Raw genomic sequence first — 230686 nt, 5'->3', positions numbered from 1 at the left:
GCGTGATGCACTCTTCAAAAGGCATGAAATGCAAAATGGGATTTCTTAAAGAATTGAGATACATGATAGGATTTTTAATATCGGTTTGAAAAATCTCAATCTTGCGGTTAAAGGTGTTGGCTAAATTTTCGTAATGATTGACAATCTCGTTTTTATAGCGCTTGTTAGGGTCAAAATCATAGAGCAACAAGCCCAAATCCATTTGCATAGACACATCAAAAATCACTGAAGACATGTCTTCATTAATACTTAAACTTTCATTCAAAACCACAATGCTTTGAGTGGTTTTAGACAAGCCAGAAGTGTTGGTTTTATAAACCGGGGTGGCTGTTTTATGCAAGGCTCTTCGGTGTTTTTTGAAGAAAAAAAGCTCTCTGCCTACCACAATCAAACCCATTTTTTTTTGGTGGTCTTCATGGAGTTTTTGGATAAAACTTTTCCCATAAAAATCAAAATTCACTTCAATGCTTTCGGTTTCTAGCGATAAAAATTTATGATAAAACTTAGGGCTAGTGGGGTGTAAAACCTGAATGTAGAGCTTGTAGCTCTTTAAATGCTTGTGCAAAAACAAGGCTTGATACACATCGCGCATCATCGCTTTTCGGCTTTGTAAGCGCATATCAATGTATAAATAAATGCTCTTACCAAAGGGGGCTGGGAACTGCCCCACATTGCTTTTGACTTGATGATACACCGCGTTTAAAATTTCCGGATTGCCTGCCACTAAGAGAATGTCTCGTGGTTGGATGACTAAAGATTTAGTGGAGAGCAACAAAACATCGTTGCGATAAAGCCCTACAATCCTGTATTCTTTTTGCCTGATAGAGCCAATATGCCTGTAAGCAAAAATGCTCCCAAAAGGCACATCAATCTCCATGATCTCGCCCTTGCCTAACCCAAACTCTCTAGGGGTGCTAGGGATATTAGGCAAACGAGAAATGAATTTATTGGCTAAAACTTCAAATTCATCAATCAAAATAAGCTTTTCATCTTTATTTTCTTCATTGTTTTCTAAAGTTTTTTCGCTATCTCTTTTCACGCTCAAAACCACGCGCATGCGTTTGAAATGGGTTTGAATGATTTTATGGATGATGCGTTGCTCTTTAAAATCTTGTATGATTAAAAACGCATCGCTCACCTCATCGTTTAACACTTGCAAAAGCCTAAAACTGGAAGTCGCATCAAAACAATGAAAAGCGAAAGTGCTCGGGTAATTTTTAGGGATAAGGCTCTCATCTTTGACAACCACTATATAAAAATTATGATTAGAATAATGCCTTAGCACCAAGTCTAAAAAATTTTTTGCTACAATGCCATCTAAAATAAGGGCGATTTTCTTCAATTCCAAACTTCCTAAAAAATGATTACGCCATTATATCCAAGATTAAGGCTTAAACGATGGATTTCCAACTCCAAGCTGTTGATGATAACGCGCGAGCTGGCGTTTTGAATTTAGCTCATTCTCAAGTAGAGACACCCGTTTTCATGCCCGTAGGCACGCAAGGTTGCATCAAATCTTTAGACGCTATGGATATGCAAGAAATTTTAGGCGCTAAACTCATTTTAGCCAACACTTATCACATGTATTTACGACCGGGCGAGAAAGTGGTTGAACAATTAGGGGGCTTGCATCGTTTCGCTCAATTTTATGGGAGTTTTTTAACCGATAGCGGGGGGTTTCAAGCTTTTAGTTTGAGCGATAACGTCAAATTGCAAGAAGACGGGATTATTTTTAAATCCCATATTGATGGGAGCAAGCATCTATTCACGCCCGCTAAAGTTTTGGACATTCAATATTCTTTAAATAGCGATATTATGATGGTTTTAGACGATTTAGTGGGCTTGCCCGCTCCACTAAAGCGCCTTGAAGAATCCATTAAAAGAAGCGCTAAATGGGCGAATCTTAGCCTAGAATACCACAAAGAAAAAAACCGCCCCAACAACAACCTTTTTGCCATTATTCAGGGCGGCACGCATTTGAAAATGCGAAGCCTTAGCGTAGAATTAACGCATGGTGGTTTTGATGGTTATGCTATAGGCGGTTTAGCGGTGGGGGAAAGTGTAGATAAAATGCTAGAAACGATCGCGCACACCGCCCCTTTGCTCCCTAAAGACAAGCCTCGCTACCTAATGGGCGTAGGCACGCCTGAAAATATTTTAGACGCTATCAGTTTAGGGGTGGACATGTTTGATTGTGTGATGCCCACCAGAAACGCCAGAAACGCCACCCTTTTCACGCATTCTGGAAAAATTTCTATCAAAAACGTGCCCTATAAATTGGATGATACGCCTATTGAAGAAAATTGCGCTTGTTATGCTTGCAAACGCTACTCTAAAGCCTATTTGCACCATCTCTTTAGGGCTAAAGAACTCACTTACGCCCGTTTAGCCAGCTTGCACAATCTGCATTTTTATTTAGAGCTGGTTAAAAACGCCAGAAAAGCCATTTTAGAAAAACGGTTTTTGAGTTTTAAAAAAGAGTTTTTAAAAAAATACCACTCTCGCTCTCATTGAGTGGTAAAATGTAAAAAATACTAAAAAGCATTTTTTTACAATCAATGACAAAGAGCTTGCGTGAGTAAGCGATAACTTTTTAAAAAAAGCGGTATTCTTGGGTTAGGGGGTTATTTAAGGGGGGTTGTAGGGGGAATTATTTCAAAATACCCCCTATCCCCTTAAGGAAGTGAGTTTTTACTATAAAAATTAAATTTAAAAACCCTATTTTTTGAAAAAATGTAAGGTTTTGAGTATCCATTCAAGGATAACAAAACCCTATCTTTGATAAATTTCAGGGTGGGTGCTTTTAAAACGCCTGTGGAACCAAAAATAACTTTCCGGGTGGTTTCTAATCACCTCTTCGCACAAGCTCGCTTGGGCTTGCGTGCATTCTAAAATATCGTTTTCAGCGTTATCGGTGATTTGAGAGCGGATACTTGGGTAATAAGTCGCTGTGTAATGCGAATAATCATCGTTAAAATCAATGAATACCGGCTGAATGTCTATATTGTAACGGCGCGACAAAATAGAAGCGATCGTGGTGTGCGTAGCGTCTCTATTAAAGAATTTCACCACCACCCCGTCTTTAGGCACGACATTTTGATCCACTAAAATCCCCACCAGGCCATTGCCTTGATTATATATTTTAATGAGTTCTTTCATCGCCCCTATTTTATTGACAAAACGCACCCCAAACGCCTCTCGCCTGCTCATGATCATGTGATTGATGGGGGCAAATTTAGTCAAACGCCCCAAACACCCCCTACCATAATCCTTATAATATTGCGCCAAAGTCGTGCCTACCGCTTCCCAATAGCCAAAATGCATGCATAAAGTGATCGCTTGGCCTTCCTTGTTTAAAGACTTCCACACGTTTTCTTCATTGATGAGCGTGAAACGAGCGTCGTATTCAGCCTTAGGGATAAAGATCACTCTAATGGTTTCTAAAATGATGAAAGCAAAATTTTCATACCCCTTTTTAATGATCCTTTTTTTCTCTTCTTCGCTTTTAGAATCCCCAAACACAAAATCCAAATTGGCTTTAGCGTCAAAATAACGGCGCCTATCAAAGGTTTTCATGAGCCATGCTAAAGCTTTAATGCACCTTAAAAACCAAAAATGAGGCATTTTAGCCAACATAAACCCTAGAATATTCACCAAAAATTCCACGATAAAAACGCTCAAAATACGCAGTTCTGTTTTAAAACCCTTGTCGTCTTTATTTAATATTTTTTCGTGTATGAGTCGTTCTTTATAAGTCATTCTTTTTCCTTTAAAATATTTAAAACGCATTCTTTGATTTTTTTAGGCTCTATGTTTTGGATAGAAAAATCCTTTTTATGATAGCTGGCGTTTGAATTACCGGTGAGCGAAACATTGATCGGGCTTTCTAATTTAAAACGCTCCATGGGCGTGTTGCCATAAAGGGTGATGCTAGGTTTTTGCAACGCCCATGCTAAATGCGTGATACCCGTATCGCCCCCAATAATCACATCCATTTTAAAGAGCAACGCCTTAACCTCGTTTAAAGTGAGTTTAGGGAGCAATAACACATCGCGCTGGTGTTTTAAAGCGTGATAAAGCGTGGTGGCTTTCTCTTCATTAGCATGCCATAACAAGCAAATTTGAAAATTTTCTAACATTAACGCCAACTCTTTAAAACGCTCTGTGGGGTAAGTTTTATTGATTTTAGAAGTTTCTAAAACAAAAAGGATTTTTGGTTTATTTTGATTCAAATTTAACGCATTGATTTTTGGAGAAGGCTGGTAAGAAAACGCTTTAGCCCTAGAGCTTAAACCCTCTGAAATTTCTTTTTCTGGCAAGTTTAGGGCTTGAGAAAGGAGCGTGGAATTGCGCTTTAAAATAGGCTCATCATAAGCAATAGAGACTTTTTGCGAGTAAAAAAACGCGCTCAAACCTTCTCTAGCCGAAGCGTAATCAAAGCCGACTTTTTTAGGGGCTTTTAACGTTTGAGTGATGAGGGCGGATTTGATCAAGCCTTGCATGTCAATGATTATATCGTATTCATAAGCCCTTAAATTTTTAAAAAGTTTGAAAATCTTCAAAGGGTTAAAGGTTGTAAGCGCGCTTTTTAAAGCGATAGGGTGTAATTTATCAATATAAGGGGAATGCTCTAAAATCGCGCCAAATCTTTCATCCACGAACCATTCTATTTGAGCGTCAGTGAAACGCTCTTTAATGGCCGCTAAAAACACCGCGCTCACGATAATATCCCCAAGTGCTGAAAGCCTGACAATCGCTATTTTCAAGCAAACTCTATCGTCAAAGGAATGGGCTTAATGAGTTTGGGGAGCATTTCTTTAGCCAAGTAAAGCGCATCATTAGAATGGATCACAAGCTTGTTTTTTTCTAGCGTGTATTTTAAATGATGGCTGTCTGTCAGGCACAAATTTTCGGCTAAAGAAAGGATAAAACTCAGCCATTGTAAGGTTAAAAGGCTTGGCATCATCGCGCTCATGTGGGCGATAGCGTTGTCTTTAGGGATTTTTTTATGGCTGAATTGCGCTAATAAGCAAATGATCGCTCTATCCTGGTGGCTAAAGCCATAACTCAAAGCGTTTAAAATGAAATACGCGCTGTGCTTGTGGGCTAAATAGACGCTTAAAATCTTACCCATGCTCGCTAATTCCCCCGCAATCTTTAAATGGAAAAGGTATTTTTCATCTATTTTATGCAAAGGCGATAAGGCTTCAAACAATTTCACGCATTCTTTTTTGACCTTTTGGCTGTGCTTTTCATGGGGCAAAAAGCGATCTTTTAGAGAGATGAGAGAGGGGTTGATATTGGGGGGAATTTATGGTAATGGTGGCGCAATAAATCGCTCAAAAACACGCCTTCTCTCACCCCTACCCCACTAGTGATCATCAAGGAAGTTTTTAAATGCTCCAAAACGACTGATAAAATCAACGCCCCGCTCCTGATGCTATCCAAACGCTCTTCATTCACCCCTAAAAGCCGTAATTTGTCTTCTTTGAGCATGACGATTTTTTCAATGAACGCTAAATTTTTATGCACATCTATTTCATAGCCATGCAAAGAATCTATGGGGTAATCAAAGCGTTTCATGAGTATCTTACTCAACGCCCTAATTGTCCCCCCCACCCCAAAGGCGTTTTTATGCTTAAAGGGTAATTTAGAGACCTCTTTTTGGATAAAGGCTTTAGCCAATTTGACATCTAAGTCTTTATCCAAAAACATTTCTTTAATGCGGATCGTGCCGACATCAAGCGAGATTAAGTCCTTAATCTTGCCTTTTTCAATCAACGCACACTCGGTGCTACCCCCTCCAATGTCTATCGTGATCCCTGAATTTTTATGCAACAAATTCGCGCACGCAATCCCGCCATAGAGCGCTTCTTTTTGCCCATCAATGATTTTGATTTGCAAACCGCAAGCCTTTTTCACCCTCGCTACAAACTCTAACCGATTAGGGGCATCGCGCACCGCTGAGGTCGCTACGCACAGGATTTTTTTGCTTTTGTATTTGAGGGCGATTTCTTTAAATTCGCTCAAGGCTTTAACGGCTCTTTGCATGGGGATTTCTTGCAAGATTCCATTAAACGCATAACAGCCCTCAGAAATCCTAACCTTAGACTTAGTCTCAAAAAGCAAGTAAAACCCAAACTGGCTTGTCTTTTTAAAGACAGCCAAACGCACTGAATTAGAGCCTATATCAATCACGGTTGTGATTTTAGCCATTGCTAGCCTTTAATCTTGCTCTTTTAAGCTTTCGTATTTGTATTTCAATTCCTCTTTGCTCTCTGCGTTGTTAGGATCCGGTAAAATCGCATCTACAGGGCATACGCTCACGCAACGAGGCTCATCATCATACCCGTAACACTCCGTGCATCTGTCCGGATCAATATTATAAATAGGATCACCCTCTTCAATCGCCTCACTAGGGCATTCTTCTCTGCAAGCATCGCACGCAATGCATTCATCATTCACCAATAATGACATGACTAACTCCTTTTAAAAAGTTTGAATACGATTTTTACTCTAAATTAGCTTAAAATTCAATCTAAAAAGACTATTTTTTTTTGATTATAAGAATGGGGGCTATTTTCTAGCACGCCTAAAACCCCTAAATCTTTTAAATGAGTGTAATCGGGCTTGTGGGTCTCTACAAACACGCTCAAGCCCAAACGCCAAGCGAACTCTACCATGCCTTTTAAATCCTCTTTTAAAAGCTCTTCATCTAAAACGACCCCATCAGAGCCTTGAACAAGCGATTCTAAAAGCTGGTAGTGGCTGATGAAAAAATCCTCATGGACAATCAAAGAGCTCGCATGGCGGCGCAATAACCCTAAAACTTCTAAATCAAACACACTTGGCGCGCCTATTTCGTATAATCCTTTGAAATTGACAATGACGCAATCGGTGTGGGTGTTTTCTTTCAAAAGCGTTTCTAAAACCTCATCAGGGGTTACAAAAACACAATTTTTGGTTTGAGGAATGACTCTAGGCAAGTAAGGGTTATACGACAGGCTTTTACCCAGCATTTCATAAGAAAGCATGCCCTCTTTTAAGGCTAAGCTTTTTTGTAAATTTTCTAAAATCCCTATTTCTTGCATTCTTGAATGATTTTATTGTGTTCTTTTAATTCGGGTTCGTTTTGGATAAGCTCTTTAGCGATGCTAGAAAAGATCTTTTTAGCTTCCAAGCAATTCCCTAATTTGTAATAACCCCATGCTAAAGAATCCAAATAAAGCACTGAGTTAGAATCTAACGCTAAGGCTTTCCTCACAAGATCCATGCCCCTTTTAACATCCATGTCATAATCTATTAAGGAATACCCTAAAAAATTATAAAAGAAAGCGTCTTGCGCGTCTTCTTTATCTTTAGTTTTAGCAAGCCATGCTTGGCGCTCTTTGGTGGCTTGCTCTAATTTTTGAATGATGGGCAACATCTCTTCTTTGGTGGGCTTTTTCTTATTCGCGCTCAAGCTTTCATAATGATAAATCGCCTCTAAGCCTAAGAATTTAGGGTCTTTTCTTTCTTGATAGATTAAAGAAGCCTGTTTGGAAGCTTGATCAAATTTCTTTTGCGCAGTGTATAAGTCTAGCAATAAACGCCTGTCAAAGGGGAATAATTCTGCGATTTGCTGGGCCTTATCAAACTCTTTTAACAAGATTAATACCCCTATGTAAAATTGGGCGTTTTGAACAATAGGGTTTTTTTCATACAAACGAGCGAAAGTCGTTTTAGCCAAATCAAGCTCGTTAAATTGCGTGAAGGTGTTGAGCGCTTTTTGGCACAATTGCTCTGAGCAACCATACCTATCTATATGAGATTGCAACAAATCCAAGCCCTCTTTTTTACGGTTTTGCAAAAAATAAATCGTAATGAGTTTTTCTAGGCTGTCTTCATCATGCACTTGGTTATAAAACTTATTCAACAACGGGAAAGCCTTATCCAAACGCTTTTGAGTCAAATACAAAGTCCCTAACACATTGTCTGTGGCTATGGTTTTTTCTTCCTTACGAATCTTGTGTAATAGTTCAATCGCCTTATCAATCTGCCCCATTTGCGCATAGCCATCCACTAAAATCTTATTGATAGAAACATCGTTACGATTATTGGTGATTTTTTGATAAAGCATGGCTAAATGCATAGCGGTTTTAATGTCCCCTAAACTCGCCGCTGAAATGGCCGCCTCTTTAGCGTACACCACTTTATTGGTTTGCTTATAGAGATTCATATAGCCTTTTTGAGCGGTGGCAAAATCCCCTCTATGGAAAGCGTCTGAACTCAACAGGATTTGATGATCTTCTGAAAGGGTTTCAGCCTTAAGGCAAGAAAACAGGCTAAAAAGCAATAAATTTGCTAAAAATCTTTTCTTTGTTTGAATATTCATTATTTGATTTCCTTTTTTGTATCACTAAGGTGAATTTTAGCGTACTTTAGTCTCTTTGGTTTTTTGTGTGATGCCCGGACAGCTTTGACAAAAAGCTTCCTTTTGCTCTTTAGAGAAAGTTTTCACGCTCTCCCAAAAAGGAAAAGTCTGGCATTGCTTAGGGCGCGCGCTATAAATCTGGCATTTTTTCGTCTCCAAATCCAAAAACACGCACGCCAAACCCAAATCTTTAGCGTCTTTTTCTAATAAAGAGAACTTATAACCCACCTTTTTAACGTATTTTTGACTGAATTCTTCTAATTCTAATTTTAAAAAAGCGCTAATTTTTTGCATTTCTTGGATCGTTACAAAAATATACCCGCTTTCTCCCACGCAACACTTTGCCCCACAACCCTCGCATGCCCTATGATTAAAACTGAAATCAAAATCTCGCATTAAACCACCCTTAATCCTATTGGAGATCAATACTCACGCCAAATTGCACCAACAACCCGTCGCTATCTTTAGAAATCTTTAAGGGCAATTGGCTTTGAGCGCTCGGTAAATACTTGTTGATTAGGGTGAAAAAAAGATAGGTCTTTTCCAATTCGCTCGCTCTAGCTATGATAAAAAATTGGGTTTTTTGGGAGGGGTTTTGAGAGAGCAAGGGTTTGATTTTATAGGCGTCAAAACATTTTTTTAAAATCTTTTCTAAGATCCGCCTGGACTCTTCATCATTAAAAATCTTTAACAAAGATTCGCTGGTTTCTTTTTGATTGCGGTAGTTTGCTAGGGCTGTTTCAAAATGCCTTTGCGCGTATTCTAAAACGCTTTTTTTACGATTTTCTTCTAAAAGGATTTTTTTTAATTCCAGCATGCTAGGCCATAGAAAATACTCGGTATTCAACCAACCCAATAAGGAAAAAACCCCTAAAAAAATAAGGTTTTTAATGATAAACCCCACATCGCCTGATTGCTCTCTGTCCAGGTGTGAAAAATGCAATGGCTTCATTTAATAGACTCCGGGTTTTTTATCAGTAAGGAATTAGAAAAGTTGGTGGAGACAAAATTAAACCACCCATCGCTTGAAGGGAAAAATTCCGCCCTAGAATAATCAAACATGGGGTTTAGTTTGTTTTGAAACAAAAAGTAAAAGGCTTCTTTAGAAGGGGTTTTACCGCTAACCACCACGCTTTGTTGGTCTATTTCAATGCTATTAATGGTGATAAGATCCGGCACAATGTTTAAAAGCCCTTGCAAAACATCTCGTATATCATCGTTATAATTCAAACGCTTTTTAGCTTCTTTAATGAGTTTTAAGGTTTCATCAGTCTTTACCTGTAAGCGGCTGATTTCATGGCGGTAAAGCCTTTCTTGGATCGTTAAATCAGACGCGTTGTCTTGAGCGCGTTTAATGGCGTTATGCATAAACCACACTAACCCCCCTATTAGCGCAAAAGATAAAAAAATGTAAAAAACCCAAATCTTAGAAAGCTTGCTGATTAAGTATTTCGCTCTTGGCTCAATGTAACTAAAACGCATGCTTTTCATTCTCCATGCGCGCTAAAACATTCAACCGCTCCACTAAAGAAAAATCAAGCCTATCCACTTCTATCATCAAAGTTTCTTGCAAATGCATTAACGCCTTTTGGTGGATTTGACAGCTGTCTAAAACAACCACTTTTTCTACAAAGTCTATCTCTCTAGAATGATAGACGCCACGCAACCCCTCTTGCAAAACATCTGCAATCAAGGGGATATTCGTCATGCCTTCAATCAAACTATAAGCGTCCTCTGTTATTTTTTCGCTATTATCCTTACTGCTGTCTAGGCCTATCGCTTCTTCAAGGCTGTCAATATCTTCTTGGATTTCGCTCAAAAACAAATTCACAGCTTCATTACTCATTCCCATAGAATCTTCTTCTTTGCCCTCTATAAATTCTTCAGGTTGCTCTTCTAAAAACACGGATTTGGCTAAAAAAATCTCTTTTTTATCCGCAATCAAAAAATAAAACCTTGAACGCTCTAAAAGCAGATACAACAAAGGCTTGTTTTCTAAATTATCGCGCACAAAATCATAAATAAGGCTAAAGGGCGAAAACAAAAAATCCACATCCTGGATTTTAAAACGCTTGAAATCCTTTAAAAAATCCTTAGATTCCACATAAACGCAATACTTTTGATTGACTTCACAAGCCTGATAATCTTGATTTTCTTGTTTGATTTGTTCAAACGCCTGCTTTTCGCATAAAACCTCTTTAGCCTTACTCATCGCGCTAAAATAGGTGTAGGGGTATTTTTGGCTATAAGTTCTGGCGATTTTTAAGGCTTGAATGGGGACTTCACCATTTTTAGTCTCCACTTTGGTCTCAAAAGTTTTAAAAAATTTCTCTTTGATGCGGTGGTTTTTAACCCTTAAAACTTGAGCGGATAAAAGATTGTGATCCACATTAAAAGAGATATACACTTGAGAGCAAAATTTCTCTTTAAGCGCTTTTTTTAACCCTTTAAGCACCCAAACCCCTTTGAGATTCTTCAAACCCAACAGAATCCATGCGTGCCTTTAAATATTCTTTAGCCCTTGAAAGCTCCCATTCTTTAGGGATGATCACAGATTCTAGCATGTAATAGCGCACTTCGCTAAAAGGCTTAGGGATTTCAAATTGATCCCAAGTGTTCAACCGCCATGCGTTTTTACAAACCACCCGACAAGCGCTAATCCCCACGCCTGATTTTTGAGCTAAAGCGATCACCCCATCCGCTATGCTGTGTCGTGGGCCTTTAGGGCCATCAGGAGTGATAGCGACATCGCAACCTTCTTTCAATCGTTTAAGCCCTTCTATCAAAACCTTAACCCCTCCTTTTTTGCTAGAACCTCTAATGTTTTTAAAACCAAAGCTTTCAAACAAACCCGCCGCAATAGAGCCGTCAAAATGCTGGCTTGCGATCACATAAACAGAAGGTTTTTGAAGCCTTAAATACGCAAACCCGATCATGCCAAGCTCGCCATGCCAACAGCTTACAATAAAGGGTTTTTCTTTTAAATCTTGAGCTAAAAAATAGCGGTTTTTGCAAGTTTTATGCAACAACCAAAGGACTCCAAACGCCAAACGAGGGACAACCTTTAAAACGATACTTTTCCTGAAAAATTTTAAGCTCAATTCTTGCCTTTAAACCTGCTCTTTATGGGGTGTTTAGTTGCCTTTAGTGGTTGCCATTAAGCGCCCTTTGGAATGAGAGATAATCTCCACTTTTACAAGCTCGCCCGGATTCCTTTTTTCTTTACAAGTTACTTCAATGAATTTCCCCGTATCGCTGCGCCCTTCAAAACCCACGATTTGATCATCCATTTCACGCCTATTCTCCACCAACACCACATGCGTTTTGCCCACTTCCAATTTGGCTTTTTCCTCTAAAATTTCTTTGTGCCTGTTTTGCAGTCTCTCTAACCTTAAAGATGAAACCTCTAATGGCACTCTTTCTTTCCAAGCTCCCGCTTCAGTAAAAGGGCGTGGGGAGTAAATGAAACTATAAAGCGTGTCAAAGTGCACTTTTTCTAGCACCTCCATCGTGTCTTCAAAATCCTTATCGCTCTCATTAGGAAAGCCTACGATAATATCCGTGCTGATGCCCACTTCAGGCACTAAGGCTTTTAGCTTCTCCACCCTATTTAAAAACCACTCTTTGCTGTAACCTCTTCGCATCATCTTTAACACCGCGCTAGATCCGCTCTGTAAGGGCATGTGGATACTCTTACACACTTTAGGGTTTTGGGCAAAGCGTTCTAAAAATTCATCGTTCATGTGCAAGGGGTGAGGCGAAGTGAATCGTATCCTTTCAATGCCTTGGATTTCGCTCAATTTATCCAACAAATCGCTAAAATCCACTTTCGCATGCTCGCTGCTGAAACGAACGCCGTAATTATTCACATTCTGCCCTAAAAGCATGAGCTCTTTAGTGCCGTTATTCGCTAATTTCTCGGCTTCTTTTAAAATCAAATCCATAGGGATAGAAATTTCTTTGCCCCTAGTGTGCGGGACAATGCAATAAGCGCATTTCTTATCGCAACCTATAGAAATGTTTAGTAACGATCTGATTTGAGCCTTTTTTTCAAAAAATTCAAACGCATACGCGCTTTCATCATAATCAATCGCCACTTCAACCGCTTTTTCTCTATGGATCACTTGAGAGATTTTAGACACATTCCTAGCCCCTAACACAAAGCTCACGCTCGGGGCTTTTTTGAGTATATCCGCTCCCATGTGGCTTGCAGTGCACCCGCAAACCCCAATTTTGGCGTTGGGTTTTTTGATCTTAGCGAATTGACCGATTTCTGAAAACAATTTCCTTTCAGGCTTTTCGCGCACGCTACAAGTGTTGATTAAAATCAAATCCGCCATTTTAGGGTCGTTAGTCTCTTTGTAATCCAATTTGGATAGTTCGCTTAGTAGATGCTCGCTATCCCTAGAATTCATGGCACAACCCATCGTTTCAATATAAACTTTCAATACAAGCCTTTAAATAATGTGCAATTCATAAAGAAAATCTTTTTCATCAGTGCTGACCCTCACCTCATCTAAATAAGCTGTATGGCCTTTTTCTTTGAAAAAATCCACCGCTTTGAGCATGTCTTTATGGGCGTTTGTGGGGGCAAAATAAAAAATAGAACGCTTGTCTTCATTGAATTTTTTATACAAATCCTCTAATTCCACGCTCTTGGCGTCTGATTTTCTTGTATTCTTGGCTAAAACTAGTTTCATTCCATTCCCTTTAATTCAGTTTAAAGGCTTTCATTTTAACGCATTCTGTCTTTAAAATAAATTAGATTCTATTTTAATCAAAGATTAATAACTAAAACCTTATTCAGCTTTAACATTTTTTTTAGAACTTTATTTTAAAATCATTCCCTTAAGAAGATAGGGGGTATTTTGAAATCATTCCCCATTACAAACCCCCAACTAACCCCCTAAGAGCGCTTTAAAATAACAAAGCCACCAACCGCTCTCCTTAGATCACCCTTTCCCCCCCTAAAAACAAGCGCTCCACTTCTTTAGCATGCAATAAAAATTGCAAGATCGCTTGCTCTTTGGTGAATTTTTCATTAAAACCAAACACGCTCAAATCCGCCCTCTTATTAGCTTCTATCTCGCCATTATTTAAAGCTAAAGCTTTAGCCCCATGCCTAGTCGCCCCTAAAAGGGCTATTTTGGCTAATTCTAATAACGGCATGTTATGGGTGAGCAAAAACGCCCTTAATTCGTCTAAAAGGCTCAGCGAAATGTTAGAACTCAAGCCATCAGTGGCGACGCTCACGCTCAAACCGGCTTCTCTAACTCTCTCTAAATCCAACGCTTTCCCGCTCAACAGCCGGTTAGAAAAGGGGCATGTGATTAAAAAAGCGTTTTTGACTTGAGACTTGATCCTTTTTAATACTTCTAAAGAAGCGAACTGGTTATGCACAAATAAAGTGTGCGTGTCTTTAAACATGTCAATGTAATCGTTCGCACCCTCATAGAGCGATGTGAAATTAGACTCTTTTAAAAAACGCTGGTAAAAATTTTCAAACCACCCTTTAGAATTTTCTACCCATTCTAGTTCTTCAAGCGATTCTAAAAAATGCGTAGAAAGCAGGCTTTGTGAATCTTTGGCCAATTGGATGACGCTCAAAGCCATGTCTTTTTGCACCGAATAAGGGGCATGCACAGCCAGAGCCGCTTTAAGCTTTTTATCTTCCAAATCTTTTAACTCTTTAAATTTCGCCTCAAACGCTTTTAATTTTTCTAAAGAATAGCTGCTCCCTAAAAACTCTAAAAACACGACAGCATTCAAGGGGCTTTCTTTCAATAAATTAACTTCTATCAGGTGGTTAGAAATCGCTCCCACGCTCCCCACCCCGCTTTTTAATTGCGCCATGATGGCGTTTTGAATAGCCCCTTGGCAATTTTCTAAAATCGCTCCCCCATTGTTCAACACGCTCCCTAACCAGCCAGAAAAACTCCCGTAATCAAAACTCGCCTTGTTGTTGGAAAATTCAAAATGGGTGTGCGCGTTGATAAAAGCGGGCAACAGAACGGAATTTTCAAAAAACTGCGCCTTTAAGTGGGGGTATTTAAGCGTTAAATTGTGATAATCGCCTATTTCAACAATCTTTTCATCAAAGACCACGCCACAATCTTCTAACACTTCGCATTTTTCATTACACAAAAAAACTAAAGACGCTCCTATGATTTCTTGCATGCATTCTCCTTAATAAATGTGGTTTGACCTTTTAAAATCATTCTTTGCACTTCGCCATACAATTCCAAACCATAAAAGGGCGAATTTTGATTACTCACTCTTGTTTGAGCGTTTAAATCCACGATCATCAAATTGGCTAATTGGTTTTCTTTAATCTCGCCCGCATTGAGTTTTAAAAACTTCGCTTGATTGGTTGCCATGACTTTAATGAGCTGTTGGAAGCTAATGACCTTTTTTTGAACTAAAAAAGTGTAAGCCACGCTAAAAGCGTCCTCTATGCTCTCACACCCAAACGCGCTTTCTTCAAAAAGCTCTGCGTTAGAATTTTTAGAAGCATGAAGGCTTGTGAGCATGGCGATTTCGTTATTCTTTAGGGCTTCTTTTAGGGCGTTTTGACCTTCCTTATCCCTTAAAGGAGGGGCGATTTTAAATCGGGGTTCATAATCTTCATACACGCTTTCATCTAAGATCAAATGGCTTAAGGGCGTTTGGGCTTGTAATTTCGCTCCTAAATCGTTAAAGGCTTTGATGAGTTTGAGCGTGGTAGCGCTAATCACTTTATTTAAAAGCATGGGGATTTGTAACGCCCTAGAAACTTCCATGAAACGCACCAAGCGCGTGTTTTCAAACGCATTGTCTACAAAATTCTGCCCCAATTCATAGGCTAATGCCCCGCTATTTAGGGCTTCAAAAGAATTTTCCAAAGAAATTAAAAGGGGCAAGTTGTAGGATTTGGCGTAGTGGCTGATGAGTTCTAAAAAAGCGTCAGATGGCGCGATTAAAATTTCCCCCCCTTTATTTTTAAGCGTGGCGATGTCGGCTAATTGGTTGTTTTTGAGCGCCATGATATTTTTAATACCGCTTTGATCGCCATTGAAAACATTGAGTAACCCCACCCCCCCTTTAAAAGCCTTTTGTTTTAAATTTTCATAACCCTCTAAATCAGTAACGCTCAAATCAATAAAGCTTGGCAGCACGAATAAATTGTCGCACTCAACCACTTCTTCATTATTAATAGGGCTTAAGTTTTCTCCAATCTCTATAATGAGGGAATCTTTTAAGCGGATGTCCGCTCTTTTTAAAACCTCATCATCATAAAACGAAGCGTTTTTTAACAGCATCAAACCCTCCTAATTTTGTAAAAAGTTAGTTAGGCTTTCTAAAGAATTTGTCATGATCAATATTCCCATTAAAATAAGCACCAACCCTGAAACAATTTCAATCGCGCGGTTGTATTTCTTTAAGGATTTTAAAAACAAAAGCGCTCTTTCTAGCATTAAAGCCACCAATAAAAAAGGGATCGCCAAGCCCATTACAAACACCACCATAAGGATTAAGCCATAAGTATCCTTACTCGCGCTCATGATCACTATGGAAGTGAATATCGGCCCGATGCATGGCGTCCAGCCCAAAGCGAAACTCATGCCCAAAAGAAAGGGGTAAAAGCGTTGCATGCTATTAGATTTACTCGCCAAACGAACGCTTTGAGTCTTATACAAAAATGCAAAACGAAACACACCCAAAAAATGCAAACCAAAAAGGATCACAATCCCCCCGGCGATATAATTCACCCAGGAAAACGAAAAGCTATGGATAAGCTTAGCCATAGACATGCCCACGCCCAAAAACACGAGCGAAAACCCTACCACAAACATCAAGGATTTTAAAAAAACCGAAACCCTTTTAGCCTTACCATCTTTAATATCCTCTAAAGAAATTTGAGAGATATAAGACATATACGCCGGGATTAAAGGCAACACGCAAGGGCTTAAAAAAGTTAAAATCCCAGCTAAAAGCGAAGTTAAAAGAGGCGCTGTCTCAAATAAATTGATAAGCGTGTTATCAAACATCATCCAATCCTTTTTTAAAAATAATCGTTTCTTATATTTTTTAGAATAACAAAACCTCACTTAATCTTAGGCACAATCTCGTTATTTTCTACCACAAACGCCACGCTGTCATTCTCTTTAATTTTATCCTCTAAAATGAGTTCAGCGAGCTTGTCTTCTACCATTTCATAGAGCGCGCGCTTTAGGGGTCTAGCGCCATAAAATCTGTCAAACCCTGCTTCGGCGATCAATGCTTTTGCTTTTTCGTCTAGGGTTATATTAATACCCCTTTCAAGCGCTTTTTTTTGAACGTTTTCAAAGAGTATCCCCACGATATTAATGATAGCATGGCTATCTAGGGCGTTAAAGGAGATGATTTCATCTAATCGGTTTAAAAATTCCGGCTTGAAAAATTGCCTCAAGCTCTCTTTGATCGCTTTTTGTTTATCGGCTTCACTCAAACTTTCTTCTAAAAGCGCGCCACTAGCCACATTGCTGGTTAAAATCAAAATCGTGTTTTTGAAATCCACCCTCACGCCCTTACTATCGGTTAAATGCCCCTCATCTAAAACCTGCAACAAGAGGTTAAACACATCCGGATGGGCTTTTTCCACTTCATCTAATAACACCACGCTATAAGGCTTTCTGCGCACCGCTTCGGTCAATTGCCCGCCTTCTTCATAGCCCACATACCCAGGAGCGGCCCCAATAAGACGGCTGATAGCATGCTTTTCCATGTATTCGCTCATGTCAATTCGTATAAGATTTTTATCGCTATCAAACAAGAATTGCGCCAAAGCTTTAGCGCTCTCGGTTTTACCCACGCCTGTTGGCCCTAAAAAAAGGAAACTCCCTATGGGCTTGTTGCTATCGCTAAGCCCGGCCTTATTCCTTTTAATCGCTTTAGCGATCGCTTTGAGCGCTTTTTCTTGCCCCACCACTCTTTTTTGCAATTCGCTTTCAATGTTTAAAACCCTATTTTTTTCGCTTTGGAGCATTTTTTGGACAGGGATATGCGTCCATTGGCTCACGATCTCAGCGATATTGTTTTCGGTTAAAGCGTTTTGCAACAACGCCCCGTTTTGCTGCATCGTTTCCCATTTATGCTGCAATTCTTTTTCTTTCTTTTCCTTTTCAGGGATTTTAGAGTATTCAATTTCAGCCGCTTGCTGGTAATCCCCATTGCGTTTAAACCTTTCAGCCTCTTTTTTCAAGCCCTCCATTTCCATTTTCAAGCGTGAAATTTCTTTAAACACTTCTTTTTCATTTTCAAATTGCGCTTCTAATTGGATTTTTTCCTCTTTCAAATCGCTCAATTCTTTAAGGATTTCTTGCATGCGTTTGTGGTTGCTCTCTTTGTTTTCCATTTCAAGGGCTTGTTTTTCCATTTCTAGTCTTTGAATGGAGCGCTTCACGCTAGAGAGTTTGGCCGGCTCTGATTCCATTTGCATTTTTAATTGAGCCGCCCCCTCATCAATCAAATCAATCGCTTTATCGGGTAAAAACCTATCGGTGATATAACGGCTGGAGAGTTTAGCGCTCGCTATGAGCGCGGAGTCATTGATAGTGATATTATGGTGCGTTTCTAAAGTTTCTTTCAACCCCCTTAAAATCTGTAAGGCTTCATTGATGCTAGGCTCATTGAGTAAAATGGGTTGGAAACGCCTTTGTAGCGCCATGTCTTTTTCAAAATACTTGCGGTATTCTTTTAGAGTGGTCGCTCCAATCGTGTGCAATTCCCCCCTAGCGAGCGCGGGTTTTAAAATATTAGCCGCATCCATGCCCCCCTCACTAGCCCCAGCCCCCACAATCGTGTGGATTTCATCAATGAATAAAATCACATTCGCGCTTTTTTTAACTTCTTCAATCACCTTTTTCAAGCGCTCTTCAAACTCGCCTCTGTATTTCGCCCCAGCCACCAATAAGCTCAAATCTAAAGCGACAACCCGTTTGTTTAAAAGCGTTTTAGGCACTTCCTTATTCACAATGCGTTGGGCTAACCCTTCCACAACAGCCGTTTTCCCCACTCCAGGCTCACCTAGTAAAATAGGGTTATTTTTTGTTTTTCTGATCAAAATTTGCATCATGCGAATGATTTCTTCATCCCTTCCGATCACGGGATCCAGCTTATTTTCTAAGGCTTTTTGCGTCAAATCAATGCCAAATTTTTCTAAACTTTCCAAATTGGAATCATCGTTTTTATCCTGGATAGTCCTGCCTTTTCTTAAAGATTCTAAAGTTTTTTGCAATTCTTTAGTGTCTAAATAAGGCTTTAGAACGCTTTCAAAAAGATTCATATTCGCCAAAAGATACACATCGGTAGCGATGAAAGAATCGCCCGTTTTAGCCATCAAGCCTTGAGCGTTTTCTAAACTTTGGATTAAAGCTTGGTTTAATTGGATATTTTGCTTGCTGATTTGTGAAACTTTAGCGAACTTATTCAGCTCGCTTTGAACGCTAAGCTTTAAAGCTTCAATATCCACAGGCATTTTTTGTAAGGCTTGAATAAGAATGCCTTGGGAATTATTGAGCATGGCAAAAAGCATGTGCATGGGCGTTACTTCAGCGTTTTTATGGTGTAAGGCTAGAGCGAGCGCGCTATCTAAAGCCTCATGCAATTGGTCAGTCATTTTTTCAAATAAATTCATTATCAATCCTTGTTTGAGTTTTAAAATCTTTACTATTTTACACTATTTTAACCCTCAAAGGTTTTTAAAACGCTCACACTAACGACAAACTCTCCAAAATACGCTTTTTAGACAATTCGCAATATTCTTTTTCAATCTCTAAACCCACGCTAAAACGCCCTAAAGCGTTCGCCTCTAAAATAGTCGTACCAGATCCGCTAAAAGGATCAAAAATCGTGTCTTCCAAAAAAGAAAACAATTGGATGCAACGCCTGGGTAATTCCCTTGGGAATGGGGCTGGGTGTTTTAGGCGCTTTTTGGATTCACCGCTAAAATTCCATAGCCCGTTCGTGTAGAGTAAAAATTCCTCTTTACTCATCGTAGAAGTTTGTTTTTGGCGTTTGTATTCGTTTTTATAAAAAACAACGATCAACTCCACAGGAGCGATCGCATAGGGCGCGCTAGCTTGCAGCCAACTCCCCCAAGCGGTGCGTCTTGAGATATTGCTTTCATTCCAAATGATCGTATTTTGGTATTTCCAACCGCATTCTTTAGCCACTATAGTAATATCAGCCCCCAAACTTTGCTTGCCATGTTTATTCGTATCTAAAGGGACATTTAAGCACAATCTCGCCTGTTCCTTACCCCAAAAATAACAATTTTTAAGCCAATTTTTACACCAATTCAAATAATCATCATAAGCCCTAAAATCATTGCTCCCTTGGTATTCAATGCTCAAATTATAGGGCGGTGAAGTAACGCACAAATCATAAAAACCTTTTTCAAAAGTCTCTAAAACGCTCGCATCGCCATGGTATAAATCCAATTTCTCCAAACTGAAATAAGGTTTCATAAAAGCCTTTTTAAATCTTCTAATAAATTCTCTATGCCCTTAATTTTAGGGTTTTGATCAAAATGGCTTTTGGCTAAATAGAGGCCATCTAATTCATGCTCCATGACGATCCTAGCCTTTTTAGGCTTGTCTTTAAAACTGATCTCCTCATCGTTATCCGGTGTTATCATGAAAACTTTAATATGAAAAGTTACAGGCGATTGTAAAAGTTTTAATTTCCAATAAGGCGTCTTTTGTGAAACGCTCTCTAAACGAATTTTTTACCGATAAAATCGCTAGAATTTTGATATTGTCCTTGTTGGTTTGATAAAGAATAATATCGGGCAACACGCTATATCCTCCAAAATGCACCAATAAAGCCCGTTTGACTCTATCCAACTCGCCATTAATGCGCTTAGCCCTTAAGGTTTTATCGTTCGTCATTTTTACATTGTTTTTAATACAAAAATCTTTTAATAAAAGTTCTATGATTTTTTCTAACGCTCTTCCAATTACGCTGACAAAGCCTTGTCTGGCCAAAATGCTGGCCTCTTCCTTGCTTTTATTTTGCTTGATATAATCGTTCATTTTATGGTTTAAAAAGCGTTCTTTTTCTTGCATATAAAAAACCTGCAAAAACTTGTAAGGCTCAGGGTATTCTCTCATAAAATCTTTAAAACGCTCTAAAATAATATCCGCTAAACTCAATCCAAACACCTTAATCCATAGAAATCCATCAAATTATAATACAAAACTTTTTTATAATGGTTGGCGTTTGAAACAAGCTATAATATTGACAGAGTTTAATCAAAGGGCTAGATATGCAATTTTTAAATCAGTCTTTAGGATTTTTGGCCTTGATGCCAAAAGAAGTTCGAACGATGAATTTTTAGAAATCAAACAAGTATCTTTTCAAAGTCAATTAATCAAAGAATTTGAATTTAAAATGAAACCCATTGATTCAAAAGAACAAGAGCTTATCAATCTTTTTAATCTCAAATTCGGTCGTTTTTCTTGGGAAAATCATCTTGCATAAAGTTTTTATCATGGAAGCTTTGGAGTGTTTGAAAAGAATAGAAAAAGAAAGCATCCAAACGATCTATATAGATCCCCCTTATAACACCAAGAGTTCTAACTTTGAATATGAAGACGCTCATGCTGACTATGAAAAATGGATTGAAGAACATTTGATTTTAGCAAAGTCTGTGTTAAAACAAAGCGGTTGTATTTTTATTTCTATAGATGATAATAAAATGGCTGAAGTTAAAATCATTGCCAATGAAATTTTTGGAACGCGCAATTTTTTAGGCACTTTTATCACCAAACAAGCCACAAGTTCTAACGCAAAACACATCAACATTACCCATGAGTATGTTTTAAGCTACGCCAAAAATAAAGCGTTCGCTCCTGGTTTTAAAATCTTACGAACGCTTTTGCCCATCTATGCTAAACCCTTGAAAGATTTAATGCGAATGATTAAGAACGTTTTCAAACAAAAAGGACAAGCTCAAGCCCAACTTGTCTTAAAAGAACAAATCAAAGAATTATCTCAAAAAGAACATTTTAATTTTTTAAAAAATTATAATTTGGTGGATGAAAAAGGTGAGATTTATTTCGCTAAAGATTTATCCACGCCTTCAAACCCACGCAGTGTAGCGATACAAGAAATCAATCTTTTTTTAGAACCCTTAAAAAGCAGAGGGTGGAGCAGCGATGAAAAGCTTAAGGAGTTATATTATCAAAACAGGCTTATTTTTAAGAACAATCGCCCTTATGAAAAATATTACCTAAAAGAATCGCAAGATAATTGTTTGAGCGTGTTAGACTTTTATAGCCGACAAGGCACAAAAGATCTAGAAAAATTAGGCTTAAAGGGGCTTTTTAAGACGCCAAAACCTGTAGGATTGATTAAATATTTATTGTTATGCTCCACCCCTAAAGATTCTATTATTTTAGATTTTTTTGCAGGCAGTGGGACAACAGCGCAAGCGGTTATAGAAGCTAATAAGGATCATTATTTGAATTGGTCTTTTTATTTGTGTCAAAAAGAAGAAAGAATTAAAAATAACCCGCAAGCCGCTAGCATTTTAAAAAACAAAGGGCATCAAAACACGATTTCAAACATCATGCTATTGCGTTTAGAAAAGATCATTAAAAGAAGTGAATACGAAATTTTAAAAACAAAATCTATTGTATTTTAAATCTTATTTTTCAAACCCCTACACCCTATCCACGCTCAAAATTTCAGCGCTCGCTCTGGCTTTTTCATTGTTTAATTCAATTTTATCGCCCATTTTTAATGCCTCTAATTCTATCGCTTGATCATTTTTACTCACAAACGCCCCGAATTGGGGCAGTTTCAAATTTGCGTAAGCGAGTTTGAGGGCGTTTTCTAGCCTGTTTAAGCGCTCTGTTTTGGTTTGTAAAAAAGGGCTTGTGGATAGTTGGGTAGAGATTTTTTCTAAAAGCGTTTTTTTAAGGCGTAAAAATTCTAGGGTTTTATTTTCTAAAGCGATTGTTAATTTCTCTAGCTTTAAAGCGTTTAAATGGTGCTTGTTTTCAAAACTCAATCGTTTCAAAGAAGCCGCTAAATGCTCTAAATGCGCCTTTTTTTGATGGAGTAAAATCTTAAAAGAGCGGCACAATTTCACATTAAACCCATCAAGTCTTTGCAACCACTCATCGCTATTAGGGAGCAAAATCTCCATCGCGTTTGAAGGCGTAGAAGCCCTTAAATCCGCCACTAAATCGCTCAATAAAAAATCGCTCTCATGCCCAATAGCTGACATGCTGAAGGTTTTAGCCAAATACAGAGCATCAGCGATTTTCTCATCATTGAAAGAATACAAATCCTCCATGCTCCCCCCACCCCTAGCCACTACAATCGCATCAAAAGCGTTTTTTGTGTCATGAAAACTATCCGCATAAGCGATGCTCTCCACCACGCTTTGAACGCACCCTTCCCCTTGCATTAAGGTATTGATGCAGACTAATTCACACATCGGCCATCGTTTGGAAGCGATCTTTTGCATGTCCGCCCAAGCGGCTGAATTTTGAGAAGTGATGACTGCCACTCGTTTAGGAAAATGCGGTTTGGGTAATTTATTCGCTTCATCAAAATAGCCTTTAAGGCGTAATTTTTCTTTCAATTGCTCTAAAGCTAAAGTTAATGAACCTATATCTTTAGGCTCTATTTCAAAGCAATTGATTTGATAATCCCCTCTTGGGACATACACGCTAACACCCCCAAAAACAACCACTTCCTGCCCTTCTTTTAAAGCGAATTTGAGCCTGTTAGCGTTCCCTTTAAACAGCACGCATCTAATGACTGATTGGCTGTCTTTGAGCGAAAAATACGCATGGCCACTCACCTTGTGGATAGTCAAATTACTCACTTCCCCTTGAACCCTAACTTGCAAAAAAGTCGCTTCTAAAAGGGCTTTGATTTGCGCGTTGATTTCGCTCACGCTCAATACATGCACCAACTCCCCCTTTTATAGCAAATGAGTGATGTCATTAAAAAGCCCTAAAAACATGACAAAAACCAAAAACCCCACCCCCACTAGCCACAACGCATTTTGTATGGGCGTTGGCAAAGCGATATGAAAAATATTTTTAAAAACGACCCCTAGCATTTGCGCCCCATCTAAGGCTGGAATGGGTAGTAAATTTAAAATCCCTAAATTGATAGACAAAAACGCCCCAAACAACAAAAGCATGCTCACGCTATTGGCATGGCTTAACGCCCCCACAATGCCTATTACCCCACTCAATTCTTTAACTGAAGCGCTCCCCACAATCAAACGCCTTAAAGAATCCACAATCAAAACAACGCCCTCTTTAAACCGACTCAAAGCCTTTTCAAACGCTTGAAACACGGAATAAGAGACAACGCCCATTTTTTGCATGTCCGGTTTAATGCCTATTATTTTATATTTGATGATTTCATTAGGATCATTAGATTCGCTTATCACCGCCACGATTTTGGGGGTTAGGCGTTTTTCTAAAATCCGGTTGTTTCGCTCTATTTCTAAAATTAACTCGCCTTGAGAACGCGCCACTATGCCTCTAATCTCTCTAAAACTCGCTATTTTTTGATGGTTGATAGAAAGGATTTTATCCCCCTTTAACAGCCCAGCTTCTAGCGCGTTTTTTTCTAAACCGCCAATGACGGGCAGTAAGACTTTTTCCCCACTCAATGCCAGAAAAAAATACACTAAAACCGCAAAAAGAAAATTAAAAAACGCCCCTCCAAATAGTATCCATAGCTTTTGGAAAGGGCTTTTTTGCGCGTAGCTATCATTCGCTTCATTTTCTTCATTCGCTTCTTTTTCTTCTTTATCCATGCCCTTTAATTTCACATAGCCCCCAAGCGGGATCAAAGACAGAGCGAATTGCGTGCCAAAAAGCTTAAAGAAACAGAGTTTTTTACCAAAACCAATGCTAAACACTTCCACCTTCACCCCACAAATCCTAGCGATAATAAAATGCCCTAACTCATGGACAAAGATTAAAAACGCCAGCATTAAAACCGCTACAATGAACATCATACCCCTGTTGGCTCTTTGGTGTTAGGATCTTTTAGGGTTGGCTCTTTAGGAGGCGTGGGTGGTGTGGGGGGTGTGGGATCTGTGGTTTTTTGGCTTTCTTTATTTTCTTTATTTTCTTTTGGGGGTTTTTGCCACAACTCTGTCAAAGCCGCCGCTTTTTTAGGATCCATTTTGGCTAGAATTTTGCCTAATTCTTGGGGTTTTAGTGCCATTAAAATTTCTAAGGCGTTTTGAGTGGGCAAGTTTTCTAAAATCAGAGCCGATTTAGAATCTTTCATTTTAGAATAAGTCTCGCCAATCTTACTGTCTTTAGCCTGCTTGATTTCTCTTAAAATTTCTTCATTTTCTTCTATCAAATTTTTAAGGCGTTTTTTTTCTTCCGTTTGTAAGGTTTTAAAGGCTTCTTCTTTAGCGGCTAAATTTTTCAGTTTTTCGTCTATTTCTTTTTCTTTCTTGTTTAACAGATCGCTTTTTTCATCTAAAAGGCGGGCGTTTTCGATTTGCAAGATCCTCAAAGACTGCTCTTTTTCACTCAATTGGCGCAAATCGTCTTTCAGTTCGGCTTTTTTAGATTCAAAAATCGCAGAGCATTGCAACAATTCTTGCGCGGCTTCTTCGCCAAAGAGCGCTTGTAAAATCAAGCCCATTAACAAGATTTTACGCATGCATGCCCCCTTTTTGCCAGTGTAAAATCATGGCGTTTTCATCTAAAAGAGCCTGCTCTTTTTTTTCCAAAATTTCCTTTTCTTTTTGCTTTTCATTTTCTAAAATGATTTTAGCTTTTTCTAATTCCTGGTTGGCCAAAAGGTAATCTTTTTCTAAAACTTTTAAATCCTTAGTTAAATTCTCGCCCTCTTGTTGGTAATGTTCTATCTCCATTCTTAGAGCGCTTTTTAATTGCTGGGTTTGTAAAAAAAGGCTCATTCCCCCCAACTTAGGGTTTTTAAACGCGCTCAATTGGGCTTGTTTGTCCAAAACTTCTCGCTCGTTTTGTCGCAATTCTAAACGCTTGCTTTCAAGCTTTCGCTCTATTTTTTCTAACGCAAGGGTTTTTAATTGCACCAACACAGAAGCGAATTTTTTCATAGAAAAATCGTGTCTTCTCTTTCAGGGCTTGTAGAAATAAGGCCAATTTTCACCCCCACTTCTTTTCCAATAAAACGGATATACTCTCTAGCGTTTGGCTCTAAGTCGTCTAATTTTCTCACGCCCACGCTTTTTTCCCAGCCCTTAAAAGTTTGATAAATCGGCACGCAACCTTTCAAATCGCTAGGGAAAGCCTCTAATCTTTCGCCCTTTCTTTCATAAGCCACGCACACTTTAATCGCATCAATCCCGTCTAAAACGTCTAATTTCATTAAGGCTAATTGCGTGCAACCATTCAAAGCGCAAGCGTATTTCAAAGCCACCAAATCCAGCCACCCGCAACGCCTTGGGCGCTTGGTTGTCGTGCCAAACTCCGCACCCTTAGCCCTTAAATGATCGCCCATGGGTGTAGTGTCTTCGCTAGGGAAAGGCCCATTCCCCACACGAGTAGAGTAGGCTTTCGTGATGCCTATGACTTCATTGATCGCTTTAGGGTTTAAGCCGGTGCTAACGCATGCGCTAGCGCTCGTGGTGTTGGAGCTTGTTACAAAAGGGTAAGTCCCTAAATCAATGTCTAAAAGCGTGCCTTGCGCCCCTTCTAGTAGGATTTTTTCACCCTTTTGGTTCGCTTCTATCAGCATGCTTGTGGTGTCTTTGATAAAGGGGCAAATTTTTGGAGCGTAAGTTTTAAAATACTCCCTCAAATCCTTTTCGTAATCCTCGCCCAAATCATACGCTTCTTTAAAAGGCTCAATGGCTTTGAAATGCGCTTTTAGTTTCTCTTCTAATATGGTATCGTCTAATAAATCCCCCATTCTTATCCCGCTCCTCGCCATTTTATCCTCATAGCAAGGGCCTATGCCTTTTTTAGTCGTGCCGATGTTTTGAGATTTTTCTTTAAAAGCGTCTTTTTTGGCATGATAAGGCAAGATCACATGGGCTCTGTCGCTGATAAACAAACGATTTTCTAAATCCTCAAACGCGCTGATTTCTTCGCACAAATCCTTAACACTCACGACCACCGCGCTAGAAATGATATTCTTGCATTTGGGGTATAAAACCCCTGAAGGCATTAAATGCAAAGAATGCTTAACCCCCTTATGCACAATGGTATGCCCCGCATTATGCCCGCCTTGATAGCGCACCACAAAGTCATAATCTTTAGCGATCCTATCAACAATTTTTCCCTTCCCCTCATCTCCCCACTGGATCCCCACAACGACATCTGCCATAAAATATTATCCTTAAAACAAAGTAGATTGGATTGTTTAAAAGCTTGTTAGAATACCAAAAAAAAGTAAAAAGCCTCTTTATAAGCCCTAAAAAGAGCTTAAAAACCTATCGTGTAATTGATATAGAACGCATACAAACGCCTGTAATCCACATCAGCCCCATTGGCCCTCAAATACCTTTGATTGATCGCTGGGATTTTCACGCCAAATTCCATCCCATGCTGAATGCTTTGAGACGCGCTCAAAAACCGGCGGTGCATGGTGCTGGCAAAATGAGCCCTTAAGCCCAAATTGAACAAAAATTGGAAATTCGTGGGAGTGGGGTTTTCTTTAAACGAGTCTTTAATCTGATTTCTTAAAGAGCTATCCCAAGTGTTACCCGCTATTTGAATGCCCCCAAACACCCCCACATTCAAAGATTGATCGCTAAAAACCCTCCTAAAGATATTCCATAAAAAGTCCGTGCCAGCGCCATAAGTAAAGATATTCGCCTTAACAGCACTATTAAGACTGCCCAATTGCGTAAAGCCGTAATCAAAGAAAGCGTAATATCGTAAGCCTATATTCCGCTTGTTCCCAAAAAATTGCTTATAGCCCATTTGAATGCCAAAGCCATTAATAACCCCATGCTGAGAGCTTGTGCCTGGCCCAAATTGGGGCAAGTAAGGCTCATCGTAATTATTTAGCATTCCTCCTAGCTGTTTTAGATTCTCTTGGTAAGTAGCGATTCGATCCGAGATGGTTTTCACATCCTTTTGAAGCATGGCCCCTGCACCACCGCTCTTATTCAAGCTTTCTGCGATCTGGCCTAGCTTTGCTGCAGAAGTGTCATTAAAAAGCTGCATTTGGGCTAATAGCCCTTTTAAAAACACCGAATTACTATCCAGATTCACCCTTGTAAGCGCGTTTAAAAGCGCCACACTCTCCGTGGCTAAGAGACTGAATTCATTTTGAGAATTATAGAGAACTTTTATAATCCCCACATATTCAGGAACGACTCCATTATTACTGCCATTATTACTATTATTAACCAAGTTATACAGCACGTTACTCAAATACACTTGCAAGGCTTGAACGCTATAAGCGTTTTTATTCGCTTCAAAGCGTTGCTCAATTTGGGGGAGTATTTTTTTAAACTGGGTTAATTCTGCGTTATTGTTATCAACAGCTTTATTAGTGTTAATAATTTGATTGCCTATCCCTAAAAGAGCGTCCATGGTCGTGTTTGTCGCTAAGGTTAAAAGCCCATTACCCCCTGCCATACCCACGCCCACTTGGCGGAAATCATCAATGACATTATTCCTTAGGGTGCTGCCTTTGTTATTGATGTTTTGTTGCGCGCCGCCGATTTGATAGCCCACTCCCATGTAAAAGCCATCGTCTTCAGCTAACGCCATGCTTAAAGGAAGGCTAAAAAGCAGAGCGGTTTTCAAAAGCCCCTTTTTGAGCACGTGGTATTGACCTTTTTTCATTCTTGTATTCTTTATCTCTTTTGTATTGGTGTTTTTCATCAAGAGCCTTCCTTAAAAACCGACTGAATAGCCCACATAGAAGCTAAAATTCCTCATATAGCTCGCGCTTGAGCCTTGGGTTGCGAAATATTTATGAGCGATAACAGGGATTTTCACCCCAAATTCTATCCCTTGGTCTAGCCTGTGCTTGTTGAAATTGGTTTTTGCAAAGTTGGTGCGCACGCCCAAATCAAACAAGAATTGGAACGAACTGGACTTGACATCAGGCCTTTGCCCGCTCAATAAGTTCGTTACATTAGTGCTCCAAGTTTGCCCTGCAATTTGAGCGCCAAAGAAAAGACCGATTGTAGTCCTTTCCCTCCTTCTAGAGCGTTCATACACGTTGTATAAAAAATCCGTTCCTACCCCATAAGTAACAAGATTCGCTCCCACTTTTAAATTCGTATCGCCAAAATTCGCATAGCCATAATCCAAAAACCCGTAATACCTTAAGCCGATATTTTTCTTATGGGTGAAAAATTGTTTATAACCCATCTTAGCCCCAAAGCCGTTCATGCTCGCTGACTGATAATCTTTGAGCGAAAAGAGGTTAGGGATATAAGAAATCTTATAAAGAGAACTAGCCGAAGATTCAAACTGACCTAATACCGTATTAATGATGTTTATGGTTCTGTCTAGCCCTTTCTTATAAATAAGCTGATTCCCACTAAAACAAGACGATGCACCGCTACAGATATTTTTTTCAATAAAACTCCCTAACCCCAAAGTCTCACGATCCAAAGAAATCCCGCTCTTAATCAAAGCATTCAGCTCGCTCACCGTAGAATTAGCCCCTATCAAGCCCGTTTGCGAAGAAAAATTTTGCATGCCTGTGGCAATATCGCCCACACTCACGCCATTATACGCTCCATTAGTCCCGCCCGCGCCTAAAAGCATGACTTTCATGATGTTTTGGTATAGCTGTTCGTTATTGTTTTGTTGGATTTTACTCAAATCCACTTGCCCCAAAGCTAAAACGATGTTTTGAGCCACTAAGAGCATGCTATCAGTGATACCGATTTGTTCTTTCCCCACATCCACCACCAAAGGCTTAATGACACCTTCTGAAGCGTATTGTTGGGATAGATCTAGTAGTTTTCCTAAAATCCCTAGAGATTGCTCTAAATTGACTAAAGCTTGGTTGGGTTGCCCGTTTGGTTGCGGATTGTTTTTTAGGCTTTCACTCAAAAGAGTTTTTGTTTTATTCCCTAAAATATCCAAGTAGTAGGATAAGGGAATGGCAGAAGTTTGCAACCTCACAGCCCCATCTCTAATGAGTTGCTTTAATTCTTGTGCTTGAGTGAAGCCTGGATTTTTCAATTCCTGTCTGGCCAAACTCGTCTGGTAATCTATGACAAAAAACGCCCCATCTTCTTCAGCATTGCATGCACACACGCCCGCTATTAAAGAAAGAGCCATCATCTTTTTAAGGGGGTAATTTTTCAAAAATATCCTTTTTGCTTTGGTAGGTAAGTGATTTTACTTAATCCATAAAAGAAACTCTCTAATTTTAAGATAATCATTCTTAATTTGCTATTAAGTGTTTCAAAAAAGCATCAAATTGACATCTTTTGAGCAAAATGTTATAATGTCTGCTTGATTTTGAATTAATGGGGTGTTAGCTCAGTTGGGAGAGTGCAACGCTGGCAGCGTTGAGGTCAGGGGTTCGAACCCCCTACACTCCACCATTATTTATTACGCTTATCCCTTTTCTTTATTGATCAAACCCGTTTTCTTGCTAGCATTACCCATAATTAATTATAATCTTAGAAATTGTTTTTCATCAAGGGAGTTTGAGCGTGAGCAGTTTGTTTAAAATGCGCATTCTGAGTTTTAAAAAGAATAAGCGGGCGGTGTTTTCACTCTATCTTTTTATCGCTTTATTAGCGCTTTCTCTTTTAGCCCCCTTGTGGGTGAATGATCGCCCCTTATTCATCTATAAAGACAATAAAGCGTATTTCCCCATGTTTAAAAACTATGCGGAAGTGGAGTTTGGAGGCGATTTTTTCACCCCTACGGATTATAACGATCCTTATGTGCAAAACACGCTTTTAAAAGACGCTTTCATCATCCATGCGCTCATCCCTTATAGCTACGATACGATCATTATGGATTTAGACTCGCCTGCCCCTAATCCTCCAAGCTTCAAACACCTTTTAGGCACAGACGATCAGGCCAGAGACGTGTTAGCCAGGCTGGTTTATGGCTATCGGGTTTCGTTAGTGTTTGGGATTTTACTCACCCTTTTTAGCGTTCTTATTGGCGTGAGTTTGGGGGCGTTTCAGGGGTATTATGGAGGGTTGGTGGATTTATTGGGGCAAAGATTGAGCGAGATTTGGAGCGCCATTCCTATGCTTTTTTTACTCATTGTGATTTCTAGCGCGTTTAATTCTAATTTCTGGATCATCTTGTTTTTAGTCTTGCTCTTTAGCTGGATGGGGCTTTCTCAAGTCGTGCGCACGGAGTTTTTAAAAGCAAGGAATATGGACTACACCAAAGCCGCTAGAGCGCTTGGGGTGAATGATTTAAAAATCATTTTCTACCATGTTTTACCCAACGCTTTAGTGGCAACGATCACTTATGTGCCGTTTTTAATGGCGGCTAGTATTTCCATTTTAGTGTCTTTGGATTTCTTGGGTTTTGGCATGCCCATAGGGAGCGCGAGTTTGGGCGAATTAGTCAATCAAGGCAAGGATAACCTCACCACGCCTCATTTAGCGGTTGTAGCCTTTGTAGCCATCAGTTTGTTGCTTTCTGTTTTGGTGTTCATTGGCGAAGGGGTGCGCGATGCTTTCAACGCTAACATGCTCAAATAAAGGGGTTACATGCTAGAAATCAAGAATTTAAACTGCGTTTTGAATGCGCATTTTTCGCTCCAAAACATCAATATTTCTTTAAGTTATGGTGAAAGGGTGGCGATCGTGGGCGAAAGCGGGAGCGGGAAAAGCTCTATCGCTAATCTCATCATGCGATTAAACCCTAGATTCAAGCCCCATAATGGCGAAATCCTGTTTGAAACAACCAACCTTTTAAAAGAAAGCGAAGCGTTCATGCAACATTTAAGGGGGAATATTATCGCTTACATCGCCCAAGACCCCCTATCCAGCCTAAACCCCTTGCATAAAATCGGCAAGCAAATGAGTGAAGCCTATTTTTTACACCATAAAAACGCTTCTCAAACGCTCCTTAAAGAACAAGTTTTAAACGCCATGAAACAAGTCCAATTAGATGAAAAATTTTTGGATCGTTACCCTTATGAGTTGAGCGGAGGGCAACGCCAAAGGGTGTGTATCGCTATGGGCATTATTAATGCGCCCAAACTGCTCATTTGCGATGAGCCTACCACCGCGCTAGATGCGCAAATCCAAAACCAGATTTTAGACTTGCTCAAGCAATTGAGCGCGGAAAAAAACATCGCTCTTTTATTCATTAGCCATGATTTAAAAGCGGTCAAACGCTTGGCTGATAGGGTTTATGTGCTAAAAAAAGGCGAGATAGTAGAAACCAATTTGACTAAAGATCTTTTTAATGACCCCAAGCACGAATATTCAAAACTCTTGATTCAAGCTTCTAATTTGCCCGCTAAAAATTTAAAAGCGCTAGACGAGACGCTTTTAGAAGTGAAGGATTTTAGCGTTTATTACTTGCAAAAACGCTTCTTTAGGCCTTCTTTAAAAAAGCCCCTTATCGCATCAGTCAATTTTTCCCTCAAAGCTAAGGAAAACATCGGCATCATTGGCGAAAGCGGGAGCGGGAAAAGCTCTTTAGCGTTGGGGCTTTTAAAACTCGCTCTAAACAGCGGAGAAGAAAAGATTTTAGGCCAAAGCGTGGGGCCTTTAAATTCTAAGGCGTTCAAACCCTACCGCAAGATCTTGCAAATGGTGTTTCAAGACCCTTACGCCTCATTAAACCCTCGCTTAAGCATTCAAAGCATTTTGATAGAAGCTTTACGCTTTGCTTACCCTAAGGCTTCCAAAGAAGAATGGCACCATTTGGCTGAACTTTGTTTAGAAGAAGTGCGCTTGAATTCTGAATTGCTTAACTTTTACGCTTATGAGCTCAGTGGAGGGGAACGCCAAAGAGTAGCGATCGCTAGAGCGATTGCCTTAAAACCTAAAATCATTCTTTTAGATGAGCCTACCTCTGCTTTAGACAAAAGCATTCAAAAAAGCGTGTTGGAATTATTGTTGAATTTACAAGAAAAGCAGGATTTGAGCTATTTGTTTATCAGCCATGATTTAGATGTGATCAAAGCGTTTTGCGATAGGGTGTTAGTGATAAGTGAGGGGAAAGTCGTGGAAACAGGCGCTATTGAAGAAGTGTTTGAAAACCCCAAACACGCTTATACGAAGCGTTTGTTGGAGTCTAGGCTTTAAAGCTTTATTTTAAAATTCATGCCTTTAATGTGTTTTTTAATCGCTTTTTTATAATGGGCGTTATCTTTTCATTTTCTATAAACAAAACAAAGAAACTTGATAGGGGGCTGTTTTTGAATAAGGGTAGTCGTCAATAAAGAATGAAAAGACCTTGGATTCTTTGGGCAAAATCTTTTCTTTAAAGGTTTTTTCATAGCTTTTTTTGACAAACCATTTAAAAGCTCGCTCTTCCACAAAATTGTGAGGGTTTTTAAGGACTTCTAGGCGTAAAACGCATTTGTTTAGACTGAATCTGGAATGGTTTTTGACTCCCACTTGCAAAGAAAAAGCGTTGCTATAACTTAAGGGGTTAGCGTGCAAGATGCGCGTTTCTATGGGGTAAATCGCTTGAGTGAGTAAGACATCCAAAACAAAAGGCATGCTTAAAAACGCGCCCAAAAAAGCCGCTGTTGTTATATAACTAGCCCAGCGGTTTCTCAAAAGCAGAGCCAAAAGGAGCAAAATCGCGCAAAAAAGGATTAAAACGCTCGCTATTAAAACGCTGATTAAAGTCGCTTGGCTTAAAAATCCCTTAAAAGACTCCAAAAAAGCTTGGATAAAGGCAAGAGACGCCATGCGTTTTTAAGGCTCTTTACTCTCGGCAATGCTAGATTTAACCTTACTTTTAGTGTCAATCCAAATGTTAGGCACAGCCCCGCCTGGAGTGAGCATGATTTGAGCGTTATTATTCGTTTTTAACGCTTCATTAAACTGGCCTTGAACTTCAATTTGGCGCAGCCTTAAAAGCTTGTCGCTCAAGCTTTGCGAAATGCTTAAATTGGCTTGAGATTTCGCCTTAGCTTCAATCACGATCGCATCCGCCACGCCCTGAGCCTTAATCCTGTTAGCGTCCGCTTCCCCTTTAGCCAGAGCGGCTTGTTTTTGAGCTTCTTGCTTGGAGCGCTCTACCTCGTATTTCACCCTTTCTGATTCTTGGCGCGCGATTTGGACTTTTTCAATTTGCTCTTTAATCTTAGCGGGCAAGACGATTTCTCTCAATTGGATAGAGCTTAATTCCACAGGGGTGTTGGGGAGCTTAGAAACTTCTTTATTGATACCGCTATTAATAAGAGCGGCGATTTCATTGCGCTTAATGGGTAAATCTTCAGCCGGATAGCGCCCCACGACAGATCGCACCACATCGCGCACCACAGGGTTGATGATCTTTTGCTCCCAAGACAAGCCATAAGTAGCGATCGTTTGGGGGGTGGTTTGGGGGTTTAGGCGGTATTGCACGGTGAGTTCAATAGAAACGGTCAAGCCCCTACTATCCATCACATTAATAGCGTCGTTTCTAAAAATCCCTTGGTTTTTACCCGCCACGCCCATGTCTTCGGTGCGTGAAAAATTGATATTTCTGATCCTTGTATCCACAATGAGGATGTCTTGAATGATAGGCACAAAAAAGTGGATTCCTGGCTGTAAGGGGGTGGGCTCGTATTTCCCGGCGGTGATTTTAATGCCAATTTCTCCTGAGCTAATCACTTCAAAAGGCTTAGCCAAAAAAGCGATAACGCCTAAAAGGACAATGACGATTAAAACCGATAGTTTTTTAGAATTAAAAGAGTTAGACGGCGGAATGAAACGCCCCCCATTATTAGGCGTATTAGGAGTGGGGGTTTCTCTTTGAGGATTTTTCTTTTTTAAATGTTCGTTCAAATCAATGGGCATGAATTTCCTTTTTAAATATTTTAACGGCGTTTGGGTTTTTTAGAATGGTGGTTCGTTTTAGAGCCTTTTTCTCTGTAATGGCCCTTTTTGAAAGAACGCGCTGGCTCATGCGGGTGCGTTTTTTTGTTAGAGGGTTTTGGCGTTTTCTCTTTAGGGTTTTGAATCGCATCAATTTCTTGCTGGTTCAAGCCGATTTTGCTGGTTTCAAACTGCAAACTCAAAAGTTTTAAAACCAATTGAGACGGCTCAAAAATTTCGGTAAGCTGTTCATAAAGACTGATGATCCCTTCAGACACTTTAGCGTCATGCAAGGTTTTGATGATCTGATTTTCGTTAATGGTGGGGATCTCAAAAAGTTCAATCTCTGAATCAATTTCTTTTTGCATGCGTAAAAGCTCTTTGTATTCTAAGGGGGTTACTAAAGTGATCGCCATGCCTTTTTTGCCCGCTCGCCCGGTTCTCCCGATGCGGTGGATATAGCTCTCGGTATTTAGGGGCAAGTGGTAATTAAACACATGGCTTACACCGCTAATATCTAGCCCACGGCTCGCTACATCTGTAGCCACCAACACATCAGCGTCATTTTTTTTAAACGCCATGATAGAAGCGCGCCGATCCCTTTGATCCATATCCCCATGCAAGGCGGTGCTTTTGTAATTTTTAGAAGCAAGGAATTGGTGCAATTCATCGGCTTCTTTTTTGGTGCGCGTGAAAACAATGCTCTTTTTGGGCGCTTGGGTGTCTAAAAGGCGCATGATAGCTTCAGCCCTCTCATGCTCATTGATCACATAAAAGCGTTGGGTGATGTCAGTGTTAGTGATATTAGAAGGAGCGATATGGATTTTAATAGGGTTTTCTAAAATCTTATCCGCTAATCTTTTAATCGGCTCTGGCATCGTGGCTGAAAAAAGCAAAATCTGCGCTTCGCTAGGGAGGTAGTCAAAAATCTCTTCAATATCGTCTAAAAACCCCATATCTAGCATTTCATCGCTTTCATCTAAAACGACCACTTTAGGCACAAATTTATGGATGCGCTCGTTTTTTAAATGATCCAACAGCCTTCCTGGCGTGGCGATCATCACTTGGGGGTTTTTCTTAATGAATTCGCATTGTTTTTTAACGCTCTGGCCTCCATACACGCACACGGTTTTAGTCCTAGTGTGTTTGCCCAATTTAAAAATCTCATCGCTAATTTGCATGGCTAATTCTCTGGTGGGCGTGATCACTAAGGCTTCTATGGTGTGGTTGTTTTTAAGGTTATTGATAATGGGCAGAGCGAAAGCGGCGGTTTTTCCTGTGCCTGTTTGGGCTTGCGCGATCACATCTCGGCCTTGTAAAACAGCCGGAATGGCCTTTTCTTGAATGGGGCTTGGGGAAGTGAAGCCGGCTTCATAGACGGATTTTAAAACCGATTCTTTTAAGCCCAAGTCATTAAAACTCGGCTTATGATAAGCGTCATCATCAATTTCTGTAGGGAGTGGTGGTTGATTCAATTCCATGGGAGATTCATACCTCAATTTAATTTGAAACTTTATAAAAAGCTAATAAAAGGCTAAAATTAAAATCTTTGATTTAAAGTTTATAAGATTTTTGAGTATAGCATAAAAATGCGCTCAATTAGGTTTAAAGTTTTTATAAAAGGCTTATGCTAAAATAATTAGAATTAAGGAATAAAGAAAGGATTTGATTGAAACGGGTGTTTTTGTGGCTTATTTTTGTATTAGCCTTCCACAAGCTTTTGGCAGAAAAAATAGGCGATATAGCGAGCGTGGTGGGCGTAAGGGATAACCAGCTGATTGGCTATGGGCTTGTGATTGGCTTAAATGGCACAGGGGATAAATCCGGCTCAAAATTCACCATGCAATCCATTTCTAACATGCTAGAGAGCGTGAATGTTAAGATCTCTGCAGATGATATTAAATCTAAAAATGTCGCTGCCGTGATGATTACAGCCTCCTTGCCCCCCTTTGCAAGACAGGGCGATAAAATTGATATTCACATTTCTTCTATTGGCGATGCGAAATCCATTCAAGGAGGGACTTTGGTGATGACCCCTTTAAATGCGGTAGATGGGAATATTTACGCCCTCGCTCAAGGGGCTATCGTTTCGGGTAATTCTAGTAACTTGCTCTCAGCCAATATCATCAACGGAGCGACTATTGAAAGGGAGGTTTCGTATGATTTGTTCCATAAAAACGCCATGACTTTAAGCCTGAAAAACCCCAATTTTAAAAACGCTATCCAAGTGCAAAACACTTTAAATAAGGTATTTGGTAATAAAGTAGCCATAGCACTAGATCCCAAAACCATTCAAATCACTCGCCCAGAGCGTCTTTCTATGGTGGAGTTTTTAGCTTTAGTGCAAGAAATCCCTATTAATTACAGCGCGAAAAATAAGATCATTGTAGATGAAAAATCAGGCACGATCGTTTCAGGAGTGGATATAATAGTGCATCCTATAGTGGTTACAAGCCAAGACATCACGCTTAAAATCACTAAAGAGCCTTTAAATGATTTTAAAAACACGCAAGATTTAGACAATAACATGTCCTTAGACACCGCTCACAACACGCTGAGCTCTAACGGGAAAAGCATCACCATTGCCGGGGTGGTAAAAGCCTTACAAAAAATTGGCGTGAGCGCTAAGGGGATGGTTTCAATCTTGCAAGCCCTAAAAAAAAGCGGCGCGATTAGCGCTGAAATGGAGATACTATGATAAACAACAATAAAGCCATGTTAGAGCAATACAATGTTTCTAAATTAGCGAGCGAAGAGAAATTAAAAGCGCTAGCTCAAACTAAAAACGACAAGCTCCTCAAAGAACAAACCGATTCTTTTGAAGCGTTGCTTTTAAAATTCATGCTGGATAGCGCTATGAAAATGGATAACCCCTTGTATCCTAAAGCCCCGGGCGATGAGATTTACACATCCATGTATAAGGACACGCTTTCTAAAGAATTGAGCGGGAATTTTGGTTATAGCGAAATGCTGTTTAATTTCTTAAAAGAGCAAGAAAAACAAAAACCATGAAAAAATCCAAGCGTTTAAAACGCCCTTATTTAAAAAACTCCCCTTTGAAACGCTCTTATAAGGCTTCTTCTTTCAAGGGGTTGTTGGAAAACGAAAATAATGTGATTTCATTAGAAAATTTTAAACCCAAAGAGAGCGAAGATTTATTAGAAAACTTTTCCAATAAAAAAGACATGCAAGAATTGCTAGAGCTTTTAAACCAATTCATTTTGCAAAGCTACAAGGTGGAAAAGGAGTTTAAGGATTATAAAGCCCTTTATGAATGGGTCATAGAAATTTTACCGCAAGCGATTTGGGTGATGAATGAAAACGGGAGCTTTTTTTATAAAAATTCTTTAGCCAATCAAAGCCATGAGGTGTTCAATAAGGCTAAATTAGGAAATTTTAACACTGAAATTGAGCATGAAAATAAAAGCTATTTAGTCCAGCAAAACAGCATTCAGGGCAAGCAAATCATCACCGCAACCGATATTAGCGCTCAAAAACGCCAAGAGCGGCTCGCTTCTATGGGGAAAATCTCAGCGCATTTGGCCCATGAGATCAGAAACCCTGTAGGCTCTATCTCTCTTTTAGCTTCGGTGTTATTAAAGCATGCGAACGAAAAGACTAAGCCCATTGTTGTAGAATTGCAAAAAGCTTTATGGCGCGTAGAAAGGATCATTAAAGCCACCTTGCTTTTTTCTAAAGGCATTCAAGCCAACCGCACCAAGCAAAGCTTGAAAACGCTAGAGAGCGATCTCAAAGAAGCCCTAAATTGCTACACTTACTCCAAAGACATTGATTTTCTTTTTAATTTTAGCGATGAAGAAGGGTTTTTTGACTTTGATTTAATGGGGATTGTGTTACAAAATTTCTTGTATAACGCCATTGATGCGATTGAAGCCTTAGAAGAGAGCGAACAGGGCCAGGTCAAAATTGAAGCGTTCATTCAAAATGAATTTATCGTCTTCACCATTATTGATAATGGCAAGGAAGTGGAAAACAAAAGCGCTTTATTTGAGCCTTTTGAAACCACTAAATTAAAGGGTAATGGCCTAGGGTTAGCCCTGTCTTTACAAGTCGTTAAAGCCCATGAAGGGAGCATTGCGCTATTAGAAAATCAAGAAAAAACCTTTGAAATTAAGATTCTTAACGCTTCTTGATTTTGATAATTATCCCCCCTTAAAAAATGAGTTTTACAAAAATGAGTTTTACGATAAAACAAAATTTTAAAAAGATTAAAGAACATTAAATTAAATAGGGTTTATCAGTTTTTGACAAAAATAAGACAAAAAAAATTTTTCATTAACTCTTTTGGTGTAGGATAGCGATCAAGGTTTTTATGAAAATAAAAGCCTAAAAACATTTTATAAAAAAAAGGACTTTTGATGAAAACATTTGAAATTTTAAAACATTTGCAAGCGGATGCGATCGTGTTGTTTATGAAAGTGCATAACTTCCATTGGAATGTGAAAGGTACCGATTTTTTCAATGTGCATAAAGCCACTGAAGAAATTTATGAAGAGTTTGCAGACATGTTTGATGATCTCGCTGAAAGGATCGTTCAATTAGGACACCACCCCTTAGTGACTTTATCTGAAGCGCTCAAACTCACTCGTGTGAAAGAAGAAACTAAAACGAGCTTCCACTCTAAAGACATCTTTAAAGAAATTCTAGGCGATTACAAACACCTAGAAAAAGAATTTAAAGAGCTTTCTAACACCGCTGAAAAAGAAGGCGATAAAGTCACCGTAACTTATGCGGACGATCAATTAGCCAAGTTGCAAAAATCCATTTGGATGCTAGAAGCCCATTTGGCTTAAGCTATCAAAAAGAAGCCAGCATGAGAGATTACAGCGAGCTTGAAATTTTTGAGGGAAACCCCTTAGACAAGTGGAATGACATTATTTTTCATGCGAGCAGAAAGCTTTCTAAAAAAGAGCTAGAAAGGCTTTTAGAGCTTTTGGCTCTTTTGGAAACTTTTATAGAAAAAGAAGACTTGGAAGAAAAGTTTGAATCTTTCGCTAAAGCTTTAAGAATGGATGAAGAGTTGCAACAAAAAATAGAGAGCAGAAAAACAGACATTGTGATCCAATCCATGGCGAATATTCTTAGTGGGAATGAATGAGCTTATCCGCTATGGCTTGATATTCCTCTTTTTTTTAGAGGCGTTTGGGCTTGATTATGGGATAGATAAAACGCTAGAATTAAAAAAAGATGAAGTCTTTAGAGCCGTCATCAAAGACACTTCAAATGAACAAACCAAAGAAATCACGCTCTATTGGACTTTATACGCTAATAAAGGTTTAGTCATCAACATGCGTTTTAACCATTTCCCTTACCAGTTTATTTTATACACCGATCATGCGAGAAACACTTATAACCTTAAAGTTTTTGAAAAAAACTTTTCTTCTAACAGCACTCTGTCGCTTGTGTTTAAAGATTTTAAAAAAGATAAAGCCACTTTAAGGCTTTTAGCCCTTATGCCCCTTATTTTTTCTCCTAAAGATCTTTAAGGAATTTGCATGCAAGAAAAACAACTTCAAGCCATTCAAAACAAAATCGCTTCTTGGATCAAGGAAATTGAAAGCGGCTTTATAGATGCATTGTTTTCTAAGATTGGCCCTTCAAAAATGCTGCGTTCCAAACTCATGCTCGCTTTGTTAGACGAAGAAACAGACGCTATTTTATTAGATAAAGCCTTCAATTTGTGCGCGATTGTAGAAATGATACAGACCGCTTCTTTATTGCATGATGATGTGATTGACAAAGCGACCATGCGCCGAAAGCTCCCTAGCATTAACGCTCTTTTTGGGAATTTTAACGCCGTGATGCTTGGGGATGTGTTTTATTCTAAAGCCTTTTTTGAATTGTCTAAAATGGGGGAATCCATCGCTCAAATCCTCTCTAATGCGGTTTTAAGGCTCTCTAGGGGCGAGATTGAAGACGTGTTTGTGGGGGAATGTTTTAATAGCGACAAACAAAAATACTGGCGTATTTTAGAAGACAAGACCGCTCATTTCATAGAAGCGAGCTTAAAGAGCATGGCGATTCTTTTAAATAAAGATGCGAAAATGTATGCGGATTTTGGGTTGCATTTTGGCATGGCGTTTCAAATCATTGATGATTTGTTAGACATCACTCAAGACGCCAACACTCTAGGTAAGCCCAATTTTAGCGATTTTAAAGAGGGCAAGACCACTCTACCCTACTTGCTTTTATATGAAAAATTGAATCCGCATGAACAAGGGCTTTTAATTTCTTATTTTAAACAAGATAGTCATGAAATCATAGAATGGACTAAGGAAAAATTCAAGCAACATGGTATCATAGAAGAAACCCTTAAGATCGCTCAAGTTTATTCTAAAAAGGCCCTTGAAGCCATTAAAGGGGAAAACAATTTGATTTTAGAAAAACTAGCGCAAGACGTCATTTATAGGACTTTTTAATGGAGTTAGAAACTCATTTGTCAAAATATTTCACTCTAGCCTTTACGCATAAAAGCATGAGCTTAGAAATGCGCGAAAAACTCGCTATCAATTCGCCCATAATGCTTAAAGAATTTTTACAAACGATTAAAACCCACTGCCCTAATATCAAAGAGTGCATGGTGCTATCCACATGCAATCGCTTTGAAATCTATGCGAGCCTGAAACACGGTGCTAATACTCATGAACAAAAAAGCACGTTATTAAAGATTTTGGCTCAAAATAAAAAAATGAGCGTGTCTGATTTAGAAAAATGCGTTTTAATCAACACTGATGAAAGCGCCGTCCATCATGTCTTTAGCGTGTGCAGCAGTTTGGATAGCTTGGTGGTGGGGGAAACTCAAATCACAGGGCAGATGAAAAACGCCTATAAATTCGCCTTTGAAGAGAAATTTTGCTCCAAAGATTTAACCCGATTGCTCCATTTTGCTTTCAAATGCGCCGCTAAAGTGCGCAATCTAACCGGCATTTCCAAGCAAGGGGTCTCCATCTCTTCAGTGGCGGTCAAAGAAGCGCTTAATATTTTTGAAAAAGAAAGGATTAAGGATAAAAAAGCCCTTGTGATAGGGCTTGGCGAGATGGCTCAATTAGTCATCAAGCACCTTTTAAACAAGCAATTTGAAGTGCTTATTTTAGGGCGTAATGCGGCTAAATTTGAAGATTTTGTCAAGGAATTAGAAGAGCCTAAAAAAGTGGGCTTTCAAAATATAGAAAACTTAAGCGCTTATATCAACGAATACGAACTGCTTTTTTGCGCCACTTCTTCGCCGAATTTTATCGTGCGAAATTCCATGTTAAAAGAAACGATTTTCAGGCGTTTTTGGTTTGATTTAGCCGTGCCACGGAATATTGAAAAGCCGACGCTAAATCATATTTTCTTATACAGCGTGGATGATTTAGAGCCTATGGTGAAAGAAAATGTGGGAAACAGGCAAGAAAGCCGAACGAAAGCTTATGAGATTGTAGGGCTTGCCACAATGGAATTTTACCAATGGATCCAAAGTTTAGAAGTAGAGCCTTTGATTAAGGATTTAAGGGAATTGGCTAGGATTTCAGCCCAAAAGGAATTGCAAAAGGCGCTCAAAAAACGCTACGTGCCTAAAGAATACGAAGGCAATATTGAAAAGATCTTGCACAACGCATTCAACACCTTTTTGCACCACCCTACTATCGCTTTAAAAAAGAACGCCCAAAAAGAAGAATCCGATGTGCTTGTGGGCGCGATTAAAAACTTGTTTAATTTAGACAAATCTAACGCTAACCATGTCCAGAATTTGAATCTCTATAAATGCGAATATTACGAGGAATAATGCATGCTATTTTCAAAACTTTTTGCCCCCACTCTCAAAGAACCCCCAAAAGACGCCGTGTTAAAAAGCCATAAACACTTAGCTCAAGCAGGATACATTTATCAAGTAGGCAGTGGGATTTATAATTTCCTACCCTTAGCTAAAAAAGTGCTAGACAAAATAGAAAACATCACGCACAAACGCATGCAAGAGCATGGGGCGCAAAATATTTTAATGAGTTTTGTGGTTTTGGCGAGTTTGTGGGAAAAATCAGGCCGTTTGGATAAATACGGCAAGGAATTATTGGTTTTTAAAGACCGAAAAGACAATGATTTTGTTTTAAGCCCCACTTTAGAAGAAAATATCACCGAAATTGCCGCTAATTTCATCAAAAGCTACAAGCAATTACCCGTGCATCTCTATCAAATCCACACGAAATTCCGTGATGAGATCCGCCCACGATTCGGGCTAGTGAGAGCGAGGGAATTTATCATGAAAGATGGTTATAGCTTTCATGAAGATACTGAAAGCTTGGATAAGGAATTTTTAAACACGCAGAGCGCTTATAAAGAGATTTTAAGCGATTTGGGTTTGGATTTTCGCATTGTGGAAGCGGATAGCGGGGCGATTGGGGGGAGCAAAAGCAGGGAATTTGTCGTTTTAACTGAATGCGGGGAAGACACGATCGTGGTGTGTCAAAATTGCGATTATGCCGCCAATATTGAAATCGCTAAACGCTCTAAAAGGCCTGAGCCTTTAAATGTCCCCAAAGCGCAATTAGCGAAATTCCCTACCCCTAATACCACTAGCGCGCAAAGCGTGGCGGAGTTTTTCAAAACAGAGCCTTATTTTGTTTTAAAAGCGCTTGTTAAAAAAGTGATCCACAAAGATAAAGAAACCCTAGCGTGCTTTTTTGTTAGGGGCGATGACAATTTAGAAGAGACTAAAGCCCTAAACGCCTTGAACATTATAGGGGCGAACGCTTTGGAATTAAGAGAGGCCAATGAAGAAGATTTAAATAAAGCAGGGCTAATAGCGGGCTTTATAGGGCCTTATGGCTTGAAAAAACATGTTTGTTATATTATCTTTGATGAAGATTTAAAAGATAGCGATTGCTTGATCGTTGGGGCTAATGAAAAGGATTTTCATGCGGTGGGCGTGGATTTAAAAGGGTTTGAAAACCTTGTTTATGCGGATATTGTCCAGGTTAAAGAGAGCGATTGTTGCCCTAATTGTCAAGGAGCGTTGAAATACCATAAGAGTTTGGAGGTGGGGCATATTTTCAAACTCGGGCAAGGCTATGCTAAAAGTTTGAAGGCTAGTTTCTTGGATAAGAATGGCAAAGAGCGGTTTTTTGAAATGGGGTGCTATGGGATAGGCATTAGCCGATTGCTCAGTGCGATTTTAGAGCAAAAAAGCGATGATCTAGGCTGTGTATGGACGAAAAATACCGCTCCTTTTGATGTGGTGATCGTGGTTTCTAACCTGAAAGATGAAGCGCAAAAAAAACTCGCTTTTGAAGTGTATGAAAGGCTGCTCCAAAAGGGCATTGATGTGCTATTAGATGACAGAGACGCTCGTTTTGGGGCGAAGATGAGGGATTTTGAATTGATTGGGGAGCGGTTAGCGTTGATTGTTGGGAAGCAAACTTTAGAGAGCAAGGAATTTGAATGCATCAAACGCGCTAATTTAGAAAAACAAACGCTTAAAGACACCGAATTAGAAGAAAAAATTTTAGAAATGTTAGAAAGCGAATAAGGGGGATTGAGTGGGAAATTTAGTGATTGGCTCTAGGGGGAGCGAACTGGCCTTATGGCAAGCGAATCACATTAAAGAACGCTTGAAAAAAGAATGCTCTATGGAAAGCGAGATTCAAATCGTTAAAACCACGGGCGATAAAATCTTAGACGCACCCTTAAATAAGATTGGCGGTAAGGGGCTATTCACTAAGGAATTGGAAGAATTGCTTTTAAAAGGCGCAATTGATTTGGCGGTGCATTCTTTAAAAGATGTGCCGGTCGTGTTTGAAAAGGGGTTAGACTTGGCATGCATCACCAAAAGGGCTGATGTGAGGGACACTTTTTTGAGCGTGAAATTCCCTGATTTGATGAGTTTGCCTAAAGGGGCCAAGGTTGGCACGACTTCTTTAAGGCGCTCCATGCAGATCAAATTCAAACGAAAAGATCTAGACACAGAAAGCTTAAGGGGGAATGTCCAAACCCGTTTGAAAAAGCTTGAATGCGGTGAATTTGACGCTATCATTTTGGCTGAAGCCGGGTTGTGCCGCTTAAACGTTCAAGGGGCGAAATACCGCAAGGCTTTTAGCGTAGAAGAAATGATTCCTAGCATGGGTCAGGGGGCTTTAGGGGTAGAAATGCTCAAAAACCACAAGCATTTTATCACGCTCCAAAAACTCAACGATGAAGAAAGCGCGTTTTGCTGCCATTTAGAAAGGGAGTTTATTAAGGGGCTTAATGGAGGGTGTCAGATCCCTATTGGCGTGCATGCGAGTTTAATGGGCAATGAGGTTAAAATCCAGGCGGTTTTGGGCTTGCCTAACGGGAAAGAAGTCATCACTAAAGAAAAACAAGGGGATAAAACTAAGGCGTTTGATTTAATTCAAGAGCTTTTAGAAGAATTTTTACAAAGCGGGGCGAAAGAGATTTTAGAAAAGGTGCAGTTGTTTTAATGCGTTTATTGATTGCGCCAATTTTGTTCTTGTGGTGGTTAAGCTTGAATGCTAAAGAAGCGGATTTCATCTCTGATTGGGAATACGGGCTGGCTCTTTATAAAAACCCTAGGGGTGTTGCGTGCGCGAAATGCCATGGCATTAAAGGCGAACAACAAGAAATCACTTTTTATTATGAAAAAGGCGAAAAAAAAATCCTCTACGCCCCTAAAATCAACCATTTGGATTTTAAAACCTTTAAAGACGCCTTGAGTTTGGGCAAAGGCATGATGCCTAAATACAACTTGAATTTAGAAGAAATCCAAGCGATTTACCTTTATATCACCTCTTTAGGACATAAAGACGAGCGTAAGGATCCTTCCAAGCCTTAATCAAAGCGCTTGATTTATGTTAAAATAAGGCGTTGTGTTTTTGTTTTTTTTGTTATTTAAAAAAGTCTGATTGAACGCTTTCAAGGATTAAAATTATAAAAGAAGGTAAGAATGAGTGTCAAAATTTTAAAAATATTAGTTGGGGGGTTGCTTTTTTGGGGCTTGAACGCCCATTTATGGGGGAAACAAGACAATAGCTTTTTAGGGATTGGTGAAAGAGCCTATAAAAGAGGGAATTATTCTAAAGCGGCGTCTTATTTTAAAAAAGCATGCAACGATGGGGTGAGTGAAGGCTGCACGCAATTAGGAATCATTTATGAAAACGGGCAAGGCACTAGAATAGATTATAAAAAAGCCCTAGAATATTATAAAACCGCATGCCAAGCTGATGATAGGGAAGGGTGTTTTGGCTTAGGGGGGCTTTATGATGAGGGTTTAGGAACGGCTCAAAATTATCAAGAGGCCATTGACGCTTACGCTAAGGCGTGCGTTTTAAAACACCCTGAGAGTTGCTACAATTTAGGCATTATTTATGATAGAAAAATCAAAGGCAATGCCGCTCAAGCGGTTACTTACTATCAAAAAAGCTGTAATTTTGATATGGCTAAGGGGTGTTATGTTTTAGGCACTGCCTATGAAAAAGGCTTTTTAGAAGTCAAACAGAGCAACCATAAAGCCGTCATCTATTATTTGAAAGCGTGCCGATTGAATGAGGGGCAGGCTTGCCGAGCGTTAGGGAGTTTGTTTGAAAATGGCGATGCAGGGCTTGATGAAGATTTTGAAGTGGCGTTTGATTATTTGCAAAAAGCTTGTGCTTTAAACAATTCTGGTGGTTGCGCGAGTTTAGGCTCTATGTATATGTTGGGCAGGTATGTCAAAAAAGACCCTCAAAAGGCTTTCAATTATTTCAAACAAGAATGCGATATGGGGAGCGCGGTGAGTTGTTCTAGGATGGGCTTTATGTATTCGCAAGGGGACACTGTTCCAAAAGACTTGAGGAAAGCCCTTGATAATTATGAAAGAGGTTGCGATATGGGCGATGAAGTGGGTTGCTTCGCTCTAGCGGGCATGTATTACAACATGAAAGATAAAGAAAACGCCATAATGATTTATGACAAGGGCTGTAAATTGGGCATGAAACAGGCATGCGAAAACCTTACCAAACTTAGAGGGTATTGAAAATCTTAATCAATCCCCCCTAAATCATCTGTTATTTAACTCAAAACTTTTCAAAAATTTGGCTCTGTTTTAAGAGCTAAAGCAGAAACCCACCCTATTAATTTTTCAATCTTTAGTGTTTTTAGGGCTTTGTCTATTTTCAAAAAGAAAACTTTTTGAATGTTTTTTGCGGTTGTTTGGTTGTGTTTATAGTGTATTTTTATGGTGTAAATTTTTGTTAGGTTAGCTTGAAGTGGGTTTTAGATTTAAAACTCCTGTGAAATAAAAACGTTTTAGCGTGTTTTTGCGCTATGGGATAGATATGCGTTTGGTTGTGTTTTTCCAATGGCTTTAATTTATGGCTTTTTGGCGTGGTTATTATTATAAGCACGCTATAAATACGAATCACACGATAACAGAGCGGTATGCGCACGCTATAAAAAGACTTGACAAAAATAACGAAAAATAGTTAAATTTCAGGCGTTCTTTTAAAAATTGTTGTCAGATGAGACAGATAAAAACGCTTTCAGTTTAAAGATAGATGCGAGTTTTAGAGGTTTTTTGTGTTGGTTTAGTTATTCTTTAATTTTTAAAAAATAGGACTTTTAGAACTCATAAGGGGGCATTTTGCGCTTTAACGCCCTCTTCAAACCCAAAACTAAATCCTCCTAATCCCTTAAGATCGCGTTATGAGAAACTATCACTCGCTTTTCGCAAGCTTTTTTATTTTGGTTATCAAAACACCCAAAGGTCTTTTTTAGATTTCATGACCAATATCCAAAACAGAGCTGATATTTTTAAACCCTACAAAGACCAATAGATCGCTCCAAAGAACACCACACTCCCTATTAAAACGCTTACAAACATGCGTTTAGTGTCCTTAAAAGCCACCATTAAAAACGCGCTCAAGTAAAACAACAATAAAAACACGCAAAAAATCCCCAAAAGCGCTTGAAACACGATGCCCACCTTAGCCTTATGCAGCATGATGAGCGCGCCTAAAAAGCCCCTTTCAATGGTTTTGATTTTTGTTTGAGCGTCTTTAGTTTCAAGGTTGATTTCATACAAAGGCGTGCCAATGACTAACGCTCCCCTATGCTCTCTAGGCTCTATCTTTTTAGGCATAGCGATATGGTTTTCTTTTATAAAGTCTTTTAAAAAATCCAATCGTTCTTCTTTTTTTAAGGATTTTTCTAAAACCCACTCTTTGATCTTAGCGCCAGTGTCTTGGCGCGCTTTAAAGAGCAATGAAAGCCCGCTAACCGCAAAAAGAAGCGCCAAAGGGAAGAAAAAAGTGGTCGCATAGATGTGAAAATAACGCATCATTGCCGTCATCATTGCAACCTGTGGCTCACGAATTTAGAAAAATTATCCAAGATCAACCCCCCTTTTCTAAACCCTAACGCGCAAGATTCATAAGCAAAAAACACATTAGGCTGGTAATACAACCCGTTATGCGAATTGAGTTCGTAAAACTCTTGATAAATGGGCTTGTGGTTAGAATAAACGCCATCCGTTTTTAAAAGCGATTGCATGGAAGCTTCAAAGATTTCACTATTCGCCCCTTCCCTGCCAAAAGCCACTTTTTTAATTTGCTTTTTATGGGTTAAAGGCTCATAGCTCGTTTCTAACAATAAGGGGTGGTTGGGGTATCTGTCCCACAAAAGTTTTAAAAAACGCTTGGATTGGAAAAGGATCGTATAAGCCGGGTTTAAAAAAATCGTGTTTTTATTTTCCATCATGCCTTGCATTAAAAGGGCTAATTCTGGCTCATCAATAGCGATGTTTTCCCATGGGATTAATTTGAATAAAAACTCATAATTCAAGCCGTTTTTAAACACGCCCTCTTCTACATTAAACTCCACCTCATCAATGTAAGAAAAATCCGTTTCAAACCCCACGCTTTGAGCAACGTCTTGCAAAAAACGCATGGTGCGCTCTTCTTCAATATTCCCCCTAACGCTTGAAAAAAGGATTTTCCACCCCTCATACAACTCTTCAAAACGGCTCGTGTCTTCACCCAAAGTAACCAGGCGTTTAAAATTCTCGCCAAGCGCTTCATAAAGGTTATTGAATTGCTTGTTTTCATCATAGCCATTGGCTTTGAGTAACGCCCATTGGATCAGCGCAGTTTCATAAAGCATGGTGGGGGTATCAGCGTTAAATTCCAATAATTTAATGGGCTTGCCATCAAGCCCCCCGGCTAAATCAAAACGCCCGTAAATATGCCAATGCACTTCCTCTTCAAAACTCTGTTTGATCATAGGAATGAGCGCGTTAGGAATATCCAATTCAAAAAAGCGATCGTTTTTAATGGCCTCTTCAGCCGTCTCTACAAACATGTCATAAAGCTCATTACAAGCGTCATAATAAGCGTCCGCTTCTTTTTGAGAAACAACCACCATTTCATCAGCGATATAAGATGACATGTCATCATTAGTGTGCCAATCTAAGCCGATTTCTTCTAAGGTCTTATTGTCTAAAGGTTTTAAAGGAATCACTTGCATTTTTTAGCCTTAAATTAAATAGATTTTATGCGTTAAAGCCCCTTGTCCCAGAGCTTACCGCCGGCGAGCTAGTAGGCCTACTAGAGCCAAAAAACCCGCTCTGTCCCTTACTCGCCCCACCCATGCTTGAAGCGCTAGGCGCGCTTTTAGAAAAGGAATTTTGAGAGCGTTGGTAAGCTTGTGGGGATTTATAAGTCCGTTGGGCGTTTTGCTGGTAATTAGGGTTATTGAAAAGCTTGTTGCCAATATAACTCCCTAAAATCGCCCCCGCCGCGCTCCCTAAAATCGCGCTCCCCAAGCCAAAGCCTGAGCTTTCACTCCCCCCACCTCCATTATTAGGCTGGATAAGCTTGCTCGTGCCGTTGTCAATTTTGGCCTCTTCTTCTTTGATGAGCTTTTGAATCTCTTCATTACTAAGCACTCGTTCATTGCCTTGCAAATCGCGCACTATAATGTGGGTTCTTGAGCTGGGGTATTCTTCAACAACCTTGTAAGATTTATCCTTTTGCTCTTCTAAAATCACAAACGCGCCTTTTTGAACGCTTTGACTTAAAGAGCTTTGCTCTTTTTGTTTGTCATCAGCATTGCTCTTACACCCCACAATGCTCACCATCACCAACGCGCTCAAACCACCCACGATCGCATAATCAGAAATCTTTCTGTAGGGTTTTTTCATGAGAGTAGCCTTATATTATGCCTTATAATGGTATAAGAAAGGCACGCCCTTAATCACGCCAGATTCAAAAATCTTTTTAGTGGTATTTTCCACTTTAGTGCGTAAATCTTCAGGCTCTTTTTGGGCGTTAATATCGTATTGGGTGGAATAAATCTTTTCAAGAATAGAGATTTTATCTTCCACGCTCGCTCCCCTAGCCCTAGCCTTCGCCATTTCTTCTTGGATCAAAGCCGCCTTTTTAGCCGAATTGACCCCAAGCCACCCTACTACAACCATTCTCACGGTGTTTTCTTTCAAGTGATCCCTGAGTTTAGTGAGCTCTTTTTGGCAATGCGGGCACATGGGATCAGAAACAATATAAAGGATTTTATCCTTATTTTCAGCGTTAGTAGAGGGCAACTCTATCACATAATCAGCCGGCACTTCATCAAAAAGAGCGTTCAACTTCGCGCTATTTTGTTGCGTAGCGTTAAGGGCTTGGATTTTTTGATTGGTCTCTATGAGCAACTTCACGTCTTCGCTATTATTGCTAAAAAAGATACCGCCAAGCCCTATCACTAAATTACCATCCTTACTCACCACAAGCGGGATTTGGTATTTAGTGTCCGGATCTTCTACCACCACGATTTTTAAATCCTGATTGGATTTCAAGGGTTTAGTCTCTAAAATACGCACCTTTTTATTGGTTTGTTTTTCAATCACTTTAATCAAATTGTCCTGCATCCGTTTGTCATTAGCTGAAACTGAATGTTTAGGGGCTGCCCCTAAGCCTACAAGAAGTAACGCGCTCAACACGCTCGCTCTTAATATCATTAAAACTCCTAAAGTTCAATAGCCTAAATCCTTACAATAAAAGGAATAAGCGTTTCAAATGGGTATAATACCATAAAAATCCCCTATTTTCATAAGGCTTAAAAAGGTTTAAAGATGATCATCATTCCTGCTAGATTAAAATCCAGTCGTTTTGAGAATAAAGTGCTAGAAGACATTTTTGGCTTGCCTATGGTAGTCCGTTGCGCTAAAAATGCGAATCTAGTAGATGAATGCGTAGTCGCTTGCGATGATGAAAGCATCATGAAAGCGTGCCAAAAATTCCGCATTAAAGCGGTGCTAACCTCCAAACACTACAATAGCGGCACGGAACGCTGTTTGGAAGCGGCGCAAATTTTAGGGTTAAAAAATGATGAAAGGGTTTTAAATTTGCAGGGCGATGAGCCTTTTTTAGAAAAAGAAGTCATTTTAGCGTTACTAGAAGCCACCCAAAACGCCCCTTTCATGGCGACTTGCGCTAAAGTCATTGATGAAGAACAAGCCAAAAGCCCTAATTTAGTCAAGGTGGTTTTAGACAATCAAAATAACGCCTTGTATTTTTCGCGCTCCCTTATCCCCTTTTTACGAGATTTTGATGTGAAACGCCAAACCCCTCTTTTAGGGCATATCGGTATCTATGGCTTCCACAATAAAGAAATCTTAGAAGAATTATGCGCTTTAAAGCCTTGCGTTTTAGAGGATACAGAAAAATTAGAGCAATTAAGGGCTTTGTATTACCAAAAAAAGATTGCAGTGAAAATCGTTCAAAGTGAAAGCATGGGCATTGACACCAAAGAAGATTTGCAAAACGCTTTGAAAATTTTTAGCCCTAATCCCCTTAAGCGGTGAAATTTAAAAACACTCAAAACATTTTTCACTATCAAAAATCTTTTTTTAAATCCAAAAAAAAAGCAAAATTTCTTAATTTTTGCTCAATTTTATTAAAAATTCAATAAATTTATGGCACAATTTAAATGCATTGTAAATAAAGTTTCAATTTGATACGATTTTACAAATAAAACATTACTTTAAGGAACATTTTATGAAAAAAACGATTTTACTTTCTCTCATGGCATCATCGCTCTTCGCTGAAGATGACGGCGCTTATATGAGCGTGGGCTATCAGATCGGTGAAGCCGCGCAAATGGTGAAAAACACCGGCGAAATCCAAAAAGTCTCCAACGCTTACGAAAATTTGAACAACCTTTTAACCCGCTATAACGAGCTCAAACAAACGGCCTCTAACACTGATTCAAGCACCGCTCAAGCGATTGACAATCTAAAAGAGACCGCTAGCCGATTGAAAACGACCCCCAATACCGCTAATCAAGCCGTGTCCTCAGCGCTCAGCTCTGCGGTGGGCATGTGGCAAGTGATAGCCTCTAATTTAGCCAACAACTCGCTATCTTCTAGCGAATACGAAAAACTCAAAGCGACTTCTCAATTGCTCCAAAACACCCTAGAAAATAAAAATACAGCCAACAATAATACCACCATTGATAATGATGCCTCAAAACTTTTAGATGACGCTAAAACCATTATTAGCACCCTTCAAAGCCAATGCCCAGGAATAGATGGAGGCAATGGCAAACCATGGGGCATTAATGCAAGCGGGAACGCATGCAATATTTTTGGCAACACCTTTAACGCTATCACTAGCATGATTGATAGCGCTAAAAAAGCCGCCGAGCAATTCAGAAGAACCGACCCAAGCCATCCCCAAAACCAGCAAAGCGCGTTTAACAACGCTGATTTCAATAAAAACCTCAATCAAGTCTCAAGCGTTATCAATGACACTATCTCTTATCTCAAAGGGGACAATTTAGAAACCATCTATAACACCATTCAAAAAACGCCTAATTCCAAAGGGTTTCAAAGTTTGGTGAGCCGGTCTAGCTATAGTTATTCTCTCAACGAAACCCAATATTCTCAATTCCAAACCACCACCAAAGAGTTTGGTCATAACCCCTTTAGAAGCGTGGGATTAATCAACTCTCAAAGCAATAACGGGGCGATGAATGGCGTGGGCGTGCAATTAGGCTATAAGCAATTCTTTGGGAAAAATAAATTTTTTGGGATCCGGTATTATGGCTTTTTTGATTACAACTATGCGTATATCAAATCCAACTTTTTTAACTCCGCTTCCAATGTTTTCACTTATGGCGCGGGCAGTGATCTTTTATTGAACTTCATCAATGGCGGATCCGATCGAAACCGCAAAGTCTCTTTTGGTATTTTTGGGGGCATCGCATTAGCGGGAACGACATGGCTTAATAACCAATCTGCGAATTTAAAAATCACCAATAGCGCCTACAGCGCTAAGATCAACAACACCAATTTCCAATTCTTGTTCAATACCGGCTTAAGGCTTCAAGGGATCCATCATGGCATTGAATTAGGCGTGAAAATCCCTACGATCAACACGAATTACTATTCTTTCATGGGCGCTAAATTAGCCTATAGAAGACTTTATAGCTTGTATCTCAATTATGTTTTGGCCTATTGATATTAAATCGGTTCTCATTGACTAAATTAATGAGAACAAAGCCAACTTTTTGGCTCTCAAATGAATAATGGCATCATTTTACTTGACTTTTTACAAAAAACACACTAAAATTTCTTTTTGTTTTTGAGCGAAATTCCAGATTAGCTCAGCGGTAGAGTAGGCGGCTGTTAACCGCTTGGTCGTAGGTTCGAATCCTACATCTGGAGCCATATCTCTAGCTACCCAACTTTTTAAAATAAAACTTCATGCAATCCCTTTAGATTTGATCCATAACGCATTGACTAAAACCCCCACCACAACCCCTATCGCTAAATTATGCGTGTATAAAACCACCGCCACGACTAAAAGCATGTTCAGCGTGTCATAGAGCTTGATTGTTTTAACATTAATAACGGATTGGAAATTAAAAGTGGTGAAAGAAATCATCACCATCACCGCCACCACCGCCACGATGGGGATCTTAACCACGTATTCATTAAACACTAATATTAGCACCATTAAAGAAAAGCCAGCAAAAAAAGTAGAAAGCCTTGTTTTAGCCCCGGATTTTGCGTTAATGATAGACTGCCCCACTAAAGCGCAACCTGTCATTCCCCCCAAAAGCCCTGAAATGATATTCCCCAAGCCTTGCGCTTTAGTTTCTTTATTTTTATCGCTCACGCCGTCTTTTAAAATAACATCTAAAGTTTTAGCCGTCAATAAGCTTTCTATCGTGCCTACTAGCGCTAAAGAAAGAGCGTAAGGCAACAATCCTGCCACCATTTTAAAATCCAAATTTTTGGGGATAATGATGAAATGAAAGCCTGAAACCCCTTGCTCAATGCTCCCCAAATTCGGCGCATGCGTATCAAAAATTAAAGCGATCGCGCTCACTGCAAGGATACAAATCAGATTAGAGGGGATTTTTTTAGTGATTAAAGGGAAGAGGTAAATAATCAATATCCCAATAGCGAGCAAGACAAACACCCCTAAATTTTGGTTTTCAAGGAATTTGAATTGCTCTGTTAAAAGCAAAATGCCTAGCGCGTTCACAAAGCCATACATCACCGATTGGGGGATAAACCTCAAAAGATTCCCTATTTTCAAATAGCCTAAAAGAATTTGCAACATTCCTGCCATAAGAGTCGCCACGCCCGCGTATTCAAGCCCATAGTTTTTAACCACGCCCACCAAAATGAGCGCCACTGAGCCGGCCGCTGCGCTAATCATCGCCTTTCTAGCCCCAAAAAGAGACAACACAAAAGCCATATAAAAGGTCGTATAAAACGCCACGCCCACATCTAAACCCACCATGATCGCAAAACCGGCCGTCTCTGGGATCACAGAAAGCCCCACCACAAAACCAGACAGCAAATCTTTTTGAATGTTGCTCAACCATTCTTTTTGTATCTTTTCCAACATGCTTTTCTTTCTCATTAGAATGGCTTGATTGTAACCAAAGATTTAAAAACCAATTTCAAACCGGATAAAATCCCTTTTCTTAAATCAAGATCTATGATATTTTATTGTAAAAAATACTTAAAATTGTTTTTTTTTTTTTTCAAAATATAAATTTTAAGTTAAGAATAAGCATTTTATGGTAAAATGGCGAAATTTCATAAACTATGACTATCATGGGAATGTGAAACCAACAAAAATCTAATAAAAGGAGAAAACATGAAAACCAAAAAATCCCTCTTACTCTCTCTTTCTCTCATGGCTTCATTATCAAGGGCTGAAGACGACGGATTTTACATGAGCGTGGGCTATCAGATCGGTGAAGCGGTTCAACAAGTGAAAAACACGGGAGCACTACAAAATCTTGCGGACAGATACGATAACTTGAGCAACCTTTTAAACCAATACAATTACCTTAACTCCTTAGTCAATCTAGCCAGCACACCCAGTGCGATCACAAGCGCGATTGACAATTTAAGCTCAAGCGCGATCAACCTCACTAGCGCTACCACCACTTCCCCCGCCTATCAAGCTGTGGCTTTAGCGCTCAACGCCGCTGTGGGCATGTGGCAAGTCATAGCCTTTGGGATCAGCTGCGGCCCTGGCCCCAATCTTGGCCCAGAACATTTAGAAAATGGGGGCGTTCGATCGTTTGACAACACGCCAAACTACAGCTACAACACCGGTAGCGGAACGACCACCACCACTTGTAATGGGGCTAGTAATGTAGGGCCCAATGGTATTCTATCTAGCAGTGAATACCAGGTTCTCAATACCGCTTATCAAACCATTCAAACCGCTTTAAACCAAAACCAAGGGGGCGGAATGCCTGCCTTGAACGGCTCTAAAAATATGGTAGTCAATATCAATCAGACTTTCACAAGAAACCCTACAACAGAATACACTTACCCCGATGGGAATGGCAATTATTATTCAGGCGGGACTCCACTCCCAATCCAGCTAAAGATTAGCAGCGTCAATGACGCTGAAAACCTTTTACAGCAAGCCGCTACTATCATCAATGTCCTTACCACCCAAAACCCGCATGTGAATGGTGGCGGTGGGGCATGGGGTTTTGGCGGCAAGACCGGGAATGTGATGGATATTTTTGGCCCTTCTTTTAACGCTATTAACGAGATGATCAAAAACGCTCAAGCCGTTTTAGAAAAAACCAAACAGCTCAACGCTAATGAAAATACCCAAATCACGCAACCAGACAATTTCAACCCCTACACTTCTAAAGACAAAGGGTTCGCTCAAGAAATGCTCAATAGAGCTAACGCTCAAGCAGAGATTTTAAATTTAGCTAAGCAAGTTGCGGACAATTTCCATAGCATTCAAGGGCCTATCCAACAAGATCTAGAAGAATGCACCGCAGGATCAGCTGGCGTGATTAACGACAACACTTATGGTTCAGGTTGCGCGTTTGTGAAAGAAACTTTAAACTCTTTGGAGCAACACACCGCTTATTATGGCAACCAGGTCAATCAGGATAGGGCTTTATCTCAAACCATTTTGAATTTTAAAGAAGCCCTTAACACTTTAGGGAAAGATTCTACAGCAATCAATAGCGGTATTTCTAATTTGCCTAACGCTAAATCTCTTCAAAACATGACGCACTCCACTCAAAACCCTAATTCCCCAGAAGGTTTGCTCACTTATTCTTTAAATGCAGACAAATACAGCCAACTCCAAACCACCGTGCAAGAATTAGGCAAAAACCCTTTCAGGCGCTTTGGCATGATCAGTTCTCAAACCAATAACGGGGCGATGAATGGGATCGGCGTGCAAGCGGGTTATAAGCAATTCTTTGGCAAAAAAAGGAATTGGGGGTTAAGGTATTATGGTTTCTTTGATTACAACCATGCGTTCATTAAATCTAGCTTTTTCAACTCGGCTTCTGACGTGTGGACTTATGGAGTGGGTATGGATGCACTTTATAACTTCATCAACGATAAAAACACCAATTTCTTAGGCAAGAACAACAAGCTTTCCGTGGGGCTTTTTGGTGGCTTTGCGTTAGCTGGGACTTCGTGGCTTAATTCCCAACAAGTGAATTTGACCATGATGAATGGCATTTATAACGCTAATGTCAGCACTTCTAATTTCCAATTTTTGTTTGATTTAGGCTTGAGAATGAACCTCGCTAGGCCTAAGAAAAAAGACAGCGATCATGCCGCTCAGCATGGCATTGAACTAGGTTTTAAAATCCCCACAATCAACACCAACTACTATTCTTTCATGGGCGCGAAACTAGAATACAGAAGGATGTATAGCCTTTTCCTCAATTATGTGTTTGCTTACTAAAAACCCTCTTTAAAAAAGGGGGCTTGTTTAAAAAACGCTCAAAGGCATTTTTAAAATTAAGCAGTAAAGAGCCTAGATAATTTCTTGCAACCGCTCCCAAGCGATAAAATTAAAGTAATCAAAACCCTATTTTTGTAACCATTAAAGAAAATTTTTTAAAGATTATCACTCTTTTTTGATAAAGTAATAATTTAGAATTTAGGGAGTTTTTCATGGAAGAATCAACAGCGTTTATTTTAGCTCTTGTGGGGCTATTCACCGGCATTACTGCTGGGTTTTTTGGCATTGGTGGGGGGGAGATTGTCGTCCCTAGTGCGATTTTTGCCCATTTTAGTTATAGCCATGCGGTGGGTATTTCGCTCATGCAAATGCTTTTTTCTTCAGTGGTCGGCTCTATCATCAATTACAAAAAGGGCTTATTGGATTTGAAAGAAGGCTCCTTTGCTGCGCTTGGAGGGCTAATGGGGGCGATTTTAGGGAGCTTTATCTTAAAAATCATTAACGATAAAATTTTAATGAGCGTGTTTGTGGTGGTGGTGTGCTACACCTTTATCAAATACGCTTTTTCTAGCAACAAGAAACCAGAGCATTTTGAAGAAATGCATTTTGATTTGCATGCGAATAGCAAAACGCCCGAAAAAAAGCGCGCAATCCCTTTTGTGTCTATGGATAGAACGCATGGGGTTTTGATGCTCGCCGGTTTTGTTACTGGCATCTTTTCTATCCCGCTAGGCATGGGTGGGGGGATTTTAATGGTGCCGTTTTTAGGCTATTTTTTGAAATACGATTCTAAAAAAATCGTGCCTTTGGGGCTATTTTTTGTGGTATTCGCTTCTTTATCTGGGGTTATTTCTCTTTATAATGGGAAGGTTCTTGATGATATAAGCGTTCAAGCCGGGGTGATCACCGGTGTTGGAGCGTTTTTAGGGGTGGGCATTGGCATTAAGCTCATTGCTTTGGCTAATGAAAAGGTGCATAAAATCTTATTGCTCCTCATTTATGCTTTAAGCATTTTAGCGACCTTACACAAGCTCATTATGGGTTAAAAATTTAAAAATAAATCAAAAGCATTTTTTTTAAAGATCAAATAGCAAAGAGCTTGATTTTAACAAGCGATAGTTTCTTGTAATGCGTTCTTAGGGGGTTAAGGAGATTATAGAGAGAATGATTTCAAAATACCCCCCTATTCTCATTAAGGAAATAAGTTTTTACCATAAAACAATGAAAACAAAGCAACCAAAATCCCATTTTTTAAAAAAGTTAAAAAGCTTTAGTTATTGATATTTTAAGAACAAAGCCATAAAGCTTAAAAGAGAGTGTTTTTAAAGTAAGGGTATTAAAAATAAATCACTTAAGGCGGTTTCTAGTGGTTTTTAGCGGTCCTTAGGATAACCCAAACGCTTAACCCCCCCCTCATTTTAACCCCCCATTAGGGGGCTTAGTCATCACCCCTTAATGCGTTTTTTTATCTTGGATGTATTTTTTCAATTCACCCTTTTTGATATAAGGGATAAACTCGCCATAACCCTCTTTTTCCATGTCTTTTAAAGGGATAAACCTTAAAGCCGCGCTATTGATACAATACCTTAAGCCTCCCAATTCTTTAGGCCCATCGTTAAACACATGCCCTAAATGCGCCTTACCAATGCGACTCAACACTTCAATACGTTTCCTGTTAAGGCTCTCATCGTCTTCGTATTTCACCACATCTTTATTGATAGGCTTAGAAAAGCTTGGCCACCCGCAACCGGAGTCGTATTTATCCGCTGAAGAAAATAATGGCTCGCCGGTGGTAATATCCACATAAATGCCCTCTTCGTCTTTGTTGTAATACTCATTTTCAAAAGGTTTCTCAGTGTGTTTGTTTTGAGTCACCTCATACTGGAGTTTGGTGAGTTTTTTCTTTAAAACTTCATCGCTTGGTTTGGTGTATTTATCGTCATCCACAATCACTTCATCCGCCTTTTTCAAATCAATATGACAATAACCACCGGGGTGTTTTTTCAAATAATCCTGGTGATACTCTTCAGCCCTCACATAATTTTTTAACGGCTCTACCTCAATGGCGATCTTGCCTTTCACTTCTTTTTGTAACGCTTTTAAGGCGTTGTCTATCACTTCTTTATCCGTGCTATTGACATAATAAATCCCTGTGCGATACTGCCTGCCCACATCATTACCCTGCTTGTTCACGCTCACCGGATCAATCACCTTAAAATAATAGCGCAGCAACTTGTCCAAACTGATCTTTTTAGGATCATAGATCACTTTCACGCTTTCAGCATGATCGCTCTCATGCAACTTTTCATAATTCGTGCTTGAAGTCTTGCCATTAGCGTAACCAGAGCTTGCGTCTATAACGCCATAAATCCTCTCCATATACGCCTCTAGCCCCCAAAAGCACCCCCCAGCCAAGTAAATCACTCTTTCATCGGTTTTAGGGTGTTTAGCCCCCATGTTTTCATTCGCTTGCATGATCGCTCCTATTAGTAGAAAAAGATAAAAAATTTTCAAGTAAGATAATACCTTCATTAAATAACCTTTGTTTTAATTTTAATGGTGTCCGCCATTATAACTAAAAAAGATGATAATTGTTCTTTAAATTGAGTTTAAATTTTAATAAGGCTTTGTTTTATTAGGTAACAAAAGTTCCAATCACATCCACTCAACAATCTTACCCACCACATTGGCTTCATAGCATTTGATAGAGGTTTTTTGACTGGGTTTTTTGGGCAAAATGGCTTTTAAAAAGCCGTAATTTTCCATTTCTTTCAATCTAGCGTTCAAATTAGGGGCTTCTAAAATCCTGCCATTCAAACTCACTTCGCCCAAAAACGCCGTTTTATTGTCAATTTTTCTGTTTTTAAAGCTTGAAAGGATACTGGCAATGACCGCTAAATCGCAAGCCGGCTCGCTAATCTTAATGCCTCCGCTCACATTAATGAACACATCATGGCGGTTTAAGGGGATTTCTAGCTTTTTTTCCAATAAAGCAATAAGCATGTTAAGGCGGTTAGTGTCAAACCCGTTCGCTAATCGTTTGGGCGCTCCAAAACTGCACTCGCTCACCAACGCCTGAATCTCTAAAATCAACGCCCTTGAGCCTTCTAAAGTGATGGTAATCGCGCTCCCTTCCATAGGCTCTTCTTTAGAAAAAAACAAGCTTGAAGCTTCTTTGGCGCTCACCAAACCCTGCTCTTTCATTTCAAACAAGCCGATTTCACTCGTAGGGCCAAAGCGGTTTTTAAAACTCCTTAAAATCCTTAATTCCCTACTGGGATCGCCTTCAAAATACAGCACGCTATCCACCATATGCTCTAGCACTCTAGGCCCTGCGATGCTCCCTTCTTTAGTGATATGGCCGATGATAAAAATAGCAATATCTCTTGTTTTCGCCAAACGCATGAGCTCAAAAGTGATCTCTCGCACTTGCGAAATAGAGCCGGGCGCTGAAGAAATCTCTGGCGAATAAAGCGTTTGGATGGAATCAATCACGCAAGCAAAATAATTTTCGCTCTCCATATTAGCCTTAATCACAGGCCAATTGATTTCATTGAGCAGATACAATTCTTTTTCTATGCAATCTAATCTAGTGGCGCGCATTTTAATCTGGCTCAAGCTCTCTTCCCCGCTCACATACAAAACCTTTTGCTGGTTTTTGGCTAAGCCAGAAGCCACTTTTAAAAGCAGAGTGGATTTCCCCACCCCAGGACTCCCCCCCACTAAATACAGCCCCCCTTTAGCGATCCCCCCACCTAAAACAATATCCAACTCGCTTTGAGTGGAAGAAAACTTAATGACTTCTTCATGCTCAATTTCAGCGATAGAAACGCTTTTTTGCGCTTGTGGGAGCGGTTTTTTAAGCGCATGTAAAACTTCCTTTTGGGTTTGGTTCAATTCTACAAAACTCTCCCATGCGTTGCACTGAACGCACTTTCCTAGCCACTTAGGGCTTGTAAAACCACAATGCTGACACTCAAATAAAGAAGTTTTTTTAGCCAAAATACCACTCTTTTTTAAAATCACACAGCTAAAGACCAGATAAAAATGGGGTTTTTAATCATTTTGCTTTATAGTGGAACTCGTGGAGTTAAACTAAAAACAAGTTAAAAGCTATAAAGCACCACCTTGTTCTATTTTTCTTAAAGCCTTCAAAATATAGCGTTTGATATAAGATCCCACGCTTTCTTCTTCTTCGTTAGCCATTTTCTCTAGTTTTTGGTATTGCTCATCAGAAAAATACAAGCTTACCGCGCGAGTTTTTTTATTAGCGTCTGCTTTTGGTTTGCGTCCTAGTTTATTTTTAGTTCCCCTTAAGCGAGTTTCATCTGTGTTTTCTGTCTTTTCCATCAAGTTCCTTCAATCATCATCGCAAATCGCTTCAAAATAGCATGTTAGCATAAAAGTAGCGTATAATGAATAATGTTGCAAGCGCTAATCGTTCCTCATTTTAAGTTTATTAGCGCTCGCTCAAAAAGGCTTTCACCCCCTAAAAAGAACAAATCAAATCGGTAACACCCTGATACTGCGATCCAATAATTCCTGCAAAGCGTTTTCAATGGCAAATAATGTCCCGGTAGTCGCGCTCATGCACCCATCGCATGCCCCCATGTAGCGGATATACACATCAATGTAATCATCGCTTTCTTTAATGTCTAAAATCTCTAAATCCCCTCCGTCCATCATAAGCATAGCGCGGATATTTTCATCAATGACTTTATCCACCGCTTTAATCTTTTGAACCATAGTCATTTCCCTGAAAGCCAATTCCCCATTTTGGGATTTGTTAGCGGTGGCTTTAAGTTTTTCAGCTTCCATTTCTTCGCGCACTTCTTTAAGAATATCCACCAGGTAATAATCCCTTTTTTCATGCCCTCCCGGTCTCACGCAGCTTTTACAAAACGCACCGGCTTTGGTGTAATTAGTGATTTCTTCAACGCTTTTTAAATCATTAAGCCTAATCACTTCCTTAATCGTGCCTAAACTCACCCTAGCGCACTCGCACACGATGATTTCTTCTTCAAAATCTTCAGCGTTTTTCCCTAAATACATGCCGGCAGCTTTTTTGATCACGTCATACGCCATCACGGAGCAGTGCATTTTTTGCCCAGGCACCGCCGGCGTGTCTGGGTCGTCTCTTAAGCCTCTTTCCACATCTAAATTCGTGATTTTTACCGCATCTTGGACTCTTTTATTCAAACACAATTCTACCATCATGTCTGAGCTTGCGATCGCTGTCCCGCAACCAAAGCTTTTAAACTTCGCGTCAATAATCGTATCCGTGCTTTCATCTACAAGCCAATACAACCTCACCGCATCTCCGCATGCTTCTGCACCGTAATCCGCCACAATGAGCTTAGCGTTTTTGGCTTTAGCCTGCTCTTCTGTGATGACCCCTAAATGCGTAGGGTTATCCATGCGCCTTTGAACTTCTTTAGAATACGCGTCCCAAAGAGCCGATCCCACTAAATCATGTTTTGCCATTTTGATTCCTTTATGTTCTTTTTAATAAGAGCTTGAAATGTTTCTCAATCTTACAGCCGCTTGAGAGAAAACTTCAATCGTTTTGTCAATTTCAGCTTCCGTGTTAAAACGGCTCAATGAAAGCCTGATAGCGGTATGAGCCAATTCCTTACTCGCTCCAATCGCTACCATTACAGGATTAGCCTCTAAATCCTCACTCGCGCACGCGCTCCCTGTGGAAGCGGCGATATTAGAGCGATTCAAATCCCACAGCATGGCCTCTCCTTCAATCCCTCTCACGCTGATTAAAGTCGTGTTAGGCACACGATGAACTCTATCGCCCACCACCATCACATCAGGGATTTTCAAAAGCGCTTCTTCTAATTTGTCGCGCAATTTCCCTACCACTTCTTTTTCATAATCTAAATGCTCTACGGCTAATTTCATCGCTTCGCCCATGCCCACGATATAAGGCACATTCAAAGTCCCGCTGCGCCTGCCATTCATATGCTCCCCGCCATGAAAAAGAGGGGTCAATCCCACCCCACTTCTAATATACAACCCCCCAATGCCTTTAGGCCCATGGAATTTGTGCGCGCTAAAAGAAAGGAAATCCACATTCGCTTTCAACACATCTACAGGGATTTTACCAATCGCTTGCACGGCATCGGTATGGAACAACACGCCCTTTTCTTTACAAATAGCCCCAATTTCTTCAATAGGGAAAATGAGACCGGTTTCATTATTCGCCCACATCACGCTCACTAGAGCGGTTTTTTCTGTGATCGCTTCTTTGACTTGCTCTGCGGTGATGCTCCCATGCTCATTAATGGGCAAGTAAGTAACCTCCACCCCCAAGCTTTCTAAAAAATTGCAAGTGGATCGCACCGCCGGATGCTCTGCAACCGTGGTTACAATATGGTTTTTGCCTTTTTTCAAGCATTCATCAAAATACACGCCCTTTAAAACCCAATTATTGCTTTCTGTCGCGCAAGAAGTGATGATCACATCATCTATATCCCTAGCGTTAATGCCCTTATAAAGCTTATCTAGCGCTTCTGCAATGGCCGGATGGGTTTCTGTACCAAACTGGTGTAACGAGCTAGGATTCCCGTAATGATCCCTTAAAAAAGGATCCATGATCTCTTTGACTTTAGGGTCAATCCTAGTTGTAGCGTTATTGTCTAAATAAATTCGTTGTAACAAATGAGTGTTCTCCTTAAAAATTTTACATAGATTTCTTATCTAGGTCTAAATTATGATTAAATACAAGATATTTTCTTAATTTTAACTTAAAAATAAGATGAATTTTAAAAAACATTTTGAGAAACGCTATTGTCGCTTAAGGTTTTTTAAGGGGTCTCCCACGCCTGTCTTTCAAAGCGTCTATCCCCCCTTGTTGGTAACGCTTCTCCCACACATAGAGTTTTTGCAATTGTTTCGCGACTTCTTTTTTCGTGGGCTTAATGCCCTTAAGATTATAAAGAGCGGTAACGATAATGGGCTTTGGGACATTAAACCTTTGGATAAATTCCAAACAATCTTTTTTGAGCTGGGAGTCTTGCTTGTTTTTAGTAATATCCACATGGCTTAAATATTGCAACACATAAAGGCGTTTTTCTTCATCTTCTTGCGCGATTTCTGGGGCTAACTCCATCCCTTGACTAACGCCTTTAAAAAACTTATTTGAAGCCTCTTGGGCGGGATAAACGCTCAAATAAGTTTCTAGTAAAGAAATCACTCTTTTTTGCTGTTCCAATAGTGCGTCTATTTTGGCACTCAAACGATTTATTTTACTTTCCATGCGTTCAATGGTAACTAGTAAAAATAAATAACTATTTAATCATTAAAAATGATTATTCTAATATCATGCTCCAAAGTAAGATGTATTTTTATGATCATGCTACAATAAGAAAACACAAAACGATTTCAAAGAAAAAGGTCTTAAAATGAAAACTTTTGAAGTGATGATTCAAACCGATTCGCAAGGGTATTTGGACGCTAAATTTGGCGGTAACGCTCCTAAAGCGTTTCTCAATTCAAACGGCTTACCCACTTATTCGCCTAAAATCTCATGGCAAAAAGTGGAAGGCGCTAAAAGCTACGCTTTAGAATTAATAGATCATGACGCGCAAAAAGTGTGCGGCATGCCGTTTGTCCATTGGGTCGTGGGCAATATTTCTTACAATGTCTTAGAAGAAAACGCTTCCATGATGGATAAAAGGATTGTTCAAGGGGTCAATTCGCTCACTCAAGGCTTTATCCGTTCCCCTCTTAATGAAAGCGAAAAACAACGCTCCAATCTCAACAATAGCGTCTATATCGGCCCCATGCCCCCTAATGGTGATCACCATTACTTAATTCAAGTGTATGCCCTAGACATTCCTAAACTGGAATTAAAAGCCCCTTTTTTCTTAGGCGATTTGCATGACAAAATGCGCAACCATATCATCGCCATAGGGAGAAAGGAATTTTTATACAAACAGTTTGTAAGGAAATAAACTGCTTGTTTGTAGGTTTAATTCAATGAACCTACAAATAGAGCATGGAAGCAAAAACGATGATTGATTTAAGGCAAGCGGAATTTTTGATATACCTCTAAAATCCTCTTTTCATCTAACATGCTTTCTTCAATCCTTGTGCCTATCAAATCGGCATGGCGTTTTTTAAATTCTTTTAAAGGGATCAAATCGTCATAAACGATAGCGTTTCGCCTCTTTTTAGCTAAAGGGAAGTGCCATTGCACCATTTCCTTATCTTTAATGTGGTGTTTATCTTTAAGCTTTAGGACTTCATAACTTTCATCATTGTAGCGCCAAATTTCAAAAGGCTCGCAATCGTTATACAATAACCAATGATCCCCCCATGCGTCTAAAAACCCAAAATCCCCATCATTACGAACAAACACTTCAAAATCTCGCACCACAAAATTAATGCGCGAATACATCACAACCTCTTTAATGCTCTTAGGGATATAAAAACTTTCATAAAGCTTTTTAGCGTCATAGATATGATCGCAATCAATTTTTACTACCCATTCATTTTTAGGGATAAAAGAAAGCGTATAATTATAATAGTGATAAAGTTGGTGCCACAAACTCGGGCAATCCTTTAGAATGACTTCATAAGGATAGCTAATAGGGATGAATGAGGGGAACTTTTTACAAAACTCTAAAACCACTTCTTTAGAGCCATCATCGCAATCATTAAAACCAATGACCCCCCTTTGAACGGCAGGAAGCATAGAAAACAAACTCTCTTCTAAAGTAACGATTTCGTTTTTGACCCTGATAAAAGCCCATGGGTTTAAAGGGCTTTTAGGGTTTTGACTTCTTTTATCATAGTCAAAATAACCCGAATGCGTGGGATTGGGTAAAGTTAAAGTGGGATGGATAACCCTATCTTCTAAATGCCCCCCCCCCCATAATTATAATTAAGAGAACTATTTTTATAAATACTCTTATTGTATTCAATGAAACTTTCATTATTTAAAGAAGCGATAGCTAAAAACACGCTTTCTTGATAATCATGGTTGAATAAAGCTTTTTCTTGAAGAGAATGAAGTTTTTTAGCCTCTAACATTTCCTTAATTTCATGATTGATTCCACAATGAGCGTCCCTATCATGAGCACTTTCATGGGCGTTTTTTGCCCCCTTAAAACCACGAACGCACCTCATTATAAAAGGCATTCTCTCTTTAACAAAACCCTTGATTTTATTTTTTAACCCCATAAAAACTCCCAATTTAAAAATATAAAACGCTACCGCAAGCAAAACCTTATTATACTACACTCTCGCCACACTTCCAAAACGCTCCCTAACTTCTTTATCTAACGCTAGCACTTCATCTAAAGTAGAGAGCTTGAAAGATTTTTTAGCATACAATTCTAAAGCTTGAGAAATGATTTGGATAAAGCCTCCAAAGGCGATTTCTTGATTTAAAAACTTCTCCATCGCCACTTCATTACTCGCATTCAGCACCACGCCAAGCTTTGGGTTTTCTAACAACAAATCTTTATAACGCCACAAAGTGTAGCGCTCCATGCTAATGGGTTCGAATTTAATCGCGCTTAAAGCGTATAAATCTAAGGGTTTAATGGAAGCGTTCAAAGAAGCTAGTTTAGGGTTAATGGCGTAGCTTATGGGTAGTTTCATGTCCGCGCTCGCTAAATGCGCGATGACAGAGTTGTCTTCAAATTCCACCAAAGCATGCACGATAGAACTTCTTTCAATCAGCGCGTCAATCTTTAAAGACGCGCCAAAAAGCCAATAAGTTTCTAAAATTTCAAAAAGCTTATTGACCATGCTCGCTGAATCAATGGTGATTTTATCCCCCATGCTCCAATTAGGGTGCTTGAGCGCGCTTTGCGCGTTTTGAATAGCGATAAGATCTAAGGGCGTGTCCCTAAAAGCCCCCCCACTCGCGCTAATGATTAAGGATTTAGGCTTTAAAGTCTTGTTTTGCAACAACGCCCACAAACCAAAATGCTCGCTATCAATGGGCGTGATTTTGGAAATGTCTAACAAATGCCCCGCGCTCACTAAACTTTCTTTATTCGCTAGGGCTAGTTTTTTGTTCCTTTGTAAGCTTTTAAAGCTCGCTTTCAATCCGGCTACGCCCACAATGGCGTTAAGGACTAAATTGGAAACGCACTCCTCTATCATCGCATCAATGCCGTCTAGCCCTACAAACACTTCCGCACCCAAAGGCTCTAAATTATTCAAATCGCTAGGATCTAAGATCGCCACTTTCTTGGGTTTGAAAATTTGGATTTGCTCATTGATTAAAGCGATATTTTTCCCACAGCTTAAGGCTTCTATTTCTACGCCAAATTTTTTTGCGATTTTAAGGGCGTTTTTCCCAATAGAGCCGGTGCTTCCTAAAACAACCATTCAATCCCCTAAAAACACCGCCGTCTCTTTCCAAATTTCCAAAAAATACAACAACGCATGCAAGCTTAAAGCCCCAAAAAGCATGGAATCCAATCGGTCTAAAACGCCCCCATGCCCGGGTAAAATCTTACCGCTATCCTTGATCCCGACTTTTCTTTTCAAATAGCTTTCATACAAATCCCCAAATACCGCCATAAGCGCGATTAAGAAACTGAATAAAAGCGCCATAAGAAAGCCTCCGCTCAATTTCCCCATGCCCACAAACGATCCAAAAACGCTCGCCAAAACAACGCCAATCAACGCGCCCTCTAAGGTTTTATTCGGCGAAGTGGCTGTGAAAGGGGTTTTGCCTAAAAGCTTGCCTCCAAAAAACGCCCCCACATCGCTTGCGACCACCACCACTAAAAGCCAGATGATCGCCACTGCGCCAAAATCCTTATAAATCCCAAAAAGCGCAAAAAACCCAACGCCCGGATACAAAAAGGGTAAAATGGCTTCGCTGTGGTGCGCTTTTTGATAAGCGATGACGCTAGCCATGACCATGGCGCTAATAAGAGCGCATTCTACAGGATGCCCGTTAAAATACGCCGCTACCCATGACAACACTAAAATGAGATACAAGCTAAAGCTCGCTTTGACCTGGAACAACCTTAACGCTTCAAAAAACCCTACCGCATAAATCCCCCCAAAACAGCCCAAAACAACAACAAATTGTCCGCATACAAAATCAAGCCCGCCACAACGATTAAAACAACCCCTGTAATGTAACGAGACTTTTCTTTAAATAACTCTTCTTTCACTTTTTTCCTTAATCAATTAAATATCAGCGAAACTAAAAAATAGCTAAACGCGCTAATCAAAACAACGCCCACTAAATTAAGCCACAAGCCGGCTTTAATCATATCCGTTATTTTAACATACCCAGAGCCATAAGCTATCGCATTCGGTGGGGTGGCCACAGGGAGCATGAACGCGCAAGTCGTGCTCAAAGCTACAGGAATGGTCAATAACAAGCTTTGGTGGTTTTCATAACCCATGCCCATCGCCACTCCCCCAATCACCGGCAAAAACGCCGCAGCGGTGGCGGTGTTAGAAGTGATTTCGGTTAAGAAAATGACCATTAAAGTTACCATGACAATGATGAATAAAATCGGTAAATGCGAAAAGCCAGAAACCAAATGCCCGATCCACAAGCTCAACCCGGTTTTAGAAAATTGCGCGCTCAAAGCTAACCCACCGCCAAATAAAAGCAACACATCCCAAGGGAGTTTTTTAGCAACACCCCAATCAATGAGCCTATCGCCTTGATTGTTAGCGGGCAAAATGAATAAAAGCGCAGAAACCCCCATAGCGATCACTGAATCAATCTTATCTATCTTAATGCCCCAAGATTTTAAAATCGTATCTAAAAAAATCCACCCTAAAGACGCTAGGATAAAAATAACGCCCACCGAGATTTCCGCCTGACTCAAACGGCCTAGTTTGTTTAACTCTAATCTAACGACTTCCTTACCCCCTGGGATTTCTTTAATCTTTAAAGGGAAAATCACATAAGTGAGCAAGAGCCACGATAAAATGAGCATGATAAAGGCTAACGGCGTCCCAAACACCATCCACTGAGCGAAATCAATTTCAATATTGAAAGCGGTTTTCATATAGCCGGCTAATAAAGCGTTAGGGGGCGTGCCAATCAGAGTGCCTAAAGAGCCAATAGAAGCCGAATAAGCGATGCCAAGCATCAAGCAAATGCTGAAATTCGTGCGATAAATGGTGGTCTTTTCTTGAATCACTTGAGCGATGTCCTTACCCTTATGCACGATATTGCCCATAATACCCCCATGCGCTTTGGTGATTTCTTCTTTTTTGTAGAATGCATGAGAGGCGTTTTCTTTACCCACAAGTTTAGCGACTAATTGCAAAACGCTCATGCCAACAGGAAACATCATCACCGCCGTTGCGGTATTGCTCACCCACATAGACAGAAATCCTGTGGCTATCATGAAACCTAAAATCAACCTCCTTGGGCTTGTGCCTACTAATAAAATAATGCTTAAAGCGATGCGCGTGTGCAAATTCCATTTTTGCATGCTTAAAGCTAAAATAAACCCTCCCATAAAAAGAAAGATAATGGGCGATGCGTAAGAAGCGCTAACGCTAGAGAATTGATCCACGCTAAAGACGCTAAAAAGCACCAAAGGTAAAAGTGCGGTTGCGGGCAAGTCAATGGCTTCAGTCATCCACCATATCCCCATTAAAACAGCCACCCCAGCCACAACAGGCATCGCCTTATAATTCAAAGAACTGAGCTTGGGGATTTCTTCTACAATATGAGGCATTTGAGCGTCTAAAGCGTAATAGATAATAAGCGCGATTAACGCTCCCCCTATGAGACCAAACAAACGAACGATCTTGGTGCTTTTGTCATCAGCGTTCGTATCGGCATGCGAATGATTTTCCATTTTATTTTACCCTTTAAAATTACTAACCTACATGCTACAATAAAACCTTTTTAAAACTAGGGTTTTAGAAAAATAAAATCAAAACAGGAAAAAGAGTGGTAAAAGAAAGTGATATTTTAGTGGTTGGTGGGGGGCATGCGGGTATTGAAGCGAGCTTGATTGCGGCTAAAATGGGGGCTAGAGTGCATTTAATCACCATGCTCATAGACACGATCGGTTTAGCGAGCTGTAATCCAGCTATTGGAGGCTTGGGTAAAGGGCATTTGACTAAAGAAGTGGATGTGTTAGGAGGGGCTATGGGGATTATTACAGATCATAGCGGTTTGCAATATCGTGTGTTAAACGCTTCTAAAGGGCCAGCGGTTAGGGGGACTAGAGCGCAAATTGATATGGATACTTACCGCATTTTTGCAAGAAATCTCGTTTTAAACACCCCTAATTTGAGCGTCTCTCAAGAAATGACCGAAAGTTTAATCCTTGAAAACGATGAGGTAGTGGGCGTAACCACGAACATTAATAACACTTACAGAGCTAAAAAAGTGATCATCACCACAGGCACTTTTTTAAAAGGGGTGGTGCATATTGGCGAACACCAAAACCAAAACGGGCGCTTTGGGGAAAACGCTTCCAATTCTTTAGCCTTGAATTTAAGGGAGCTTGGCTTTAAGGTGGAGAGGTTAAAAACCGGCACTTGCCCAAGAGTGGCCGGCAATAGCATTGATTTTGAAGGCTTAGAAGAGCATTTTGGGGATGCAAACCCTCCCTATTTCAGCTATAAAACCAAAGATTTTAACCCCACCCAACTCTCTTGTTTCATCACTTACACTAACCCTATCACCCACCAAATCATTAGGGATAATTTCCACCGAGCCCCCCTTTTTAGCGGTCAAATTGAAGGCATAGGCCCTAGGTATTGCCCTAGCATTGAAGATAAAATCAACCGCTTTAGCGAAAAAGAACGCCACCAGCTGTTTTTAGAGCCTCAAACCATTCATAAAAGCGAATATTATATCAACGGCTTAAGCACCTCTTTACCCCTAGACGTGCAAGAAAAGGTCATTCATTCTATCAAAGGCTTAGAAAACGCGCTCATCACGCGTTATGGCTATGCGATAGAGTATGATTTCATCCAGCCCACAGAATTGACCCACGCTTTAGAAACCAAAAAAATCAAAGGGCTTTATTTGGCCGGGCAAATCAATGGGACTACCGGCTATGAAGAAGCGGCGGCTCAAGGGCTTATGGCTGGGATTAATGCGGTGTTAGCCTTAAAGAATCAAGCCCCCTTTATTTTAAAGCGCAATGAAGCCTATATCGGCGTTTTGATTGATGATCTGGTTACTAAAGGCACGAATGAGCCTTACAGAATGTTTACTAGCCGGGCCGAATACCGCTTGCTTTTAAGAGAAGACAACACGCTTTTTAGGTTAGGCGAGCATGCCTATCGTTTAGGGCTTATGGAACAGGATTTTTATAAGGAATTGAAAAAAGACAAACAAGCAATACAAGAAAACTTGAAACGCCTTAAAGAATGCGTCCTTACCCCTAGCAAAGAAGTATTAAAACGCTTGAATGAATTAGATGAAAACCCTATCAATGACAAGGTTGATGGCGTCAGCCTTTTAGCGCGCGATAGTTTTAATTTAGAAAAAATGCACTCCTTTTTTAGCTTTTTAGCCCCCTTGAATGAGCGGGTTTTAGAGCAGATTAAAATTGAATGCAAGTATAATATTTATATTGAAAAACAACACGAAAATATCGCTAAAATGGATAGCATGCTCAAGGTGTCTATCCCTAAACATTTTGTGTTTAAAGGCATTCCAGGCCTTAGCTTAGAAGCGGTAGAAAAATTAGAAAAATTCCGCCCCAAAAGCCTTTTTGAAGCTTCAGAAATCAGTGGGATCACCCCGGCGAATTTAGACGTTTTGCATTTGTATATCCATTTGCGGAAAAACTCTTAAAGGATTTTTAATGGACGCTTTAGAAATCACCCAAAAGCTCATCAGCTACCCCACCATTACGCCCAAAGAATGCGGTATTTTTGAATACATTAAATCGCTTTTTCCTACTTTTAAAACCCTAGAGTGTGGGGAAAATGGCGTGAAAAACCTTTTTTTATACCGCATTTTTAACCCCCTCAAAAAACATGCAGAAAAAGAACATGCAAAAGAAAAGCATGTAAAAGAAAATGTTAAGCCCTTGCATTTTTGCTTTGCAGGGCATATTGATGTCGTGCCTCCTGGGAACAACTGGCAAAGCGATCCCTTTAAGCCCATCATTAAAGAAGGGTTTTTATACGGCCGTGGGGCGCAAGACATGAAAGGGGGCGTGGGGGCGTTTTTGAGCACGAGTTTAAATTTTAACCCTAAAACCCCTTTTTTGCTTTCTATTTTACTCACGAGCGATGAAGAAGGACCAGGGATTTTTGGCACTAAGCTCATGCTAGAAAAACTCAAAGAAAAGGATTTGCTGCCCCATATGGCGATTGTGGCTGAACCCACTTGCGAAAAAGTCTTAGGCGATAGCATCAAAATTGGCCGAAGAGGCTCCATTAATGGCAAACTCATTTTAAAAGGCGTTCAAGGGCATGTGGCTTACCCGCAAAAATGCCAAAACCCTATTGATACGCTCGCTTCGGTTTTGCCCTTAATTTCAGGAGTTCATTTAGACAATGGCGATGAGTGTTTTGACCCTTCAAAATTAGTCATCACCAACTTGCATGCAGGGTTAGGGGCTAATAATGTGACTCCAGCGAGCGTAGAAATTACCTTTAATACGCGCCATTCTTTAAAAACCACCCAAGAGAGTTTGAAAGAATATTTAGAAAAGGTTTTGAAAGATTTGCCTTATACTTTAGAATTAGAATCAAGCAGTTCGCCTTTCATCACGGCTTCTCATTCAAAGCTTACCAGCGTTTTACAAGAAAATATTTTAAAAACATGTCGCACCACCCCCCTTTTAAACACCAAAGGCGGCACGAGCGATGCGCGATTTTTTAGCGCTCATGGCATAGAAGTGGTGGAATTTGGCACCATTAATGACAGGATCCATGCCATTGATGAAAGGGTGAGCTTGAAGGAATTAGAGCTTTTAGAAAAAGTGTTTTTGGGGGTTTTGGAGGATTTGAGCGAAAAATAAATGAAATAAAGTAATCGTTTTAAGTGGGTTTTTGTTTTTAACGCCAACGCCTTTTTAGCCGATACCAGCTCAAGCTTTAAGCACGCTTGCAACCCATTTGTTGCAACCTTGTTATAAGAGTGGGGCAATGCTTGACAAAATAACCAAAGCTTGCTATAATCTCTCCCCATTTTGCAACCTTTGGTGAATTTCTTAAGAGGTTTTTACCAAGCCACTCTTAAAGGGGTGGCTCAATCAACTTTTTAAAACAAACTCTTTTAATACAGCTTCTCACTAGTATCCCCTATCGCATGGCAATCCAGATCAAGCGTTGGAACGCGCTTAAAAGAGAAGCAATTCTCAATTATTTTTTTATTTCACCAATAAAATGGCATTTAATAAGGCTTTAATCGTCAATATTTGATTATAATTATAAAGGATTACATTTTTTTAATAAGAGATATATCATGCTAGGGAGTGTTAAAAAAACCCTTTTTGGGGTCTTGTGTTTGGGCGCGTTGTGTTTAAGAGGGTTAATGGCAGAGCCAGACGCTAAAGAACTTGTTAATTTAGGTATAGAAAGCGTGAAGAAACAAGATTTCGCTCAAGCTAAAGCGCATTTTGAAAAAGCGTGTGAGTTAAAAGAAGGTTTTGGGTGTGTTTTTTTAGGGGCGTTTTATGAAGAAGGGAAAGGAGTGGGAAAAGACTTGAAAAAAGCCATTCAATTTTACACTAAAGGTTGTGAATTAAATGATGGTTATGGGTGTCGCCTACTAGGAAATTTATACTATAACGGACAAGGCGTTTCTAAAGACGCCAAAAAAGCCTCACAATATTACTCTAAATCTTGTGAATTGAACCATGCTGAAGGGTGCACGGTATTGGGAAGCCTACACCATTATGGCGTAGGCACGCCTAAGGATTTAAGAAAGGCTCTTGATTTGTATGAAAAAGCTTGCGATTTAAAAGACAGCCCCGGGTGTATTAATGCAGGATACATGTATGGTGTGGCAAAGAATTTTAAGGAGGCTATCGTTCGTTATTCTAAAGCATGCGAATTAAAAGATGGTAGGGGGTGTTATAATTTAGGGGTTATGCAATACAACGCTCAAGGTACAGCAAAGGACGAAAAGCAAGCGGTAGAAAACTTTAAAAAAGGCTGCAAATCAAGCGTTAAAGAAGCATGCGACGCTCTCAAGGAATTAAAAATAGAGCTTTAGTTTCAATAAAGTTAAGCTAAACGCTGCGTTTAGCTGGCTTTTACGCTTTTTATATTTTAAGGAAAACATAAACCCTACGAACCAATCTTTTTAATTATAAAGAAGCTTTTATCGAACCCGTTCATTCCAAGTGCCGTTTTGAGATTGGTGTTTGAAGGGTTTAAGCAGTTTTCAAACCCTTAAAAAGGGTTTTTTCCTACAACGCCTTCAATAGCACGCTATTTAAACGCTCATTAAAGCTTTTAGCGTCTTTTAAAACCCCTTTTTCTAAAAGCTTCGCCCCATCATAAAGCAACCAGATAAAAGCACTCAACTGCTCTTTATCTTCGCATTTTAAGAGTTTTTGCAAAATCGCATGGTTAGGGTTTAATTCTAAAGTTTTCTTGCTTTCAGGCACGCTTTGCCCCATTTGACGCATCCAATTAGCCATCATCGCATTTGGTTCATCGCCTATTAAAGCCACCGCTGAAGTGAGATGACCAGAAAGCTCTACGCCCTTAATCTCATCTTTAAGATTTTCTTCAAACGCTTTGATTAAATCTTTAAACTGATCTTTTACCTCATCATGGATTTCTTCCAAACCAAGCTCTTTCAAGCTCTCGCTATGGCTAGCGTCTCTAAAGGGCGTTTTATCGTATTCATTCACGCCTGGCATCACAAACGCATCAATTTCATCGCTCAATAACAAAACATCATAGCCTTTTTGAGCGTATTTTTCCAAAATGGGGGACGCTTTTAGTAAGTCTAAATTTTCGCCTAAAAGGTAGTAAATGCTTTTTTGATTTTCTTTTAAATTTTCTTTGTATTCTTTTAAAGAAATCCATTCTCCTTTGTTTTTAGAATAGAATCTCAACAATTCTAAAAGTTTTTCTTTGTTTTCAAAATCCCCATACAAGCCTTCTTTTAACACTTTCCCGAAAGGCTCATAGAATTTATGGTAATTCTCCTTATCCTTGCTCAGCCTTTCAATCTCGCTTAAAATCTTTTTCACTGAAGCCGAACGGATATTGGCTAAAATCTTATTCTGCTGTAAGATTTCACGGCTCACGTTCAAGGGCAAATCTTCGCTGTCAATCACGCCTTTAACAAACCTCAAATAAGACGGCAACAATTCTTTGTCATCATCAGTGATAAACACCCTTTTAACATAGAGTTTGACCCCGCTTTTATAATCCACCCTAAACAAATCAAAGGGCGCTTTGCTAGGGATATAAAAAAGCGTCGTGTATTCTAAAGAGCCTTCCACTTTATTATGGATATAGCTCAAAGGCTCGCTGTTATCATGCGCAAACGATTGGTAAAAGTCTTTGTAATCCTTGTCTTTCAATTCGTTCTTATTCATTTTCCATAAAGCGCTCGCTTGATTGATCTGATCGCATTTTTCTTCTTTAACTTCTTTTTTATTATCCCCTTCGCCCTCAAATTTCGTATCGGTGTAAGTTAAAAAAATAGGGAAAGGGATATGCTCAGAATACTTTTTAACAATGCTATCAATCTCCCAACGGCTCGCAAAATGAGAATCTTCATCTTTTAAAAAGAGGGTGATTTCTGTGCCTTGCTCCTCTTTGACGCATTCGCTGATTTCAAACTTGCCCTTACCATCGCTCACCCATGCATAAGCTTGATGACTGATAACTTTTTTGGTTTGAACGACAATCTTACTCGCTACCATGAACGCCGAATAAAAGCCCACGCCAAATTGGCCAATTAAGGCGCTATCCTTTTTCTTATCCCCACTCAAAGTGCTCAAAAAACTCTTCGTGCCTGATTTAGCGATCGTGCCTAAATGCTCGATGAGATCGTTTTTATCCATGCCTATACCATTGTCTTTAATCGTTAAGGTCTTTTTCTGGCTATCAAAACTCAAATGAATGCTAGGCGTGGTATTCAGCCCTTTTAATTTCTCATCGGTTAGCATCAAATAATTCAGCTTATCCAAAGCGTCGCTCGCATTAGAAATCAACTCCCTTAAAAAAATCTCTTTATTAGAATACAAAGAATGGATCATCAAATCCAAAAGCTGGTTGATTTCAGTTTGGAAGGTGTATTCTTGATTAGACATTGAACTTTTCCTTTAATAAAATTTTTAAGATTATACAATAAAAGCGCGCTTTAAAGGGGTATGCTATGGCTTAAAAAATCGCATGAAAGGATGTTTAATTTCTTAAAAATGATAACTCATATAACTCATCAAATAGCTTCTATTTTGAATGGTTTGAGCGAAATCAGGGTTATAACCGCTTGTAAAAAACCCTACCTTATAACCCTTATGCATCATGATTTGATAGCCATTAACCATTAGCATGAAATAGATATGTTTTTTAATATTATATTTGAGAGTAACCCCTAAGCTTTGCGAATCAGCCCTTGGGGAATAGGTCAATTTCCCATACAATTGCACCAAAAGATTCTTAATACTTTTCCCTACAAAAGCGTTAATCGTTATGGAATTAGCGTTGTAAAAATTGGAATAAGCGTCTTCATAAGGGGTGTCATCTTTCGTGTCATAAAAAGGATCAATGGGTGAGCCATTCCAGCCTAATTGAACGCTCGCGTTCCCAAAATTCTTATACGCGCTCCAGCCAAAACGATAAGAGCGGAAATTCACTCTTTGAAACACAAACAAAGCCGCGCTTTTTTTACCCACTAAAGCGGCCCTATAATAATCTTTAGACAGATAATCGCTATAGAGAGGAAACCATGCGTAAAAAGTCGTTTGGATGCGCCAAAGAGATTTCCAATAAGACTTTGTGTCATGGGTGATTTCAAATCCAGGAGCGTTAAAATTCTTAGGGTAAAACCAAATAAAAGGCGCAACCCTAATGTATTTATTTTCGTAAATAAGGTTGAAATTGTGCATGCCGTAGTTGGTTTTTTGCTTGTAATTGACAGGAGCGTAAAAATCCCTAATGTATTGCTCATTGGCTAAAGCCCTTCCAAAGGTGCTAAACCACTCTATTCTAAACTTTTTCCACCGGTAAAAAAGCTCAAACCCTTGATTAAACCCGCTCAAAAACAAAGCTTTAGAAGGGTAACGCCCTAGTTTAATCCCAAAAATGTCCTTATATTGATAATCTAAATACAAGTTATATAACACATAAAGCCTGGCGTTTTGAGCCTTTTGCTCTCTGGTCCAATTTTGGCTGTGTTGCATCAAATAGCCCTCCCATCGCCCCATGTAATACCAGTTCGCCGGCTGAAACCCTGCCTTAGGGTTGGCTTCATCAATCAAAAACTTCGTGGAATCATACGCTAACGCCCCGATCTCGCCCCCCACCCCAAAACCCAATTTATGGTTTTCAATCCCTTTAGGGAGCAAACTGACATCAACTTGTAAGGCCCCGGTAGTGGTTACATAACTCCCTGTAGGGTAAATCCCTTTTTTGGAATTGATAACCGATTGGTTCAAAGCGATGCGCGAAAACGATCCCACTCTCGCGCTGATTTGATACTCAAAAGCATTGAGGAAAACCCCATGCAAAGCCAAAAACCCTAACCAAACTTTTTGATTAAGCACCCTTTTACCAAACACCTTTTTTATTGTAGTTTAATATTATGCCATAAACAAACTCGCAAACCGCTTGCTCATTGTTGTTTTGAAAAAAAAAAAAAACGATAAAATGACAAACCACCCACTCTTTTTTACAAAAAGCGGGTTCAATTTCAAGATTTAAGGACTGCGCATGCAAGAGATTATCCCTATTGTGGTGGCTTTTGATAATAATTATTGTATCCCTGCTGGCGTGAGTTTGTATTCCATGCTAGCGCACGCCAAACGAGAGAGAGAGAGAGAGTAAAACTCTTTTATCAAATCCATTGTTTAGTGGAGGATTTAAGCGCTGAAAATATAGCCAAATTAGAAGAAACGATCGCTCCTCTTAGCGCTTTTTCCAGTATAGAGTTTTTGGATATTACCCTTTCTAGTGAGAAATTAGAACCACGCCACAATCATTACAAGCTTGATGCTTCAATAGCTAATGAGATTAAAAAATTGTATTTAAAACTCAATTCTTTTTCGCAAAAACGCTTTTCTAAAATGATCATGTGCCGTTTCTTTTTCGCTTCCCTTTTCCCCCAATACGATAAGATGATCATGTTTGATGTGGACACTTTGTTTGTGGATGATATTAGCGAGAGCTTTTTTATCCCCCTTGAAGCGCATTATTTTGGGGCTGTGAGGGAAAAAGATTTGATCGCTATGAACAGGAATTCGGCTAAGGATTTATACGAATTACGCCAAATGCACGCAAAAACTATCGGCGTTGCTGACGCTTTCCCTAATTTAGAAGAAGCGCAAATCCTTTTTGACAACTACTTTAACGCAGGGTTTTTAGCCTTAAATTTAAAATTGTGGCGTGAAGAAAATCTGGAAAACCAATTGATTGCCTTTTTCATTTTGAAAAACGAAAAACTTTTATTTAGCGATCAAGACGCTTTGTGTTTTGTGTGCCGTGGTAGGATTTTAGAACTGCCTTATTCTTACAACGCCCACCCTAGCTTCCTTGATACGCCCCTATTCCCTAGCATTAAAGAAGCGCGCATGCTGCATTTTTGGGGCGATAAACCCTGGAAACTCTTAAGCGTCATTGGCGCGAAAAAATGGCATGAAATTTTGATCCAAACGCCTTTTAAAGACGCCTATTTTAACGCTCCCTTTTTAGTTCGCCTCTTTGAATCCCTTCAAAACAAAGACAAAGAAACCCAAGAAATCCACGCTCTTAAGAAAGCCTTATCTTTTTCAGACAAGCGGTATTCTTTTGAATTCCTTCTGCCCAGGCTTTCTTCTAAACTCCTTGCAGGATTTTTGCTTTTTAAAGTTAAACGAAAAGTGAAGCGATTGGTTAAAAAAATGCTAAAAGTATTTTTTAAAATTTAACACAAAAGGGCTTGACGCTAAGTCAAGCGGTATTTTCTTAAAAAAGCGGTCTTTCAAAACTAATGCGAATAAGCATGCGTTTGCGTGGGCTGGATGTCCTTGTTATCGGCTAGTTTTTCCCTTTCCACCTTGTCTAAAAAAGCGCTCAAATCCTTTGCCATTTTTTCAAAAATCTTAGCACTCACGCTATCAGGGTGAGAGATCACAATCGGTTCACCCTTATCCCCCCCTAAACGCACTTTAGGCTCTAAAGGGAGCTTGGCTAAAATCTGCGTGTTATAAGCCTCTAATAATCCACTCATGGAATTTGAGCCAAAAATCTCGCTCTCTTTCTTGCAATGCTCGCACACAAAACTCCCCATATTTTCTACAATGCCCGCAATAGGAATGTGTAGTTTCTTAAACATGTCCAAACTCCGTTTAGCGTCATCTAAACTCACTATTTGAGGCGTGGTAACGGTGATTCCTGCGCTCAAAGGCACGGCTTGGGCTAGCGTGAGCTGTGCATCGCCTGTTCCTGGGGGCATATCCACCACCAGCACATCTAAATCCCCCCAAATAATATCGCTTAGCATCTGCTCAATCGCTCGCATGAGCATGGGCCCTCTCCAAATGAGACTCTGCCCCTCATCATACAAAAGCCCCATGCTCATCACAGAAACGCCAAAAGCCTTTAAAGGAATGAGTTTTTTACCGCTAGGATCCATGATCACATCAGCGTTTTGCAAGCCCATCATTCTGGGGATATTAGGGCCATACACATCAGCGTCTAGTAGCCCCACTTTTTGGTTTAAATTCGCTAAAGCGATGCTTAAATTCACACTGGTGGTGCTTTTACCCACACCGCCCTTGCCTGAGCTTATCATGACCACATGCTTGATGTTTTTAGCCAGATTTTTAGTGGCGGGCTTTGGGGCTTGCGGTTTAGGTGGGGTTTTAATATCCAAATTCAAAGCTTTCACGCCTTTTTCTTGCATCGCTTTGGAGATATTTTCCCTTAAAATCGCGCTCGTTTCTTCAGAGCTTGAGGGGATTTCTATTAAAAGCCCTAATTGATCGTCATGCAAGGTGATGTTTTTAACAAAACCAAAGCTGACAATATCCTTTTCAAAATTAGGGTAGATGATCGTTTTTAACGCGTTTAAGACATCTTCTTGGGTGAGCATTTTAATCCTTAAAATGATAGTATTTGAAATTTCTTTATAGCATGTTTTGTTTAATTTTGCATTATAAATTAAGTTTGCGTTTTTAAAGGATAGAGCATGGAATTTTATAAGCGTGTTTTGAAATTGCACCATTTTAGGAATTTGGGTAAAAACTCGCCTACAGAATTGCTTTTAAATTCAAGTTTTGATGAAAAACATGGGGGGTTGGTGGTTTTAGTGGGGGAAAATAATGTCGGTAAAAGCAATGTTTTAGAAGCTTTGAAAATCTTTAATGATGCGGATGTCAAACTTTGCAGTGAGGAAGATTATTTCAAAGACCATGAAAAAGACACCCTTTTAAGTTTAGAAGAAGAAACAAGCCTTGATCACAAAATCACAGGTTTTTCTTGCGTGGATTTGAGGATCCAATCTAAAGAAGTCAGTCATAATTTAAAGGAATTATCAAAAACGCTAATCAGCTATCCTTTTGAAAAACATGTAGAAGCTTTAGGGGAACAATGCAGTAACTTCGTTTCTATTCCCATTAACAATGACGACTATTCAAATATTTGCACTTTTGTGAGTGATTTTATAAATCTTATAGCTTCTTACAATTTATTAGAATCATTTTTAGATTTTTATAAAGATAAATTAAAATTGAGCGAGCTTGTAACTGAATATGCCAACGCAACCAATAATCTGCTTTTCAAAAAATTAATCAAACATTTAAGTGGCAACAATCAATTGGTTAAAAATTTTTGTCAGTGCATTAAAGAAATCATAAAGTGCAATACGCCTAATAAAAAATACAACACAGATGAATTTTTCGTCATGGGGCAACACAAACAAAATCAATTAGCAAAAATTTATGCTCATTTTAAAGGATTTAGTGAAGGTGAAATCAAACCACAAAATGAAGACATCTTAAAAAAGCTAAAAAGTTTAGATGAAATTTTTAAGACTACCGACTTTACAAAATTCACACCAAAAACTGAAATTAAGGATATTATTAAAGAAATAGACGAAAAATACCCTATCAATGAAAATTTTAAACGGCAATTTAATGAGTTTGAATCAAATATTAAAAAACATGATGAAATAAAAAAGGATTTTGAGCGAAAAAAAGAATCATGGATAAAAGAAATTGGAAATGACTGCAAAAATCAAAAAGTGCTAGAGTTTAATTATGATGTTTTGTTGGATAATATCCAACAAATATGCAAAAATTATATAGAAAGTCATGCCGTTAATGATGTGTCTAAAGATATTAAATACATGATGTGTCAGTTTTATTTGAAACAGATAGATTTATTAGTCAATTCAGAAATTGTGCGATACAGATACAGCAATCTTTTTGAACCAATACAAAGATCTTTATGGGAGAGTATAAAAATTTTAGATAATGAAAGTGGCATTTATTTGTTCCCTAAAAATATTGGTGAAATCAAGGATAAATTTGAAGCAAACAAGGAAAAATTCAAACAAAGCAAAAATGTTTCTGAGTTCGCAGAATATTGCCGAGAGTGTAACCCCTATACAGCGTTTAACTTTCATCTAAATAATGGTTTATCTCATCAATTTGAAAAATTCGTGCCAATCATGAAAGAATACAAAGAGCCAAAAATCACAGATAATAACCTTAAGACTGCATTATTCACTCTCTTTGGTTATTCTTCCCCTTCTGAATTTAACCAATCGGATTGGTTCTTTAGAAATTCATTATTTAGGAAAATGGACTTTCACCCTAATACAATTTGGAATTTTTTTTGAGCATTTTAAAAGATGGTCAAGCGTTACAAATAATAATGTTTGATAAGAATAATGATTTAGAAATTTATGATTCTGAAAAATCGTTCAATATCCCTGAAAAATACTTACAAGAAAGAGATCAAAAAGAGATCAAACAATCAAAATATCTTTCAACTGAAGTAAAAGGCGAATGCAATAACAATGTATGTCAATTTGAATTTTTTAAAAAAGACACAAGCCACCTTTTATTTAAAGTAAGTTTTACAGAAATCTTAGAAAATCTTGCAGAAATCTTGGAATACAACATGCAATTAAAAATAGATTCTTTAATTACAAAAGAATTTAACAGGCTTTTAGCGATCGCTGAAGATAGTTCTCAAGATAGTTACCAATTAAAAATTCGTGTCCGGCACAACAATAAATTTTATGATTATTCAAAGGAATCTACGGCATATGAAATAAAACTTGAAATTCATGATTGCAGAAAATCTGATAATCAAAATGAGCCAATCATCTTAAGCCAGCAAAGCACCGGCTTCCAATGGGCGTTTAATTTCATGTTTGGTTTTCTTTATAATGTGGGATCACATTTTAGCCTTAACAAGAATATTATCTATGTCATGGACGAGCCAGCCACTCATTTGAGCGTGCCAGCCAGAAAGGAATTCAGGAAGTTTTTAAAAGAATACGCTCATAAAAATCATGTTACCTTTGTTTTAGCCACCCATGACCCCTTTTTAGTGGATACGGATCATTTAGATGAAATAAGGATTGTAGAAAAAGAAACAGAAGGCTCTGCGATTAAGAATCACTTTAACTATCCCCTAAATAATGCGGGCAAAGACTCTGACGCCTTGGATAAAATCAAACGCTCTTTAGGGGTGGGTCAGCATGTTTTTCATAACCCCCAAAAACACCGAATCATCTTTGTAGAAGGCATCACGGATTATTGTTATTTGAGCGCTTTTAAATTGTATTTTAATGAGCGTTACAAAGAATACAAGGACAACCCCATTCCTTTCACTTTCTTACCCATTTCAGGGCTTAAAAACAATCCAAACGCTATGAAAGAAACCATTAAAAAACTTTGCGAGTTAGACAACAACCCCATTGTTTTGATAGATGATGACAGAAAATGCGTTTTTAACCAACAAGCAACGAGTGAACGATTTAAAAGGGCTAATGAAGAAATGCATGATCCCATCACCATCCTACAACTCTCAGACTGCGACAGGCATTTCAAACAAATTGAAGATTGTTTCAGCGCAAACGATAGAAAAAAATACGCTAAAAATAAGCGAATGGAATTGAGCATGGCTTTTAAAACAAGGCTTTTGTATGGCGGAGAAGATGCGATAGAAAAACAAACAAAAAGAAATTTTTTAAAATTATTCAAATGGATTGCATGGGCTACAAACTTGATCAAAAACTAAACGCAACAAACGATTAAAAAAGGGTATATCAAATTTGATTATAATACCCCACAAATACTATTATTGAAAGGATTTTGATGTTTAAAAAAATGTGTTTAAGCCTGCTAATGATAAGCGGTGTTTGTGTGGGGGCAAAGGATTTGGATTTCAAGCTGGATTATCGCGCGACTGGGGGGAAATTCATGGGGAAAATGACGGACTCTAGTCTTTTAAGTATCACTTCTATGAACGATGAACCGGTGGTGATTAAAAACCTTATTGTCAATAGGGGAAATTCATGCGAAGCGACTAAAAAAGTAGAACCCAAATTTGGCGATAAGTTTAAAAAAGAAAAACTCTTTGATCATGAGTTAAAGTATTCGCAACAAATATTTTACCGCCTGGATTGCAAGCCTAACCAATTGTTAGAAGTTAAAATCATCACGGACAAGGGCGAGTATTACCATAAATTTTCCAAATAGAAATTTGGTCTTTGTTCTAATGGGGTGTTGGGGATAAAATTTAAAAATGCTAAAAACATTTTTTAATATAAAAGTTTTCGTAGCAAACGATAGCTTCTTGTAATGCGGTCTTAGAGGGTTAGGGGGGATTTAGTTGGGGATTAAAGGGGTATTAAAGTGCAAAATATCCCCCTATCCCCTTAAGAGTTTTGCTATCAAACCAAGCAACCAAAGCCCTATTTTTAAAAAAACAGACTAAAAAATATTAATTTCTATATTGGGTTCTCAATGGGTTGTTGGTTGAGTTTCTGCGTTTTTAGTTGAGACGCTACTAATCATTGGAAGAATTGGGTTCAAAAAAATATAAAAAATAATAGTCAGTTATTCATCTTATAAAGTTAAAGAAGCTTATATAACCTAACTCAGATAAGTATAAATATTATGACAATAATTGGTCCAATTATATAAGGAAAAAATATTATTATAGTAACTAGAATAGAGCCGAGATATTCAACGAATTATATTCTACTAAAAACCCATCACTCTCAACTTCATCGTCATCAGTATCGCCTCTAAATGCCATTATAGTAGCTCTAATAACTGTTAATACTAACCCAATAAGAACAATAGGTATTAAAAAAACTAGAATGCCACCTTTAGACATTATTCATCTTTTACTTTAAAAATAATTTCTGCTATAGGAAATAACATTCCTAAAGAAACCCCTTCATGGAGTTTCTTTTTGAGCTTGCTCTAAAGCCATTTGCGCATGCTTGCAATCCTTTTTAAAAGACTTCGTGATAAAATTAACCTTAAGCGTCGAATCAAAGGCTTTGTGGCATTTTTTAAGCTTGTGATCGCGCTCTTGCGGATCTTGCAAATAATATTTCACTGAATGCACAAAACTGAAATGAAACCCCATAGGAGGGATACGGCTATCTGGCGTGCCTTCACAATGATCACTACAATAATCACTTTGCGCTTCTAAACCCCCTAGCATGACTAACAATAAAAAAACAACCTTTTTCATCAAAATATTCCTTCAATCTTTTCTTAACTTCCTCCAAAATACACCAACGCTGAACCCCAAGTCAATCCCCCACCAAAAGCGTCTAAAAGCATTAAATCGCCCTTTTTCAAACGCCCTTCTTCATAAGCTTCACACATGGCCATAGGGATACTGGCTGCTGAAGTGTTGCCGTATTTATGTACGGTTAAAACCACTTGCTCATCTTTAAAATCCAAATGCTCTCGCACCGCTTGAATGATCCTAAAATTAGCTTGATGCGGGATAAACAAACGCACATCTTCAGGTTTGAGAGCGTTTTTTTCTAAGATCGTTTCCACATCTTTTAAAAGCGTTTTTACCGCTAGTTTGAACACTTCATTGCCTTTCATGCGCAAAAAAGGCTCTAAAGTTTCTTCTTTAGAATTAAAGGGCGTGGGTTTTAGAGTCCTTGGCGTATAGAGATAATTAGAAAAATTCCCATTCGCTGAAATCTGCACGTCTAAAACGCTTTCTTTTAAACGCTTGGTCCTGCCTATCACGCACGCCCCAGCCCCATCGCCAAATAAAATACAAGTCCCCCTATCCTTAAAATCCAACACGCTACTCGTTTTTTCTGCCCCCACAATCAGCACATTTTCATACATCCCGCTCTCAACATAAGCCTTAGCCACCGATAAGAGGTAAATAAAACCCGTGCAAGCGGCTGAAATATCAAACGCTGGCTTGTTTTCAATGCCTAATTTCGTGCTCAACACGCAAGCGGTTGAAGGCATGGCCAAAAAATCAGGGCTTAAAGTCGCCACAACCACCAAATCAATGTCTTGTGGGGTTAAATGCGCTCTCTCTATGGCCTGTTTAGCCGCTATTACCCCTAAATCGCTGCTTTTTTCTTCATCGTTAGCGAAACGGCGTTCTTTGATACCGGTCCTTTTTTCTATCCATTCATCGCTGGTATCCAAAAATTGTTGGAACTCTGCATTTTTCACACGCTCGCTTGGAACATGCATCGCAATGGATTTAAGAGAGGCGTAAAATTCCATTCAATCCCTTTACATAGTTATTTTTAGGCGTCTTGTTGATCGCTTTGGCTCTCAAAAGATTGAGATTTCAAACTCTCAAACGCTTGAGTAATCCTCAAACAAACCTGACTTTCAACAGCGCTAATAGCCTGATAAATCGCGCATTCAATCGCTCTAGCGTTGCTCTTGCCATGGCTGATGATCACGCTTTTATTCACGCCCAAAAGCGGCGCTCCCCCATACTCAGCGTAGTCGGTTTTTTGTTTTAAAATACCAAACGCGTTCTTAAGCATCAAAGCCCCCATTTTAGATTTAAAAGAGCTTTTAATTTCATCTTTAAAAATAGAGCCTATCGCGCTAGCGACCCCTTCTGTTGTCTTTAAGACCACATTCCCCATAAAGCCATCGCAAACCACTACATCCACAAGCCCTTTGAAAATATCGCTCCCCTCCACATTGCCATAAAAGAAGTCATAAGCTTTCAGCATCTTATGCGTTTCTTTAACGAGCGTATTCCCTTTAATATCTTCTTCGCCATTACTCAAAAGACCCACCTTAGGGCTGTCATAATGCAACACGCTTTTAGCGTATTCATACCCCATGAGAGCAAAATCAATCAAATATTCAGGCTTGCAATCCGTGTTCGCTCCTGCGTCTAACAGCACGCTAGGGCGTTTGCCAACGCTAGGCATTAAAGTGCAAATAGCGGGCCTTTCAACCCCCTTGATACGCCCTAAACGCAAGGTCGCTAAACCCATAGTCGCTCCGCTATGCCCCGCTGAAATCAAAGCGTCAGCCCCATTTTTTAAAATATCCATACCCAAGTAAATGGAAGATTCCTTACGCTTAATCGCCTCCGTGGCGGCTTCTTCCATTTTAATGTAATCTTGCGTGTGGATCATTTCCACTTTGCTGGCTAACTCTTTAGAAATAAAAGGGGTCGCTTTGTCTTTATCCCCCACTAAAACCACGCTAAAACTCTTATTCTCTAAAGCCCTTGAGACTCCCTCAATAATGGGTAAAACCCCATGGTCAGCCCCCATTAAGTCTATTACAATTTTCATCATGCGTCCTTAAAAGGCTTGTTGCAATCCGTTGCAATCCTTTAAAATACTTTCTATCACTAAAGATAGCTTTTATATTAGTATTCTTTAGTAAATTTGTTAATATGATGGGGGAGCTTCCAAGTGCCATCTTTGGCTTTCACAGGTTTAGCCAACTTAACGCTATAATGCGTGCGTCTTTTTGCCGCTCTTGTTTTACTCACTCTTCTATCAGGTACTGCCATAAATTCTCCTTTATTTCAATCTGCATAATGGTAGTCTAATTTAATAGACTCCACTTCAGAGCGTAAAATTTCGCTCAAATCAATAAAACCATTGAAAGATTCAATAACGTCTAAATTATCAAAATCCAAACTTTGGCTTTGCGTATCCCACAACCCGTCTGAAATATGCAAAACCAACGACTCATCAAGGCTTTTTTTAAACTCTTTACCGCTTGTATCGCAAATAAGCATCAATTCACCCTTAAGGTGCGCTTTCAAGCGGAACAATTTCGCCCCCACCCGCACGATTTCACCCTCTAAAACCACTCCCTCATGCTCTAAAGAAAAGACTTTAGGCGTATTAAAAGCGATTTTACGCATTTCAAATTGCGTGCTCAATTAAAACGCTCTTAAATCTTAAAACTCTCTAGCGGCGAAAAAGAAAGCGATTTCATTGTGTGCGTTTTCCAAGCTATCGCTCCCATGCACCGCATTAGCGTCAATGCTCTCAGCAAAATCCGCTCTGATAGTGCCTTTTTGAGCGAGTTTGGGATCAGTCGCTCCCATAAGCTCTCTGTTTTTAGCCACCGCGTCTTTACCTTCTAAAACCATAACCACCACCGGACCACTCACCATAAACTCTATCAAATCTTTAAAAAAGGGTCTCTCTCTGTGGATCGCATAAAAGTTTTCAGCGTCTTTAACGCTCAAATGCAAGCGTTTCATGGCCACCACTTCCAAGCCGTTACTCTCAAAGCGATCAATGATTTTGCCTACCACTCTTTTCTTAAGCGCATCCGGTTTAATAATAGACAGCGTTCTTTGTTTCAATTTAAACTCCTTGTGAATTGTTGATTATACAAAAATTTTCTAAAATATTACCCTTAAAATATTTTTTTAACGCTTAAAGAACGCTTTAATCTCTTCAACCTTGTTAGTCTTTTCCCAAGTGAATTCCTCTAATTCGCGCCCAAAATGCCCATAAGCTGAAGTGAGCGAATAAATGGGCCTTAACAAATCCAGGCTTTCAATGATGCCTTTTGGCGTGAGTTTGAAAACCGATTTCACGCATTTTTCCAACTCCGCGCTTGAATACTTGCTCGTGTTATGCGTGTTCACATAAATAGAAACCGGCTCTATCACCCCAATCGCGTAAGCAAGCTGCACGGTCGCTTTATCGCAAACCCCACTTGCTACCAAATTTTTAGCCACATAGCGGGCCGCATAAGCCGCGCTCCTATCCACCTTGCTAGGGTCTTTCCCGCTAAACGCTCCTCCTCCATGCGGGCAAAACCCTCCATAAGTATCCACAATGATTTTTCTGCCCGTCAAGCCCGCATCGCCTTGAGGCCCACCGATGACGAATTTTCCTGTAGGGTTTATAAAAAACTTGATATTGTCATGCAAATATTCTTTGGGTAAAACCTTATACACGATCTCTTCAATCACGGCTTCTTTTAAATGCTTTTGTGAAACTTCTGGGGAGTGTTGGGTGGAAATGACAATCGTATCAACGCTTACAGGCTTGTTGTTTTCATAACGCACGCTCACCTGAGACTTGCCATCAGGCCTTAAAAAAGGCAAGGTGTTGTCTTTTCTTTTTTGAGCCAAAGCGAAAGCGAGTTGGTGCGCTAAATGAATGGGTAAAGGCATGAGCGTTTCAGTCTCTTTGCACGCATAACCAAACATAAGCCCTTGATCCCCTGCCCCAATCTCGCCATCTTCTCTATCCACGCCTTGATTAATATCAGGGCTTTGCTCGCCAATGCCATTCAAAACCGCCGCGCTCCTGTAATCAAAGCCATAAAGGGCGTCTGTATAGCCAATTTTTTTAACCACTTCTCTTGCAATCTCTTGCATAGGGGCATAAACAGAAGTTTTTAACTCGCCAGTGATCATGCAAAAGCCATTAGAAACTAAAGTCTCGCATGCGACTTTGGCTTTTTTATCCCGCTCAATAATGTAATCTAAAACCGCATCGCTGATTTGATCAGCCATTTTGTCAGGATGCCCTTCGGTTACTGATTCGGAAGTGAAAAGAAAACTATCTTTCATCGTATTGTCCTTATTAAAATAATCGTTGGTGTTCAAAATGGGCTTATTATAGCTTATTTCATTCTTTAAGACTTAAAAAACCCTTTAGCTTTTTGCAACAAACTCGTTTTTTGCTGTTTCCTAAAATTCGTTCTTAAATGGGCTAAAAAATGGTGCCATTCATGGATTTCCATAGCAGGGATCGCTCCGGCAAAATTGGTATTAGGGGGCAAGTCTTTACCCACCGCGCTTTTACCCCCAATTTGAGTGAATTCACCCACATGCAAATGCCCCCCAATGCCCACTTGCCCGCCAAAAACCACATTACGGCCTGTGGTTGTAGATCCGCTCAAGCCCACTTGAGAGACAACGATGCTGTGTTCGCCTAAAACGCAATTATGCCCGATTTGAACCAGATTATCAATCTTAACGCCCTCTTTAATCAAAGTCTCGCCAAACACCGCCCTATCAATCGCCGTGTTAGCACCAATTTCCACATTTTTTTGAATCCTAACAATCCCCACATGTTCAATTTTGACATGCTCTCCTAAAGCGGTGTGCGCATAACCAAAGCCATCGCCTCCGATCACACTGCCCGCATGGATGATGACATTGTCTTCTAAAATCGTGTTTTGATACAAGATCACACGAGGATACAAAATACAATTTTTACCGATTTTCACCCCATCAGCGATCACCACGCCCGGATAAATCAAAGAATTTTCGCCAATTTCTACGCCCTCTCCAATCACAACATTAGGCATGATCGTTACTTTTTCAAAATGTTTAGGCTCATTCACGCTTTGTGGGTTTTTAAAAAAAGGGATTTTAAAGGCATGCGAAACTTTAGCGAAAGCTAAATGCGGGTTATCCACGACTAAAGCTTGCATGCTTTTAGGCACTTTAGAAGATTCTTTTTTGCGGATAAATACCGCCCCGGCTTTTGAATCTTTTAAAAGTTTAAGGTAACGCGCTTGGTCAATATAGCTAATATCATTAGGCGTGGCCTTATCCAATTCCGCTAATGCATGCACTTCAAAATCGTTTGAAAATTCCGTTTCAATAGAATAGGCGCTCAACAATTCGCTTAATTTCATCAATACCCCTTATTGTTCTGCAAATCCCACAATAGCGTAGCTTTATTATCTTTTTCTTCCACAGCCCCCATGCCCATCACATGATAGCCAGCATCCACAAAATGCACTTCCCCACTCACCCCATTAGACAAGCTAGAGAGCAAATACATCCCGGCATTGCCCACTTCCTCTAAACTCACATTTTTTCTTAAAGGGGCGTTGATTTCATTCCATTTTAAAATCATCCTAAAATCAGCGATCCCACTAGAAGCGAGCGTCCTGATAGGCCCGGCCGATAGGGCATTCACTCTAATATTATGTTTGCCTAAATCCACCGCTAAATAACGCACCGCGCTCTCTAGGGCCGCTTTAGCCAACCCCATCACGTTGTAATGCGCCATGTATTTGGTGCTACCCAAATAGCTTAAAGTCAAAACAGACGCCCCGTTATTCAATAAAGGTTTTAGGGTGTTTGTCAGCTCTATTAAAGAATAAACAGAAATTTCCATAGCGGTATTAAACGCGCTTTTAGAAGTTTCCAATAAGCTCCCCTCTAAAGCCTCTTTAGGGGCAAAGGCCACGCTATGAACGATAAAGTCCAATGAGCCTAAATCCTGCTTAATATTATTGTATAGCGACTTGAAATGCTCTTCTTTGCTCACATCCAATTCATACACATAGGGGCTATTCAATTCCTGCGCGATAGGCCTCACGCGCTTTTCTAAGCTCTCATTCAAATAAGTGAAAGCCAAAGTAGCCCCTTGATTGAAGCAAGATTGAGCGATCCCATAAGCGATGGATTTATTGTTTGCCACCCCTACAATAAGCCCTTTTTTACCTTTTAAAAATCCCATGATTTTCCTTTATAAAAATGAAATGATTGTTTTAAAATTTTCTAATTCCAAAGACGCGCTCCCGATCAATAAACCATCCACGCTATCAATCCCTAAAATTTCTTTAGCGTTTTGTATATTCACGCTCCCCCCATACAATAAAGGCGTTTTTTGATTTAAGATTTGTTTTAAAAAACCATGCGTGAGGTAAATATCTTCTAAAGACGCACTTTTTTTAGTGCCAATCGCCCAAATAGGCTCATAAGCCACAATCAAATTGGAATAATTGAGATCGATAGTTTCTAATTGCTCGCTTAAAAATTCCTTTACAGCCTTAAAGCCCTTTTCTCTGGTCGTTAAATCTTCGCCAATACAATAGACAATTTTAAAATTTTTATCTTTAAAAAAATCAAACTTTTCTTTCAAAAAGCTAGGGCTTTCCTTTAAAAGCGCTCGCCTCTCGCTATGCCCTATTAAAAGCGTGTGGATTTTTAATTCTTCTAAATGCTTGGAAGTGATTTCACCGGTAAAAGCCCCCAAATCTTTAGGGTAAGCGTTTTGCACTCCTAAAGTGAAATGCAAAAACGCGTTAGGCAATAACCCCAAAAAATCAGGGAACACAAACACCCTATCAAAATGCTGCGGCTTTAAAGTTTTTTCTAATTCTTTTAAATACGCATGGCTTTTAAAAACAGGCATAGCGGATTTGAAATTAGCCATGGCAATTTTTGTCATTGAATGATCCTTATTTTATTAGGTGGTAACTATCCCTTATTATACCTATATAGCGTTTAAAAAATGTAAATTTTAAACAATAGCCCCCTTGAATTGAATTTTTTTCCCAATTTAAGATCGGTTTATTAAGAAAAATTATTTCAAATGTAGTAAAATTAGGGCAGTGTTTTTGCGTCAAGCGATTCAGGTTAAATTTGAGTTTTTAGGAGCAGTTTTTATGCAACAAGAAGAGATTATAGAGGGTTATTATGGCGCCAGTAAAGGGCTTAAAAAGAGCGGTATTTACGCTAAGCTAGACTTTTTACAGAGCGCTACAGGCTTGATTTTAGCACTCTTTATGATAGCGCACATGTTTTTGGTCTCAAGCATCTTGATTAGCGATGAAGCCATGTATAAAGTGGCGAAATTTTTTGAAGGGAGCCTGTTTTTGAAAGCGGGCGAGCCGGCTATTGTGAGCGTGGTTGCAGCAGGGGTTATTCTTATTTTGGTTGCGCATGCTTTTTTAGCCTTGAGAAAATTCCCTATCAATTATAGGCAATACAAGGTTTTTAAAACCCATAAGCATTTGATGAAGCATGGCGATACGAGTTTGTGGTTTATCCAAGCCTTAACCGGGTTTGCGATGTTTTTCTTAGCGAGTATCCACCTATTTGTCATGCTCACAGAGCCTGAAAGTATTGGGCCTCATGGCTCAAGCTATCGTTTTGTAACGCAAAACTTTTGGCTTTTGTATATCTTCTTATTGTTTGCCGTAGAATTGCATGGCTCTATCGGGTTGTATCGCTTAGCGATCAAATGGGGGTGGTTTAAGAACGTGAGCATTCAAGGCTTGAGAAAAGTCAAATGGGCGATGAGCGTGTTTTTTATTGTTTTAGGGCTTTGCACCTATGGGGCTTACATTAAAAAAGGTTTAGAAAATAAAGACAATGGCATTAAAACCATGCAAGAAGCCATAGAAGCTGATGGGAAATTCCACAAAGAATAAGGGTAGAAAATGAAAATAACATATTGTGATGCGTTGATTATTGGAGGCGGATTGGCCGGGTTAAGGGCTAGTATCGCATGCAAACAAAAGGGTTTAAACACCATCGTTTTAAGCCTAGTGCCTGTCAGGCGTTCGCACTCTGCGGCCGCTCAAGGGGGCATGCAAGCGAGCCTTGCGAACGCTAAAAAAAGCGAGGGCGATAATGAAGATTTGCACTTTTTAGACACGGTTAAGGGGAGCGATTGGGGGTGCGATCAGCAAGTGGCTAGAATGTTTGTAACCACTGCCCCTAAAGCCATTAGGGAATTGGCCAGTTGGGGGGTGCCTTGGACTAGGATCAAAAAGGGCGATAGGCCTGCGGTCGTCAATGGTGAGCATGTAACTATCACTGAAAGAGACGATAGGCATGGTTATATCTTAAGCCGTGATTTTGGCGGCACTAAAAAATGGCGCACATGCTTTACGGCTGATGCCACAGGGCATACCATGCTTTATGCGGTCGCTAATGAAGCCTTACACCACAAAGTGGATATTCAAGACAGAAAGGACATGCTCGCTTTCATTCATCATGATAATAAATGCTATGGGGCGGTGGTAAGGGATTTGATCACGGGCGAAATTTCAGCGTATGTTTCTAAAGGCACGCTTTTAGCTACCGGAGGTTATGGGCGCGTGTATAAACACACCACTAACGCCGTGATTTGCGATGGAGCCGGGGCTGCAAGCGCGTTAGAAACCGGCGTGGCTAAATTAGGCAACATGGAAGCGGTGCAATTCCACCCTACCGCTTTAGTGCCAAGCGGGATTTTAATGACTGAAGGTTGTAGGGGCGATGGAGGGGTTTTAAGAGACAAGTTTGGCAGACGCTTCATGCCCGCTTATGAGCCGGAGAAAAAAGAGCTTGCGAGTAGGGATGTGGTCTCAAGGCGGATTTTAGAGCATATCCAAAAAGGCTATGGAGCCAAATCGCCTTATGGGGATCATGTGTGGCTGGATATTGCTATTTTAGGGCGTAACCATGTGGAAAAAAACTTGAGAGATGTGCGCGATATTGCCATGACTTTTGCGGGCATTGATCCGGCGGATAGCGAAGAGCAAACCAAAGACAACATGCAAGGAGCGCCCGCTAATGAGCCAGAATACGGCCAAGCGATGGCTAAGCAAAAAGGCTGGATCCCCATAAAGCCCATGCAACACTATTCTATGGGTGGGGTTAGGACAAACCCTAAAGGCGAAACCCATTTAAAAGGCTTGTTTTGCGCGGGTGAAGCGGCATGCTGGGATTTGCATGGGTTTAACCGCTTGGGGGGTAATTCCGTGAGTGAAGCGGTGGTCGCTGGCATGATCATAGGGGATTATTTCGCCTCGCATTGTTTAGAAGCGCAAATTGAAATCAACACGCAAAAGGTTGAAGCTTTCATTAAAGAAAGCCAGGATTACATGCATTTTTTATTGCATAATGAAGGCAAGGAAGACGTGTATGAAATCAGAGAACGCATGAAAGAAGTCATGGATGAAAAAGTGGGCGTTTTTAGAGAAGGCAAAAAATTAGAAGAAGCCCTTAAAGAATTGCAAGAGCTTTATGCGCGCTCCAAAAACATTTGCGTGAAAAACAAGGTTTTGCACAATAACCCTGAATTAGAAGACGCTTACCGCACCAAAAAAATGCTCAAACTCGCGCTTTGTATCACTCAAGGGGCGTTACTGCGCACCGAAAGCAGAGGGGCTCACACAAGGATTGATTACCCTAAAAGAGACGATGAAAAATGGCTTAATCGGACTTTAGCGAGCTGGCCTAGCGCTGAGCAAGACATGCCCACGATTGAATACGAAGAATTAGATGTGATGAAAATGGAAATCAGCCCTGATTTTAGGGGCTATGGCAAAAAGGGTAATTTCATCCCCCACCCCAAAAAAGAAGAGCGCGACGCTGAGATTTTGAAAACGATTTTAGAATTAGAAAAGCTTGGAAAAGACAGGATAGAAGTCCAACACGCGCTCATGCCTTTTGAACTGCAAGAAAAATACAAAGCCAGGAACATGCGTTTAGAAGATGAAGAAGTGAGGGCTAGGGGGGAACATTTGTATTCCTTCAATGTCCATGATTTATTAGACCAACACAACGCTAATCTAAAAGGAGAACACCATGAGTGATAATGAACGAACGATTGTAGTTAGAGTGTTAAAATTTGACCCTCAAAGCGCGGTGAGTAAGCCGCATTTTAAAGAGTATCAATTGAAAGAAACGCCTTCCATGACGCTCTTTATCGCTTTAAACCTCATTAGAGAGCATCAAGATCCGGATTTGAGCTTTGATTTTGTGTGTCGTGCTGGGATTTGCGGCTCTTGCGCGATGATGGTTAATGGGAGACCAAGGCTAGCTTGTAAAACCCTAACTTCTAGTTTTGAAAGCGGGGTGATCACGCTGATGCCCATGCCCAGTTTTACGCTCATTAAAGATTTGAGCGTGAATACCGGCGATTGGTTTAGCGATATGACTAAAAGGGTGGAGAGTTGGGCGCATTCTAAAGAAGAAGTGGATATTACTAGGCCAGAAAAAAGGGTTGAGCCTGATGAAGCCCAAGAAGTCTTTGAATTAGACAGGTGTATTGAATGCGGGTGCTGTATCGCTTCTTGCGGGACCAAACTCATGCGCCCTAATTTCATTGGGGCTGCTGGCATGAACAGAGCCATGCGTTTCATGATTGACAGCCACGATGAAAGAAGCGATGACGATTTTTATGAATTAGTTGGCGATGATGATGGCGTTTTTGGGTGCATGAGCTTGATCGCTTGCCATGACACTTGCCCTAAAGAATTACCCTTGCAAAGCAGTATCGCTACTTTGCGTAACCGAATGTTGAAAGTGGGTAAAAGCCGCTAATTTCTTTTTAGTGGGTCGTTTTTGAAAATCTTTTTAGTTTTTTTAAGCGTCTTTTTTTTTAATGGGTGTTTTGGGTTAGTCTATAAGACTCCCATTTCAAACCCCCCTATCTCTTATGATCCCTGCACTACCACCATTGGGAGTTTGTACACCAAAAATTTAAAAGAAAACCCTAACCATAGCGCGGCCATTCTTTTAGAAGACGGCTTTGATGCCTTGTTGCACAGAGTGGGTCTTATTAGAATGAGCCAAAAAAGCATTGACATGCAAACTTATATCTATAAAAACGACCTTTCTTCTCAAGTGATCGCTAAAGAACTTTTAAACGCGGCCAATCGTGGGGTAAAAGTGCGCATCCTTTTAGATGACAACGGGTTAGATTCAGATTTTTCAGACATCATGCTTTTAAATTTCCATAAAAACATTGAAGTGAAAATCTTTAACCCCTACTATATCCGCAATAAAGGCTTGCGTTATTTTGAAATGCTTGCGGATTATGAACGCATTAAAAAACGCATGCACAACAAGCTTTTCATCGTGGATAATTTCGCTGTCATTATAGGGGGGCGCAACATTGGGGACAATTATTTTGATAACGATTTAGACACGAATTTTTTAGATTTAGACGCTTTGTTTTTTGGGGGGGTTGCTTCAAAAGCCAAAGAAAGCTTTGAAAATTATTGGCGATTCCACCGCTCTATCCCTGTTTCATTGTTAAGAACCCATAAAAGACTCAAAAACAACGTTAAAGAAATCGCCAAGCTCCATGAAAAAATCCCTATCAGCGCTGAAGACAAAAACCAGTTTGAAAAAAAAGTCAATGATTTTATAGAACGCTTCCAAAAATACCAATACCCCATTTATTATGGGAATGCCATTTTTTTAGCCGATTCACCCAAAAAAATTGACACGCCCTTGTATTCGCCTATCAAAATCGCTTTTGAGAAAGCCCTTAAAAACGCCAAAGACTCCGTTTTTATCGCTTCATCGTATTTTATTCCAGGCAAAAAGATGATGAAAATCTTTAAAAATCAAATTTCTAAGGGGATTGAATTGAACATCCTTACCAATTCCCTTTCATCTACTGATGCGATAGTGGTCTATGGGGCGTGGGAAAGGTATCGCAACCAATTAGTGCGAATGGGCGCAAATGTCTATGAAATACGAAACGATTTTTTCAACCGCCAGATTAAAGGGCGCTTTAGCACCAAACATTCCTTACACGGCAAGACAATTGTTTTTGATGATGCCCTAACGCTTCTAGGGAGTTTTAATATTGATCCGCGCTCTGCATATATTAACACTGAAAGCGCAGTCTTGTTTGACAACCCGTCTTTTGCTAAAAGGGTGCGCTTGTCGCTTAAAGATCATGCCCAACAAGCATGGCATTTAGTCTTGTATCGGCATAGAGTTATTTGGGAAGCTACAGAAGAAGGCATCTTAATCCATGAAAAAAACTCGCCTGATACCTCTTTCTTTTTGCGTTTGATTAAAGAATGGTCTAAAGTCCTTCCTGAAAGAGAACTTTAAACGCTTTCAATGCCTTTCTTTCTGCGAAAAAGCGATGTTATTGGTAACAGCGGTTAAAAGCGCTGAACACACAAACACCAAATGGATCACCACTTGCCAAAAAATAGGGTTATGCGATAAAGGCGTGTCTTTAGGAATGCTAGATAGAACGTCTTCTAAACTCATGTAGCGTTTGAGCAAAAAAATCGCCGAAATGGCTACAATGGAAAGGGAAACCTTTAACTTTAAGGCGTTAAAATCCGTGTGTTTTAGCCAAGTGATTTCGCTAGCATCCACCTTGTCTAATTTGGAAACAAAGCTTTCATAACTGGCGAGCAACACCATTAAAACAAGCCCGGCCATGAACAACAAATCCACCAAGCCTAAGGCCGATAAGACTAAATCCGTTTCACTAATGGTGTCTAAATGGCTGAGCATGTGCCACAACTCTTTCATGAACACATAGCCTAAAACCACTAACACTAACGACATGGCAATACACAAAGGGGCTAGCAACCAACGAGTAGCAAACAACACTCTTTCAATCAGTTTTTCCAACATGTTAAAACTCTTTTTTAAGGATTATTTTTAAACCCTTGATTATAGCTAATTTTAAAAAACCTATTGAGATAGCGCTCTTTGGCTTGTAGGATAGCTTGAATGTTTTTTGCTTGTTTTATTTTTGCTTCTTGTATTTGTTTTTATAGCAATCCCACCACACACTGGTTTTATTAAGCATGTCTAGCGCTCAAGCTCATGATTGATGTTTTATCGCTATTTTGAGATTTTGCTGTTTTTCTATGGATTAGACTACCCTTATCGTTTCATTCTAGTCATTTTTTGCATTGTTTTCAGCACCAACTCATTTTGATACTTGCATCGGTTATAAGGGGCTTAAAGGGGGTTAGTGCCTTTTTTCAAACAATTCATCTGCTAATTCTTTGTTCGTTAATTCTTGCGTTATTAAATCATTTTCGCTAATGTCTAGTTCATATAAGTCTAATTTATTCTCTGCGTGTTCGGCATGTGGGTTTATTTTCTACTAGATTTCTGTTTGAGTAATAATCAAAAATTAAATGCTTATCTTTTGTCCTATCTACAACTACTCTAAGTTTTACGCCGTCAATTTCCCACTCGTAACCATATCTAAATCTGTCTTGTAGCATAAGATTCCTTAAAATGCGAATTTTAGGGAGTTTGTAGCGGTGGTGGGTGCATTCTTTATTAAAAAGCTAGGGGGTTTTTAAAAAATAAACTTAAAAGAGAGGTAGTAACTCTTTTAAGTTCGCAAAGCCCTTAACGCGCTTCTATGACAACCGGTTTAGTCATCTTCTTACTGACTTCATCGGCATGCATTAAGGCTTCTTGCTTGCTCTTATAAGGGCCTATGAGGTAGCGTTTAGTAGCCCCCCTATCTTCAATTTTATGGGGGAATTGATTAAACTCTTGTAAAAAGGCTTTGTTGGGCGTGTGCGCAAAAACCCCCACTTGCAAATAATGCCCTTTAGTAAGATTGGTTTTAGAATTAGCTTTCTTAGAAACTTCTTTATGGGCTTCTTTTTTAACTTTAGGCTCTTTTTTAGCCGCATGCGTAGCTTTATCTTTATGTGCTTCTTTATCTTTATGCGCTTCTTTATCTTTTGGCACTACTTTAGGCTTTTTGTGGGGGGTTTCTTTTTTAGCCACAGCCTGAGATTCTTTTTGAGCGCTCATGGGAATAGGCTCAACAGCTTTTAATTCTTTTTGAGATTCTTGTTTTTCTCCTGTTGTTTTCATCTCCATTTGAGCTTGATCGGTTTGAATGGGCATAGAATTTTCACTCTCTTGTTTTTTAATATTATCCACCACTTTGTCTAACTTGTCTTCTTGTTTGGGAGAATCCATATTCAAGCTTTCAAACTCATCGTCTTTTTTCTCATCTTTAGTGTTGCCTATTTTTTGCATGCCGCTATCGGTTTGTAAAAAAGTCTCTTTAGGAGCGACTCTCGTGCTTTTCCAAAACACCATCAAAAGCACCGCCAAAATGATAATGGCTATAGCCACGATCAAAAACACCTTTTTAGTGCCGCTCCCATTATTCTCTTCTTCTAAAATCACTTCATTCAGTCTTTCTTTTTCTGACATTAAAAATCCTTTCAAAAATGGTTATAAATGCTTCGCCCAAGAGCTTCCTCGCTCTTTTGCAAACACTTCATAAGGTAAAGCTAAAATATTAAATTCCTTAGGCCATTCGTTGCTGGGGAATATCCTCCATTCTTTAGGCAACCCTTGCACTAATTTCATGGACAAAGTTTTAATCAACCTCTCGCCCTCGCCCAATTCCGTATGCCCCTTATGCACATACAAATGCAAATGCCCTGGCGTTTTCGTGTTATAAGCGGTAAAATTCATAAAACCCTCTTCACGAAGCAATAACTGCGCCTTATGATAAAAACGCTCTGGATTCCTCCCGTTATAATCAAACACAATGTTTTCCACCTTATCGTTACGCAAGATGAGGTTGTGCGCGATTTCTATTTCCCTTTTCAAATGCTTTTGAATGAGCGAGCTTGTGAGCATGGCATTCACTCTTTGGAATTTATTATAATAACAACGACCCGCATAATCCATTCTCTCCCCCAAGCCTGGTTTTTTTTCAAAATAATGGCTTGTGTCTATTTTAATGAGCTTTAATTCCATTTCTGTCATCTTGACTCCCTTAAAAAATGGGTTGGTGGTACACAGAGAATTGATTGGCCATGGCCTTCAATTCTTCTTTCACATGCAATTGCAAACTAACATTATTAATATCATTCAAAATATCTGATATTTTATTCCCTATGATTTCAAATTCTTTAGCTCCCATACCTCTTGCGCTCAATGCCGCTGAGCCAATCCTTATCCCGCTCGTTACAAAAGGGCTGCGCGTTTCGCCAGGAATGGTGTTTTTATTCACGGTGATCCCAGCATTCCCTAAGGCAATGTCAGCGTCTTTCCCGCTATAAGGCTTATCTAAGAAATCCATTAAAAGCAAATGGTTAGAAGTGCCACCGCTCACTAATTTGTGGTTTTTTTCTTTTAACGCTTTAGCGAGAACTTGCATGTTAGATTTCACTAATTTTGCATAAGCTTTAAATTCTGGTTTTAGATTCTCTTTAAACCCCACCGCTTTAGCAGCAATTACATGCATCAAAGGCCCGCCTTGAGTTCCTGGAAAAATCGCTTTGTCAATCTTAGCCGCTATTTCTTCGTCATTGGTTAAAATAAGCCCTCCTCTAGGCCCTCTTAAGGTCTTATGAGTGGTGCTTGAAACCACATGGCAATGCGGGAAAGGATGGGCATGCTCATCAGCGACCACAAGCCCTGCCACATGGGCTATATCGCCTAGTAGTAACGCCCCCACTGCATCAGCGATTTCTCTAAATTTCTTAAAATCAATCTCCCTTGGATAGGCTGAAAACCCGCACACAATGATTTGTGGCTTAACGCTTTGAGCGATTTTTAGCGCCTCTTCATAATCAATATAGCCATCCAAACCCACGCCATAAGAAAAGCTCTGGTAATGCTTGCCGGTTAAACTCACTTTAGCGCCATGCGTTAAATGCCCTCCACAGCTTAAATCCATGCCTAAAATCTTATCATAAGGCTTTAGAAGGGCGTGATAGACAGCGTTATTGGCTTGTGAGCCTGAATGCGCTTGCACGTTAGCGAACTGGCAATTGAAAAGCTTTTTAGCCCTTTCTATGGCTAGGCTTTCTATTTTATCCACCACTTCACAGCCTCCATAGTAGCGTTTGTTAGGATAGCCTTCAGCGTATTTATTCGTTAAAATACTCCCCATAGCCTCCATGACACTAGGAAAAGTGTAATTCTCGCTCGCTATCATTTCTAAATGCTCATTTTGGCGTTTAAATTCCTCAACAATAAACTCAAAGATTTCACTATCCGTTTGTTCTAAAAAATAAGCCATTATTCTTCACCCTCAACATTAAAATCGTTTTTAACAGGACGCATCGCTGGGAATAAAATCACATCTTTAATGCTTTTAGCTCCAGTGAGCAGCATCACTAATCGGTCAATGCCTATGCCTTGCCCTGCAGTGGGGGGCATTCCATGGGCTAGGGCCCACACATAATCTTCATCCATGTATTGGGCTTCTTCATCGCCTTTTTCTTTTTCAGCCACTTGATTTTTAAAGCGCTCTAGTTGATCTAATGGGTCATTCAACTCGCTAAAACCATTAGCGATTTCTTTACCTGCAATAAACAATTCAAACCTGTCAGCAATATTAGGGTTACTATCGTTGCGTCTGGCTAAAGGGCTAATCTCAATGGGATATTCGGTTACAAAAGTGGGGTTAATAAGCTTATGCTCTACAAAATGATCAAACGCTTCAGCGAGTAACTTGCCATGAGTGAGGTTTGGCTCTACTTTAACGCCTCGCTCTAACAAATAAGCCAAAAGCCCGTCTTCTTTTTCTAAAATATCCTTACTGATGCCCCCTATTGTTTCTAAAGCGTCCAAATAGGAAATCACGCTCGTTTGGTTGAAATCCACTTCCATATCGTTATAAATGATTTTTGAATCTAAATTTAAAGTCTTTAGCAAGTAGTCAAATAACCTCTTACTGAGTTCAATCAAATCTTCATAAGTGTGATACGCCCAGTAAAACTCAATCATCGTGAATTCGGGGTTATGGCTGTGATCCATGCCCTCATTCCTGAAATTACGATTGATTTCAAACACCGCCTCAAACCCCCCTACAATCAAGCGTTTAAGGTATAATTCTGGGGCGATTCTCAAATACCTTTCAATTTCTAAGGCGTTATGATAAGTGATGAAAGGCCTTGCGTTCGCCCCGCCAGGAATGGGGTGCATCATAGGGGTTTCCACTTCTAAAAACCCTTCCATTTCAAAAAATTTCCGCACGCTAGAGACAATCAAACTGCGCTTTTTAAACACATCTTTAACGCTAGGATTGACGATCAAATCCAAGTAGCGTTGGCGGTAACGCAATTCTATATCGCTCAGTCCATGAAATTTTTCAGGCAAAGGCACGATGGTTTTGCTTAAAATGTGAAATTCTAGGGCATGAATGCTTAATTCACCGGTTTTGGTAGCAAAAGGGAAACCTTTCACCAACACAATATCGCCCACTTCTAAATGCTTTTTCAAGCTTTTAAACTCATCGTTCAATTCATTTTGCGAAACATAAGCTTGTAAAATCGCGCTTTCATCTTCAATTTTAATAAAACATGCCTTACCCATTAAACGCAAAAGCTTGACCCTCCCTACAACGCTCTCGCATTTTTCTTTGTCTTTAGGCTCTTCTAAATCCTTAACATAAACGTATTTTTCTAAAAAAGCGGCGTTGGTGAGGCTTCGTTTCAAGCCATTTTTATAAGGGTTTTTGCCTTCTTCTCTCAAGCTATTGGCTTTATGGATGCGTTGTTGGATGTATTGGTTAGAAAACATGTTGTGCCTTTATAGGGGTTCTTTATTAGATGGGGTTGGGATTGGTGGGGTTTGGTTGGGTTTATTGTGTTTTGGCTCTAGCATGTTTTTAGGCAAATCTTTAGCCTTTTCTTTTAAAGCTTCTACGCCCTTATCCGTAGCCTTATTAAAAGATTCTTTGGCGTTATCAATAGATCCTTTATTTTTAACTCCATCGCTCATTTCTTCAAGGTTGTCTTTAAGGTTTTTCTCCACATGTTTGACGCCATCAAGGCGCATGATCTTACTAGCGATGCTTTTCATGGTGGGGAAAATAGCGCTCTTTTCTTGCAAATAGGCGTTAGCGTCTTTCATTAAATCCATTTTAGAGAGCGCATAAAGGATGAAAGAAAGCACTAAAAAAGTTTTCAAACATGAAAAAATAAACCCTAACGCCTTGTCTATAATGCCTAGACCGCTAAAGACTAACATCTTGCCTAGCAACACTCCAAGAGCTAAAAAAAACACCCAAATGGACGCCAACACCAGTAAAAAACCAATGAGATTGGTCATGGTTTCATTTCTTAAATCATACAAATGCTCTGAAAATAAATTCCCAACAGCCACAGAATAGCGAGACGCCAAATAAACGCCAAGCACAATCCCCAAAGTCGCTGCTATTTCACTCACGAAGCCATGATAAAACCCCCTAATCCCAAAGGCTACCACTACCACAAGTAACGCCAAATCAATATAGTTCAAACCCTAAACCCAAACCTTTCTCTCATTATCTCTATCTCATATAAGGATAGTCGTAGCGTTTTAAAACAAACACCCATCATTCTTAAATCATGCCAATTCACGCTCTTTAGGCTTGAAATTTGAAAATAATAACACAACTTAAAAAAAACTACCCTTAAAAAAATCAATCTAAAATTCTTAAATTAAAATATAGCTATAATACACTAAAACAATCTCAAGGTTTCAAAATTTAGCCATGCGTCTTCTCCTATTCAATCAAAACGCTTTTTTATTAGCGTGCATGTTTGTTTCAAGCGTGTATGTGAACGCTGTTTTAGACGCTTATGCGGTTGAAAACCCTTATATTTCTATCATACTCACAAGCCTATTAGCCCCTTTAAGCATGCTAGCGTTTTTAAAAACCCCTAGAAATAGCGCTTTTGCTTTGGGTTTTTTCGTGGGGGCGTTATTGTTTTACTGGTGCGCTTTAAGCTTTCGCTATTCGGATTTCACTTATTTATTGCCCTTAATCATTGTTTTAATAGCGTTAGTTTATGGGGTTTTATTTTATTTGTTGCTCTATTTTGAAAACCCCTACTTCAGGCTTTTGAGTTTTTTAGGCTCTAGTTTTATCCACCCTTTTGGATTTGATTGGTTAGTCCCGGATAGCTTTTTTTCTTATAGCGTGTTTAGGGTGGATAAATTATCTTTAGGGCTTGTTTTTTTGGCTTGCGTTTTTTTGAACGCTCAAAATCTTAAAAAATACAGAATGATAGGGGTTTTATTGCTACTTGGCGCGTTGGATTTTCATTTCTTTAAAACAAGCGATTTAAAAGAGGTTGGAAATGTTGAATTAGTCTCTACAAGAACGCCCCAAGATTTGAAATTTGATTCAAACTACCTTAACAACATTGAAAACAACATTCTTAAAGAAATCAAACTCGCTCAAAGCAAGCAAAAAACCTTGATTGTTTTTCCAGAGACCGCCTACCCCATCGCTTTAGAAAACTCCCCCTTTAAAGCGAAGTTAGAAGATTTGAGCGATAATATTGCTATTTTAATAGGGACATTGCGCACCCAAGGCTATAGCCTTTATAACAGCTCGTTTTTATTTTCTAAAAAAAGCGTTCAGATCGCTGATAAAGTGATCTTAGCCCCCTTTGGCGAGACCATGCCTTTACCCAAGTTTCTTCAAAAACCCCTTGAAAAACTCTTTTTTGGCGAGAGCGCTTATTTATACCGCAACGCTTCCCATTTCAGCGATTTTACATTAGACGATTTTACTTTTCGCCCCCTGATTTGCTATGAAGGCACTTCCAAAGCCGCTTATTCAAACAGCCCTTCAAAAATTTTTATCCTAATGAGCAATAACGCATGGTTTAGCCCAAGCATTGAACCCGCCTTACAAAGAACGCTTTTAAAATACTATGCAAGGCGTTATGATAAAATCATCTTGCACAGCACGAATTTTTCAACTTCTTACATCTTAAGCCCTAGCTTATTGGGCGATATTCTTTTTAGGAAACAATCATGATTAAAGCGATTGATATTTCTCATGCTTTTGAAAAACCTCTTTATAATGGCGTGAATTTGCGTATTAAACCCAAAGAAAGCCTAGCGATTTTAGGCGTGAGCGGGAGCGGTAAAAGCACGCTTTTAAGCCATTTGGCCACCATGCTAAAACCGGATAGCGGAACAGTCAGTTTGTTAGAACACCAGGATATTTATGCCTTAAACTCCAAAAAGCTTTTGGAATTACGGCGCTTAAAAGTGGGCATCGTTTTTCAATCGCATTACCTTTTTAAGGGTTTTAGCGCTTTAGAAAACTTGCAAGTCGCTTCAATCCTAGCCAAGCAAGAAATAAATCATTCCCTTTTAGAGCAATTAGGCATAGCCCACACTCTAAAACAAGGCGTGGGCGAATTGAGTGGCGGCCAGCAACAACGCTTAAGCATCGCCAGAGTGCTTTCTAAAAAACCCCAAATCATTATCGCTGATGAACCCACCGGGAATTTAGACACCACTAGCGCTAATCAGGTCATCAGCATGCTGCAAAATTACATTACAGAAAACGAAGGGGCGTTAGTCTTAGCCACGCATGATGAGCATTTAGCCTTCACTTGCTCTCAAGTCTATCGCTTAGAAAAAGAAGTTTTGATTAAGGAAAAATAAGAAATGTTGCAACGCCCTAAAATTGTCGCTGAATTGAGCGCTAACCATAACCAGGATTTAAACCTAGCCAAAGAAAGCCTTCATGCCATTAAGGAAAGCGGTGCGGATTTTGCCAAGCTCCAAACCTACACGCCAAGCTGCATGACTTTAAACTCTAAAGAAGATCCTTTCATCATTCAAGGCACTTTATGGGATAAAGAAAATCTGTATGGATTGTATCAAAAGGCTTCTACCCCCCTAGAGTGGCATGCTGAATTGTTTGAGTTGGCTAAAAAGCTTGATTTAGGCATTTTTAGCTCGCCCTTTAGCTCAAAAGCTTTAGAGCTTTTAGAGAGTCTAGATTGCCCCATGTATAAAATCGCTAGTTTTGAAATCGTTGATTTGGACTTGATTGAAAAGGCCGCTCGCACACAAAAACCCATTATCCTTTCTAGCGGTATCGCCACACACGCCGAATTACAAGACGCCATCTCATTGTGCAGAGGAGTGAATAATTTTGACATCACCCTTTTAAAATGCGTGAGCGCTTATCCTAGCAAACTAGAAGACGCTAATTTATTGAGCATGGTTAAATTAGGCGAAACCTTTGGCGTTAAATTTGGCTTGAGCGATCACACGATTGGCTCTCTTTGCCCCATTCTAGCCACCACTTTAGGGGCGAGCATGATAGAAAAGCATTTCATTTTAAACAAATCCTTACAAACCCCAGACAGCGCTTTTAGCATGGATTTTAACGAATTTAAAAGCATGGTTGGAGCCATCAAGCAAAGCGTTTTAGCCTTAGGCGAAGAAGAGCCAAAAATCAATCCAAAGACTTTAGAGGAGCGAAGATTCTTTGCGCGCTCTTTATTCGTCATTAAGGACATTCAAAAAGGCGAAGCATTGACTAGCGATAATATCAAAGCCTTACGCCCCAACCTTGGCTTACACCCTAAATTTTATAAAGAAATTTTAGGTCAAAAGGCATCAAAATTTTTAAAAGCCAACACCCCTTTAAGCGCTGATGATATAGAACGCTTATTGTAGTTTGTTTTCATTGAAAAATGGGGATTTTAAGCTTTGTTGCTATCGTTTTAGATTTGATCGTTTGTGAAACTTCTTTTATTAAGTTTTCTTTAAAACTCTTGAGAAGATAGGGAGTATCGCTCTCATCAAATATTGCAACTAGAACCTTGTTTGAATTTCAATCAACTTTAATTTTTAATAAAAATAGGATTACTTTGTTTTATCGTTTTAAACTTTATCATAAAACCCATTTTTTAAGGGAATATTTTGCGCTTTTACCCCCTTAACCCCCAATCAAATCCACCCTAACCCCCCAAGAATGTTTTTTAAGAAATTATCCGCTTGATTGAAACCAATCTCTTTTTAGATTGTAAAAAATACTAAAGCATTTTTTATATTTTATAATCAATGCCAAACGAGAACAGAGAAAAGAAATTTTAAAATGATTTTTAATTGTAAAGAATGACTGATAAAATATAGCAACCGCCCATTTTACACACGCTTCAAACGAAACTCAAACTACCACAACTTAAACAAGAGAGTAAAACCCCCTAAAAAAAGGCATACAATCGCCAATCAGTGAAACACCCCTACTGAAAACTTAAGGCTTTTTAGTGTCCCAAAGCACGCTAAAGTTTTGCATTCACAAGATCATTTCCTAAACAGCGAATGCGTTAATTCTAAAACTACAAAGTATCACACCTTTACCCTAAAAGGCAGAGTTTTTGTGCACAACCTAGATAAAAGACCATTTTACCTATTTCACCTTTTCAAGATACTCTTCTGTTTCCGTATTCACCTTAATCGTCTCACCCTCTAAAACATGGAAAGGCACTTGCACGACCGCACCGGTTTCTAAAGTCGCTGGCTTTTTGCTCGCGCTTGAAGTATCGCCCTTAAAATTAGGAGCCGTTTCCACAATCTTTAAAGCCACAACTTGCGGCACATCCACTGAAATCGCCTTGTCATTATGCAATAAAACCTGCACTTGCATGCCGTCTAGCATCCATTTAGAGGCCTCGCCCACTTGAGAGTCGTTTAAAGCGATTTGCTCATAGCTCTCTATATCCATGAATTGGTATGTATCGCCATCATGATAAAGGTACTGCATCGTTTTTTCAACCAGGTTAGGTTCTTCGCACTTATCCCCCGCATGGAAAGTCTTTTCAATCACCTTACCATCCAAAAACGACTTGATTTTCGCACGCACGAAAGCCGCACCCTTGCCGGGCTTGACATGCTGGTATTCTACAATTCTATAAGGCACACCGCCCAATTCAATTTTCAAGCCCTTTTTGAGCTCGCTCATCCCAATTGCCATGTTACACTCTTCCCTTGTTGATTAAATTTTATTAGCGCTACCCAAAAGTTTCATGCGCTCTTTGACCACATTTTTAAGCGCTAATTGGGCCGGAGAAAAAAACTTCCTCAAATCAAATTGGCTCTTATCTTCATTAGCCACCTTGCGCACTTCTGCGATGAAAGCGATCCTTAAATCCGTATCGGTATTGACCTTATTGATCCCCCCTTTTATAGATTCTTGTAAAAACTCAAAAGGCACACCTTTAGAGCCTTTCAAATCGCCTCCAGCGTCCAAATAAGATTTCCTCACATCATCTGGTATCGCGCTCGCTCCATGCAAAACTAGAGGGATATTAGTGAGCCTTTTGACTTCTTGCAAGCGTTCAAAATCCAATTTTGGCTCGCCCTTAAACTTAAACGCTCCATGGCTTGTCCCAATGGCTGGGGCTAAGTAATCCACTTGAGATTCTTTGACAAACCGCTCCGCTTCTTTAGGATTCACTAACACCGCGTCCTTTTCATCTACTGAAATATTGTCTTCAATCCCCATTAAACGCCCCAACTCCGCTTCCACGCTCACTCCAGCGTTATGCGCCATTTTGACCACTTTAGAAGTCAATTCCAAATTTTCTTCAAAAGCATGATGAGACGCGTCAATCATCACAGAAGTGAAACCCGCTTTCACGGCTTTTTCGCAACTTTCAAAAGTCGTTCCATGATCTAGGTGTAAGGCTACAGGAATGTGCGGATAGCGTTCGCACATGATTTTCACCATGCCCACCGCCATATCAATCCCCATGTATTTGATCGCCCCTTCACTCGCTTGAATGAAAAGCGGGGAATTTTCTTCGTTTCCTGCTTCAAAAATAGCGTTTAGCATTTCAAAATTCACGAAATTAAACGCCCCTACCCCATAACCTTCTTTATGGGCTTTCAATAAGATTTCATTGCCTTTAACTAACATGATAACACCTCATCCATTACTTGTTGATAACAATTTTAGCGTGCTTCCTTAATTCCTCGATTCGTTGATTCATGCGTTCTTGGAAAAGCTTTTCTTGTAACATCCCCTTAATGGTGGGTTTGGCTTGCTCATAAGTATAAGTTACAGGGCTATCTTTAGAAATCAAATAAATAATATGATAACCAAACTCTGTTTTAACAGGGGTTTTAGTGTAATTCCCAGGAGTTAGAGCGAAAGCGGCTTTAGAAAAATCCGGAGCCATTTGGTTTTTCTGGAATTTCCCTAAATCACCGCCATTTTGCGCGTTCTTACTGTTAGGATCAATCGTATCACGATTGGCTAACTCAATGAATTTGGCTTCTTTTTTAGTCTTTGGCTGTTTGTCGATCTCAGAAATAATCCGTTTAGCCTCATCTTCGGTTTTCACTAAAATATGCCTAGCATGGGCTTCTTGCTTGACAAAAAGCTGATCTTTATTAGCGTTGTAAAAATCCTGCATTTCTTTTTCTGGGATTTGGATTTTTTTCACTTCTTCAGCCTGTTTTTTAGCCCAAAATTCCACTAAAGCCTGTTTTTTAACCGCTTCCATCATCGCTTTAAATTCTGGAGTCTGATTAAGCTTTTCTGCCTTAGCCTCATTTTCTACAAGCACGGTGCGGATAGCTTGCTCAATCAAGGCTTCTTTTTCTTTCTCTTTAAGCTTGTCAAAATCAAAATTAGGATTTCGTTGCTTAATCATATCAAAATCGCTTTTGGTGATGGGTCTGCCATCCACTGTCGCTAACACGCCTGCTGAAGCATCGGTCGTTTCTTTCGTGTTATGCGTAGCATTATTCGCATTATGAGCCGGCTTAGCCATCAAAAACGACGCGCTCAACGCACCCACTAACGCTAAATTTAAGATATTTTTTTTCATTGTGTGTTCTCCACTCTAAACTAATTTTCATCATTAAATTCGCATTATAGCAAATTTAAAGCAAAAAGCTATCATGATTATAGAAAACTCACATTGAGGGGTAAGAAATGCTTAAAGTTATTCATTCCATTCAAAGTGGGTAAAAATGTTCGCCTCAGATGTCGTAATAATATTGATTATCTTTTTTGGTGTTAGTTTTATTCTTTTTGGAAAGGAAAAGAATGTTAAAAAGGATTCAAAAATCCTAGACATAATAATGAATATAATAATTTTCATTACTGTCATAGCTATCTTCTTCCCTTGGGTGTTTATGCTGTTATTCTATATATTTGGTTTTTTAGCATTGCATGTTATTCCATATTAAGTAATTTCTATACCTTTAGTCAATCTCATGTTTATAAGCTTACTATATAAGATTAAGGGACTTTGTGCTTAAATACCCCTTAAAAAGTGAGTTTAAAAAAGGCTTATGGTTTTGTTTCTATCCATTTTTAAAAAAAGTTTTAATGATTTCTTAAGCGCTAGAATGCTTTTAATCAATCTTGGTCCTATCCTTTTGAGTTTGGCGTTTTTTGGAGCTATCTTTTATTACAATGGCGAAAATGTTGTGAATTATTGCCAAGCTTTATTGCCGCAATCTTTGAATGATTACGCTCATTCTCAAGGCTTTTTTGCTGGTGTGTTTGTTTGGGTTTTTAAAGCGTTGGTGTATTTTCTTATTTTTTGGATTGCGATTCTTTTGAGTTTAGTCATCAATGTTTTTGCGTCTATTTTTTACACCCCTTTAGTGGTCTCTTATTTGCACCAAAAATATTATCCCCATGTCGTTTTAGAAGAATTTGGCTCTATCCTTTTTTCTATTAAATATTTTTTAAAAGCGCTCATTCTTATGCTTGTATTGTTAGTGCTTTTAATGCCCTTTTATTTCATTCCCTTTATAGGAGTCTTTGGGGTCTTTTTTTCTATAATCGCGCATTTTCTTTTTTTCAAAAACACCATGAGTTTGGATATAGCTAGCATGATTTTTAATCATCAAAGCTATCAAAACCTACTCAAACAACACCGATTAAAGCACTATCGTTTCTCGTTTTTTTGCTATCTTTTTTCCTTGATCCCTTTTTTTAATTTTTTTGCTACTTTATTACAAACCCTAATGCTAACGCACTACTTTTTTATCCTTAAAGAAAAAGAATGCTAGATTTCCTCCAAGAGCTTAGCACCCCCCATGTTAGGGATTTTTTCTTGTTGTTTTTAAGGGTTAGTGGGGTGTTATCTTTTTTCCCTTTTTTTGAAAACCATTTGGTGCCATTGTCGGTGCGTGGGGCTTTGAGCTTGTATGTGAGCGCGATTTTTTACCCCACTTTAGAGTTTTCAAACGCCGCTTACACGCCAGAAGGTTTTATTATTGCTTGTTTATGCGAGCTGTTTTTAGGGGTGTGCGCGTCCATCTTTTTACAAATCGTTTTTGCGAGCTTAGTGTTTGCCACTGACAGCATCAGCTTTTCTATGGGGCTTACCATGGCGAGCGCGTATGATCCCATTTCAGGATCACAAAAACCCATCGTGGGGCAAGCCCTTTTATTGTTAGCGATTTTAATTTTATTGGATTTATCGTTCCACCATCAAATCATTTTATTTGTGGATCACAGCTTAAAAGCCGTCCCTTTAGGGCGATTTGTCTTTGAGCCAGCGTTGGCTAAAAACATTGTCAAAGCCTTTTCACACTTGTTTGTCATAGGGTTTTCTATGGCGTTCCCTATTTTATGCTTGGTGTTATTGAGCGATATTATTTTTGGCATGATCATGAAAACCCACCCTCAGTTCAACCTGCTCGCTATCGGGTTTCCGGTTAAAATTGCGATCGGATTTGTGGGCATTATTTTAATCGCTTCGGCTATCATGGGGCGTTTTAAAGATGAAATCAGCCTGGCCTTTAGCGTTATTAGTAAAATCTTTTAAAGGATAAACATGATTAGTTTTAAAGAAGCCCTAAAAATCCATTCTAACATTCCCCTAAAACCCTTAGAAGTAGAGGTTGTCTCTTTGTTTGAAAGCGCAGGGCGCATTTTAGCAGAGGATATTATTTGCGTTCACGCCTTGCCTAAATTCAATCAAAGCGCTATGGACGGCTATGGGTTTAAAATGCAAGATTTAGGCCAAAAAACTCAAATCATCCAGCACATTTTTGCCGGAGATGATGTGAGCACTTTAGAAGTTAGAGAAAATGAATGCGTTAAAATCATGACTGGAGCGATGGTGCCAAAGGGAATAGAAACGATCGTTCCCATAGAATGCATGCTAGAGAGTCATAAAGATTTCGCCCTAGCTCCTAAAGATTTTAAAATTCACGCTAATATCCGTCAAAAGGGCGAGAACGCTTCTTTAAACAGCGTTTTGGTCCCTAAAAATACCCGTTTGAATTATGGGCATATCGCGCTCATTGCCTCTCAAGGGTTCAAAGAAATCAAAGCGTTTAGGAAATTAAAAATCGCTCTCTTTAGCAGCGGCGATGAATTAGTGCCTTTAGGGCAAAACGCCCTAGAATGCCAAGTTTATGATGTTAATTCAGTGGGTGTTTTTAACATGCTTAAAAACTACAACACGCATTTTCTAGGGGTTTTAAAAGATGATAAAAATTTACAGCTTAAAATACTTGAATTGCAAGGCTATGATGTCATCCTTTCAAGCGCGGGGGTGAGCGTGGGGGATAAAGACTTTTTTAAAGACGCCTTGAAAGAAAAAAACGCCCTTTTTTATTACGAAAAAATCAATCTCAAACCTGGAAGACCGGTAACTTTAGCCCAACTCAATCAAAGTCTTATCATAGGCTTACCGGGTAATCCTTTAAGTTGCTTAGTCGTTTTACGAGTTTTGATTCTACCCTTATTGGAGCGCTTATCCTTAAATAAAGATTTTAAATTAAAACCCTTTAAGGCTCAAATCAATGCCCCTTTAAAGCTTAATAACAAACGGACGCATTTAATCTTAGGCAACTATTCAAACCACCAATTCATTCCTTACAACAACAACCGCTATGAATCAGGAGCGATTCAAGCCCTTGCGCAAGTGGATTCTATCGCTTTAATTGATGAAGGAGTGGGATTGGTTCAGGGCGAAATTGAAATTTTAAGGTTTGAAAATTAAAATGGCCGCTAACAATGCTATAATGACAAGTTCAAAACCCCACTCATAAAGGTTCTGTTTGTGGATAATTACACCTATAGCGAATTGTTAAAAAGCTTGCAAAACAAATGCGATAATATCGCCTTAATCATCAAGCCTGAAAAGATCAAACAGGAATTAGAACGCATTGAAAAAGAGCAAGAATACCCTAATTTTTGGCAAGATGTTTTAAAAGCCAGAGACACCAATAAAGAAAAAGTGCGCTTGAACCGCTTGCTAGAAACCTATCAAAAAACGAAAAATTCTTTAGATGAAAGCGTGGAATTGTTTGAACTCGCTCAAAACGATAACGATGAGGTTACTTTATCCTTACTCTATGAAGAGGCTCCTGTTTTAGAACACAGCGTGCAAAAAGTGGAAATTGAAATCATGTTAAGCGGTGAGAATGACGCCTCAAACGCTATTATCACCATTCAGCCTGGAGCGGGGGGGACTGAAAGCCAGGATTGGGCGAGCATTTTGTATCGCATGTATTTGAGGTGGGCGGAAAGAAGGGGCTTTAAAAGCGAGATTTTAGACTATCAAGATGGCGAAGAAGCGGGCATTAAAGGGGTCGCCTTTATCATTAAGGGCGAAAACGCTTATGGCTATTTAAAGAATGAAAACGGGGTGCATAGGCTTGTAAGGATTTCGCCCTTTGATGCGAACGCCAAACGGCACACGAGTTTTGCGAGCGTGCAAATTAGCCCTGAATTAGACGATGATATTGATATAGAAATTGATGAAAAAGATGTCCGTTATGATTATTACAGAGCCAGTGGGGCAGGCGGTCAGCATGTCAATAAAACAGAAAGCGCGGTTAGAATCACGCATTTCCCTACCGGTATTGTGGTGCAATGCCAAAACGACAGGAGCCAGCATAAAAACAAGGCGAGCGCGTTAAAAATGCTTAAATCCAAGCTTTATGAATTGGAATTAGAAAAACAGCAAAGTAGCGCCAAAAATGAAGAAAAAAGCGAGATCGGTTGGGGGCATCAAATAAGAAGCTATGTTTTAGCCCCCTACCAGCAAGTCAAAGACGCGCGCTCCAATATTGCTTATAGCAATGTGGAAGCGATTTTAGACGGCGATATTGATGCGATTTTAGAGGGCGTTTTGATCGCTAAAGCTTAAGTGCGCTAAAATGATAGCCGATAAATTATGGTTACTATAAAACGCTTTTTAAACGCATAAGGAACAACAATGACACAAGAAGAATTAGACGCTTTGATGAGTGGTGGCGATTTAGAAAACTTGGAAGCCTTAGAAACCAAAGAGGAGGCTAAAGAACCCACTAAAGAGAAAGAAGAAACTAAAGAAGAGCCTAAAGAGGGTAAAGAAAATTCCAATTATAGTGAAAAAATGACCGTCAAAAAAGAGGACGCTGAAAAATACGGCAAGATTAGCCCCAATGAATGGCCACCCCCTCCCCCCACTGAAGAGCATAAAGTCGTGCATCAATTAGACGATGTTACAAGAGATTCTGAAGTGAAAGCCACGCAGATTTTTGATCAATTGGATCTGATCGGATCTAGCGCTGAGAAAATCGCTAAAATGGTTAAAAAAATCCAAGAACCTTTGCAAAAACACCAAGAAATTTTTGACAATTTGCATGGTCATTTCCCCCATGTTGAATCTTTTAAAACCGCACTCAATGAGCAACAAGAAATCCTAAACGCCCTTAAAAGCATTGAAGAAGAAGCCACCAATTGCTCTGATAGCTCCATGCAAGCGATGGATATTATGCAGTTTCAAGATATTCACCGCCAAAAAATTGAGCGCGTGGTCAATGTCATGCGAGCGCTCAGCCAATACATGAATTCGCTTTTTGAAGGCAAAATTGATGATTCTAAGCGCGTGAGTTCAGCGACTTTTATCACCGGTGATGACGATAAAGATTTAGCCAGCGCTGATGATATTGAAGCTTTGATCGCTTCTTTTGGAGCCAAGTGATTTTGAATCAAGTTGAATTACTCTCTCCAGCTGGTAATTTAAAGAAACTTAAAATCGCTCTCAACTATGGGGCTGATGCGGTTTATGGGGGAGTGAGCCATTTTTCTTTACGCAATCGCGCCAGTAAAGAATTCACTTTAGAGACTTTTAAAGAAGGGATTGACTACGCCCATGCGTTGGATAAAAAAGTCTATGCCACGATCAATGGTTTCCCTTTCAATTCACAGCTCAAACTTTTAGAAGAGCATCTTTATAAAATGGCAGAGCTAGAGCCAGACGCTTTCATTATCGCTGCGCCTGGTGTCATCAAGCTCGCTTCAAAAATCGCCCCGCATATTCCTGTCCATTTATCCACGCAAGCGAATGTTTTAAACACGCTAGATGCGCAAGTGTTTTATGATTTAGGGGTTAAACGCATCGTGTGCGCTAGGGAATTGAGCCTGAATGATGCGATTGAAATTAAAAAAGCCCTACCTAATTTGGAATTAGAAATCTTTGTGCATGGGAGCATGTGCTTTGCCTTTTCAGGGCGTTGCTTGATTTCGGCTTTACAAAAGGGGCGCGTGCCTAATAGAGGGAGTTGCGCGAATGATTGCCGGTTTGATTATGAATATTATGTGAAAAACCCTGATAACGGCGTGATGATGAGGTTGGTTGAAGAAGAAGGCGTAGGCACGCATATTTTTAACGCTAAAGATTTGAATCTCTCTGGCCATATCGCTGAAATTTTAAATTCCAACGCCATTAGCGCGCTCAAGATTGAAGGGCGCACCAAGTCCAGTTACTACGCCGCGCAAACCACGCGAATCTATCGTTTAGCGGTTGATGATTTTTACCATAACACCTTAAAGCCGAGTTTTTATGCTAGTGAATTGAACACGCTTAAAAACAGGGGTTTTACGGACGGCTATTTGATGCGAAGGCCTTTTGAAAGGCTGGACACTCAAAACCACCAAACAGCCATTAGCGAAGGGGATTTTCAAGTCAATGGCGAAATAACAGAAGACGGGCGTTTTTTTGCATGCAAATTCACCACCACCACTAACATAGCTTATGAAATCATCGCCCCCAAAAATGCGGCTATCACGCCCGTAGTCAATGAAATTGGCAAGATTTATACCTTTGAAAAACGCTCTTATTTAGTGCTGTATAAAATCCTTTTAGAAAATAACACCGAGTTAGAAACTATCCATAGCGGGAATGTGAATTTAGTGCGACTGCCCGCGCCTTTGCCGGCTTTTAGTTTTTTACGCACCCAAGTAGAGTCTAAAAATGGCGTTTAGAGATTAGGTATTACAAACGATTAAGAGAAACGCATGCCCTTAGAAACTATCACGCTCGCTCATATTTACGAAGAACAAGGGTTTTTTGAAGAAGCGTTGCAAATTTATACTCATATTTTAAACAAAACCCCTGACCATACAGAGGCGTTAAAACAAATAAAACGCTTGGAAAAAATCCAAAAAAATTGCGCTCCTTTCAAACACGATGCGTTATTAAAGCAACATTATTTGAATTTTATCAAAGGGGATTTTTTGAGCGTTGAAAATTTAGAACAATGGCTGGTAGAATGGAATTGAAAAACATTATTTCAGAAACCCTTAATGAAATTGAAAAAATGGCTAAAACGATTGATGATGGCTTTGATGCGGCGCAAAAAACGCCCTCTTTTTTTAAAACGCCTCCCTATTTGCAAAACACCCCTTTAGAGCCAAAAAACGCTGCTAAAATAGAAACCCAAGAAAAAATCACAGAAGAAAATACAGAAGAAAAAGAAGAAGAAGCAAAAGGAATCACTATAGAAGAAATCACGCCAGAAACCCCCACGCAAGCGCCAATTTCAAGCGAGCGGGTTTTTTTAAGAAACTTACTAGAAAGAACTTTAGTGTTATTGAAGGGCATGCAGGCTTTAGAAGAAAAAGAAGCGCTGAAGCGTTTGGATTTAGTGGCGCGTTTCTTGCAATACCAATTGAGCGTGCTTGAAAAACGATTGGAATCTTTGGAGCGAGAAAACACAAAGTAGCATGCAAAAATAAAGTTTTGTTTTAATTAAATACTGACGCTGAAATTTTATTTTAATTTTAAAAAATGGGGGTTTAGTTACTTTATTTTAAGCTCATTTCCTTAAGGGGATAGGGGTATTTTGAAATCATTCTCCCCCTTTTAACCCCCCTAAAATAAGAAATTGTCGCTTGCTTATGCAGGCTCTTTTGAGAGTAAAAAACACTCAAAGCGCTTTTTAATTTTTAATATTCCATGAAAACAAAGCCTTAAATTCCCATTAATAACTATGATAATGTTTTGAATTTTTATTTTTAAGACATCTTTAAGGTATCTTTAGCAATAAAATGCTAAAATCAAGCCCTTAAAACATTAACAGAGTTAATCGTTTTTAAAGTTGTAGAAATCATTGAAGGAGTTAATTGAAGTATGATAGAAGTTTTAATGATAGAAGATGATATAGAATTAGCCAAGTTTTTGAGCGAGTTTTTGCTCCAACATGGCATTCATGTAACCAATTACGATGAGCCATATACCGGTCTTAGTGCGGCTAACACACAAAATTATGATTTGTTGTTGTTGGATTTAACTTTGCCTAATTTAGACGGGCTTGAAGTGTGTAGGCGCATCTCCAAACAAAAACATATCCCTATTATTATTTCTTCAGCAAGAAGCGATGTGGAAGATAAGATTAAAGCGCTAGATTATGGGGCTGATGATTATCTCCCTAAACCCTATGATCCTAAAGAATTATTAGCTCGCATCCAATCCTTACTCAGGCGTTCTCATAAAAAAGAAGAAGTGAGTGAGCCAGGCGATGCGAATATCTTTAGGGTGAATAAGGATAACCGAGAAGTGTATATGCATGAAAAAAAGCTAGACTTAACTAGGGCTGAATATGAAATCCTTTCGCTTCTCATTAGCAAAAAAGGTTATGTGTTTAGCCGTGAAAGCATTGCGATTGAGAGCGAGAGCATCAACCCTGAAAGCTCTAATAAAAGCATTGATGTGATCATTGGCCGTTTGCGATCTAAGATTGAAAAAAATCCTAAACAACCGCAATACATCATCTCTGTTAGAGGGATTGGTTATAAATTAGAATATTGATATTCTAATAAGGAGTTAAGGGATTTTGCGTTTCTCTATCTTTTTTAAAGTTGTCGCTTTGTTTATGATAACGCTCTTTAGTTTTGGAGCGTTCGCTTACTATTTCGTGTCTTCTCAAATCAACCATGAAAAATATCAAAACGAAATGCGCCATTACCAGTTTGTTACCACCATCAATGAAATTTTAAATAACTACTCTGATTATAGAGCTATAGAAGATTACCTCTATAAAATTGGCTTTAGAGAAACCACAATAGAAAATTTAGAAAAGGTTTTAGCCAAAAGACGCCACCAGTTGCACCACAGAAATATTGGGTATGCTGAAGTGTTTAAATTCAGCGATATGGTTTTTATCCTTTTAAAAAAGGATGAGCATTTTGTGCTTTATAAAGATTTGCATTCGGTTTCTTATAGGAATTATTTCTTAGCTATTACGGTGGGTTTGTTATTGATTTTATTCCTCTTTTTATTTGTTTTGCAGAGTTTATTGCCCTTAAGAGAGTTAAGATCTCAAGTGAAACGCTTCGCTCAAGGGGATAAAAGCGTGAGTTGTAAAAGCAAGCAAAAAGATGAAATAGGGGATCTGGCTAACGAATTTGACAATTGCATTCTAAAAATCAATGCGATGAATGAATCTCGGGTTTTATTTTTGCGCTCTATCATGCATGAACTACGCACCCCTATCACTAAGGGCAAAATACTAAGCTCTATGCTCAAAGAAGAATTGTCGCAAAAACGCTTCATTTCCATTTTTGATCACCTAAACACGCTGATTGAGCAATTTGCCCGCATTGAGCAGCTCGCTTCCAAAAACTATGGGAGCAATAAAGAAAAATTTTTAATGAGCGATTTGATAGACAAGATTGAAAAAATGCTTTTAATTGATGAGGATAAAAAAAGCCCTATCCATGTATCCTCTTCCAATTACATCATTGAAGCGGATTTTGAATTGTTTGCTATAGCGTTAAAAAACATGGTAGATAATGCGATCAAATACAGCGATGACAAACAAGTGTTTTTGGATTTCATAGGCAATAATTTAGTGGTGTCCAATAAAAGCAAACCTTTAAAAGAAGATTTTGAAAAGTATTTGCAACCCTACTTTAAATCTTCTAACCCCAGCCAAGCCCATGGTTTTGGGTTAGGCATGTATATCATTAAAAACGCTTTAGAGGCTATGGGATTGAATTTGAGCTATCATTATAGCAATGGAAGAATCTGTTTCACTATCCATGATTGCGTTTTTAATAGTTTTTACGATTTAGAAGCGGATAATGAAGAGCTACCCCCCCCCCCCCGAAAATTTGAGAGAGATGAAGGGAATGAAAGGAACAGAAAAAGCCAATTGTGGGGTTAAAGAAAAACAAAAAGAGAGAACATGTTCAAACGATTGAGAAGATTACGAAGCAGCGAAAATTTAAGAGCGATGTTAAGAGAAACGCGTTTAAATATCAATGATTTCATCGCTCCTTTATTTGTCATAGAAAGCGATAGTTATATTAAAAACGAAATCAGCTCCATGCCTGGCGTGTATCAAATGAGTATAGAGCCTCTTTTAAAAGAATGCGAAGAATTAGTGGGTTTAGGCATAAAAGCCGTTTTATTGTTTGGCATTCCTAAACATAAGGACGCAACAGGAAGCCATGCGTTAAATAAGGATCACATTGTCGCAAAAGCCACGAGAGAAATTAAAAAACGATTTAAGGATTTAATCGTTATAGCGGATTTGTGTTTTTGCGAATACACCGACCATGGGCATTGCGGGATTTTAGAAAACGATTCTGTGTCTAACGATAAAACGCTAGAGATTTTAAATCTTCAAGGGCTTATTTTAGCCGAAAGCGGCGTGGATATTCTAGCCCCAAGCAACATGATGGATGGCAATGTTTTAAGCTTGAGAAAAGCACTAGATAAGGCCGGGTATTTTCACACGCCCATCATGAGCTATTCCACTAAATTTGCGAGCAGTTATTATGGGCCTTTTAGAGATGTGGCCAATTCTGCGCCGAGTTTTGGCGATCGCAAAAGCTATCAAATGGATTACGCTAACCAAAAAGAAGCGCTTTTAGAAAGCTTGGAAGATGAAAAGCAGGGCGCGGATATTTTAATGGTGAAGCCGGCTTTGGCGTATCTGGATATTGTTAAAGAGATTAGAAATCACACTTTGCTCCCTTTAGCGCTCTATAACGTGAGTGGGGAATACGCTATGCTCAAACTCGCGCAAAAACACAACCTGATCAACTATGAAAGCGTTTTGTTAGAAACGATGACTTGTTTTAAAAGAGCGGGAGCGGATATGATTATCAGCTATCATGCTAAAGAAGTGGCTAACTTATTACAAAGGAATTGAATGGGACGAGCGTTTGAATACAGAAGAGCGGCCAAAGAAAAACGATGGGATAAGATGAGTAAGGTTTTCCCCAAGCTCGCCAAAGCGATCACTCTAGCGGCAAAAGATGGCGGGAGCGAGCCGGACACGAACGCCAAACTGCGAACAGCGATTTTAAACGCTAAAGCGCAAAACATGCCTAAAGACAATATTGATGCAGCGATTAAAAGAGCGAGCAGCAAAGAGGGGAATTTGAGTGAAATCACTTATGAGGGTAAGGCGAATTTTGGCGTGCTAATCATCATGGAATGCATGACTGATAACCCCACTAGAACGATCGCCAACCTTAAAAGCTATTTCAATAAAACGCAAGGAGCGAGCATCGTGCCTAATGGCTCTTTAGAGTTTATGTTTAATAGAAAAAGCGTGTTTGAATGCTTGAAAAGTGAAGTGGAAAATTTAAAACTCAGCCTAGAAGATTTAGAGTTCGCCCTCATTGATTATGGTTTGGAAGCATTAGAAGAAGTGGAGGATAAAATTATTATTAGGGGGGATTATAACAGCTTCAAGCTTTTAAATGAGGGGTTTGAAAGCTTGAGATTACCCATTTTAAAAGCGGGTTTGCAACGCATCGCCACAACGCCCATTGAATTGAATGACGAACAGATGGAGCTTACCGAAAAATTATTGGATAGGATTGAAGACGATGATGATGTGGTCGCGCTTTATACGAATATTGAGTGAAAGGCTAAAAGGCTCAAAGGCATTTTATAATCCATAGTGAAAGTGAAACGCTAAAGGCATTTAGGCTTTTTTAGGCTGATGTTGGGGGGAGAGTTTGGCTTTCACTCTGTGTTTCTATCATAGGGATTTTACAGAGTTTGAGCGTCCAAAGTGCATTCGATCTTTTATGCATCATACCTTTAAAAGGCGTAACTCCCAACGCTTCCTACCATAGATGCGAATGCATGGGGATATTATAATTGTGAATGAGTAGCGTTCAATTCAAACGCTAAAGGTATTTGGGCTTTCTGCTAAGGCGTTTAAAAATACTCAAAGTATTTTTAAAAACAAAAATAGTAAAGAGCTTGATTCCTAGTCAAACGATAGCTTTTTAGAAGCGGTCTTGGGGTTAAGGGAGGGTTGTAAGGGGATTATTTCAAAATACCCCCTATCCCCTTAAGGAAATGAGTTTGAAAATAGAGTGATCAAAACCCCATTTTTTAAAAAATTAAAGAATCAATAAGGCTTTAGTTATTAGCAGATGAGAGCGGATCCAAATTCTGAGCGTTTAAATTTTATTGCGTCTCAATATCCATCAATAGAGACGCTTCAATCCCTATTTGATAGCAAGAGAGAATACAGAAAGATTCTATAAGATGAGTTTTAAGGATTGTTTCTAGCCTTTAAGCTTTGGCTTATTGCACGCTATCTTGCGTGTCGTTTTGCGCGTCATCTTGCAAATTATCAGACTCCTTGCCAATCACTTCTAACACCTTACAACTACCACTAAAGCCTAAAGCGCACCCTTTCTTATAATATGAAGTGGCTTTCTCCAAATCTTTTGGAACTCCCCTACCCGTGTAATACATCACCGCCACATTATGACAACCGCTCCCTTCTTTTAAAGAGCAACCCTTTTTATAAAGATTCAAAGCCTGCTCTTCATTTTGTTTGACATTCATACCGGCTTCATACAAGTATCCCAAGCTCACACAGCTCGCCCCGTCTTTTAAATGGCACCCTCTTTTAAAATTCGCAAAGGCTTTTTTCAAATCCTGCTCCACGCCTTTGGCACTCCTATACATATACCCTACAAAGTTACAACTAATGCCATAATTCAAACTGCAAGCGTATTTAGAAAAAGAAAGGGCTTTGGCATAATTTTGTTTAACGCCCGTACCATTAAAATACATAAAACCCAAACTACCGCAGCTCACCCCACCTTTTAAGTGGCACCCTCTCCTGTAATAATAGATAGCCTTTGGAAGGTCTTTTTGAACGCCATCGCCATCTTCATACATAGAGCCTAGACTCGCGCAAGCGAGATGATTCCTTAAATTACACCCTCTTCTGTAATAAAAAACGGCTTTTGAAATATTCTGATCCACGCCATCGCCATATTCATACATAGAGCCTAAACTCGTGCAACCAACCCCCATCCTCAAATTACAGCTCCTCTTATAAAAAGCCACCGCTCTATGGTAATCCCCTCTCTTAAGGGCTTGATTAGCCATCTTAAAATATTTCTCACCGGTTGTAGCCACCAAATGACCAAAACAGCTTGCCATTAAAAATAAAATCAAAACCCACTTTTTAGTCCAACTCTTTATCATCTCATTCCTTACAAAACTAAGCCAAAGCTCACACAAAGACAAATCAGTAAAACCCCAATTTAATTGGTTATTATAGTATAATTATTAAAAAAATAAATTCAACTTTTGGATTAAATTGATTTAAAAAACCTATTTTAGGGAAACCACTTAAAATGAGTATTACTATTCCTATCGTTATCGCTTTTGACAATCATTACGCCATTCCGGCTGGCGTGAGCCTGTATTCCATGCTGGCTTGCGCTAAATCAGAAAATCCTAAATCGCAAAATCCCCAATTACAAAGTGATAACAAAAAACTTTTTTATAAAATCCACTGCCTGGTGGATAACTTAAGCCTTGAAAACCAACAAAAATTAAAAGAGACTCTAGCCCTCTTTAGCGCTTTTGCGAGCGTGGATTTTTTAGACATTTCAGATCCCAATAACCCTACTACTACCCTAGCAGAACCTTCTGTCATTGATAAAATCCATGAAGCTTTTTTGCAACTCAATATTTACGCTAAGACTCGCTTTTCTAAAATGGTCATGTGCCGCTTGTTTTTGGCTTCTTTATTCCCGCAATACGACAAAATCATCATGTTTGATGCGGACACTTTGTTTTTAAACGATGTGAGCGAGAGTTTTTTTATCCCGCTAGATTCTTATTATTTTGGAGCGGCTAAAGATTTTTCTTCTCCTAAAAACCTTAAACATTTTCAAACAGAAAGAGAGAGAGAGCCTCGCCAAAAATTTTCTCTCTATGAGCATTACTTGAATGAAAGCGACATGCAAATCATTTGTGAAAACCACTATAACGTTGGGTTTTTAATCGTGAATTTAAAGCTATGGCGGGCTGATAAATTAGAAGAACGCTTATTGGATTTAACCCATCAAAAAGGCCAGTGCGTGTTTTGCCCTGAACAGGATCTTTTAACGCTCGCATGCTATCAAAAAGTTTTACAATTACCTTATATTTATAACACCCACCCTTTCATGGCCAATCAAAAACGCTTCATCCCCAACCAACAAGAAATCGTCATGCTGCATTTTTATTTTGTAGGAAAACCTTGGATTTCACCCACTGCTTTATATTCTAAAGAATGGCATGAGATTCTTTTAAAAACCCCTTTTTACGCTGAATATTCCGTGAAATTCCTTAAGCAAATGACAGAATGTTTAAGCCTTAAAGACAAACAAAAAACCTTTGAATTTCTTGCCCCCCTACTCAATCCAAAAACCCTTTTAGAATATGTTTTTTTTAGATTGAGTAAGATTTTCAAACGCTTAAAAGAAAGGTTTTTAAACTCTTAGCGTTCTCGTTTGGGCAACACGCTATAAGCGAATTTAACGTAAATCGCCAAACTGATTAAAAGCACCGCCACGCCAATAGCCAAATACACCGCATAAGTGATTTTATCCGGTTCGCTCACGCTGAATTTAAACACCAGCATTAACGCTTCAATGGCTAATGCGATAATGATAGAGCCTAAAAACCTGATCATCGTGCGGTGGATCGCATGGTGGTTGTCCCCGCTATTTTTACCCAACACTTCCTCTTCAAAAATCGCCTTGACTAGATCAAAGGTGGCTAAGGCTAGGGTTAAAAGCACGATAGGGTGGAACACTTCTTTAATGTCAAAACTGCTAAAATGCACGATCGCTGTCCAAAAGCTAGAAATGCATTTCACAAATAAAAGCAGCGACACTAAAGTGAGCATGATAGAAATCATAAAATACATGACCATGCTCCCTTCGCTAAAGGTCCTGAAATACTTTGAAGGCGAGCTGATTTCAATCGCCACTCTCAAAGGGATTTGCAAGCACACCACAAACGCTAGATCGTTATTTTGATCATACACCGGGTAAGACGCGCTCACTACCAAATGGTTTCCTTTTTTAGAAGGATAGGGATCCGTTAAAATGCAACGCTTTTCATTCACGGCTTGATAAAAATAATACTTATCGCTAAAACTGGCATGCGATTCTAATTCAATCCCTTCTGTTAAATCATGCTCTAATAGCCCTTCCTTATGCCCATGCTCTTTAAATTGGCTTGGCTTAAGCATGAGCATGCCCTTAGCGTCTAACACAAAAAAACTTTTTGCCATTTTGATTTCAGCGTGCATTTTACTGATTTGCCTGTTTAAATAATCCAAAGTGATTTCAGGAAGGTGGTTGCGGATATTGTGCGAAAACAAATAAGTGAGATAAGCGTATAACTCAGTGCGGATCTTGGAATATTGGACAATGTCTCTACTTAACATCACAAGGCCTTTAAAAAAATTTATGCGATGAATTGTAGCACTTGTTTTAAAGAATTATTTAAACCACCCCTTGCGTCAATGATAAAGGAGGCGTTTTTTTCATAGAGGGCTTGGCGTTTTTCAAAAAGCTCTTTGGCTTGAGTGAGGTTATTCAAAAGGGGGCGTTTTTCCCTTTCTTTTTGATTCAAACGCTTAATCAAGGTCTCAAAATCCATTTTGAGGTAAAAAGTTGTGCCTAAACCCTTAAGATTATCATGCATCACAATGCCCCCACCGGTAGAAATGATATGGGGGGTTTTGAGCGTTTTCAATTCATCAATCAAATTTTTTTCAAACATCCTGAAATTGTCTTCGCCAAGCTCTTCAAAAATCCCTCTCACGCTCAAGCCCACCCTCTCGCTAATGATCATATCCGTATCCAGCACTTCTAGTTTCAAAGCCAGCCCCAATTCTTGCGCCAAAGAGCTTTTACCGCTCCCCATAAAACCGATTAAGACTAAATGCTGCATGCTTTTATTTCAATTGTAATTCATACGCCCCGTTTTTTTCTTCCAAAAGATAGCGGTATTTCCCGTCTAAAATGAGCGTGATGCGGTAATAATCTTTGTGCGTGCCGACTTTAATTTGAGAAAAAAACTTCTGGTTTAAATCCATGTTTTGATAAATATCCAAAGGGCCTTTTTGCGTGTCTAACACGATTCTATAAGGATTGACTAGCACAAAAGAGCGTAAAATTTTATAAGGGGAGTGCAAAATCATCGTGTTGTTTGCCATTAAAAAATCAAAATCTTGGATCTGGTAGCGTTTTTCAAAGGGGGTTTGATTAAGGGTGTGCTGGGAAAGTTTTAAGGGGTAGTGCCAATCAATGCTTTTATCAATACCAACGACTTTAGAATGGATAGAGCCATCAATATCCTGGTAAGTGAGCGTGATTTTTTTTAAGATCCTAGCGCTCGTGGGCAAATCCACATGGATTTCTTTGAGGTAGTCATCATAGATCCCGCTAAAGCCCCCTTGCAAATTCTTGGAATTGATTTCAGGCTCAAAAGGGTTGTCTCTGGCTAATAAAACGCTTAAAACCGCCACCAAACCTATCATCTTTTTTAACACTACCATTTCCTTAAATCTAATCTCTAGGCCGTAATTCTCTCAATTCAAACAAACGCTTTTGCAAACGCACATTCTTGCTTTGCAATTCGGTGATTTCTTGTTGCAATCGTTCATGCTTGTCTCTTAAATCCAAATAGACTTCTAAAGAAGAACCCCCAAAAAGCAACTTCCCTAAATAATACCCAAACCCAAGCAGTAAGAGAAAAAAGACAATAAGGGAGCTATGGCTATAAAAAAAGTCTCGTGCTTTGTTGTCTTTGATTCCATCGTTTTCAAAAAGGCTTTCAGCCATGCTTAAACAACTCTTTACCGATATAAATCCCCCCTTTTAATTCATGCTCAATCTCCAAAAGGCGGTTGTATTTGGCGATCCTTTCACTCCTTGCGGTGGATCCGGTTTTGATTTCCCCAGTATTGAGCGCAACGGCAAAATCAGCGATAAAGCTGTCTTCACTCTCCCCGCTTCTATGGCTCATCACGCATTGATAGGCATGGTGTTTGGCCAATCTTATGGTTTCTAAAGTTTCACTAATGGTGCCGATTTGATTGGGTTTGATCAAAATGGCGTTCGCAATGTTTTTTTCAATGCCTTTTTGCAAGATGCTTGCGTTCGTTACAAACAAATCATCGCCCACTAACTGGATTTGACGCCCTAATTCCTTGCTCAAAAACGCCCAACCCTCCCAATCGTCTTCGCTCAAACCATCTTCAATGGACACAATCGGATATTTTGCCACCAACTTTTTATAATAAGCCACTAATTCATGCGAATCTAGAATCTTATTTTCACCCTTTAAATGGTAATTGAAATGTTCATCCACTAACTCACTGCTCGCCACATCTAAAGCGAGTGCTATCTCTTCGCCTAATTTATAGCCGGCTTTTTCAATGGCTTGAGAAATGACTTCAAGAGGTTCTACATTGTTGTTAAAATTAGGCGCAAAGCCCCCCTCATCGCCCACGCTTGTGAGTTGATTCTTTTCATCTAGGAGTTTTTTAAGCGTGTGATAGACTTCTGCGCTCGCTCTTAAGGCTTCTTTAAAACTCTCAAACCCTAAAGGCATGATCATGTATTCTTGAAAGTCTATGGAATTGTTCGCATGCGTTCCGCCGTTGATGATATTGAGCATCGGCACCGGCAAAGTCAGAGCGTTAGCCCCCCCTAAATAGCGGTATAATGGCAGATTTAAAGCCTTCGCGCTAGCCCTTGCTAACGCCATAGAAACGCCCAAAACAGCGTTCGCCCCTAAATTAGCGTAATTAGGCGTGCCGTCTAAAGCCCTTAACCTCTCATCCACAAAGGCTTGATTGATCGCTTCAAGCCCTATTAAATGGTGTTTGATCACGCTATTGACATTTTCGCATGCCCTTAAAACCCCTTTACCCAAAAAACGGGTTTTGTCATTATCCCTTAATTCTAACGCCTCTCTTTTACCGGTGCTCGCCCCGCTAGGCACAATCGCGCTCGCCTTAGTGTTATCGCTCAAAATCACGCTGGCTTGAATGGTAGGATTGCCCCTACTATCCATCACTTCTAAAGCATGAATATCTTTAATGGTTAGCATCAAAATCCTTTTTATTCCATTTCTTCTAAAGGCTCATCGGGTAAGGGCATGATCTCTTCATTAGAGCCGATACTCTCTTTAATCTTAAGAGTGATTTCATCCGCTAGCACTTTATCTTCTTTCAGTAAGGCTTTAGCGTTTTCCCTACCTTGCCCTAGCTTTTTATCCTGGTAACTAAGCCATGCCCCACTCTTATCCACGATGTCTAATTTCACGCCGTAATCAATAATTTCGCCCTCTTTAGAAATCCCTTCCCCAAACATGATGTCAAATTCCGCTTCTCTAAAGGGCGGAGCGACTTTATTTTTAACGACTTTGGCTTTAGCCCTGTTACCGATATGCTGTTCGTTTTGTTTTAAAGCGGCGATTCTTCTAATATCAATCCTAACGCTCGCATAGAATTTTAAGGCATTACCCCCGGTTGTGGTCTCTGGACTCCCATAACCCGTCATGCCGATCTTCATTCTTATTTGATTGATAAAAATGAGAGTAGTGTTCATCTTATGCAAAACACCGGTGATTTTCCTTAACGCATGGCTCATAAGCCTTGCTTGCAAGCCCACATGCTGATCGCCCATATCCCCATCAATCTCCGCTTTAGGCGTAAGGGCCGCCACCGAATCCACCACCACTAAATCAATCCCTCCGCTTCTGGTGATCGTTTCTAAAATCTCTAAGGCTTCTTCGCCCGTGCTTGGTTGGGAAACGAGTAAATTTTCTGTATCCACGCCCAATCTCTTAGCATAATACACGTCTAGGGCATGCTCAGCGTCAATGAACGCGCACACGCCGCCATTTTTTTGGCATTCTGCAATAATATGCAAGCTTAAAGTGGTCTTCCCGCTTGACTCTGGCCCATAAATTTCAATGATCCTACCCTTTGGAACGCCCCCAATCCCTAAAGCCAAATCCAATCCTAACGAGCCTGTAGAAATAGCGTCAATCTTTTCTACTTGCTTATCCCCAAGGCGCACCAACGCCCCCTTACCAAAAACCTTATCAATTTGTTTGATCGCTAAAGAAATCGCTTTTTGTTTGTCTTCATCTATTGCCATTAAATCACCTTATTGAATTTGATTTGTTTATTCTATCAAATCCTAGCCTAAAATCTATTATAATAAAAGGACTTACCCTATCACAAAAGGATTTTACTTTGATTAGTGTCGCTCATAGCCCTGATGCTGATGATATTTTCATGTATTATGCGATTAAGTTTGGTTGGATAGATTGCCCCATTAAAAATAAAACATTCCACAACATTGCCCTGGATATTGAAACCCTAAACCAAGAAGCCCTAAAAAACACTTATGATGTGAGCGCGATTAGTTTCGGGCTATACCCTAAAATTGCGAACGATTACGCCTTACTCCCCACAGCGACAAGCTTTGGGAATGGCTATGGGCCTAAATTAGTGAAAAAAAAGGGCGTGAAATTGAAAAAAGATTTTAGAGTCGCACTCAGTGGGGAACACACCACAAACGCCCTCTTGTTTAAGATCTATTACAAACACGCGCGCATCGCTTACATGAATTTTTTAGACATTGAAAAAGCGGTTTTGGAAGGAAAAGCACATGCAGGCGTGCTAATCCATGAAAATATTTTGGATTTCCATGATGAATTAGAAGTGGAAAAAGAATTGTGGGATATTTGGAAAGAACTCATTGAAGTGGATTTACCCTTGCCTTTAGGGGGCATGGCGATTAGGCGATCCATCCCTTTGTATCGCGCGATTTTGATTAAAAAGGCTTTGATTAAAGCGGTTGAAATCGCTTTAAAACACCAAAATTTGCTCTCTAGCATGCTGTTAGAGCGCTCGCTCATTCGTGTGAATAAAGAGCGGTTACAAACTTATTTAAGCTTGTATGCGAATGAAACTTCAACGCACTTAAGCGAGACTCAAATTCTCGCCATAGACAAGCTTTTTGAATTGGGCTATCAGCATGGGTTTTATGCTAACTCGTTAAAGACTAAAGATTGCTTGCTCACTGATGAATATTTAAAATACCGCTTTTCTTAATCCAATTCTAATTTATGCGTGAGCAAGTAACGGATCACCCCATACAATAAAAGGATTTTTAAAAAATCTACCCCCCATAAAAGATAGTATTTATTTTCTTGCAATTCTTGTTGTTGCAAGAAATAATAAAATCCCTCATTGATGCTCAAACTAGAGCTCATTAAGGGCAGTAACGAATTGAACGCCAATTCCAAAACAACCCCCACCAGAATGAACAACAACCCCCCGAGTAAAAAACGCGCTTTTTTGATCCTAGCAGCGTTTAAAACGCTCAAAACAAATAAGAATTTCATTAAAACAAGCCCTAAAAACAGGGCAACGCCTATAGTTTTAGTGGGTTTTAACGCAAAGGTTTTTAAAGCGGTGTGCAAGATAAACAACACACTGGATTGCGCGTTAAAAAGGTAATAGCCCAAACGAACGCTCGCCACAAACCAGAACAAACTGAATATAAAAAACACCATAGGGAGCAAGATTTTAGGGAGCAATAAAGACTCCAAACTAATGGGTAAGGAAAAGCTTAAAACCCCTCTTTTAGAAAAAAGCGCGTTGAGATTTTTGATCGCTCCCACGCTGATTGCAATCAGTAAAAACGCCCCCAAGATAAAAAAGAGCGTGTAGCTTAGGGTGAGCATGGTCGTTTCTTCAGCACTTTGAGAGGAAAAACAAACCGCTAAAACAGTGAGCGTGATTAAAAAATTCCCTATAACAATATTCCCTATTTGCCCCAAGGCGTCATGTTTAAAAACTTTTAAAAAACCCATGCGATTATTATACCCATTTGGATAGAAAATTCAGGCTTTTTATCATCAAATACTGATAACTAAAAGTCTTACTTTAATCGCTCTTTATCTCACAAAACAAAAAACTTAATTAGCCAAAAAATCCACTCAAGGCAACAATAAAAACCGATTTCTAAACGACTGCGCAAAGCGAGTTAATTTGAAAAATCCGAGCGTTTTCAAGGTTTCAAATCCCCAAAACCCATGCTCTCTTAATTGTCTCACAATTTAACAAACTTTTTTAAAAGCTAGCGCCATTTTAATTTTTGTAACCTCCTTAAAAAGAGCGTTACAACAAGAAAGGTTTTTTAAATTTTTAGAATAAATTGATGCGAGTTTATGGGGGTTTTTTGTTTGTTTTGGATCACTCTTTAATTTTTAAAAATGGGATTTTGATCCCTTTATTATAAGCTCATTTTTTTAAGGAAATAGGGGGTATTTTGAAATCCCCCCTACAACCCCTAATCCCCCTAACCCGCAAAGACCGCTTTTTAAAAATTATCGCTTGTTTTTTCGCAAGCTCTTTTATTTTTTGTATTTAAAAAATGCTTTAGCGTTTTTTAAAATTGATATACCCATACAAGCCATGCTACTTAAAAAAAGCCAGTTGCTCCAAAATCAATTCTTCTTTGTTTTTAAAAGTGAATTTAAAAAGGATCTTATAGCGCCCCACTTTATCGCCCTCTAACAAATCAAATTTTAAAGGCTCGCATGCGTTTGCGCAATCAAGCGTTCCTAATAATCTGGGCTGTGATTGGCTGGGATAGAAAGCTAAATACACTTGAATATTTGGCGAATCTAAAGCGGGTTTGAGCGGTTGCAATCGCGCATAAAGCGTGTTGGACTTTTCTAAAATCAAAGCGTTGTTTAAAAGGTTTTCTTGGATTTTTTTATCCCCATGCGTGCCTTTAGAAAAATAGGGCAAAATAGGGGTTTTAGGGCTTTCTGTAAGGGGTTTTAAACCCACTGAAAAACGATAATTAGCTTTAAAATCTTCATAGGTTTTAAGCATGGCGTTAAAGTTTAAATCCACTTCGTTATGCCCTTTAAAATACACTAAATCGTTTTTAGGCGAATTTTTTAGGGCAAACACCACCAAAAACACCACGATCCCAAGCCCAAAAATAAGCACGCTCATGATCCCTAAAGGCCAAAAGTTTTTTTCTTTCATTGATTTTCCCTCTTAAGATTTTTTAAAAAAATAAAGCCCCAAAAACGCCCCTAAAAGCGTCAATAATAAAATATAGATGATGACTTTTACAAAAGTCGCTCCCTTAGGAGCGTTAAAATTTTGCACGATATTCACACGATATTTTTCCGCTAAAGCGTCTACTGCGACCGAATAGCCGTTAATGAGCATGGCTGAAATCCTTTGAGGCGTGTATTCTTTGGCGTTTGTGGGGAGTAAGGGAGCGATTTTTTCAAAAAAGATTTTATCAGTGTCTAGCAAATCTTTAGGGTTAGCCACCAATTCTATTTTTTGAGCGTCATGATAGAAAAAGAATACCACAAAAGGGGGTTTGAGCTGCTTTAAAAAGCCCTCTTGATAGCTTTGGCGCTCTTTTTTATTCGCTAGAGCGATAGGATTTTTTTCAAAATCCGTCATATCAATCGCAAAACGCACGCCGGTTTTAAGATAAAGCTCTTTAGAAACGCCCTCTATAAACCAAACGCTTTTTTCCGTTAAACGCCCCTTAGAATTGTTAAAAACATAAGATTCATTAGCCCACAAAAAACCAACAAAAGCTAAAGAGATTACAAGCCATAAGCCCTTCATGTGCTAAACAAAAACAAGTTAGGCACAAAAGAAATAACAATGGTCATTAAAATGGTCACTACTACCATTAAGGCTAAGATTTTTTCTAAAGTGGTGAATTTCATTTTTTACTCCCTTGATTGACTAATTCATAATTAGCGTGGTTTTGGGTGCTTTTTGTCTCTAAAGCGTTAATATCCTTATAGCGGTAATAATTGGTGGCTTGCTCTTTTTGGATATGGATCGCTTTGAGCGCGAAAAAAACGACCACACACAATAAGATAACCACAATCAGTAAATTCCCTGCTAATCCGTTTAAAAATTTCATCTCTTTTCCTTTAATCTTCTAAGGGTTTTAGCGATTGGATAAATTCGAGCAACGCTTTAACTTGCAAGTCGCTAAAGTTTTTATACTTGAATGATGGCATATGCCCTATATTGCCCTTTTTGCCATGCGTTAAGATGTTTCTTAAAAAACTCTCTGTGCCGTAAGTGGTCAAATCGGCCGCAAACACTTGATTTTCTTGCAAGCCCTTACCATCATTGCCATGACAACCTGTGCAACCCATGCTTTCAAACAGCTCCTTACCTTTATCAATGAGTTGAGGGTTTTTCGTCTTTTTAACGCTAGAAAGTTCTGCCATCACATAGCTTGCAATCGCTTTAGCGTCTTTTTCGTCCATTTCCATAGCGGGCATTTCCCCAGCGGGATAATCCATGCCCTTAGAGCCATGCTTAATGGTATCTATAATGCCCTCTTCTTTATCCCAACGCACCAGATTTTGAGCGCTCCCATGCAAGCCTTCAGCGGTGATGCCATGGCATTGCGAACAATGGACTAAAAAGATGCCTTGACCCATATCCACCAATTCCTTTTGACCCAAATGCTTCCACTTGGCTTCAAATTTTTGGTTGTGCGCTTTAACCTCTTCATTGTATTGCCCGATTTGAGAAAAACTGCTCAGCGGGTACCCAAAGAAAAAATACCAAAAAGCCCACACAATCACACACATAAAGCTTGCGATCCAACCTACTGGCACATTGTTGGCAAACTCCCCTATCCCATCAAACAAATGCCCATTTTCCATGAGCTCACCTTGAGATTTGCTATCGCGCATTTCTTTAATGAGCGAACTGGATTCATAGATGGTTAAAACTAAAATCACAAGCGCTGCAATCAAGCCAAAAACATTTATATGGTCGTTTAAAAAATCCATTTCAACTTTCCTTTATGCCTTTATCATGAACTTCTTTATGGCGTGGTTCAATCAACTCATCTTCTAAAGCATCATTTAACGCTAAATACCCGTATCGCTCATAATCCACAATGCCCTTTTTTTGCTTTCTATACATGCTAAAAATATAGGCATACAAAAAGAGCGTAAAAAGAATGGTAAAAAACGCATACGCAAAACCTCTCAAACTTTCCAAATCCATCATTCACCCCTTATTTAGCGTTTTGATTAGCGTTAATCCTGGAATTACCCAAGCTGTTCAAATAAGCGATCAAAGCCACGATTTCTAAGACCTCACCTCTCTCAATCGCTTCTAGCACCCTCTTGTCTTTCATGTCGGCTGTGATTTTTTTAGCTTCTTCTAGATAGGCCTTTTTCGCTTCTTCCACATTCCCTAATTTCACGCCGTTTTCGGTGTCATAAGGCACGCCAAAAACCTTTTTTTGCGTCAAAGCTTCTGCGTAAGCGGTGTCAAAATCGCTCTTTTTTATGAATAAATGCTTATAGGCGGGCATGATGCTGTGCGGCACAACGCTTTTAGGATCCAGCATGTGCTTTTCATGCCAATCGGTTGTGCGATAATCCCCCACCCTGTGCAAATCAGGGCCAATCCTTTTAGAGCCCCACAAAAATGGCCTGTCATACGCATATTCCCCACTCAAACTATACGCGCCATATCGATCCACCTCAGCTTGGAAAGGGCGAATGAGTTGGGAATGGCAATGATAGCAACCTTCTTGGATATAAACTTGCCTCCCCGCTGTCTCTAAAACCGTATAAGGCCGTAAGCCTTCAATCGGGCGAGCGGATTTGAAAAAGTTAGGCAAAATCTCCACTAAGCCTGCAATAGAAAACACGAAAATAAACGCAAGAGTGAAAAAGAATGGGTTTTTTTCTAAAAAACTAAACATCTTCAACCTCCCTTATCTGGCCATAGGCGTGGCGTAATTGGGCTCACGCTCTAATTTTTTGCCTGCCGTGATTGTCATAAAGATATTGTAAGCAAAAATAATAAATCCAATAAAATACATAAGACCCCCAACGCCTCTAATATTGTAATAAGGGATTAGCGCCTTAACCGTGTCAATGAATTGGTAAGTGAGATTCCCGTATTGATCCACATCCCTCCACATCATCCCTTGCGTGATCCCTGCAATCCACATGGACGAAAAGTAAAGCACAATCCCTAAAGTCATGATCCAGAATTGGAAATCCACAAGCCTCCCTGAATAAATCTCTCTTTTGAAAAGCCTAGGGGTCATGTGATACATGCTCGCAATCAAAGTGAAGCCTACCCAACCAAGCACGCCGTCATGCACATGCCCTATGATCCAATCGGTGAAGTGGGCTAAGGCGTTCACGCTTTTAATGGCTTGAATGGATCCTTCTAGCGTGGAAAGCATGTAGAAAGTTGAGGCTAAAACTAAAAACTTGATCAAAGGGCTTTCTTTGAGCTGGTGCCATTGGCCTCTCATCGTTAAAAGCATGTTAATCGCTGTCCCCCACGAAGGCAAGATCAACACCACTGAAAACACGCTAGAAAGGGTTTGCACCCAATCAGGCACGGTGGAATAAATCAAATGGTGCCCGCCCGCCCAAATATAAACAAACATCAAACTCCAAAAAGAAAACAAAGTGAGTTTGTAAGAAAAGATAGGCTGGCCGCTCTCTTTAGGCAAGAAATAATAAATCGTGCCAATCACCCCACTCGTAAAGACAAAAGCGACCGCATTATGCCCCCACCACCATTGAATGAGCGCATCATTACTGCCTGAATACATAGAAATAGAATGCCAAACGCTCCCCATATCAGCGACAAAATAGGTGGGGATAGAAAGGTTATTGAAGATATACATCACCGCTATACCCACATAAGTAGCGATGTAATACCACAAAGACACGTAAATGGTATTTTCCCTCCTAACGCTCATGCTCCCAAACATATTAACCCCCCATAACACCCATGCCACAACCACAATAATATCTAAAGGCCACATCAATTCGGCGTATTCTTTAGATTGAGTAAGACCAGCAAACAAGCTAATAACCCCTAGGACTAAAAGAAGAATCCAGAGCCAAAAATGCAATAACCCTACAATTTTCAAAAAGGGGTGTTGGTAATAAGTGATTTTAAGTACCCTTTGACCGATATAATACCAACTCGCCCAAATCCCTCCAAGAGTGAAACCATAGATCACCGCATTCGTGTGTAAAGGGCGTAAGCGGCCAAAAACGCCATACTCCCCTGCAATGTAGTTCAAACTAGGGAAGGATAACTCAAAGGCTAACACGATCCCTATTAACATGCCTATTATCCCAAAAGCGATCATCGCATAAAGAAACAATTTGCTAATGGAATAATCATAACTCAAAGGCACATTTTCTTGCATGCAATACTCCTATTTGTAGTAAATTCAACAAAGACAAACATAATTATAAAATTTTATCTTTTTCAAAAAGCTTAATTTTTAATCTTTTTCTGTAACATTGTAATAACTCAATCCCATTTGAATGATATTTTTAAGCCAAATTATTACTATCTTTGGCTAAAGGTTAAACATGATTAAACAAACCCTCTCAATCTTTGCCCCTTTTCTCATCGCAGCATTATTGTATTTTTTAGGCGCACCGGATGGGTTAAACCCTAACGCATGGCTTTATTTTTGTATTTTCATGGGCATGATTATAGGGCTAATTTTAGAGCCGGTGCCATCAGGTTTGATAGCGTTGAGCGCGTTAGTGTTGTGTATAGCGTTAAAAATTGGAGCAAGTAATGAAGTAGCGAGCGCTAATAAGGCCATTTCGTGGGGTTTGAGCGGGTATGCGAATAAAACGGTGTGGCTTGTGTTTGTCGCTTTCATTTTGGGTTTAGGGTATGAAAAAAGCTTGTTAGGGAAACGGATCGCTCTTTTACTGATTAGATTTTTAGGGCAAACCCCTTTAGGTTTAGGCTATGCGATCAGTTTGAGCGAATTGTGTCTAGCCCCCTTTATCCCTAGCAATTCGGCTAGAAGTGGGGGCATACTCTATCCGATCGTTTCTTCTATCCCGCCCTTAATGGGTTCTACTCCTAGTAATAACCCTAACAAAATCGGCGCGTATTTGATGTGGGTCGCTTTGGCTTCAACTTGCATCACTTCGTCCATGTTTTTAACCGCGCTCGCCCCTAACCCCCTAGCAATGGAGATCGCTACCAAAATGGGCGTGAATGAAATCTCATGGTTTTCGTGGTTTTTAGCGTTCTTGCCTTGTGGGGTGGTTTTAATCTTATTGGTGCCTTTATTGGCGTATAAAACCTGCAAACCCACCTTAAAAGGCTCAAAAGAAGTGAGTTTGTGGGCTAAAAAAGAATTAGAAAGCATGGGGAGGTTTTCTTTAAAAGAAATTTCAATGCTCAGTCTCACTTTATTGGCTTTATTGGGTTGGATTTTTGGCAAATCTTTAGGCTTGCATGCGAGCGCGACGGCTTTGATTGTCATGGTGTTAATGGCGTTTTGTAAGATTGTAAGCTATGAAGATATCATTAAAAACAAGAGCGCGTTCAATATTTTTTTATTGTTGGGATCGCTGCTCACAATGGCTGGCGGGCTTAAAAATGTGGGTTTTTTAAATTTTATCGGCAATGCGGCTCAAAATTTTTTAGAGCATGCTCACTTGGATCCGTTAATAGCGGTATTGTTTATCGTCGCTCTTTTTTATCTGTCGCATTATTTTTTCGCTAGCATCACCGCTCATGTGAGCGCGTTGTTCGCTCTTTTTGTAGGGATTGGTTCGCACATTCAAGGGGTCAATTTGCAAGAATTGAGCTTGTTTTTAATGCTTTCTTTAGGGATTATGGGGATTTTAACGCCCTATGGCACAGGCCCATCCACCATTTATTATGGGAGCGGGTATATTCAAAGCAAGGATTTTTGGAAATGGGGGTTTATTTTTGGCTTTTTGTATTTAATCGTGTTTTTAAGCGTGTGCACGCCTTGGGTCAAATTCATCGCTTTTAGGTGGTTGTAGTTGGAAACTTTACACAACGCCCTTTTAAAATGGTATGAAGAATGTGGGCGAAAGGATTTACCTTTTAGGAATTTAAAGGGCATTAACGCCCCTTATGAAGTCTATATCAGCGAAGTGATGAGCCAACAAACCCAAATCAACACGGTGGTTGAGCGTTTTTATTCCCCTTTTTTAGAAGCTTTCCCCACTTTAAAAGACTTAGCGAACGCTCAATTAGAGAAGGTTTTATTGTTATGGCGAGGGCTTGGCTATTATTCAAGGGCTAAAAATTTAAAAAAAAGCGCTGAAATTTGCGTTAAAGAACACCACTCACAGCTACCTAATGACTATCAAAGCCTGTTAAAACTCCCCGGTATTGGCGCATACACGGCTAATGCGATTTTATGTTTTGGCTTTAGAGAAAAAACCGCATGCGTGGACGCTAATGTCAAGCGCGTACTTTTAAGGCTTTTTGGTTTGGATCCTAATATCCAAGCTAAAGACTTACAAATTAAAGCGAATGACTTTCTCAATCCTAATGAAAGCTTTAATCACAACCAAGCCTTAATTGATCTAGGGGCTTTAATCTGCTCCCCTAAACCCAAATGCGCGATTTGCCCTTTCAATCCTTATTGTTTGGGTAAAAACCACCTAGAAAAACACACGCTTAAGAAAAAACAAGAGATCATTCAAGAAGAGCGTTACTTAGGCGTTGTGATCCAAAATAACCAAATCGCTTTAGAAAAAATAGAGCAAAAACTCTATTTGGGGATGCACCATTTCCCCAATCTAAAAGAAAATTTAGAATTCAAACTCCCCTTTTTAGGCGCTATCAAGCACAGCCACACTAAATTCAAGCTCAATTTAAACCTCTACCTTGCCACCACAAAGGATTTAAAAAACTCCGTTCGTTTTTATAGCCTTAAAGATTTAGAGACCCTACCCATAAGCTCTATGACGCTTAAAATCCTGAATTTTTTAAAACAAAAAAATTTATTTGGGGGTTAAACCCTGCCAAATCCAAAACAATTCTACTTTATTTTAGGCACGACTTCAGGGATCCAATACGCGATCGCGCTAATCACTACCCCCATAAGCACCACAAAAACAAGCGAGTATTTAGCCGTGAATTTGAATAAATCGCTCTCTTTCCCGGCTAACCCTACCGCCGCGCAAGCGATAGCGATGCTTTGAGGGCTTATCATTTTGCCCAAAGTGCCACCCACGGTATTAGCCGTTAAGGTTAAAATCTCAGGGAGTTGCAATCGTTGGGCGGTGAGTTGCTGTAAAGAGCCAAACAAAAGATTAGAACTCGTATCGCTTCCGGTTAAAAACACGCCTACCCACCCAATCAAGGGCGAGAAAAAAGTGAAAGCCAAACCGGTATGCGTGAGCGCTAAGGCTAGAGTGGAAGAAATCCCGCTGTAATTAGACACATAAGCAAAGCTTAAGACTAAACCAATGGTGAGAATGGGGTAGCGCATTTCTTTCAAAGTCTCGCCAAAGACGCTCACTGCATCGCTCACTCGCACCCTTAAAACGAGCATGCTAACAAGAGCGGCTAAAAAAATGGAAGTGCCAACCGTGTTGATTAAGAGGAGTTTAAACACCACAGGAAAACTCACGCTTTGATTGGCTTCTACAAAAGGCGGGCTTTTAAAGATGTGGTTACTGATGTTATTGAATTCAAAATAAAAATTAGAAAAAGCTAACAAGCCGTCTTTTTCAAATAAGGCTTTAAAAAAAGGCTGTATCCATAACACAATCACTAAAACCAAAATCACAAAAGGAGACCAAGCGACATAAACCTTACAAATATGATGGTTACTTTTAGTGAATGAGATCGCTTTGCCGTCGCTTCTAAAAATCGCTTTAGGCTGCCAAAATTTCAAAAAGAGCGCTGTCGCAACGAGTGAGACAAGGGCTGAAATAATGCCGGGCAATTCTGGCCCTAAATAATTAGAGCTTAAAAATTGCGCGCCAGCGAAAGAAAAAGCCGCGATAAAAACGGCCGGAAAAGTCTCTTTAATCCCCTTAAAGCCATCCATTAAAAACACAATAAAAAACGGCACTAACAAGCTCACAAAAAAGAGGATTTTACCCGTCATGGCTGAAATTAAGATCGCTGGCACCCCTACCGCGCTCGCCATCGCGCTTATAGGGATACCCACCGCACCAAAGGCCACAGGAGCGGTGTTAGCGATTAAACATAACCCGGCAGCGTATAAAGGGCTTAACCCCAAGCCCACTAAAATCGCTGCTGTAATGGCAATAGGCCCTCCAAAGCCGATCGCCCCTTCTAAAAATGAGCCAAAACAAAATCCGATCAAAATCACTAAAATGCGGTGATCTAAAGTGATGGACTGAACGCTTTCTTTTAAGATTTCAAAATAGCCGGATTTAACGCTGAGTTTGTATAAAAAAATCGCCGCAATGATGATCCAAGCGATCGGCCACAAACCATAAAGAAAGCCATAAAGAAAACTTGAACCCACCATGCTAACAGGCATTTTATACACTAAAACCGCAATAATAGCTGATAAGGCCACGCTCAAAAAGGCCGCTACATAACCTTTGAGCTTAAAAACCATTAAAGATAAGAAAAATAATAAAATCGGCAATAAGGCCACAAGAGCGCTCAGCCAAATATTACCCAAAGGGTCATAAACTTGATGAAATTCTGACACTAAAAAATCCCTTTTAAAAATATTCTCTTAGCGCTAGATCTCTTTAAAAAACCCCCTTATTTAGGAATGATGGGGATAATAAAGGGGAAGACATAAGCAATAAGAGTGAAAATAATCCCCATAATGATTGCCAAAGCGATAGAGTATTTTACTGTAAATCTGAACAATTCGCTCTCTTTCCCCACTAACCCCACCGCCGCACAAGCGATAGCGATACTTTGAGGGCTTATCATTTTGCCCACAACGCCCCCGGAAGTGTTGGCCGCTAAGAAAAGCACTTCAGGCAAGCCAAGCTGTGTAGCGATGAGCATTTGTAAAGATCCAAATAAAAGATTAGAACTCGTATCGCTTCCGGTTAAAAACACCCCAAGCCAGCCTACCACAGGCGAAAAGAAAGTGAAAACATGCCCGGTATCTGCTAGCGCTAAAGCGAGCGTGGCGCTCATGCCGCTATAATTAGCCACATACGCAAACGCTAAAACCACGCCAATGGTTAAAATCGGCAAACGCATTTCTTTTAAAGTGGCCCCAAACACCCCTATCGCATCGCTGATTTTCACGCGCAACAAAAACACGCTTAAAAGAGCGGCTAAAAAAATGGAAGTGCCTGTCGTTAAAATCAAAGGGAGTTTGAACACCACAGGAAAATTAGTCGCTTCAGTAACAATGGGAACGGTTTTGAAAATCTTTTGACTGATAGAATTGAATTCAAACGCAAAGCTAGAAAACGCCAAAGCCCCACCTTCTTTAAAGAGCGCTTTAAACCAGGGTTGCGTCCATATAATAATCGTAATCGTGAGCAACACAAAAGGCATCCACGCCACAACCACCTTACAAATATGGTGTTTTTCTGTGCTGATTGTGGGCTCTTTGCCATTGCTGGTGAAAATGTGTTTGGGCTGCCAGAATTTTAAAAATAAAGTGGTAGCAATCAATGACACTAAAGCTGAAATAATATCCGGAAGCTGCGGCCCTAGATAATTAGAGCTTAAAAATTGCGCGATAGCGAAACTAAACCCAGTAACGGCCACTGCAGGAAAGGTTTCTCTAATCCCTCTAAAGCCATCCATTAAAAACACGATGAAAAAAGGAATGCCAATGGAAAAAATGGGTAACACCCTACCCACCATTTGAGAAATCTCTAATTCAGGGATACCCACCACGCTAGCCATTGCCGTAATAGGGATACCCACCGCGCCAAAGGCTACAGGAGCGGTGTTAGCGATCAGGCACAACCCGGCAGCGTATAAGGGGTTTAGCCCAAGACCGACTAAAATCGCCGCTGTGATCGCTACCGGGCCTCCAAAACCAATCGCGCCTTCTAAGAACGAGCCAAAACAAAACCCGATCAAAATCACTAAAATGCGGTGATCCGGCGTCAAACTTAAAATGCTTTCTTTTAAAATCTCAAAATACCCGGATTTCACTGAAAGGTTGTAAAGAAAAATCGCAGCGATCACAATCCATGCGATCGGCCACAAGCCATAAAGAAAGCCATAGAAAAAACTCGCACTCACCATTTGAACAGGCATTTTATACACAAATAACGCAATAAGGATTGAAAGCGCTAAGCTTAAAAACCCAGCGCTATACCCTTTAAGTTTAAAAACAATAAGAGAGATAAAAAAAAGCGCAATAGGCGATAGCGCCACTAAAGCGCTCAGCCAAATATGGCCTAATGGGTCATAGACTTGATAAAATTCCATAAATTTTCCTTGAATAATTAAAAGTATTTTTTATCTTACTTAAAAGAGAAAACTAATTTTAAGTAGCATTTAATATTAAGTCAAATTTAATGGGTTTGTGGTTTATTTTAGTAACAATGTTTGAGCGAGTGGGTTTATCAACTTGTGATTACAATCTTACTAATTTTGAGTATTATATTGTGTTTGAAACTCTTAATTTGGAATTTTAAGGAGCATTCTTTGAAAGTCAATTTCTTTGCTACTTGTCTAGGAGCAGCCATTTATAGCAACGCATCGCTTAACGCTATCAAATTACTCCGTAAGGAAAATTTGGAAGTGGTTTTTAAAAAAGACCAGACATGTTGCGGCCAGCCAAGCTACAACTCAGGATACTATGAAGAAACAAAAAAAATCGTTTTATACAATATCAAGCTTTATTCCAATAACGACTACCCTATTATCTTGCCCAGCGGTTCATGCACAGGGATGATGCGGCATGATTATTTGGAATTGTTTGAAGGGCATGCGGAATTTAACATGGTTAAAGATTTTTGCTCTAGGGTGTATGAATTGAGCGAGTTTTTGGATAAAAAATTGCAAGTCAAATACGAAGATAAGGGCGAACCCCTTAAAATCACATGGCATTCTAATTGCCATGCCTTAAGGGTGGCTAAAGTGATTGACTCGGCGAAAAATCTCATCAGACAGCTTAAAAATGTGGAACTCATTGAATTGGAAAAAGAAGAAGAATGCTGCGGGTTTGGGGGGACTTTTTCAGTCAAAGAGCCTGAAATTTCAGCGGTTATGGTTAAAGAAAAGATTAAAGACATAGAGAGCCGTCATGTGGATGTGATTGTTTCAGCGGATGCGGGGTGTTTGATGAATATCAGCACCGCCATGCAGAAAATGGGTTCTTTGACAAAACCCATGCATTTTTATGACTTTTTAGCCTCAAGGCTTGGGCTTTAACATTAAAGAATTGTTTTAAGGAATAATCATGGAAAAATATCACAGCGACCAAGAATACGAAGAAATCATCACCGACCAATTAGGCGATACGCAATTAAGGGAAAATTTGCGTTCTGCAATGGACACCTTAAGGGCTAATCGTAAGAATCTCCTTAAAAATCGTTACAGCGAGTGGGAAAATTTAAGGGAATTAGGCAAGGAAGTCAAGCTTAAGATTTTATCCAGGCTTGATGAATATTTGGAATTGTTTGAAAAAAACGCCACTCAAAACGGCTTTAAAATCCATTACGCTAAAGACGGCGATGAAGCTAATGAAATCATTTACAACCTCGCTAAAGAAAAGAATATCAATCGCATTTTAAAGCAAAAATCCATGGCGAGCGAAGAAATTGGTTTGAACCATTATCTCAAAGAAAAGGGCATTCAAGCGCAAGAAACGGATTTGGGCGAATTGATTATCCAGCTCATCAATGAACACCCTGTGCATATTGTCGTGCCAGCCATCCATAAAAACCGCAAGCAAATCGGTAAGATTTTTGAAGAAAAACTCAACGCCGCTTATGAAGAAGAGCCTGAGAAGCTTAACGCGATCGCCAGAAAGCACATGCGCAAAGAATTTGAAAGCTTTAAAATGGGGATTAGTGGGGTTAATTTCGCTATCGCTAATGAGGGGGCGATCTGGTTAGTGGAAAATGAGGGTAATGGCAGAATGAGCACCACCGCATGCGATGTGCATGTCGCTATTTGCGGGATTGAAAAATTAGTAGAAAGCTTTGATGATGCGGCGATTTTAAACAATTTACTCGCCCCAAGCGCGGTGGGCGTGCCTATCACTTGCTATCAAAACATCATCACAGGCCCTAGAAAAAACGACGATTTAGACGGCCCTAAAGAAGCCCACATCATTTTATTAGACAACAACCGCTCTAATATCTTGGCTGATGAAAAGTATTACCGCGCTCTTTCATGCATTCGTTGCGGGACTTGTTTGAACCACTGCCCTGTGTATGATAAAATCGGTGGGCATGCCTATCTTTCCACTTATCCTGGCCCCATAGGCGTGGTGGTATCCCCCCAACTCTTTGGCTTGAATAATTACGGGCATATCCCTAATTTGTGCAGTCTTTGCGGGCGTTGCACTGAAGTATGCCCCGTAGAAATCCCTTTAGCGGAACTCATCAGGGATTTACGAGCCGATAAAGTGGGCGAGGGCAGGGGTGTGGTCAAGGGGGCTAAAAGCACCCAACACAGCGGGATGGAAAAATTCTCTATGAAAATGTTTGCCAAAATGGCAAGCGATGGGGCTAAGTGGCGTTTCCAATTGAAAATGGCTCAATTTTTCTCGCCTTTAGGCAAGCTTTTAGCGCCTATACTGCCTTTAGTCAAAGAGTGGGCGAGCGTGAGAACCTTACCCAATATGGACACGAGTTTGCATGCCAAAGTCCAGCACTTAGAAGGGGTGATTTATGAGTAAAGAGCCTATTTTAAAGCGCATTAAAGAAGCCAAAGCCAAGCATGCCATTCAGGGAGCAAACCCTGCTTATAGAAATATCATTAAAGTGGAGTTTGAAGACTTGGTGGAAGAATACAAGCATTTCCAAATATTGAATAAGGCCGAAGTCATTGAAAGCGCTAAAGAAAATTTAGAGCAAGCCATTTTAAAGGCTTTAGAAAATTTTCAAAGCAAAAAAGTCTTACACTCTACGGATTTAAATTTGAATTTTGAAGCGTTTAAGGATTTCACTTTACAGCCCTATGACAAAGAAATTGAAGCGATGCGTGAAGAGTTGTTTGAGATTGATACAGCTTTATTGCATGGGGTTTGTGGGATTTCAAGCTTGGGCATGATTGGGGCGGTTTCTTCGCATGCAAGCCCGCGATTGCTTTCGCTCATCACCCTTAATTGCATCATCTTATTGAAAAAAGAATCCATTGTGCGCAATTTGAGTGAAGGCATGCAAGCTTTAAAAAACCAAAGCCAAAACGGCGTATTGCCCACAAACATGCTCCTTATTGGCGGGCCTAGCCGGACAGCTGACATTGAATTGAAAACCGTTTTTGGGGTGCATGGGCCTCAAAAAGTCGCTGTCATTCTCTATTAAAGGATAAGAATGGAAAAATTAGAAGTAGGGCAATTAGCCCCTGATTTTAGATTGAAAAACAGCGATGGCGTAGAAATTTCTTTAAAAGATTTGCTCCATAAAAAAGTGGTGCTGTATTTCTACCCTAAAGACAACACCCCCGGATGCACCTTAGAAGCCAAAGATTTTAGCGCTCTGTTTAGCGAATTTGAAAAGAAAAACGCTGTTGTCGTGGGCGTAAGCCCTGATAATTCTCAATCGCATCAAAAATTTATCAGCCAATGCTCTTTGAATGTGATCTTGCTCTGCGATGAAGATAAAAAAGTGGCCAATCTTTACAAAGCTTATGGCAAACGCATGCTTTATGGGAAAGAGCATTTGGGGATTATCCGCTCCACTTTCATTATCAACACGCAAGGTGTTTTAGAAAAATGCTTCTATAATGTCAAAGCGAAAGGGCATGCTCAAAAAGTTTTAGAGAGTTTGTAGTTTCGCTCTCAAGCCTTTTAATCTTCAAACTCTAAGGCTCTATTCTTTTCAAACACCGGTGAGTCTTATTTAACAAAAACTTTTATTTTTTACGCTAAAACTCATAAAAAATAGGGTTATTTTGCGATAATAGCCCCACAAAAACGCTTTTTAAACACTATTTAACTAAAAATCAAGCCCTTTTAATTTGATGGTAAAAACGCTTTTTAGCTTTTTTAAATTTTTATTTTTGTTCAGGTTGCCAAATGGTCTTTTCTGAGGGGGTGCTATCGGCTTCGTTTTGCAAAATTTGTTTTTTAGTTTCATGGCAAGCCACAAACAATAACGCTAAAATTACAGCTAAAAGAGAAATTCTCATTTCAAGCTCCTTTAAATATTAAAATGCTTACGATAATTATAAAGAAAAAGAGTTAAAGATAGATTAATATTTGGCTCTGTTTTCATCAAATGTCGGCACTCAAAACCTTATTTAACCTTATTATTCTTTAATTTTTAAAACTTTATTTCACATAAAACTCATTCTCTTAAGGGGATAACTGGGGTATTTTGAAATAACTCTCCCCCTACAACCCCCAACTAAATCCCTCTATAGAACGCATTAGAAGAAACGATCGCTTGACTAAAGCCTCTTATTATTTTGATTTCAATCAAGCGCGTTGTTTTTTAAGCATGTCAGCGATTAAAAAAGCGAGTTCTAGGGCTTGAGTGGCGTTTAGTCTTGGATCGCATTGCGTATAGTAATGGCAACTCAAACCCTCTTCGGTGATCGCTTGCGAGCCACCGATACATTCTGTAACATTTTCTCCTGTCATTTCCAAATGAACCCCTGAAGCCAAGCTCCCTTCAGCCCTATGGATTTCAAAAAAGCTTTTCACTTCATCTAACACGCTATCAAAAGCCCTTGTTTTAACCCCCAAGTTGGTTTTGACCGTGTTGCCATGCATGGGATCAATGCTCCATAAAATGTGGCGTTTTTCTTTCAACACCCCTTGTAAAAGCTTAGGCAAGCGCTCTTTAATGATTTTAGAACCCATGCGCACGATCAAATTCAAACGCCCCTTAATGTTGTGCGGGTTTAAAACATCGCACAATTCTAACACTTCGCTCACACTCGCATTAGGCCCAATTTTCACGCCAATAGGGTTACAAACCCCCCTTAAAAACTCCACATGCGCACCATTAGGATCTCTTGTCCTTTCGCCAATCCATAGCATGTGCGCGGAGCAATCATAAAACTGGTTAGTCAAACTATCCTTACGCACCAAAGGCTCTTCATAATGGAGCAGTAACGCTTCGTGGCTCGTGTAAAACTCCACTTCCCTAAGAATAGGCGTTCGCTCTATCTCCACCCCGCATGCTCGCATGAACCCTAAAGCTTGCGTGATCCGATCAGCGATTTGCTGGTATTTTTGCCCAAAGTCGTTGTTTTTGACAAAATCCAAATTGAAACGATGCACTTGCTCCAAATTGGCTAACCCGCCTTGGGCAAAGGCTCTGATAAGGTTTAAAGTCGCTACGCTTTGATGGTAAGCTTTAAGCATTCTTTCCGGCTTTGGCTCTCTTTCTTTTTTGGAAATCCCATTGATAATATCCCCTCTGTAACTCAACACTTCTTCATCATCCAGTATTTCAGTCGCATTAGAGCGAGGCTTGGCAAATTGTCCGGCAATGCGCCCCACTTTCACAATCGGTATAGAGCCAGCAAAAGTTAAGACAATCGCCATTTGCATCATCACTTTAAACATGTCCCTAATCCGGTTAGCGCTAAATTGGGAAAACGACTCCGCGCAATCGCCCCCTTGCAACAAAAACGCTTTATTGTCAATGACTTGGGCTAAGCGCTCTTGCAAGTTCCTCGCTTCGCCAGCAAACACTAAAGGAGGGTAGGAGCGCAATTCTTTTTTGACTCTTTCTAATTCTTGCTTATCTTTGTAAGTGGGGTGTTGCTCTATTTTAAAAGAATGCCATGAAGTTGGCGACCAGGTTGTGTTTGACATTTCTATAATCCTTTATTAATCTTTTTTTAAGCGTTATTATAGCTTGTGCGGGTTAAATCGTGGATTTTAGGGAATAAATGCGCGCCCAAAACCACCCCTTAATCTCAAAAAACCCCAATCATAAAAAGCTTTATGCTACAATGAAAACTCTTTAACACGATTAAAAGGGCGGTTTAATAGCATGGCACAAGAAAAAGCGGTTCTAAGAGATCCTAAAAAACTCAATTTGTTTGATTTGCGTTGGATGGTGTCCTTATTTGGCACGGCGGTGGGGGCTGGGATTTTATTTTTGCCTATTAGAGCCGGTGGGCATGGGATATGGGCTATTGTGGTGATGAGCGCGATCATCTTCCCTTTAACTTATCTAGGGCATAGAGCCTTAGCTTATTTCATAGGATCTAAAGATCAAGAAGACATTACCATGGTCGTTCGCTCTCATTTTGGCGCTCAATGGGGTTTTCTTATCACTTTGCTTTATTTCTTGGCGATTTATCCTATTTGCTTGGTTTATGGGGTGGGTATCACTAACGTGTTTGATCATTTTTTCACTAACCAGTTGCATTTAGCGCCTTTTCATCGGGGCTTACTGGCTGTGGTATTAGTCTCTTTAATGATGTTGGTAATGGTTTTTAACGCTACGATTGTTACGCGCATTTGTAACGCTTTAGTGTATCCTTTATGCTTGATTTTATTGCTTTTTTCTTTGTATCTTATCCCTTATTGGCAAGGCGCTAATCTTTTTGTGGTGCCGAGTTTCAAAGAATTTGTGTTAGCGATTTGGCTAACCTTACCGGTGCTTGTGTTTTCATTCGACCATAGCCCCATTATTTCAACCTTCACCCAAAACGTGGGAAAAGAATACGGCGCTTTCAAAGAGTATAAACTCAATCAAATTGAATTAGGGACATCGCTGATGCTTTTAGGGTTTGTGATGTTTTTTGTGTTTTCGTGCGTCATGTGCTTGAATGCTGATGATTTTGTGAAAGCAAGGGAACAAAACATCCCCATTTTAAGCTATTTGGCTAACACCCTAAACAACCCTTTAATCAACTATGCGGGGCCTGTGGTGGCTTTTTTAGCGATTTTTTCATCTTTTTTTGGGCATTATTATGGGGCTAAGGAGGGTTTAGAAGGCATTATCATTCAAAGTTTAAAGTTGAAACAAGCTTCTAAAACCTTGAGCGTGAGCGTAACGATTTTTTTATGGCTGACTATCACGCTGGTGGCTTATATTAACCCCAATATCTTGGATTTTATTGAAAATTTAGGCGGCCCCATTATCGCGCTCATTCTTTTTGTGATGCCCATGATAGCTTTTTATAGCGTTTCTAGTTTGAAGCGTTTTAGAAACTTCAAAGTGGATATTTTTGTGTTTGTCTTTGGGAGCTTGACGGCTTTGAGCGTGTTTTTAGGACTATTTTAATGGCTAGTTTTTCCATTTTATCCATTTTTAAGATCGGCGTGGGGCCTAGCTCTTCACACACCATAGGGCCTATGGAAGCGGGAGCGAGATTTTGCGGGTTGTTAAAAGGCATTTTAGAGCAGGTTGAACGCGTTCAAATCACCTTGCATGGCTCATTAGCCTTGACCGGTAAAGGGCATTTGAGCGATGAGGCGGTTTTGATTGGCTTGCATGGCATTTATGCTAACGAATTAGAAGCAACAACCAAAAAAGCCTTATTGCATGAGGTGTTTGAAAACAAGGTTTTAAAACTCGCTAACCAGCATCATATCCCTTTTGATTATGCTAAAGATTTGATTTTTGACAACAAACCTTTAGCCAGACACCAAAACGCTCTCATTCTAAAAGCTTTTAACGCTAAAAATGAGGTTTTAAAAGAAGAGACTTATTATTCTGTTGGTGGAGGGTTTGTCTATACTGAAAAAGAATTAGACAACTTATCTAAAGAGGGTGGAAATGAAAGCGTTGCTTATGATTTTTCAAGCGCTAAAGAGTTGCTAGAATTATGCCAAAAACACCAAAAAAGCATCGCTGAAATCGTGCGTTTGAGAGAAAACGCCCTCAAAAACCACCCTGATGCAACGATGACTAAAATCTATCATGCGATGCTTGAGTGTTATCATAATGGGGCTAATTCTAAAGAAAGGTATCTGCCTGGTTCTTTGAAAGTAACACGATTAGCCCCAAGCGTTAAAACGCGCCTAGAAAAGCACCCCACAAGCGGGAAAGACCCCTTAGCCTTGATTGATTACATTTCGCTTTACGCTCGTTCCATTGCCGAAGAAAACGCTAGCGGAGGCAAGGTGGTAACCGCCCCTACTAATGGGGCGTGCGCGGTAGTGCCAAGCGTGCTTTTATACGCCAAAAACCATTTGTTTGAAAATTTATCGCAAAAATCTATCAATGATTTTTTACTCACCAGCGCGGCGATTGGCTATCTTTACAAGAAAAACGCTTCCTTGAGCGGCGCAGAAGCCGGGTGTCAGGCTGAAATTGGCGTGGCAAGCTCTATGGCTGCAGGAGGGTTAGCCCATTTGTGCCAAGCGACCACGCAACAGGTTTTGATCGCTAGTGAAATCGCTATGGAGCACCATTTAGGATTAACATGCGATCCGGTGGGGGGCTTGGTGCAAATCCCTTGCATTGAACGCAATGTTTTAGGAGCGATTAAAGCGATCAGCGCTTCTAAACTAGCCTTAGAAGATGAATACAAGCCTAAAGTGAGCCTGGATGAAGTGATCGCTACGATGTATGCGACCGGAAAAGACATGAATGAAAAATACAAAGAGACTTCGTTAGGAGGGTTAGCCAAAACCTTAAAATGCTAAGGGTTAAAATAAACCTTTAGGGGCTTTAAATTCAAAATAAAAGGCTTTGTTTTTTATCAAATACCAATAGCCTTGTCCAACTTTAATATTCTTAGAAAATTAAAATAGGGTTTTAAAGCGTTATTTTATTGTTTTAGATTTCATTTTGTAGTAAAACTCATTAAGTTTGTTTAAACTCATAAGAAAATAAGGGGGTATTTTGCGTTTTAACGCCCTCTTCAAACCCAAAACTAAATCCCCTAACCCCATAAGAACGCGTTATGAGAAAATCACTCGCTTTTCGCAAGTTTTTTTAAATGTGAAAAATACTCAAAAGCATCAATTTGATTACCAATACCCCACTAAAATAAAACCAAAAATTTTCACATGCTTTTATGTAAAATGCGTTGGAATGTCTTAAAGTTATTTTATCATGGCTCTATCCGTCATTATATTTTAAAGATTTTTGCGTAACAAAAGAGCCAATCATTAAGCGTAAAAAGAGCTGAAAAGTTTAAAAACTTCAAAAAAGCGGTGGTTTTTAAAAGAGATAGTCCTAATCAATAGGACACAGAGCTTAGCGATAGAGAGCCATAAAGCCTAGAAAAGAAGCACTTAAGAGACTTATTTAAAGCCCCCTACTCAAAAAGGTAAGCTAGCTATTTTTCCTTACTATTTTTCAGACTCACTAGAGCCACTAACTTGCTTTTCAAACTCTTGTTGTAAGGCCTGTTGTTGCTTTTCTTTCTTTGAAAGGCGTCGTTTTTTCTTGGGCTTTTTTTCCTTTTTTGAAGAAGTCTCTGGCTCTTTTGAAGCTGTTTCTTTGAGCGTGTTAGCGTTAGTCATAGGGTCTAGATCCGGGTTAGAAGAATTCTGTGTCTTAGAAGAGCTTATAAATTCAGGGCTATCAGTATGGCTTTCAAGCTCCCCACTGCTCCTCTTTTGGAATGCTGCCTTAGTGTCTTTCTCAGCCTGTTCTTCCATTTTTTTAAGAACGATTGCATCCACTTTTCTAGCCTTTTCTTTTTGGCTTACCCTAACCATGCTGATCAAGTATTTGATATACCCATCATACATGTCCCCAAACTGCTCATGCAAAGCCCCAAAATCTGAACCTTTGTAAAGCCAATTAAATAAGGGGAGTGAAAGCTCTGTCCCTAAGTCTTTAAGCACATGCTTATAAAACTTTTCTCTGTCATTCACCACAAAAGAAACCTTGCCATTCCTATGCTCATAGTAACAAATCTTTTGCTCCACGCAATCTTCCAAACTCCCCTTAAAGAAAGCTCCAAAAGCGGATAAATCGCCCTTACTCATCTTGGTTTCAGAATACTGGTTAAAATTCTTCACGCGCTCTTTTTCTAAATTAACCATGCTCTTTAAAACCCTCTTGCGGTCTTTTTTCACATTCCCTGTGGAGCTTTCAGAAAACATAACATTGGGATCAACTGTAGTGTTAATAGTAGCAGAAGCTGTTTCTGCTCTCAACAAAAAAGTCGTAGCCGCTAAAAAAAATAAAATTCGCTTCACACCAAACTCCTGTATCCATAACCGCAACAAAAACAGATGCTATTCTTCATTAAGCCCTCTTTTAAAATCTTCTTCTATTTATAAAAACCCACCTAGAATTCAAGCTATTTTGATCATCTTAAAATACAGACTTTCAAAGGGTATTTATCATTTGGGTATGATACTATAAATATCCAAAAAATACAAACACTCCAAAAACTTTAACCCTAAAAAATTGGCATGCTCTCCACAGCTAAGGGATTTTAAGAGTAGCAAGACTCACCCACCAGATAGATAGCCTCTATTTTAAGAGTCAACGCCCAAACGCCATGACAATTATAACGCAAAAACGCCTTATATCCCCACAGCCAAAAGCTAGAGACTTACGGCGTGGTTTTACAAAAATCAAAAAAAGTTAGCACACCCTAAGCGCTAATGCTTATGATGGCCTGATTTTTTCCCTTTTTTGCCCTTTTTTTCATGATCATGAAAAGGGCCTTCGCATGCGCAATCATGCAAATCCAACCCCTCTTCACGGTATTCTTTCATGGTCATTGTTTTCTTTTTGTTAGCAATCACTTCAAGAATTTCTTTTTTACGCTTGTTGCGATCTTCTTGACTTAAAGAAGCCAAATTCTTATCCATAGCTTTCTTGAAATCCGCTTTATATTTTTGACGATCTTCTTCTTTCATCGCTTGTAATCGTTTATTGACTTCCGCACGAAACTCAGGGACTTCGCTAGGAGCGACTTTTCCTGCTTGCTCTAATAGCTGCTTATTATCCATGCTCTTAAAATCACTCGCATTCAAAAAAAGCCCCAAAAAAGTCCCCGTAAACAATAAAGAAAACGCTAATTTTTTCATCAAATGCTCCCAATTCAAAAATAAAATGAAATCGCAAGGATTTTACCACCTACTCCATTAAAAATAACTTATATTCCTTATTCTCATCAAATGATAAACCTTATTTATTAACACTCTTTCATTTTTTTAAAAAATGGGATTTTGGTTACTTTGTTTTAACGCAAAACTAAGGGGATAGGGGTATTTTGAAATAATTCCCCCCTACAACCTAAATCCCCTAACCCAAGAAGATCGCCTTTTTAAGAGAATATCGTTTGCTTGACGCAAGCTCTTTCATTGTTTAATCTTTTAAAAAATTTTTACAATCAATAATCTGTGCTATTTTTTGATTAGATAGGCTGCTTGCAATGACTGATGCCACGCTATTGTTTAGTGAGTTTATGATAACGCTTGATAACGGCTTTAGCATAAGAAAAGAAAGTCATAAAAGACCACAAAGAGCAAAAGCCCTTTTCTATGCCCCCATAAGATTAACCCTAAAACACCTTAAAAGCTTACAATGTAACGCCAATAAAAGGCATAGGGGCGGTGGAAGGTGAATCTATAGGTAGTCCCTTCAGGCACATTATCCGCACTAGCGGTGTAGTAATTGTTGCGAATGGTTTGGATTTTCAAGCCAATTTCAAAACCTTGGTGTTTAGTGCCTAAGCGGATCCCGCCATTAACTAAGACCTGGAAATTTGATGGGTGGAAACTCCCTCTATACTCTTCAGCTAAGTCCTTAAAATAATAGTTTGTTGGACCCCAAGAGGTACCGCCGATCGCAACGCCAAGAAAAAACCCAAAATGCAAGTTCTCACGATTGAAAATAGCTGGGTTAAACAACACATCTGTGCCAGCCCCATAGCCAAACATGAAACTTTGAGAACCCTTGCGAGCGTCTCTCATGCCATAATCGTTATAAGTGTAATACTTATAATAAGAGCTTGCAAAATCAAAGAACCCGTAATAACGCATTCCAAATTGTGGGGATTTCTTAAAAAAATGCTTATACCCTACAACAAACCCAAAACCATTGATAGCGTATTGTTGGTTGCTCAAGCCCTTATACCCACGAGTCCCTAGAGCACCATGGGTAAGCCCTCCTGTGGGGTTTGACGCTGTGGGCATGTTGGGCGTGTTAGAGCCATAAGCCCCACTTTGATTACCATTACAATTGCCATTGGAACAATTTTGAGCGGTAGTGCTAAGCATACCCAACTGGTAATCAATCCCTATAAAAGCAGCATTTCTTTCACCTTTTTTGGTAGGGCTAGTCTTAATAGCTTTTTCTTGCTTGGGGGTCTCTGCTGACAACAAGCTCGTCATTGCTAGAGAGATAGCACCTACTATAACAGATTTCTTCATGTATTCCTTCCTTCTACATTTTCTCTATTTGAGTTCTAAATGCTACATTCTACTATAAAATTACTTTCTTTTTGATTAAATATAGCGATTGAATGAAAATAAATTGAAACAAAAATCAATTTTAGGAACTTTTTAGTAAAAATTCCTAAATCCTCTCACCTTTTTTAGGCTAAAACTAAAACCTTAACAGCTAATAGAGATTAAAGATGCTCTTTCACGCTCTCTAACACGCTCTTAAAGGCTTGCATGTCATTCATCGCCATGTCTGCTAAAACCTTGCGGTCCAATTCAATATTAGCCACTTTTAAGGCATGCATGAAGCGCGAATAACTTGTATCGTGCATTCTGCAAGCCGCATTAATCCTTACCACCCACAAACTCCTGAACTCTCTTTTCTTTTGTTTGCGATCCCTAAAGGCGTAATACATGCTCCTTTCAAGCTGTTCTTTAGCCTTTCTAAAATGCTTTCTTCTGCCACTATAAAACCCTCTAGCGAGTTTTAAGACTTTTTTATGGCGTCTTCTGCGTACAACGCCTGTTTTAACTCTCATTTCTTTACCTTTCTTTTAAAATATTTTTAGGTGCGTTTTTCAAACGACTTTCCCTTAAACAAGGGGATTAACTCCACTTTCTAATGAGCATTCCTAAGCCCTGCAAAGCAACGACATGACAGAATGCGCGTTAGTGTGATGCACATGTTTTGGCGCGTTTAAATTGGCTTTACGCTTAGGGCTTTTTTTAGTCAAAATATGGCTTTTAAAAGCGCTGCCACGCTTAATCAAGTTTTTTTTGACTTTGAAACGCTTAGACGCGCCGCGATTAGTCTTCATTTTTGGCATGATTTTCTCCTTTCATAAGGTTAATACGATTAAAAGGTGGGTTATTTTCTTTAGGTTTCTTTTCGTTTTTGGGGGTTTCTTTAGCCTTAGGCACAAACATCCACGAAACGAAACGCCCCTCGGTTTTTGGCTCTTTTTCAGGGTTGGCTAAATCTTGCATCATTGTTTGCACTCTAAAAAGCACATCAAGCCCGGCTTTTGAGTTTTGGCTCTCCCTACCCTTTAAAACCACTTTGAATTTAACATGCTTATTGGCTTCAATAAATTCTCTCGCATGCTTGACTTTATAGTTAATATCGTTTTGCGCGATTTGAGTGGAAAGCTTGATCTCTTTGATTTCAATTTGCTTTTGCTTTTTCTTGGCTTCCTTGATTTTCTTTTCATTTTGGTAGCGGAATTTATTATAATCCATCACCTTACACACAGGGGGTTTCGCGCTCGCTGAAATCAATACCAAATCCAAGCCTAAATTTTGAGCGATTTTTAGCGCTTCTTTAGAGGAAATAATCCCATACACTTCGCCATCATCGCCCACGCAACGCACTTCTTTAAAATTAATGTCTCCGTTTAACAACACTTCGCTTCTACTCAAAAACTAACCTCTTGCATCTTAGATTCAACCATGTTTAAAAACTCCTTTAAGGGCATTTTATACTGAGCTTGTTTTTCTCTGTCTCTAATGGATAAAATTTCGGTCTCCATTTCCTCATTCCCTAAAACTAAAATCATAGGGATTTTTTGCTTTTCGGCTAAGCGCACCTTTTTATTCAAGCTGTCGTTTTTATCCAGCGCTTCTACAAAAATATCGCGCTTTTTTAATTCCTCTTTTAATTTCAAAGCAAAAACATGATGCTCTTCATTAATAGGAATGAGAGCGATTTGAGTGGGCGCGACAAAGAAAGGGAAATTCCCCCCAAAATGTTCGCTCAAAATCGCAATAAACCTTTCAAACGAGCCTAAAATCGCTCTGTGGATCATCACCGGCTGTTCAGCGTGATTGTGTTCATTAGTGAAAGCGAGCTTGAAGCGTTCAGGCAAATTCATATCCACTTGGATCGTGCCGCACTGCCATTTACGCTTCAAAGCGTCGGTGATTTTAATGTCAATCTTAGGCCCATAGAAAGCCCCTCCCCCCTCATCAATCTTATAATCAATGCGGTGTTCTTTTAGGGCTTCTTTTAAAGCGCTAGTGGCCTTTTCCCAAACTTCATCATCGCCTATGGATTTAGCCGGCCTTGTGGATAATTCCATTTCATAGCTAAAGTCAAACGCTTTCATGATCTTATGCGTGAAATCTAAAATCGCGCTCACTTCGCTTTGGATCTGTTCAAAAGAGCAAAAAATATGCGCATCGTCTTGGGTAAATTCCCTAACCCTTAAAAGCCCATGCAACACGCCGCTTTTTTCATGCCGATGCACCACGCCGTATTCATAAAACCTTAAAGGCAAATCCCTGTAGCTGTGTAAAGCGCTTTGATAGACTTTAATATGCCCCACGCAATTCATGGGCTTTATGCCGTATTCTTGCTCATCAATCGTGGTGAAATACATGTTTTCTTTATAGTTGTCATAATGCCCGCTGATTTTCCACACATCGCTTTTTAAAATCTCAGGGCCTTTAACCGGCTCATAGCCTCTTAAAAGTAACGCCTTGCTCAATAAATCTTCAATGCGTTTCCTGAGCCTTGCCCCTTTAGGCAGCCATAAAGGTAAGCCTGCCCCTATCTCATCATCAAAGCTAAAAAGCCCTAGCTCCACGCCTAGCTTTCTGTGATCTCGTTTTTTCGCTTCTTCTATTTGGAAAAGATAGTCTTTTAAGCCCTCTTTAGTGGCAAAAGCGATGCCATAGATCCTAATGAGCATTTCATTGTTTTCATCGCCACCCAAATAAGCCCCAGCCAATTTAGTGAGCTTGAAATGGTTTAAAAAACGAGTGTTTGGGAGGTGTGGCCCCTTACACAAATCTTCAAACTCGCCTTGTTGGTACACGCCAAACGCATCGCCACTGATTTTACTCATCACCGCATGCTTTAATTCATCGCCCTTAAAACGCTCCAAAGCTTGCTCTCTGGTTAAAGTCTCTTTAGTGATAGCGAGTTTCAACTTCGCAAACTCTTTCATTTTCGCTTCAATTTTAGGCAAATCCTCTTCGCTGATCTTTGAAGAAGTCTTAAAATCGTAATAAAATCCCTCTTCTACCACAGGGCCTACAAAGAATTTCGCGTCCGGATAAAGGGCTTTCAAGCTTTGCGCGAGCAAATGTGCACATGAATGCCTGATCACTTCTAAAGCCAAAGGCGAATCATCAAAAAATATCGGCTCGCTCCCTTTTAACGCTTTGATCCCATCGCTCAGCCCTAAGACTTTCGCGCTCTCTAAATCTATTATTTGCTCGTCTTTATAAACGGCAATCAGTTCCGCACTCATTCTTTAAAACTTATGTTTCCTTTCTTTAAACCTTAAAATTCAACAATCTTTTGAGCCAAACCCGCATTGCACTTGCGAATCCACTTTCTCAGCTTTAGGGTCGCTCATAGGCTTTAAACACGCTTGTAAAAATACCATACAAAACAAATTCAATAACAACCGCCTATACAAAACCACCCTTTCTATTCAAAAATACCTAACTAACCGCCTATTATACAATAAAATCATAAACCAAAAAGAATACACCCCTTATTAACAAAGCTTAGAATACAAACTAGCTTAAACTAAAGCTCTATCATGCTATCATTCATTAATTGGATTTTTGTTTTAAAAGACTTAATGATAATTTTAAGGGAGTTTTGTGCGATATATCAAGTTTTTCAAAGAGTTGAACAATAAGAACGTGAATCTGGTTGGGGGCAAGAACGCTAGCATTGGCGAGATGTTTCAAGAATTAGTGCCAATTGGGATTAAAGTGCCTGATGGCTTTGCGATCACCAGCGAAGCGTATTGGTATCTTTTGGAGCAAGGGGGGGCTAAACAAAAGATCATAGAGCTTTTAGAAAATGTTGATGCCACGGAAATTGATGTGTTAAAAATCCGCTCCAAACAAATCAGAGAGCTTATTTTTGGCACGCCTTTTCCTAGCGATTTGAGAGATGAGATTTTTCAAGCTTATGAGATTTTAAGCCAGCAATACCACATGAAAGAAGCCGATGTGGCTGTAAGGAGCTCCGCTACTGCAGAAGATTTGCCAGACGCTTCTTTTGCCGGGCAGCAAGACACTTACTTAAACATTAAGGGTAAAACAGAATTGATCCACTATATCAAATCCTGTTTAGCGTCGCTTTTTACCGACAGAGCGATTAGTTATAGGGCGAGTCGTGGGTTTGATCATTTAAAAGTCGCGCTGAGCGTGGGGGTGCAAAAAATGGTGCGAGCGGATAAAGGCAGCGCGGGCGTGATGTTTTCTATTGACACTGAAACCGGTTTTAAAGACGCGGTGTTTGTCACTTCAGCGTGGGGGTTAGGCGAAAATGTGGTGGGCGGCACGATAAACCCTGATGAATTTTATGTGTTTAAGCCCACTTTAGAGCAAAACAAACGCCCCATTATCAAACGGCAGCTCGGCAATAAAACGCAAAAAATGGTCTATGCCCCAAGGGGTAGCGAACACCCTACTAGAAACATTAAAACCACCAAAAAAGAATGGCAATCCTTTTCATTGAGCGATGAAGACGTGCTGATTTTAGCCAAATACGCCATTGAAATTGAAAAACATTACTCTAAAGAAGCCAAACAATACCGCCCCATGGATATAGAATGGGCTAAAGATGGCGATAGCGGGGAAATCTTTATCGTTCAAGCGCGTCCAGAAACCGTTCAAAGCCAAAAAAGTAAAGAAGAAAATCAAGTCTTTGAAAAATTCAAATTCAAAAACCCTAACGAAAAGAAAGAGATTATCTTGCAAGGCAGAGCGATTGGGAGTAAAATCGGATCAGGGAAAGTGCGCATCATCAATGATTTGGAGCATATGAATTCTTTTAAAGAAGGCGAAATTTTAGTTACGGATAACACCGACCCAGACTGGGAGCCTTGCATGAAAAAAGCGAGCGCGGTTATCACTAATCGTGGGGGGCGCACTTGCCATGCCGCTATTGTGGCTAGAGAAATTGGCGTGCCGGCCATTGTTGGGGTGAGCGGGGCGACTGATAGCCTTTATACCGGCATGGAAATCACGGTTTCTTGCGCTGAAGGTGAAGAGGGCTATGTGTATGCAGGCATTTATGAGCATGAAATTGAAAGGGTGGAGCTTTCTAATATGCAAGAAACTCAAACAAAAATTTACATTAACATTGGAAACCCTGAAAAAGCTTTCAGCTTTTCTCAACTCCCTAATCACGGCGTAGGGTTAGCCAGAATGGAAATGATTATTTTAAATCAAATCAAAGCCCACCCTTTAGCTTTAGTGGATTTGCACCACAAAAAAAGCGTGAAAGAAAAAAATGAAATTGAAAACCTCATGGCAGGCTATGCTAACCCTAAAGATTTTTTTGTGAAAAAAATCGCTGAAGGCATTGGCATGATCAGCGCGGCGTTTTACCCTAAACCTGTGATTGTAAGGACTAGCGATTTCAAATCCAATGAATACATGCGCATGCTTGGCGGCTCTAGCTATGAACCCAATGAAGAAAACCCCATGCTTGGCTATAGGGGGGCTAGTCGGTATTATTCAGAAAGCTATAATGAAGCGTTTTCGTGGGAATGTGAAGCCTTAGCGCTAGTAAGGGAAGAAATGGGCTTAACGAACATGAAAGTGATGATCCCTTTTTTGCGCACCATTGAAGAGGGTAAAAAAGTCCTAGAAATCTTAAGGAAAAACAATTTAGAATCCGGTAAAAACGGGCTTGAAATTTATATCATGTGCGAATTACCGGTGAATGTCATTTTGGCTGATGATTTCTTAAGCTTGTTTGATGGCTTTTCTATTGGATCAAACGATTTAACCCAACTCACTTTAGGCGTGGATAGAGACAGCGAGTTAGTCAGCCATGTCTTTGATGAAAGGAATGAAGCGATGCTAAAAATGTTTAAAAAAGCGATTGAAGCTTGTAAAAGGCACAACAAATATTGCGGGATTTGCGGGCAAGCCCCAAGCGATTACCCTGAAGTGACAGAGTTTTTAGTCAAAGAGGGCATCACTTCCATTTCTTTAAACCCTGACAGCGTGATCCCCACTTGGAACGCCGTAGCCAAGTTAGAAAAAGAATTGAAAGACCATGGCTTAACTGCACATTGATAATAAATGGGTTGATCTAACTTGAGTGGGTTTTTCGTATTAGTTTCCATGGTATAATTTTGAAAAGTGGGATTGTTTTTTGAAAAAAGGTTGGTAATGGAATCAGTAAAAACAGGAAAAACAAATAAAGTTGGCAAAAACACAGAGACAGCTGACACAAAGGCAAATAAAGAGACTCATTTTAAACAAGCGAGTGCCATTACAAATATAATCAGATCAATTAGTGGGTTTTTTACAAAGATCGCAAAGAGAGTTAGAGAACTTGTAAAAAAACACCCCAAGAAAAGCAGGGCGGCATTAGTAGTATTGACCCATGTTGCGTGTAGGAAAGCGAAAGAATTGGACGATAAAGTCCAGGATAAATCCAAACAAGCTGAAAAAGAAAATCGAATCAATTGGTGGAAGTATTCAGGACTCACAATAGCGGCAAGTTTATTATTAGCCGCTTGTAGCGTTGGTGATACTGATAAACAGATAGAGTTAGAACAAGAAAAACAGAAAACAAATAAGAGTGAAATAGAGTTAGAACAAGAAAGACAGAAAACAAACAAGAGTGGGATAGAACTCGCTAATAGTCAAATAAAAGCAGAACAAGAAAGACAAAAGACAGAACAAGAAAAACAGAAGGCAAATAAGAGTGGGATAGAGTTAGAACAGCAAAAACAAAAGACAATTAATACACAAAGAGATTTAATTAAAGAACAGAAAGATTTCATTAAAGAAACAGAACAAAATTGCCAAGAAAAACATGGTCAATTGTTTATTAAAAAAGCAAGAATTAAGACCGGTATTACTACTGGTATTGCTATAGAAATAGAAGCTGAATGCAAAACCCCTAAACCCACAAAAACCAATCAAACCCCTATCCAGCCAAAACACCTCCCAAACTCTAAACAACCCCGCTCTCAAAGAGGATCAAAAGCGCAAGAGCTTATAGCTTATTTGCAAAAAGAGCTGGAATCTCTGCCCTATTCACAAAAAGCTATCGCTAAACAAGTGGATTTTTATAAACCAAGTTCTATCGCTTATTTAGAGCTAGATCCTAGAGATTTTAAAGCTACAGAAGAATGGCAAAAAGAAAATCTAAAAATACGCTCTAAAGCTCAAGCTAAAATGCTTGAAATGAGGAGTTTAAAACCAGACCCACAAGCCCACCTTTCAACCTCTCAAAGCCTTTTGTTCGTTCAAAAAATATTTGCTGATGTTAGTAAAGAAATAGAAGCAGTTGCTAATACCGAGAAAAAAGTAGAAAAAGCGGGTTATGGTTATAGTAAAAGGATGTAGCGATTAAAAACATTACACCAAGTTTTTAATGATCTGTCGGCTTTTGATTTTTTATGGTATGGCGTTATTTGGTAAAAGAGATCCTTATTTAAAAGCTTGAGCTATCCCTAAAGTAAGGTAAAACTATGGGTTACCTATGGAGGTTAAAACGCGCAATAAAACTCCAAAGAGCCGACTTTTTTAATCGTGATTTGCTTATGGTTTAATAAAGTTTCTAAATGTTTAAAGGCGCTAGGCTCTAAGATTAGAGGAGCTTCTTCTGCGCTTAAAGGGCGCCTGGAAATTAAAGCGAGTAATTCATCTATACCGCAAGAAACCAATTTTTTAGCTTGAGTAATGGATCGTTTAGGCAAACTCACGCAAAGCCCTTCAAAAAATAAAGAGCATTTTAATAATTCATCTTCGCTTAATTTAGGGGCTTTAAAGCTTGAGGGCCTGTCTATGGTGCTTAAATCCACTCTGGCTATATTGATTTGTTTTAAAAATGCAGCGATGAGTTTTAAATTATTCGCGCTATCATTCACGCCCTTAATTAAAAGCACTTCAGCCACCAGTTGCCCCTGATAGATTTGAGAAAAGCGCAAAATCCCCTCTAAAATCTTGTTAATGTCTTTAGAATAGGGTTTATCCACTCTTTCAAAGGCTTTCAAATCAATAGCGTCTAAAGAAAATTTAACGATGTCAAATTCCTTCAAGGCTTGTTGGACTTTTGGATCATAAAAGAGTGAGCCGTTGCTTAAAATCAAAGTTTTAACGCCCTTTAAAAAAGGCTTGATGCTTTGGATAAGCTCTAATAAATGAGGGTATAGCGTGGGTTCGCCATTAGCGGTAATGGTTAAAACATCAATGGGGGTGGTGAGGTTGTTTAGGGCGTTTTGAATAGCGTTAATCAAGGTTTCCACTTTGATCACTTCTTCCATGCGTTCAATGGGCTTGGCTTTACCCAACTCGCAATAAATGCAATTGTAATTGCATTGTTTTTTAGAGGGCGATAAATCCACGCCCAAAGACTTCCCAAAACGCCTGGATAAAATAGGCCCAAAAACGACAGGCGGATTTTCTTTAGCCATTATCTTCCTCTAAAAACACGCGTTCTTTGCATTGAATGCATTCATGCGCCTTTTTTTTGCGATAGATTCTTTCACTCATCAAATAATGGCATTTCTCGCAACGCTTGTTGATGGGCTTATGGTTGGATAAAAAATTGCATTTAGGGTAGTTGTTACAGCCATAAAACGAGCCTTTTCTGCTCCTTTTTAAGGCAATATCCCCCCCGCATTCTGGGCATTTCACGCCTTCTATTGTTTCTTTTGCATTAGGGGTGTTTTTTAACGATTTGGTGTTTTTGCATTCAGGGTAGTTATTACAAGCTAAAAACGCCCCATTTCTGCTGAACTTTTGCACCATTTCCCCTCCGCATTTTTCGCACAATTCTTGCGTGGCTTCATTATCAGCGGTTTCAGTTTGTTTGACATATTTGCATTTAGGGTAATTGTTACAAGCGATAAACTCCCCATAACGGCTATTCTTTTTGACTAATTCCCCCCCGCATTTAGGGCATGATTGGCCGGTTTTTTCATGCACTTTTTGAGAGATGATATTCTTTTTCCCGGCTTCAATTTTATCCATAAAGGGGTAGTAAAAGTCCTTTAAAACTTGCTGGTAGTCGGCTTTATTTTGAGCGATATTGTCTAGTTCCTCTTCTAAAGAAGCGCTGAACTTGGAATCCACGATTTCTTCAAAATGCTTTTCTAAAATTTCCATCACTTTAAAAGCGCTCTCTAAAGCGCTAATCTGCTTTTTTTCTACCTTGATGTAGTCTCTGTTTTGTAAAAGAGAAATCGTTGGGGCGTAGGTGCTGGGCCTGCCTATGCCTAAACTTTCTAAAACTTTAATCAAACTCGCTTCTGAATAGCGCGCCGGAGGCTCTGTAACATGAGCGTTGCTCTCTAGTTTTTCTAATTTAATGGGGTCATTTTCTTTCAAATTAGGGAGCAATTTGTCCTTATCGTCATTGCCTAAGATTTTATAATAGCCACCAAAAAGGAGTTTTCTCCCACTCGCTTTAAACTCGCCTTTTTCACAAGCCACAACCACGCTTTGGCTTTCAAAAAGAGCGTCTTGCATTTGAGAAGCTAAAAAGCGTTTATAAATTAAAGTATAGAGCTTTAATTCTTCAGGTTTAAGGTAGTCTTTTAAGGCGTTTGGCTCTAAAATAATGGAAGTGGGTCTGATCGCTTCATGGGCTTCTTGGGCGTTTTTATTCTTGCTGGAATAGACTTTGGCTTTAGGGGGTAGGTAGTCTTTGCCATAGTCTTTTAAAATCTTAGCCCTCGCTTCTTCTAAAGCCTCTTTAGCGATATTCAAGCTATCAGTCCTCATGTAAGTGATCACCCCCATAACGCCTTGCGGGGTGGCTACACCCTCATATAATTTTTGAGCGATGCTCATGGTTTTTGTGGGCGAAAAGCCTAAAAGACTGGAAGCGCTTTGCTGTAAAGTGGAAGTCATGAAAGGGGGCGGTGTGGGGGATTTTTTGGATTTTTTAACGATACTAGAGATAGTGTAGCTTCCTTTTTCCAATTCGTTTTTAATCTCTTGGGCTTTTTTCCCATCAATCAGCTCTTGGGCTTTGAGTTTGTTACCCTTATAGCTGATGAGTTGCGCTTCTAAATTTGGCTCAAACAAAGCGTCTAGCGTGAAGTAGGTTAAAGGCTTAAAGGCTTTGATTTCCCTCTCTTTATCAACCACAAGCTTTAAGGCCGCGCTTTGCACCCGCCCAGCGCTCAAACCTTTAGTGATCTTTGATGCAATCAACGAGCTGAGCTTGAAACCCACGATCCGATCTAAAAAACGCCTGGCTTGTTGGGCATTGACCTTAGACATGTCAATTTGTCGTGGGGTTTTTAGAGCGTTTAAAATCGCATTTTGCGTGATCTCATGAAAAACAATCCTAGGATAGCTCTCTAATTTCCCCCCAATCAAACATGCCACATGATAGCCTATCGCTTCCCCTTCTCTGTCTTCATCGGTAGCGATATAAGTAATAGATGCCTTTTTAGAAAGCTCTATGATCTGTTTGACAAGCTCTTTGTGGTCTTTATCCACGACATAATTAGGAGTGAAGCCGGCTTCATCAATCTTAATGCCTAAAGCGAATTTGGATAAATCCCTGACATGCCCTTTAGAGGCAACAACTTCATAATTTTTATCCAAAAAATTTTTAATGGTTTTGGCTTTTGCGGGAGATTCTACGATAATAAGGTGCTTCATTGAACGCCTTTAATGGAATGTTTATACCTATTAATGAATGATTGTAGCATAGAATTTTGACTAAACGATTCATTAAACCATAAAATTCTATAACGGCGCTAAAAATCAAATAGTTGGAACACCCTTTGCTTGACTAACAGCAAATATCTATGCAAAGGATGCAAACATGAGTTTTAGGATAAATACCAATATCGCCGCTTTAACTTCTCATGCGGTAGGGGTTCAAAACAACAGAGACCTTTCAAGCTCGCTTGAAAAGTTAAGCTCAGGGCTTAGGATCAATAAAGCCGCTGACGATTCTAGTGGGATGGCGATCGCTGATAGCTTAAGGAGTCAAAGCGCGAATTTAGGCCAGGCGATTCGCAACGCTAATGACGCTATTGGTATGGTTCAAACCGCAGATAAAGCGATGGATGAGCAAATCAAAATCTTAGACACCATTAAAACCAAAGCCGTTCAAGCCGCTCAAGATGGGCAAACTTTAGAAAGCCGAAGAGCGCTCCAGAGCGATATTCAAAGGTTGCTAGAAGAACTAGACAATATCGCTAACACCACAAGCTTTAACGGCCAACAAATGCTTTCAGGAAGTTTTTCTAACAAAGAATTTCAAATTGGCGCGTATTCTAACACCACGGTTAAGGCGTCTATTGGCTCAACGAGCTCAGATAAGATTGGGCATGTGCGCATGGAAACTTCTTCTTTTAGTGGTGCAGGCATGCTCGCTAGCGCGGCGGCGCAAAACTTGACTGAAGTGGGATTGAATTTCAAACAAGTCAATGGCGTGAATGATTATAAGATTGAAACCGTGCGCATTTCTACAAGCGCTGGCACTGGGATTGGAGCGTTAAGCGAAATCATCAACCGCTTTTCTAACACTCTAGGCGTTAGGGCTTCTTATAATGTCATGGCCACCGGCGGCACTCCCGTGCAATCAGGAACCGTGAGAGAGCTTACCATTAATGGCGTAGAAATTGGGACCGTGAATGATGTGCATAAAAACGACGCCGACGGCAGATTGACTAACGCCATTAACTCCGTCAAAGACAGGACCGGCGTGGAAGCGAGCATGGATATTCAAGGGCGCATTAATTTGCACTCCATTGACGGGCGCGCGATTTCAGTGCATGCAGCGAGCGCGAGCGGTCAGGTTTTTGGGGGAGGGAATTTTGCAGGGATTTCTGGGACACAGCATGCGGTTATTGGGCGCTTAACCTTGACCAGAACCGACGCTAGAGACATCATTGTGAGCGGTGTGAATTTTAGCCATGTGGGCTTTCATTCTGCTCAAGGGGTGGCAGAATACACCGTGAATTTGAGAGCGGTTAGGGGCATTTTTGATGCGAATGTGGCTTCAGCAGCCGGAGCGAACGCTAATGGCGCGCAAGCGGAGACCAATTCTCAAGGTATAGGGGCTGGGGTAACAAGCCTTAAAGGGGCGATGATTGTGATGGATATGGCGGATTCAGCACGCACGCAATTAGACAAGATCCGATCGGATATGGGTTCGGTGCAAATGGAATTGGTTACCACCATTAATAATATTTCTGTAACCCAAGTGAATGTTAAAGCGGCTGAGTCTCAAATCAGAGATGTGGATTTTGCTGAAGAGAGTGCGAACTTTTCTAAATACAATATTTTGGCGCAAAGCGGGAGTTTTGCTATGGCGCAAGCGAATGCGGTGCAACAGAATGTCTTAAGGCTTTTACAATAACAGCCCTTAATTTAAGGGGGCGTTAGCCCTTTTTATAAGTTAAAATAATGGATATTTATCAAAAAAACTTACAAGCTCTTTTCAAAAAAGACCCTCTTTTGTTCGCAAAGCTCAAAGCCATTAAAGAAAACAAAAAATACGAAGTGTTTTTAGGGAATGATAGCGCGAATTTCAACCTCTTAGATAAAGAAACAAACACGCCCTTATTTGAAAAAAGCCCGCTAGATTCAAGCTTAGAGTTATACAAAAATAGCGAAATTTACATGCTTTATCCTTATTTGTATTATTTTGGCTTGGGTAATGGGGTGTTTTATCGCTTGCTTTTAGGCAATGGCAATTTAAAACGCTTGGTGGTCATTGAGCCTGAAATAGAAATTATTTTCATTGTGCTGAATCTCTTGGATTTTTCCACTGAGATTTTAGAAAATCGTTTGATCTTGTTGCATGCAAGTTTTTGCAATTACAACATGATCGCTTCATTATTTGATATGGATAAAAAATCTCGTTTATACGCAAGAATGTATGATTTAAAACTTTTTAACGCTTATTATGAACGATACTCTCATCAAATGATAGGAATCAACCAGCATTTCACGCGCGCTTTAGAGCATGGCGCTATTAGCGTGGGCAATGACGCTAAAGACGCGCTGATAGGCATCAAACAGCATGCCGCTAATTTGCCTGAAGTCGTCAAAAGCCCTAGTTTGGTGGATTTTGTGAATGCTTTGAAAAACAGAGACACCGCTATTATTGTTTCAACCGGGCCTAGTTTGAACAAGCAACTCCCCCTTTTAAAAGAAATCGCTCCTTATGCGACGCTCTTTTGCATTGATGCTTCTTTCCCTATTCTAGCCAGAGCCGGTATCAAGCCTGATATTGTGCTGTCTTTAGAAAGGGTGGATTTAACGGCGAAATTCTACGAAGAAACCCCCTTAGATTTTCAAGAAGGCGTTATTTTTGCTTTGACTTCCATTGTGCATAAACGATTGATTCAAGCGATTAAAAAGGGGGTTAAGCAATTCAGCTTCCGCCCCTTTGGTTATACCAACCTTTTTGATTTGCACCAGTATGGTTATGTGGGCATAGGCATGAGTGCAGCGAACATGGCGTATGAATTAGTGGTGCATTCTCGTTTCAAAAGATGCGTGTTTATCGGGCAAGATTTGAGCTTTTCACAAAGCGGTAACAGCCATGCTAGTGGGGCGATTTATGGCGATAAAGAGATCAAGCCTAAAAAGGATAAAGATAAGATTTTTATAGAAAAATATGGGGGTAATGGGGAAGTAGAAACCACTTTAGTGTGGAAACTTTTCTTAGAATTTTTTGAAAAAGATATTTTTAACACGCCCTATAAACTAGAAGTCATTAATGCTACTGAAGGGGGGGCTAGGATTAAAGGGACTAAAGAAATGCCCTTTAAAGAAGTGTGCGAAAGAATAGATAAATCCAAGCCAAAGCCCCCTATCAATCTTATTTATCCTACCCAATCAGAGCAAGATAAAAATTTAAAAATCGCCAAACAAAAATGCGAAGAAATCATCAAATACGCCAATGAGAAAAAAACGCAAGTTGAAGAAGCGTTTTTAAAGGTGGCAGAGTTTTTAGAAAAAGTGGAAAAGCTTCATGAAGAAAACAAATTAGAAGAGTTGGATTTTGAAGAATTAGAAAATCTGAGTGCTGAAATTGACAACGTTAAAGAGCTTTTTGATGACAAGCGATTCAATTCGTATTTCATGGATGCGATACAATCTTACATCTTCCACCAGGAATTGCATATCGCTGAAATCGTGTGTAAAAAAACGAATAATAAAGACGGATTAAGGGCTAAGCAATTAGAATACATTTACGCGCACAAATACTGGCTTTTCAGTTTAGCGGGTGGGATGGATTGCGTGATAGAAGCGATTAAAATGGCTTTGAAGGAATGGTAAAACCCCCCTTTTTTTAAGCGTATGTGTCTAGGCTGGAATAAATTTCAGGGGCATTTTCGCTATCAGCAAGGCTTTTTTCAACTTGGGATTTATCCTTGATTTCGCCGTCGTTGTTGATAGCGTTTAAAGCTTGTAACCGGTCAAAATCAGGGGCGTTTTGCGTATTGTTTTGACTGAAACCATCTTGAATACTGCTTTGTTGTAAATCCTGCTCTACTTGATTCCTGTCCTTTATGGTTGCGTCATTATTGATATTATTCAAGGTTTGGAGTTGCGTGAAATTAGGGGTGTAATGGGTGTTGATGGTCATGTTTTATCCTTTTTAGCTTTTTACACGCTCAATCGTGGATCGTCATTATAGCAATAATCCATTAAATCGCCCAATCGTAAAACCTTGCATGAATTTTCAATCAAATCAAAAACTTCCATGAGTTTAGAAAGCTCCCTATGGTAGGCAAAAATCCCACACCCCTTAATGAAAACAAAATATTTTTTGCTCTCTTGCAGTTGGCGTAAAATTTCTGTATCCGCTCTTTCTTGCCAGCTGTCATAGTCTTTGGGGTTAAAAATGGTGATTTCTTCGCCCAAAGAACGATACCCTAAATAATCCCTAGGGAGCAATCGGTTATGGCGCAAAGAATACGCCAAACTATAAGGAGGGCGCACGTAAGCGATGAATTTAGCGTCCAAAAACTCCCTATACACGCTCGCATGAATGGGCGAATCCAGGCTCGCTTCTTTCCAGCGGTAATCTATCTTGTCATGCAAGACCAGTAAGGTGTTTTCATTCAATTGATCAAAAACAGCGTTTCTTTTATTGATCACAAACTGATTAGCGCCAATGCGCGCCGAAATGGAGCCTTGATAAAGCCCAAAAAAACCCTTTCTAAACATGGATAATGAAATGCTTTGGAGCGAATGAATCAGCCCACTGTCAATGCCTCTTGTGTGTGTGTTCATGTTTAACATGATAACAAGTTTTTTTAATAAAAGGTATTAGTTGCCCAACAGATCTAAATTAAATCAAATCTATAAAAAATCTTAATTTAATGCTAGTAAATAAATTTAGTGATACAGACTAAACTTTAAAGAAAAATCGGGTAATTTTTATCACTTTTTCAAAACAAGTGATAGATTATTAACTTTTTGCGCTATAATGCGATCGTTCTTTCATCAAAATGGTGATTGACGAGATGTTTTAAATAACGATGTTAAAAAGAATTAAAGTAGGTTCTGATTTGAATAAAAAAGAGAGTTTGTTAGATGCGTTTGTTAAAACCTATCTGCAGACTTTAGAACCCATTAGCTCTAAACGCTTGAAAGAGTTGGCGAATTTGAAAGTGTCTTGCGCGACGATCAGGAATTATTTTCAAATCCTTTCTAAAGAAGGCATGCTCCATCAAGCCCATTCTAGCGGCGCTAGATTGCCTACTTTTAAGGCGTTTGAAAACTATTGGCAAAAGTCGTTGCGCTTTGAAATTTTAAAGGTGAATGAAAAACGCTTAAAAAGCGCGAGTGAAAACTTTGGGCTTTTTGCGCTGTTAAAAAAACCCAGCTTGGAGCGTTTGGAAAGGGTCATTGAGTGTGAAAAACGCTTTTTGATTTTGGATTTTTTAGCGTTTTCTTGCGCGGTGGGTTACAGCGTTAAAATGGAGAAATTTTTATTAGAGCTTGTGGGCAGGAGCGTTAAAGAAGTGCGTTTAATCGCTGCTTCTGTCAATGCGTTGAGTTTGGCCAGGCAATTAGAGCGCTTGGAGTATTCCAGTACGCAAATGACACGCTTTAATCTGATGGGGTTAAAAACGCTTTTAAACAGCCCTTTATTTTTTGACATTTTAGAGGGTAAGGTTTTGGAGCGTTTCAAAAAGGGGTTGCATTTTATAGAGCCTGATTGCATGCTAGTAACACGCCCTATAGAATTTCAAAACGAGCAAGCGCAACTGCTTTGCGTGGGGAAGTTGGAATGCGACTATGAAGGGTTTTTTCAAACGATTTCTGAGGAGGAATAATGAAAGATGAACACAACCAAGAACACGATCATTTAAGCCCAAAAGAGCCAGAATTTTGCGAAAAGGTTTGCGCTTGCAAAGAACAACAAGGTGAAGAAAAGCAAGAAGCGAGCGAAAAAGAACGCGAGATCAAGGAAGATTTTGAGCTTAAATACAAAGAAATGCATGAACAATATTTAAGAGCGCATGCGGATTTTGAAAACGTGAAAAAGCGCTTAGAAAGAGACAAGAGCATGGCGTTAGAGTATGCGTATGAAAAAATCGCATTGGATCTATTGCCGGTGATTGATGCGCTTCTTGGGGCTCATAAGAGCGCTTTAGAAGTGGATAAAGAGAGCGCTTTAACCAAAGGCTTGGAGCTTACGATGGAAAAATTGCATGAAGTTTTGGCAAGGCATGGCATTGAGGGGATTGAATGCTTAGAAGAATTTGATCCTAATTTCCACAATGCGATCATGCAAGTCAAAAGCGAAGAAAAAGAAAACGGGAAAATCGTGCAGGTTTTGCAACAGGGTTACAAGTATAAGGGTAGGGTTTTGAGGCCGGCAATGGTGAGCATTGCTAAAAACGATTAAAACATTTATTTTAATAAGAAAGGATAACGCATGGGAAAAGTTATTGGAATTGATTTAGGGACAACCAACTCCGCAATGGCGGTTTATGAAGGCAATGAAGCGAAGATTATTGCGAATAAAGAGGGTAAAAACACCACTCCTTCTATTGTAGCCTTTACGGATAAGGGCGAGATTTTAGTGGGCGAGAGCGCCAAAAGACAAGCGGTTACTAACCCAGAAAAAACCATTTATTCTATTAAAAGAATCATGGGCTTGATGTTTAATGAAGATAAGGCTAAAGAAGCTGAAAAACGCTTGCCTTATAAGATTGTGGATAGGAATGGGGCTTGCGCGATTGAGATTTCAGGTAAAATTTATACCCCTCAAGAAATTTCAGCCAAAATTTTAATGAAGCTCAAAGAAGACGCTGAAAGTTATTTGGGCGAAAGCGTTACGGAAGCGGTTATCACGGTTCCTGCTTATTTTAACGACAGCCAAAGGAAGGCGACTAAAGAAGCCGGCACGATTGCAGGGCTTAACGTTTTAAGGATCATCAATGAGCCTACCAGCGCGGCGTTAGCTTACGGCTTGGATAAAAAAGAGAGCGAAAAAATCATGGTTTATGATTTGGGTGGGGGGACTTTTGACGTTACCGTGTTAGAAACAGGCGATAATGTCGTGGAAGTTTTAGCCACAGGGGGCGATGCGTTTTTGGGGGGCGATGATTTTGACAATCGTGTGATCGATTTCTTAGCGGCTGAGTTTAAAAGTGAAACGGGCATTGAGATTAAAAACGATGTGATGGCGTTGCAACGCCTGAAAGAAGCGGCTGAAAACGCTAAAAAAGAACTAAGCTCTGCGATGGAGACTGAAATCAATTTGCCCTTTATCACCGCAGACGCTACCGGGCCTAAACACTTGGTTAAAAAACTCACTAGGGCTAAATTTGAAAGCTTGACAGAAGATCTCATGGAAGAAACGATTTCTAAAATTGAAAGCGTGATTAAAGACGCGGGGCTAACCAAAAATGAGATTTCAGAAGTGGTGATGGTGGGAGGCTCTACTCGTATCCCTAAAGTCCAAGAAAGGGTGAAAGCGTTTATTAATAAAGAGTTGAATAAAAGCGTGAATCCTGATGAGGTCGTAGCGGTGGGAGCGAGCATTCAAGGGGGCGTGTTAAAAGGCGATGTGAAAGATGTGCTTTTATTAGACGTTACGCCCTTAAGCCTTGGGATTGAAACTTTAGGGGGCGTGATGACTAAAGTGATTGATAGAGGCACGACTGTTCCTGCGAAAAAATCTCAAGTGTTCTCAACCGCTGAAGACAACCAGCCCGCTGTGTCTATCATGGTTTTACAAGGCGAAAGGGAATTGGCAAGGGATAATAAATCTTTGGGTAAATTTGATTTGCAAGGCATCGCGCCAGCTCCAAGGGGCGTGCCGCAAATTGAAGTAACCTTTGATATTGACGCTAACGGGATTTTAACCGTGTCAGCGCAAGATAAAAATACCGGCAAAAGCCAAGAGATTAAAATTTCTGGCTCTAGCGGGTTGTCTGATAGCGAAATTGAAAAAATGGTTAAAGACGCTGAATTGCACAAAGAAGAAGACGCCAGGAAGAAAGAAGTGATTGAAGCGAGAAACCATGCCGATAGTTTGGCGCACCAAACCCAAAAGAGCCTTGATGAGCATAAGGCGAATTTGAATGAAAACGACGCTAATGAGATCCAAAACGCCATTAACGCCCTTAAAGATTGCATCAAAAACGATAACGCTACTAAAGCGGAGCTTGAAGACAAAACCAAAGCGTTAGCGCAAGCGGCTCAAAAACTAGGCGAAGCCATGGCGAATAAAAACAACGCCGAGCAGCCCAAGAAAAAAGACGATGATGTGATTGATGCGGAAGTGGAGTGAAATTTAAACGCGCTTAAAAACTTCTTTCAAGCGGGCGGTTTTAATCAAAACTTGCTTGCTTTTCTCATTTTCATCAATGGGATACCAATTACAAAATCTAAAAAATAGCGTTTTTTAATCCAAATATCAAAGCTTGGTTTTAATCAAATGATAGTTTTTCAAGGTTTAGTTTAAAAAGCGTTGGTGGGATTTTAGGAAAATCCCTTATGAGGGAGTTCCTTTTTGGTATGGGGTTGTTTCTTAATGGCTTGCGCTAGATGGCTCTAATTTAAAATGCACAGTGGGGATTTGATTGAATTCATTAATAAGGCGTAAAAAATCGTTGGTAATGCTTTCAAGATCGGCTTCTAAATCGTCATAGAGCTTTCGATAGCATGCGTTTTCAATAACGATCTTGTCATACGCCAAGCATTTTTGGCACTCTTCTTTCTTATCCTCCTCGTCGGATCGACCTATGCAAAGAGAAATCTTTTTCAAATCTTCCCAACAGTAAGCAAACCAAAGGTAAAAACCTTTTTTGGGGGTTGGTTTTTTACCATTGACAAACTCTTCCCCTAAAATATCCTGACGGCAAAAGGCGATGGATGGCTCATGGGATAAGTCCCAAGAGCCAAGACTGATTTTGCACGCACAACCCCATGGCGCTAAAAACTTGTTCAGCCCTCTTTGACTTGAAACATACTTTGGTATCTTTGGTTTTTTACCCGTTTGCTTTTCCTCTTGTGCTTTAGCATCTATTAGCGCTACAAACTCTCTTAACAAGTCTTGGAACGCTTTTCTTTGCTCCTCATTCCATTCTATCGTTTTCATGAAAGCTCCTTGATCGATCTTAATAAGCTCAAATTTTATCCTTAATTTTACTCCATTTAATGAGTTTAGGCATAATCGCTAAAATTGAGTTATCGTTATTTTTATTATAGGAGGAATCATGATCCTTACCGCAATGCAAGACGCCATAGGCCGCACTCCCATTTTTAAATTCACCAGAAAGGATTACCCCATTCCCTTAAAGTCCGCCATTTACGCCAAACTAGAGCATCTAAACCCAGGAGGGAGCGTTAAAGACCGCTTAGGCCAATACCTCATAAAAGAAGCGTTTAGAACGCGCAAAATCACTTCCACAACGACCATCATTGAGCCTACCGCAGGCAATACCGGCATCGCTCTAGCTTTAGTGGCGATCAAGCACCATCTTAAAACCATCTTTGTTGTCCCGGAAAAATTCAGCACAGAAAAACAACAAATCATGAGAGCTTTGGGGGCTTTAGTGATCAACACGCCTACTAGTGAGGGGATTTCTGGTGCTATTAAAAAAAGTAAAGAGCTAGCCGAAAGTATCCCTGATAGCTATTTGCCCTTGCAATTTGAAAACCCTGATAATCCCGCAGCCTACTACCACACCCTAGCCCCTGAAATTGTCCAAAAATTAGGCACAAACCTTACGAGCTTTGTAGCTGGGATAGGGAGTGGTGGCACTTTTGCAGGCACGGCTAAGTATTTGAAAGAACGCATCCCTAACATTCGCTTGATTGGGGTGGAGCCGGAGGGTTCTATTTTGAATGGGGGAGAGCCTGGACCTCATGAGATTGAGGGCATTGGCGTGGAGTTCATCCCCCCTTTTTTCGCAAACTTGGATATTGATCGTTTTGAAACGATCTCAGATGAAGAGGGTTTTAGTTATACTAGGAAATTGGCTAAGAAAAACGGCTTATTAGTGGGGAGCTCTAGCGGTGCAGCTTTTGCGGCAGCCTTAAAAGAGGTGCAACGCCTCCCCGAAGGCAGCCAGGTTTTAACCATTTTCCCGGATGTTGCCGATCGTTATCTTTCTAAAGGTATTTATTCATGAATTCATCAAAAGGAAAAACCATGCGCATGCAAACCAAATTAATCCATGGGGGCATTAGTGAGGACACGACAACGGGGGCGGTGAGCGTGCCTATTTATCAAACTTCCACCTACCGCCAAGACGCCATAGGCCGCCACAAGGGCTATGAATACTCTCGCTCAGGCAACCCCACGCGCTTTGCTTTAGAAGAGCTCATCGCCGATTTAGAAGGGGGGGTTAAGGGGTTCGCTTTCGCTTCTGGTTTAGCCGGGATCCACGCCGTTTTTTCCCTCTTGCAATCAGGCGATCATGTGTTATTGGGCGATGATGTTTATGGGGGGACTTTCCGCTTGTTTAATAAAGTGCTTGTCAAAAACGGGCTTTCTTGCACCATTATAGACACTAGCGACATATCCCAAATTAAAAAGGCTATCAAGCCCAACACCAAAGCCCTTTATTTAGAGACCCCTAGTAACCCCTTGCTTAAAATCACGGATTTAGCGCAATGCGCTAGTGTCGCTAAAGCTCATGGTTTGCTCACTATCGTGGATAACACCTTTGCCACCCCCTATTGCCAAAACCCGCTTCTTTTGGGGGCGGACATTGTGGCGCATAGCGGCACAAAATACTTAGGCGGGCATAGCGATGTGGTTGCCGGGCTTGTAACCACCAATAATGAAGCGCTAGCCCAAGAGATCGCTTTTTTTCAAAACGCTATCGGTGGGGTTTTAGGCCCTCAAGACAGTTGGCTGTTGCAAAGAGGGATTAAAACATTGGGATTGCGCATGGAAGCTCATCAAAAAAACGCCCTTTGCGTGGCTGAATTTTTAGAAAAACACCCTAAAGTGGAAAGGGTTTATTACCCAGGCCTACCCACCCACCCTAATCACGAGCTAGCCAAAGCCCAAATGCGTGGCTTTAGCGGGATGCTCTCTTTCACTCTCAAAAATGACAGCGAGGCGGCTCTTTTTGTAGAAAGCCTTAAATTATTCATTTTGGGCGAGAGTTTGGGCGGAGTGGAAAGTTTGGTGGGGATTCCAGCGTTAATGACCCATGCGTGTATCCCTAAAGCGCAACGAGAAGCTGCCGGAATCAAAGATGGTTTGGTGCGCTTGTCTGTGGGGATTGAGCATGAACAGGATTTGTTAGAAGATTTAGAGCAAGCGTTCGCTAAAATAAGCTAAAGTTTCATTACAATTTATGAATGAAGGAGTTAAAAACATGAAAATGAATGTAGAGAGTTTCAATTTGGATCACACTAAAGTCAAAGCCCCTTATGTGCGTGTCGCTGATCGCAAAAAGGGCGCTAATGGGGATGTGATTGTCAAATACGATGTGCGCTTCAAGCAGCCCAACCAAGATCACATGGACATGCCTAGCCTGCACTCTTTAGAGCATTTAGTCGCTGAAATCATCCGTAACCATGCCAATTATATCGTGGATTGGTCGCCTATGGGTTGCCAAACGGGGTTTTATCTCACGGTGCTAAACCATGACAATTACACAGAGATTTTAGAGGTTTTAGAAAAGACGATGCAAGACGTGTTAAAGGCTAAAGAAGTGCCTGCCAGCAATGAAAAGCAATGCGGTTGGGCGGCTAACCACACTTTAGAGGGTGCGCAGAATTTAGCGCGCGCTTTTTTGGACAAACGCGCTGAGTGGTCTGAAGTGGGGGTTTGATGAATGGGGGGGAATGATTTTACTCCCCTACCCCCTTATCTATTTTACCCATTTAGGCGTTGCATTTTAATCAAAATCATCGTATCAGTGTTAATATTATGTAAAAATAATGCTATGAATATCTTTCACTAGGAAAATTTCAATGAGAAAATTGATTTTATTCATCTTTTTAACGCTGGTGCTTTCAATATCTGCAAAAGAAGTCAAAATCGTGTTTTTAGAAACTTCAGACATTCATGGGCGGCTTTTTTCGTATGATTATGCGGTGGGGGAGCAAAAACCCAATAACGGCTTGACAAGGATTGCGACTTTAATCAAAAAGCAGAGGGCTGAAAATAAAAACGTGGTTTTGATTGACAGCGGGGATTTGTTGCAAGGCAATAGCGCGGAGTTGTTTAATAATGAGCCTGTTCACCCGCTAGTTAGAGCCGAAAACGATTTGAAATTTGATGTTCGTGTGCTTGGCAATCATGAGTTTAACTTCAGTAAAGATTTTTTAGAAAAGAATATTAAGGGGTTTAATGGCGATGTCGTGAATGCGAATATCATTAAAATTGCGGACAATAAGCCGTTTGTAAAACCTTATGTGATTAAAAAAATTGATGGCGTGAGGGTGGCGGTTGTGGGGTTTTTGGTGCCGCATGTCCCAACTTGGGAGGCCTCTACGCCTGAACATTTTGCGGGCTTGGAGTTTTTGGACGCTGAAGAAGCGCTAAAAAAGACCTTGAAAGAGTTAAAAGGGAAGTATGACATTTTGATTGGCGCTTTTCACTTGGGGCGAGAAGATGAGAAAGGTGGCGACGGGATACCGGATTTGGCGAAAAAATTCCCGCAATTTGACATCATTTTTGCTGGGCATGAGCATGCGGTTTATAACACCAAAGTGGGAAAGGTGCATACCATTGAGCCTGGAGCGTATGGGGCTTATCTGGCAAAAGGCGTGGTGGTGTTTGACACCCAAACGAAGAAAAAAACCATAACGACTGAAAATTTACCCACAAAAGATGCGCCAGAAGATGAAGAATTGGCGAAAAAATACGAATATGTGGATAAAAAATCAAAAGAATACGCTAACGAAGTGGTCGGCGAAGTGACAAAAACCTTTATTGACAGGCCTGATTTTATCACAGGAGAAGAAAAAATCACCACGATGCCAACCGCCGCCTTGCAAGAAACACCGGTGATAGAATTGATCAACAAGGTCCAAAAATATTACGCAAAAGCCGATGTTTCAGCGGCAGCCTTATTCAATTTTGGGGCGAATTTGAAAAAAGGGCCTTTCAAAAGGAAAGATGTCGCCTACATTTATAAATTCGCTAATACGCTCATTGGGGTGCGTATCACGGGTGAAAATCTGTTGAAATACATGGAATGGTCATATAAATTTTACAACCAATTGCAACCGGGCGATTTGACGATCAGTTTTAATGAAAATGTTCGTGGCTATAATTTTGATATGTTTTCTGGCGTGAAATACCAAGTTGATGTTACCAAACCCGCCGGGCAAAGAATCATTAATCCGACAATTAACGGAAAACCCATTGACCCTAAAGCGGTCTATAAATTAGCGATCAACAATTACCGATTCGGGACATTATCCACGACTTTAAAATTGGTTACGGACGCTGATAGGTATTATGATTCTTACGATGCATTGCAAGATAACGGGCAAATACGGGATTTGATTATTAAATACATCACTGAAAAAAAAGGCTCAAAAGTAACGCCTGAACTGGAACATAACTGGGAAATCATCAACTACGATTTCAAAAACCCGTTGTTGGAAAAATTGGCAGAAAAATTAAAAGAGGGGAGCATCAAAATCCCCACTTCAAAAGACGGGAGGACTTTGAACGTCAAATCCATTAAGGAAAGTGAAGTTGAATAAGATTTTTTATTTTTATTATTTTATTTTTAAGCCTAGCTTAAAAAAGGGTGTTCTATAATCCTAAATTGTTGGTTTTTCACTTTGTTAGCGGTTTTCAAACCACTGAAGAAAAAAACGCAAAAGTAACCCCTGAATTGGAGCATAACTGGGAAATCATCAACTACGATTTCAAAAACCCGTTGTTGGAAAAATTGGCAGAAAAATTAAAAGAGGGGAGCATCAAAATCCCCACTTCAAAAGACGGGAGGACTTTGAACGTCAAATCCATTAAGGAAAGTGGAGTTGAATAAGATTTTTTATTTTTATTATTTTATTTTTAAGCCTAACTTAAAAAAGGGTGTTCTATAATTCTAGATTGTTGGTTTTTCACTTTGTTAGCGGTTTTCAAACCACCGGATTTTAATTTTATTTAGCGCCACTCATTTTTCGGGGGGGGGGGGGGTGCATTTAGAAGCTGAACTCTCAAATTAGGGTTTTACTTAAAAATGATTGATAGGAGATAAATGATGTTTGCTTCAGTATTTGCTTCGCTAGGGACTCGTATTATGTTTGTCGTGCTAGCCGCTCTTTTAGGTTTAGGGGGGCTTTTTATTGGTTTTGTAAAGGTTATGCAAAAAGATGTGTTAGCGCAACTCATGGAGCATTTAGAAACCGGGCAATACAAAAAGCGTGAAAAAACGCTCGCTTACATAACTAAGCTTCTTGAACAGGGCATTCATGGGTATTACAAAAGTTTTGACAATGCTACTGCAAGAAAAATGGTGTTGGATTATTTCAAGCGCATCAACGACGATAAGGGCATGATTTATATGGTGGTGGTGGATAAAAACGGGGTGGTATTATTTGATCCAGTCAATCCTAAAACCGTGGGCCAATCAGGGCTTGGCTTACAAAGCGTTGATGGGGTGTATTATGTTAGGGGGTATTTGGAAGCGGCTAAAAAAGGGGGAGGCTACACTTATTATAAAATGCCCAAATACGATGGGGGCGTGCCGGAGAAAAAATTCGCCTACTCGCATTATGATGAGGTGTCTCAAATGGTGATCGCAGCGACTTCTTACTACACTGACATTAACACCGAAAATCAAGCGATCACAGAAGGCGTGGGTAAGGTTTTTAATGAAAACACCGCAAAATTATTCCTTTGGATACTGACAGCGATGATAGCGTTAGTGGTTTTGACGCTCATATACGCTAAATTGAGGATCGTGAAACGCATTGATGAACTGGTCCTTAAAATCAACGCTTTTAGCCACGGGGATAAGGATTTGAGGACCAAAATTGATGTGGGTGATCGCAACGATGAAATCTCGGAAGTGGGCCGTGGGGTCAATTTGTTTGTGGAAAACGCCCGCTTGATTATGGAAGAGATTAAAGGGATTTCCACTTCCAATAAAACTTCAATGGATAAATTAGTCCAAATCGCGCAAGAAACCCAAAAGAGCATGAAAGATTCCTCAACCACCCTAAATTCCGTAAAAAATAAAGCCATGGATGTAGCGAGCATGATGAATGCTTCCATAGAGCAGTCTCAAGGGTTAAGGAAGCGTTTGATTGAAACGCAAGGGCTTGTCAAAGAGAGCAAGGATGCGATTGGGGATTTATTTTCTCAAATCATAGAGAGCGCGCACACTGAAGAGGAACTCTCTAGCCAAGTGGAGCAATTAAGCCGTAACGCTGATGATGTCAAATCCATTCTGGATATTATTAATGATATTGCCGATCAAACCAATCTTTTAGCCCTAAACGCTGCTATTGAAGCCGCAAGGGCTGGCGAGCATGGCAGAGGCTTTGCGGTGGTGGCTGATGAAGTCAGGAATTTAGCCGGGCGCACTCAAAAGTCCTTAGCCGAAATCAATTCCACTATCATGGTGATTGTCCAAGAAATCAACGCCGTGAGTTCGCAAATGAATCTCAATTCGCAAAAAATGGAACGCTTGAGCGACATGAGTAAAAGCGTGCAAGAAACTTACGAAAAAATGAGTTCTAATTTAAGCTCAGTCGTGTCAGACAGTAATCAAAGCATGGACGATTACGCCAAATCCGGACGCCAAATTGAAGCTATGGTAAGCGATTTTGTAGGAGTGGAAAAAGTGGCTTCTAAAACTTTAGCGGATTCTTCAGATATTTTAAATATCGCCACGCATGTGAGTGGAACGACCATGAATTTAGACAAACAAGTGAATTTGTTTAAAACTTAATCAAGGGGAGTTTATTAAAAAAGGGTTGGATTGTTAAAAGTTTCTGTGATCACGGCGTGTTTTAATAGCGAAAAAACCATTGAAGACACCATTCTTTCCGTGCTTCATCAAACTTATAAAAACATTGAATACATCATTATAGACGGGGCTAGCGCGGATAGCACTTTAGGAATCATTCAAAAATACAGAGACAAAATCGCTTGCGTGGTGAGTGAAAAGGATAAGGGCATTTATGACGCCATGAATAAGGGCATAAGGCGCGCGAGTGGGGATATTATCGCTTTATTGAATAGCGATGATTTTTATATTGATGAGTTTGTGATAGAAAAAGTGGTGCATGAGTTTGAAAAAAAGCATTGCGATAGCGTGTATGCGGATCTGGTTTTTGTCAAACCGGATCGTTTAGAAAAAGTGGTCCGTTATTATGAAAGCGGGGAGTTTAACCCTAAAACCTTGCTTTATGGCGTGGTGCCAGCCCACCCCACGCTTTTTGTCAAAAAAGCCATTCATGAACGCTACGGCTTATACAAAACCGATTATAAGATTTCAGCGGATTTTGAGATGATCATCCGCTTGTTTGTGGTGCAAAAAATAAGCTTTTCTTACTTGAAAGAAGTGTTAGTGGTGATGCGCACCGGGGGGGTTAGCGCAAGTGGGTTTAAAAGCCTTTTATTAAGGAATAAAGAAAACATAAGAGCATGCCAAGAAAACGGCATTCAAGCGAATGTTTTTTCCATGCTTTTAAAATACCCTAGGAAAGTGATGGGCTTGTTTAAAAGGGAAAAAGGGGGGACTAAAACGAGACGATTAAAGAAAGATTAGCGTTAAATCGTGGCTTGAATCTTTCTTGATGGTTGTTGTAAATGTAGGAAACATTCCTCACTAAAGGCATTTCAATCCCTAATTGCAAGGACAAATAGCCGATAAAATCCACGATAAAACCAAAACGGAAAGGGGCTTGGAAAAAGGTTTTCTTGGTTCTGGGAATGATGGTCGTGATCGCACCGGTTTTAATCGTATCCACTAATAACACCCCTTGCTCTAAAGCGATTCCTAAATAACTCCTAAAGCGATAGGTTTTTTTATCCACAAAAATCCAAGAAAAATCTAACGCGCCTCCGTAATTTTGCACCATTAGGATTTGAGGCTGAGAGAGCGAAACAGAATGGAAATAGTTATAGACGCTAAAGATTCTAAAACCGACTTTAGGGTGGTTTCTTAAAAAATGCTCCAAGCCCGTAGCGGTATTAAACCCTATGCTATTAGCTACAAGAGTCAAGGTTTGATTGGAAGTTGAAAAAGTGGCTTGCGAATAGTTGTATCCAAAAATGAAAAAGAATTTAAGGCTTTTTTCTAAAGCCCTTTTTAGGATTTGCTGGTTTTTGTCTAGGATTTGCTGTTTTTCATTGTTTTTATCAATAGTTAGGGGTTTAGGTTTGTCGTCTTCATTCTTGTTTTTAAAATTTTCCAAGAATTGAGACCAAGTGATCTCTTTAGCTTCTAAAAAGAGTGGGTTCAACGATAAAAAGAGATAAATACTAAACAGAGTTTTCAAATACAGCCTTAAACTTTTTACGGCTATTGTGCCTAATTATCTTAAATTAACTTTAAATTGCTTGCATGTTTTGACTGAATACAACCCCTACTTACACGCAACGCTATATTTTAAAACGATATATTGTTTTAGGTTTTGTTCCCATCAAGCATGGATAACTAAAACCAACTTTAATGATTTTTAATTACAAGAATTTATCGCTCCATTAAAGTTTAGCTTAGAGCAAATAAAACACCTTTTCTTCTTGAAAAATGCTTTTAATTTCTACAAAAAGGGTTTTTTCTGTGCGTTCTTCTAGCACGATAATAGGGTTAACGCTCTCACTCCCGCTCACTAACGCCCTTAAAGACAACTCTTCTTCATAACTTAAGGGGTTAAGGTTTAACTCTTTTAAAGTATCGTAGTTTTTTGCCATAAGGGTATTAAGGCCCTCTAAAGTTAAAAACAGGGTTTCATCTCTTTGGCTATAGCCCACTAGCGCGCTCAAACGCTGAGAAAAAACCCACCTTAAATCGTTGATCCTAACCTTAGCCTTGCTTTTAGAGCGTGCTAGAATGCAGCAATTCAAAGGGTTTGAATTTTTAGAAAGCCACACGCCCCCATTTAATAAGCGGTAAGTTGCGATCGTTTTTTGGGCTAAAAAAGGCTTATTAGCGTCCTTTTTAGCTGCGTCTAGTTCTCTAAAAACTTGCGTCCTTTCTTCAATACTTGCGGGTAAAATCTGGCGTTTTAAAGGCGAGTAAAGCTCAAAGGGGCTTCTGTTTTGGGACTCTTTTTGGATTTTTAAAGCGAATTGGCAACCGCAATAATTTTGCCTATAAAGCTCGTTTTCTCTCGCCAAAGCTTGCAAGTTCAAATCCAACTCGCTCTTAAAATGTTCAAAGTTATCGTTTCTAAACACAACAAATTCCAAATTGTGCCTTTGCGCGATGTGCTGTCCCTTAGCGATGAGCTGGTTAGGGTCTTTTTTAGGGCTTGTGAGTAAGGTGGTGGTGAATCTTTCTTCCCCTAATTCAAAGGCTTTCAACGCGCTCGCTTCTAAGCGTAAGTCAAAGCATTCAAAACAGCGTTCGCTTTTTTCCCCTAACAATTCCTTACCCTTAGCTTTGTCTAAAAATTTTTCTAATTCATATTCGCCCTCAAGCAATTCAATTTCTAGCATCTCGCAAGTGCGTTTCACGTCTTCTAAACGCAACAAGTATTCGCTATAAGGGTGGATATTGGGGTTATAAAAAAACCCTACAATTTTTTCACCCACAAAAGCCTCTTTAGCCTTTTTTAAAAAATACAGGTTATCCACCGAGCAACAAATATGAATGAGCATTAAAACTGCTTTTTATTCACATCTTCTAAAATATCGTTAGAAACTTTGTCAATTTCTTGACTGATTTCTAACGAATCGCTAGCGATTTTTAGATTGCCCTCAGTAACCGATCTTAAGGCTTCAATAGAAGCGTTGATCTCTTCTACTTCTTTAACCTGATTTTTAATGCTTTCGCTCGTGTCTGAAATGCTTTGAACGAGAATATTAATATTGGCTTCAATCTCGCTGAGGGATTTTTGCGTCCTTTCAGCGAGTTTCCTCACCTCATCAGCCACCACCGCAAAACCTCTGCCATGCTCGCCGGCTCGTGCGGCTTCAATAGCGGCGTTTAGGGCTAATAGATTCGTTTGATCAGCAATATCTCTAATGATTTCTACAATGCTTTTAATGTCTTGCCCTTGCTCAATCATCGCTTCACTTTGAGAGCTCACGCCTTGAATGGAAGTGGTGATATTTTCGATCGTTTTGGAAGTTTCCATTAGGCTTTTGTGTTGGGAGTTTGAAGCCTTTTCTAAATTTTGCACGCATTCTTTTAAATTCGCGCTATCGTTCGCTAAATCTTTGGCAAAATTAGACGAAGTTTCTAGCATTTTTTGGATTTCTTGCCCTAAAGCGTTAGTAACCAATTCCACCCTACCCGAAGCGTTTTGGATCCGGCCTCTAAAATCCAAGCCAGAATAGCTTTCAAAGATTTTGAAAATGCTTGGCATGTGAGTCCCTACGCTTTCTTGCAAATAATCCATGATCCCGTTTAGCGCGTCTCTCAATTCTTTCAAATCAGGGCTTGCGGGCTCAGCCGTGATGCGCACCGCAAAATTCCCTGCTTTCACGTCTGAAACCACTTTAATGGTGTCTTGGACGGCTTGCTTGTCTTCTTGCATGGTTTTTTGGGTTTGCAAGATATTTTTATTGATCGCTGTTTGCATGCGGCCTAACTCGTCATTAGATCGCGCTTCAATCAATTTAATGTCGTTAGAATGGGCTTGATTGTTCAATAATTTAAAGAAATGAGACAAGGTGTTAGAAACCAATTCCAAACGATTGCTCACGATCGCTCGCATTAAAAGAGTGATCGCTATGATTAACGCTAACACCATGATAGCGCTCGCTATAATTACCACAAAACGCACCGATCCCACTTGCTCATAGACCTTGTCTTTTTCAATGATCAAAGCGATCATCCAATTAAGATTGTCTTTACTTTCTGTTTTGCCTAGAATTTTAAAGGTTTCAACGGCTAAAAAATTCTCCTTATGGCTAAAGGGATCCAAGTATTCTAAAGTCGCTTTAGAGCCGTTTTCTAAAATAGCCATCACTTCATTAGTGGCTTTAGGCACGCTTTTATAAATTTCGGTGATGGATTTGTCTTGCAAGCTTTTATTCGCGCTCAAAAGCACTTTACCTTTAACGCCAATTAAAAATAAATCGCTCCTGTTTTTAGTGATTTCATTACTGAAGCTGTCAATGGAAAGGAAAATCATCAGAACCCCCACCACTTCTTGAGTGTTTTCCTTGAATAGTGGTAAAAGAATATTCACCCCATAAACTTCCGCCCCGTTAGGCATTTTCCTGTAATAAGGCAAGCTTTTAGAAATTTCTCTATTTTTCATCGCTTTTTGCACTAAAGGGTTATTCCCTAATGACGGGTTTTCCATCAATTTGATCGTATCGTTATCCCTTAAAAGCGTTAATCTTAAATCTTCTCTGTTTTTAAAAAACATGCTCACCCCAGCGACATGCGAATTGGCTAAAATGAAGTTTTTTAACAAGTGGATTTTGATTTCTCTTTTGGTGTCTTTAGGGAGCATTTCTTTGACAATGCCCATGCTCGTATAGGTGTTTTCCAAAACCCCTTGCACTTCCTTAACCTTAAAATGCAAACTATCTTGCATAGAATGCAGAGCGCTTTCTTTTAAAATCTCTTTCACCCTGCTGTTTAAGGACACCCCTAAAATGCTCACGCACACAATCACAATCAACGCCACGCACAATATGATTTTATTACCGATACTCAAACCTTTAGACAAAACACAACCTTACTTATGATGGATTTTTTGCCCATTTGCGGCAAAATTTTAAACCGCATTATAGTATTATAAGCATAAATCCAAAATTAAACTGAATAAAAAAGGCGATCAATCATTCTCATTAAAAAATTATTTTAAGGTTGCATTCGCTCTTTTAGGGTATGCTATGGCTAAAAATTATGGTAAGGAAGAATAATGCCTTTTGTCCCCACGCGCTCTTTGAAAGAAAGAAAGATTGATTTTATTGAAGCGATATTAAACCCCAACGCCCCCAAAGGCGGGCTTTACACTTTAGAGCATTTTGAAACGCTAGAATGGCAAGATTGTTTGGGCATGAGCTATAGCGAATTAGTAGAACATGTGTTTGAGCTTTTAAATTTAGAAATCCCTAAAAATTTACTAGCAAGCGCTTTAAAACGCTATGAAAATTTTGATAACCCTAAAAATCCAGCCCCTATTTTTGCGCTCAATGAAAGGCTTTTTGTCCAAGAACTCTACCATGGGCCTAGTTTGGCGTTTAAAGACATGGCGTTACAGCCTTTAGCGAGCTTGTTTTCTAATCTAGCGGTGGGGAAAAACGAAAAGTATTTGGTGTTAGTATCCACAAGCGGGGATACCGGCCCTGCGACTTTAGAAGGTTTAGCGGGCATGCCTAATGTTTTTGTGGTGTGTTTATACCCCAAAGACGGCACAAGCTTAGTCCAAAAGCTCCAAATGGTAACCCAAAGCGCCAGCAATTTAAAGGTCTTTGGGGTGAGTGGGGATTTTGATGATGCGCAAAACGCGCTCAAAAACCTTTTAAAAGACGATGATTTTAACGAAGCGCTAAAAACGTGCCAATTAAAATTAAGCGTGGCTAATTCCGTGAATTTTGGGCGCATCGCTTTTCAAATCGTCTATCATATTTGGGGCTTTTTAGAATTGTATAAAAAAGGGGCGATCAATTCTAAAGAAAAAATCACCCTAGCCATACCCAGCGGTAATTTTGGGAACGCTTTAGGGGCGTTTTACGCTCAAAAAATGGGCTTGAATATCGCTAAAATCAAGGTCGTAACCAACAGCAATGATGTTTTAAGGGAGTTTATAGAGACAGGGCGTTACGATTTAACTAAGCGCTCTTTAAAGCAAACTTTCTCGCCGGCTATGGATATTTTAAAAAGCTCCAATGTGGAAAGAGTGCTTTTTAGCCTTTATGGGTTTGAACGCACGCTAGAATTGATGCAAGCTTTAGAAGAAGAGAAATTTTATGCCTTAAAGCCTAAAGAATTAGCCCTTTTACAGGAGCATTTTTCTTGCGCGAGCTGCTCCGATGAAGATTGTTTGAAAACAATCCAAGAAGTTTATGCAGAGCACCAATACCTGATTGACCCCCACACCGCCACCGCTTTAAACGCCAGCTTGAAAACCAACGAAAAAACCCTTGTTTCTGCCACCGCCTCTTATGAAAAATTCCCTAAAACCACCCTTTTAGCCCTGAATGAGCAAAAGAAAAACGATAACGATAAAGCCGCCCTAGAAACGCTTAAAAACAGCTATAATACCCCGGATAGCCAACGCCTTGATGATTTATTTGAAAAAAGCATCAAGCACCAAGAAGTTTTAAAACTCAATGAGATCAAATCTTCTATCCTTTTGTGGTTAGAAAACACGCATTAAAGCTTTTTTGAGCTTTTAACCTTGATAAAAGTTACATTTTAAGTTAAAACACACTATAATAAATAAACTCTAAACGAAAGTTAAACTGAATGAAAGGAGTTTGGATGAGAAAAATCGTTTTAGTAGCGATAGCCTTACTGATAAGTGGTTGCGCGAGCTATAAGATCACGCCTGAACATGTTACTTCCTATAATAATGGGATTCAAGTGATGACTTCCACGCAAGCGAGATCTAAAGTCCAGTTAGAAATCGCTCAAAGCAAATTGAAAGGCTTGAATGAATCCCCCTTAGTGCTGTATGTGGCGGCGCAAGTTTTAGAGGGAAAACCTGTAGTGTTTAGCCGTAAAGCCATTTCGGTGTCTATCAATCAAACGAGTTTACCGGTCTTAAGCCTGAGACAGGTGATGAAGTCTAGTTTTGATTTTGAAGGCATTTTACAAAGCTTTAATATCAGCGTGCCGACCGCCCCTATTGATAACATCAATATGATCACCCCGCCCATGTTTTATTACGGGCAAGGGAGTTTTTTAGCTTATAACGGCATGATGTATGGGGGAATGGGCATGTATGGGCCGGGCTTTGGCATGATGATGATGGATGATGTAGAAGAGCAAGAAGTCATGCAAGAAAGCCGCCAAGCTTTAAAAATCCTAGCGATCAATTACCTTAAGAAAAACACCCTTAACGTTGAAAATAAGGCTAAAGGAGGGTTTGTCGTGGTGGATACCAAAAACCTTAAAACCCCGGGCGTGGTGGTGGTTAAAGTCTTTTTAGAAGATGAAATCCACACCTTTAAAATTGATATTTCTAAGATGTAATCACCCCCTTTAATAAAAGCCTTTGGGGGTCAATCCACCTTAAAGGCTTTTTTCTTAATGGGTTGAATTTAATGGATTGTCTGATAACCATTAAAAACGATTAAACCCCATTTTTAGATTTTATTTTATGGCAAACAAAAAGGAAAAACCAAACGATTAAACCCCTTTTTTTGCGTTTATTTTTGAGAAGCTAAAAAATCCTGGATGTTTTCTTTAGTTCTTTCCACTAAGGTTTTCAAGCTGTCGCTATACGCCCATGCGATATGGGGGGTTAAAAGCAATTTGTTTTGGATCTTTGGGTTCAAAAACGCATGGTCTTTTTCAAAAGGCTCTTTCACAAACACATCGCTCGCGTAATACAAATCTTTGGTTTCTAAAGTTAAAGCCAAATCCTTTTCATTCACAATGCCCCCACGCCCCACATTGATTAAAATCGCCCCTTCTTTTAGGCTTTGCAATTCTTTGAGAGCGATTAAATCGTGCGTGCTTTCATTTAGGGGAGCATGAATGCTGATAATGCCGCTTGTTTTAAGCAATTCCTCTAAACTCAAGCGCTCATACTCTTCTTTTTTATCTTTAGGGGAATAATACACCACCTTTGCCCCAAAAGCTTGAGCGAGTTTGGCGACTCTTTTACCGATAGTTCCTAAACCAATAACCCCCCATTGACCCCCTTTAATAAGCCCCATTTTCATACCGCTAATGTGCGTAAAAATATCGCTTTGGCTATATTCCCCGCTTTTGCAATAACGATCGTAATCATTGATCCTCCCCAACAAAGACAACGCGCACGCTAAAGTGTGCTGGGCTACAGATTCCGTAGAATAAGCGCTCACATTTTTGACTTCTATGCCTAAAGCTTTCGCGCTTTTTATATCCACATTATCCGTGCCTGTAGCGGTGATGCAAATGAGTTTGAGTTTAGGCAATTGGCTTAAAACCTCTTCAGTAATCACGACTTTATTCAATACCATGATTTCAGCTTCAATGGAGCGTTCAACGATTTGACTGGGCGAAGTAACCTCATAAAAATCAAAATCCGCCACTTCTTTTAAAACTTCTAGCGCTTTTAACCCCACGCTTTTAGCGTCTAAGATCACGCCTTTTTTGAATGTTTTCATCTCTATACTCCTAGATTTAATTTTAAAGTTATATAATTAAACCACAAAATCCTTTTTTAAAAGAAACTAAGCATGCCAAAACCCAAGAAAAACACCCTCCCCTGTAGTCTTTCTGTCAAAATGTCTTATTTCATGCGCCTTCTCATTAAATGGCGCACCCGCTCTTTAAGCCATAAAATGATGACTCTAGTTCAAATCTTAAGCATTCTAGCCTTAGCGAGCAAGGCCAGTGAAGATTTAGAAGAGCAGCTCAAAAAAATCAAAGACTACATTTATAGAACCCTAAACGCTAAAATCGCATCGGATGTGTATGACCGAGTGCTTATTTTAGTGAATGAATATTGCGCTAATGAAGAATTGTTTGATAAAGAGAGCGTTAAAATCTCAGATTTACTCATTCAAGACATTCAGCTTTACGCTTTAGTCGATGAAATGCTTAAAGAAGATAAATACCAGGTCCAACACACCATTTTAAAGGGCATCATCAAGCGCAAATACGATGAAGCCTACTCGCTCAATAGCGAAGACAGGATTCTTTTAGAATACCAAGAACGCTTGCTAGAACCCTCATACGCGTCTTTTTCAAATAAAAAATTCAAATGATTTGAAAGCGTTATTCCGCTTTTTAGGCTTTTATTGAAAAAGGGCTTTAAAGTTGGTTAAAATAGGCGTTTTATTTGAGAAAACAAAGGGATTGAATGGCTTTTAAGGTGGTGCAAATTTGCGGAGGGCTTGGGAATCAAATGTTCCAATACGCTTTCGCTAAAAGTTTGCAAAAACACCTTAATACGCCCGTGCTATTGGATATTACTTCTTTTGATTGGAGCAATAGGAAAATGCAATTAGAACTTTTCCCTATTGATTTACCCTATGCGAGCGAAAAAGAAATCGCTATAGCTAAAATGCAACACCTCCCCAAGCTAGTAAGAGACGCGCTCAAACGCATGGGGTTTGATAGGGTGAGCCAAGAAATCGTGTTTGAATACGAGCCTAAATTACTAAAGCCAAGCCGCTTGACTTATTTTTATGGCTATTTTCAAGATCCACGATATTTTGATGCTATATCCCCTTTAATCAAGCAAACCTTCACCCTACCCCCCCCCCCGAAAATGGAAATAATAAAAAAAAAGAGGAAGAATACCACCGCAAACTTGCTTTGATTTTAGCCGCTAAAAACAGCGTGTTTGTGCATGTAAGAAGAGGGGATTATGTGGGGATTGGCTGTCAGCTTGGTATTGACTATCAAAAAAAGGCTGTTGAGTATATGGCAAAGCGCGTGCCAAACATGGAACTTTTTGTGTTTTGCGAAGACTTAAAATTCACGCAAAATCTTGATCTTGGCTACCCTTTTATGGACATGACCACTAGGGATAAAGACGAAGAGGCGTATTGGGACATGCTACTCATGCAATCTTGCAAGCATGGCATTATCGCTAATAGCACTTATAGCTGGTGGGCGGCTTATTTGATAAACAATCCAGAAAAAATCATCATTGGCCCCAAACACTGGCTTTTTGGGCATGAAAACATCCTTTGTAAGGAATGGGTGAAAATAGAATCCCATTTTGAGGTGAAATCCCAAAAGTATAACGCTTAAAGCGGCTTAAAAAAAGGGCTTATAAGATTTAAATCTTTGATTTTAGATCGTATCTCTTTGTAGCGAATGTCTAATTCTAATTTTCTATTCATGGATATTTTGACAAACTCGCTTTCTTTTTCTATACCGATAAATTCCCTCTTCAAAAGATTAGCCGCAATGCCTGTGGTGGAGCTCCCGCTAAAAGGATCGCCAATGAGGGAATTGTCATCGCTCGCCATTAAAAGCAATCGCACTAACAGCGCAAGGGGTTTTTGAGTGGGGTGCTTGCCGTTTGCTTTTTCCCAAGGAGCGATCGCTGGGAAGCTCCACACATCGCGCATTTGTTTATCGTTATTGATCTTTTTTAAGATCTCATAGTTAAAAACATGCTTGTGCTTGCGGCTTTTCCTCGCCCAAATGATTTGCTCAGCCGAATGCGTCAAATAACGGCAGCTGAAATTGGGGGGAGGGTTGGTTTTTTGCCAAGTGATGAGGTTTAAAATCTTAAAATCCAGTTTTTGTAAAATACGCCCCAAAGAAAAAAGGTTGTGGTAAGTCCCGCTGATTAAAAGACTCCCTGTGTTTTTTAAAGCCTTTTTGGCGTTGTTGATCCACTGGTAATTAAATTTATCAATATCGTTGATCCCATTTTCTTTATCCCAATCGCCTTTATTGACGCTCACAATCTTACCGCTCTGTATGCTTAAGCCGTCATTAGAAAGGAAATAAGGCGGATCGGCAAAAATCAAATCAAAAGCATTTTCAAATTGGGGCAAAACCTCATTGCAATCCCCTTGATAAAGGGTGAAAAGTTGGTCTGTGCTTTTAAAAATGGGGTGTGCGATTTCATTAGAATGCGCGATTATCATTTTTGCACCTTTGATATAAAATCACCCACATTGCTCAAATTGTAGATCTCCACAGATTTGTAAGCTTCTTGAAGTTTGCTTTTAGCGTCTAGCCAACCTGTGCCATCAGTTATCCAAATAAATTCGTAATTAGGGAATGCTTCAAATTTTAAAGCTAAGTCTTGATAGGATCTTGCGACTTCATTAAGCTTACTCCCACTAATGGTATAAAAATTAGCTTCTATAAAATAAGTTTTATTTTTACCAAAAATAATAAAATCAAATTTTTTAATATCATTTCCAAAAGCTTGGCATAAATCCTCAAATTCTCTAATATCTACTTGTTCTTTAAAATTTAATTGAGCTTGAATAAAAAGACCGCTAAGATGGTTTTCCATAACTTTTCCGCTGCGATTTTTTCTCGCATTGCTATCAAGCCCCACTTCTATACCAAAAACAAAATCATTTAAATCTTTAATATTTCTGTTACAAAAAATTCGCTCCAACCCCGTTTGACGAATAAACTCATAGACTTTTTCATCATCTTCAAAATAAGAATATAGGGGGTAAAAATTGCCATTAGCATCACGCACTATATCACCTTTATCTCTCACAGCAATGAGAATATTTAAAACATTAAAAGCTTTGTGGTATTCTTTAAAAAGTGTTTTAATGCAATTTTTAAGTTCTTTTGTATCTTTTCCAAGTAAAAAATTCAAGTGGTTTAAAGCGATACTTATTTCATTTTTATTTTTGAGACACTTTTGCCAATCGGTGAAAAAATCTAAAGTCCTGTTGCTTGTCTTAAGGCTTTTTAAAAAAGTATCAAAAGGCAGATGGTTTTTCATTTTTACTCCGTTTTAATGTTTTTCTATATTGTCTTGTGCTTTACAACCCTTATAGGGTTTAGGCTGGGTGTCTCTCTTCACCCAACCTAATTTTGTGTTTGTAAAATCTGTAAAAGGAGTGTCGTAAAAGGAATGCTTAGAAACTATATGTCTCTCGTTAATACATTCTAAACAAAAAGTTTTTAAAGGCAAAAAGGCTGGCGGACAGGGAGGGATTCGAACCCTCGGTAACCTTGACGGCTACGCATCCTTAGCAGGGATGTGGTTTCAGCCAACTCACCCACCTGTCCTCATTCACAAAGTAGAATTATAGTAAAAATAAGTTAAAATAAACCTTAAACTTTAATGGTTTCTAAACAAAACTAAGGGCTTTTATATTACAATCTTAAATTATGGATTAATAAAATTTAAAGGATAACCATGCAATACGCGCTATTATTTCCAGGGCAAGGCTCGCAGTGTATAGGAATGGGGAAATCGTTCTATGAGAGCCACACCCTAGCTAAAGAATTGTTTGAAAGGGCTTCTAACGCGCTTAAAGTGGATATGAAAAAAACGCTTTTTGAAGAAAACGAGCTTTTAAAAGAGAGCGCTTACACCCAGCCTGCCATTTATTTAGTGAGCTATATCGCTTATCAGTTACTCAACAAGCAAGCAAATGGGGGGTTAAAACCCGTTTTCGCTTTAGGGCATTCGCTCGGTGAAGTGAGCGCGGTGTCTTTGAGTGGGGCGTTAGATTTTGAAAAAGCCCTTAAACTCACGCACCAAAGAGGCAAAATGATGCAAGAAGCGTGTGCGAATAAAGACGCGTCCATGATGGTCGTTTTGGGCGTTTCTGAAGAAAGCCTTTTGAGTTTGTGTCAAAGAACCAAAAATGTGTGGTGCGCGAATTTCAATGGCGGCATGCAAGTAGTTTTAGCCGGGGTTAAAGACGATTTGAAAGCCCTAGAGCCGACTTTAAAGGAAATGGGAGCTAAAAGAGTGGTTTTTTTAGAAATGAGCGTGGCGAGCCATTGCCCTTTTTTAGAGCCTATGATTTTTAAATTCCAGGAATTGCTAGAAAAAAGCCTGAAAGATAAATTCCATTTTGAAATCATCTCCAATGCGACTAACGAAGCGTATCACAATAAAGCCAAAGCCGTTGAATTATTGAGCTTGCAACTCACTCAGCCGGTGCGTTATCAAGACTGCGTGAAATCTAATAACGACCGAGTGGATGTTTTTTTTGAATTAGGCTGTGGGAGCGTGTTAAAGGGGCTTAACAAGCGCTTGAGCAACAAGCCCACCATAAGCGTGGGGGACAATAAAGGGCTTGATGAAGCCATTGAATTTTTAGAAGAATACGTGTGATTGGGAGAAAATGGTGCAAAAAATTGGCATTTTGGGGGCGATGAGAGAAGAAATAACCCCTATTTTAGAATTGTTTGGCGTGGGTTTTGAAGAGATCCCTTTAGGGGGGAATGTTTTCCATAAAGGCGTTTATCATAATAAAGAAATCGTTGTCGCTTATAGCAAGATTGGCAAGGTGCATTCCACTTTAACCACAACGAGCATGATTTTAGCGTTTGGCGTTCAAAAGGTGCTTTTTAGCGGGGTGGCTGGAAGCTTAGTTAAAGATTTAAAAATCAATGATTTGTTAGTGGCTAACCAATTAGTCCAGCATGACGTGGATTTGAGCGCGTTTGATCACCCTTTAGGGTTTATCCCCGAAAGCGCGATTTTTATTGAAACGAGCGGAAGTTTAAACGCTTTAGCTAAAAAGATCGCCAATGAGCAACATATCGCGCTCAAAGAAGGCGTCATCGCATCAGGCGATCAGTTTGTGCATAGCAAAGAAAGGAAAGAATTTTTAGTTAGCGAGTTTAAGGCGAGCGCGGTGGAAATGGAGGGGGCGAGCGTGGCGTTTGTGTGCCAAAAATTTGGCGTGCCATGCTGCGTGTTAAGGAGCATTAGCGATAACGCCGATGAAGAAGCCGGTATGAGTTTTGATGAATTTTTAGAAAAAAGCGCTCACACTTCAGCGAAATTTTTAAAAAGCATGGTGGATGAGCTTTAGGGTTTGTTTTTATAGAGTGGCGGGATGGAGGGGTGGAATGTAAAAAAGCTTTTTAGTATTTTTTACATTTTGTGATGAATATTTAATAAAGCGGGGAAAAATTCCAATAATATAATTAGAATTTAAGCTATCTTTTAGTAAAATAAAAAAGGAATAGGTGTATCTTATCTTATGAACCTAGCTTGCAAAAAGCATGGGTTCTTATTTTATGGAGTGTCCAATGAAAAAGAAAGCTAACGAAGAAAAAGCCCCCAAAAGAGCTAAACAGGAAGCCAAAACAGAAGCCACACAGGAAAATAAAGCTAAAGAGAGTAATAAGGAAAACAAAAACAATAAAGCCAAAGAGAGCAAAATTAAAGAAGCCAAAACCAAAGAAAGCAAAGTCAAAGAAACAGCGAAAGAGCCTATTCCTGTTAAAAAGCTTAGTTTTAATGAAGCATTAGAAGAATTGTTCGCTAATTCCTTAAGCGATTGCGTTTCTTATGAGTCCATCATTCAAATCAGCGCAAAAGTCCCCACTCTAGCCCAAATCAAAAAAATCAAAGAATTGTGCCAAAAATACCAAAAGAAATTGGTCAGCTCTTCAGAATACGCTGAAAAACTCAATGCGATTGACAAGATTAAAAACACTGAAGAAAAGCAAAAAGTTTTAGACGAAGAATTAGAAGATGGCTATGACTTTTTGAAAGAAAAGGATTTTTTAGAGTGGAGCAGGAGCGATAGCCCGGTGCGCATGTATTTGCGCGAGATGGGGGATATAAAACTTTTAAGCAAAGATGAAGAAATTGAATTGAGCAAGCAAATCCGCTTGGGTGAAGACATTATTTTAGACGCGATTTGCTCGGTGCCGTATTTGATTGATCTTATCTATGCGTATAAAGACGCTTTAATCAATCGTGAAAGAAGGGTTAAAGAGCTTTTCAGGAGCTTTGATGATGACGATGAAAATAGCGTGAGCGATCCTAAAAAAGATGATGACAGCGAAGAAGATGAAGAAAACGAAGAAAGGAAAAAAGTCGTTTCCGAAAAAGACAAGAAGCGCGTTGAAAAGGTCCAAGAGAGTTTTAAAGCCCTAGACAAGGCTAAAAAAGAATGGCTTAAAGCTCTTGAAGCCCCCATAGATGAAAAAGAAGACGAATTGGTGCGTTCATTGACCCTAGCTTACAAACGCCAAACGCTCAAAGACAGACTCTATGATTTAGAGCCTACCAGCAAACTGATTAATGAATTAGTCAAAACGATGGAGACCACTTTAAAGAGCGGCGATGGGTTTGAAAAAGAGTTGAAACGCTTGGAATACAAACTGCCCTTATTCAATGACACTCTGATCGCTAACCATAAAAAAATCCTTGCCAATATCACTAACATGACTAAAGAAGACATTATCGCTCAAGTGCCAGAAGCGACTATGGTTAGCGTGTATATGGATCTCAAAAAACTCTTTTTGACTAAAGAAGCGAGCGAAGAAGGCTTTGATTTAGCCCCTAACAAACTAAAAGAAATTTTAGAGCAAATCAAAAGAGGGAAATTGATTTCCGATCGCGCTAAAAACAAAATGGCTAAATCCAATTTAAGGTTGGTAGTGAGCATCGCTAAACGATTCACGAGCAGAGGCTTACCCTTCTTGGATTTGATTCAAGAGGGTAATATCGGCTTGATGAAAGCGGTGGATAAGTTTGAGCATGAAAAGGGCTTCAAGTTTTCTACCTATGCGACCTGGTGGATCAAGCAGGCTATCAGCAGAGCCATAGCCGATCAAGCCCGCACTATCCGCATCCCTATTCACATGATTGACACGATCAATCGCATCAATAAAGTCATGCGCAAACACATTCAAGAAACCGGCAAAGAGCCTGATTTAGAAGTGGTGGCTGAAGAAGTGGGGCTTTCCTTAGATAAAGTGAAGAATGTGATTAAGGTGACTAAAGAGCCTATCAGTTTGGAAACCCCAGTTGGCAATGATGATGATGGCAAATTTGGGGATTTCGTGGAAGATAAAAATATCGTTAGCTCCATTGATCACATCATGCGAGAAGATTTAAAAGCCCAGATTGAAAGCGTTTTGGATCAGTTGAACGAGCGAGAAAAAGCGGTGATCCGCATGCGTTTTGGGCTTTTAGACGATGAAAGCGATCGGACTTTAGAAGAAATCGGCAAAGAATTGAATGTTACTAGAGAAAGGGTGCGCCAGATTGAAAGCTCTGCGATTAAAAAATTGAGAAGCCCGCAATACGGGCGCATTTTAAGAAACTATTTGCGCATTTGACATTAAGGTTCTCTAAAACATGCGTTACTTTCTTGTAGTTTTCTTGTTTTTGTTTGTGGGTTGCATGAAAAAGGATTTCACGCTCAAAGATTTATCCTTACCCCAAGAGGCTTCAAGCTATCTTGCAAGCTCTCAAAATGGCAGTCATAATAACCAAAGTATTGACCCCCAAGCGTTAAGAGAAAACCTAAAAGAGAGCTATCTCAAAGCGTGGTATTCCCCATGGCTAGATGCGAAAGTCAAAAGCAATAAAAAAGAAGTGTTTTGGATCCTTAAGGAAATGAATAAATCCACCGGTTATGGCGAAGATCTAAAACCCAACGCAAAAGCTTTCAATGATGAACTGATTAAAAGCATGGATATTGAGCGTTACCCGAGCGCTAAGATTAAGGCTGTGGTGGTGCGAGATAGCGATGTGAGGGCTGTGCCTACTAACAAGCCTTATTACCTCTCTCAAAAAGGCTATCCTTTTGATAGGTATCAAAATTCGCTGATTTTTCAAGGCACGCCGGTTTTGATCACGCATTTTAACACGGATAAAACTTACGCCCACATTCAAAGCAGTTTTGTTTATGGCTGGATCAAAGTCAGCGATTTAGCTTACATGCGCGATAAAGACATAGAGCTTTTAACCAAGATCAAAAATTATGTCATGCCTATAAAAGACAAGATCCCCCTTTATACGGACTATGGGGATTTTTACACCGATGCTAGGGTGGGCGAATTGTTCGCTCTCATCCCCCAAAGTCAAAAAACACCTCAAAACCCCCCAAAAAAGGAATTGAAAGCCTATGGCTTTTTGAGAGACGCTAAGGGCTATGCAACTTTACAAAGCGTGATCTTGAATGAAAAGGATTTTTTTGTTTTCCCTAAGGCTTTTACTAGCGAGAACATGGCGTATTTTATAGACACCATGCTAGGGCAAAAATACGGCTGGGGTGGGCTATTAGGCAATAGGGATTGCTCGGCTTTCACTAGGGATAGTTTCGCTAATTTTGGTATTTTGCTCCCCAGAAATTCCTACGCGCAAAGCCGCTATGCGAACAATTATGTGGATTTAAGCTCCATGAAAGCCAAAGAAAAAGAAGACTATATCCTTAAAAACGCCACGCCTTTTGGCACGCTCATCTATTTAAAGGGGCATATCATGCTCTATTTGGGCGCATACAACCATCAAGCGATAGTCGCTCACAGCATTTGGTCGGTGCAAACCCAAAAGCATTTTAAAACCTTGAGCCATAAAATAGGAGGCGTGGTGATCACTTCATTATGGTTAGCTGAGGAGCATAATGGGGCGTTTTCTAAAAAGAAATTATTGATTGATAGGGTGCTTGGAATGAGCGATTTGAAAGATTTTGTCCATAAAACTTCAAGCCCCTTGAATGCGAATTGATTTTCTTATACTATGATTACGATTTATCAATTTAAAACATTTGGAGAAAGACAATGAGTATGGAATTTGATGCCGTGATTATTGGAGGTGGGGTTTCAGGGTGCGCGACCTTTTATACTTTGAGCGAATACAGCTCTTTAAAGCGCGTGGCTATCGTGGAAAAATGCTCTAAATTAGCTCAAATCAGCTCCAGCGCTAAGGCTAATTCACAAACCATTCATGATGGCTCTATTGAAACGAATTACACTCCAGAAAAAGCTAAAAAAGTGCGTTTGAGCGCTTATAAAACCAGACAATACGCGCTCAATAAAGGCTTGCAAAATGAAGTGATTTTTGAAACCCAAAAAATGGCCATAGGCGTGGGCGATGAAGAATGCGAGTTCATGAAAAAACGCTACGAATCCTTTAAAGAAATCTTTGTGGGGTTGGAAGAATTTGACAAGCAAAAGATTAAAGAATTAGAGCCTAATGTGATTTTAGGGGCTAATGGGATAGACAGGCATGAAAACATTATCGGTCATGGCTATCAAAAAGACTGGAGCACCATGAATTTTGCGAAGTTGAGCGAAAACTTTGTAAAAGAAGCTTTAAAATTAAAGCCCAACAACCAGGTGTTTTTGAATTTTAAAGTGAAAAAGATTGAAAAACGAGACGACACTTACGCCTTAATTTCTGAAGACGCTGAAGAAGTGTATGCTAAATTCGTGCTAGTCAATGCCGGCTCTTACGCTTTGCCCTTGGCTCAGAGTATGGGTTATGGCTTGGATTTAGGGTGCTTGCCTGTGGCAGGTAGCTTTTATTTTGTGCCTAATTTATTAAGGGGCAAGGTTTATACCGTTCAAAACCCCAAACTCCCTTTTGCAGCCGTGCATGGCGACCCTGATGCCGTCATTAAGGGTAAAACGCGCATCGGGCCTACCGCTTTAACGATGCCTAAATTAGAGCGCAACAAATGTTGGCTTAAGGGTATTAGCTTGGAATTACTGAAAATGGATTTGAATAAAGATGTGTTCAAAATCGCTTTTGATTTGATGAGCGATAAAGAAATCCGTAATTATGTGTTTAAAAACATGGTCTTTGAATTGCCCGTTATCGGTAAAAGGAAATTTTTAAAAGACGCTCAAAAAATCATCCCCTCTCTTAGCCTAGAAGATTTAGAATACGCTCATGGTTTTGGCGAAGTGCGCCCGCAAGTTTTAGACAGAACCAAGCGAAAGCTGGAATTAGGCGAAAAAAAGATTTGCACCCATAAAGGCATCACTTTCAACATGACTCCCTCTCCAGGCGCGACAAGTTGCTTGCAAAACGCCCTTGTGGATTCCCAAGAAATCGCTGCGTATTTGGGCGAGAGCTTTGAATTAGAACGCTTTTATAAAGATTTATCTCCAGAAGAATTGGAAAATTAAAAACGCATGCCAAAAGAACAAGAAGCCCGAGAAATCGCTAAAAAAGCCGTTCAAATCGTGTTTTTTTTAGGGATTGTGGTGGTGCTTTTGATGATGATAAACCTTTACATGCTCATCAATCAAATCAACGCGAGCGCTCAAATGAGCCAACAAATCAAAAAGATAGAAGAAAGGCTTAACCAAGGGCAAAAATAAAGGCTTTGGCTTATTAAGCATGAGTAACAAAATTAAAAAAGCTTAAAGGCATTTTTTAAAATAAATACAATAAAAGAGCTTGCGTAAGCAAGTGATAGCCTCTTTAAAAAGCGGTCTTTTGGGGTTAGAGGGTTTTTAGTTGGGGGCTGTGGGAGAGAGTTATTGTAAAGTCCCCCTATTCCCTTAAAGAAATGCGTTTTACTTAAGAAATGCGTTTGACCATAAAATCAAAAGCAATCAAGCAATTTTTTTAAAAAACCCTATTTTAAACTTTAAACTTTCCTTAAATTCAGCAATATTTAAGTTTATTTCCTTATAATGAGTGCTTTAATTTTATCAAAGGATTCTTATGACAAAGACTGCTAAAGTCAATGACATCGTTCGTGATTGGGTCGTTTTAGACGCTAAAGACAAAGTTTTTGGCCGCTTGATCACTGAAATCGCTGTGCTTTTAAGAGGCAAACACCGCCCTTTTTACACCCCCAATGTGGATTGTGGGGATTTTGTGGTGGTTATCAACGCCAATAAGGTTAAATTTTCAGGCATGAAATTAGAGGATAAAGAGTATTTTACCCATTCAGGTTATTTTGGCAGCACCAAGAGCAAAACTCTCCAAGAAATGCTAGAAAAAACCCCTGAAAAGCTCTACCACTTAGCCGTTAGGGGCATGCTCCCTAAAACGAAATTAGGGAAAGCGATGATTAAAAAACTCAAAGTTTATCGTGATGATAAGCACCCTCACACCGCACAAACTAGCAAAAAGGACGCTAAATGAGAAAAATCTATGCTACCGGTAAAAGAAAAACCGCTATCGCTAAAGTGTGGCTCACTCCGGGTAAAGGCGAATTGAGTATCAATGAGCAGAGCCTGAATCAATGGTTAGGCGGGCATGAAGCCATTAAAATGAAGGTCATGCAACCTTTACTTTTAACCAAACAAGAGCAATCTGTGGATATTAAAGCGGTGGTTTTTGGTGGGGGCTATTCGGCGCAAGCGGAAGCCTTAAGGCATGGCATTTCTAAGGCTTTGAACGCTTATGATATTGCTTTTAGAGCCATTTTAAAACCTAAAGGCTTGCTCACCAGAGATTCAAGGGTGGTTGAACGCAAAAAATATGGTAAAAGAAAGGCCAGAAGAAGCCCGCAATTCTCTAAAAGGTAATTTTTATTCCTTTTTGCCTCTCCTTTGGGGGAGTTTTGGAGGGCTTTGGCTCTCTTTTATTTTCTGCTTTTTTGTCCTCTCTTGTTTTATTAAAATTTCAAAATCAATGTATAATAATCATTCTCTATCAATTCGTTTTAAAAGGGCAAAGGGAATGAAATCTACAAAAATTGGTTTTAAGATTGTGGTGATGGTGTGCGCGGTCGTTATAGCGATTAGTGCTATTATGGGCTTTATTATCAATCACAAGGTTGAAAGCGTGTTGCAAAGCCAAGCCACAGAATTGTTGCAAAAAAAGGCTCAGTTAGTCAGTTTTAAGATTCAAGGCATTATGAAGCGTATTTTTATGGGCGCTAACACCCTTGAAAAATTCTTAAGCGATGAAAATGGCTCTATCAATGACACCCTAAAAAAGCGCATGCTCTCTGAGTTTTTGCTAGCAAACCCCCATGTGCTATTGATTAGCGCTCTTTATGCTAACGACGACAAACGAGCGATCAGCGCTATTAAAATCCATTCAAAAATCGCTTACCCCAACATCGTGCTCAATGAAAACATGATCAATCAAATCCATTCGCTCAAAAGTATAACCCGTTCAGATCCCTATTATAAAGAGGTTGATGGCAATAAAATCTATGGCATGGATATTACCCTCCCTTTAAAGGATAAAAATCAAAATATTATAGGCGCTTTAAACTTCTTTTTAAACATTGACGCCTTTTATACCGATGTGGTGGGCAAGAAAAAGAGCAACACCTTTTTAATGGGGAAAAATGGCAGGCTTTTAATCAACCCTAATCGTGGGATTCAAGATAAAATCTTAAGCGCTATCAATCCGGACAAGCGAGTCGCTAAAGCTGTGGAATATTACAACAACAACAAAGCCGGGACTTTGAGCTACCATTCATTGAGCGGGGATACAGAAACCTTTTTAGCCATACAACCCTTTGATTTTTTTGAAGGAAAAGAAAATAACGGCAACCATTGGCGTTGGGCGATTGGGAAATATGTCAATAAATCTTTGGTCTTTCAAGAGGCGACAAACACCAGATACATTATCATCACCACTTTGATTTTAGGCGTGCTGGTGTTAGCCCTTTTAGTCTTTATCATCATTTCCAGTCTCATAACCAAACGCATCAGTAGGGTCAATAACACCCTAAACGATTTTTTCAACCTGCTCAATAACCCCAAAAATAACCATGCCATAAGCCTAACGCCCCCAAGCGCTTATGATGAAATCGGGCAAATGCAAGCTTCTATCAATGAAAACATCCTTAAAACCCAAGAAAACATTCAAGCCGATAATAAAGCCATTCAAAACAGCATTGAAGTAACCAATCATGTGGAAAATGGGGATTTCACCCAAGAAATCGCATGCGTGCCTAAAAACAAAGACTTGCAAGCTTTAAGAAACACCATTAATAGCATTATCCAGTATTTCCGCAACCAAATTGGCGCCAATATTGAAGCCCTAAATAACGCCCTGGAGCATTATAAAAACCTGGATTTCACCCACCACATCCAAAACCCTAAAGCCAACATGGAAAAAGCGCTCAACACTTTAGGGCAAGAAATTTCTAGCATGCTTAAAGCTTCTTTAGGGTTTGCGAACGCGCTCAATCATGGATCCAAAGATTTAAAAACTTGCGTGGATAACTTGACTAAAACCGCCCACAAGCAAGAAAGAAGCCTGAAAAACACCACCCAATCCTTAGAAGAAATCACTAATGTTATTACAACGATTGATTCTAAAAGCCAGGAGATGATCTCTCAAGGCGAAGACATTAAAAGCGTGGTGGATATGATTAGAGATATTGCCGATCAAACGAATCTATTAGCCCTAAACGCCGCTATTGAAGCCGCAAGAGCGGGCGAGCATGGCAGAGGTTTTGCGGTGGTAGCTGATGAAGTGAGAAAGCTCGCTGAAAGGACGCAAAAATCCCTCAGCGAGATTGAAGCCAATATCAATATTTTAGTTCAAAGCATCGCCGATAACGCTGAGTCTATCAAAATGCAAAACAAGGGCGTAGAAAACATCCACAATTCCATTAACGCCTTGCAACAAGATGTGCAAGATAATTTGACTATCGCTGACCATTCTTTACAAGTCAGCGCTAAAATTGATGGGATCTCCCAAGACATTTTAGAAGATGTGAGCAAGAAGAAATTTTAATTTCTGCTTTTAATTTTGAGCGTCTGAAAGGTGGAATCGCCCCCTTTTTCTCAAGCAAGGGGTTTTTTAACTAAAGCACCCTAACGGACGCTAACATGAAAGGCTCTTTAAAGTCTGCATGGGCGTTTCTTACCCTAAAAAGATTAGAGGTATTTTGTTAAGCTTGAATATAAGCCTAACGGCTATACGCTTACATCTTGCGCCCTAAAGGACGGAGTTTTTTGCGCTAGTTTGATAAAAAGCTTTGGTTGGATTTTTAAAAGCGTTCTTAGGGGGAGTGTTAGTTGTGGGGGGTTAAAGGGGTATCAAAGTGTCCCCCTATCCCCTTAAAAGAATGGTTTTCACTACAAATAAAAAACACCCATTAAAGTTTTGGCTATCACTCTTTGATTAAAAACAAGGCTAGTTTTAACCAAAGAGCTAGGGTTTAATCTCAATTCCCCATATCGCCACCCATATCGCCCATGTCTCCCATATCATCGCCACCACCCATATCATCGTTCATATCCCCCATATCGCCCATATCATCGTTGCTGTTACCCATATCATCGTTCATGTCGTTCGCGTTATTCATGTCATCGCCCATGTCGTTGCTATTACCCATGTCGTCATTAGCGTTACCCATATCATCGTTGCCGTTGTTCATGTTGCTCATATCATCAGTGTTACCGGTGTCGGTGTTGCCAGTGTCCGTATTGCCGGTATCGGTGTTGTTCATATCGCCGGTATTGTTGCCACCAGCATCTTTATCATCAGTGGGGGTGTCGTTTGCGTTGCCGGTGTCAGTGGTGTTAGTGTCCATGTGATCATCGTTGTGATCATCGTTAGTGGCGCTGTTAGGGTTTATGAGCGCGTTACCCCCTTGATCTTTGCTGTCATTCGCATGGGCGCTATCCATGTTGTTAATAGGCGTTTGTTGCACAGGTTGTTGCATAGGGTTATTGATCGCATCATTCAAATCGTCTCTGTCATCGCCATCAATTTTCAAACTCCCGTCTAAATAATTCCCCACCACATCGCTGCTATGGCTTAATTGTTGCACACTGTCTAAGGCTTTATCCACTTGGGCTTGCTGCTCGCTTGAAAGCCCTTTTTGATCTTTTAAGTCATTGTCCAATTGGTTGAGGTTGTTGTCTAATTTGTCCCTCACTTCCATAGCTTTATTGACCACTGAATCAATCTTACTAGGACTCGCCCCATCTTGCTTCATTTCTTTGATTTGCCCCACTAAATGGTTAAGCTCTTTAGCTTGAGAAGTGATCGCATCCACGCTTTTAGTGGGCATGGCTTTAGTGTGGAAAAGCGAATTGTCTTTGAGCATGCGGCTGTTGTCTAAATTGACTAAAGCGCTATTCAAGCGGTTGGTTTGAATGCCTTTGCTGAATTTGGGATCACGATAAAAGCTCATAAGATTTGCTTGTTGTAAGGATTTATCGTCCTTATCGTCTCTGTCATCATCAGTGGGCGTATCAAGTTGGTTAATGGAAGCGTCATGGTCTAAAATCTCTTCTTGATCGAGCGCATACATATAATTTTCTAACATCAAGTAATCTTGAACTTGCATCATGAAAAACATGTTAGGGTAGAATCCATACATGCCATCATAAAAGTCATAAAAATCATACATGCCCATGCCATACATTCCATACATGCCCATACCATACATACCATACATGCCGTAATAAGGGCTATAGTAAGAGTTGTAATAGTTGTTGCTTCTGTAATAAGGGCTTTGAGCCTTTTCATTCTCTTGTTGTTTTTTAAGATACGCCCCTACCACGCTCAAATCAGCGAGCATTTTTTGAGCCGTTTTTTGATCTTTTAAAGAAATGCCTAAGGGGATATAAATACCGGTGCGGTAACTATAAAAAGAATCCCTAGCGATGATTTTAAGGCAATATTTCAAATTCTTTTGCAATTTTAGGGCTTGCCTCAAACGCGCATGCGCTCTAAAATTCCCCAAGATGCCAGAGTTAAAACGCATTTTTTCCACTAACGCGCTGAATTTTTTCGCATCGCCATTAGCCGCATTGATATAGTTTAAAGCGCTAGCCCCCCACTCTTTGGTGCTGCTTCTATAACCCCCAAAATTCACTATTTTTGGCGTTAATTCCCCTTTTAATTGCGAATCTTTTAAATCAAACAACGCCCTATTCACGCTGATAGCGTTCAAACTGAGTGTCATTATAAAAAGTATTTTTATAGCTTTCATTCATAACCTTAAAAAATATCTCTTGCGAGCATTATAGACTATTTTTAGAAATCAAAATGACTTTTGAAAACAAGCCAAAGTAAAAAATCAAATCCCAAAACAAAAGGTTCTGTTTTAAACGCTTCTTTAGTTTTTAAAAAACTTTCTTAAACAAAAACCTAACCCCCAACAAAACAAATATCGCAAAAAAAGAAAAAAGAAACCAACAGAGAGAAAACCCTCTATTGATAAAGAAGAAAAAGGCTTAGAAGTTGATCATGTAGTTAAAATAGATAGAGAAGTTCCTTTTATAGAACACATCTACTGATCCATCTACGCCCCTTTCTTTATAGAATTGGTTGGTGAATAAAGGCAATTTAAGGCCCACTTCAATCCCGCTGTGTTTAGAAAAATTGCTCCTGAAACCAAATTCAACAGGCATTTGGAAATAGCTCGTGTTCATGCTCGCTGAACAGCCTGCGGTGTTGTTGCAGATTTGCATTTGAGATTTTAAGTAGCTCTCTCCTTGAACGATAAACGAATCCCCTCCTAACCCAAAGCCCACGAACAACCCTGCTGTGTTATAGCCCTCTTTACTTTCATAGAAGTTATAGAGTGCATCAAAGCCCACGCCATAAGTGAAGTTATTCACTTGAGACGCGCCCTCCATGATTCCAAGCTGGCTCCCTACAAAGCTTAAATTCGCATGGTTATAGCTGTAGTATCCATAAGACCTAAAGCCAAAGCGTTTGGTTTTACCAAAGAACCACTTATACCCTGCCATCGCATCTACCCCATACATTTGCCCGTAATTATTGGTGTTAATCACGCTTGGCGTGTAGGTTGCTTGAGTTTGAGCGACAGCGGTTTGAATGTTTTTATGCACGCTCATGAAAGCGTCTTTTTGAGCCATTAGATTGTTTTTTAGCGCGTTTAAGAAATTGATGGCATCTGTCGTTGTCGTTGCACTATTACTAGCAGCCACAAGCACAACGGCTTGTGTTTTTTGCGTATCAGCTGCACTAAGATCGGCTAGAGCCATATCCACTTGATTGATAGCTTTATTTAACGCACCCACGACCGCATTAGATCCATTTGTCAATTGCCCAATCGTCGCGCTAGAAGAATCCAAATAACCCTTTAAAGTGTTTTGAGCGCTTTCTAATGCACTAAACGCGCTGCTTAGCCCTTGAGCGTTGGTAATCACACTGCCTAAATTAGGACTACCGTTTAAAAGAGCACTGATCGTTGCGGTTTGCTGAGAGAGTTGCGTTACCCCACTTAAAGTGGTGTTCATAGAACCCACGCTAACCTTACTAAACCCATTAACCATAGTGGTATCTTTGGTTAGCTGGCTTGTTATAGTGTTCCCACCACTAGTTGATGGCGTTGGGGTTGGTGGGGTTTCTGGAGCTGGTGGTGTGCCGCTCGAAGCGGTGTGGTGTTCGCCACCAGTGCCACCACTTGAACTTGGTGTGCCACCAGTTCCACTAGCGGTGTGTTGATCCTTATCGCCACTGCCACTTGTTTCATCTTTTTTAGCTGGTGGGGTTGATGAGTCTGGTGTGCCGCTTGAAGCGGTGTTCTCAAGCGTTGTCGCTTCTTGGCTGTCGCTTTGAGCGGTGTTTTGGGCTTGTTGTTGCGTTGGTGAATCGCTTGACAATTCGCTACCTTTATTACTCTTTTCAGCATAATTACCAAAAACATGCGATGGTTTTTGCAGCGCTGCGTAAGTTTCTAAATCGGTAGCGTTCATGCTCCCTAAAAGCACGCTACTGGCCGCTAAAGAGACAAAACCTAATTTTTTGAATGACTTTTTCATGGTTTCCTCCCCTTATTTTTTCATCCAAGCGCTTGGATTGACTTTAGTGTCCGGTTTGGAAGCACCTTGCGTTTGAGGGGCTGGAGCCACTTGATTGTTGCCAAACATTGAAGTGTTTATCGGGGTGTTATTGTTAGCGCTTGGGGTGCGGGTGGTATTTTGGTTTTCTAAATTAGAATATTGAAACCCCCCTCCTAAAAACGCGCCGCTTTTTTCCGCCATAGACACACTAAAGGCTAATGCCATACCTAAAAAAATCTTTTTCATTTAAAACTCCTTAATGTGAGAAATCCTAAGGATTTCTTTTTTTATTGCATTCATGCATGCCAAAAATATAGGGGATCACCAAAATTTGAGAGTTCTCCCTAATATGTTCGCTTTTACAAAATACAATTCGCTCTTATAATGTAAGCTTTGGAGTTATATCATAAAAAAGTGAATTTTTTGTTACAAAATGGATTGAATAACATTTTTATTTTAAAAGTGCATTGATATATATATAGAATTTAAAATTATATTTAGAACTAGCTTTTATGGGAACTCTTACGCTGTTTTGGTGGGGCGAAAATTTAAAGCATGTAAAATTGGGGACATGTTAGGGTTTTTAGTGGTAGTGGGTGGCTATCTTAAAAAATGCTTGAGCGTTTTATCCCTTTGTTTTATCGTTTTAATGGGGGTTTTATTCAAACTGGCTTTGAGCGTGAGCGATTAAAGGGTTAATCACTTCATCTAAATTCCCTGAAAGCATGATTTCTTCTAAACTATACAGAGTTAAATTGATTCTATGCTCGCTCAAGCGGTTTTGCGGGTAATTATAGGTGCGGATCCTTTCGCTCCTGTCCCCACTACCCACTTGCTCCTTTCGATCTTTGGCGTTAGCGAGCTGTTGCTCTTCAATTTGTTTTTCATAAAGGCGCGCTTTTAAGATTTTTAGGGCTTTATCCTTGTTTTTATGCTGGGATTTTTCATCTTGCATGCTCACGCTAATATTGGTAGGAAGGTGCGTGATGCGAACGGCGGAGTCTGTGGTATTGACGCATTGCCCCCCATGCCCGCCAGCGCGAAACACTTCAATCTTTAAATCGCTAGGGTTGATAGAAACTTCCACATCATCCACTTCAGGCATGATCGCTACTGTGATAGCCGAAGTGTGGATTCGCCCTTGAGATTCTGTCTCAGGGACTCTTTGGACTCGATGCGTGCCTGCTTCAAATTTGAGCCTTGAATACACGCCCTTGCCCTTAATCAAAACGATGATTTCTTTATAGCCCCCTACGCTGTTTTCGCTAGAGCTTACTATCTCTACTTTCCACTTTTTCAAATCCGCATAACGGCAATACGCCTTAAACAAATCCCCTACAAAAATGCCCGCTTCATCGCCCCCTGTGCCGGCCCTTAACTCTAAATAAATGTTTTTATCGTCATTAGGATCTTTAGGAATAAGGAGTTGCTTAATGGCAGTTTCTAGCTCGCTTTTTTGGATTTCTAAAATTTTTAACTCTTCCTTAGCCAGTTCGCTCAATTCCTTGTCTTCTAAAAGCTCTTTATTTTCTTTAATGCCCTCTAAAACGCTCAAATACTCTTTGCTCGCTACAGAAATTTCTTCAATGGAGCTTTGCTCTTTGCTCAATTCGGTGAGTTTTTTAATGTCGCTAACCACTTCAACGCTGGAAAGCAACGCTGTGAGTTCATCGTATCGTTTGAGAATGGAAGAAAGCTTTTCGGCTAGAATGGACATGCGAGACTACCTATCAATAAAAAGATATATAAAAAGACGCAACAATTCAAAAAACGCAAAACTTAAAAAGAAGCCCAATAACAAAAACCCATTACTGAGCTTAAAGAAGTTAAAAACGCCCTAAAACTAAGCGAGAGCGATTTTTTTCACTGAAGCGTTAAGCCTTGAGACCTTCCTAGAAGCGGTGTTTTTCTTTAAAATCCCTTTGCTGACAAATTTATGCAATTCTTTGTTAGCGATTTTCAAACGCTCTTGAGCTTTTGCCACATCATTGACAGCAACGGCTTCACGCACGGCCTTAATGATATTTTTAATTTTAGTTTTATAGAACCTGTTGCGTTCGGTTCTTTTAATGGTCTGTCTGATTCGCTTTTCTGCGGACTTATGATTTGCCATAGCCTTGTTTTAATCCCTTTGTAATGTAAAATTTGGCATAATTCTATCTAAAAATTGATTAAAAATAGTTTAAAAGGTATTTTATAACGATGAAAATTTTTGGGACTGATGGCGTGAGGGGTAAAGCAGGGGTGAAACTCACCCCCATGTTTGTGATGCGTTTAGGCATTGCTGCCGGATTGTATTTTAAAAAACATTCCAAAACGAATAAAATTTTAATCGGTAAAGACACTAGAAAAAGCGGCTATATGGTAGAAAACGCTTTAGTGAGCGCTCTCACTTCCATAGGCTATAATGTCATTCAAATAGGGCCTATGCCTACCCCTGCGATCGCATTTTTAACCGAAGACATGCGCTGCGATGCGGGCATTATGATAAGCGCGAGCCACAACCCTTTTGAAGACAATGGTATTAAGTTTTTCAATTCTTATGGCTATAAACTCAAAGAAGAAGAAGAAAGAGCGATTGAAGAAATCTTTCATGATGAAGAATTACTGCATTCTAGCTATAAAGTGGGCGAGAGCGTCGGTAGCGCTAAAAGGATAGATGATGTCATAGGGCGCTATATCGCGCATTTGAAGCACTCTTTCCCCAAACATTTGAATTTACAAAATTTAAGGATCGTGCTAGATACCGCTAATGGCGCGGCTTATAAGGTGGCTCCGGTCGTTTTTAGCGAGCTTGGGGCTGATGTGTTAGTGATTAATGATGAGCCTAATGGGTGTAATATTAATGAGCAATGCGGGGCTTTACACCCTAACCAATTGAGCCAGGAAGTGAAAAAATACCGCGCGGATCTGGGCTTTGCTTTTGATGGCGATGCCGACAGGCTAGTGGTGGTGGATAATTTAGGGAATATCGTGCATGGGGATAAGCTTTTAGGGGTGTTAGGGGTTTATCAAAAATCTAAAAACGCCCTTTCTTCTCAAGCGGTTGTCGCTACGAGCATGAGCAATCTAGCCCTTAAAGAATACCTGAAATCCCAAGATTTAGAATTGAAGCATTGCGCGATTGGGGATAAGTTTGTGAGCGAATGCATGCGATTGAACAAAGCCAATTTTGGAGGCGAGCAAAGCGGGCATATCATTTTTAGCGATTACGCTAAAACGGGCGATGGCTTGGTGTGCGCTTTGCAAGTGAGCGCGTTAGTGTTAGAGAGTAAGCTTGTAAGCTCTGTTGCGTTAAACCCCTTTGAACTATACCCCCAAAGCCTAGTGAATTTGAATATCCAAAAAAAGCCCCCTTTAGAAAGCCTGAAAGGTTATAGCGCTCTTTTAAAAGAATTAGACCAACTAGAAATCCGCCATTTGATCCGTTATAGCGGCACTGAAAACAAATTACGAATCCTTTTAGAAGCTAAAGACGAAAAACTTTTAGAATCCAAAATGCAAGAATTGAAAGAATTTTTTGAAGGGCAGTTGTGCTAAACGCCACCCAACAAAGCCTGTTGGTTTTTATAGGGGTTTTTTTCCTTATCTTTGGCGTGGATCAAGCGATTAAACACGCTATTTTAGAGGGGTTTCGCTATGAAAGTTTGGTTATAGATATTGTTTTGGTGTTCAATAAAGGCGTGGCGTTTTCCTTGCTCAGTTTTTTAGAGGGGGGTTTGAAATACTTGCAAATCCTTTTGATTTTAGGGCTTTTTATCTTTTTAATGCGCCAAAAGGAGCTTTTTAAAAACCATGCGATAGAGTTTGGCATGGTGTTTGGCGCTGGGGTTTCTAATGTTTTAGATCGGTTTGTGCATGGGGGCGTGGTGGATTATGTGTATTATCATTATGGGTTTGATTTTGCCATTTTTAATTTCGCTGATGTGATGATAGATGTGGGTGTGGGCGTTTTATTGTTAAGACAATTCGTTTTTAAGCAAAAACAAAACAAAATTAAGGCATAATTACTCTTTTTAAATAAAGGTCGCGTAGCTCAGTTGGTAGAGCACTACCTTGACATGGTAGTGGCCGCTGGTTCAAGTCCAGTCGTGGCCACCATTATTACTCAATTACTCATTATAACTCCAATTCTAGTTCTCATTTTTTTGCGAGTTTTTGATTTTTATAAATTCTAAAGGGGTATTAAACGCGCTCCTAATAACGCTTTTATAGCACTTCAAAACTATAACACTAATTTATTTTAAATAATAATTAGTTAATAAACGCTTCTGTTAATCTTAGTAAATCAAAAGATTGCTACAATTACTCCAACCTTGATTGCGTTATGTCTTCAAGGAAAAAACACTTTAAGAATAGGAGAATGAGATGAAACTCACCCCAAAAGAGTTAGATAAGTTGATGCTCCACTACGCTGGAGAATTAGCTAGGAAACGCAAAGAAAAAGGCATTAAGCTTAACTATGTGGAAGCAGTAGCTTTGATTAGTGCCCATATTATGGAAGAAGCGAGAGCTGGTAAAAAGACTGCGGCTGAATTGATGCAAGAAGGGCGCACTCTTTTAAAACCGGATGATGTGATGGATGGTGTGGCAAGCATGATCCATGAAGTGGGTATTGAAGCGATGTTTCCTGATGGGACCAAACTCGTAACCGTGCATACCCCTATTGAGGCTAATGGTAAATTGGTTCCTGGTGAGTTGTTCTTAAAAAATGAAGACATCACTATCAACGAAGGCAAAAAAGCCGTTAGCGTGAAAGTTAAAAATGTGGGCGACAGACCCGTTCAAATCGGTTCACACTTCCATTTCTTTGAAGTGAATAGATGCCTAGACTTTGACAGAGAAAAAACTTTCGGCAAACGCTTAGACATTGCGAGCGGGACAGCGGTAAGGTTTGAGCCTGGCGAAGAAAAATCCGTAGAATTGATTGACATTGGCGGTAACAGAAGAATCTTTGGATTTAACGCATTGGTTGATAGGCAAGCAGATAACGAAAGCAAAAAAATCGCTTTACACAGAGCTAAAGAGCGTGGTTTTCATGGCGCTAAAAGCGATGACAACTATGTAAAAACAATTAAGGAGTAAGAAATGAAAAAGATTAGCAGAAAAGAATATGTTTCTATGTATGGCCCTACTACAGGCGATAAAGTGAGATTGGGCGATACAGATTTGATCGCTGAAGTAGAACATGACTACACCATTTATGGCGAAGAGCTTAAATTCGGTGGCGGTAAAACCCTAAGAGAAGGCATGAGCCAATCCAACAACCCTAGCAAAGAAGAACTGGATTTAATCATCACTAATGCTTTAATCGTGGATTACACCGGTATTTATAAAGCGGATATTGGTATTAAAGATGGCAAAATCGCTGGCATTGGTAAAGGCGGTAACAAAGACATGCAAGATGGCGTTAAAAACAATCTTAGCGTGGGTCCTGCTACTGAAGCGCTAGCCGGTGAAGGCTTGATCGTAACGGCTGGTGGTATTGACACACACATCCACTTCATTTCACCCCAACAAATCCCTACAGCTTTTGCAAGCGGTGTAACAACCATGATTGGTGGCGGAACCGGTCCTGCTGATGGCACTAATGCGACTACTATCACTCCAGGTAGAAGAAATTTAAAATGGATGCTCAGGGCGGCTGAAGAATATTCTATGAACTTAGGTTTCTTGGCTAAAGGTAACACTTCTAACGACGCGAGCTTAGCCGATCAAATTGAAGCCGGTGCGATTGGCTTTAAAATCCACGAAGACTGGGGTACCACTCCTTCTGCAATCAATCATGCGTTAGATGTTGCGGACAAATACGATGTGCAAGTCGCTATCCACACAGACACTTTGAATGAAGCTGGTTGCGTGGAAGACACTATGGCAGCTATTGCCGGACGCACTATGCACACTTTCCACACTGAAGGCGCTGGCGGCGGACACGCTCCTGATATTATTAAAGTGGCCGGTGAACACAACATCCTACCCGCTTCCACTAACCCCACTATCCCTTTCACCGTGAATACAGAAGCCGAACACATGGACATGCTCATGGTGTGCCACCACTTGGATAAAAGCATTAAAGAAGATGTCCAGTTCGCTGATTCAAGGATCCGCCCTCAAACCATTGCGGCTGAAGACACTTTGCATGACATGGGGATTTTCTCAATCACTAGTTCTGACTCTCAAGCGATGGGCCGTGTGGGTGAGGTTATCACTAGAACTTGGCAAACAGCTGATAAAAACAAAAAAGAATTTGGCCGCTTGAAAGAAGAAAAAGGCGATAACGACAACTTCAGGATCAAACGCTACTTGTCTAAATACACCATTAACCCAGCGATCGCTCATGGGATTAGCGAGTATGTAGGTTCAGTAGAAGTGGGCAAAGTGGCTGACTTGGTATTGTGGAGTCCAGCATTCTTTGGCGTGAAACCCAACATGATCATCAAAGGCGGATTCATCGCGTTAAGCCAAATGGGCGATGCGAACGCTTCTATCCCTACCCCACAACCGGTTTATTACAGAGAAATGTTCGCTCACCATGGTAAAGCTAAATACGATGCAAACATCACTTTTGTGTCTCAAGCGGCTTATGACAAAGGCATTAAAGAAGAATTAGGGCTTGAAAGACAAGTGTTGCCGGTTAAAAATTGCAGAAACATCACTAAAAAAGACATGCAATTCAACGACACTACCGCTCACATTGAAGTCAATCCTGAAACTTACCATGTGTTCGTGGATGGCAAAGAAGTCACTTCTAAACCAGCTAATAAAGTGAGCTTGGCTCAACTCTTTAGCATTTTCTAGGATTTTTCTAGGATTTTTCTAGGATTTTTCTAGGATTTTTCTAGGATTTTTCTAGGATTTTTCTAGGATTTTTCTAGGATTTTTCTAGGATTTTTCTAGGATTTTTAATTTTCTAGGATTTTTGGAGCGTTCCTCCTTAAATCTTAGTCTTTAAGCTCTCTGACTTTTATTATTTATTAAAAGTTGGGGGCTTATTTTTTTGTTTTATTTTTTGTCAATTTACTATTTTTCTTTATGATTAGCTCAAGCAACAAAGGTTATTCGTAAGGTGCGTTTGTTGTAAAAATTTTGTTTTGGAAGGATAAGGCAATGCTAGGACTTGTATTGTTATATGTTGGGATTGTTTTAATCAGCAATGGGATTTGCGGATTAACCAAAGTCGATCCTAAAAGCACCGCGGTGATGAACTTTTTTGTGGGCGGACTTTCCATTGTTTGTAATGTGGTGGTCATCACTTATTCCGCGCTCCACCCTACAGCCCCTGTAGAAGGTGCAGAAGATATTGTTCAAGTATCACACCATTTGACCAGTTTCTATGGGCCAGCGACTGGGTTATTGTTTGGTTTTACCTACTTGTATGCCGCTATCAACCACACTTTTGGTTTGGATTGGAGACCCTATTCTTGGTATAGCTTATTCGTAGCGATCAACACTGTTCCTGCTGCGATTTTATCCCATTATAGCGATATGCTTGATGACCACAAAGTGTTAGGCATCACTGAAGGCGATTGGTGGGCAATCATATGGTTGGCTTGGGGTGTTTTGTGGCTTACCGCTTTCATTGAAAACATCTTGAAAATCCCTTTAGGGAAATTCACTCCATGGCTTGCTATCATTGAGGGTATTTTAACCGCTTGGATCCCTGCTTGGTTACTCTTTATCCAACACTGGGTGTGAGATGATCATAGAGCGTTTAGTTGGCAATCTAAGGGATTTAAACCCCTTGGATTTCAATGTGGATCATGTGGATTTGGAATGGTTTGAAACGAGGAAAAAAATCGCTCGCTTTAAAACCAGGCAAGGCAAAGACATAGCCATACGCCTTAAAGACGCTCCCAAGTTGGGTCTCTCTCAAGGGGATATTTTATTTAAAGAAGAGAAGGAAATTATCGCCGTTAATATCTTGGATTCTGAAGTCATTCACATCCAAGCTAAGAGCGTGGCAGAAGTAGCGAAAATATGCTACGAAATAGGGAACCGCCATGCGGCTCTATACTATGGCGAGTCTCAATTTGAATTTAAAACACCATTTGAAAAGCCCACGCTAGCGTTATTAGAAAAGCTAGGGGTTCAAAATCGTGTTTTAAGTTCAAAATTGGATTCCAAAGAACGCTTAACCGTGAGCATGCCCCATAGTGAGCCTAATTTTAAGGTCTCACTAGCGAGCGATTTTAAAGTGGTCATGAAATAGAAAAATACAGATGGATAATAAAGGAAAAAGCGTGAAAAGCACTAAAAAAAGCGTGGGTACGCCCCCAAAAACCCCAAAGACAGACAACAATGCTCATGTGGATAATGAATTTCTGATCTTGCAAGTCAATGATGCGGTGTTCCCTATTGGCTCTTACACGCATTCTTTTGGGCTAGAAACTTACATCCAGCAAAAAAAGGTTACCAATAAAGAAAGTGCTTTAGAGTATTTAAAAGCCAATCTTTCTAGCCAGTTCCTTTACACGGAAATGCTGAGCTTAAAACTAACCTATGAAAGCGCCCTCCAACAGGATTTAAAAAAAATCTTAGGGATTGAAGAAATCATCATGCTATCCACAAGCCCCATGGAATTGCGATTAGCCAATCAAAAGCTAGGCAATCGCTTCATTAAAACCTTACAAGCCATGAACGAATTAGACATGGGCGCATTTTTTAACGCTTACGCTCAAACGACCAAAGATCCCACCCATGCCACTAGCTATGGCGTTTTTGCGGCGAGTTTGAATATGGAATTGAGAAAGGCTTTAAGGCATTATCTTTATGCGCAAACTTCTAACATGGTGATCAACTGCGTTAAAAGCGTCCCCTTATCCCAAAACGATGGGCAAAAAATCTTATTGAGCTTGCAAAGCCCTTTTAACCAGCTCATAGAAAAAACCCTAGAATTAGACGAAAGCCACCTGTGTGCGGCAAGCGTTCAAAACGACATTAAGGCGATGCAGCATGAGAGTTTATACTCGCGCCTTTATATGTCTTGAATTTTAATCTCAAATTGAAAGGAATTTTATGGTAAAAATTGGAGTTTGTGGTCCTGTAGGAAGCGGTAAAACCGCCTTGATTGAAGCTTTAACGCGTCATATGTCAAAGGATTATGACATGGCGGTCATCACTAACGATATTTACACTAAAGAAGACGCAGAGTTTATGTGTAAAAATTCGGTGATGCCACGAGAGAGGATCATTGGCGTAGAAACAGGGGGCTGTCCGCACACCGCTATTAGAGAAGACGCTTCCATGAATTTAGAAGCGGTAGAAGAAATGCATGGCCGTTTCCCTAATTTGGAACTGCTTTTGATTGAAAGCGGAGGCGACAACCTTTCAGCGACTTTCAATCCAGAGCTAGCGGACTTTACGATTTTTGTGATTGATGTGGCTGAGGGCGATAAAATCCCCAGAAAAGGCGGCCCAGGAATCACGCGCTCAGACTTGCTTGTCATCAATAAGATTGACTTAGCCCCCTATGTGGGAGCGGACTTGAAAGTCATGGAAAGGGATTCTAAAAAAATGCGCGGCGAAAAGCCCTTTATTTTTACGAATATCCGCGCTAAAGAAGGCCTAGACGATGTGATCGCATGGATCAAGCGCAACGCTTTATTGGAAGATTGATGAACACTTACGCTCAAGAATCCAAGCTCAGGTTAAAAACCAAAATAGGGGCTGATGGGCGGTGCGTGATTGAAGACAATTTTTTTACGCCCCCCTTTAAGCTCATGGCGCCCTTTTACCCTAAAGACGATTTAGCTGAAATCATGCTTTTAGCGGTAAGCCCTGGTTTAATGAAAGGCGATGCGCAAGACATGCAATTACATATCGGTCAAAATTGCAAGTTAAGGATCACTTCGCAATCCTTTGAAAAAATCCATAACACTGAAGACGGGTTTGCCAGCAGAGACATGCACATTGTTGTGGGGGAAAACGCTTTTTTAGACTTCGCGCCTTTCCCGTTAATCCCCTTTGAAAACGCGCATTTTAAGGGCAATACCACGATTTCTTTGCACTCTGGCTCTCAATTGCTTTATAGTGAAATCATTGTCGCTGGGCGAGTGGCGCGTAATGAGTTGTTCCAATTCAACCGCTTGCACACTAAAATCTCTATTTTAAAAGATAACCAACCGATCTATTATGATAATACGATTTTAGATCCCAAAACCACCGACATGACAAACATGTGCATGTTTGATGGCTACACGCATTATTTGAATCTGGTGCTTGTCAATTGCCCCATAGAGCTGTCTGGCGCGCGAGCATTGATTGAAGAGAGCGAAGGAGTGGATGGAGCCGTGAGCGAGATTGCTAGTTCTCATTTATGCCTGAAAGCTTTAGCGAAAGGCTCAGAACCCTTGTTGCATTTAAGAGAAAAAATCGCTCGCTTGGTTACGCAAACCACCACGCAAAAGGTTTGAAAACGCTTTAAAAAGATTAAATCCCTTTAGTCTTTTTAACCCCCCTTTTTTTAACCCCCCTTTTTTTAACCCCCCTTTTTTTAACCCCCCTTTTTTTAACCCCCCTTTTTTTAACCCCCCTTTTTTGACCCTATAAGCTGAAAGGCCTGAATTCAGTGTGGCTGTCTTTGGAAAGCCCTATCAATAGCGCGTTGGGTTTGCTTGGTGGAGGCAAATCGCTTTTGATAGCGCTCAAGTTTTCCCCATTGCACCTAAAGGCCAGGCATTGTTTGAAGTGGTTGTTTAACAATTCTTTTAACTTGTCAAAATGGTAATTACTTTTAATTTGCCTAAAGTCATGCGCAAAAATGACGCAATACTGCTCGTTGTCTATGGCTTTTTCTAAAAACGATTTTAACTTTTCCGCCCCTACTTTGTCGTGCAATTCTTTCGCTTCGTTGAGATTGTCTATCACAAGCGCGCTGTTAGGGTTCATAGCGGTGTCTAAAACGCTTAAGATATTTTCTACAGGCGTGATGCCGTATTCTTTTTGCGCATCAAAAAACCTTATCAGGCGTTTTCCTTTATTGCAAAAAACCAATTCTTTGTTCACGCTCTTAATGTTTTGGAATAAGAGTTTCATTAAAGCGATGCGATCCTGTAAATTTTGGCTCACCACCAACAAATGCGATTCGTTACTTTCAAACTCCACTATCAAGTCCTTTTGCTCATAATCCACTTTTTTGCCCAGATGCAAACGCATTTCATTAGCCTTAAGGGTGTTGGGCATTTTTAAAGGTGTCTCGCCATTATAGATTTTACGATCTATGGGTGCTAGGTTTCTTTGGTTAAATTCAGCGTGTATTTTTGTGAGAAAAGATTTGAAATCATCAGGGGCTTTAGGGATACTCATCTTGGTGTGGTATTTTTTATTCCCTCCGTTGTTGTTGAAAATGCCTTCTGGCCTGACAAGCTCACAAGCCGCATCATCGCCCAAAACACTACTGCTGTCTTCTGCATCCATAGGCAAAGCGATGCGGTTGGCGATTTGAGCCTTAAAGCTTGGATTGATGTCAGTGCCGCGCATGGTTTGAGTGGCTAAAACTAAATGCACCCCATAGCTACGGCCCTTTTTAAGCAGGGTGTTTAAAGATCGTTCCACGCTCTCTTTCCCTTTAGTGGAGTTATCGCTAAAAAGCACCTGAAATTCATCAATCACTACGATCAGTCTGGGCATTTCGTTATGCTTGCGGTAATTGTTTAAATCTTTCACGTTGAATTGCTTGAACCGATCGGCTCTTTTTTGTATTTCATCACAAAGCCATTTCAAGAAAGTGATGCCATAAGAGATTGAACTCGCCACGCTCACCAACCTCGCATGCTCTAAAGTGGGATCTGCTACATACGCGTTAAATTCCACCCCCTCTTTATAGTCTAACAAAAGAGTTGGATTTCATTGGGCGCGTAGTAGAAGGCCAGATTTTGGATCAACACATGCAAGAAATTGGATTTCCCGCTCCCGCTGTGGTCGCAAATGAGCGTGTGGTTTTGTTCGTTACCGGTTTCAAAACACACTTTCTTATGGTTAATATCCCACCCCACCGGCACAACCACTTCATGCTGAGAGCTTTCAGTCCAAAATTCTTTGTCCCTTTGTAAGTCCTTCAATTCCCTTTTAACTTCTTTTTTTTGCTTGTAATACGCTTTAATTTTATCGGCGAAGTCTTTCATGTGCTGGGATTGGATACCTTGATCATTGATAACTTCCACGTTAAGATATTTCAAGCGTTCAAAACTTGTCGTATCTCTAAAAAACTCCGCATGTTTTTTCAAGTCTTCTGCGGATTGATTGTTTTTTTCGCTCTCCAAATTGACAAAGCTCAAAACCCCATTTTTAGAGCCAAAACGCATGATTTTTTCCAAATAATAAAGTGCGTCTTTACTCAAAGCATCTACCCCGCTTAAAAAAAGCGCTTTTAAAGGCAAAGGGTCTGTGGCGTTTTCATTATAATGCGCAAAATCTCTAAAACCGGCTAATTTTTCTTGCAAATTAACCTTTAAATATTCATACAAATGCTTTAAAGCTTCTTCTATTTCCTTGCTTTCGGTCAAAATCCTTTGCTGGTAAATAAAGTCATTGTCTTTATGTAAAAGCCTTCTGGCTAGATTGAAAATACCCCCCAAACTCAACGCATCAACCAAGACGACCTCTAATTGCACTAAAGGCGCGCTGGAGAGTAAGCGCATGAGCATTTCTCTTAAAAACTGCCCGTCTTTTTCATGCTCTATATACAAGCTTTTAGGGGGGAAAGGATAAACTTTAGGCAATAAAAATTCCATGTTAGTGCCATTCTTGCCCTTAACATGCAACAAACCACAGCTCAAAAATTTAGGGTAAGCACTCGTTTCATTGAACTTTGGCGCGTCTATGAATTGCGCTTGAATTTGCCTGATACTCTTTTGATAGTCCTCTATTTGTGAGACGATCGGCTTGAGAAAGCTCTCTGGCTCTTTTTTAGCGACAACTTTATCTAAGGCGTCGTCTAGTTCTTTTAATAAATTACCCGCATCAATCATCTCTATCCTTAAGATATTCATCATAGCGCCTCTTAGCTTCTCTTTCATGCTCTTTGGCTTCACGCATAAGCCTATCGATCTCGCTTGGTGAATGGAAATTCATATGAATTTGCTTCTCCAAACGCTTGGCTTCTTCAAGTTGCTCGTTGATTTTTCTCATTTCGTATTGAGTTTCCTGCTCTAAATTTTCTAAGTCATGCGCGATTTTTAGCATCTCCTCTAGCGCCTCACTTTTAAGTTTCTGCCCCAAATCATCTTGCATGGCCTCTTCTACGAAATGGTCGCAAATCCTTCTTAACTCATTGGTGCAACCCTCCAAAAAACTTTATGAGAAAACAACATTTTAACCCCTTGATTCCAGTTTTTTTAAAAACATATTAAGATTTAATAGCGCTTTTTTTGAGCCATTATCGGTGTCTAAAAACAGCACCACATCAGTGGTCATATTCCAAAGATAATACCCCCCATACCCGTCATTAGCGAATACGATTTCTTCAGGTTCTAACCATTCTTTTAAGCTTTGCATGAAATCAATCAATAAGCTCTCTAAATTGAAATCCAAAACATGTTTGAACGTGTAGGATTCATTGCCCACCATGAAATAACGCAATTGGCTAAAACCATAATTTGATCGTTTGATAAAGTCCTTAAATTCATCGCTAAAGCCTATTTCCAATCGCTCTTCTAGATCGCTCAACGCATTTTTATTGAGCGGCTCTACAAATTCCCAATTCAATTCTGTTTCTGTAGAAATTCTGTCCATAGTGAATATCCTTTCGTGTGTTTCACGCCTAATAATAACTCTTCTCTCACCAGTGCTAAATTCCCTAAAACATTCGCGTCAAAATGCCATAAATAACCCCTAGGAATGAATCCTTTTGCGATCTGTTCCAACTCTGTTGCATCAAAGCCCAAATCGTTGTCTTTAAGCGCGGCTTGTAAAGCCTTTAGGGCATAATGAGCGCATGCGGTTTTATTTAAATCTTCTAAAGGCACAATGGCGCTAAAAACGCTATCAAATTCCGCTAAACGCCACTCATTAAAGCGGACTTCTTCCGGATAGGGGTTTTTTTCATCTACAATAAAGCTCTCTTTACGGCTTTCTAAAAACTCCCTATACTCCAACGCTTTTTGCGCATAATTTTCATTGCGTTCTAAAACGGGGTCGATTTTTTGACTCAAATTTCCTGTAGCTATTTCTAACTCTCTTTCCAAGTTATCAAAGGCTTCATTGATAGCGTTTGAATCGTTGGGGGATTTTTTGATTTTTTCTGTAAAACCTTCTAAAGCTTTCTTACAATTTTTAACGCAACGATTTTTGGCTAAAGTCAAGCTTTCGTTATAAGAAGGCACGCCTAAAACGCTTGGCATCAAATCCTCTAAATCCTTTTCCAACTCTCGCTCTTTAGAGGCTTTAGCGCGATCCTTATTAGAAAAAGCATTGATCTTGTCTTTCAAATCAGCGTATAAAGAAGCACTAAAATTTTCCCTCAAACCCTTCAAGCGCTCATTAAAAACGCTTTTTTTAGGGGTATAAGAGATAGCAGGCCGTTCAAAATCGTATTCCAATAAAACGCCTGGGGTTGGAAAGTTGTATCCGTTATCTATCGCATCGCTCGCTTGTTTCAAACGCCTGATAAATTCCTGGTGCTTATCGGTATAAAAATGCAACCTCTTTTTAACGCCCTCCCAAGCTTGATTCACAAGATCCGCGCTCGCTTTGGCTTGATTCGAGTAGATTTCAAGCATTCGTTCTAATAACCTTACATTGTGTTCCCATTTTTCTATATTGTCTTCCATAAGGTTTAAGCCCTTTTCACAAAGTTCAGCGCCTAATTTAAGAGGGGGGATAACCGACCCTACCGCATTACAAAAATCTCTCCCAATCTCCCCAAGAAATCCCCAAAAACCCCTTCGCTCCTTTCTGGCTTTTTTAATTCTCCTATGGCTTTTTCCAATTGCATTTCAATTTTTCTGCGCTCTACTAGGATTTTTAGCGCGTAACTATCAAGGTCTTTGATAAAACCACCACACTTGTCTTTTTGTAGGGTTTGTTTAAATTCCCTGCATCTTCCAACAACCTTTTTGACTTCTTCTGTGTCCGTTTTCCATTCAGCCATAAACCACCCCTAATAGTCTTCCTCTAAAACCCTAATCCTCTCTTTAAGCCATGCGATTTGCTCTTGCGCGGCTTCATCAAGTTCATTGAAAGTGCTTTTCAAATTATCCAGCACCTCGCTAAATTTATCCCTCCTAGCGTCTTGCCATGATTCTAAATTATGAAAATGGCCATTCAAGCTATTCACTTCCTCGTTTAGCAACTCTTTAAAGCGTTCTAAATGTCCTACAAATCCTCTGACCTCTTCGGTATCCATTTGCACTTTGCTCATCGGTTGTCCTTTCTTTTAAAAATTTTCTTCATTAGAATCAGGCTTTTTATCGCCGCTGATTCTAATGCTCCCACCCCCATAGCTAGAGGGTGTTGTGGGGCGAACCTCTAGCATTTCGCCTCTTTCTCTTTTGTATTTTTCTTGCTGACTTTGGTGGTATGTTTTCATGCTGTCTATCACGATTGCTTTGTGGGTGCTCCCTAAATCAGCGTTGGTGAGCAATTTTTGAACGCCATTACCCAAGCTATTAGAATGCCTATCTTCTACTTTAAGAGACAAATTCAAACCCTTAAAACCCTCCAAAGCCTCCACCAGTTCCACCACAAGCTCTCTGTCCCAAATGGAATTTTTCAAATCTTTACACAAGGAAAAAACCTCGCTTGAAAACTGGTAGTCATACAAAAACAAAAGGTCTAAATTTTCTAAAAATTCCAGATTGCAACGCTCTTTAAAACCTTTCAAAAAGCCCTCTTTTAAAGGCGCAAAACCTTCAGCGATAGGGATTAGCCCCTTGTCTTTGGCGCGTTTAAACACCATAATGCTTTTTTCAATCACGACAAACGCGTAAGCGTTCTTAGTCATCATGATTTTTCTACCTCGCTTTCATAGATCAGTTGGCCGTCTTTAAACAGCCCCACTTTAATGCTTTGGGAATCCACGCAACACACCTTCATGTCCACTTCTTCAATCTCTTCTAGCGCTATGGAAATCATTTGCGTATCTTTAATGTTTAAAGTGTTGGTATTGGCTAGGGATTTGTCGCTGTAGCGTATCTCTAACTCATCAAAGCCTCCCCATTCCTCTTTAGTTTGGAAAATCTGGTATTCATTAGGCTTTAAAGAATCCCTATGGATTTTAGCGTGGAATTTCCCCTCTATCTCAATGCCCAAATCGTATTTAAACACAGGGTTGGAGCTTATAGAGGGCATTTCAATCCCTTTAGCCCTGTTCCTGCTCTCTAAAAGCCCAAAAGCCACCCCGGTTTTGCAAGTGGGCTTCAAATAAGCGGGCGTGTTAGAAACGTCTTCTCCTGTAAGCTCTAAAATCTGTTTGTCTGAGGCTTCTGTGCCTAGCGGCTCATAAATGATGAATTTAAAATCATTTTTAGAAGTCTTTTGCTGGTAATCTTTGAGCTACTTTTCTTTGGCGTTTTCAAACGCTTGTTTGACTAGCGCTGAACGGCTCGCATTCCCTCCTAAGAAAATGTGAAACGCCCGACACTGATCGTCAATGTTTTCAGCCATCACTTTAGAAAATCCGGCAAAGAAGTTGGCAACGCCTTCGTCTATCTTGCCCTTTAAGAGGCTTAAAAGCTCTTTGCAATCAACTTGGAGTTCGCATTCTGTTTCTACCCCATTCCTATCCAACAGCATGGTTTTAAAATCCTTTTCAAAATCCTTTATCTCAAAGTTTTCATTTTTTTCTATCGCTTCTATAATATTGGCGTCTAAATTTTCTAAAAAAGGGCGTAATGTAGAAGCGATTGTTTGCAAATTCAAGCGCGCTCCACTGGAGTTTTGCATAAACGATCCAAAGCGTTGCGTATCGATCCTGTCATAGTTGGGCTTAGCGATGACAACGTCTTTTGCTTTCAGCTCTTGGAAATTTTTGGCATACGCTTCCCAAGCCAACCATTCCAATAAATTTTCACCGCCTAAATATTTATCCCCTCCACTGCTAAAATGCGTCATTTTGTAAAGGAATTTAGGGCTAGCGCTTTTTTCCCATTTGCCAAAGTCAAAATCCGTCGTCCCGCCCCCAAAATCAAACACCCCGTAATAAATTGGCTTGTCTAACTTCTCTGATTTGAAAAACCCATAGCTTTTTAAAGCGCTAATGGCATACGCGCAAGGTTCGCTCGCTCTCAATTCCACTTTGAAAGTTTTAGCCGTTTTTTCATCGTCAAAAACATGCCGGGGTAAGGATTTCCTCAAGCCTCTTTCAAAACTCTCTCTGATTTTTTCGGCCTGATGCTTTTCATACTTGATGGGGTAGGATAAAAAGTATTTCAAAAACACGCCATTGTGCATGTTGTTGATGCAGCGGCCGATGTAGTAAGCGTAGATTTCTATGGGGTTAAAATCCGTGCAATCAGTGAAGCTTTCTAAAGAAAAATCCTCTTCTAAATCCCTAAAATTCTGTTTTTCATCCGATCCAGCCCATTGCTTCAATTTAGAAAAGAACCGATACAAATCATTCCCCTTAACGCCTGAAGCGTTCTTTTGGGCTTCATGCGCCACTTCTATATCGTTCCTTTCTGTGAAAGGGCGGTGATCTAGCGCGTTGTATTCTGTAATAAATTTTTTTCTGTGCCTAAACTCCATGATCGTGGGGTTTTCAAACTTTGTCAGGCTTGCGTCATCTACATGCCCGCCAATAGAGAGCAAGCGGTATTTTGTGTTCTCATCCATATAGCTTGCGGTCGTGCTTTTAGTCCCAAAGTCAATAGCGACAACGCCCTTTTTTAAATCCTTCAAACTTGAGCGCGCATAGAAATGCATTTCTTTGTCGTCAGGGTCTAAATTATCAAACCTAAAGGTTACCCTTTCTTTAGGCGCGCTAGGCGCCTCTAAATCCCAATGCCCTCCGTCCAAATCAAGCAATTGGCTTTGGCTATAGCTCTTAAGGCCTACCGCTGTGTTATCCACCTTGAGCATCAAATCTTTAAATGCTTCAAAACCCACATCCACATCGCTATCAGAAACGATCTCTAAGGCTTTTTCTATTTGCTCATTAGTGATCTTTTCAGCCTGCGCTAAATCCTCTAAGAATTTTTGATTGTCATCAGAAAGATACCTTAAAGAAGTCTCATTATTGGCAATCGCATGAAGCACCCGCAGCGCTTGTTTGAATTTGGTCTGATATTCTTTTGACACTTCATCTTTGAAATGGATCGGTATTTCTTCATTGAATTTGACTCCATCCTTTAAAGACAGATCGCACAATTTCTCTACTAAGGGGTGGCCAAGAGGCAGTTCTAAACTTTGTAAGGGTTTTACCATGATATTTCCTTTATTGTGGTTTTTGTGGTTGCAATGTGAAGAGTTGCTCTTTCAAGCCATCAACCCTCTCTTTGAGGGCGATGTTCTCTTCTTCTAATTTTCGGTTTTGACGTTTTAAATCCTGGTTTGCGCTCGCTAAACGCCTGTTGTGTAAGTCCAGGTCGCTTTTTTCTTGGTGCGATGCGATAAGCCTATCTCTTTCTGTGGCTAGCGCTTTGATTTTTTCAGTTAGCTCTGTTTTTTCACTTTTTAGCATGGTGTTTTTGTTAGTCAGCCCGGCTTTTTCATTTTTTAAAACTTGCTGAGATTGTTCTAACGCTTCCACTTGCTTTTGTGATGCGTTAAGCCGATCGTTTAGAAAATCTCTTTCTGCGGTTAGCTTTTTATTTTTTGTAGTCAGAATTTCTTTTTCTCTTAGCCAATCGGTTTTTTCATTTTTTAAAAGATGATAAGAATTTTCTAGCTCATGTACTTGCTTTTGTAATTTGTCGTTTTTGTTGGCTAGCCTTTCTTTTTCTTTTGATAATTCGGCGTTTTCACCTTTTAAAAAATAATAAGAGTTCTCTAACTCTTCTACTTCCTTTATGAGTTCTTCAAAGTCTTCGTCTTCTGTTTCTTCGTCAAATGACATTACCAGCCTCCTTTTTGAGAGCTATATTCTCTTCTTCTAACTTTCGGTTTTGGCGTTTTAAATCCTGGTTTGCACTCGCTAAACGCCTGTTGTGTAAGTCTAGCTCGCTTTTGGCTCCCATACCCTCTAAGCTCTTTAAGCGTGCGATTTCTCGCTCCAGCTCGCTTTTTTCTGTGGCTATTTTTTCTTTAGCTTGCGCTAATTGAGCGTTAGAGTTTTCTAAAGCTTGCCGTAATTGGGTGTTAGAGTTTTTCAAATTTTTTTGAGCGCTTTCTAATTGTTTGAGCTTGTCGGTTAGGTGTTGGTTTTCTTTTTCTAAATTAGCGCATGATTTTTCTAAAAACCCATGCTCTTCTTGCAATCGCACTCGCTCTTGTTTGAGGCTGCCCTGCTCGTTATTGAGTGCGATAACTTGGTGGTTGAGCTTGTCGTTTTCGGTGGTTAGCGTTTTATTTTTTTCAGTCAGTGCGGTGTTTCTGTTTTCTAGCTCGGCGGTTTTTCTGACTAGCCTTTCTTTTTCTGTTGTCAATTCTCTTTTTTCTTCAGTCAGCCGATCTCTTGCTGCTAATAAGCGTGTGTTTTCTTTAGCCAGATTGTCTTTTTCTGCTTTCAGTTCTGCTTTTTCTTTAGTCAGCTTGTTATTGTTTTGCCATAATTGATCGTTAGCGTTTTCTAACCCTCTGATTTTTTCGTTTTCTTTAAATAGCTTATTGTTTTTGTAAGCTAGCTCGGTGTTTTCTTTGGTTAGCTTGTCTTTTGTTGTGAATAATTCGGTGTTTTCATCTTCTAACTCACCGATGCGGGCTTCTAATTCTTCTCTGATTTGAGAGAAGCCAAACCATTTTTCAATGAGCGTTCCCATTTTATGATCCCATATCCACGATAGTGTGATACATTTTATCATTGTGCTTATAGCCTCTTAAGACCACTCTTTGAATCTTTTGAGAAGTGTTTTGTTCTGGGTATAGCTTTTTGCATGAATAATCATAAGCGCTTGGCTCTTTCAAACGCTCAAATTTACTATCCTTAATGTATTCAAAAAGCAAATCAAACAATTCAGCTAATTTCTCGCCCTTATCGCTCCTCTTATCGCTTAATTCTTGGCTCGCTTTGTTATAAAGGCTTTCTAAATAGTATTTGCTATCGCTAAGAACAGATGCGATCAAATCCATTGCGCTGTGAGTTGTTGCTACAAAATTAAAATTCAAGCGATCTTTGACTTCCAAAAAAGACTTCATAGAGTTTTTCTAATTTTTGGTATGGAGCGTGCCTTCGCTCTAGCTCGTTTAGTTTTTGGCTCGTTTGTTCGGCTTGGCTTTTTGCTGTTGATAGTGCTGTGATTAGGTTTTCTTTGTCTGTGGTTAGTGTTTTATTTTGGTCAGCTAGCTTATCTTTTTCTCTAGCTAGATCATTTTTATCTCTATTTAGTGCGGTTTTTTCTTCTTGGAATTTTTTAAGTGCTTCCTCTTTTTTTTGAGCGTCTTTTGGGTTTTCTTGGGTGTCGTTAGAGGGATTTCCAAACCAATGGCCTATAAAACGAGAGATTTTTATAAAGGGTTCGAGATCCTCTAATTTATCATCTAATTTTTTAAGGCGATCTTTGAAATCTGTAATAGTTTTTAAAAGCTCTTCATTATTGGGGGGGGGTGGAAGCGGTGGGGTTTGAAGTATTTGGTTTTTCTATTTTCTCATTATTCGCATTTTCTACAATATGAGTGTCGCTCATAAGAATATCTCCTTTTATATTATATCAATGTTAAAAAGATTGTTATTGTAATTTGAGAAAACTTAAAATGAGCTTTATTACCCCCCCCCTTTTTCGCCCCCTCTCATAAACCCCTAGAATGTAGAATCCCAATGGTTTAAGTTAGAAGAATAAGGGTCAAAAAAGCCCTTAGGTATGTATTGCGCTTCTTTTTTGGTGGAAGCGTCTTTTGAAGAATGGTCTTTAGGGAGACAAGCGAAACGCTGAGCATCAAAGCTAGAACAGCCGCTCAATAACAACGCGCCGAGTGTGCCGATCATAATACCATTTTTAATTGTTTTCATTTTATATCCTTTGTTTTGTAAAATTTTTGTCAATCCGTTTAATTTAAAATCGTTTCGTTCAATGGTTTTAAATTACACGATGCGAATGTTATAATTTATTTTTAAACGAAAAGTAAATGAAGCTAAAAACAATACAAATTATCACTCAAATTCTTATCATTGTGTAAAAATGCGTGATAAACTCAAAAAGGTTGGAATGAGAATTAATCACCACTGGAACAAAATTTAAAATTAAAAAACATTACCAATAAATGAGACTTAAAGCCACCCGCTTAAAACATGCTACAATCAAGCCAAATTCTTAAATAAAAGGTAAGCTCATGCAAAAAATCATTGAGGATTCATTAGAATTAGCTAAAAAACTGCAAGATAGTATCAGTAGTCATTTGAGCGAGCAAGAAAAAGCGTTCCACTCTAAAATGCAAAAGCTTTTAAATAACCCTGAAAACAAAGTCATGCTCATAGAGCTTATGGATCGGAGTTTTAGGTGTTTGGACAATAAAGCCCGCTTTGAAATGATTGAGCATGTTTTAGACAAATACAAAAGCCGTGAGATTTTTTCTTCGTTTGAAAAATGGCTTTTAATGGGGTTTTTAAGCTTTGGGAAAATGCTCCCTGATATGAGCGTTCCTTTCTTTGTCAATAAAATCAGAAGCGACACGAAAGCAATGGTCTTGGATCAAGAAGAGAGCCAATTGAAAGAGCGGATTTTAAAAAGAAAAAATGAAAAAATCATTTTGAACGTGAATTTTATTGGCGAGGAAGTTTTAGGCGAAGAAGAAGCGTCTGCGCGTTTTGAAAAATACTCTCAAGCCCTAAAATCCAACTACATCCAATACATTTCCATTAAAATCACGACGATTTTTTCTCAAATCAATATCCTTGATTTTGAATACTCTAAAAAAGAGATTGTCAAACGCTTAGACGCTCTTTACGCTTTAGCTTTAGAAGAAGAAAAAAAGCAAGGCATGCCTAAATTCATCAACTTGGATATGGAAGAATTTAGGGATTTAGAGCTTACAGTGGAATCGTTTATGGAGTCTATCGCTAAATTTGATTTGAACGCCGGTATTGTGTTGCAAGCTTATATCCCTGATTCTTATGAATATTTGAAAAAACTGCACGCTTTTTCTAAAGAAAGGGTTTTAAAAGGGTTAAAGCCCATTAAAATCCGCTTTGTTAAGGGAGCGAACATGGAGAGCGAAGAGACTATCGCTTCTATGAAAGACTGGGCGTTACCCACATTTTCTAATAAGCAAGACACCGATTCTAATTACAACAAAATGCTGGATTTTGTTTTAGAGGGCGATAATTATAAATACATTCATATTGGTGCAGCGAGCCATAATATTTTTGAAATCGCTTATGTCTATACGCGCATCCATGCCCTTAATGACCCTGTTGTGTTGGAGCATTTCAGCTTTGAAATGCTAGAGGGCATGAGCTTGCAAGCGAGCCAGGAATTAAAAGAGATGCACAAACTCATCCTTTATGCGCCGGTGTGCGATGAAGCGCATTTTAACAATGCGATCGCTTACTTGGTGAGGAGGTTAGATGAAAACACCTCAAGCGATAATTTCATGAAAGCTTTCTTTAACCTCAAAGTAGGCACGAGCGAATGGAAAGACCAAGAACAACGCTTTTTAAACAGCCTTAAAGCAATAGCCACTTTAGACAACGCTACCCACAGGACTCAAGATAGAAACGCCAAACAAAGCGGGCATACCACTTACCCAAACCACCCCTTTAAAAACGAAAGCGATACCGATTTTATCTTAAAAGCCAACCGAGAATGGGCTAAAAAAGTGCGCGAGAAAATGCATAACGCTCCTATTTTAGAGCTTTACCCAGAGATGGATGGGAGGTTTGAAGATCCTAATTTAACCCCTTTAGAAGTCTTTGATAGAATCCATCATAAAAAAATCGCTAGCGTGCATTTAGCGGATAAGGAAGCGATTTTAAAAGCCCTAGAAGTGGCTAAAAGCGATAAGAGCCGTTTCAGTCAAAAAAGCTTTACAGAAATCCATGCCTTAATGAGTCAAACCGCCCAGCTTTTTAGAGAAAGGAGAGGCGATTTAGTAGGGATTTCGGCTTTAGAAGTGGGTAAGACTTTCGCTGAAACGGACGCTGAAGTGAGCGAAGCCATTGACTTTTTGGAGTTTTACCCTTATAGTTTAAGGGTGTTACAAGAGCAGAACCCAAAAACGAAATTCACCCCCAAAGGCGTGGGTGTGGTCATCGCTCCATGGAATTTCCCTGTGGGCATTTCTGTAGGCACTATCGCTGCCCCCCTAGCCGCTGGCAATCGGGTGATTTACAAGCCCTCAAGTTTGTCTAGCGTAACCGGCTATAAGCTTTGTGAGTGCTTTTGGGATGCGGGCGTGCCTAGAGATGCGCTCATTTACTTGCCCTCTAAAGGGAGCGATATTAGCAAACACCTTTTAAAAGATGAAAGCATCCAGTTTGCCATTTTAACCGGGGGCGAAGACACCGCTTATAAAATGCTAGAAGCTAACCCCACTTTAGCCTTGAGCGCTGAAACGGGCGGTAAAAACGCCACCATTGTGAGCAAAATGGCAGACAGGGATCAGGCGATCAAGAACGTTATCCATTCAGCTTTCAGCAATTCGGGGCAAAAATGCTCCGCCACTTCGCTTTTAGTGTTGGAAAAAGAAGTCTATGAAGATGAGAATTTCAAAAAGACTTTGATAGACGCGACTCTAAGCCTTAGCGTGGGCGATCCTTTTGATTTCAAAAATAAAATTGGCGCTCTAGCGGACAAGCCTAATGAAAAGGTCATTAAAGCCATAGATGAATTGAAAAGCTATGAAAATTACGAAATCCCGGCAAGCTTTGTTGATAATAACCCCTATTTGATGAAGCCAAGCATCAAATACGGCACCCAAAAAGGCGATTTCACGCACCAAACTGAGCTTTTTACGCCCATTTTATCGGTCATGAAAGCGCAAGATTTAAACGAGGCGATAGAGATAGTCAATTCTACCGGTTACGGGCTGACTAGCGCGTTAGAGTCTTTAGATGAAAGGGAGTGGGAATATTATTTAAAACGCATTGAAGCCGGTAATATCTATATCAACAAACCCACCACAGGGGCGATCGTTTTGCGCCAGCCTTTTGGGGGGATTAAAAAATCCGCTGTGGGGTTTGGGAGGAAGGTAGGCATTTTCAACTATATCACGCAATTTGTGAATATCCATCAAGAAGAAGAAGATGAAAACGCCCTAAAAAACCCCTTAAGCGAAGCTTTAGAGGGCTTGATTCAAAAAGGCTATGACGAACACACGCATGAATTAAAGCGTGCGATTTTTATGGCAAAGAGCTACGCTTATCATTACAAGCATGAATTCAGCCAGACTAAAGACTATGTCAAAATCAGAGGCGAAGACAACCTCTTTTCCTACACTAAAGTTAAAAGCGTGGGCTATCGCATCACCGAAAAGGACACTTTAAGCGACATGTTGGGCGTGGCTTTAGCATGCCTCATTTCTCAAATCCCTTTAACAATCAGTGCAGAAAACGAACGAACGAACAAGGATCTAACATTTTTCTTAGAATGCTTGAAAGCGCTCCAAGCAAACGCCCCTATCGTTTATGAAAAC

Annotated in this window: 209 protein-coding genes, 4 tRNA genes and 11 pseudogenes (2 of these 224 only partly in view); 101 read left to right on the top strand and 123 right to left on the bottom strand. The window is 39.7% G+C overall.

Going from position 1 to position 230686, the window contains the following annotated elements; all coding sequences use genetic code 11:
• On the bottom strand, positions 1-1342 hold the 5' portion of the coding sequence (locus tag CS889_RS01455; RefSeq protein ID WP_025453910.1) for a COG3400 family protein. Its footprint begins 95 nt before the window's first position; only the first 1342 of its 1437 coding nucleotides appear in the window; its start codon is at positions 1340-1342; the stop codon falls past the left edge of the window.
• A gap of 56 nt (positions 1343-1398) precedes the next feature.
• On the opposite strand from CS889_RS01455, the gene tgt reads away from it, so the two are divergent.
• Entirely contained in the window at positions 1399-2514 is a 1116-nt protein-coding gene (gene tgt, locus CS889_RS01450) for a tRNA guanosine(34) transglycosylase Tgt (protein ID WP_089086618.1), read from the top strand.
• 258 nt (positions 2515-2772) lie between these two features.
• Here tgt and CS889_RS01445 read toward each other — a convergent pair whose 3' ends face one another.
• The 19 genes and pseudogenes from CS889_RS01445 to CS889_RS01355 all read right to left on the bottom strand — a co-directional run bounded on the left by CS889_RS01445 (position 2773) and on the right by CS889_RS01355 (position 20586).
• Positions 2773-3759 (bottom strand): lipid A biosynthesis lauroyl acyltransferase, encoded by a 987-nt coding sequence (locus CS889_RS01445; protein WP_089086617.1) that lies wholly within the window; start codon positions 3757-3759, stop codon positions 2773-2775.
• On the bottom strand, positions 3756-4766 hold the full coding sequence (waaC, locus tag CS889_RS01440) for a lipopolysaccharide heptosyltransferase I (RefSeq protein WP_089086616.1): 1011 nt from the start codon (positions 4764-4766) through the stop codon (positions 3756-3758). Before waaC ends, CS889_RS01445 begins: the two co-directional genes overlap by 4 nt.
• Positions 4763-6216, bottom strand: a pseudogene (locus CS889_RS01435) (Ppx/GppA family phosphatase). The gene waaC and the pseudogene CS889_RS01435 overlap by 4 nt, the downstream one beginning before the upstream one ends.
• A gap of 9 nt (positions 6217-6225) precedes the next feature.
• Positions 6226-6477 (bottom strand): YfhL family 4Fe-4S dicluster ferredoxin, encoded by a 252-nt coding sequence (locus tag CS889_RS01430; RefSeq protein ID WP_000055470.1) that lies wholly within the window; start codon positions 6475-6477, stop codon positions 6226-6228.
• 56 nt (positions 6478-6533) lie between these two features.
• A complete protein-coding gene (locus tag CS889_RS01425) occupies positions 6534-7091 on the bottom strand; it encodes a beta/alpha barrel domain-containing protein (protein ID WP_089086614.1) in 558 nt (185 codons plus the stop codon).
• On the bottom strand, positions 7079-8374 hold the full coding sequence (locus CS889_RS01420) for a tetratricopeptide repeat protein (RefSeq protein ID WP_089086613.1): 1296 nt from the start codon (positions 8372-8374) through the stop codon (positions 7079-7081). The genes CS889_RS01425 and CS889_RS01420 overlap by 13 nt, the downstream gene beginning before the upstream one ends.
• A gap of 36 nt (positions 8375-8410) precedes the next feature.
• Entirely contained in the window at positions 8411-8809 is a 399-nt protein-coding gene (locus CS889_RS01415; RefSeq protein WP_001204163.1) for a YkgJ family cysteine cluster protein, read from the bottom strand.
• Between the two features lie 16 nt (positions 8810-8825).
• Positions 8826-9365, bottom strand: coding sequence for a hypothetical protein (locus CS889_RS01410; RefSeq protein ID WP_000803091.1), 540 nt, complete (start codon positions 9363-9365; stop codon positions 8826-8828).
• Positions 9362-9895, bottom strand: a complete 534-nt coding sequence (locus CS889_RS01405; RefSeq protein WP_089087374.1) for a hypothetical protein — start codon at positions 9893-9895, stop codon at positions 9362-9364. Before CS889_RS01405 ends, CS889_RS01410 begins: the two co-directional genes overlap by 4 nt.
• On the bottom strand, positions 9885-10868 hold the full coding sequence (locus tag CS889_RS01400; protein ID WP_089086612.1) for a hypothetical protein: 984 nt from the start codon (positions 10866-10868) through the stop codon (positions 9885-9887). Before CS889_RS01400 ends, CS889_RS01405 begins: the two co-directional genes overlap by 11 nt.
• Positions 10861-11514, bottom strand: a complete 654-nt coding sequence (locus tag CS889_RS01395) for a lysophospholipid acyltransferase family protein (protein ID WP_089086611.1) — start codon at positions 11512-11514, stop codon at positions 10861-10863. Before CS889_RS01395 ends, CS889_RS01400 begins: the two co-directional genes overlap by 8 nt.
• Before the next feature lie 33 nt (positions 11515-11547).
• Positions 11548-12861 (bottom strand): tRNA (N6-isopentenyl adenosine(37)-C2)-methylthiotransferase MiaB, encoded by a 1314-nt coding sequence (gene miaB / locus CS889_RS01390; RefSeq protein ID WP_089086610.1) that lies wholly within the window; start codon positions 12859-12861, stop codon positions 11548-11550.
• Positions 12862-12870: 9 nt separating this feature from the next.
• A complete protein-coding gene (locus tag CS889_RS01385; protein ID WP_000780053.1) occupies positions 12871-13113 on the bottom strand; it encodes a nuclease in 243 nt (80 codons plus the stop codon).
• A gap of 247 nt (positions 13114-13360) precedes the next feature.
• The gene (gene mqnF, locus CS889_RS01380) at positions 13361-14590 is read right to left on the bottom strand and encodes an aminofutalosine deaminase family hydrolase (RefSeq protein ID WP_089086609.1); all 1230 of its coding nucleotides are present in this window, start codon (positions 14588-14590) and stop codon (positions 13361-13363) included.
• Positions 14575-15711 (bottom strand): amidohydrolase family protein, encoded by a 1137-nt coding sequence (locus CS889_RS01375; RefSeq protein WP_089086608.1) that lies wholly within the window; start codon positions 15709-15711, stop codon positions 14575-14577. The genes mqnF and CS889_RS01375 overlap by 16 nt, the downstream gene beginning before the upstream one ends.
• A 9-nt stretch (positions 15712-15720) precedes the next feature.
• The gene (locus CS889_RS01370) at positions 15721-16440 is read right to left on the bottom strand and encodes a cytochrome c biogenesis protein CcdA (RefSeq protein WP_001880221.1); all 720 of its coding nucleotides are present in this window, start codon (positions 16438-16440) and stop codon (positions 15721-15723) included.
• Between the two features lie 56 nt (positions 16441-16496).
• Positions 16497-19067 (bottom strand): ATP-dependent Clp protease ATP-binding subunit, encoded by a 2571-nt coding sequence (locus tag CS889_RS01365; RefSeq protein ID WP_089086607.1) that lies wholly within the window; start codon positions 19065-19067, stop codon positions 16497-16499.
• Between the two features lie 73 nt (positions 19068-19140).
• Positions 19141-19899: a DNA-methyltransferase gene (locus CS889_RS01360; RefSeq protein WP_000806058.1), complete on the bottom strand. Its 759-nt coding sequence runs from the start codon at positions 19897-19899 to the stop codon at positions 19141-19143.
• Positions 19896-20586, bottom strand: a pseudogene (locus CS889_RS01355) (BsaWI family type II restriction enzyme). The gene CS889_RS01360 and the pseudogene CS889_RS01355 overlap by 4 nt, the downstream one beginning before the upstream one ends.
• Positions 20587-20671: 85 nt before the next feature.
• Here CS889_RS01355 and CS889_RS01350 point away from each other — a divergent pair.
• Together CS889_RS01350 and CS889_RS01345 are read left to right on the top strand one after the other, a co-directional pair.
• Positions 20672-20914, top strand: a complete 243-nt coding sequence (locus CS889_RS01350) for a hypothetical protein (RefSeq protein WP_089086606.1) — start codon at positions 20672-20674, stop codon at positions 20912-20914.
• Complete coding sequence (locus CS889_RS01345) at positions 20907-22079, top strand: DNA methyltransferase (protein ID WP_089086605.1); 1173 nt, start codon at positions 20907-20909, stop codon at positions 22077-22079. Before CS889_RS01350 ends, CS889_RS01345 begins: the two co-directional genes overlap by 8 nt.
• 18 nt (positions 22080-22097) lie before the next feature.
• Here the strand turns inward: CS889_RS01345 and xseA are convergent, their stop codons facing one another.
• The 7 genes from xseA to hopF all read right to left on the bottom strand — a co-directional run bounded on the left by xseA (position 22098) and on the right by hopF (position 29679).
• The gene (gene xseA, locus CS889_RS01340; RefSeq protein WP_089086604.1) at positions 22098-23360 is read right to left on the bottom strand and encodes an exodeoxyribonuclease VII large subunit; all 1263 of its coding nucleotides are present in this window, start codon (positions 23358-23360) and stop codon (positions 22098-22100) included.
• 12 nt (positions 23361-23372) lie between these two features.
• On the bottom strand, positions 23373-24428 hold the full coding sequence (gene rseP, locus CS889_RS01335; RefSeq protein ID WP_089086603.1) for an RIP metalloprotease RseP: 1056 nt from the start codon (positions 24426-24428) through the stop codon (positions 23373-23375).
• Positions 24425-25093 carry a MotE family protein gene (locus CS889_RS01330; protein ID WP_089086602.1) on the bottom strand — a complete coding sequence of 223 codons (669 nt, stop codon included), beginning with the start codon at positions 25091-25093 and terminating at the stop codon, positions 24425-24427. The genes rseP and CS889_RS01330 overlap by 4 nt, the downstream gene beginning before the upstream one ends.
• Positions 25086-25514, bottom strand: coding sequence for a flagellar export protein FliJ (locus tag CS889_RS01325; protein ID WP_089086601.1), 429 nt, complete (start codon positions 25512-25514; stop codon positions 25086-25088). The genes CS889_RS01330 and CS889_RS01325 overlap by 8 nt, the downstream gene beginning before the upstream one ends.
• On the bottom strand, positions 25511-26746 hold the full coding sequence (gene purA, locus CS889_RS01320) for an adenylosuccinate synthase (RefSeq protein WP_089086600.1): 1236 nt from the start codon (positions 26744-26746) through the stop codon (positions 25511-25513). Before purA ends, CS889_RS01325 begins: the two co-directional genes overlap by 4 nt.
• A gap of 98 nt (positions 26747-26844) precedes the next feature.
• Positions 26845-28257 (bottom strand): Hop family outer membrane protein HopG, encoded by a 1413-nt coding sequence (hopG, locus tag CS889_RS01315; RefSeq protein WP_089086599.1) that lies wholly within the window; start codon positions 28255-28257, stop codon positions 26845-26847.
• A gap of 12 nt (positions 28258-28269) precedes the next feature.
• Positions 28270-29679, bottom strand: a complete 1410-nt coding sequence (gene hopF, locus CS889_RS01310; RefSeq protein WP_414842565.1) for a Hop family outer membrane protein HopF — start codon at positions 29677-29679, stop codon at positions 28270-28272.
• 190 nt (positions 29680-29869) lie between these two features.
• Here hopF and CS889_RS01305 point away from each other — a divergent pair.
• The 3 genes from CS889_RS01305 to nikE all read left to right on the top strand — a co-directional run bounded on the left by CS889_RS01305 (position 29870) and on the right by nikE (position 32633).
• Positions 29870-29945: transfer RNA gene (locus tag CS889_RS01305), tRNA-Ala, on the top strand.
• Positions 29946-30050: 105 nt separating this feature from the next.
• Complete coding sequence (locus CS889_RS01300) at positions 30051-31073, top strand: ABC transporter permease (RefSeq protein WP_172825089.1); 1023 nt, start codon at positions 30051-30053, stop codon at positions 31071-31073.
• Between the two features lie 9 nt (positions 31074-31082).
• A complete protein-coding gene (gene nikE / locus CS889_RS01295; RefSeq protein WP_089086597.1) occupies positions 31083-32633 on the top strand; it encodes a nickel ABC transporter ATP-binding protein NikE in 1551 nt (516 codons plus the stop codon).
• A gap of 75 nt (positions 32634-32708) precedes the next feature.
• Here nikE and CS889_RS01290 read toward each other — a convergent pair whose 3' ends face one another.
• From CS889_RS01290 to CS889_RS01280, 3 genes are read right to left on the bottom strand one after another with little or no spacing between them, the layout of a single operon-like run.
• A complete protein-coding gene (locus CS889_RS01290; RefSeq protein WP_089086596.1) occupies positions 32709-33248 on the bottom strand; it encodes a DUF2393 domain-containing protein in 540 nt (179 codons plus the stop codon).
• Between the two features lie 6 nt (positions 33249-33254).
• Positions 33255-34343, bottom strand: coding sequence for a prohibitin family protein (locus CS889_RS01285; RefSeq protein WP_001121051.1), 1089 nt, complete (start codon positions 34341-34343; stop codon positions 33255-33257).
• 20 nt (positions 34344-34363) lie between these two features.
• Positions 34364-35842, bottom strand: a complete 1479-nt coding sequence (locus CS889_RS01280; protein ID WP_079361715.1) for a DEAD/DEAH box helicase — start codon at positions 35840-35842, stop codon at positions 34364-34366.
• A gap of 188 nt (positions 35843-36030) precedes the next feature.
• On the opposite strand from CS889_RS01280, the gene CS889_RS01275 reads away from it, so the two are divergent.
• From CS889_RS01275 to hcpE, 12 genes are all read left to right on the top strand, one after another.
• Positions 36031-37059, top strand: a complete 1029-nt coding sequence (locus tag CS889_RS01275) for a flagellar basal body P-ring protein FlgI (RefSeq protein WP_000832079.1) — start codon at positions 36031-36033, stop codon at positions 37057-37059.
• A complete protein-coding gene (locus CS889_RS01270) occupies positions 37056-37373 on the top strand; it encodes a hypothetical protein (protein ID WP_000609416.1) in 318 nt (105 codons plus the stop codon). The genes CS889_RS01275 and CS889_RS01270 overlap by 4 nt, the downstream gene beginning before the upstream one ends.
• On the top strand, positions 37370-38515 hold the full coding sequence (gene flgS / locus CS889_RS01265; protein WP_089086595.1) for an acid survival sensor histidine kinase: 1146 nt from the start codon (positions 37370-37372) through the stop codon (positions 38513-38515). Before CS889_RS01270 ends, flgS begins: the two co-directional genes overlap by 4 nt.
• 225 nt (positions 38516-38740) lie before the next feature.
• Entirely contained in the window at positions 38741-39175 is a 435-nt protein-coding gene (gene dps, locus CS889_RS01260) for a DNA starvation/stationary phase protection protein (RefSeq protein ID WP_000846467.1), read from the top strand.
• Between the two features lie 20 nt (positions 39176-39195).
• Positions 39196-39480, top strand: coding sequence for a DUF2018 family protein (locus CS889_RS01255; protein ID WP_001206072.1), 285 nt, complete (start codon positions 39196-39198; stop codon positions 39478-39480).
• Positions 39473-39868: a hypothetical protein gene (locus tag CS889_RS01250; RefSeq protein WP_089086594.1), complete on the top strand. Its 396-nt coding sequence runs from the start codon at positions 39473-39475 to the stop codon at positions 39866-39868. The genes CS889_RS01255 and CS889_RS01250 overlap by 8 nt, the downstream gene beginning before the upstream one ends.
• 9 nt (positions 39869-39877) lie before the next feature.
• Entirely contained in the window at positions 39878-40801 is a 924-nt protein-coding gene (locus tag CS889_RS01245) for a polyprenyl synthetase family protein (RefSeq protein ID WP_089086593.1), read from the top strand.
• Entirely contained in the window at positions 40801-42150 is a 1350-nt protein-coding gene (gene hemA / locus CS889_RS01240; RefSeq protein WP_089086592.1) for a glutamyl-tRNA reductase, read from the top strand. The genes CS889_RS01245 and hemA overlap by 1 nt, the downstream gene beginning before the upstream one ends.
• A 3-nt stretch (positions 42151-42153) precedes the next feature.
• Positions 42154-43887: a proline--tRNA ligase gene (gene proS, locus CS889_RS01235; protein ID WP_089086591.1), complete on the top strand. Its 1734-nt coding sequence runs from the start codon at positions 42154-42156 to the stop codon at positions 43885-43887.
• 10 nt (positions 43888-43897) lie between these two features.
• Entirely contained in the window at positions 43898-44818 is a 921-nt protein-coding gene (gene hemC, locus CS889_RS01230; protein WP_089086590.1) for a hydroxymethylbilane synthase, read from the top strand.
• Positions 44818-45189 carry a c-type cytochrome gene (locus CS889_RS01225; RefSeq protein WP_001979559.1) on the top strand — a complete coding sequence of 124 codons (372 nt, stop codon included), beginning with the start codon at positions 44818-44820 and terminating at the stop codon, positions 45187-45189. Before hemC ends, CS889_RS01225 begins: the two co-directional genes overlap by 1 nt.
• Before the next feature lie 111 nt (positions 45190-45300).
• On the top strand, positions 45301-46368 hold the full coding sequence (gene hcpE, locus CS889_RS01215) for a Sel1-like repeat protein HcpE (RefSeq protein WP_099169081.1): 1068 nt from the start codon (positions 45301-45303) through the stop codon (positions 46366-46368).
• A gap of 783 nt (positions 46369-47151) precedes the next feature.
• Here hcpE and CS889_RS01210 read toward each other — a convergent pair.
• Genes CS889_RS01210 through dsbK form a run of 4 tightly spaced genes read right to left on the bottom strand, consistent with a single transcriptional unit; the run spans position 47152 to position 50343 of the window.
• Positions 47152-47682 (bottom strand): PepSY-associated TM helix domain-containing protein, encoded by a 531-nt coding sequence (locus CS889_RS01210; RefSeq protein WP_089086588.1) that lies wholly within the window; start codon positions 47680-47682, stop codon positions 47152-47154.
• Positions 47682-48854, bottom strand: coding sequence for a glutathionylspermidine synthase family protein (locus CS889_RS01205; RefSeq protein WP_089086587.1), 1173 nt, complete (start codon positions 48852-48854; stop codon positions 47682-47684). Before CS889_RS01205 ends, CS889_RS01210 begins: the two co-directional genes overlap by 1 nt.
• A gap of 25 nt (positions 48855-48879) precedes the next feature.
• Positions 48880-49530, bottom strand: coding sequence for a UPF0323 family lipoprotein (locus CS889_RS01200; RefSeq protein ID WP_000743546.1), 651 nt, complete (start codon positions 49528-49530; stop codon positions 48880-48882).
• A 15-nt stretch (positions 49531-49545) separates the two neighbouring features.
• Entirely contained in the window at positions 49546-50343 is a 798-nt protein-coding gene (dsbK, locus tag CS889_RS01195) for a protein disulfide-isomerase DsbK (RefSeq protein ID WP_089086586.1), read from the bottom strand.
• Positions 50344-50457: 114 nt separating this feature from the next.
• On the opposite strand from dsbK, the gene kdsB reads away from it, so the two are divergent.
• The 3 genes from kdsB (at position 50458) to CS889_RS01180 (ending at position 53055) form a co-directional block, all read left to right on the top strand.
• Positions 50458-51189: a 3-deoxy-manno-octulosonate cytidylyltransferase gene (gene kdsB, locus CS889_RS01190; RefSeq protein ID WP_089086585.1), complete on the top strand. Its 732-nt coding sequence runs from the start codon at positions 50458-50460 to the stop codon at positions 51187-51189.
• A 193-nt stretch (positions 51190-51382) separates the two neighbouring features.
• Positions 51383-52846: a porin HopA gene (gene hopA, locus CS889_RS01185; RefSeq protein ID WP_089086584.1), complete on the top strand. Its 1464-nt coding sequence runs from the start codon at positions 51383-51385 to the stop codon at positions 52844-52846.
• A gap of 134 nt (positions 52847-52980) precedes the next feature.
• Positions 52981-53055, top strand: a tRNA-Asn gene (locus CS889_RS01180).
• Positions 53056-53089: 34 nt separating this feature from the next.
• On the opposite strand, the gene CS889_RS01175 is transcribed toward CS889_RS01180, so the two are convergent.
• Complete coding sequence (locus CS889_RS01175; protein WP_172825088.1) at positions 53090-54247, bottom strand: SulP family inorganic anion transporter; 1158 nt, start codon at positions 54245-54247, stop codon at positions 53090-53092.
• A gap of 255 nt (positions 54248-54502) precedes the next feature.
• Here CS889_RS01175 and CS889_RS01170 point away from each other — a divergent pair, with 255 nt between their 5' ends.
• Both CS889_RS01170 and CS889_RS01165 read left to right on the top strand, forming a co-directional pair.
• The gene (locus tag CS889_RS01170; RefSeq protein WP_089086582.1) at positions 54503-56590 is read left to right on the top strand and encodes an outer membrane protein; all 2088 of its coding nucleotides are present in this window, start codon (positions 54503-54505) and stop codon (positions 56588-56590) included.
• A gap of 212 nt (positions 56591-56802) precedes the next feature.
• Complete coding sequence (locus CS889_RS01165) at positions 56803-57636, top strand: sulfite exporter TauE/SafE family protein (protein ID WP_001954619.1); 834 nt, start codon at positions 56803-56805, stop codon at positions 57634-57636.
• A gap of 406 nt (positions 57637-58042) precedes the next feature.
• Here CS889_RS01165 and msrB read toward each other — a convergent pair whose 3' ends face one another.
• The 6 genes from msrB to CS889_RS01135 all read right to left on the bottom strand — a co-directional run bounded on the left by msrB (position 58043) and on the right by CS889_RS01135 (position 63857).
• Complete coding sequence (gene msrB, locus CS889_RS01160) at positions 58043-59122, bottom strand: peptide-methionine (R)-S-oxide reductase MsrB (protein ID WP_089086581.1); 1080 nt, start codon at positions 59120-59122, stop codon at positions 58043-58045.
• A 123-nt stretch (positions 59123-59245) separates the two neighbouring features.
• Positions 59246-60592, bottom strand: a complete 1347-nt coding sequence (radA, locus tag CS889_RS01155; protein WP_172825087.1) for a DNA repair protein RadA — start codon at positions 60590-60592, stop codon at positions 59246-59248.
• Between the two features lie 111 nt (positions 60593-60703).
• Positions 60704-60940, bottom strand: coding sequence for a ribbon-helix-helix domain-containing protein (locus tag CS889_RS01150; protein ID WP_089086579.1), 237 nt, complete (start codon positions 60938-60940; stop codon positions 60704-60706).
• Positions 60941-61093: 153 nt separating this feature from the next.
• Entirely contained in the window at positions 61094-62074 is a 981-nt protein-coding gene (locus tag CS889_RS01145) for an iron-sulfur cluster assembly scaffold protein NifU (protein WP_001051955.1), read from the bottom strand.
• A gap of 21 nt (positions 62075-62095) precedes the next feature.
• A complete protein-coding gene (locus tag CS889_RS01140) occupies positions 62096-63259 on the bottom strand; it encodes a NifS family cysteine desulfurase (RefSeq protein WP_025449095.1) in 1164 nt (387 codons plus the stop codon).
• A gap of 136 nt (positions 63260-63395) precedes the next feature.
• On the bottom strand, positions 63396-63857 hold the full coding sequence (locus CS889_RS01135; RefSeq protein ID WP_000444097.1) for a helix-turn-helix domain-containing protein: 462 nt from the start codon (positions 63855-63857) through the stop codon (positions 63396-63398).
• Between the two features lie 145 nt (positions 63858-64002).
• Between CS889_RS01135 and CS889_RS01130 the strand changes: the two genes are divergently transcribed.
• Positions 64003-64554 carry a YbhB/YbcL family Raf kinase inhibitor-like protein gene (locus tag CS889_RS01130; RefSeq protein ID WP_001881985.1) on the top strand — a complete coding sequence of 184 codons (552 nt, stop codon included), beginning with the start codon at positions 64003-64005 and terminating at the stop codon, positions 64552-64554.
• A gap of 68 nt (positions 64555-64622) precedes the next feature.
• Here the strand turns inward: CS889_RS01130 and CS889_RS01125 are convergent, their stop codons facing one another.
• The 5 genes and pseudogenes from CS889_RS01125 to CS889_RS01105 all read right to left on the bottom strand — a co-directional run bounded on the left by CS889_RS01125 (position 64623) and on the right by CS889_RS01105 (position 69405).
• Positions 64623-65447: a beta-1,4-N-acetylgalactosamyltransferase gene (locus CS889_RS01125; RefSeq protein ID WP_099169079.1), complete on the bottom strand. Its 825-nt coding sequence runs from the start codon at positions 65445-65447 to the stop codon at positions 64623-64625.
• An 11-nt stretch (positions 65448-65458) separates the two neighbouring features.
• Complete coding sequence (locus CS889_RS01120) at positions 65459-65785, bottom strand: beta-1,4-N-acetylgalactosaminyltransferase (protein ID WP_099169077.1); 327 nt, start codon at positions 65783-65785, stop codon at positions 65459-65461.
• 54 nt (positions 65786-65839) lie between these two features.
• Positions 65840-66946, bottom strand: coding sequence for a 1-deoxy-D-xylulose-5-phosphate reductoisomerase (gene dxr, locus CS889_RS01115; protein ID WP_089086577.1), 1107 nt, complete (start codon positions 66944-66946; stop codon positions 65840-65842).
• A pseudogene (locus CS889_RS01110) lies at positions 66947-67746 on the bottom strand (phosphatidate cytidylyltransferase).
• 12 nt (positions 67747-67758) lie between these two features.
• Positions 67759-69405 (bottom strand): SLC13 family permease, encoded by a 1647-nt coding sequence (locus CS889_RS01105; RefSeq protein ID WP_089086575.1) that lies wholly within the window; start codon positions 69403-69405, stop codon positions 67759-67761.
• 95 nt (positions 69406-69500) lie between these two features.
• Between CS889_RS01105 and mnmG the strand changes: the two genes are divergently transcribed.
• The 3 genes from mnmG (at position 69501) to hcpA (ending at position 73742) form a co-directional block, all read left to right on the top strand.
• Positions 69501-71366, top strand: coding sequence for a tRNA uridine-5-carboxymethylaminomethyl(34) synthesis enzyme MnmG (gene mnmG, locus CS889_RS01100; RefSeq protein WP_089086574.1), 1866 nt, complete (start codon positions 69501-69503; stop codon positions 71364-71366).
• A gap of 10 nt (positions 71367-71376) precedes the next feature.
• Positions 71377-72543, top strand: coding sequence for a succinyl-diaminopimelate desuccinylase (gene dapE / locus CS889_RS01095; RefSeq protein WP_089086573.1), 1167 nt, complete (start codon positions 71377-71379; stop codon positions 72541-72543).
• Positions 72544-72989: 446 nt separating this feature from the next.
• A complete protein-coding gene (gene hcpA / locus CS889_RS01090; RefSeq protein WP_000901643.1) occupies positions 72990-73742 on the top strand; it encodes a Sel1-like repeat protein HcpA in 753 nt (250 codons plus the stop codon).
• A 196-nt stretch (positions 73743-73938) separates the two neighbouring features.
• Here the strand turns inward: hcpA and htpG are convergent, their stop codons facing one another.
• Together htpG and CS889_RS01080 are read right to left on the bottom strand one after the other, a co-directional pair.
• The gene (htpG, locus tag CS889_RS01085) at positions 73939-75804 is read right to left on the bottom strand and encodes a molecular chaperone HtpG (protein ID WP_089086572.1); all 1866 of its coding nucleotides are present in this window, start codon (positions 75802-75804) and stop codon (positions 73939-73941) included.
• Between the two features lie 102 nt (positions 75805-75906).
• Positions 75907-77259: an outer membrane family protein gene (locus tag CS889_RS01080; protein WP_089086571.1), complete on the bottom strand. Its 1353-nt coding sequence runs from the start codon at positions 77257-77259 to the stop codon at positions 75907-75909.
• Between the two features lie 166 nt (positions 77260-77425).
• Between CS889_RS01080 and CS889_RS08400 the strand changes: the two are divergent.
• Positions 77426-77585 (top strand): annotated as a pseudogene (locus tag CS889_RS08400) (glycosyltransferase family 8 protein).
• A pseudogene (locus CS889_RS01075) lies at positions 77548-78618 on the top strand (glycosyltransferase family 8 protein); the annotation flags it as partial. The pseudogenes CS889_RS08400 and CS889_RS01075, both read left to right, overlap by 38 nt.
• 59 nt (positions 78619-78677) lie before the next feature.
• On the opposite strand, the gene CS889_RS01070 reads toward CS889_RS01075, so the two are convergent.
• Positions 78678-79916 carry an Mrp/NBP35 family ATP-binding protein gene (locus CS889_RS01070; RefSeq protein ID WP_089086570.1) on the bottom strand — a complete coding sequence of 413 codons (1239 nt, stop codon included), beginning with the start codon at positions 79914-79916 and terminating at the stop codon, positions 78678-78680.
• Here CS889_RS01070 and CS889_RS08725 point away from each other — a divergent pair.
• From CS889_RS08725 to CS889_RS01055, 3 genes are all read left to right on the top strand, one after another.
• Positions 79881-81533: an ATP-binding protein gene (locus CS889_RS08725; protein WP_089087371.1), complete on the top strand. Its 1653-nt coding sequence runs from the start codon at positions 79881-79883 to the stop codon at positions 81531-81533. The two genes, CS889_RS01070 and CS889_RS08725, sit on opposite strands and share 36 nt — an antisense overlap.
• A 35-nt stretch (positions 81534-81568) precedes the next feature.
• Positions 81569-82945 (top strand): ATP-dependent nuclease, encoded by a 1377-nt coding sequence (locus tag CS889_RS08720; protein WP_414842563.1) that lies wholly within the window; start codon positions 81569-81571, stop codon positions 82943-82945.
• A 77-nt stretch (positions 82946-83022) separates the two neighbouring features.
• Positions 83023-83406 (top strand): hypothetical protein, encoded by a 384-nt coding sequence (locus tag CS889_RS01055; protein WP_000473908.1) that lies wholly within the window; start codon positions 83023-83025, stop codon positions 83404-83406.
• Positions 83407-84112: 706 nt separating this feature from the next.
• Here the strand turns inward: CS889_RS01055 and CS889_RS01045 are convergent.
• The 10 genes from CS889_RS01045 to CS889_RS01000 form a co-directional block, all read right to left on the bottom strand.
• A complete protein-coding gene (locus tag CS889_RS01045; protein WP_001881064.1) occupies positions 84113-84415 on the bottom strand; it encodes a hypothetical protein in 303 nt (100 codons plus the stop codon).
• A 23-nt stretch (positions 84416-84438) separates the two neighbouring features.
• Complete coding sequence (fabH, locus tag CS889_RS01040; protein WP_089086569.1) at positions 84439-85434, bottom strand: ketoacyl-ACP synthase III; 996 nt, start codon at positions 85432-85434, stop codon at positions 84439-84441.
• Positions 85435-85457: 23 nt separating this feature from the next.
• Positions 85458-86477, bottom strand: coding sequence for a phosphate acyltransferase PlsX (plsX, locus tag CS889_RS01035; RefSeq protein ID WP_001947079.1), 1020 nt, complete (start codon positions 86475-86477; stop codon positions 85458-85460).
• Between the two features lie 77 nt (positions 86478-86554).
• Positions 86555-86701, bottom strand: coding sequence for a 50S ribosomal protein L32 (gene rpmF, locus CS889_RS01030; RefSeq protein ID WP_000290431.1), 147 nt, complete (start codon positions 86699-86701; stop codon positions 86555-86557).
• 15 nt (positions 86702-86716) lie between these two features.
• Complete coding sequence (locus CS889_RS01025; RefSeq protein WP_089087370.1) at positions 86717-87061, bottom strand: DUF177 domain-containing protein; 345 nt, start codon at positions 87059-87061, stop codon at positions 86717-86719.
• A gap of 36 nt (positions 87062-87097) precedes the next feature.
• Entirely contained in the window at positions 87098-87511 is a 414-nt protein-coding gene (ndk, locus tag CS889_RS01020; protein WP_000813764.1) for a nucleoside-diphosphate kinase, read from the bottom strand.
• 66 nt (positions 87512-87577) lie between these two features.
• The gene (gene metK, locus CS889_RS01015; RefSeq protein ID WP_033774450.1) at positions 87578-88735 is read right to left on the bottom strand and encodes a methionine adenosyltransferase; all 1158 of its coding nucleotides are present in this window, start codon (positions 88733-88735) and stop codon (positions 87578-87580) included.
• Positions 88736-88800: 65 nt separating this feature from the next.
• Positions 88801-89811: a UDP-3-O-(3-hydroxymyristoyl)glucosamine N-acyltransferase gene (lpxD, locus tag CS889_RS01010; protein ID WP_001924429.1), complete on the bottom strand. Its 1011-nt coding sequence runs from the start codon at positions 89809-89811 to the stop codon at positions 88801-88803.
• Entirely contained in the window at positions 89811-90644 is an 834-nt protein-coding gene (fabI, locus tag CS889_RS01005) for an enoyl-ACP reductase FabI (protein WP_000506207.1), read from the bottom strand. The genes lpxD and fabI overlap by 1 nt, the downstream gene beginning before the upstream one ends.
• Before the next feature lie 9 nt (positions 90645-90653).
• Complete coding sequence (locus CS889_RS01000; RefSeq protein ID WP_089086568.1) at positions 90654-91358, bottom strand: triose-phosphate isomerase; 705 nt, start codon at positions 91356-91358, stop codon at positions 90654-90656.
• A gap of 217 nt (positions 91359-91575) precedes the next feature.
• Here CS889_RS01000 and CS889_RS00995 point away from each other — a divergent pair, with 217 nt between their 5' ends.
• Genes CS889_RS00995 through clsC form a run of 4 tightly spaced genes read left to right on the top strand, consistent with a single transcriptional unit; the run spans position 91576 to position 96757 of the window.
• Positions 91576-92343: a fumarate reductase cytochrome b subunit gene (locus CS889_RS00995; RefSeq protein WP_001183642.1), complete on the top strand. Its 768-nt coding sequence runs from the start codon at positions 91576-91578 to the stop codon at positions 92341-92343.
• Positions 92344-92352: 9 nt separating this feature from the next.
• Positions 92353-94497: a fumarate reductase flavoprotein subunit gene (locus CS889_RS00990; RefSeq protein WP_000705979.1), complete on the top strand. Its 2145-nt coding sequence runs from the start codon at positions 92353-92355 to the stop codon at positions 94495-94497.
• Positions 94490-95227 carry a fumarate reductase iron-sulfur subunit gene (locus CS889_RS00985; protein ID WP_001282445.1) on the top strand — a complete coding sequence of 246 codons (738 nt, stop codon included), beginning with the start codon at positions 94490-94492 and terminating at the stop codon, positions 95225-95227. Before CS889_RS00990 ends, CS889_RS00985 begins: the two co-directional genes overlap by 8 nt.
• 21 nt (positions 95228-95248) lie before the next feature.
• A complete protein-coding gene (gene clsC / locus CS889_RS00980; protein ID WP_089086567.1) occupies positions 95249-96757 on the top strand; it encodes a cardiolipin synthase ClsC in 1509 nt (502 codons plus the stop codon).
• Between the two features lie 6 nt (positions 96758-96763).
• On the opposite strand, the gene CS889_RS00975 is transcribed toward clsC, so the two are convergent.
• The 6 genes from CS889_RS00975 to CS889_RS00950 all read right to left on the bottom strand — a co-directional run bounded on the left by CS889_RS00975 (position 96764) and on the right by CS889_RS00950 (position 102910).
• The gene (locus CS889_RS00975) at positions 96764-97297 is read right to left on the bottom strand and encodes a TIGR00645 family protein (RefSeq protein ID WP_000890449.1); all 534 of its coding nucleotides are present in this window, start codon (positions 97295-97297) and stop codon (positions 96764-96766) included.
• 735 nt (positions 97298-98032) lie between these two features.
• Positions 98033-98860 carry a hypothetical protein gene (locus tag CS889_RS00970; protein ID WP_089086566.1) on the bottom strand — a complete coding sequence of 276 codons (828 nt, stop codon included), beginning with the start codon at positions 98858-98860 and terminating at the stop codon, positions 98033-98035.
• A gap of 21 nt (positions 98861-98881) precedes the next feature.
• On the bottom strand, positions 98882-99424 hold the full coding sequence (locus CS889_RS00965) for a DUF1882 domain-containing protein (protein ID WP_089086565.1): 543 nt from the start codon (positions 99422-99424) through the stop codon (positions 98882-98884).
• Between the two features lie 10 nt (positions 99425-99434).
• Positions 99435-100685, bottom strand: coding sequence for a serine hydroxymethyltransferase (locus CS889_RS00960; protein ID WP_089086564.1), 1251 nt, complete (start codon positions 100683-100685; stop codon positions 99435-99437).
• Complete coding sequence (gene lysS, locus CS889_RS00955) at positions 100685-102190, bottom strand: lysine--tRNA ligase (protein WP_089086563.1); 1506 nt, start codon at positions 102188-102190, stop codon at positions 100685-100687. The genes CS889_RS00960 and lysS overlap by 1 nt, the downstream gene beginning before the upstream one ends.
• A 9-nt stretch (positions 102191-102199) precedes the next feature.
• Complete coding sequence (locus CS889_RS00950; protein WP_172825086.1) at positions 102200-102910, bottom strand: CvpA family protein; 711 nt, start codon at positions 102908-102910, stop codon at positions 102200-102202.
• A 235-nt stretch (positions 102911-103145) separates the two neighbouring features.
• Between CS889_RS00950 and CS889_RS00945 the strand changes: the two genes are divergently transcribed.
• Genes CS889_RS00945 through pseI form a run of 3 tightly spaced genes read left to right on the top strand, consistent with a single transcriptional unit; the run spans position 103146 to position 106087 of the window.
• Positions 103146-104423, top strand: a complete 1278-nt coding sequence (locus CS889_RS00945; RefSeq protein ID WP_089086562.1) for an apolipoprotein N-acyltransferase — start codon at positions 103146-103148, stop codon at positions 104421-104423.
• The gene (locus CS889_RS00940) at positions 104420-105061 is read left to right on the top strand and encodes an ABC transporter ATP-binding protein (RefSeq protein WP_089086561.1); all 642 of its coding nucleotides are present in this window, start codon (positions 104420-104422) and stop codon (positions 105059-105061) included. The genes CS889_RS00945 and CS889_RS00940 overlap by 4 nt, the downstream gene beginning before the upstream one ends.
• Before the next feature lie 3 nt (positions 105062-105064).
• The gene (pseI, locus tag CS889_RS00935; RefSeq protein WP_089086560.1) at positions 105065-106087 is read left to right on the top strand and encodes a pseudaminic acid synthase; all 1023 of its coding nucleotides are present in this window, start codon (positions 105065-105067) and stop codon (positions 106085-106087) included.
• 736 nt (positions 106088-106823) lie between these two features.
• Here pseI and efp read toward each other — a convergent pair.
• Genes efp through cbf2 form a run of 3 tightly spaced genes read right to left on the bottom strand, consistent with a single transcriptional unit; the run spans position 106824 to position 109248 of the window.
• Entirely contained in the window at positions 106824-107387 is a 564-nt protein-coding gene (gene efp, locus CS889_RS00930) for an elongation factor P (protein ID WP_000974266.1), read from the bottom strand.
• 21 nt (positions 107388-107408) lie between these two features.
• Positions 107409-108332 (bottom strand): class II fructose-bisphosphate aldolase, encoded by a 924-nt coding sequence (locus CS889_RS00925; protein ID WP_000960453.1) that lies wholly within the window; start codon positions 108330-108332, stop codon positions 107409-107411.
• Between the two features lie 16 nt (positions 108333-108348).
• A complete protein-coding gene (gene cbf2 / locus CS889_RS00920; RefSeq protein ID WP_089086559.1) occupies positions 108349-109248 on the bottom strand; it encodes a peptidylprolyl isomerase CBF2 in 900 nt (299 codons plus the stop codon).
• Positions 109249-109393: 145 nt separating this feature from the next.
• On the opposite strand from cbf2, the gene CS889_RS08390 reads away from it, so the two are divergent.
• The 13 genes from CS889_RS08390 to CS889_RS00855 all read left to right on the top strand — a co-directional run bounded on the left by CS889_RS08390 (position 109394) and on the right by CS889_RS00855 (position 120544).
• On the top strand, positions 109394-109612 hold the full coding sequence (locus CS889_RS08390) for a hypothetical protein (RefSeq protein ID WP_089086558.1): 219 nt from the start codon (positions 109394-109396) through the stop codon (positions 109610-109612).
• A 105-nt stretch (positions 109613-109717) separates the two neighbouring features.
• Positions 109718-110446 (top strand): EI24 domain-containing protein, encoded by a 729-nt coding sequence (locus tag CS889_RS00910; protein WP_089086557.1) that lies wholly within the window; start codon positions 109718-109720, stop codon positions 110444-110446.
• Entirely contained in the window at positions 110440-111207 is a 768-nt protein-coding gene (fliR, locus tag CS889_RS00905) for a flagellar biosynthetic protein FliR (RefSeq protein ID WP_077368075.1), read from the top strand. The genes CS889_RS00910 and fliR overlap by 7 nt, the downstream gene beginning before the upstream one ends.
• 9 nt (positions 111208-111216) lie before the next feature.
• Positions 111217-112392, top strand: a complete 1176-nt coding sequence (locus CS889_RS00900; protein WP_089086556.1) for a molybdopterin molybdotransferase MoeA — start codon at positions 111217-111219, stop codon at positions 112390-112392.
• Positions 112393-112452: 60 nt separating this feature from the next.
• Positions 112453-113544, top strand: a complete 1092-nt coding sequence (prfB, locus tag CS889_RS00895; protein WP_089086555.1) for a peptide chain release factor 2 — start codon at positions 112453-112455, stop codon at positions 113542-113544.
• Positions 113545-113613: 69 nt separating this feature from the next.
• Positions 113614-114363: a protein phosphatase CheZ gene (cheZ, locus tag CS889_RS00890; protein WP_089086554.1), complete on the top strand. Its 750-nt coding sequence runs from the start codon at positions 113614-113616 to the stop codon at positions 114361-114363.
• Positions 114360-115646, top strand: coding sequence for a peptidase U32 family protein (locus CS889_RS00885; RefSeq protein WP_172825085.1), 1287 nt, complete (start codon positions 114360-114362; stop codon positions 115644-115646). The genes cheZ and CS889_RS00885 overlap by 4 nt, the downstream gene beginning before the upstream one ends.
• Before the next feature lie 33 nt (positions 115647-115679).
• Positions 115680-115943 carry a hypothetical protein gene (locus CS889_RS00880; protein WP_089086553.1) on the top strand — a complete coding sequence of 88 codons (264 nt, stop codon included), beginning with the start codon at positions 115680-115682 and terminating at the stop codon, positions 115941-115943.
• Entirely contained in the window at positions 115934-116386 is a 453-nt protein-coding gene (locus CS889_RS00875) for a CiaD-like domain-containing protein (protein ID WP_172825145.1), read from the top strand. The genes CS889_RS00880 and CS889_RS00875 overlap by 10 nt, the downstream gene beginning before the upstream one ends.
• Positions 116387-116793: 407 nt before the next feature.
• Positions 116794-117471 (top strand): acid response regulator transcription factor ArsR, encoded by a 678-nt coding sequence (arsR, locus tag CS889_RS00870; protein WP_089086551.1) that lies wholly within the window; start codon positions 116794-116796, stop codon positions 117469-117471.
• A 25-nt stretch (positions 117472-117496) separates the two neighbouring features.
• Positions 117497-118828: an acid-sensing histidine kinase ArsS gene (gene arsS, locus CS889_RS00865; protein WP_099167447.1), complete on the top strand. Its 1332-nt coding sequence runs from the start codon at positions 117497-117499 to the stop codon at positions 118826-118828.
• Between the two features lie 21 nt (positions 118829-118849).
• Positions 118850-119821: a porphobilinogen synthase gene (gene hemB / locus CS889_RS00860; RefSeq protein ID WP_089086550.1), complete on the top strand. Its 972-nt coding sequence runs from the start codon at positions 118850-118852 to the stop codon at positions 119819-119821.
• A complete protein-coding gene (locus CS889_RS00855; protein WP_089086549.1) occupies positions 119822-120544 on the top strand; it encodes a YebC/PmpR family DNA-binding transcriptional regulator in 723 nt (240 codons plus the stop codon).
• Between the two features lie 674 nt (positions 120545-121218).
• Here CS889_RS00855 and CS889_RS00850 read toward each other — a convergent pair.
• The gene (locus CS889_RS00850) at positions 121219-122136 is read right to left on the bottom strand and encodes a tetratricopeptide repeat protein (protein ID WP_089086548.1); all 918 of its coding nucleotides are present in this window, start codon (positions 122134-122136) and stop codon (positions 121219-121221) included.
• 152 nt (positions 122137-122288) lie between these two features.
• Here CS889_RS00850 and rfaJ point away from each other — a divergent pair, with 152 nt between their 5' ends.
• Positions 122289-123425, top strand: a complete 1137-nt coding sequence (gene rfaJ / locus CS889_RS00845; RefSeq protein WP_089086547.1) for an HP0159 family lipopolysaccharide 1,6-glucosyltransferase — start codon at positions 122289-122291, stop codon at positions 123423-123425.
• On the opposite strand, the gene CS889_RS00840 is transcribed toward rfaJ, so the two are convergent.
• The 6 genes from CS889_RS00840 to recA are packed head-to-tail and all read right to left on the bottom strand — an operon-like array spanning position 123422 to position 128108.
• Positions 123422-124378, bottom strand: a complete 957-nt coding sequence (locus CS889_RS00840; protein WP_089086546.1) for a PDC sensor domain-containing protein — start codon at positions 124376-124378, stop codon at positions 123422-123424. The two genes, rfaJ and CS889_RS00840, sit on opposite strands and share 4 nt — an antisense overlap.
• 20 nt (positions 124379-124398) lie before the next feature.
• Complete coding sequence (locus CS889_RS00835; RefSeq protein WP_001951229.1) at positions 124399-124887, bottom strand: shikimate kinase; 489 nt, start codon at positions 124885-124887, stop codon at positions 124399-124401.
• Between the two features lie 4 nt (positions 124888-124891).
• Positions 124892-125488: an AMIN domain-containing protein gene (locus tag CS889_RS00830; protein ID WP_172825144.1), complete on the bottom strand. Its 597-nt coding sequence runs from the start codon at positions 125486-125488 to the stop codon at positions 124892-124894.
• A 16-nt stretch (positions 125489-125504) separates the two neighbouring features.
• On the bottom strand, positions 125505-125780 hold the full coding sequence (locus CS889_RS00825; RefSeq protein ID WP_000841059.1) for a hypothetical protein: 276 nt from the start codon (positions 125778-125780) through the stop codon (positions 125505-125507).
• Positions 125773-127053 (bottom strand): phosphopyruvate hydratase, encoded by a 1281-nt coding sequence (gene eno / locus CS889_RS00820; protein WP_089086544.1) that lies wholly within the window; start codon positions 127051-127053, stop codon positions 125773-125775. The genes CS889_RS00825 and eno overlap by 8 nt, the downstream gene beginning before the upstream one ends.
• Positions 127054-127064: 11 nt before the next feature.
• A complete protein-coding gene (gene recA / locus CS889_RS00815; RefSeq protein WP_089086543.1) occupies positions 127065-128108 on the bottom strand; it encodes a recombinase RecA in 1044 nt (347 codons plus the stop codon).
• Between the two features lie 98 nt (positions 128109-128206).
• Between recA and CS889_RS00810 the strand changes: the two genes are divergently transcribed.
• Positions 128207-129070, top strand: a complete 864-nt coding sequence (locus CS889_RS00810) for a menaquinone biosynthesis family protein (RefSeq protein WP_089086542.1) — start codon at positions 128207-128209, stop codon at positions 129068-129070.
• On the opposite strand, the gene CS889_RS00805 is transcribed toward CS889_RS00810, so the two are convergent.
• The 8 genes from CS889_RS00805 to ccoN form a co-directional block, all read right to left on the bottom strand.
• Positions 129067-129834 (bottom strand): hypothetical protein, encoded by a 768-nt coding sequence (locus CS889_RS00805; protein ID WP_089086541.1) that lies wholly within the window; start codon positions 129832-129834, stop codon positions 129067-129069. The two genes, CS889_RS00810 and CS889_RS00805, sit on opposite strands and share 4 nt — an antisense overlap.
• Before the next feature lie 607 nt (positions 129835-130441).
• The gene (locus CS889_RS00800) at positions 130442-131023 is read right to left on the bottom strand and encodes a hypothetical protein (protein WP_089086540.1); all 582 of its coding nucleotides are present in this window, start codon (positions 131021-131023) and stop codon (positions 130442-130444) included.
• Positions 131024-131035: 12 nt separating this feature from the next.
• Positions 131036-131629, bottom strand: coding sequence for a hypothetical protein (locus tag CS889_RS00795; protein WP_089086539.1), 594 nt, complete (start codon positions 131627-131629; stop codon positions 131036-131038).
• 100 nt (positions 131630-131729) lie between these two features.
• The gene (locus CS889_RS00790; protein ID WP_000670520.1) at positions 131730-131936 is read right to left on the bottom strand and encodes a DUF4006 family protein; all 207 of its coding nucleotides are present in this window, start codon (positions 131934-131936) and stop codon (positions 131730-131732) included.
• Positions 131937-131946: 10 nt separating this feature from the next.
• Positions 131947-132825, bottom strand: a complete 879-nt coding sequence (ccoP, locus tag CS889_RS00785) for a cytochrome-c oxidase, cbb3-type subunit III (RefSeq protein ID WP_089086538.1) — start codon at positions 132823-132825, stop codon at positions 131947-131949.
• A 1-nt stretch (position 132826) separates the two neighbouring features.
• Positions 132827-133045 carry a cytochrome c oxidase, cbb3-type, CcoQ subunit gene (locus CS889_RS00780; RefSeq protein WP_001876875.1) on the bottom strand — a complete coding sequence of 73 codons (219 nt, stop codon included), beginning with the start codon at positions 133043-133045 and terminating at the stop codon, positions 132827-132829.
• A 10-nt stretch (positions 133046-133055) separates the two neighbouring features.
• Positions 133056-133754: a cytochrome-c oxidase, cbb3-type subunit II gene (ccoO, locus tag CS889_RS00775; protein ID WP_000490808.1), complete on the bottom strand. Its 699-nt coding sequence runs from the start codon at positions 133752-133754 to the stop codon at positions 133056-133058.
• A 12-nt stretch (positions 133755-133766) separates the two neighbouring features.
• Positions 133767-135233, bottom strand: coding sequence for a cytochrome-c oxidase, cbb3-type subunit I (gene ccoN / locus CS889_RS00770; protein ID WP_001157629.1), 1467 nt, complete (start codon positions 135231-135233; stop codon positions 133767-133769).
• 169 nt (positions 135234-135402) lie between these two features.
• Between ccoN and CS889_RS00765 the strand changes: the two genes are divergently transcribed.
• Together CS889_RS00765 and CS889_RS00760 are read left to right on the top strand one after the other, a co-directional pair.
• The gene (locus CS889_RS00765) at positions 135403-136851 is read left to right on the top strand and encodes a DASS family sodium-coupled anion symporter (protein WP_089086537.1); all 1449 of its coding nucleotides are present in this window, start codon (positions 135403-135405) and stop codon (positions 136849-136851) included.
• The gene (locus CS889_RS00760) at positions 136852-137838 is read left to right on the top strand and encodes an adenine-specific DNA glycosylase (protein WP_089086536.1); all 987 of its coding nucleotides are present in this window, start codon (positions 136852-136854) and stop codon (positions 137836-137838) included.
• Between the two features lie 23 nt (positions 137839-137861).
• Here CS889_RS00760 and CS889_RS00755 read toward each other — a convergent pair whose 3' ends face one another.
• Entirely contained in the window at positions 137862-139517 is a 1656-nt protein-coding gene (locus CS889_RS00755) for an L-lactate permease (RefSeq protein WP_089086535.1), read from the bottom strand.
• 56 nt (positions 139518-139573) lie between these two features.
• Positions 139574-141223, bottom strand: coding sequence for an L-lactate permease (locus tag CS889_RS00750; protein WP_089086534.1), 1650 nt, complete (start codon positions 141221-141223; stop codon positions 139574-139576).
• Positions 141224-141442: 219 nt separating this feature from the next.
• Here CS889_RS00750 and CS889_RS00745 point away from each other — a divergent pair, with 219 nt between their 5' ends.
• Genes CS889_RS00745 through CS889_RS00730 form a run of 4 tightly spaced genes read left to right on the top strand, consistent with a single transcriptional unit; the run spans position 141443 to position 144741 of the window.
• The gene (locus tag CS889_RS00745; protein ID WP_000867245.1) at positions 141443-142171 is read left to right on the top strand and encodes a (Fe-S)-binding protein; all 729 of its coding nucleotides are present in this window, start codon (positions 141443-141445) and stop codon (positions 142169-142171) included.
• Between the two features lie 28 nt (positions 142172-142199).
• Positions 142200-143645 (top strand): LutB/LldF family L-lactate oxidation iron-sulfur protein, encoded by a 1446-nt coding sequence (locus tag CS889_RS00740; RefSeq protein ID WP_000417343.1) that lies wholly within the window; start codon positions 142200-142202, stop codon positions 143643-143645.
• The gene (locus CS889_RS00735) at positions 143638-144273 is read left to right on the top strand and encodes a LutC/YkgG family protein (protein ID WP_089086533.1); all 636 of its coding nucleotides are present in this window, start codon (positions 143638-143640) and stop codon (positions 144271-144273) included. Before CS889_RS00740 ends, CS889_RS00735 begins: the two co-directional genes overlap by 8 nt.
• A 9-nt stretch (positions 144274-144282) precedes the next feature.
• Positions 144283-144741: a peroxiredoxin gene (locus CS889_RS00730; RefSeq protein WP_000412964.1), complete on the top strand. Its 459-nt coding sequence runs from the start codon at positions 144283-144285 to the stop codon at positions 144739-144741.
• A 223-nt stretch (positions 144742-144964) separates the two neighbouring features.
• Here CS889_RS00730 and CS889_RS08600 read toward each other — a convergent pair whose 3' ends face one another.
• Complete coding sequence (locus CS889_RS08600; protein ID WP_001222899.1) at positions 144965-145099, bottom strand: HP0135 family lipoprotein; 135 nt, start codon at positions 145097-145099, stop codon at positions 144965-144967.
• A gap of 289 nt (positions 145100-145388) precedes the next feature.
• Positions 145389-146738 carry a class II 3-deoxy-7-phosphoheptulonate synthase gene (locus CS889_RS00720; protein ID WP_089086532.1) on the bottom strand — a complete coding sequence of 450 codons (1350 nt, stop codon included), beginning with the start codon at positions 146736-146738 and terminating at the stop codon, positions 145389-145391.
• Positions 146739-146919: 181 nt separating this feature from the next.
• Here CS889_RS00720 and CS889_RS00715 point away from each other — a divergent pair, with 181 nt between their 5' ends.
• On the top strand, positions 146920-148161 hold the full coding sequence (locus tag CS889_RS00715) for a serine/threonine transporter (protein WP_089086531.1): 1242 nt from the start codon (positions 146920-146922) through the stop codon (positions 148159-148161).
• On the top strand, positions 148161-149528 hold the full coding sequence (locus CS889_RS00710; protein ID WP_089086530.1) for an L-serine ammonia-lyase: 1368 nt from the start codon (positions 148161-148163) through the stop codon (positions 149526-149528). The genes CS889_RS00715 and CS889_RS00710 overlap by 1 nt, the downstream gene beginning before the upstream one ends.
• A 651-nt stretch (positions 149529-150179) precedes the next feature.
• On the opposite strand, the gene CS889_RS00700 is transcribed toward CS889_RS00710, so the two are convergent.
• The 8 genes from CS889_RS00700 to CS889_RS08595 all read right to left on the bottom strand — a co-directional run bounded on the left by CS889_RS00700 (position 150180) and on the right by CS889_RS08595 (position 156664).
• The gene (locus tag CS889_RS00700) at positions 150180-151037 is read right to left on the bottom strand and encodes a hypothetical protein (protein ID WP_001957552.1); all 858 of its coding nucleotides are present in this window, start codon (positions 151035-151037) and stop codon (positions 150180-150182) included.
• Between the two features lie 411 nt (positions 151038-151448).
• A complete protein-coding gene (locus CS889_RS00690) occupies positions 151449-151880 on the bottom strand; it encodes a DUF1104 domain-containing protein (RefSeq protein WP_001935031.1) in 432 nt (143 codons plus the stop codon).
• Positions 151881-152366: 486 nt separating this feature from the next.
• The gene (locus CS889_RS00685) at positions 152367-153227 is read right to left on the bottom strand and encodes an outer membrane protein (RefSeq protein WP_000750212.1); all 861 of its coding nucleotides are present in this window, start codon (positions 153225-153227) and stop codon (positions 152367-152369) included.
• Between the two features lie 200 nt (positions 153228-153427).
• Entirely contained in the window at positions 153428-153778 is a 351-nt protein-coding gene (gene rplT / locus CS889_RS00680; protein ID WP_001264156.1) for a 50S ribosomal protein L20, read from the bottom strand.
• 93 nt (positions 153779-153871) lie between these two features.
• Complete coding sequence (gene rpmI, locus CS889_RS00675) at positions 153872-154066, bottom strand: 50S ribosomal protein L35 (protein ID WP_001125542.1); 195 nt, start codon at positions 154064-154066, stop codon at positions 153872-153874.
• Positions 154047-154658, bottom strand: a complete 612-nt coding sequence (gene infC, locus CS889_RS00670; protein WP_089086528.1) for a translation initiation factor IF-3 — start codon at positions 154656-154658, stop codon at positions 154047-154049. The genes rpmI and infC overlap by 20 nt, the downstream gene beginning before the upstream one ends.
• On the bottom strand, positions 154655-156493 hold the full coding sequence (gene thrS, locus CS889_RS00665; protein ID WP_089086527.1) for a threonine--tRNA ligase: 1839 nt from the start codon (positions 156491-156493) through the stop codon (positions 154655-154657). The genes infC and thrS overlap by 4 nt, the downstream gene beginning before the upstream one ends.
• A gap of 39 nt (positions 156494-156532) precedes the next feature.
• Positions 156533-156664: a hypothetical protein gene (locus tag CS889_RS08595; RefSeq protein ID WP_001871589.1), complete on the bottom strand. Its 132-nt coding sequence runs from the start codon at positions 156662-156664 to the stop codon at positions 156533-156535.
• A 190-nt stretch (positions 156665-156854) separates the two neighbouring features.
• Between CS889_RS08595 and ppsA the strand changes: the two genes are divergently transcribed.
• Both ppsA and CS889_RS00650 read left to right on the top strand, forming a co-directional pair.
• Positions 156855-159293, top strand: a complete 2439-nt coding sequence (gene ppsA, locus CS889_RS00655) for a pyruvate, water dikinase (RefSeq protein ID WP_089086526.1) — start codon at positions 156855-156857, stop codon at positions 159291-159293.
• 96 nt (positions 159294-159389) lie between these two features.
• Positions 159390-160577, top strand: coding sequence for a DUF874 family protein (locus tag CS889_RS00650; RefSeq protein WP_089086525.1), 1188 nt, complete (start codon positions 159390-159392; stop codon positions 160575-160577).
• 143 nt (positions 160578-160720) lie between these two features.
• On the opposite strand, the gene CS889_RS00645 is transcribed toward CS889_RS00650, so the two are convergent.
• Both CS889_RS00645 and topA read right to left on the bottom strand, forming a co-directional pair.
• Positions 160721-161647 (bottom strand): radical SAM protein, encoded by a 927-nt coding sequence (locus tag CS889_RS00645; protein ID WP_089086524.1) that lies wholly within the window; start codon positions 161645-161647, stop codon positions 160721-160723.
• On the bottom strand, positions 161640-163850 hold the full coding sequence (gene topA / locus CS889_RS00640; protein ID WP_089086523.1) for a type I DNA topoisomerase: 2211 nt from the start codon (positions 163848-163850) through the stop codon (positions 161640-161642). Before topA ends, CS889_RS00645 begins: the two co-directional genes overlap by 8 nt.
• Before the next feature lie 166 nt (positions 163851-164016).
• Here topA and CS889_RS00635 point away from each other — a divergent pair, with 166 nt between their 5' ends.
• The gene (locus CS889_RS00635) at positions 164017-165561 is read left to right on the top strand and encodes a flagellin B (RefSeq protein WP_000010012.1); all 1545 of its coding nucleotides are present in this window, start codon (positions 164017-164019) and stop codon (positions 165559-165561) included.
• A 47-nt stretch (positions 165562-165608) separates the two neighbouring features.
• On the top strand, positions 165609-167492 hold the full coding sequence (locus CS889_RS00630; RefSeq protein ID WP_172825084.1) for a motility associated factor glycosyltransferase family protein: 1884 nt from the start codon (positions 165609-165611) through the stop codon (positions 167490-167492).
• Positions 167493-167505: 13 nt separating this feature from the next.
• Here CS889_RS00630 and CS889_RS00625 read toward each other — a convergent pair whose 3' ends face one another.
• Together CS889_RS00625 and CS889_RS00620 are read right to left on the bottom strand one after the other, a co-directional pair.
• Positions 167506-167802 (bottom strand): hypothetical protein, encoded by a 297-nt coding sequence (locus CS889_RS00625; protein ID WP_089086521.1) that lies wholly within the window; start codon positions 167800-167802, stop codon positions 167506-167508.
• 20 nt (positions 167803-167822) lie between these two features.
• Positions 167823-168461, bottom strand: coding sequence for a class II aldolase and adducin N-terminal domain-containing protein (locus CS889_RS00620; RefSeq protein ID WP_089086520.1), 639 nt, complete (start codon positions 168459-168461; stop codon positions 167823-167825).
• 239 nt (positions 168462-168700) lie between these two features.
• Here CS889_RS00620 and CS889_RS00615 point away from each other — a divergent pair, with 239 nt between their 5' ends.
• The 3 genes from CS889_RS00615 to dnaK are packed head-to-tail and all read left to right on the top strand — an operon-like array spanning position 168701 to position 171969.
• Positions 168701-169501, top strand: coding sequence for an HrcA family transcriptional regulator (locus CS889_RS00615; protein ID WP_089086519.1), 801 nt, complete (start codon positions 168701-168703; stop codon positions 169499-169501).
• Positions 169501-170076, top strand: coding sequence for a nucleotide exchange factor GrpE (gene grpE / locus CS889_RS00610; protein ID WP_089086518.1), 576 nt, complete (start codon positions 169501-169503; stop codon positions 170074-170076). The genes CS889_RS00615 and grpE overlap by 1 nt, the downstream gene beginning before the upstream one ends.
• Positions 170077-170106: 30 nt before the next feature.
• Positions 170107-171969, top strand: coding sequence for a molecular chaperone DnaK (dnaK, locus tag CS889_RS00605; RefSeq protein WP_089086517.1), 1863 nt, complete (start codon positions 170107-170109; stop codon positions 171967-171969).
• Positions 171970-172209: 240 nt separating this feature from the next.
• Here the strand turns inward: dnaK and CS889_RS00600 are convergent, their stop codons facing one another.
• Positions 172210-172779, bottom strand: a complete 570-nt coding sequence (locus CS889_RS00600; RefSeq protein ID WP_089086516.1) for a hypothetical protein — start codon at positions 172777-172779, stop codon at positions 172210-172212.
• A gap of 118 nt (positions 172780-172897) precedes the next feature.
• Here CS889_RS00600 and CS889_RS00595 point away from each other — a divergent pair, with 118 nt between their 5' ends.
• From CS889_RS00595 to CS889_RS00565, 7 genes and pseudogenes are all read left to right on the top strand, one after another.
• Positions 172898-173815, top strand: a complete 918-nt coding sequence (locus tag CS889_RS00595) for an O-acetylserine-dependent cystathionine beta-synthase (protein WP_172825083.1) — start codon at positions 172898-172900, stop codon at positions 173813-173815.
• Positions 173816-173835: 20 nt separating this feature from the next.
• Positions 173836-174978, top strand: a complete 1143-nt coding sequence (locus tag CS889_RS00590; RefSeq protein ID WP_089086514.1) for a cystathionine gamma-synthase — start codon at positions 173836-173838, stop codon at positions 174976-174978.
• Positions 174979-175015: 37 nt separating this feature from the next.
• Positions 175016-175474: an S-ribosylhomocysteine lyase gene (locus CS889_RS00585; protein ID WP_172825082.1), complete on the top strand. Its 459-nt coding sequence runs from the start codon at positions 175016-175018 to the stop codon at positions 175472-175474.
• 175 nt (positions 175475-175649) lie between these two features.
• On the top strand, positions 175650-177362 hold the full coding sequence (locus CS889_RS00580; RefSeq protein ID WP_331712922.1) for a bifunctional metallophosphatase/5'-nucleotidase: 1713 nt from the start codon (positions 175650-175652) through the stop codon (positions 177360-177362).
• A gap of 101 nt (positions 177363-177463) precedes the next feature.
• Positions 177464-177652 (top strand): annotated as a pseudogene (locus tag CS889_RS00575) (bifunctional metallophosphatase/5'-nucleotidase); the annotation flags it as partial.
• Positions 177653-177865: 213 nt separating this feature from the next.
• The gene (tlpB, locus tag CS889_RS00570; RefSeq protein WP_089086511.1) at positions 177866-179563 is read left to right on the top strand and encodes a methyl-accepting chemotaxis protein TlpB; all 1698 of its coding nucleotides are present in this window, start codon (positions 177866-177868) and stop codon (positions 179561-179563) included.
• Positions 179564-179593: 30 nt separating this feature from the next.
• The gene (locus CS889_RS00565) at positions 179594-180385 is read left to right on the top strand and encodes a glycosyltransferase family 2 protein (RefSeq protein WP_089086510.1); all 792 of its coding nucleotides are present in this window, start codon (positions 179594-179596) and stop codon (positions 180383-180385) included.
• Here the strand turns inward: CS889_RS00565 and CS889_RS00560 are convergent.
• The 3 genes from CS889_RS00560 to tlpA all read right to left on the bottom strand — a co-directional run bounded on the left by CS889_RS00560 (position 180357) and on the right by tlpA (position 184469).
• On the bottom strand, positions 180357-181118 hold the full coding sequence (locus tag CS889_RS00560) for an outer membrane beta-barrel protein (protein WP_000853646.1): 762 nt from the start codon (positions 181116-181118) through the stop codon (positions 180357-180359). The two genes, CS889_RS00565 and CS889_RS00560, sit on opposite strands and share 29 nt — an antisense overlap.
• Positions 181119-181335: 217 nt before the next feature.
• The gene (locus CS889_RS00555; protein WP_089086509.1) at positions 181336-182442 is read right to left on the bottom strand and encodes an epoxyqueuosine reductase QueH; all 1107 of its coding nucleotides are present in this window, start codon (positions 182440-182442) and stop codon (positions 181336-181338) included.
• Positions 182442-184469 carry a methyl-accepting chemotaxis protein TlpA gene (gene tlpA / locus CS889_RS00550; RefSeq protein ID WP_089086508.1) on the bottom strand — a complete coding sequence of 676 codons (2028 nt, stop codon included), beginning with the start codon at positions 184467-184469 and terminating at the stop codon, positions 182442-182444. The genes CS889_RS00555 and tlpA overlap by 1 nt, the downstream gene beginning before the upstream one ends.
• A 195-nt stretch (positions 184470-184664) precedes the next feature.
• On the opposite strand from tlpA, the gene thrC reads away from it, so the two are divergent.
• Positions 184665-186125 (top strand): threonine synthase, encoded by a 1461-nt coding sequence (gene thrC / locus CS889_RS00545; protein ID WP_089086507.1) that lies wholly within the window; start codon positions 184665-184667, stop codon positions 186123-186125.
• Positions 186126-186229: 104 nt separating this feature from the next.
• Positions 186230-186943, top strand: coding sequence for a hypothetical protein (locus tag CS889_RS00540; protein WP_001227138.1), 714 nt, complete (start codon positions 186230-186232; stop codon positions 186941-186943).
• A gap of 176 nt (positions 186944-187119) precedes the next feature.
• On the opposite strand, the gene CS889_RS00535 is transcribed toward CS889_RS00540, so the two are convergent.
• Complete coding sequence (locus tag CS889_RS00535; protein ID WP_089086506.1) at positions 187120-188064, bottom strand: D-2-hydroxyacid dehydrogenase; 945 nt, start codon at positions 188062-188064, stop codon at positions 187120-187122.
• A gap of 72 nt (positions 188065-188136) precedes the next feature.
• On the opposite strand from CS889_RS00535, the gene CS889_RS00530 reads away from it, so the two are divergent.
• The 3 genes from CS889_RS00530 (at position 188137) to futC1 (ending at position 189661) form a co-directional block, all read left to right on the top strand.
• Positions 188137-188667 carry a hypothetical protein gene (locus CS889_RS00530; protein WP_001125836.1) on the top strand — a complete coding sequence of 177 codons (531 nt, stop codon included), beginning with the start codon at positions 188137-188139 and terminating at the stop codon, positions 188665-188667.
• Between the two features lie 95 nt (positions 188668-188762).
• The gene (locus tag CS889_RS00525) at positions 188763-189224 is read left to right on the top strand and encodes an O-fucosyltransferase family protein (protein WP_099169075.1); all 462 of its coding nucleotides are present in this window, start codon (positions 188763-188765) and stop codon (positions 189222-189224) included.
• Complete coding sequence (futC1, locus tag CS889_RS00520) at positions 189221-189661, top strand: alpha-(1,2)-fucosyltransferase FutC1 (RefSeq protein ID WP_099169073.1); 441 nt, start codon at positions 189221-189223, stop codon at positions 189659-189661. Before CS889_RS00525 ends, futC1 begins: the two co-directional genes overlap by 4 nt.
• Here futC1 and CS889_RS00515 read toward each other — a convergent pair.
• The 3 genes from CS889_RS00515 to CS889_RS00505 all read right to left on the bottom strand — a co-directional run bounded on the left by CS889_RS00515 (position 189658) and on the right by CS889_RS00505 (position 191629).
• Complete coding sequence (locus tag CS889_RS00515) at positions 189658-190512, bottom strand: DNA-methyltransferase (RefSeq protein WP_089086504.1); 855 nt, start codon at positions 190510-190512, stop codon at positions 189658-189660. The two genes, futC1 and CS889_RS00515, sit on opposite strands and share 4 nt — an antisense overlap.
• Positions 190509-191339: a type II restriction endonuclease gene (locus CS889_RS00510; RefSeq protein ID WP_089086503.1), complete on the bottom strand. Its 831-nt coding sequence runs from the start codon at positions 191337-191339 to the stop codon at positions 190509-190511. The genes CS889_RS00515 and CS889_RS00510 overlap by 4 nt, the downstream gene beginning before the upstream one ends.
• A gap of 198 nt (positions 191340-191537) precedes the next feature.
• Positions 191538-191629, bottom strand: a tRNA-Ser gene (locus tag CS889_RS00505).
• A 130-nt stretch (positions 191630-191759) separates the two neighbouring features.
• Between CS889_RS00505 and fabD the strand changes: the two genes are divergently transcribed.
• The 9 genes from fabD to CS889_RS00460 all read left to right on the top strand — a co-directional run bounded on the left by fabD (position 191760) and on the right by CS889_RS00460 (position 201992).
• The gene (gene fabD, locus CS889_RS00500) at positions 191760-192689 is read left to right on the top strand and encodes an ACP S-malonyltransferase (protein WP_001199005.1); all 930 of its coding nucleotides are present in this window, start codon (positions 191760-191762) and stop codon (positions 192687-192689) included.
• Between the two features lie 10 nt (positions 192690-192699).
• Positions 192700-193395, top strand: coding sequence for a 5'-methylthioadenosine/adenosylhomocysteine nucleosidase (locus CS889_RS00495; RefSeq protein ID WP_089086502.1), 696 nt, complete (start codon positions 192700-192702; stop codon positions 193393-193395).
• A 193-nt stretch (positions 193396-193588) separates the two neighbouring features.
• Complete coding sequence (rpoD, locus tag CS889_RS00490) at positions 193589-195661, top strand: RNA polymerase sigma factor RpoD (protein ID WP_172825081.1); 2073 nt, start codon at positions 193589-193591, stop codon at positions 195659-195661.
• 19 nt (positions 195662-195680) lie between these two features.
• On the top strand, positions 195681-197054 hold the full coding sequence (locus tag CS889_RS00485) for an SH3 domain-containing C40 family peptidase (protein WP_089086500.1): 1374 nt from the start codon (positions 195681-195683) through the stop codon (positions 197052-197054).
• Between the two features lie 53 nt (positions 197055-197107).
• Positions 197108-198460 carry an FAD-dependent oxidoreductase gene (locus CS889_RS00480; RefSeq protein WP_000061426.1) on the top strand — a complete coding sequence of 451 codons (1353 nt, stop codon included), beginning with the start codon at positions 197108-197110 and terminating at the stop codon, positions 198458-198460.
• A 6-nt stretch (positions 198461-198466) separates the two neighbouring features.
• Positions 198467-198655 (top strand): DUF5408 family protein, encoded by a 189-nt coding sequence (locus tag CS889_RS00475; protein ID WP_001123739.1) that lies wholly within the window; start codon positions 198467-198469, stop codon positions 198653-198655.
• Between the two features lie 349 nt (positions 198656-199004).
• Positions 199005-199430, top strand: coding sequence for a 50S ribosomal protein L13 (gene rplM, locus CS889_RS00470; RefSeq protein ID WP_000167675.1), 426 nt, complete (start codon positions 199005-199007; stop codon positions 199428-199430).
• Positions 199427-199816: a 30S ribosomal protein S9 gene (gene rpsI / locus CS889_RS00465; protein WP_001227269.1), complete on the top strand. Its 390-nt coding sequence runs from the start codon at positions 199427-199429 to the stop codon at positions 199814-199816. The genes rplM and rpsI overlap by 4 nt, the downstream gene beginning before the upstream one ends.
• Positions 199817-199970: 154 nt before the next feature.
• Positions 199971-201992 (top strand): methyl-accepting chemotaxis protein, encoded by a 2022-nt coding sequence (locus tag CS889_RS00460; protein WP_089087366.1) that lies wholly within the window; start codon positions 199971-199973, stop codon positions 201990-201992.
• A 433-nt stretch (positions 201993-202425) separates the two neighbouring features.
• Here CS889_RS00460 and CS889_RS00455 read toward each other — a convergent pair whose 3' ends face one another.
• From CS889_RS00455 to rpsT, 5 genes are all read right to left on the bottom strand, one after another.
• Complete coding sequence (locus CS889_RS00455; protein WP_089086499.1) at positions 202426-204204, bottom strand: dentin sialophosphopreproprotein; 1779 nt, start codon at positions 204202-204204, stop codon at positions 202426-202428.
• A gap of 244 nt (positions 204205-204448) precedes the next feature.
• Entirely contained in the window at positions 204449-206005 is a 1557-nt protein-coding gene (locus tag CS889_RS00450; RefSeq protein WP_089086498.1) for an outer membrane protein, read from the bottom strand.
• Positions 206006-206017: 12 nt separating this feature from the next.
• Positions 206018-206272, bottom strand: a complete 255-nt coding sequence (locus CS889_RS00445) for a hypothetical protein (protein ID WP_089086497.1) — start codon at positions 206270-206272, stop codon at positions 206018-206020.
• Between the two features lie 412 nt (positions 206273-206684).
• Positions 206685-207743 carry a peptide chain release factor 1 gene (prfA, locus tag CS889_RS00440; protein WP_000025168.1) on the bottom strand — a complete coding sequence of 353 codons (1059 nt, stop codon included), beginning with the start codon at positions 207741-207743 and terminating at the stop codon, positions 206685-206687.
• A 126-nt stretch (positions 207744-207869) separates the two neighbouring features.
• Positions 207870-208139 carry a 30S ribosomal protein S20 gene (gene rpsT / locus CS889_RS00435; protein ID WP_001273615.1) on the bottom strand — a complete coding sequence of 90 codons (270 nt, stop codon included), beginning with the start codon at positions 208137-208139 and terminating at the stop codon, positions 207870-207872.
• 89 nt (positions 208140-208228) lie between these two features.
• Here rpsT and glmM point away from each other — a divergent pair, with 89 nt between their 5' ends.
• The 10 genes from glmM (at position 208229) to CS889_RS00385 (ending at position 216438) form a co-directional block, all read left to right on the top strand.
• Positions 208229-209566, top strand: a complete 1338-nt coding sequence (glmM, locus tag CS889_RS00430) for a phosphoglucosamine mutase (protein ID WP_033596642.1) — start codon at positions 208229-208231, stop codon at positions 209564-209566.
• A complete protein-coding gene (gene lspA, locus CS889_RS00425) occupies positions 209560-210033 on the top strand; it encodes a signal peptidase II (protein WP_089086496.1) in 474 nt (157 codons plus the stop codon). Before glmM ends, lspA begins: the two co-directional genes overlap by 7 nt.
• A gap of 18 nt (positions 210034-210051) precedes the next feature.
• Positions 210052-210127 (top strand) — tRNA-Val (locus tag CS889_RS00420).
• 267 nt (positions 210128-210394) lie between these two features.
• Positions 210395-211111 (top strand): urease subunit alpha, encoded by a 717-nt coding sequence (gene ureA / locus CS889_RS00415; RefSeq protein WP_000779233.1) that lies wholly within the window; start codon positions 210395-210397, stop codon positions 211109-211111.
• Positions 211112-211114: 3 nt separating this feature from the next.
• Complete coding sequence (gene ureB, locus CS889_RS00410) at positions 211115-212824, top strand: urease subunit beta (protein WP_000724308.1); 1710 nt, start codon at positions 211115-211117, stop codon at positions 212822-212824.
• A 309-nt stretch (positions 212825-213133) separates the two neighbouring features.
• Positions 213134-213721, top strand: coding sequence for an acid-activated urea channel protein UreI (gene ureI / locus CS889_RS00405; RefSeq protein WP_000901274.1), 588 nt, complete (start codon positions 213134-213136; stop codon positions 213719-213721).
• Position 213722: 1 nt separating this feature from the next.
• Positions 213723-214235 (top strand): urease accessory protein UreE, encoded by a 513-nt coding sequence (ureE, locus tag CS889_RS00400; RefSeq protein WP_000583090.1) that lies wholly within the window; start codon positions 213723-213725, stop codon positions 214233-214235.
• A gap of 10 nt (positions 214236-214245) precedes the next feature.
• Positions 214246-215013 carry an urease accessory protein UreF gene (locus CS889_RS00395; protein ID WP_089086495.1) on the top strand — a complete coding sequence of 256 codons (768 nt, stop codon included), beginning with the start codon at positions 214246-214248 and terminating at the stop codon, positions 215011-215013.
• A 28-nt stretch (positions 215014-215041) separates the two neighbouring features.
• Positions 215042-215641: an urease accessory protein UreG gene (gene ureG, locus CS889_RS00390; protein WP_000238762.1), complete on the top strand. Its 600-nt coding sequence runs from the start codon at positions 215042-215044 to the stop codon at positions 215639-215641.
• Complete coding sequence (locus CS889_RS00385) at positions 215641-216438, top strand: urease accessory protein UreD (RefSeq protein WP_001940832.1); 798 nt, start codon at positions 215641-215643, stop codon at positions 216436-216438. Before ureG ends, CS889_RS00385 begins: the two co-directional genes overlap by 1 nt.
• A 130-nt stretch (positions 216439-216568) precedes the next feature.
• On the opposite strand, the pseudogene CS889_RS00375 reads toward CS889_RS00385, so the two are convergent.
• The 11 genes and pseudogenes from CS889_RS00375 to CS889_RS00325 all read right to left on the bottom strand — a co-directional run bounded on the left by CS889_RS00375 (position 216569) and on the right by CS889_RS00325 (position 227066).
• A pseudogene (locus CS889_RS00375) lies at positions 216569-218994 on the bottom strand (FtsK/SpoIIIE domain-containing protein).
• Positions 218987-219333: pseudogene (locus tag CS889_RS00370) on the bottom strand (hypothetical protein). The pseudogenes CS889_RS00375 and CS889_RS00370 overlap by 8 nt, the downstream one beginning before the upstream one ends.
• 4 nt (positions 219334-219337) lie before the next feature.
• On the bottom strand, positions 219338-219757 hold the full coding sequence (locus CS889_RS00365; RefSeq protein ID WP_089086493.1) for an SMI1/KNR4 family protein: 420 nt from the start codon (positions 219755-219757) through the stop codon (positions 219338-219340).
• Positions 219727-221114: pseudogene (locus tag CS889_RS00360) on the bottom strand (HNH endonuclease). The gene CS889_RS00365 and the pseudogene CS889_RS00360 overlap by 31 nt, the downstream one beginning before the upstream one ends.
• A 9-nt stretch (positions 221115-221123) precedes the next feature.
• A complete protein-coding gene (locus tag CS889_RS00355) occupies positions 221124-221384 on the bottom strand; it encodes a WXG100 family type VII secretion target (RefSeq protein ID WP_089086492.1) in 261 nt (86 codons plus the stop codon).
• 15 nt (positions 221385-221399) lie between these two features.
• The gene (locus CS889_RS00350; protein WP_089086491.1) at positions 221400-221969 is read right to left on the bottom strand and encodes a hypothetical protein; all 570 of its coding nucleotides are present in this window, start codon (positions 221967-221969) and stop codon (positions 221400-221402) included.
• A pseudogene (locus CS889_RS00345) lies at positions 221966-224386 on the bottom strand (hypothetical protein). The gene CS889_RS00350 and the pseudogene CS889_RS00345 overlap by 4 nt, the downstream one beginning before the upstream one ends.
• Positions 224387-224396: 10 nt before the next feature.
• On the bottom strand, positions 224397-225017 hold the full coding sequence (locus tag CS889_RS00340) for a hypothetical protein (RefSeq protein ID WP_231899356.1): 621 nt from the start codon (positions 225015-225017) through the stop codon (positions 224397-224399).
• Complete coding sequence (locus CS889_RS00335) at positions 225007-225879, bottom strand: coiled-coil domain-containing protein (RefSeq protein ID WP_089086489.1); 873 nt, start codon at positions 225877-225879, stop codon at positions 225007-225009. The genes CS889_RS00340 and CS889_RS00335 overlap by 11 nt, the downstream gene beginning before the upstream one ends.
• A gap of 1 nt (position 225880) precedes the next feature.
• Positions 225881-226550, bottom strand: a pseudogene (locus CS889_RS00330) (M protein).
• A gap of 306 nt (positions 226551-226856) precedes the next feature.
• Entirely contained in the window at positions 226857-227066 is a 210-nt protein-coding gene (locus CS889_RS00325) for a hypothetical protein (protein ID WP_000848997.1), read from the bottom strand.
• A gap of 320 nt (positions 227067-227386) precedes the next feature.
• Between CS889_RS00325 and CS889_RS00320 the strand changes: the two genes are divergently transcribed.
• Positions 227387-230686: the 5' portion of a bifunctional proline dehydrogenase/L-glutamate gamma-semialdehyde dehydrogenase gene (locus tag CS889_RS00320; RefSeq protein WP_089086488.1), read on the top strand. Its footprint extends 258 nt past the window's final position; 3300 of the gene's 3558 nt are visible here — the first part of the coding sequence; it begins with the start codon at positions 227387-227389; its stop codon lies off the right edge, out of view.

It is taken from the genome of Helicobacter pylori, assembly GCF_900120335.1.
Taxonomy (GTDB): Bacteria; Campylobacterota; Campylobacteria; order Campylobacterales; family Helicobacteraceae; genus Helicobacter; species Helicobacter pylori_BU.
This window is presented reverse-complemented; position numbering and strand designations above follow the sequence as displayed.

Bases quoted from the DNA above. Each gene is read 5' to 3' on its own strand.
- tgt (WP_089086618.1), top strand. From the start codon at position 1,399: ATGGATTTCCAACTCCAAGCTGTTGATGATAACGCGCGAGCTGGCGTT.
- CS889_RS01445 (WP_089086617.1), bottom strand. From the start codon at position 3,759: ATGACTTATAAAGAACGACTCATACACGAAAAAATATTAAATAAAGAC.
- CS889_RS01430 (WP_000055470.1), bottom strand. From the start codon at position 6,477: ATGTCATTATTGGTGAATGATGAATGCATTGCGTGCGATGCTTGCAGA.
- CS889_RS01425 (WP_089086614.1), bottom strand. From the start codon at position 7,091: ATGCAAGAAATAGGGATTTTAGAAAATTTACAAAAAAGCTTAGCCTTA.
- CS889_RS01420 (WP_089086613.1), bottom strand. From the start codon at position 8,374: ATGAATATTCAAACAAAGAAAAGATTTTTAGCAAATTTATTGCTTTTT.
- CS889_RS01415 (WP_001204163.1), bottom strand. From the start codon at position 8,809: ATGCGAGATTTTGATTTCAGTTTTAATCATAGGGCATGCGAGGGTTGT.
- CS889_RS01410 (WP_000803091.1), bottom strand. From the start codon at position 9,365: ATGAAGCCATTGCATTTTTCACACCTGGACAGAGAGCAATCAGGCGAT.
- CS889_RS01405 (WP_089087374.1), bottom strand. From the start codon at position 9,895: ATGCGTTTTAGTTACATTGAGCCAAGAGCGAAATACTTAATCAGCAAG.
- CS889_RS01385 (WP_000780053.1), bottom strand. From the start codon at position 13,113: ATGAAACTAGTTTTAGCCAAGAATACAAGAAAATCAGACGCCAAGAGC.
- mqnF (WP_089086609.1), bottom strand. From the start codon at position 14,590: ATGCAAGAAATCATAGGAGCGTCTTTAGTTTTTTTGTGTAATGAAAAA.
- CS889_RS01375 (WP_089086608.1), bottom strand. From the start codon at position 15,711: ATGCTGTTAAAAAACGCTTCGTTTTATGATGATGAGGTTTTAAAAAGA.
- CS889_RS01370 (WP_001880221.1), bottom strand. From the start codon at position 16,440: ATGTTTGATAACACGCTTATCAATTTATTTGAGACAGCGCCTCTTTTA.
- CS889_RS01365 (WP_089086607.1), bottom strand. From the start codon at position 19,067: ATGAATTTATTTGAAAAAATGACTGACCAATTGCATGAGGCTTTAGAT.
- CS889_RS01360 (WP_000806058.1), bottom strand. From the start codon at position 19,899: ATGAAACCTTATTTCAGTTTGGAGAAATTGGATTTATACCATGGCGAT.
- rseP (WP_089086603.1), bottom strand. From the start codon at position 24,428: ATGATGTTCATTGTAGCGGTTTTAATGCTGGCGTTTTTAATCTTTGTC.
- CS889_RS01330 (WP_089086602.1), bottom strand. From the start codon at position 25,093: ATGCGTAAAATCTTGTTAATGGGCTTGATTTTACAAGCGCTCTTTGGC.
- CS889_RS01325 (WP_089086601.1), bottom strand. From the start codon at position 25,514: ATGAAAAAATTCGCTTCTGTGTTGGTGCAATTAAAAACCCTTGCGTTA.
- purA (WP_089086600.1), bottom strand. From the start codon at position 26,746: ATGGCAGATGTCGTTGTGGGGATCCAGTGGGGAGATGAGGGGAAGGGA.
- hopG (WP_089086599.1), bottom strand. From the start codon at position 28,257: ATGAAAAACACCAATACAAAAGAGATAAAGAATACAAGAATGAAAAAA.
- hopF (WP_414842565.1), bottom strand. From the start codon at position 29,679: ATGATGGCTCTTTCTTTAATAGCGGGCGTGTGTGCATGCAATGCTGAA.
- nikE (WP_089086597.1), top strand. From the start codon at position 31,083: ATGCTAGAAATCAAGAATTTAAACTGCGTTTTGAATGCGCATTTTTCG.
- CS889_RS01290 (WP_089086596.1), bottom strand. From the start codon at position 33,248: ATGGCGTCTCTTGCCTTTATCCAAGCTTTTTTGGAGTCTTTTAAGGGA.
- CS889_RS01285 (WP_001121051.1), bottom strand. From the start codon at position 34,343: ATGCCCATTGATTTGAACGAACATTTAAAAAAGAAAAATCCTCAAAGA.
- CS889_RS01280 (WP_079361715.1), bottom strand. From the start codon at position 35,842: ATGGAATTGAATCAACCACCACTCCCTACAGAAATTGATGATGACGCT.
- CS889_RS01270 (WP_000609416.1), top strand. From the start codon at position 37,056: ATGATAAACAACAATAAAGCCATGTTAGAGCAATACAATGTTTCTAAA.
- flgS (WP_089086595.1), top strand. From the start codon at position 37,370: ATGAAAAAATCCAAGCGTTTAAAACGCCCTTATTTAAAAAACTCCCCT.
- dps (WP_000846467.1), top strand. From the start codon at position 38,741: ATGAAAACATTTGAAATTTTAAAACATTTGCAAGCGGATGCGATCGTG.
- CS889_RS01255 (WP_001206072.1), top strand. From the start codon at position 39,196: ATGAGAGATTACAGCGAGCTTGAAATTTTTGAGGGAAACCCCTTAGAC.
- CS889_RS01250 (WP_089086594.1), top strand. From the start codon at position 39,473: ATGAATGAGCTTATCCGCTATGGCTTGATATTCCTCTTTTTTTTAGAG.
- CS889_RS01245 (WP_089086593.1), top strand. From the start codon at position 39,878: ATGCAAGAAAAACAACTTCAAGCCATTCAAAACAAAATCGCTTCTTGG.
- hemA (WP_089086592.1), top strand. From the start codon at position 40,801: ATGGAGTTAGAAACTCATTTGTCAAAATATTTCACTCTAGCCTTTACG.
- proS (WP_089086591.1), top strand. From the start codon at position 42,154: ATGCTATTTTCAAAACTTTTTGCCCCCACTCTCAAAGAACCCCCAAAA.
- CS889_RS01225 (WP_001979559.1), top strand. From the start codon at position 44,818: ATGCGTTTATTGATTGCGCCAATTTTGTTCTTGTGGTGGTTAAGCTTG.
- hcpE (WP_099169081.1), top strand. From the start codon at position 45,301: ATGAGTGTCAAAATTTTAAAAATATTAGTTGGGGGGTTGCTTTTTTGG.
- CS889_RS01210 (WP_089086588.1), bottom strand. From the start codon at position 47,682: ATGACGGCAATGATGCGTTATTTTCACATCTATGCGACCACTTTTTTC.
- CS889_RS01205 (WP_089086587.1), bottom strand. From the start codon at position 48,854: ATGCAAGTGATTCCTTTAAAACCTTTAGACAATAAGACCTTAGAAGAA.
- CS889_RS01200 (WP_000743546.1), bottom strand. From the start codon at position 49,530: ATGAAAAAACCCTACAGAAAGATTTCTGATTATGCGATCGTGGGTGGT.
- dsbK (WP_089086586.1), bottom strand. From the start codon at position 50,343: ATGATATTAAGAGCGAGCGTGTTGAGCGCGTTACTTCTTGTAGGCTTA.
- kdsB (WP_089086585.1), top strand. From the start codon at position 50,458: ATGATCATCATTCCTGCTAGATTAAAATCCAGTCGTTTTGAGAATAAA.
- hopA (WP_089086584.1), top strand. From the start codon at position 51,383: ATGAAAAAAACGATTTTACTTTCTCTCATGGCATCATCGCTCTTCGCT.
- CS889_RS01175 (WP_172825088.1), bottom strand. From the start codon at position 54,247: ATGTTGGAAAAGATACAAAAAGAATGGTTGAGCAACATTCAAAAAGAT.
- CS889_RS01170 (WP_089086582.1), top strand. From the start codon at position 54,503: ATGAAAACCAAAAAATCCCTCTTACTCTCTCTTTCTCTCATGGCTTCA.
- CS889_RS01165 (WP_001954619.1), top strand. From the start codon at position 56,803: ATGGAAGAATCAACAGCGTTTATTTTAGCTCTTGTGGGGCTATTCACC.
- msrB (WP_089086581.1), bottom strand. From the start codon at position 59,122: ATGAAGGTATTATCTTACTTGAAAATTTTTTATCTTTTTCTACTAATA.
- CS889_RS01150 (WP_089086579.1), bottom strand. From the start codon at position 60,940: ATGGAAAAGACAGAAAACACAGATGAAACTCGCTTAAGGGGAACTAAA.
- CS889_RS01145 (WP_001051955.1), bottom strand. From the start codon at position 62,074: ATGGCAAAACATGATTTAGTGGGATCGGCTCTTTGGGACGCGTATTCT.
- CS889_RS01135 (WP_000444097.1), bottom strand. From the start codon at position 63,857: ATGGAAAGTAAAATAAATCGTTTGAGTGCCAAAATAGACGCACTATTG.
- CS889_RS01130 (WP_001881985.1), top strand. From the start codon at position 64,003: ATGAAAACTTTTGAAGTGATGATTCAAACCGATTCGCAAGGGTATTTG.
- CS889_RS01120 (WP_099169077.1), bottom strand. From the start codon at position 65,785: ATGGGGTTAAAAAATAAAATCAAGGGTTTTGTTAAAGAGAGAATGCCT.
- dxr (WP_089086577.1), bottom strand. From the start codon at position 66,946: ATGGTTGTTTTAGGAAGCACCGGCTCTATTGGGAAAAACGCCCTTAAA.
- CS889_RS01105 (WP_089086575.1), bottom strand. From the start codon at position 69,405: ATGGAAAATCATTCGCATGCCGATACGAACGCTGATGACAAAAGCACC.
- dapE (WP_089086573.1), top strand. From the start codon at position 71,377: ATGGACGCTTTAGAAATCACCCAAAAGCTCATCAGCTACCCCACCATT.
- hcpA (WP_000901643.1), top strand. From the start codon at position 72,990: ATGCTAGGGAGTGTTAAAAAAACCCTTTTTGGGGTCTTGTGTTTGGGC.
- htpG (WP_089086572.1), bottom strand. From the start codon at position 75,804: ATGTCTAATCAAGAATACACCTTCCAAACTGAAATCAACCAGCTTTTG.
- CS889_RS08725 (WP_089087371.1), top strand. From the start codon at position 79,881: ATGGAATTTTATAAGCGTGTTTTGAAATTGCACCATTTTAGGAATTTG.
- CS889_RS01070 (WP_089086570.1), bottom strand. From the start codon at position 79,916: ATGGTGCAATTTCAAAACACGCTTATAAAATTCCATGCTCTATCCTTT.
- CS889_RS08720 (WP_414842563.1), top strand. From the start codon at position 81,569: ATGTTTGATAAGAATAATGATTTAGAAATTTATGATTCTGAAAAATCG.
- CS889_RS01055 (WP_000473908.1), top strand. From the start codon at position 83,023: ATGTTTAAAAAAATGTGTTTAAGCCTGCTAATGATAAGCGGTGTTTGT.
- CS889_RS01045 (WP_001881064.1), bottom strand. From the start codon at position 84,415: ATGAAAAAGGTTGTTTTTTTATTGTTAGTCATGCTAGGGGGTTTAGAA.
- fabH (WP_089086569.1), bottom strand. From the start codon at position 85,434: ATGGAATTTTACGCCTCTCTTAAATCCATTGCGATGCATGTTCCAAGC.
- plsX (WP_001947079.1), bottom strand. From the start codon at position 86,477: ATGAAAATTGTAATAGACTTAATGGGGGCTGACCATGGGGTTTTACCC.
- rpmF (WP_000290431.1), bottom strand. From the start codon at position 86,701: ATGGCAGTACCTGATAGAAGAGTGAGTAAAACAAGAGCGGCAAAAAGA.
- CS889_RS01025 (WP_089087370.1), bottom strand. From the start codon at position 87,061: ATGCGTAAAATCGCTTTTAATACGCCTAAAGTCTTTTCTTTAGAGCAT.
- metK (WP_033774450.1), bottom strand. From the start codon at position 88,735: ATGAAAGATAGTTTTCTTTTCACTTCCGAATCAGTAACCGAAGGGCAT.
- lpxD (WP_001924429.1), bottom strand. From the start codon at position 89,811: ATGAAATTAAGCGAATTGTTGAGCGCCTATTCTATTGAAACGGAATTT.
- fabI (WP_000506207.1), bottom strand. From the start codon at position 90,644: ATGGGATTTTTAAAAGGTAAAAAAGGGCTTATTGTAGGGGTGGCAAAC.
- CS889_RS01000 (WP_089086568.1), bottom strand. From the start codon at position 91,358: ATGACAAAAATTGCCATGGCTAATTTCAAATCCGCTATGCCTGTTTTT.
- CS889_RS00995 (WP_001183642.1), top strand. From the start codon at position 91,576: ATGCAACAAGAAGAGATTATAGAGGGTTATTATGGCGCCAGTAAAGGG.
- CS889_RS00990 (WP_000705979.1), top strand. From the start codon at position 92,353: ATGAAAATAACATATTGTGATGCGTTGATTATTGGAGGCGGATTGGCC.
- CS889_RS00985 (WP_001282445.1), top strand. From the start codon at position 94,490: ATGAGTGATAATGAACGAACGATTGTAGTTAGAGTGTTAAAATTTGAC.
- CS889_RS00975 (WP_000890449.1), bottom strand. From the start codon at position 97,297: ATGTTGGAAAAACTGATTGAAAGAGTGTTGTTTGCTACTCGTTGGTTG.
- CS889_RS00970 (WP_089086566.1), bottom strand. From the start codon at position 98,860: ATGTCAGAAAAAGAAAGACTGAATGAAGTGATTTTAGAAGAAGAGAAT.
- CS889_RS00965 (WP_089086565.1), bottom strand. From the start codon at position 99,424: ATGACAGAAATGGAATTAAAGCTCATTAAAATAGACACAAGCCATTAT.
- CS889_RS00960 (WP_089086564.1), bottom strand. From the start codon at position 100,685: ATGGCTTATTTTTTAGAACAAACGGATAGTGAAATCTTTGAGTTTATT.
- lysS (WP_089086563.1), bottom strand. From the start codon at position 102,190: ATGTTTTCTAACCAATACATCCAACAACGCATCCATAAAGCCAATAGC.
- CS889_RS00945 (WP_089086562.1), top strand. From the start codon at position 103,146: ATGCGTCTTCTCCTATTCAATCAAAACGCTTTTTTATTAGCGTGCATG.
- CS889_RS00940 (WP_089086561.1), top strand. From the start codon at position 104,420: ATGATTAAAGCGATTGATATTTCTCATGCTTTTGAAAAACCTCTTTAT.
- pseI (WP_089086560.1), top strand. From the start codon at position 105,065: ATGTTGCAACGCCCTAAAATTGTCGCTGAATTGAGCGCTAACCATAAC.
- efp (WP_000974266.1), bottom strand. From the start codon at position 107,387: ATGGCAATTGGGATGAGCGAGCTCAAAAAGGGCTTGAAAATTGAATTG.
- CS889_RS00925 (WP_000960453.1), bottom strand. From the start codon at position 108,332: ATGTTAGTTAAAGGCAATGAAATCTTATTGAAAGCCCATAAAGAAGGT.
- cbf2 (WP_089086559.1), bottom strand. From the start codon at position 109,248: ATGAAAAAAAATATCTTAAATTTAGCGTTAGTGGGTGCGTTGAGCGCG.
- CS889_RS08390 (WP_089086558.1), top strand. From the start codon at position 109,394: ATGTTCGCCTCAGATGTCGTAATAATATTGATTATCTTTTTTGGTGTT.
- CS889_RS00910 (WP_089086557.1), top strand. From the start codon at position 109,718: ATGGTTTTGTTTCTATCCATTTTTAAAAAAAGTTTTAATGATTTCTTA.
- fliR (WP_077368075.1), top strand. From the start codon at position 110,440: ATGCTAGATTTCCTCCAAGAGCTTAGCACCCCCCATGTTAGGGATTTT.
- CS889_RS00900 (WP_089086556.1), top strand. From the start codon at position 111,217: ATGATTAGTTTTAAAGAAGCCCTAAAAATCCATTCTAACATTCCCCTA.
- cheZ (WP_089086554.1), top strand. From the start codon at position 113,614: ATGACACAAGAAGAATTAGACGCTTTGATGAGTGGTGGCGATTTAGAA.
- CS889_RS00880 (WP_089086553.1), top strand. From the start codon at position 115,680: ATGCCCTTAGAAACTATCACGCTCGCTCATATTTACGAAGAACAAGGG.
- CS889_RS00875 (WP_172825145.1), top strand. From the start codon at position 115,934: ATGGAATTGAAAAACATTATTTCAGAAACCCTTAATGAAATTGAAAAA.
- arsR (WP_089086551.1), top strand. From the start codon at position 116,794: ATGATAGAAGTTTTAATGATAGAAGATGATATAGAATTAGCCAAGTTT.
- hemB (WP_089086550.1), top strand. From the start codon at position 118,850: ATGTTCAAACGATTGAGAAGATTACGAAGCAGCGAAAATTTAAGAGCG.
- CS889_RS00855 (WP_089086549.1), top strand. From the start codon at position 119,822: ATGGGACGAGCGTTTGAATACAGAAGAGCGGCCAAAGAAAAACGATGG.
- CS889_RS00850 (WP_089086548.1), bottom strand. From the start codon at position 122,136: ATGATAAAGAGTTGGACTAAAAAGTGGGTTTTGATTTTATTTTTAATG.
- rfaJ (WP_089086547.1), top strand. From the start codon at position 122,289: ATGAGTATTACTATTCCTATCGTTATCGCTTTTGACAATCATTACGCC.
- CS889_RS00840 (WP_089086546.1), bottom strand. From the start codon at position 124,378: ATGTTAAGTAGAGACATTGTCCAATATTCCAAGATCCGCACTGAGTTA.
- CS889_RS00835 (WP_001951229.1), bottom strand. From the start codon at position 124,887: ATGCAGCATTTAGTCTTAATCGGTTTTATGGGGAGCGGTAAAAGCTCT.
- CS889_RS00825 (WP_000841059.1), bottom strand. From the start codon at position 125,780: ATGGCTGAAAGCCTTTTTGAAAACGATGGAATCAAAGACAACAAAGCA.
- eno (WP_089086544.1), bottom strand. From the start codon at position 127,053: ATGCTAACCATTAAAGATATTCATGCTTTAGAAGTGATGGATAGTAGG.
- recA (WP_089086543.1), bottom strand. From the start codon at position 128,108: ATGGCAATAGATGAAGACAAACAAAAAGCGATTTCTTTAGCGATCAAA.
- CS889_RS00805 (WP_089086541.1), bottom strand. From the start codon at position 129,834: ATGGGTTTTTTAAAAGTTTTTAAACATGACGCCTTGGGGCAAATAGGG.
- CS889_RS00800 (WP_089086540.1), bottom strand. From the start codon at position 131,023: ATGAAAGAAAAAAACTTTTGGCCTTTAGGGATCATGAGCGTGCTTATT.
- CS889_RS00795 (WP_089086539.1), bottom strand. From the start codon at position 131,629: ATGAAGGGCTTATGGCTTGTAATCTCTTTAGCTTTTGTTGGTTTTTTG.
- CS889_RS00790 (WP_000670520.1), bottom strand. From the start codon at position 131,936: ATGAAATTTTTAAACGGATTAGCAGGGAATTTACTGATTGTGGTTATC.
- ccoP (WP_089086538.1), bottom strand. From the start codon at position 132,825: ATGGATTTTTTAAACGACCATATAAATGTTTTTGGCTTGATTGCAGCG.
- CS889_RS00780 (WP_001876875.1), bottom strand. From the start codon at position 133,045: ATGGATTTGGAAAGTTTGAGAGGTTTTGCGTATGCGTTTTTTACCATT.
- ccoO (WP_000490808.1), bottom strand. From the start codon at position 133,754: ATGTTTAGTTTTTTAGAAAAAAACCCATTCTTTTTCACTCTTGCGTTT.
- ccoN (WP_001157629.1), bottom strand. From the start codon at position 135,233: ATGCAAGAAAATGTGCCTTTGAGTTATGATTATTCCATTAGCAAATTG.
- CS889_RS00765 (WP_089086537.1), top strand. From the start codon at position 135,403: ATGATTAAACAAACCCTCTCAATCTTTGCCCCTTTTCTCATCGCAGCA.
- CS889_RS00750 (WP_089086534.1), bottom strand. From the start codon at position 141,223: ATGGAATTTTATCAAGTCTATGACCCATTAGGCCATATTTGGCTGAGC.
- CS889_RS00740 (WP_000417343.1), top strand. From the start codon at position 142,200: ATGGAAAAATATCACAGCGACCAAGAATACGAAGAAATCATCACCGAC.
- CS889_RS00735 (WP_089086533.1), top strand. From the start codon at position 143,638: ATGAGTAAAGAGCCTATTTTAAAGCGCATTAAAGAAGCCAAAGCCAAG.
- CS889_RS00730 (WP_000412964.1), top strand. From the start codon at position 144,283: ATGGAAAAATTAGAAGTAGGGCAATTAGCCCCTGATTTTAGATTGAAA.
- CS889_RS08600 (WP_001222899.1), bottom strand. From the start codon at position 145,099: ATGAGAATTTCTCTTTTAGCTGTAATTTTAGCGTTATTGTTTGTGGCT.
- CS889_RS00720 (WP_089086532.1), bottom strand. From the start codon at position 146,738: ATGTCAAACACAACCTGGTCGCCAACTTCATGGCATTCTTTTAAAATA.
- CS889_RS00715 (WP_089086531.1), top strand. From the start codon at position 146,920: ATGGCACAAGAAAAAGCGGTTCTAAGAGATCCTAAAAAACTCAATTTG.
- CS889_RS00710 (WP_089086530.1), top strand. From the start codon at position 148,161: ATGGCTAGTTTTTCCATTTTATCCATTTTTAAGATCGGCGTGGGGCCT.
- CS889_RS00690 (WP_001935031.1), bottom strand. From the start codon at position 151,880: ATGAAAAAATTAGCGTTTTCTTTATTGTTTACGGGGACTTTTTTGGGG.
- CS889_RS00685 (WP_000750212.1), bottom strand. From the start codon at position 153,227: ATGAAGAAATCTGTTATAGTAGGTGCTATCTCTCTAGCAATGACGAGC.
- rplT (WP_001264156.1), bottom strand. From the start codon at position 153,778: ATGAGAGTTAAAACAGGCGTTGTACGCAGAAGACGCCATAAAAAAGTC.
- rpmI (WP_001125542.1), bottom strand. From the start codon at position 154,066: ATGCCAAAAATGAAGACTAATCGCGGCGCGTCTAAGCGTTTCAAAGTC.
- thrS (WP_089086527.1), bottom strand. From the start codon at position 156,493: ATGAGTGCGGAACTGATTGCCGTTTATAAAGACGAGCAAATAATAGAT.
- CS889_RS00650 (WP_089086525.1), top strand. From the start codon at position 159,390: ATGGAATCAGTAAAAACAGGAAAAACAAATAAAGTTGGCAAAAACACA.
- CS889_RS00645 (WP_089086524.1), bottom strand. From the start codon at position 161,647: ATGGCTAAAGAAAATCCGCCTGTCGTTTTTGGGCCTATTTTATCCAGG.
- topA (WP_089086523.1), bottom strand. From the start codon at position 163,850: ATGAAGCACCTTATTATCGTAGAATCTCCCGCAAAAGCCAAAACCATT.
- CS889_RS00635 (WP_000010012.1), top strand. From the start codon at position 164,017: ATGAGTTTTAGGATAAATACCAATATCGCCGCTTTAACTTCTCATGCG.
- CS889_RS00630 (WP_172825084.1), top strand. From the start codon at position 165,609: ATGGATATTTATCAAAAAAACTTACAAGCTCTTTTCAAAAAAGACCCT.
- CS889_RS00625 (WP_089086521.1), bottom strand. From the start codon at position 167,802: ATGACCATCAACACCCATTACACCCCTAATTTCACGCAACTCCAAACC.
- CS889_RS00620 (WP_089086520.1), bottom strand. From the start codon at position 168,461: ATGTTAAACATGAACACACACACAAGAGGCATTGACAGTGGGCTGATT.
- CS889_RS00615 (WP_089086519.1), top strand. From the start codon at position 168,701: ATGTTAAAAAGAATTAAAGTAGGTTCTGATTTGAATAAAAAAGAGAGT.
- grpE (WP_089086518.1), top strand. From the start codon at position 169,501: ATGAAAGATGAACACAACCAAGAACACGATCATTTAAGCCCAAAAGAG.
- dnaK (WP_089086517.1), top strand. From the start codon at position 170,107: ATGGGAAAAGTTATTGGAATTGATTTAGGGACAACCAACTCCGCAATG.
- CS889_RS00600 (WP_089086516.1), bottom strand. From the start codon at position 172,779: ATGAAAACGATAGAATGGAATGAGGAGCAAAGAAAAGCGTTCCAAGAC.
- CS889_RS00595 (WP_172825083.1), top strand. From the start codon at position 172,898: ATGATCCTTACCGCAATGCAAGACGCCATAGGCCGCACTCCCATTTTT.
- CS889_RS00590 (WP_089086514.1), top strand. From the start codon at position 173,836: ATGCGCATGCAAACCAAATTAATCCATGGGGGCATTAGTGAGGACACG.
- CS889_RS00585 (WP_172825082.1), top strand. From the start codon at position 175,016: ATGAAAATGAATGTAGAGAGTTTCAATTTGGATCACACTAAAGTCAAA.
- tlpB (WP_089086511.1), top strand. From the start codon at position 177,866: ATGATGTTTGCTTCAGTATTTGCTTCGCTAGGGACTCGTATTATGTTT.
- CS889_RS00555 (WP_089086509.1), bottom strand. From the start codon at position 182,442: ATGCTCATTCATATTTGTTGCTCGGTGGATAACCTGTATTTTTTAAAA.
- thrC (WP_089086507.1), top strand. From the start codon at position 184,665: ATGCCTTTTGTCCCCACGCGCTCTTTGAAAGAAAGAAAGATTGATTTT.
- CS889_RS00540 (WP_001227138.1), top strand. From the start codon at position 186,230: ATGAGAAAAATCGTTTTAGTAGCGATAGCCTTACTGATAAGTGGTTGC.
- CS889_RS00535 (WP_089086506.1), bottom strand. From the start codon at position 188,064: ATGAAAACATTCAAAAAAGGCGTGATCTTAGACGCTAAAAGCGTGGGG.
- CS889_RS00530 (WP_001125836.1), top strand. From the start codon at position 188,137: ATGCCAAAACCCAAGAAAAACACCCTCCCCTGTAGTCTTTCTGTCAAA.
- CS889_RS00525 (WP_099169075.1), top strand. From the start codon at position 188,763: ATGGCTTTTAAGGTGGTGCAAATTTGCGGAGGGCTTGGGAATCAAATG.
- CS889_RS00515 (WP_089086504.1), bottom strand. From the start codon at position 190,512: ATGATAATCGCGCATTCTAATGAAATCGCACACCCCATTTTTAAAAGC.
- CS889_RS00510 (WP_089086503.1), bottom strand. From the start codon at position 191,339: ATGAAAAACCATCTGCCTTTTGATACTTTTTTAAAAAGCCTTAAGACA.
- fabD (WP_001199005.1), top strand. From the start codon at position 191,760: ATGCAATACGCGCTATTATTTCCAGGGCAAGGCTCGCAGTGTATAGGA.
- CS889_RS00495 (WP_089086502.1), top strand. From the start codon at position 192,700: ATGGTGCAAAAAATTGGCATTTTGGGGGCGATGAGAGAAGAAATAACC.
- rpoD (WP_172825081.1), top strand. From the start codon at position 193,589: ATGGGTTCTTATTTTATGGAGTGTCCAATGAAAAAGAAAGCTAACGAA.
- CS889_RS00485 (WP_089086500.1), top strand. From the start codon at position 195,681: ATGCGTTACTTTCTTGTAGTTTTCTTGTTTTTGTTTGTGGGTTGCATG.
- CS889_RS00480 (WP_000061426.1), top strand. From the start codon at position 197,108: ATGAGTATGGAATTTGATGCCGTGATTATTGGAGGTGGGGTTTCAGGG.
- CS889_RS00475 (WP_001123739.1), top strand. From the start codon at position 198,467: ATGCCAAAAGAACAAGAAGCCCGAGAAATCGCTAAAAAAGCCGTTCAA.
- rplM (WP_000167675.1), top strand. From the start codon at position 199,005: ATGACAAAGACTGCTAAAGTCAATGACATCGTTCGTGATTGGGTCGTT.
- rpsI (WP_001227269.1), top strand. From the start codon at position 199,427: ATGAGAAAAATCTATGCTACCGGTAAAAGAAAAACCGCTATCGCTAAA.
- CS889_RS00460 (WP_089087366.1), top strand. From the start codon at position 199,971: ATGAAATCTACAAAAATTGGTTTTAAGATTGTGGTGATGGTGTGCGCG.
- CS889_RS00455 (WP_089086499.1), bottom strand. From the start codon at position 204,204: ATGAAAGCTATAAAAATACTTTTTATAATGACACTCAGTTTGAACGCT.
- CS889_RS00450 (WP_089086498.1), bottom strand. From the start codon at position 206,005: ATGAAAAAGTCATTCAAAAAATTAGGTTTTGTCTCTTTAGCGGCCAGT.
- CS889_RS00445 (WP_089086497.1), bottom strand. From the start codon at position 206,272: ATGAAAAAGATTTTTTTAGGTATGGCATTAGCCTTTAGTGTGTCTATG.
- prfA (WP_000025168.1), bottom strand. From the start codon at position 207,743: ATGTCCATTCTAGCCGAAAAGCTTTCTTCCATTCTCAAACGATACGAT.
- rpsT (WP_001273615.1), bottom strand. From the start codon at position 208,139: ATGGCAAATCATAAGTCCGCAGAAAAGCGAATCAGACAGACCATTAAA.
- glmM (WP_033596642.1), top strand. From the start codon at position 208,229: ATGAAAATTTTTGGGACTGATGGCGTGAGGGGTAAAGCAGGGGTGAAA.
- ureA (WP_000779233.1), top strand. From the start codon at position 210,395: ATGAAACTCACCCCAAAAGAGTTAGATAAGTTGATGCTCCACTACGCT.
- ureB (WP_000724308.1), top strand. From the start codon at position 211,115: ATGAAAAAGATTAGCAGAAAAGAATATGTTTCTATGTATGGCCCTACT.
- ureI (WP_000901274.1), top strand. From the start codon at position 213,134: ATGCTAGGACTTGTATTGTTATATGTTGGGATTGTTTTAATCAGCAAT.
- ureE (WP_000583090.1), top strand. From the start codon at position 213,723: ATGATCATAGAGCGTTTAGTTGGCAATCTAAGGGATTTAAACCCCTTG.
- CS889_RS00395 (WP_089086495.1), top strand. From the start codon at position 214,246: ATGGATAATAAAGGAAAAAGCGTGAAAAGCACTAAAAAAAGCGTGGGT.
- ureG (WP_000238762.1), top strand. From the start codon at position 215,042: ATGGTAAAAATTGGAGTTTGTGGTCCTGTAGGAAGCGGTAAAACCGCC.
- CS889_RS00385 (WP_001940832.1), top strand. From the start codon at position 215,641: ATGAACACTTACGCTCAAGAATCCAAGCTCAGGTTAAAAACCAAAATA.
- CS889_RS00365 (WP_089086493.1), bottom strand. From the start codon at position 219,757: ATGGACAGAATTTCTACAGAAACAGAATTGAATTGGGAATTTGTAGAG.
- CS889_RS00355 (WP_089086492.1), bottom strand. From the start codon at position 221,384: ATGAGCAAAGTGCAAATGGATACCGAAGAGGTCAGAGGATTTGTAGGA.
- CS889_RS00350 (WP_089086491.1), bottom strand. From the start codon at position 221,969: ATGATGACTAAGAACGCTTACGCGTTTGTCGTGATTGAAAAAAGCATT.
- CS889_RS00340 (WP_231899356.1), bottom strand. From the start codon at position 225,017: ATGTCATTTGACGAAGAAACAGAAGACGAAGACTTTGAAGAACTCATA.
- CS889_RS00335 (WP_089086489.1), bottom strand. From the start codon at position 225,879: ATGGGAACGCTCATTGAAAAATGGTTTGGCTTCTCTCAAATCAGAGAA.
- CS889_RS00325 (WP_000848997.1), bottom strand. From the start codon at position 227,066: ATGAAAACAATTAAAAATGGTATTATGATCGGCACACTCGGCGCGTTG.